Raw genomic sequence first — 173472 nt, 5'->3', positions numbered from 1 at the left:
ACGATCATCGCCTCCTCGGCCTCGCTCAGAACCGTCGAGCGCGGTTCTGTCGGCCCGGTCTTCATATCCTCGACCGTCGACCGTTGACCGCTTCCGCCATTTCGCCACCGTCTTGGGATTGATGCCCTGCTCCCGGCCCAGTTGCGCGAGCGAAGCCTGCCCCTCTCATCGTTTGCAAGCAAACGACTGCCGGGCGACGGATCGCTGTATTGCAGCTCTGACGGCGTGCGTGGTCGTGGCGCAGCCGTGACGAACTTGTCCCATAGTGCTTCCGTCCATTCCTGAGAAAGGATCGCACCATCAAACCGTGGGATCAAACACCTAGGCCTTTTCGCCCCGGGGCTGCGGTCTGCTCAGGTTGCCCACCTGACTTGCTCGGATCACGAGACGACCCCCTCACCCGATTTGTGGGACAAATCCTCCGTTGGACCCCGACCATCCCAGGCTCACAGGTTGCGCCCGGCTTTCGCCGGTGCATCCGCTGGTACGGGCGAGACTGAAAACTGGTGGGAATGACCCCTGAAAGGGTCCATTGGTGGAGCCGATCGGGATCGAACCGACGACCTCGTCATTGCGAACGACGCGCTCTCCCAACTGAGCTACGGCCCCATCACGAGCGTATTTGGCCGCTGCCGCAGCGACTGTCAAGCTTGCGGCAGCGTCAGAATTCCCACCAGGTGGCGATCCGGAAACCGGTCCCGAGGTCCCCGGTCAGGGCTTGCACCACCCCGACTTCGACCCTTGTGCGGTCATTCACGCGGAACAGTGCGGACGGGGCCGCCTTGGCATAGAAGTCGCCCGCGGTGCCGATCCCGGTCTGCATCTGCATCACCGCCGTCCAGCGGTCGTTGAAGTCGTGGCCCCAGGTGAGGTCGAGCTTGCCTTCAGTCTGGTCGCTGTCGATGACAAAGATCGCCGTCGCATCGGCGGCGAGCCAGCCATCGGCCAGCCCGCGACCGACGGAGAGGCCGAGCCGCGCGACCTGTTCGAAAAGCTCCGGATCGCGCTCGTGACGCAGACCGTATGTGAGGGTGACGGCCACGGGGGTCCTGGCGTCCGTGGGGCCGACGGGAAAGCGCAGGAAGACGGAGCCGGTTTCCTCGTCGTCGCCATTGGCGATGTAGAGGTCGAGCCCCACGGTCGCCCGCTCCGCCAGCCCGTATTCGAGATAGACCGTCGGGTCCCAGTGAACGGGCCGGGTGGCGGCGTCCGACAGGGCGATATTGGCGCCAAACGACAGAAACATTTCGCCCTTGCCCCGCATCCAGGCACCGGCCGCCGCGGGGGACGCCAGGATTGTCAAGGCAAGCAGGAGGGCAAGATGGCGCAAGACGATTCCCTTCCAAGGATCGACATTCAGAATTGCCTTGCGTGGTTAAGGAGGCGTTAATGCAACGCGGCGTCCATGTACGTGCCAAGGATTGGGCGGGCCGACCACCGGGGCCGTGGAGGCGAAGGCGGCGCCGCGTCCAATGCGCCCCTGACTTGAGGAGAGACCAGATGTTCCATCCTGTCCGTCGACTTGCACTTGCGATCGCGGCCTGTTGCCTTGCCGGGCCTCTCGCCGCGCAACCGCTCATCGGGTCCTACGTGGCCTACATCGGCGCGGCCGATCTCTACAATTCCAATGGCGTGCGGCTGACCGAGCCCTGGCAGGTGCTGCGCCAGGACCGGGCGAATTTCCATCGCTTCGGTGTCGCCCAGGCGGGGGATGAGTGGGATCCGTTCTTCGGCTCCATCGACAACCGCGCGGCGATGGAACGGATGATCATGAACGGCAGCACCAACCCTCAGGCGCGGGCGAACCTGCTCAATGGCGGGGCGACCGTCTTTGTCCGGATCTACGGGCAGGGCAGCGTCGGAACCCGGATCGACGTCACCGTGGCCCGTTAGGCCGGGGCCCCAGCGCGTATTTCACGAGCGCCGGCAGCTCTCGTAGGATCATCGAGAGCCGGTGGCGTCGCGCCGTGCCATCCCAGCCCGGACCGTTGCCACGGGCGTGGACGCCCAGGCGCCATGCGGCGAGCCGGGCGCGCGGCAGATGATATCTGTCCGACACCAGAAGGATGTCCGTCGCACCGATGTCGCGACAGATCGGCAGGGCGTGGGCGATGTTCTCCCAGGTGGTTCGGGAGGTATCCTCCAGCCTGATCGCCTTTTCTGGCACGCCGAGTTCGCGCAGCAGGCGGGCGGCGGTCGCGGCCTCGGTGTCGCCTGTGGCTCCGGCGCCGCCGCAGGCGACGATGACCTCGGCCCGGCCCGCGTGATAGAGACGGGCGGCATGTTCCGTCCGACGGCGCAAGGTCGGCGAGGGGCCGTCGGCCCAGACGGCCGCACCGAGGAGGAGGATGATCCGCATCCCCACTCCTTCGGCCAGTCGCGGGCCGGGCGCAAGCCTCGCTTGAGCGTGGCGGCCGGCTGGGGCAAAGGGGGCGGATGATACCGCTCGAAGTGCCTGTGGAGACGATGGATGGTGTGCACGCGGCGCGGCGGGGCGGCGCCGCCCGGATAGAGCTCTGCGCGGCGCTGGGCGAGGGGGGGCTTACGCCCTCGGCCGGATTGATGCATGCGGCGGCCCGCGCCGGCGTGCCGGTCTTTGCGATGATCCGGCCCCGGGCCGGGCTGTTCCAATGGTCCGCGGACGAGGCCGCGACCATGGCCCGCGACATCCGCACCGCCCGCGAGGCCGGGCTTGCCGGGGTCGTCCTCGGGGCGCAGCGGGGCGATCTTTCGCTGGACACAGCGCTTCTGGCCGGTCTGGTGCGCGAGGCCGGACCCATGGAGGTCACGCTGCACAGGGTGATCGACACCGTGCCGGGCCCGCTCTCGGCGCTGGAGGTCGCGGTCGGGCTGGGCATCGGCCGGGTGCTGTCATCCGGCGCCGCGCCCACGGCGGTGGAGGGGGGCGGGATGCTGGCCGCCATGGTCGCGCAGGCCGCCGGGCGGCTGACGGTCATGGCCGGTAGCGGGGTGAACGCGCGGAACGTGGCTGCGCTCGTGGCGGAGACAGGCGTGGCCGAGGTTCATGCCTCCTGCTCCGCCCCGTCGCCCGGGGCCGCACCCTTCGGCTTTGACCCGCCGAAGGGGCGGCGCATCACCGAGGAAGCCCGGGTGCGGGAAATGGTCGCCACCCTGGCCGCAATCTCGGATCGCTGACGTGTCGATGCGGCCCGGCGGCCGGGCCAGACGGGGTCTTGCGGTCGCCGTCGGCGGGGCTGGCGCGGGCGCGTCGCCACAATGTGGCATTTGTCGGGTGGTTTAACGGTATCTCAAAGATCCAGCGGCTAGTATCGGCAGGACAAGACGGAGAATGACATGGACCCCATCAAGCAGATCACCGCCCTGATGACAAAAGCCGAGCTCTTGCAGGCCAGGGCCGAGGCGCTTCTTGCCCGGTGCCCGCCACATCTCCGGCGCAACCTGTCTTATTGCGTTCCGGACGAGGGGTTTGGTTTCGGCCCGTCCACACGTCGGTTGACCGCAGAATTGGCGACCGCCTCGCAGCCAGTGGGCGACCGTCGCTCCTGACCGTAGATCGGGCGAAACGCTTGGTCGGGTCCGGCGGCTGCGTCAACCGCCCTTGCCCTTGCGCCGCTTGTTCCCGCCCCGCTGACCGGCCCGTCCTGCGGTCGAGCGGCCGGATGACTTGGACGCTTCGCCGACGGCCCTGTCCACCGCCTGTTGCCGGGCCAGGGGATCGTCAGAGATCACCAAATCTACGGTTTCCAATCGCTTGACCTCGTCGCGCAGGCGCGCCGCCTCTTCGAATTCGAGGTTCTCGGCAGCCTTGCGCATGTCCGTCCTGAGGCCGTCGAGCACCGCCTGAAGGTTGCCGCCCGTGGGTCCGTCGACCTTGGCGGTCACGCGGTTCATGTCCACGTCCCCCTTGTAGAGACCGGCAAGAACGTCATCGACGTTCTTGCGGATCGTCGCCGGCGTGATGCCGTTGGCCTCGTTATAGGCGATCTGTTTGCTGCGGCGGCGGTCGGTCTCGCGCAGGGCCCGCTCCATCGACCCCGTGATGCGGTCGGCGTACATGATGACGCGGCCCTCCGCGTTCCGGGCGGCGCGACCGATGGTCTGGATCAGCGAGGTCTCGGACCGCAGGAAGCCCTCCTTGTCCGCATCCAGGATGGCCACGAGTCCGCATTCGGGGATGTCGAGCCCCTCGCGCAGCAGGTTGATGCCGACCAGCACGTCGAAGGCGCCAAGGCGCAGGTCGCGGAGGATCTCGATCCGCTCGATCGTGTCGATGTCGGAGTGCATGTAGCGCACGCGGATGCCCTGTTCGTGCAGGTATTCGGTCAGATCCTCGGCCATGCGCTTGGTCAGCACGGTGGCGAGCGTGCGGTAGCCGGCCTGGGCCACGCGGCGGATCTCGTCGAGCAGATCGTCGACCTGCATCTCGACCGGGCGGATCTCGACCTGGGGGTCGATCAGTCCGGTGGGGCGGATGACCTGTTCGGTGAAGACGCCGCCGGTCTGTTCCAGCTCCCATGCGGCGGGGGTGGCGGAGACGAAGACGGATTGCGGACGCATCGCATCCCATTCCTCGAACTTGAGGGGTCGGTTGTCCATGCAGGACGGCAGGCGGAAGCCATGTTCGGCGAGCGTGAACTTGCGCCGGTAGTCGCCTTTGTACATGCCGCCGATCTGGGGGACCGAGACGTGGGATTCATCCGCGAAGACGATGGCGTTGTCGGGGATGAACTCAAAGAGGGTCGGCGGCGGCTCGCCCGGCGCGCGGCCGGTGAGATAGCGGGAATAGTTCTCGATCCCGTTGCAGACGCCAGTGGCCTCCAGCATCTCCAGATCGAAGTTGGTGCGTTGTTCCAGCCGCTGCGCCTCCAGCAGTTTGCCCTCGGCTACGAGCTGGTCGAGCCGCATGCGCAGCTCTTTCTTGATGCCGTTGATGGCCTGCTGCATCGTGGGCTTCGGTGTCACGTAGTGTGAATTGGCGTAGACGCGGATGCGCTCGAACGTATCGGTCTTTTCGCCGGTCAACGGGTCGAACTCGGTGATCGCCTCCAGCTCTTCGCCGAAGAAAGACAAGCGCCAGGCGCGGTCTTCCAGGTGCGCTGGAAAGACTTCGAGGGAATCGCCCCGCACCCGGAAGGTGCCGCGCTGGAACGCCTGGTCGTTGCGCCGGTATTGCTGCGCGATCAGGTCGGCGATGATGTCCCGCTGGTTGTATTCGCGCCCGACGTGAAGATCCTGGGTCATGGCGCCATAGGTCTCGACCGAGCCGATGCCGTAGATGCAGGAGACCGAGGCGACGATGATCACGTCGTCCCGTTCCAGCAACGCCCGCGTGGCCGAGTGCCGCATCCGGTCGATCTGCTCGTTGATCTGGCTTTCCTTCTCGATATAGGTGTCCGAGCGCGCGACATAGGCCTCGGGCTGGTAGTAATCGTAGTAGCTGACGAAGTACTCGACCGCGTTCTCGGGGAAGAAGCCCTTGAACTCGCCGTACAATTGCGCGGCAAGCGTCTTGTTCGGGGCGAGGATGATCGCAGGTCGCTGGGTTTCCTCGATCACGCGGGCCATCGTGAAGGTCTTGCCCGTTCCCGTGGCGCCCAGAAGGACCTGATCGCGGTCGCCGGTGTCGATGCCGCCGCTCAGCTCGGTGATCGCCGCGGGTTGGTCGCCTGCGGCGGCGAACTCGGTGTGCATGATGAAGCGCTTGCCGCCTTCCAGCTTTTCCCGGGTGGCCACGTCCGGGGCGGGGGCGTTCAGGATCGCTTCGGTTTTGTCCGAATGGGCGTAAGGCATCAGTTTTCCTCTGGTCCGATATGTCTTAATTGAGCGCGACGGCGCGGGGATCAAGGGTCGATACTGACAGGGCTGTGTCAGCAGCGTTTCGGGTTTGCCGGAAAGGGGCCTTTGGGCAGGGCGTGGGCCTGATCGCGCGGCATCGTGCCGCTTGCAGAGCCGCGGCGGCGCCCGTAATAGTGTGTTGAACGGAGGGATCGCCCATGCGCGCACGTATTTTCAGACCGGCCCGGACTGCGATGTCGTCGGGCTCCGCGAAGACCCGCAAGTGGATTCTGGAGTTCACGAACCAGACCGGGCAGGACGTCGATCCATTGATGGGCTGGACCTCGTCGGCAGACACTCAGGCGCAGGTGAGGCTGACTTTCGATACGCGGGAGGCTGCTCTGGACTATGCCCGCGAGAACGACATCGATGCGGTCGTGAAGGATCCCAACACACGCCAGGCCAATCTGCGGCCGGGCGGCTACGGCGAGAACTTCGCGACGGGTCGGCGCGGGGTTTGGACCCACTGATTTCGTTTGGTGGCTAATCCCACTTGACCATTTAATAACCGCCAGCTCGGCCACGAGCTTTCAATTTTTCGGAAAGTCATAAAGTCCGAAAGGCACAATCGGCTGTTTTGAGCGCCGAGAACTGACACGGGCGCAGATTATTCGCGAATAATCTGTCCGAATTTTCGCGAAAATTCGGGCGCCTCAGTAATCACGTTCGAAGAAGATACCGAGGGAGGATTCGCCGTCGCTTCCGACGGTGCCCTTGGCGGTCAGGTCGGCCGTGATGTCGAGGTTCAGATCGATCTGAGTCTGGCCAGTGCTGTCGACGATCACGTCGGTGTAGATATTGTCGCTGATATATGTGCCGAACTGGACAGCAGCGTTTCCTGCCTCGTCCGTCGTCACGTCGAGGTTGTCAATGCCGAGCCGGTTGCGCAGATCGCCCATGAACCCGCCGCCCCGGCCAGCAAGCGTTCCGACCGCAGAGGCGAGCTGGACCGCCTGGAGCGGTGTGATGTCCGCAATGTTCCGCCCGAAGAGCAGGCGCGAAAGAACCTCGTCTTGCGGAAGCTGCGGCGAGCTGGAAAAGTTCACGTCTGGGTCTGCCGCTGGTCCGGTCACGCTGATCGAAATCTGCGTGCCGTCGTTGGTCTCGGTTTCGGCCACGAGGCGCAGCACCGGACTGAAGTCGCCTTCGAGCCTTGCTGTGCCCTCCGTCAGGGTGAAGCGCTGTTGCAGAAGGTCCAGCCGCCCGCGGACCAGTGAGAACTCGCCAACCGGTTCGACATTCCGCGTCGTACCACGGATGATCAATTGCCCGCCCAGTTCGGCATCCAGCCCACGGCCGCGAATGAATATCTGCGACGGCGCATTGATCGTGATGTCGAGCGGAAAGCCCCCGGACCCGCTTCCGCCCGAGCCGGAGCCACTGTCGCTGCCGATGTCGTTGCCATCAAGGGCGAGACCCGCGCGATTGAGGGTCAGCCGCACGTCCCCCGGAGTCGTCAGATGCCGCACCGTCGGGATTTCCCCCAGGGAGCTGACCGTGGATGACGGTACCTGAACCTCGGTTCTCCCGAGGTTTACGGTTCCGCCGATACGAGCGCCCGCGGTCAAAGGGCCGACCAGCGAGATCTGGCCGTCGACCACGGTTTCGTAGAGTGTCGGATCGACGACGACCACGCTTCGAAGGCCTATGTCGATATCGGCAGAGAATGGCGACGACAATGTCAGGGGGCCGTCTACCGTGACCGTGCCGCCAAAGGTCGGGCTGCCCGATATCGCGATGTCGGCCCGGCCTCCCGAAAGCGACACCGTGCCGCTGATGGCCTCGATGGACTGGGCCAGGCTCGGTTCGGCGAAGCGGCCGCCCGATATCGTCGCATTGCCCGAGATCGCATCGAGGGACAGGCCCCGGACTGCCAGGTCGAACCGCGCGTCGCCGGACAGGCGGCGCGGCACGATGAACGGGTTGGCCAGGCCCAGGGGCGCGGACCCCGTGACCGACAGATCCATGGCACCGCCGGGTGCGACGGTGCCGCCGATGTTCGCGTCCACGCCGCCGGCGCCCGCGATGTCGGCTGCGACGCGCCAGGCACCCGACGAGGTGAGCTCGGCCGTGCCACCTGCGGTCACCGGCCCGTTGAGGTCGGGAACGACAAGGCCGATATCCGCCAGCCGCGCGCTGAAATTCGCCGTTCCGGTCGCGCCCTGCCCAGTGACCGAGCCGTTCACCGAGAGGCTGGGCAGCGAAAGGTCCAGGGCGTTGACCCGCAAGGCGCCGTCGTCGGATCGGGACACCTGCGCCGACAGCGTGCCGGGGCCGCGCAGCAGCCGGTCGGCCACCGGGATGCCGACCCCGAGGTCGGCGGTCCGGGCGTCGATCTCGACGTCGAAGGCCTGCGTCACGGGCGCGACCGACCCGGTCGCGTTCAGCGTCACCGACCCTCGGATCGGCTGACCGACAATCGGAGCGAAGGCCGAGAGCGACCCGACCGTCGCCTCCAGCGTGCCGGTGGTCACGTAATCGGCCTCGGGTGCGGCGACGTCGCCGACAAAGGACAGCCGGGTCGAGGGCGCCGTGGCTGCGACATCGACGTCCAGCGACCCGTCGGCCGCCTGGTCCACGGTCGCGTTCAGTGTCGCGGGACCGGAGATACCGTCGAGCACGAGCCCGACCTCTTCGATGCGGGCGTCGATGCGCCCGCTGCGGGTATCTACGCCCAGGACCGCTGCGCCGGAGGCGGAGACTTCGGGCGTGGTCAGGCTGAAGGCGGGCACCCGGATGCCGTCTGCGTCCCGCGCAGCCGTGACGGACAGGGTCCCCGCACCGCCAATCAGCGGATCCGCCTGGGGGATCGAGAGGGCCAGGTCCTGGGTCGTGCCGTCGATCGTCAGGTCGAAGAACTGCTCCATCGGCAGGACCTGCCCGGCGATCACCAGGTCGGCTGCCCCGGCAAGGTCCCGGCCCGCGAGACCGGAAAACGGGCGCAGCGTGGCGACATTCGCCCTCAGGGTCAGGTCGGTCGCATAGCCGTCGTCCGGCGATTGCGCGGTGCCGACGAAGGCAAGATCGGCCGAGGCGGCCGCCAGCGTCATGTCGAAGTCGATCACCTCTTCCGCATCGCGGTCCACAGTGCCGGACAGCGTTCCTGGGCCGGAGAGGTCCGGCGAGATCAGGCCGAGGTCGACGATACGGGCCGAGAGCTCGGCCGAGGCGACGCCGCTGGTGATCGTGGCACTGGCGTTGGCCTCGACTTGCGGGGTCGTGACCTCCAGGTTTTCCAGTCGGGTGCCGGTCTCATCCCTTGCGGCGCGCAGCGCGACGGTGCCCCGACCCGCAAGCAGGGGGTCGGCGATTTCGTTTCCGATGCCAAGGCCGTTGGTCTGCGCCGTCAGGTCCACGGCAAAGATCCCGTCGAGTGGGCGGATGTTGCCGGTGGCCTGGACGACGCCGCTGCCGGTCAGATCCATGGAGGAAATCGTCGAAAAGCGTTCGAAATCATCGGCCTGCACATTGGCGTCGAAGGCGATGTCTAGGCCGCCCTCGGTTTGCAGCTCGACGTTCGCGCCAAGTTCGAGCCCGGCGCTGCGGACCGAGAAGCTCTCGATCGTGAAGGGGGCGCCATCGTTCAATGTCGCGTTCATCGCCCCGGAGACGTCCTCGCCGAGGGCTTCGGCAAGCCCGACATCGTCCAGAACGATATCGCTCGCGTCGAACGTCAGCCCGAGGCTGGCGAAACCGTCGGCGTCGGTGGCGGTGCCGGGCCTGATGACGCCATCGCCAAACAGGGTGATCGAGTGCAGGGCCATTCCCGGCCGCTCGAACCCCTCGAGGAAGGCATAGCCGCTCCATTCGTCACCCTCGGCGCGGTCGAAGGCCACGAAGATCTCGCCTGAGTCGACATAGGTGCGCGGCCCGCCGATCGGCAACAGCAGCCTGTCGGTTCCGTTGCCAAGCCTGCCCTCGAGCGCAATGCTCTCCGGCCACCGGTCCGGCCCCAGCGCCAGGGTGCCGTTTATGTCGATCGCCTGCGCCGCGAGGGTCAGGTCCGGAACCTCGATGGATCCGTCCGGCGACTGGATCGCGCGGACGGCAAGCTGCACGTCCTCGCCGAAGAACTCGCGGTAATCGGGGGCGAGCAGCTTGGTCACATCGCCCGAGATGTCGAGCGTGATGTCGCGCGTGGCCGCGCCGATCGTGCCCTCGGCGTCCGGCGCATCGCGGGTGGTGACAAGCTCGAAACTGCCAGTGACGCGTTCTTGCCCGTCGGTCGCCAGCGTCAGGTCGGCGGCATAATTGTCGATCGGGGCGGCCCCGTCGATCGACAGTCGCACGGACGGCGCCCCGGGCAGCGACAGGCGCGAGGCGACGAGGCCGGCCGGCCCCTCCTGAATTCTCAGGTTCAGCGCCAACTCACGGCTGACATTCGAGAAACTGCCGGTCAGCGCGAATTCTCCGTCACCGCCATCAATCCGGCGCGCGATCACGTTCGCAAAGCCTTCGCCGTCCTCCAGAGAGGCCGCGCCGGTCAGCGAGATCGCTACCGGCTCGCCGATGAAATGCTCGCCGATCTCGATGCGGTCGACGCTCAGTTCCCCAAGCCGGATCGAGACCGGAAGTTCGGGCAGGCTGAAGGTGCTGGCTTCGGCGGGCGGCAGGTCGACCGGCGCAGGCTCCGGGATCGGGGCGCGCAGGATCGAGATCCGCTCGGCGCTGATCTCATCCACATCGACACGGCCGCGCAGCAGCGCACTCCGGGTCCAGACCAGCGCGAGGCCCTCCGCCTCGAGCCAGACGCCTTCGGCATCGGCCACGGTCAGCAGGTCGATCCGCGCCTCCGAGCTCAGCGCACCGCTGAAGCCGCGGATGCGCACGTCGCGGCTTGCACCCGACAGGTTGTCCTGCAGCAGCCGGGCGATATAGCCGACGTCGTCTTCGTCCTCGCCCTGGGCCAGACCGTCCTGGGCGACCGCGCAAAGTGGAAGGAGGGCCGCCGCTGCGACGACGAGCCAGAGGCGCAGGAACGCGGGTAGATGTCTCAAAAAGCCTGTCCAATTCCGATGTAGACCTGCACTGCCTGGCCCGCATCGTCGCCGCTTGCGGGCGTTGCGATGTCAAGCCGGATCGGGCCGATCCCCGTGTCATAGCGAATGCCGACGCCGGCGCCGGCGTGGGATTCGTCATCCTCGCTCGGGAACTGGTCCGCGCCGACCTGGCCGTAATCGTAGAAGGCCACGCCCGAGATCGCGTCGGTGATGCCGACGCGGGCCTCGATCTGCGCCCCGAGGAAGGAATTGCCGCCGACCTCGAACCCGTCGCGCATGATGCCTAGCGACTGGTATTCCTGGCCGCGCACTGTGCCACCCCCGCCCGACAGGAAAAGGTAGTCGGCGGGCGCGTCAAAGCCCGATGTCCCCAGCAGCGATCCGAATTGCAGCCGGCCGGCGACAGTCACCCGGTCCTCGGCGCCGAAGCTGCGGTAATAGCGGGTGTCGGTGGTCAGCCGCGCACCGTTCTCGGCATTGTCGAGCCCCAGGAACGGGATTGCTTCGGCATTGATGTAGAAGCCCGACCGCGGGTTCAATTCGTTGTCGCGCCTGTCCCACTCGGCCGAGAGCGGGAAGGTGATAAGCTGATAGGTCGTGTCGCCGAACTCTGTCTTGACCTCCGCGTAGCGATAGCCGAGGCCGCCGGAAATCGTCAGCGTCTCGGTCACGATCCTGCTCAGGCCCAATTCGGTCTGGAGCGCGAAGATCTCGATCAGGTCGTCCTGGCTGTCGAGCAGTTCGAGGTTGACGTAAAGGTCCTGGTCCGGGCCGAAGGTCGCCGGCCGGCCGAACGAGGCGTTGATGCCGTAGTCGATGCCGTCGACATTGTCCGAGATCTGCTGGATCTCGCCCTCGATCCGGAACCGCTCCGCCCCGCCAAACAGGTTGCGGTGCAGCCAGAAGGCCGAGACCGTCAGCCCGTCGATCGAGCTGAGCTCGATCCCGAAGCCGAAGCGGCGGGGTTTCTGCTCGGCGATGTCGGCAAGGATCGGCAGGGTGTTTCCCGGTCCGTCTTCCTCGGCTTCGCGCAACACGACCGACGAGAACGCGCCGGTCCGGCGCAGCCGCATGGTCGAGGTCTCGACCGCGTCAGGGGAAAAGCGCTCGCCGACCGGAAGGCCCGCGATTTCGGCGATCCGCTCCGCCCGCACAGCCTGGTTGCCCGAGACGACCAGGGGGCCGAACGACAAGAGCGGGCCGGGCGTGATGCCGATGCTGACGTCAAGCTCCTCGTCCGCGTGGCGCGCGGTGATGTCCTCGCCGGCGGGCGCGGCGCGGGCGTAGCCCTGCTCGCGCCAAGAGACGACGCCGGCGCGGACGGCGGCCCGGATGGTGTCGGAGCGGGCGCGCTCGCCGCTGCGGAACCCCTCGGGCAGCACCGTGCCCTCGGGCAGCGGCGCGAGCGATGCGCGGCCGAAGGAAAACAGCGGCCCCCGCTCCACGAGGATCTCGATCTGGGTGATCTGCCCAGGGGCGCCGACCGGGGGGATGCCGGCCGCCTCGCGCCCGTCGATCCTGATCGAGACCGTGCCACCGTAATATCCGGCGGAATAGAGCGCCGTGAGCAGGCGCCGGTAATCGGCCTGCGCGGCCGCGATGTAATCCTGCGGCGTCGGTGTGTCCTGATCGTCGAGCGTAATCAGTAGGGAGGCCTGGCGCAGTTCGCTGTCGAGCGTGTCGCTGGCGTCCGCCGCGTCGAGCGACACGCGGACTTCCTGAGCCTGAGTTGTCGTGGCTGCGATGGCTCCGGTGAGTGCGAAGACCACGGCCGCTGCGCTGTAGGTTTGGCGCAAAAGGGCCCCCAAAAGTATGTGTGTCGTCAATCTTTCGCATGTCACAATAGCCCAGGAAACGGGGCAGGCAAATCACATAAATGGCGCTTTGTGTTATTCTTGCGACTAGGTATGGGGTGTCGCCCCGCTCATTCCGCCGCGGCGAACGGGTCGTCGGGATAGTCGACCCGCGCAAGATAGAGCCCGTGGGGCGGGCAGACCGGACCGCAGGCCGCGCGGTCGCGCGCCTCCAGCGCGAGGCGGACCCGGTCTGGCGCCCAGGCCCCCGCGCCGACCCGTTCAAGCGTGCCGACGAAGCTGCGCACCTGGTTGTGCAGAAACGACCTGGCGCGGACATGGAACCGGTATTCGGCAAAACCGTCGGCCCGGGCGACGTGCTCAATCTCGAGCGCGTCGAGTGACTTGACCGGGCTGTCCGCCTGGCAGATCGACGAACGGAAGGTGGTGAAATCGTGCCGCCCGACCAGCTGCGCGGCCCCCTCGCGCATGGCGGCGAGGTCGAGCGGATGACCCACCTGCCAGACCTGCCCGGCTTCGAAGGTGACGGGCGGGCGGCGCACCACAAGACGAAAGAGGTAATGCCGCCGGGTCGCCGAGAACCGCGCGTGCCAGTCGTCGGGGACCGTTGCGCAAGCGGTGATGGCGATGGGCGCGGGCTTCAGGTGCCAGTTCAGCGCCTCCATCAGGCGGAACGGGGACCAGTCCCTGTCCATGTCCGCATGGGCGGTCTGGCCGACCGCGTGGACGCCGGCATCGGTGCGGCCGGCGGCGGCGATCGTGTGCTCGCGCGGCTCCAGCCGGGCCAGCGCGGCCTCGATGTCGCCCTGGACCGTGGGCAGGGCGGTCTGCCGCTGCCAGCCCGAAAACGGGCCGCCGTCATATTCCACCTTGAGCGCATAGCGGGGCATGGCTGGCGGGTAGCCCAACCGTGACGGCGGGGCAAGCGGCCCTACACAAAGCGGTCCGGCCTGACTATCTTGCGCGAAAGGCAAAGAGGGCAGGGCGCTTGGTCATCACGGCAATTGCGGACGGCATCACCCGGGGGGTCGAGACCGTCACCGACATCGCGACGGCGCCCTTCACCGATCCGGTCATCCGGCTGGGCGTGACCGGGCTGAGCCGAGCCGGCAAGACGGTGTTCATCACCTCGCTGGTGGCCAACCTGATGGACCGGGGGCGGATGCCGCAGCTTGCCGCGGCGCGCAACGGGGCGATCCGCACCGCCTATCTTCAGCCGCAGCCGGACGACACGATCCCGCGCTTCGCCTACGAGGACCATATCGCCGAGCTGACCGCCTCGGAGCCGCGCTGGCCCGAGGGCACGCGCCGGATCTCGGAGCTGCGGTTGTCGCTGCGGGTGCAGCCCACGGGGCTCTTGTCCGGCTGGCAGGGGCCGCGGACGGTGCATCTGGATATCGTGGATTATCCCGGCGAATGGCTGCTGGACCTGGCCTTGATGGACAAGGATTTCACGACCTGGTCGGCTGATACGCTGGCGCGGATCGCCGCGCGCGGCGAGGCCGGCAGCTATCTGGGCCAGGTCTCGGGCTGCGATCCGGGCGCGGATCTCGACGAGGGGGTGGCCACGGCGCTCGCCCGAGGCTTCACCGACTACCTGACGGTGGCGCGGGCGCGGGGCTGGTCCGATTGCACGCCGGGGCGGTTTCTGCTGCCCGGGGACCTCGAAGGCTCGCCCGTGCTGACCTTCGCGCCGCTGCCGAGGCCCGAGACGCCCGGGCGCCGGTCGCTCTGGCGGGAGTTCGAACGGCGCTACGAGAGCTACAAGCGCAACGTGGTGCGGCCATTCTTCCGGGATCATTTCAGCCGGATCGACCGGCAAGTGGTGCTGGTCGATGTGCTGGGCGCGATCCACGCGGGGCCAAGGGCGGTGGAGGACATGCGCAAGGCGCTGGCCGATATCCTCGGCGCGTTCAATCCGGGGCGGAACTCTTTCCTGTCGCGGCTCTTCCAGGGGCGGCGGGTGGAGCGGATCCTGTTCGCGGCGACGAAGGCCGACCATCTGCACCACGCCCAGCACGCCGAATTGACCGCGATCACCGAGGCGCTGCTGCGCGATGCCCGCGAACGGGCGGATTTCGCGGGGGCCAAGACCCAGGCGATGTCGATCGCCGCGCTGCGGACCACGACAGAGGCCGAGGTCGACCACGAGGGAGGGATGTTGCAGGTCGTGCGCGGTCGGCTGAAGGGGACGGGCCGGCAGGCGGCGTTCTATCCCGGCGATCTGCCGTCGGACCCGGCGCATCTGCTGGCGCCGGCCCGCGCGGGCGAGGCCACCTGGCTGAACGCCGATTACGAGGTCATGGATTTCGCGCCGGCGCGGCTGACGCTGGAGCCGGGCGAGGGCCCGCCGCATATCCGGCTCGACCGGGCGGCGCAGTTCCTGATCGGGGACCGGCTGTGATGCGGGCGACCACGCGCCGGGGCCTCGGTGCCGGGGCGCCGCGGCCAGGCGGCTGGGGTCTGCACCTGCGGCCCGCCGCGCACGCCGATGTCCCGGCAATGGCACGGATCCTGAAGCACTGGGTGACGGCCACCCGCTGGATGCCCGACCTGCACACGCCGGACCAGGATCGCGCCTTTCTCGCCGAACAGGTCGACAGTGCCGAGCTCGTCGTCGCCGATCACGGTAGGATCGCCGGTTTCGTCGTCCGGCATGGAACGGACATCACGATGCTCTACGTCGCCGAAACGGCGCGGAGGCTGGGCGTCGGATCCGCCTTGCTGAACCGCATGAGGCGCGATCATCCGCGCCTGTCGCTCTGGACCTTCCAGCCCAATGCAGAGGCACGCGCCTTCTACGCCGCGCGGGGGGGCGCGGGAGGTCGAGCGCACGGGGAGCCGCGGCAACGAAGAACGCGTGCCGGATGTCCGGCTGGACTGGAGTTGACATGACCGACCCGCGCAAAGGCCCCGTTCTGATCTCGCTCGACGATGACGAGGTCATCCCCTCGCCGGCCGAGGCGCCGCCCGTCGCCGATCTCGAACCGCTGCCGCGGGGGGCCGCGATGGAGCAGGTGGCGGCCCTTGCCGCCGCCCGGCCGTCACGATTGGGTCGGCTGTTCTGGTCGCTCCTGGTGGCGTTGGTGACCTTCGGCCTGTCGGTCGCCGCGTGGAATTTCGTGACCGGTCTTCTGGCCAGCGCACCGTTGCTGGGTTGGATCGCGGGGGCGCTGTTCGCGGCCTTCGTGGCCGTTCTGCTGGTCATCGCGGTGCGGGAACTGGCGGCGTTCAACCGGTTGAAGCGCATGGACGAGGTATTGCATGCGGCCGAGCAGGCGCTGGCCGATCACGACCTCGCCGAGGCGCGGGAGGTGGCCGTCATGCTCGACCGGCTCTACGCCGGGCGGGCCGATACCGAATGGGGGCGGGTGCGGCTGAAGGACGCCCGCGAGGAGATCCTGGATCCGGACGGCCTTCTGGGCCTGGCCGAGACCGACCTTCTGGGGCCGCTCGACACGAGGGCGCTGCGCGAGGTCGAGGCGGCGGCGCGGCAGGTGGCCACGGTGACCGCGATCGTGCCGCTTGCGCTGGCCGATGTGGTGACCGCGCTGACGGCGAACCTGCGGATGATCCGGCGCATCGCCGAGGTCTATGGCGGGCGGTCCGGCGGGCTGTCGTCATGGCGCCTGACCCGGACCGTCTTCACCCACCTGGTGGCGACGGGCGCTGTGGCGGTGGGCGACGATCTGATCAGTTCCGTCGCGGGCGGCGGGCTGTTGTCGAAGGTGTCACGGCGGTTCGGCGAAGGGGTCATCAACGGCGCCCTGACCGCGCGGGTCGGCGTCGCGGCGATCGAGGTCTGCCGTCCGCTGCCGTTTACCGCCGTGTCCCGGCCTTCTGTCACGGCCCTCGTGCGGCGGGCCCTGACGGGGCTCTTCGGACAGCGGGAGTAGGACCGCTTTGGGGCTGGCTGTCGTGGGCCCTCCGCGCTGGCCTCGGTCCCGTGATGGTTGGTCTCAGCCCTGTGGCGGAGGGGTGCCCGCCGCGGGGGGCAGCGAGCCCGAGGGCGGCAGCAGGCTGCCGCTGACAAGGCGGCTGAGGATGCGCGGCAGGGGCGGGATCTGGCTCAGCGGGAACAGCAGGCGGTCGCGCAGGACGGGCAGCCAGCGGCTGTCGGATTGGTATTGCGGTGTGAAGAGCGCCGACATCCCCTGGTATGCCCGGACGTGCCAGCGGCGGCCCATGGCATAGGCCCGGGGCGCGTCGGGCGCCGGGAAATGCGCCAGGGCCGCGGCCAAGGCATCGGCATCGAGCAGGGCCATGTTGGCGCCCTGGCCCAGCTGGGGGCTCGCGCGGTGCGCGGCATCGCCGATGTGGACCATGCCCTCGGACCAGGGCTTGCGCAGGGTGCCGTGGCCGTAGCGGGCCATGGTCATCTGGTTTGCATCCGAGATCTGCGCGATGAACGGCGCGAAAGCCGGCCAGAGGCTGCGGGCCTCGTCCTTCCAGGCCTCTAGTCCGGCCTGGCGCCAGCTCCCGTGGCCATCGGCGGGCAAAGACCAGAAGATCGCGGCCTTGTCGCCCGTCGCGCCGGGCAGCCGGCCGATGGGCAGAACGCCCAGCATCCGGTCCGCCCAGCGGTAGCGTTGCGAGAGGCGGTCGCGGGGAAGCTCGGTGTCGGGCCAGGCGACGGTTCCCCAGACGGCGCCGTAGGGCAAGGGCCGCGCGATGAGCGGCGACAGCGGGGAGCCGGCCCCGCAGGCATCGACGATGAGCTCGAACGGCGCGGTGCGGGCGCCGCCGGCGAGGATCAGCCGCGGGCCCTCGCGCCCGGTGACGCGGCTGGCGGGGGTCAGCGCGATCCCGCGCGACCGCGCCGCACCGAGCAGGGCCTGGAACAGGGCGGCGCGGTGGATGGCGAGGCCGGGGACAACCCCGTAGCGGACGTCCAGCACGCGGCGCCCGCTCGCCGCCTCGCGTCCGAGCATTCGCGTGATCGGGGTGCCGAAGCCCCGCGCGGCGGTCCCGGCGCCGATCCGCTCGAGGACGTCGAGGCCTACTGGCTGGATCACCAGCCCAGAGCCGACCGGGGCGGGGGCATCGAACTGGTCGAACAGGGTCACGGTATGGCCGAGGTCGTGCAGCAGGCTGGCCGCGGCGAGCCCACCGATTCCGGCACCGGCGATTGCGATCTGCATGGGCGCTCCTTTCGCCGTGACGCGGGCAGAAGAGCGCCTGGAGCCGGCGAGGGCAAGGGGTGGCGGGCGGCGGATGCCTCCGGCGGGGATATTGGCGAGGCAATGAAGGTGCCGGGGCTTTACCCCGGTGATCCGGCGGGGTATTCGGCGGCCATGGCGATCGAACGGACCCTGTTTCGAATTACCGTCCCGGCGTCCTGAGCGCAGGACCGCCGGGTTACAGCCGTTGCGCATTGCCGCGGCGCGATCTATCCCCCCTTTCGAACACGAGATCCGAGGAGCCTCAGCCCCATGTGTGCCGAGACCGTGACCACGCCCGACTACAAAGACACCCTCAACCTGCCGCAGACATCCTTTCCGATGCGGGCCGGCCTGCCGAAGCGCGAGCCCGACTGGCTGACGCGCTGGGCCGAGATCGGCATCTACGAGCGCCTGCGCGAGAAGGCGGAGGGGCGCGAGCCCTTCACCCTGCACGACGGGCCGCCCTATGCGAACGGGCACCTGCACATCGGGCACGCGCTCAACAAGATCCTCAAGGACATGGTGGTGCGGTCCCAGCAGATGATGGGTCGCGACGCGCGCTACATCCCCGGCTGGGATTGTCACGGTCTGCCGATCGAGTGGAAGATCGAAGAGAAATACCGATCCAAGGGTCTCGACAAGGATGCCGTGCCGGTCGTCGAGTTCCGGCAGGAGTGCCGCGACTTTGCCGCTGGCTGGATAGACATTCAGCGGGCCGAGTTTCAGCGGCTTGGCGTGACCGGCAAGTGGGAAGAGCCTTACCTGACCATGGATTTCCACGCCGAGCGGGTGATCGCCGAGGAATTCCAGAAATTCCTGATGAACGGCACGCTCTACCAAGGGTCGAAGCCGGTGATGTGGTCGCCCGTCGAAAAGACCGCGCTGGCGGAGGCGGAAGTCGAGTATCACGACCGCCAGACGGACGCGGTCTGGGTGCCGTTCCCGATCGTCAGCGCCAGATCGGCGCTCTACGACCGCGAGAATACGATACCGTTCGAGGAGGAGACGCAGCAAACCCGCCACGACGTGGCCGTCGCCGCGGAGGGCCGCGAGGCGCAGCTTCAACGGGCCAAGGTGGTGATCTGGACCACGACCCCCTGGACGCTGCCGCAGAACCGCGCCATTTGCTACGGTCCCGAGATCTCGTATGGTCTCTACGAGGTGCGCGAGACGCCGGAGGAATGCTGGGCCGCCGCCGGTGACATCTATCTGCTGGCGGATCCCCTGGCCGAAGAGACCATGTCCGCCGCACGGCTGGAGCCTTCGATGTATCGGCGCCTGCGCGACGTGCAGCGCGAGGAGCTTGAGGCGCTCGTCTGTGCCCACCCGCTGCGGGGGGCCGACGGCGCCTCGGGCGAGTGGGACTTCGACGTGCCGCTGCTGCCCGGCGAGCATGTCACCGACGATGCCGGGACCGGGTTCGTGCACACCGCGCCCAGCCACGGCGATGACGACTACATGATCGGCCGCAAGCACGGGCTGGAGATGACCTGGAACATCCTCGACGATTCCAGCTACCGGGCGGATCTGCCGTTCTTTGCGGGGCTGCGGGTCATCGAGGAGAACGGCAAGCCGGGCCGCGCCAACAAGGCGGTGATCGACAAGCTGGTCGAGGTCGGCGGGCTTCTGGGACGCCGCCGGATCACGATCTCGGACGCGCATTCCTGGCGCTCCAAGGCGCCGGTGATCCGTCTCAACCGTCCGCAATGGTTCGCCGCCATCGACCGCCAGGTTGGCGACGGCCAGGACAGCTATGGCAAGACGATCCGCGAACGGGCACTGACCTCGATCGACGAGCTTGTGACCTGGACGCCGCCGACCGGGCGCAACCGGCTCTATTCGATGATCGAGGCGCGGCCCGACTGGGTGCTGTCGCGTCAGCGCGCCTGGGGCGTGCCGTTGACCTGTTTTGTGAAAGTCGGCGCGTTCCCGGGCGACCCGGATTTCCTGTTGAGGTCGGAAAATGTCAATTCGCGAATCCTCGCCGCCTTCGAGGAGGAGGGCGCGGACGCCTGGTACAAGCCCGGCGCCAAGGAGCGGTTCCTGGGCAATGACGCAGATCCGGCCCAATACGAGCAGGTGTTCGACATCCTCGACGTCTGGTTCGACAGCGGCTCGACCCACGCCTTCGTGCTGCGCGACCGCGCGGACGGCAGCGCGGACGGGCTGGCAGACCTCTATCTGGAGGGGACGGACCAGCATCGCGGGTGGTTTCATTCCTCGATGCTGCAGGCTTGCGGCACGATGGGACGCGCACCCTATCGGGCGGTGTTGACCCATGGCTTCACGCTGGACGCCAAGGGCAACAAGATGTCCAAGTCGGTGGGCAACACGGTCGCGCCCGAGCAGGTGGTCAAGCAATACGGTGCCGATATCCTGCGGCTTTGGGTGGCGCAGTCGGATTACACCGCCGACCTGCGGATCGGCGACGAGATCCTGAAGGGGGTCGCCGACAGCTATCGCCGGTTGCGCAACACCATGCGCTACATGCTCGGGGCGCTGGCCCATTTCACCGAGGCCGACCGGGTCGATCCGGCCGAGATGCCGGAGCTGGAGCGTTACGTGCTGCACCGGGTGGCGGACCTGGATGCCGTGGTGCGCGAGGGCTATGCCCGCTACGATTTCCAGGAGGTGATCCAGAAGGTGTTCACCTTCGCCACGGTGGAGCTCTCGGCGTTCTATTTCGACATCCGCAAGGACGCGCTCTATTGCGATGGCGACAGCCTGCGGCGGCGGTCCGCGCGGACGGTGCTGGACCTGCTGTTCCACCGGCTGACGACCTGGCTTGCCCCGGTGATGGTGTTCACCATGGAGGAGGTCTGGCTGGAGCGGTTCCCGGGCGACACCTCGTCGGTGCACCTGACGGACATGCCCGAGACGCCGGCCGAGTGGCTCGACCCGGCGCTGGCCGGGAAATGGGCGAAGGTCCGGGCGGCGCGGCGCGCGGTGACCGCGGCGCTGGAGGTGCAGCGCGCCGAGAAGGTGATCGGCGCCTCGCTGGAGGCCGCCCCCGTGGTGCATGTGGCCGATGACGAGACGCTGGCCGCGCTCCGCAGCGTGGCGTTCGAGGATATCTGCATCACCTCCGCTATCGTTCTGAGCGCGGGGGAGGTCCCCGAGGCGGCCTACGTTCTGCCCGACGTGCCCGGCGTGGGCGTGGTCTTTGCCATGGCCGAGGGCGAGAAATGCCAGCGTTGCTGGAAGATCCTGCCGGATGTGGGCAGCCATGCCTATCCGGGCACCTGTGCCCGCTGCGATGCTGCGCTGACCGAGGCCGAAGGCTAGATCTGGGCCGGGCGGTCTGCTTCCGAGACCGGACGACGCCGTCGGCATTCGCGGGCCGGCGGCGTCCATTTTTCGGGGGTGGGCAACGGGGTCAGGGGGTTGATGTCGCGCGGCCGTTCTAGCGGCGTTCCGGGAGGATCTGTTGCACCGGCCCGGCCAGAAGAAGGTAGAGCGAGGTAAGGATCAGGGCCGCCTGGGTCATGTCGGACAGGCGGAAATCGTGCCAGGCGGCGAAGGCGGCCAGCGCGATCCAGATCAGTGCCACCGGTAGGGTCAGCCCGCGCCAGCGGCGGGTGCGGACCGGGTGGACGAACTTGACGTTCAGGAACATCAGCGCGGCCAGCACCACCACGATCGCAAGGATGACGGAAGGCGAGGGGGCGACCGCGAAGAAGACGATGATTGCCATGTTCCAGCAGCCGGGAAAGCCCGAGAAGGAATTGTCCGAGGTCTTCATCCGCGTGTCGGCGAAGTAGACGACGCTGGTGTAGGTGATGACCAGGATCGCGACCCAGCCGGTCCAGCCCGGCAGAAGATCGCTGGTGAAGAGCGCGAAGGCCGGGATGAACACGTAGGTCAGGTAGTCGATGATCAGGTCCATCAGGACCCCGTCGAATTCCGGCGCGTTGCGGGTGACGACGTATTTGCGCGCCAGCGGTCCGTCCACGCCATCGACCACGAAGGCGACCACCAGCCAGAGGAACATGGTGCGCCAGTCCTCCTGCACGGCGGCGAGCATGGCCAGCATGGCGAAGACCGCGCCTGTCGCGGTGAGGAGGTGGACGCCGAGCGCGGCTTGCCGGACACGTTTCATGGGCCTGTCATGGAGCAATCCGACACGAGAGAAAAGAGGGACATGCGAGGTTTGGGGGCATTGATGCGCCGGGTCGACGTTCGGCGCTCGCCTGCGGCATCGCCCCGCCCGCCGTCCCGCAGCACCCCCGGGGCGGAGCCGGTCACGCGGTGCGGGCACGGGGGTGGGCGGCGGCGTAGACCTCCATCAGCCGGGCGGTATCGACCGCGGTATAGGCCTGGGTTGTCGACAGCGAGGCATGGCCCAGCAATTCCTGGATCGACCGCAAATCGCCGCCCGCGTTCAGCAGGTGGGTGGCGAAGCTGTGGCGCATGGCATGGGGCGTCGCGGTGGCCGGCAGGCCCAGTTGCAGCCGGGCGGCCTCCATCACCTTCTGGATGGCGCGGGGGTTCAGCGCACCGCCCCGGACGCCGCGAAAGAGCGCTGCGCGGGGCTGTTGCGGATGGGGGCAGAGCTTCAGGTAGCCGTCCACCGCCGTGCGGGCCGGGGCGATCACCGGCACGATCCGTTCCTTGCCGCCTTTGCCGGTGATGCGAAGAACCTCGGGCAGGGGGGCATCTGCGCCGGTCAGCGACAGCGCCTCGGAGATCCGCAGGCCGCAGCCGTAGAGCAGGGTGACCACGGCGGTGTCGCGCGCCGCGACCCAAGGCTCCCGCGCCTGCAGGTCGACCCGGGCGATCATGTCGCGGGCGGCATCCTCGGCCAGCGGACGGGGCAGCCGTTTCTGGAACTTGGGCGAGCGGGTGGAGAGCACCGCCGTCGGCTCGAACCCCTCGCGCTCGGCCACCCAACGGTAGAAGCCCTTCACCGCCGACAGCGACCGGGCCAGCGAGCGGGCCGAGACTCCGCGGGCCCGTTCGCTGGCCATCCAGGCGCGCATGTCGCTGACATCCACCCGGGCGAGGGGGGCCAGGCCCTCCTGCCCGCCGTGGTGGGCCGACAGGAACGACAGGAACCCAATCACATCGGCGCGGTAGGCGGCGACGGTCCGCTCGGACGCGGCCTTGAGGGCGCGGGCGTGGCTGAGCCAGTCCTCGGCCGCCGAGCGGAGCGCCGGGGAGATCAGGAAAGCCACCGCCGCATCGTGCGCTCGAACACGCCGCCGAAGAAGGTCAGCAGGTCGGTGCCCTGCTGCGGCGTGAACTGATGAGGATCCTCGCATCCGAGCGCCAGCATGCCCGGCAGGCGGCCCGGGCCCAGGTCGAGGCGGATGCAGGCTTCGGAGCGCAGATAGGCGGCCGAGGTGCCATAGAGCGCGTCGCTGCTGGGCTGGATCTGGCGCAGCAGGACGGGGCGGTTGCCCACGTTGCGCCCGTTCGAGATGTAGTCGGCCACGAAGCCCTGGGGGGCCACGTGCAGAACGTCGCCGACCCTAGACAGGGCCGGATCGGCCTCGGCATCCGCCACGGTTTCCAGCACCAGGACCATGGCGTCAATCCGCAGGATGTCGGCGACGTCGGTGCCGAGGCACTTGAGGAAGTCCTCGAACTTCACCTCTTCGAGCAGGCGCAGCACCGCGCGGTGAATCTGGTTGGTGCCTGCGAGGTTCTCATAGGCGGCGGCGATCACGTTGCGGTGGGTGTCTTCGAGCCGGTCGAGCCGGGCCTCCAGCCGCTCCATCGCGATCCCGCGCAGGTCGACGATGTTCTGGCCCATCGTGGAGTCCTTGGCGGACACCAGGGCGCGCATGATGTCGTGGTCCTCGAGAAGGGTTTCGGGGTCGGAAAGGATCCGCTCGCGCACGGATGCGTCGATCAGGGGAGTGCTGCTCATGCCGGTCTCGTTCTTCTGTTTTGCGGGCAGGTTAGCACAGAAAGACGCCCTGAACAGTCCTCGATCGGCTGCATGGGCGCGGCGTTGTCGGAGCGCCACGGCGGGCTATGTTCCCCTACGTCAGCATGGAGGTTGCAATGACGACCGGATCAAGAAAGAAGGCCAGCGATTTTCACCCGCGCATCCTTGAATATTTCGACGGATATGTGCACGGGCAGATGACCAAGCGGGAGTTTATCGCACGGGCCGGGCGTTATGCCGCGGCGGGGGTGACGGGGGCGATGATCCTCGACCAGCTTCAGCCGAACTACGCCTGGGCGCAGCAGGTCGCCCCGGATGATCCGGAGATCGAGAGCGAGGTCGTCGAGTACCAGAGCCCCGAAGGTCACGGAACGGTGCGCGGGCTGATGGCGCGGCCTGCCGGCGCGACGGGGCCGCTGCCCGCGGTGCTGGTGGTGCACGAGAACCGGGGGCTGAACCCTTATATCGAGGATGTCGTGCGCCGGGCGGCCAAGGCGGGCTATCTTGCCTTCGGTCCCGACGGGCTGACACCGCTGGGGGGCTATCCGGGCAATGACGAGGAGGGGCGCGAGATGCAGCGCACGCTCGACGGGGCGAAACTGATGGCCGATTTCTTCGCGGCCTTCGAATTCCTGCGCGACCGCGACGACAGCACCGGCCGGGTCGGGGCCGTCGGGTTCTGCTACGGCGGTGGGGTCTGCAACGCGCTGGCGGTGGCCTATCCGGACCTCGCGGCCTCGGCGCCGTTCTATGGGCGCCAGCCGGCGGCAGAGGATGTGCCGGCGATCGAGGCGCCGCTTCTGATCCACTACGCCGGGCTCGACGAGCGGATCAATGCCGGCTGGCCGGAATACGAGGCGGCCCTGTCCGCGGCAGGCAAGACCTATACGGCGCATATCTATCCCGATGTGAACCACGGGTTTCACAACGACACCACGCCCCGCTACGACGAGGCCGCCGCGACCTTGGCCTGGGATCGGACCCTTGCGTTCTTTGCGAGAACGCTCGCCTGACCGGCGCCTTGCCAGAAGGAGCGCTTCCGCGCGCACTTTTTCGGCCAGCGGCAGACGTGCCGCTGCCAAGCGGCCGTCGCGCCCGGGGCCGACAGAAAAAAGGGTCGGGGAGATATCCCCGACCCCTCTGGCCATCGCTGGATCCGACAAAGGTGCGCGATCCCTGTCGCTGCGTCAGATGATCTTCTGACCGGTCTTGGCCCAATCCGACATGAACGCGTCGAGGCCCTTGTCGGTCAGGACGTGATTGGCCATGGCCTTGATGACCGCGGGCGGGGCCGTGGCCACGTCTGCGCCGATCTTGGCGGCCTCGGACATGTGGTTGGCCGAGCGGATCGAGGCGGCGAGGATCTGCGTCTCGAACCCGTAATTGTCGTAGATCTCGCGGATGTCGGCGATCAGCTCCATCCCGTCGAGGTTCAGATCGTCCAGCCGGCCGATGAACGGAGAGATGAACGTCGCCCCCGCCTTGGCCGCCAGAAGCGCCTGGTTGGCGGAAAAGCACAGGGTCACGTTGACCATGTGGCCGGCGTCGGTGAGGGTCTTGCAGGCCTTCAGCCCGTCCCAGGTCAGCGGCACCTTGATCGCGATGTTCTCGGCGATCTTCTTGAGCTCGAGCCCCTCGGCGATCATCCCGTCGGCATCCAGCGCCACGGTCTCGGACGAGACCGGCCCGTCGACGAGATCGCAGATCTCCTTGGTGACCTCCTTGATGTCGCGTCCGGATTTCATGATGATAGAGGGGTTGGTCGTCACCCCGTCCACCATGCCGAGGTCGTTGAGCTCTCGGATGGCGTCGATGTCGGCGGTGTCTACGAAGAATTTCATCGGGTGGCTCCTTGTCCCGGCGTTGTGTCCTGACGACGTTTAGCGCAAACGGCGGGCCACAGAAAGGTGCTGCGGCCGCACTTGTGTCGAGGCGCGGGCGCGACTAGGCCCGAGGCAGATGCGGCGCGGTGGCACAGAAACGGGACCCGAAGGCGCGTGACGGACTTCTTTCACGAGGGCGAGCTTGCCGGGGTGCTGACGACGCAACCCATCGGCCGGGTGCTGGATTACAAGGCGCCCGAGGGCGGCTGCATGACCGGGCAGTTCGTCGAGGTGCCGCTGGGACCGCGCAAGGTGCTGGGCGTGGTCTGGGAGAAAGGGCGCGGGGATTTCGACAGCGCCCGGATCCGGTCCGTCATCCGGGTTCTGGACGCGCCCGCCATGGGCGCCGAGATGCGGGCCTTTCTCGAACGCGCCGCCGCCTACACCCTGACGCCCATGCCCGCGATGCTGCGGCTGGCGACGCGCGCGCCGGGCCTGGGAGATCCGCCCGCCATGCGCAAGGTCTACCGTCTGGGCGAGACCGTGCCGTCCCGCCTGACCGCGTCGCGCGAAAAGGTGCTGGCGGTGCTGGAGGATTTCGTCGGGCTGTCCTTCACCCTGGGCGAGCTGGCCGACCAGGCCGGGGTCGGGGCCTCGGTCGTCAAGGGCCTGGTGGCGCAGGGGGCCGTCCGGGAAGAGGACACGCCCCGCGACATGCCCTATCCGCGGCTCGACCCCGACCTTGCGGGCAAGGACCTGACCGCCGACCAGGCGGCGGGGGCCGAGGCGCTGCGGGCCGGGGTCCGCTCTGGCCAATACGCTACCACGCTGCTGCGCGGGGTGACCGGCTCGGGCAAGACCGAGGTCTACCTGGAGGCGGTGGCGGAATGCCTGCGGCGGGGGCGCCAGGCCCTGGTCCTGCTGCCCGAGATCGCGCTGTCGTCGGAATTCCTGTCGAGGGTGCAGGCCCGGTTCGGGGCGCTGCCCGCCGAATGGCATTCCGGTGTCACCATGACCGAGCGGCGCAGGGCCTGGCGGATGGTCGGCGAGGGCCAGGCGCAGATGGTCGTCGGCGCCCGGTCGGCGCTGTTTCTGCCCTATCGCGATCTTGGCCTGATCGTTGTCGATGAGGAGCACGACAGCTCTTACAAGCAGGAGGAGGGCGTGCTCTACAACGCCCGCGACATGGCGGTGCTGCGGGCGTCCATGGCCGGCGCCCAGGTGGTTCTGGCCTCGGCCACGCCCAGCCTTGAAAGCTGGGCCAATGCCCAGGCCGGCAAATACGCCCGGATCGATCTGACCTCACGGTTCGGCCCGGCGGTCATGCCGCGGATGCGGGCGATCGACATGCGGACAGAGGATCTGCCTCGCGGCACCTGGATCTCTCCAACGCTGAAGGCCGCGGTGCAGGCGCGGCTGGAAAAGGGCGAGCAATCGCTTCTGTTCCTGAACCGGCGCGGCTATGCGCCTGTCACGATCTGCCGGGCCTGCGGAGCGCAGATCGGCTGTGACAACTGCGACGCCCGCATGGTCGAGCACCGGTTCCTCAAGCGGCTGATGTGCCACCAATGCGGCGAGACCAAGCCGATCCCCACCAAGTGCCCGGCCTGCGAGGCCGAGGACCGGCTCGCCCCCGTAGGCCCCGGGGTCGAGAGAATGGCCGAGGAGACCGCCGCCGCCTTCCCCGAGGCCCGCGTCGCGCTGCTGTCGTCCGACCTCTACGGCACCGCGCGGCAGCTCAAGGCGCAGATCGAGGAGATCGCCGCGGGCGGGGCGGACATCATCATCGGCACGCAGATCGTCGCCAAGGGGCACAACTTTCCGCTGCTGACGCTGGTGGGCGTGATCGACGCCGACCTCGGGCTGCAGGGGTCCGACCTGCGCGCCGCGGAGCGCACGTTCCAGCTGATGCGCCAGGTCGCGGGCCGCGCGGGCCGGGCCGAGCAGCCGGGCGAGGCGCTGTTGCAGACCTTCCAGCCGGAGCACCCGGTGATCCGCGCCATCCTCGGTGGCGACGAGGAGGCCTTCTGGGCCGCCGAGGCCGCCGAGCGCCAGGCCGCCGGGGTTCCGCCCTACGGCAGGCTGGCGGGGATCGTGCTGTCGGGGACGGACGTGCAGGACGTGTTCGACCTGGGCACGCATCTGGCGCGCAACGATGGCCCGCTGCGCCGGATCGGCGCCCAGGTCTACGGCCCCGCCGCCGCGCCCATCGCCCGCATCCGCGGCCGTCACCGGGTGCGCCTGCTGGTCAAGGCCGACAAGGGCGCCCCTCTGCAGGCCGCGCTGGCCGAATGGGCAGGCCAGGTGAAGCTGCGGGGCGAGACCCGCATGGCGATCGACATCGACCCCCAGACCTTCTTCTAGAAGCTTCCAGAAGGCCCGTGCCCGCGGCGCACGGCCGGGGCCCGCCACGGCCCGGCGGCCCGCATGGGGCGCGGCTTTTCCGGGCCGTTCGCCGGTTTCGCCCCAAGTCTGTGCAATCGGAGGGTATTTTCGCCCTGAAATGCGGCAGACGTCCCGGCGGACTGGCGCAATAGGCACCGGTCGGCGTCGTTTTGTGATGCAGGGCACAGCCGGCTGACGCAGCATCGGCGGACGATTCCGGAGCCTCTCGCCCCGGGAACGACAACAATGCACATGCCAGGACGTTTCCCCATTCCTCTGCTTCCTTCGCCGATCACCACCTATCTCGACGACCTGCGCCACCGGCTCGCCGCCGTGTCCGGGGGCGAGGTGGCCAGCTATATCCCCGAGCTGGGCCATGCCGACCCTGCCGGGCTTGGCATCTGCATCGCCACGGTCGACGGCGCGATCTACGCCAGCGGCGACACCGAGGCGCCCTTCACGATCCAGTCCATGTCCAAGCCCTTCACCTACGGGGCCGCGCTGGGCCGGGTCGGGCAGGCGGAGCTGTCGCGCCGGGTCGGGGTGGAGCCGACGGGCGAGGCCTTCAACTCGATCATCCTCGATGAGGCCAACAACCGCCCCTTCAACCCGATGGTGAACGCGGGCGCCATCGCGGTCGCGAGCCAGTTGACGGGGCCGGACGACGCCGACCAGATGCTGTCGCTGTTCTCGCGCCTCGCCGGGCGGCCGCTGTCGGTGGACGAGGCCGTCTTCGGCTCCGAGAAGGCCACCGGCCACCGCAACCGGGCCATCGCCTACATGATGCTGAACTCGGGCATGATCGAGGGCGATCCGGAGGCGGTGCTCGACCTCTATTTCCGCCAATGCTCGGTGACCGTGACGACCTCGGACATGGCCCGCATGGCCGCCTGCCTGGCGAACGAGGGCCGCAGCGTCACCAGCGGCGAAGAGGTCTATGCGCCCTGGGTCGTGCGCGACGTCCTCACGGTCATGTCCACCTGCGGCATGTACGACTACGCCGGCCAGTGGGCCTATGACGTGGGCATTCCGGCCAAGAGCGGGGTCTCGGGCGGGATCGTCGCGGTGATCCCGGGGCAGGCGGGCATCGCGATCTGGTCGCCGCCGCTCGACGCGGTGGGCAATTCGGTGCGCGGGGTCGAGGCCTGCAAGGCGATCAGCCGCGATTTCGGCCTGCATGCCTTCGGCCAGCGGGCCCATCGCGGCACCGTCCTGCGCAGCAGCCGGACCGGCGCCGAGGCCCGCTCCAAGCGGATACGGTCGCGCAGCGAGGCCGGCTGGCTCGACACCCGCGGCGACCGGGTGCTGGCGCTGGAATTGCAGGGGGCGCTCTACTTCGGCTCTGCCGAGGCGGTGATCCGCCACCTGTCCGAGCGCGGGCGCACGGCCGCGGAGCTGGTGCTGGACCTGTCGCGCCTGACCCAGGCGGATGCCGCGGGCCTGCGTCTGATGTCCGATGCGATCGCGGCCTTTGGCGGCGCGGGCCAGACCATCACCCTGGCCGGGATCAGGGCCGACGGGCCCCTGTCGGGACTGCTGAGCGACGCGGTGCGCACGGCCCCCGACCTTGACCGCGCCCTTGAGGCGGTCGAGGACAGGTTGCTGCGCAGCCATCAGAACGGTCAGGACGACGCCCGCTACGCGCTGGCCGATTTCGACCTTTTCGCCGGTCTCGCGCCGGAGGAGATCCGGGTGCTCGAAGACATCGTGCGGATGACCTCGTTCCGGCCGGGCGACCGGATCGTGGCCGAGGGCGAGGCCGCCGATACCGTGTTCATGGTGGCCAGCGGGGCGGCCGAAGTCTCCATCGCGCTTGCGGCGGAGCGGCGCCGGCGGCTGGCCTCGATCGGCCCCGGTGTGTCCTTCGGGGAAATGGCGCTGGTGGAAGGCGGCGTGCGCACGGCGGATGTCACGGCGCTCGCGCCGTCGCTGTGCTACGTGTTCCGGGTCGATGAGCTCAAGGCGCTGTCCGACAGCCATCCCCGGATCCTGTCGGAGATCCTGTCCAACCTGGTGCGCACGCTGGCCGGCCGCCTCGGTCACGCCAACGCCGAGATCCGCAGGCTTGACTGAGACACCGGCCCCGTCCCGGCCGCCGTCAAGCCTGCCGCGCCGCACAGCCTCCACCGCCCGATCGCGCCTAGCCAGGGCGCAGCGCCCGGCTTAAAGCGTCGATCATGCGTATCGTTCCCCTGCACGAAGCCCGCCACCTGCCGCTCTGGCGACGGCCGGTGTCGCTGTTGTTCGTGATGTCCATGGCGATGCCGGTGGCCTTTGCCACCTGGTCGTCGCTGCTGAACAATTTCGTCATCGAGGTGGCCGGCTTCGACGGCGCGGACATCGGCTGGCTGCATACTGTGCGCGAGATTCCGGGGTTCCTTGCGGTGGCGGTGATCGCGCTCTTGGTGCTGATCCGAGAGCAGGTGCTGGGCGTGGTGATGCTGGCCATGCTGGGGCTCGCGACGGCGGTCACCGCGCAATTTCCGTCGATGGGCGGGATCCTGACGATCACCCTGCTGTCGTCCATCGGATTTCACTACTACGAGACGGTGAACCAGTCGCTGCAATTGCAATGGATCGACAAGGCCCATGCGCCGCAGATGCTGGGCTGGATCGCGGCGGCGGGGTCGGGCGCCACGCTGGTGGCCTATCTGCTGATCGTGCTGACATGGGAGCGGTTCGGCCTCTCCTACAGCTTCGTCTACTGGGTATCGGGCGGGTTCACCGCGGCCGTGGCGCTGGTCTGCTACCTGGCCTATCCGCAGTTCGAGGCCCCAAATCCTCATGTCACGACCCTCGTGCTGCGCCGCCGCTACTGGCTCTACTATGCGCTGCAGCTGATGTCAGGCGCCCGGCGCCAGATCTTCGTGGTATTCGCCGGTTTCATGATGGTCGAGCGCTTCGGCTTCGAGGTGCACGAGGTGACGGCCCTGTTCCTGATCAACCTGGTGGCGAACATCGTGCTGGCGCCGCTCTTCGGCCGGCTGGTGGGGCTGCGCGGCGAGCGGTTCGCGCTGATCCTCGAATATGTCGGCCTGATCCTCGTCTTCCTGGCCTACGGCGGAGTCTATCTTTTCGGCTGGGGGGTGGTGCTGGCCGCGGGGCTCTACGTCGTCGACCACATCTTCTTTGCCCTGGCGCTGGCGCTGAAGACATATTTCCAGAAGATCGCCGATCCCGGGGATTTCGCTCCGACGGCCGCGGTCGCCTTCACCATCAACCATATCGCGGCGGTCGTCCTGCCGGCCCTGCTGGGGTATCTCTGGCTCACGTCCCCCGCCGCGGTTTTCCTCATTGCGGCTGGCTTGGCCGGCATCTCGCTGGCGCTGGCGCTGATGATCCCGCGCCACCCGGCGCCGGGGCACGAGACGATCTTTTCCGCCGCCCTTCCGGCGCCGGCCGAGTAGGAGGCGCTGCCCGCACAGCGCCTGCGGCCCCGGGATAACTGCGGCCTTGGGCAGCAAGCGCACCAAGGGACCAATGGATCGCGACCCCCGGCGTGAATCGCTTCGGGGGCATGCAGGACAAGTCCAGAGACAAGGCCTTGCCAGGGCTTCGAAAGCGGATCATCCGCGGGGATGACCGTCTGTTTCGACCCGTCGACGCCGTGGCATGCGGCGCTGGCCGGCAAGCGTGGCGCACAGCTGGTCCAGAGCGACGCGGCCGTCCAGGCGTGCCTGACGACGATCAAGGTGCTGTTCGGCCTGCCGCCGAGGCAGACAACGGGCTTCGTGGCGACCCTCCTGCGGCCCGCGGGCCATGACTGCCGGTGCCGGACTTCTTGACGCTGTTCCGTCGTCAGGAGACCCTGGCCGTGCAGCTGCCCGACCGGGGCAGGGGCGGCTCGCTTCCTTTGCGGATCGACAGCACCGGCCTCAAGGTCCGGGGCGAAGGCGAGTCGCATACTCACAAGCATGGCGGGGCACTTCGCCGGGTCTGGCGCAAGGTTCACCTGGCCGTAGACGAGGCGACGCTCGAGGTTCGGGCCGTCGAGTTCACCGACAGCAGCGTGGGCGACGCGCCGATGCTGCCCCGCCGGCTGGCGCAGATCTGCAAAGGTGCGCCGATCGCGTCCGTGACCGCCGACGGCGCCTACGACGCCCGCGGCTGCTGTGGCGCCATCGCAAAACACGGCGCCGACGCGATCATCCCGCCCGGGCGCAATGCAAGGCCATTGAACAAGGACAGTCCCGCTTTCCGAGGGCGAAACGAGGCCATGCGCGCCATCGGACGCGCGGGCCGAACGATCTGGCAGAGGTGGCGCGGCGACCAACGCCGCAGTCGCGTCGAGCCCAAGACAAACGGCATGAAGCTCCTGGGTCAGAGGTGTGTCGCCCGCGACTCCGAAAGGCAGACCGCAGAGCTCCAGGTCCGCATTGCTGTCCTCAATCGCATCGCCGCGCCCGGCGTCCTCGTCACGCGGCCCGTCGGCTGACATCAGACCGGGAAAGGGTAGTCCCGCCTTCAGCCGCATCATGCAACAGCGCCTGTCAAACGCACCAGGCTATTCGGCGTCGCGTCGTTTGCTCTCATTGAGTTTGACGACCCTGTGGCTCTGTTGCCCCGACCCGTAAGGGATTCATCTCGTGAATCCAGCATGGTAGCTGGGCCGTATGAGCAGACCTGCACCCCCGACCTGCAGGACCAGGACCTGGCCGGCCTATTGTGAGCCATTGATGTGTCATCGGTTCGAGCACACTGGCGAAGGCGCTCAAGCGCGTCGCTTCGCGACCTCGCTGACGATCTGGTTCGGCCCCGAGATGAGCTGGCATGCCGTGCCGACAGGCAGGCGTGGCCGCCGGCAGACCTACGGCGATACCGCCATTCGGACGTGCCCTCTGATGACGTTGGTCGAGATCACCGGGAGGCACGTCGGCGATGTGCCGATCCTGCCCGACCCTCTGGACCGGACCCCGGAGGACAAGGCAATCGGCAGCGTCACGGCAGATGGCGCCTGCGACACGCGCAAGTGTCATGACGTGATCGCCGGGCGCGACGCTGCTGCGTTCGGATACTCTCTCGAACCGGTGGCGTTCGTATCCCACCTCCCGCCCCGCAAGAGCCAAGCCGTGGAAGACCATCACTGCCGGAGCCGTAGTGCGCAACGAGGCCCCGCGCACATCCAGATACCTCGGCCGCGCCCCCGCGGCGACGATGGAGCGGATACCACCGGCCGGAGTCGCGTCGAGGCGAAGATCCATCTTTGCCAACCTGCTGGGCCAGCGGCTCGCGGCAAGGGACTTCGACCGTCAGGTCGCCGAGCTCAAGGTCCCCATCGCCATCCTGCACGGCCACATTGCGCCCGGCATCCCGGTCACGGAGGCTGTGGGATGCGGTCTGTCCGGGGTAGCGGCAACCTCGACCATCACCTGATAGGTGCGACAGAGCCCGTTTGATACATGAACCCGGACATTTGGGACCAGAAGAAATGCGGACCCGCGTCTTCATTGCCTTTCTGTATCCCCGCCGGAGGCATCCGCCTGTTGCCCCTGGGTGCCGCGGCCCGCGATGACGTGATCCCCGGCATCTGGCGGCAATCGGCTTGCGGCCCTATATCGTTACGAGACCTTAGAGGAGACATGACATGTTCGGACTGATGTCCCGCAAGACGGAAATGGTGACGGCGGATAGCGCCCTGCCCGGGCGCGAGGCGCCGATCCCCACAGCGCCCACACATTTCGTCAGCGGCGTCCCGCTGAGCCGCTCCGTGCCCGAGGGGATGGAAGTCGCGATGTTCGGCATGGGCTGTTTCTGGGGCGTCGAGCGAATGTTCTGGACCCTCGACGGCGTCTACATGACAGCCGTGGGTTATGCTGGCGGCTACACGCCGAATGCCACCTACGAGGAGGTCTGCTCTGGTCGGACCGGCCACAACGAGGTTGTGCGTGTGGTCTATGACCCGGCCCGGATTTCCTATGAGGATCTTCTGCGGATTTTCTGGGAGGGGCATGATCCGACCCAGGGCATGCGCCAGGGCAATGACAGGGGCACCCAGTACCGCTCCGGGATCTACACCTACACCGCCGCCCAGGCGGAGGCGGCCGAGAGGGCCCGCGCCGCGTTCCAGCCGCGGCTGCTCGACGCCGGCCATGGCGCGATCACGACCGAGATCCTGGAGGCGCCGCCGTTCTATTTCGCCGAGGATTACCACCAGCAGTATCTTGCCAAGAACCCCCGCGGCTATTGCGGCATCGGCGGCACCGGAGTGACCTGCCCGATCGGGACCGGGGTCGCGGGCTGAGCCTGCCGACTGTCGACGGGCCCGGAGCCTGTTTCGGGCGCGGCTCCGGGCCCGCGCCCAGGGCGCAGACTGGCCGTGGATGCTTGGATTTGTTCCGGCACCGTTGTATGGGCGCCTCGCAGCCCGCCTCCATCAGGGCGGGCGAAATCTGATTTTCGGCACGGGATCGGCGCGGATGCGTCCGGCACGCGCCTGACGGGAGTGTCGATGCCGACCTACACCGCGATTACGCAGACCGAGTCCGAGGCGCCTGCGCAGGCGCTCGGAGAGGCGCTGGAGGCGCTGAGCCCCGAGCCGACCGGCGTGGCCGTTCTTGAGATGGAGGACGGCTCGGGGCTGTTCGAGGTCGGCGCCTATTTCGACGAGCGCCCCGACGATATCGCCCTGGCCCTGCTGGCCGCCGCCCATGGTGCGCGGCAGTTCGTGACCTCCGAACTGCCGGACACGGACTGGGTAGCCAAGGTCCGGCGCGATCTGGCCCCGGTCGAGGCGGGGCGCTTCTTTGTCCACGGTAGCCATGACGCCGATCGCGTGCCGCCCGACAGCATCCCGCTTCTGATCGAGGCGGCAATGGCTTTCGGCACCGGGCACCACGGCACCACACTGGGCTGTCTGCGGGCGCTCGACCGTCTGGTCGCCGACGGCCTGGTCAAGTCGTCGGTGATCGATGTGGGATGCGGCACGGCCGTCCTTGCGATGGCGGCAGCCTCGGTCTGGCCCGGCGAGGTCCTGGCCTCCGACATCGATTCCGTGGCCGTCGAGGTGGCGGAGGCCAATGTCGTCGCGAACGGCCTGGCCGGACGGGTCCGCTGTATCGAGGCCGCAGGCTTCGACGCGCCCGAGATCGCGGCCGCAGCGCCCTTCGACCTGATTTTTGCGAATATCCTGAAGGGGCCCTTGCTGGCGCTTGCGCCGTCCATCGCCGGGGCGGCCGCTGCGGGTGCACATGTGATCCTGTCAGGGCTGCTCAACGCCCAGGCGGAAGAGATCATCGCGGCCTATGGGGACAATGGCCTGACGCTTCTGGGCCATGACGAGATCGGCGACTGGTCCACGCTGGTGTTTCGCAGGGATACCTGAGCGCGAGGCCGAAAAATTGCCGTATTCCTCCGGTAGGCGATACTTGACCGACCTGTGAGACCGTACGGAGTAGTGGCGCCATGGCGAGCACGGAGCCCTTTGAGCAGCGCGTGAAGCGGATTGCGAAAAAGCACCAACGTATCGAGACCAGCGGTGCGACGCCGAAGCTGGGCAAGGACGGGTTGATCGTGATGCGCCCCCGGCGGGCCGGTTTGCGGTTTCCGGTCAAGCCCTTCGTGATGCTGCTCGTGCTGGCTTTCGCGTTCAAGGTCTTTCTTTTCAACTACCTCGGTGACCAGGATTACGCCGCGCGACTGTCGGCGCTGGATTCAGAGGTTATGGTCGAGCGGGCGGGCGCCTTCATCCTGCAGCCCGATCCCGCGACCCTGTGGATCACCGAGATGATCGGCCGGTTCCTCGGCTAGGCCCCGGGGGCCGAACCGTCCGCCCGGACCCGTAGGGCCGCCAAGGGCAAGGCAGACAGGAAAAGGGCCGCGCCTCGTATAGAAGCGCGGCCCTTCTTGATGTGGCGCGAGCAAGAGCGCCGAAAGCGGGTCAGCGGCGGCCGTCGGCCACCACGTTGACGTCGGCGTGGTCGAGGCCGATGTCGTTGAGCTCATGGGCGGTCAGCTTGGACAGCGACTTGCGCGTGCTGCGGTGGTCGTTCCAGGTCTGGACGCCAGCCATCAGCTGAACCATCGGCTGAACGAAGCGGAAGCCGCCGGTCGGGGCGGGGGAGGAGCGGAAAGAGTCAAACAGGGCCATGTCGTTAATCCTAGCCGGCCGGCGATGCGCCGGGCGTGGGGTGTGACAGCGCATTTATCCCCGAGTCTGCGGTTTGAGAAGTGCAAAGATCGCAATGCTTCCATGCTGGAAATGCATAGCGAGAAAGCGGCATAACGCATTGAAAAACGACATTAAATTTTGGTCAAGATGTCGCTTTTCCGAGGCCGGATGTCGCCTTTGGATCCTGGCGGGAAAGACCCCCTGAAAGCGCTGTCACGACAAGTCCCTTTAACGGTGTTCGCCTTTTGTGCTAGCGTCCCCAAAACCATAACAAGACAGGGGCAGTCATGCGGGTAATCGGGCTGGATCCGGGCTTGCGTCGGACGGGTTGGGGCGTGATCGAGATGACGGGCTCGCGCCTGTCGCATGTCGCGAACGGTGTGTGCAAATCCGAAGGGGACGATCTGGCGGAGCGGCTGCTGTCGCTGTGCCTTGGCCTGCGCGGCGTCTTCGCCGAATACCGGCCTGCCGCGGCCGCGGTGGAGCAGACCTTCGTCAATCGCGACGGTGCGGGGACGCTGAAACTCGGCCAGGCCCGCGGGATCGCCATGCTGGTCCCGGCCGAGGCTGGGCTGAGCGTGGGGGAATATGCCCCGAACGCGGTCAAGAAATGCATCGTCGGTGTGGGCCACGCGGACAAGAAGCAGGTCGCCCACATGGTGCGGATCCATTTGCCGGGCGCGGTTCTGGCCGGCCCCGACGCGGCCGATGCCCTGGCCGTCGCGATCTGTCACGCGCACCACCTGCAATCGGCCGGCCACCTTGCGGCGGCCCTGGCGAGGGCGGGGGCATGATCGGGCGGCTGGCCGGGCGGCTCGACTACAAGGCCGCGGATCACGTGCTGATCTCGGTCGGCGGGGTGGGCTATGTGGTCCATGTCTCGGACCGGGTCATGGCAAGCCTGCCGGGGCCCGGAGAGGCGGTATCGCTTTATACCGACCTGCTGGTGCGCGAGGATCTGTTGCAGCTCTTCGGGTTCACCACCCTGCTCGAGAAGGAATGGCATCGGCTGTTGATGTCGGTGCAGGGGATCGGGGCCAAGGCCTCGCTCGCGATCCTTGGCGCACTGGGGGCCGAGGGCGTGGGCCGTGCCGTGGCGCTGGGCGATGCGGCGGCGATCGCCGTGGCCAAAGGCGTCGGGCCCAAGACAGCGCAGCGCGTGGTGCTCGACCTGAAGGACAAGGCGCCGGCGGTGATGGCGCTGGGCGGGACCATGGCCGCCGCCGGCGCCCGGGCCGAGGCGTCCGCGCCGGTCGTCGAGGACACCGCGCCGGCAAGCCGCCCCCCGCCGCCCTCGGGCGCGGCACAGTCCGAGGCGCTGTCGGCGCTCACCAATCTGGGGTACGGGCCGTCCGAAGCGGTCAGCGCGGTGGCCGAGGCCGCCGCCGACGCGCCCGGGGCCGAGACGCCGGATCTGATCCGCGCGGCCTTGAGGCTGTTGGCGCCCAAGGGCTAGGGAGCATCCGTCAGCCCCCGCCGGCTGCCACGTAAGGACATCGCATGACCGAACCGGACCCGACATTGCGCCCCGAGCGCCAGCCCGAGGACGCCGACCGGGCCCTGCGGCCGCAGCTTCTGGACGAGTTCATCGGCCAGGCCGAGGCGCGGGCAAACCTGCGCGTCTTCATCGAGAGCGCCCGGCGGCGTGGCGAGGCGATGGACCACGTCCTGTTCCACGGCCCGCCCGGGCTGGGCAAGACGACGCTGGCGCAGATCATGTCGCGCGAGCTGGGGGTGGGCTTCCGGATGACGTCGGGCCCGGTGCTGGCCAAGGCCGGCGATCTCGCGGCGATCCTGACCAACCTCGAGGCCAAGGACGTCCTGTTCATCGACGAGATCCATCGCCTGAACCCGGCGGTGGAAGAGGTGCTCTATCCCGCGCTCGAGGATTTCGAGTTGGACCTGGTGATCGGCGAGGGGCCCGCGGCGCGGACCGTGCGGATCGAGTTGCAACCGTTCACCCTTGTCGGCGCCACCACGCGGCTGGGGTTGCTGACCACCCCCCTGCGCGACCGCTTCGGGATCCCGACCCGGCTGGAGTTCTATACGGTGGCCGAGCTGCACGAGATCGTAACCCGCGGGGCGCGGCTTATGGGGGCGCCGGCGACCGAGGACGGGGCCCAGGAAATCGCCCGCCGCGCACGGGGCACACCTCGGATCGCGGGGCGGCTGCTGCGCCGGGTGGTCGATTTCGCCGTGGTCGAGGGCGACGGCACCGTCACCGCCCAGATCGCCGACCGGGCGCTCACCCGCCTCGGGGTGGACGAGCTGGGGCTCGACGGGGCCGACCGGCGCTATCTGCGGCTGATCGCCGAGAGCTATGGCGGCGGCCCGGTCGGCATAGAGACGATGTCCGCCGCCCTCAGCGAAAGCCGCGACGCGCTGGAGGAGGTGATCGAGCCGTTCCTGCTGCAACAGGGGCTGATCCAGCGGACCCCGCGCGGACGGATGCTTGCGGCGGGGGCCTGGCGGCACCTTGGGCTGGACCAGCCCAAGGGGCAGGGCGGGCTCTTCGACTAGGCGCGGAGGGGCCCACAGCGGGCCCCGCCCCCGGGGTTGACGCGGGCCGGCCGGGGCGGTCATTTGCGGGCATGAAACGACTCTACGCCCTGTGCCTGTCTGTCCTTACGCCCTGTGCCTGTCTGTCCTTGTCACCTGCGCGGCCGCCGCCTTTGCCCAGGACGTGACCACACCCTCCGGCGACATCCGCTTTGACTGGAGCGAGACGACGGACGGACCCGTCACCCGTGTCTTCGTCGGCGAGACCGAGATCGCCTTCGACCCGCCGCCCGCCATCGCCTGGCTGGAGGCGCGGGCGGGCACGCTGGCCCTGATCGGGATCAGCCAGGGCGGCAACGGCTGCTCGGCGTCCTTCGTCTGGCTGCACACCGCGCCGGGCGATCTGCGCCGGACCGCGCCCTTCGGCACCTGCTCCGAACTGGTGACCCTGTCCCACGACGTCGAAACCGTGACCGTGACCATGCCGTCCCGGCGGGTCGCCGACGGCGAGGTCGCCTTCGTCTACGACGGCCGCAGCATCGAGACGCGGACCCTCGGCCTGCCCCCGGCCGAGGTCGGCCCGGAGGCCGGCGCCGACGCGCTTGCCGGTGTCTACCTCTTCGATCTGACCGGCACCGAGGACTGGCGCCTGCCGCTCACCGCGCTGATGGGGGCCGCGAACTACGCCACGTTGCAGCGGCTCTCGGGCCAGGGCTCGCCGATGGAGGTCGAGGACGACTGGGTCGTGGGCGAGGGCTGTGCGCCGGGCAATTGCGGCGCGACCGCCAGCGTCATCGCCGTCCATCGCGGCGACGGCCGCCTGCTGGCGGGCTTCTGGGAAAGCGGCCAGCCGCCCCGCATCTGGGGAGAGCCCGGCCCGACACCGCCCCGCGCCATCGCGGCGCTGCGCGAGCGGGGGGCACAGTGATCGAGGACGTGACGCCCGAGACGGTCGAGGCGCTCTTCCGGCGCGGCGACGGCAGCTATCTCTGCGCCCGCTGGGGCCGGCCGATCGTGCCCGTGGTATTCGGCGTCGAGGACGAGACGCTGGGGATCCTGAAGGGCGCGATCGAGGCGGTCGTGGGTCTGGCCGGCCACAAGATGGCCGAGACCGATGCCGAGCTCGGCGCGAACCTCATGGTGTTTTTCTGCCGCGACTGGGCGGAGCTGCTGGAGGTGCCCAACCTTGATCGGCTGGTCGAGGGGCTGGGGCCGTTGGTGGCCCGCCTGGCCGAGGCGGAGGCCAATCAATACCGCGTCTTCCGCTTCGACGAGGCCGGGGCGATCCGCGCCTGTTTCGTGTTCCTGCGGATGGATGCGGACATGCTGGAGGTGCCGGCCGCGACGCTGGCCCTGTCCCAGGCGGTGCAATCCATCGTGCTCTGGTCCGACCGCGCCTTCGCGCAATCCTCGCCGCTGGGTCTTGCCAACGGGGTCGCTGTGCTGCGGCCCGAGATCGGCGCGGTGATCCGCGCGGTCTATGACCCGACCCTGCCGGACGTGGCGCAGGACGACAGCCACGCCCTGCGGGTCTTCGCGCGGATCGGCGGGCCGCAATGAGCCACGTCTTCAGCCTGCGGGTCTATTACGAGGACACCGATCTGGCCGGGATCGTCTACTACGCCAATTACCTGAAGTTCATAGAGCGCGCCCGCACCGAATGGGTCCGCGAGCTGGGCATCGATCAGGCGCGGCTGAAGGCGCAGGAGGGGATCGTCTTCGCCGTGCGCCGGGTCGAGGCCGACTACCTCGCGCCCGCGCGGTTCGACGACCGGCTCGAGGTGCGCACCGAGACCGAGAGCGTCGGCGGCGCCCGCCTGGTGCTGCGCCAGGAGGTGCTGCGCGACGGCGAACGGCTGTTCGCGGCGGTGGTGACGCTGGTGGCGCTGTCGGCGGCCGGGCAGGTGGCGCGCCTGCCGGCGGGACTTCGCCGACAGCTTCGCTAACGGCGCGGCCTTGCGCAAGCGTGAGGCGGTGGCGGATGGATTTCGCCTGGCGAATGGGGTAAGAGGACGCCAACGAGGTCGAAAACGGCCCCCCCTTGGCGAGCAGGTCCATGGAAGCAGCGACAGATTTTTCGATGTGGGCGCTTTTCGCCCGCGCCACGATCGCCGTGAAACTGGTGATGATCATCCTGATCTTCGCCTCGATCTGGTGCTGGGCGGTGATCGTCGACAAGTGGGTCCAATACAAGCGCGCCCGGTTCGAGGCCTCGCGCTTCGATCGCGCCTTCTGGTCGGGCGAGCCGCTGGACGGCCTCTTCGACGAAATCGGCCCGACGCCCAAGGGCCAGAGCCAGAAGATCTTTGCCGCGGGAATGATCGAATGGCGCCGCTCGCACCGGCAGGACGGCGGGCTGATCGCCGGGGCGCAAGCGAGGATCGACCGGTCGATGGACGTGGCGATCGCCAAGGAGGCGGGCCGGCTGCAGCGCGGTCTGCCGGTGCTGGCCACGGTTGGGTCCACGGCGCCGTTCATCGGCCTTTTCGGCACCGTCTGGGGCATCATGAACGCCTTCATCGAGATCGCCGAGCAGCAGAACACCAACCTCGCCGTCGTCGCGCCGGGCATCGCCGAGGCGCTTCTGGCCACGGGTCTGGGCCTGATGGCGGCGATCCCGGCGGTGATCTTCTATAACAAGCTCTCGGCGGATTCGGACCGTATCGTGAACGGCTACGAAGCCTTCGCGGACGAGTTCTCGACCATCCTGTCGCGGCAACTGGACAGCTGACATGGCAGCCAGCGTGGTGAAATCCGACAGCGGCAAGCGGCGCAGGGGCGCCCGGCGCAGCGCGCCAATGGCCGACATCAACGTGACCCCCTTCGTCGACGTGATGCTGGTGCTGCTGATCATCTTCATGGTCGCGGCCCCGCTGCTGACGGTCGGCGTGCCGGTGCAACTGCCCGAGACGGCGGCCAACGCCCTGCCGACCGAGCAGGAAGAGCCGCTGACCATCACGATGACGTCCCAGGGCGGGCTGCAGATCCAGACCACGGACGTGCCGCGCGACGAATTCATCACCCGCCTGCGCGCCATCGCCGAAGAACGCACGAGCGACCGGGTGTTCCTGCGCGCCGACGGCGCCAACGCCTGGAATGCCGTGGCCGAGATCATGGGGGCGCTCAACGCGGCTGGCTTCAACAACATCGGTCTGGTGACGGATATCGGCGGTCCGACGCTCGACGGGTCGGACGGGTAGGGTGCCATGACGCCCGGCGGGTATATCTCGGGCGTGGGGCACGCGGGGCTGCTGCTGTGGCTCGTCATGGGCTGGGGCCTGTCCAGCGACCCGCTGGAGTTCGACGTGATGGATGTGTCCGTCGTCTCGGCGCAGGAATTCGAGGCGATCCGCGCGGCCACGGCGCCCGAGGCGCCCGTGACCGACACCCCCAGCGTCGCCCTGCCGGAGCCGGAGGTGGAGGTTGCGCCGGAACCGGCCCCCGCAGAACCCGACGCGCCCCAGACCGCCGAGACGCCGCCGCCCGTGGCCCCGCCCGAACGGGATTCCGTGCCCGAAGTGCCCGAAACGGCCAGCCTGCCGCCGCCGCCCGACCCGGTGCCGTCGCCTCAGGCCCCCGAGGCCCCGTCGGTGCCCACCATCGTCGAGGACCCCACGCTGGAGGCAAGCCCCCGCCCGATCCCGCGCCCGGCCGAGCGGGTCTCGCCGACCCCGATCGCGCCGCCACCGCCGGACGTCGCCGTCGCCGAAGAGGCGCAGCCCCCGGCCGAGGCCGACAGCGCCGCCGAAGAGGTGATCGCCGAGACGCCGCAGGAGGCCACCGCCCCCGAAGAGGCCGCAAGCCAGATCGTGACCGAGGCCGACATCCCGGCCGCCTCGGCGCCGCTGGCCTCGATCCGTCCGCAGGTCCGCCCGAACCGGCCCGCGCCCCCGGCCGCGCCCGCCCCGCGGACCGAGGGCACGACGACCGCGGCCCGGTCCGACGATGTCGCGCCCGATCCCGAAGAGGCTGCGCCCGAGGTCGACGAGGCCGCGGTGGACGACGCCGTGGCCGCGGCCCTCGCCGCCGCCACCTCGGCGGCCGCGCCCGGCCCGCCGCTGACCGGCAGCGAGCAGGAGGGATTCCGCGTCGCCGTGCATGAATGCTGGGACGTGGACGCCGGCAGCCAGGCGGCCCGCGTGGTGGTGACCGTCGCCTTCTCGCTCAGCCAACAGGGCCGGGTCGAGGGCGACGTGCGGCGGCTGGCGGCCTCGGGCGGCCCCGAGGCCGCCCAGGAGAGCGCGTTCCAGGCGGTGCGGCGGGCCGTGCTGCGCTGTCAGAACTACAACGGACGGACCGGCTATGAGCTGCCGCCCGAGAAATACGATCAATGGCGCGATGTGGAGCTGACATTCGACCCGTCAGACAGGGCTTTCCAGTGACGGTCCCGGCCAAAACCTGCCACAATCGCGTGACTCCGATTGCAACCGGCCCCCGGCCGGAGAGAATGAGAGACATGATGACCCGAAGCTTCCAATCCCTGTTCGACCCCGCCGCGCTGGGCCTGGCCCTGGTGTCCTGCGCCCTCGCGCTGATCCTGTCTTTGGCCCCCGCGACCCCGGCCTTTGCCCAGGGCGGCCCGCTGCGGTTGACGATCACCAACCCCAACGTGCAGCCGCTGCCCTTCGCCGTCCCGACCTTCGAGGCCGAGACGCCGGGCGCCGAGCAGCTGGCCGCAGACATCAGCCGCGTCATCGCCGCCGACCTCACCGGCACCGGCGTCTTTCGCGAGATCCCGGCGACCGCGTTCGTCTCCACTGTGGACAGCTTTGCCCAGCCCGTCGCCTATACCGACTGGCGGACGATCAACGCCCAGGCGCTGATCACCGGCGCGGTGGCGGTCAACGGCGGGCAGGTGACGGTGAAGTTCCGGCTCTATGACGTCTTCTCGGGCACCGAACTCGGCGCGGGTCAGCAGCTGGTCGGCACGACCGATGGCTGGCGGCGGATGGCGCACAAGGTCGCCGATCAGGTCTATTCGCGGATCACCGGCGAAGGCGGCTATTTCGACAGCCGAGTCGTCTTCGTGGCCGAGACCGGGCCCAAGAACGACCGGCGCAAGCGGCTGGCGATCATGGATTACGACGGCGCCAACGTCCAATACCTGACCGACAGTTCCTCGATCGTGCTGGCGCCGCGGTTTTCGCCGCTGGGCGACCGGGTGATCTATACAAGCTGGGACAGCGGCTTTCCCCGGATCAACGCGCTCGACGTGGGGACGGTCACGCGCCAGCAACTGGCCACGCAACAGGGCGAGATGTCGTTCTCGCCGCGGTTCTCGCGCGACGGGCGCTCGGTGATCTACTCGCTGTCCAACGGTGGCAATACCGACATCTGGCGGACCGACATCGGCACCGGGCAGCACCAGCGCCTGACCAACGCGCCCTCGATCGAGACCGCGCCCAGCCTCTCGCCCGACGGGGCGCGCATCGTGTTCGAAAGCGACCGCTCGGGCACCCAGCAGCTTTATGTCATGTCGGCCACCGGCGGAGAGCCCCAGCGGATCAGCTTCGGCGAGGGCCGCTACGGCTCGCCCGTCTGGTCGCCGCGCGGGGACCTGATCGCGTTCACCAAACAGAACGCCGGGCGTTTTCACATCGGCGTGATGCGCACGGACGGCTCGGAAGAGCGGCTGCTCACCGCGTCGTTCCTGGACGAAAGCCCGACCTGGTCGCCGAACGGCCGGGTCTTGATGTTCACCCGCGAAACCCAAGGAGAATCGGGCGCTCCGGCGATCTATTCGGTGGACGTCTCGGGCCGGAACCTGCAACGGGTCGACACGCCGGCGGCCGCTTCGGACGCCTCATGGGGGCCTTTGCAGCCCTGAGGCGCGGCGAGTCGCAACGGATGCACGGCGAAAAGAACCGTGTTAGGCTTATGACAACGAGAATGAGCGATACAGGACCTCACGCGATGAAATATCTCACACCGGCGCTTCTTCTGGTGGCGGCGCTCGCCGCGTCCGGATGCGCCAACCGCAACAACCGCGGTGCCGACAGTGGCATGGGCGCAGGTGCCGGCGCCGGCGTGGCCGGCCCCGTCGATCCCGCGTCGAATCCCGCCAGCCCGCAATACTTCAGCCAGCGCATCGGCGACCGTGTCCTCTTCGAGGTGGATCAGTTTACCCTGACCGAGACCGGCCGGGCAACGCTGAACGGACAGGCCGAGTGGCTTCTGACGAACGCCGATTACCGCGCGGTGATCGAGGGCCACGCCGACGAGCAGGGCACCCGGGAATACAACCTCGCGCTCGGCTCGCGCAGGGCCAACGCGGTGCGCGAATACCTCGTCAGCCGCGGTGTTCCGACCGGCCGATTGCAGACGGTCACCTACGGCAAGGAACGTCCCCTGGCGATCTGCTCGGAAGAGGCGTGCTATGCCCAGAACCGCCGCGCGGTCACCGTGATCGCCGCCGGCTCGATCAGCTGACGCAGGAAGGGGGCGCGTGATGCTGCGCAGATTGATCCTGATCTCATCGCTGGCGCTGTCGGCTCCCCTGTCCGCGTCCGCCCAGGACCAGACCCTGGCGGACATCCGCCAGGACCTGTCCGTGCTGTATGTCGAGGTCCAGCGCCTGACCCGGGAGCTGTCGACCACAGGCGCGCCCAGTGTCGACGTGGGCGGCGGCTCCGTGCTCGACCGCGTTTCGGCGATGGAGAGCGAGCTGCAGCGCCTGACGTCGAAGACCGAAGAGCTGGAGTTCCGGATCAACCGCATCACCCGCGACGGCACCAACCGGATCGGCGACCTGGAATTCCGCCTCTGCGAGCTCGAGGTCGGCTGCGACATCGGCCTGTTGGGCGACACCCCCACGCTGGGCGGCGTGGACGCGGCCGAGAACCTGCCCGAGCCGGAGGCCGCGACCGAACAGGGCCCCGCGCTGGCGGTCGGCGAGCAGGCGGAGTTCGACGCCGCCCGGACCGCCTTCGAAGAGGGCGATTTCGAGCGCGCCACAGAGCTTTTCCTCGCCCATACAGAGACATACCCCGGCGGGCCGCTCGCGCCAGATGCCCATTACCTGCGCGGCGAGGCCTACGATTCCCTCGGCGAGATCAGCAACGCGGCGCGGGCCTATCTCGCCTCGTTCTCGGGGGCGCCCACCGGGGCCCGGGCGCCGGACGCCCTGTTCAAGCTCGGCGCCTCGCTCGGGGCGCTCGGTCAGATGCAGGAGGCCTGCACGACCCTGCAAGAGGTCGGGAACCGCTTTCCCGCCTCCGAGGCCGCGGGCGACGCGGCGCAGGCGCGGGTGCAATACGGCTGTCCGTGAGCCTTCCGGCCCGCTTTGCCGAGGCCATGGGCGGGCTTGTGGGCCCGGACTTTCCCGGTGAAATCGGCCTTGCAGTGTCGGGTGGCGGCGACAGCATGGCGATGCTGCACTTGGCGGCCGGATGGGCGCGGGCCTGGGGTGTCGGGCTTCGGGTGGTAACCGTCGATCACGGCCTGCGCCCCGAAAGCGCCTCCGAGGCGGCCATGGTCGCGTCCGAGGCGCAGGCGCTCGGCCTGTCCCATGAGACGCTGACGTGGGATCAGCATCCGGGGACGGGCAACCTTATGGATGCGGCGCGGCAGGCCCGGCTTCGGCTGATCGGCGCTTGGTGTGGCCCGGTCAGGCATGTCGCCTTCGCCCATACACGTGACGATGTGGCCGAGACCTTCCTCATGCGCCTGCGCCGGGGATCGGGGGTCGAGGGGCTTTCGGAGATTGCCGGACGGCGCACCGTGGACGGGTTCGAGGTCATTCGCCCGCTGCGCGAGATCTCTCGAGTCGAACTGCGCCAACACAACGATGTGCTTGGCATTCCCTACGTCGACGACCCGACCAACAGCGATCCGGCCTTCGAGCGCAGCCGCATGCGACAGCTTCTGCAGGGGCTTGAGGCGCAGGGCCTCGGGGTGGAATGTCTTGCCGCGACGGCCCGCCGCCTGCGCCGCTCGCGCGAGGCGCTGGAGCGGCGGGCGCTGGACGCCGCAACGGCCGCGATGCGCCCCGCGCCGGAGGGGGATGTGGCCCTGGACCGGGACGCTTTCGCGCGGATCGAGGCTGATACCCAGTTGCGCATCCTCGCAGGGGCGCTGCAATTCGTCGCGTCGGCCCCTTATCGTCCCCGTGTCGTGGCGCTCGAAGAGACGCTGGACCGGGTGCTTGCCGGCGGCGACAGCACGCTGCACGGCTGCCGGATCCTCGCCCGCAAATCGCAGATCTACCTGTTCCGCGAACATGCCGCGGTTGCCGGGCTGGCCATGACCGACGGACGCTGGGATCGCAGGTGGCTTGTTTCGGACAGGCTTTCCAAGGGGTTGGCCGTCGCGGCCCTGGGCGACGCCGGGATGGACCAGGCCGGGCGGCCCGAAACCCCGGGCGCCCCTCGCGCCGCGCTGCGCTCCGCCCCTGCGCTCTGGGACGGCCCGCGGCTGGTAGCGTGCCCCCGGATCGGGCTGGGCGACAGCGCACCGATCCGCCTCGATCCGCCCGGCGGAAGCTTTCCTGAATGTCTGTTATCCGATTGAAGAAATCGCCCCAATGCCTATCTTGACACCTAGCGCCCAGGAGAGGAGTCCCGGGCAGACGCAATTCTACGGGAGAATTCCTTGGGCAACGCGCGAAATCTGGCATTCTGGGTCGTCCTATTCCTGCTCATCCTTGCACTGTTCAACCTGTTCTCGGGTGGCCAGAGCACGATGCAGTCAACCTCTCGCAGCTATTCGGACTTCGTCCAGTCCGTCGAGAACGGCGGCGTGGGCTCGGTCACGATCGACGGTGAGCAGATCCGCTATCGCGGGGCGGATGGCCGTGACTACGTGGCGATCAAGCCCGAGGACGCCGCCGTCACCGATCTTCTGATCGACCGCGACATCCCCGTGACGGCGAAAAGCCAAGAGCAGAACGGCTTTACTTCGTTCCTGATCGGGCTGCTGCCGTTCCTTCTGCTGATCGGTGTCTGGATCTACTTCATGAATCGGATGCAGGGCGGCGGGCGCGGCGGCGCCATGGGCTTTGGCAAGTCTCGTGCCAAGCTGCTGACCGAAAAGCACGGGCGCGTCACCTTCGACGACGTGGCCGGCATTGACGAGGCCAAGGAAGAGCTGGAAGAGATCGTCGAGTTCCTGCGCAACCCGCAGAAATTCTCCCGCCTTGGCGGCAAGATCCCGAAAGGCGCGCTGCTTGTCGGCCCGCCGGGCACCGGCAAGACCCTTCTGGCCCGCGCGATTGCGGGCGAGGCGGGCGTGCCGTTCTTCACCATCTCGGGGTCCGATTTCGTCGAGATGTTCGTGGGCGTCGGCGCCAGCCGCGTGCGCGACATGTTCGAGCAGGCCAAGAAGAACGCACCCTGCATCGTCTTCATCGACGAGATCGACGCCGTGGGCCGGTCGCGTGGCGTGGGCTACGGCGGTGGCAACGACGAGCGCGAACAGACGCTGAACCAGCTGCTGGTCGAGATGGACGGCTTCGAGGCCAATGAGGGCATCATCATCGTGGCGGCCACCAACCGGCCCGACGTGCTCGACCCCGCGCTGCTGCGCCCGGGCCGGTTCGACCGACAGGTGCAGGTGCCGAACCCTGACATCAAGGGCCGCGAGAAGATCCTTGGCGTGCACGCCCGCAAGGTGCCCCTGGGACCGGATGTGGACCTGCGCATCATCGCCCGCGGCACGCCCGGCTTCTCGGGCGCCGACCTCGCGAACCTGGTGAACGAGGCCGCGCTGATGGCCGCCCGCGTGGGCCGGCGGTTTGTGACAATGATCGATTTCGAAAGCGCCAAGGACAAGGTCATGATGGGCGCCGAACGGCGGTCGATGGTCATGTCCGAGGACGAGAAGAAGCTGACGGCCTACCATGAGGCCGGCCATGCGATTGTCGGCATTAACGTCCCGCAGCATGATCCGATCCACAAGGCGACGATCATCCCGCGCGGCCGTGCACTGGGCCTCGTGCTGTCGCTTCCGGAGCGGGACCAGCTGTCGGTGAGCTTTACGAAATACACTTCGAAGATCGCGATGGCGATGGGTGGGCGCGTGGCCGAGGAGCTTGTGTTCGGCCTTGATAATGTGACCTCCGGGGCAGCATCGGACATCCAGCAGGTGTCGAAGATTGCGCGGGCCATGGTCACGCAATTCGGTTTTGCCGAAGAGCTGGGCTACGTCGATTATGCGAATGAGCAACAGAGCTATCTGGGCGCCTATGGCGGCGGAACCAACCATTCCGCTGCGACGCAGAAGATCATCGACGACAAGGTGAAACAGATCATCGATACGGGCTATGAGACCGCCAAGCGGGTCCTCACCGAAAAGCGCGAGGATCTGGAGCGGTTGGCGCAGGGCCTTCTGGAATACGAAACCCTGACCGGGAACGAGATCACCAAGGTCATCGCGGGCGAGCCTCTGAATCGCAACGACGATGCGGACGATACGCCGCCCTCGGGGGGCAGCTCGATCACGGCGATCCCGAAGACGACCAAGTCCCGCAAACCCCGGGATGGCGGGCTCGAACCCGAACCGTCGGCCTGATACCGGGCTACAGATTATTCGCGAATAATCTGTACAGAATTTTCGGCGAAAATTCTGGGCCGCCGCACATCCGAAAGGATCGGGTTGCGGCGGCCCTACTTGCGGGTCAAAGTCGGTGCAAAGGAGTGCCTGACGATGCCCGCTTTGATCCCCACAGACCATTTCGCGACGATCACATGGCTCGGCCGGGTCACCGACCGGGACACCAAGGAGATCAGTGCCGAGGCGATTGACGAGATGCCGCTGACACTGGCCGGTTTCGAGGGCGAGTTTCACGCCGGTCTGACCCGACCGTCCTGCAGTCGGGTTCTTGGGCAATATCCTCGCGGCACCGAGATCCGCAACACCCGCCAAATGTCGATCCTCTCCGCCGAGGAGATTGCTGAGATCGCCACGGATCTCGGGCTGGATGCGCTGGACCCTGCCTGGCTCGGGGCCTCCATCGTCGTCTCCGGGATTGCCGATTTCAGCCATCTGCCGCCCGCCGCGCGGCTCCAGTCCGAAAGTGGCACTACCGTGACCATCGATCTGCAGAACGGGCCCTGCCAGTTTCCCGCGATGACAATCGAAGCCGCGCGTCCCGGCCACGGCAAGCGATTCAAGCCGGTGGCCGAGGGAAAACGCGGCGTGACCGCCTGGGTCGAGCGGGCGGGCGTGTTGCGCGTGGGGGACCGGATGCGGCTTCATGTTCCCGAACAACGGGCCTGGCAGCCCGAGCAGGCTCGACAGGCTTTGGCGACGGCCTAGGGCGAAGATTTGCGATTCTCGGCCAGATCCGGGGCGCGGCAGGGGGAGGGGGACAATCCACGTGGCACATCAGACCGACATCGAGATCGCCCGGGCGGCGCACAAGCTGCCCATACAGGAGATCGGCGCGAAACTCGGCATCGGGGCCGAGGATCTCGTGCCCTACGGCCATGACAAGGCCAAGGTATCCCAGCGCCTGATCGAAAGTGTGCGGAACCACGCCACCGGCAAGCTGATCCTCGTGACGGCCATCAACCCGACCCCGGCGGGCGAGGGCAAGACCACCACGACAGTCGGTCTCGGCGACGGTCTCAACCGGATCGGCCAGCGGGCGGCGGTGTGCATCCGCGAAGCCTCGCTCGGCCCGAATTTCGGGATGAAGGGCGGGGCGGCCGGGGGCGGTCACGCGCAGATCGTGCCAATGGAGGACATGAACCTCCATTTCACCGGCGATTTCCACGCGATCACCAGCGCCCACAACCTGCTTTCGGCGATGATCGACAACCACATCTACTGGGGCAACGGGCTCGAGATCGACCAGAGGCGCGTGGTCTGGCGCCGGGTGCTCGACATGAACGACCGCGCCCTGCGCGACACGGTCACCTCGCTGGGCGGGGTGTCGAACGGCTTTCCGCGGCAGACCGGCTTCGACATCACCGTCGCCTCCGAGGTCATGGCGATCCTTTGCCTTGCGACGTCGCTTGGCGACCTGGAGCGGCGGCTGGGCGACATGATCGTGGCCTATCGCCGGGACAAGTCTCCCGTGACCGCGCGAGACATCAAGGCCGATGGCGCGATGACGGTCCTGCTCAAGGATGCGCTCCAGCCGAACCTGGTTCAGACGCTGGAAAACAATCCAGCCTTCGTCCACGGCGGACCCTTCGCCAATATCGCCCATGGCTGCAACTCGGTCATGGCAACGACGACGGCGCTGAAACTTGCGGATTACGTGGTGACCGAGGCGGGCTTCGGCGCCGATCTCGGGGCCGAGAAGTTCATGGACATCAAGTGCCGCAAGGCCGGCCTCTCGCCGGACGCGGTGGTCCTGGTGGCGACCTGCCGCGCGATCAAGATGAATGGCGGCGTCGCAAAGGACGACCTCGGGCAAGAGAATGTCGCGGCCATCGAGGCGGGATGTCCCAACGTCGGCCGCCATATCGCCAACCTCGCGCAGTTCGGCGTGCCGGTGGTCGTCGCGATCAATCATTTCCTCGGAGATACCGAGGCAGAGCTCGCCGCCGTCAAGGCCTATGTCGCCGAACAGGGGGTCGAGGCGATTCTGTGCACCCACTGGGCGCAGGGCGGGGCGGGAACCGAGGCGCTGGCCCGCAAGGTCGTCGAGATGGCCGAGGGCGGCACGGCGCAGTTTGCCCCGCTCTACCCCGACGAGATGCCCCTGTGGGAGAAGATCGAGACCATTGCCACCCGGATCTATCACGCGGGCGAGGTGACGGCGGACAAGTCCGTCCGCGCACAGCTGGCCGCGTGGGAGGCGGAGGGTCACGGCCACTTGCCGATCTGCATGGCCAAGACCCAGTACAGCTTTTCGACCGACCCCGCGCGGCGCGGCGCCCCGTCCGGCCACAGCGTGCCTGTCCGGGAGGTGCGCCTGGCCGCGGGCGCGGGCTTCATCGTGGTCATCTGCGGAGAGATCATGACGATGCCGGGCCTGCCCCGCGTCCCCTCTGCCGAGAGTATTCGGCTGAACGCGGAGGGACTGATCGAGGGCCTCTTCTGACCGAAAATCAACGTGGCGAGCCAGCCGGAGAGCGACACCTGGCGCAAGGGCCGGTTTCCGGTGCATCTTCGGCGATTGGCGCGAATGCGGGCCCAATGGCCGCAAATCGGGTGGTGCCGGCAGGATTTGGATATTAAGGCAGCGAAGAAGTTGGGCTCTGCTTCGGTTGCGGTGTCGCGGGACGGATAATCGCGGCGTTGCTGTGGTGGCTCTATCGGCGGCGCTATGCAAGGGTCCGATCCTTGTGCCGCCCCAAGGCAGGAGACGGGAATGACGGCGCAAATCATAGACGGCAAGGCCTTCGCAGCTTCCATTCGGGAAAAGGTCGCGGGCCATGTGGCCCGCCTGCGCGAGGATCATGGGCTTAAGCCCGGTCTTGCGGTGGTTCTGGTGGGTGAGGATCCGGCCAGCCAGGTCTACGTCCGATCGAAGGGCAAGATGACGCTGGAGGTCGCAATGGCCTCATTCGAACATCGGCTGCCCGCCGAGACGTCAGAGGCCGATCTGCTGGCGCTCGTCGAGACGCTGAACGGCGATCCCGAAGTTCATGGCATTCTTGTGCAGTTACCGCTTCCGCCTCATCTGAATTCCGACCTGGTGATCAATGCGATCGACCCGGCGAAGGATGTGGACGGCTTTCACATTTCGAACGTGGGTCTGCTGGGTACAGGGCAGAAGGCGATGGTGCCCTGCACCCCGCTGGGCTGTCTGATGATGCTCCGCGCCCAGCTCGGGTCGCTGTCGGGGTTGGAGGCGGTCGTTGTCGGGCGCTCCAATATCGTCGGCAAGCCAATGGCCATGTTGCTGCTGGGCGACTCCTGCACGGTGACCATGGCCCATTCGCGGACCCGGGACCTCGCCGATGTCGTGCGGCGGGCCGATATCGTCGTCGTGGCGGTTGGTCGGACCGAAATGGTTCGGGGTGACTGGATCAAGGCCGGGGCGACGGTGATCGATGTGGGCATGAACCGTGTGCCGGGCGAGGGCGGCAAGACCCGCCTTGTGGGCGACGTGGATTTCGAGAGCGCCTCGGCGCGGGCCGGTGCGATCACGCCGGTGCCGGGCGGGGTGGGCCCGATGACCATCGCCTGCCTGCTGGCCAATACCGTGACCGCCTGCTGCCGTGCGAACGGAATTGCAGAGCCGGAGGGGCTGACTGTCTGACAAGAATACGTCCAGGCAAACAAGGAGTTTTCCAATGGTCAGGCGTTACACCGGAGCGGATATCGAGATCGCCTTCGACATGGGGCGCTGTATCCATGCGCGGAATTGCTTTCTGAAACTGCCGCAGGTCTTCGACCCCGAGCGGCGGCCCTGGGTCTCGCCCGATGCCGCACCGGCCGAAGAGATCGCGGCAATGATTCGCACCTGCCCGTCCGGGGCGCTGAGCTATGCCCGCAAGGATGGGGTGGAGGAGGAGACCCCGCCCGCACGGGCCATCGTCAGGGTCCGAGAGAACGGGCCGCTGGCATTCAATGGCGGGCTGCAGGTGGACGGCGAGAAGATGCCGCGCGCCACGCTCTGCCGTTGCGGCAAGTCCAAGCGCAAGCCCTATTGCGATAATTCCCATGTGGAAGAAGGCTTTGCCGCGACCGGCGAGCCCGCACCCGAGGTCACGGACCCGCCGACGCAGGCGGCCGGCGACAGCGTGTCGATCCGTCCCCTGGAGAACGGACCGCTTGGCGTGGTTGGCCCCTGCGAGGTGGTCACGGGGACCGGTGGCCGGATTGCCCGGGGCGAGCGATTGTTCTTCTGCCGCTGTGGCCAGTCCGCGAACAAGCCGTTTTGCGACGGCAGCCACAGCCGGGCCGGGTTCGCGGCCCCGGGGCCGGCCGAGAGCTAGGGGCGCGGCAGGGGCACCGGCACCGCCCGCGGCCCGGTCAGGATTGCCAGCGCCGGATCGGCGAGCAGGCGTTGAAGCGCGGGGTCGGTGCAGGCCAGACCGCCGGTATAGGTGCCGTACGCGGGCAGGATCAGCCGATGTGCATCCATCAGGAAAGCCGGACGCCCGCCACCGGTGCCGCGCAGGCGGCATTTCGGGTGGTAATGCCCCGACACTTCGCCCGTTGCCCCCTCTTGCGCTATGTGCCGGAACACGAGCGTTTCGATGCGCAGCTCTGCTCGGTGGGCCCCGCCGAGGGTCAGCGGGCCGGGATCATGGTTGCCCTCGATCCAGGTCCAGTCCCGCCCCGCCTGCAGCCGGGTGATCCAGAGCCGCTCACCCTCGTCCAGCGACGCCTCGCCCGCGAGGTCGTCGAAACTGTCGCCGAGGCAGACGACATGAGCCGGGTCGAGGGCCGCGATATCGGCGTCGAGACGGGCAAGCGTGGCCTGCGTCTCGTAGGGCGGCAACATGCGGCCGTCGCGCCGGGCGATCCGGTCCGATTTGCCGAGGTGCAGGTCGGAGACGCAGAGCAGCCTTTGTGCGGGCCAGTGCAGGGCGCCCGAGGGCAGGGCCCGGAGCGCTTGATCGAGCAAGGTGACGAAATATGCGTTCATGGTCTGTTCTGTCTGTCAGAGGGGGCCGCCTGTGGCAAGCCGGGGATGCCTCCGGCGGGGATATTGCAAGGCAATGAAGCCTAGTCGAGTCCCGCGGCGGCCATCAGGCGGGCGGCCTCTTCCTCCATCAGTCGCTGGGCACCGGAGGCCTGGACCGGAACCCGGCCTGGCTCGAGGAAGAGCGGGGCGGCGAGGGGGGTGACCCGGTCGAGGGGGGCGTGGTCGATGGCGCCGGCCGTTCGCGCAAGCATCTCCTCGATCCGGCCGAAATCGACGAGGCCGCGCAGGGCTTCTTCGCGGGTGATGCGTAGCAGGAGGTGGTCGGGATCGTATCTGGTGAGCGTGTCGTAGAGGATGTCGGACGAGAAGGTGGCCTGGCGGCCGGTCTTGCGGGCGGCCGGGGTGTTGCGCTCGATCAGGCCGGCGATCGTGGCCGAGGCGCGGAAGGTGCGCTTCATCACCGCGTTGCCCCCGAGCCAGCGTTCGAAATCCTCGCGCAGGGCGTCGGGGGCGAACAGGGGGGCAGGATCGGTCACCAGGTCCAGACCCCAGACCAGGGTGGCATAATCGGTCGCGACGAAGCCCATCGGGTGCAGGCCCTGTTCCTCCATCCGCTGGGTCAGCAGCAGGCCAAGCGTCGCCTGGGCGTTGCGGCCGGCAAAGCCGTAGGCGCAGAGGTGGTTGCGCCCGTCGTGTGGGAAGGTCTCCACCAGGATGCGGTCCGCCTCGGGCAGTTTCGAGACCCTGCGCTGAAGCGCGAGCCAGCCGGCGGTATGGCCTGGCAGCTCCGGCCAGCTACTCTGACGGAACATCCGCAGGATCCGCTGGGACAGCTGGGTGGAGGTCGCGAATTTCGTGCCCATGAAGGTCGCGATCTTGGGCTGCTTGTCGGCGCGGCGGGAGACTTCGACGGTCAGCTCGCGCAGGCCCTCGTAGCGGACGACCTCGCCGCCGATCAGGAAGGTGTCGCCCTGGGTGAGCGTAGCGGCGAAGCTCTCCTCGACCTCGCCGAGGGGCTTGCCGCGGCCGCGCAGGCGCACCTTGAGCGTATCTGTGTCCTGGATCGTGCCGAGGTTCATGCGGATCCGTTGCGAGGCGCGGGGGTCGCGCAGATGCCACAAGCCGTTGGTCTGCTTCAGTCTTTGCCACTTGTCATAGGCCCGAAGAGCATAGCCCCCCGTGGCGCAGAAATCGAGGCAATCGTCGTAGCCCGCGCGGGAGATACCGGCATAGGCGCCGACGGTCTTGACCTCGCGATAGAGCTCGGTCGCGTCGAACGGGCCGGCGCAGGCGCGGATCAGGATGTGCTGGCAGAGCACGTCGCGGGGGCCCGGGCCCTTTGGGTCTCCGTCCAGATCGTGGTCGCGGGCGGCTTCGAGGGCGGCGACACATTCGACGATCTCGAAGCGGTTCGCCGGCACCAGCAGCGCCTTGGACGGGGCGTTGTAGCGGTGATTGGCCCGGCCGATACGCTGGATCAGGCGTTTGACGTTCTTCGGCGCCCCGATCTGGATCACCAGGTCGACGTCGCCCCAGTCGATGCCCAGATCGAGGGACCCGGTGCAGACGATGGCGCGCAGCTGGCCCGCGACCATGGCGCCCTCGACCCGCTCGCGCTGTTCGCGCGAGAGCGAGCCATGGTGGATGCCGATGGGCAGATCCTCGTCATTGGCGAGCCAGAGGTTGTGAAAGAAGATCTCGGCCTGGGCGCGGGTGTTGTGAAAGATCAGCGTGGTCTTGTGCCGCTTGACCTCTCGCAGGACCGCCGGGATCGCGTATTTCGCGCCGCCGCCGGCCCAGGGCGGGCGTTCTTCGGTGACCAGCATGGCGATGTCGGGATCGGGGCCGGGATCGGCGTGCAGGATCTCGCAAGGCTCTGGATGGCGGGCCAGTTCCGAGGCAAGCGCGGCCGGGTTCTCGACCGTCGCCGACAGGCCCACCCGGCGCAGGCCGGGGGCCATGGCGTCGAGCCGCGAGAGGGCCAGCATCAGCTGATCGCCGCGCTTGCTTTCGGACAGGGCGTGGATCTCGTCGATGATGACGCGCTTTAGGCCCGCGAACATGCGCGGGGCATCCTCGTAGGAGGTCAGCAGCGCGAGGCTTTCCGGCGTGGTCAGCAGGATATGGGGCGGATCGGCCCGCTGGCGCTTCTTGCGCGTGGCGGAGGTGTCGCCGGTGCGGTCCTCGATCCGGATCGGCAGCGCCATCTCCTCCACGGGCGTGGTGAGGTTACGGCGAATGTCGGCGGCCAGCGCCTTGAGCGGGCTGACATATAGCGTGTGCAACCCTGCGTGCCCGCCCTCGGCCAGATCGGTCAGCGTGGGCAGGAACCCGGCCAACGTCTTGCCGCCGCCCGTGGGCGCGATGAGCAGAAGCGCGGGCGCATCCGCTTTCGCCAGCATGTCGAGCTGGTGGGGATGGGGCTGCCATCCTCTGGCGGCGAACCACGCGGCGAAACGGGGGGACAGGGTCATGACGCGAAGATGCGCCGAAGCGCCGGGCGGTCAAGCCCGACCCTGCGTCCGCCAAGCCTAGTGGACGATGCTTTCGTCGCGCACGAACATGTTGGCCCAGGCCCGGTCGATCAGCTCGGGGGTCATCTGGTAGGGAATGCCCTCGAAGTCGCAGATCGAAATCATCTGGTCGATCAGGAAGACCGGCTGGTAGTTCGCGTAATTGTTGTTGATCTGCGGATACTTGTTGTTGAGCAGGTGCAGCAGGGCCTTTTCGTCCAGCGGCATCTTCTTCTTGCGGGCGATCATGGCGAAGATCTTGAGGAAATCCTCCTGATTGGGTCCGTCGATCTTGATCTTGAAGAAGATCCGCCGCAGGGCCGCCTTGTCGAAGATCTCGTTGGGGTGGAAGTTGGTGGAGAAGATCACCAGCGTGTCGAACGGCACCTCGAATTTCTCGCCCGATTGCAGCGCCAGGATGTCCTTGTTCTCCTCCAGCGGGACGATCCAGCGGTTGACCAGCGCCTGCGGAGGCTCTGCCTGGCGGCCGAGGTCGTCGACGATGAACACGCCGCCCGAGGATTTCAGCTGGAGCGGCGCCTGGTAGGTCCGCGCAGTCGGGTTGTAGACCAGGTCGAGCATGGACAGCGAGAGCTCCCCCCCGGTGATCACTGTCGGGCGTTCGCAGCGGACATAGCGGGTGTCGTAGCGGCCCGAGGTGCGGCGCAGGGAATTGGGGTCGTCCACGTCCTCCTCGACCGAGGCATGGACGATCGGGTCGTAGACCGTGATCACCTGGCCGGAATATTCGATCGCGCGGGGCACGTAGATCTTGTCGCCCAGGGCATCGCGGATCCCGTTGGAGATCGAGGATTTCCCGTTGCCGGGCGGGCCGTACATGAGGATCGAGTGGCCCGAGCCCACCGCCGGCCCCAGCTGGTCGATCAGCTGCGGCGGCAGGATCAGGTGCCCCATGGCCGACAGCAACTGGTCGCGGCCCATCTGAATGTTCCGGATCGACTGGCGCTGAACCTGTTCGCGGTACACCTCGAGCGGGACGGGCATCGCCCCGAAGTATTCCGACTGGGCTAGCGCATCGAGCGAGCGGGCCTTGCCGCTTTCGGTCAGCTGGTATTCCATCTCGTTGTTGACGGCGGTGGCCTTCAGGGTGCCCATCGCCTCGATCAACCCCTGGGCGCGGCCCATGTCGATCAACTCCTGGGTGACGTTGGGCGGCAGGCAGACCGATTTCGCGATCTCGGTCACCATCGCCACGTTCCTTCGAAACATGGTCTTGAGCACGATGTCTCGCATCATGACCACGGGAATCTGCATGGCCGCGAGGGTTTTGGGCGGATTGGGCGCCAGGACATTGCCTGTTTGCATGTTCATGGGGCGACTCATTCTTGCGTTCGTGTTCATGTGGCCAACGGGCAGCGCGAGCGGTGGGAGACCCGGGCAGCCGTCTTGGCGCTTTGTTCCCCCTCAATCGCTGAGTATTGTGGCCAAAAAATGGATAAACCTGCGAAAGAGGCGAGCATGTTTCGAATTGGAGCTATTCAGCTGGCGGCATGGCTTGCGCTGCTGCTGCTTGTCCTGGGCGGCGCGGCCGTTCTGAAGGGCGGCCTCTACCTGGGCAAGCACGAGGGCGACCTCTTGCACCTCATGCAGATCACGCTGCGGATGGCGAGCGGAGACCTGCCGCACTTGGATTTCATGACCCCGATCGGCATGCTCGCCTTCGCCCCGATGGCGCTTCTGGTCGCGGTCGGCATGGGCATTGGCCACGCGGTGCTCTGGGCGCAGGTGCTCTCGGCCGCGCTGGTCGCGCCGGCAGTCTGGTGGGTCGGCGCGACGCGCCTGGCCCGGGGGCCGGCGATGCTGCTGACCCTGTTCGTCATGGTTCTGATGCTGGCGCTGGTTCATGGCGAGGCGACGCCGGCGCTCTCGATCTCGATGCATTACAACCGCTGGGCCTGGGCGCTGGTCTTCATCGCCATCGTCGCGGCGCTGATCCCGCCGTTCGGCAAGGGCACCGGCACGGCCGACGGGCTGGTCATCGGGCTCTGCATGGCGGTCGTCGCGCTGATCAAGGTGACCTATTTCGTGGCCTTCGCCCCGCCGGTGCTGATCGCGCTGGTCCTGACCGGCCAGCGCCGGGCCCTGGCCGTGGCGCTGATCGCCGGTCTCGTCGTGGTCGGCGCGATGACCGTTCTGCTGGGGCCGTCCTTCTGGCTCGCCTATTTCTCGGACCTGCGCGAGGTCGCGGGCTCCTCCACCCGGCCGCGGCCTGGGCTGCCGCTGTCGGACGTGGTCGCGGGCACCGCCTATCTGGGCGGCACGCTGGCCGCGCTCGCCTCGGTGGTCTTCCTGCGCCAGGCGGGGGCGGAGACGGGCGGGCTGATCGTGCTGCTGCTGATCCCGGGGTTCATCTATGTGACCTTCCAGAACTTCGGCAACGACCCGCAATGGCTGCTGCTGCTCGCGGTGCTGCTGCTGTCGCTCAAGCCCGCGAGCGAGGGGCGCAACGGCTTTGGGCTGACGCACAAGGCCGCCCTTGGGGGGACGGCGGCGGTGGTGCTGGCGCTGACCGCGCCGTCGTTCCTGAACCTCGCCTATTCGCCCTTCCGGCACTACTTCCTCGATACGACGAAATATGTGCCGGTCCTGCCGCGCGGGGGTGTGAACGCCGATATCCACGCCGCGGCGATCCGGGCCCGGCGCACCGACATCAAGGTCCCGGTCGAGGCGCCCGACCTCGGCCTGCCCGCCTTCCGCCCGGAAGAAGACCGCACCGATCCCGTCATCTTCATGGGCGAGACCCGGGCCTATTGCTCGCTCGAACTGGGGCTGATTGCGGTCTTCGACGCTGTCGCCCGCGACCTCGAGGATGCGGGCTACGGCGGGCGGCCGATCTTTGTGGCCGACCTGCTGTCGTCGTTCTGGCTCTTTGGTGACCTGAGCCCGCTGCCGGGCGGGGCGCCGTGGTATTACAGCGGTTTGCCGGGGCTGGAAGCCGCCGATTTCATCATCGTGCCGACCTGCCCGATCTCGCCCACGACCCAGTCCAGGATCCTGTCGTCTCTCAATTCCCGCGGCACGGATGACCTGACCGAGGTGCGGCGCACGGCGCTCTATACCCTCTACCGGATCGGCGCCGTCGCCGGCGCGGCCGAGGTCCCGGTCCCCGACCCCGCGCCCGAAGCTCCCGCCGCCTTGCCGCGCGCCGCATCCGAGGCCGCCGATCCTTCGGGGGAGGTAGACGTCACCGCGCCGCCGGGCGCCCCGGACGCCGTCGAGCCCGAGATCGAGGCGCCGGGCCTGACCGACCCGGACGATGAGGTGGACGTGCCGATCATGCCCGAACCCCTGGGCGGCCCGGCAGCCGAAGAGCCTTGAGCCGGGGCAGGGCGCCTCAGACCGGTCGGAAGGCGGTGATCAGAAGGTAGGCGGCCAGCGTCGCGCCGAGCGGAAAGCCCATGGGAAAGCGCTTGCCCGCGGTCCAGCTCTCCCATCCGGGCGCCAGCTCGCGCAGCCGTGTGCCCCGCGCGATCCGGTGCGCGATGAAGCCGGATACCGCCGTCCCGGCCAGCAGCCAAGAGGCAAGGCCGATATCTGCGAGGGCCACGAAGGGGGCGGCCGCGGCCATGAACTTGGCGTCGCCCGCACCAAGCGCCCCGCCCATGTTCAGCACGATGCCCACGACCAATACCACGACCAGGTGCAGCCACCGCCAGAGGTAGTCGGGAAACGGATAGAGGATCAGCCCGCCGATTGCGAACACGACGACCAGCGCCGTGACGGCCTGGTTGGTGATCCGCATCTGCTTGAGGTCGGTGAAGGCCACGTAGAGGCAGATCGGCAGGACAAAGGGCGCAAGGCACGCAGCCGCGAAAGCCTCGGTCGTCACCGGCTCAGTTCTGCACGTTGGCTTCGAGGGCGCGGAGCGAACGCACGGCCTCTTCGAAATGCTGCGGATGGGTGTCGATCGCCTCGCGCAGCAGGCCGCGCCCGATGGAGACGTCGTTCTGCTTGATCGCCGCCAGAGCGAGCGTGTGCAGCAATTGCGCCCGCTCCACCTGTGTCATCGGGATCACCGGCAGGTCGTAGTTCCGCTGCGCGCCGCGGGCGAGCATCAGGTTGTTCTTGGCGGTGAAAAGCTGTGGATCGTTGCGGATGGCATCCACGAAAAGCCGCTCCGCACCGGGGAACTCGCCGCGGGTCAGCTTGGAATACCCCCAGTTGTTGAGAACCGAGGCCGGGGTGGTCGTCAGACCGACCGCGATCTCGTAGAAGGCGTCTGCGTCCTGCCATTGCTCGTTGCTGTCCGCGATCATCGCCTCGAGGCGATAGCGGCGGTAGGTCTCGTGTGTGGGCGGGATCGTGTCGAGGATCGCCTCGGCCTCGTCCCAGCGGTTGGCGCGGATGAGGGCATCGGCATGGTCGACACTGTCCTCATAGGTGGCGGCGGAGCTGCTCGTCACCGTCTGCCAGGCAGTGATCGCGTCCTGCGGCCGGTCGGCGCGGACAAGCGCCTTGGCCAGGCCGCGCTGCAGGTCGATCCGCCCGGGTTCGTTGGCGACGGCGCGGGTGAAATAGGACACCGCCTCGGCTGGCTCCGCGACCGTCAGCATGACATCGTTCAGATTGCTTTCGTCCGCGACGTTCAGGTCCTGAAGGGCCCGGTTGACCTCGGCTTCGCCCGAACGTTCGCAGGCCGAAAGGCCGATCGTCCCCAGAACAAGGAGACTCAAGACATGGGGGTGACGCATCCTGCCTGCATCCTCTTACTGCTCTCTCGCCTCAGGTCCGGAACGGTCTTTCGCCGCCTATCCGTCTTGCCGCGTCAGCAGGAAATCCCCGCTTCCACGTTGCACCAGCCTGAAGTCGCTGTTGTCATTTCTGTCACCGTATCCCGAATTCTCGAGTTTTGATAGCGCCAAGCGCAGGTTGTCGCGAATCGCCACCGATTGGCCGTTGTCCGTTGCAAAGGCGCGACGGAATACCTGTGCGGCTTCGGGCACTTCGCCCTTCTCCATCAGGATCACGCCGAGGTTGTTCCAGGCTTCGGCGAAATCCGGTTCTTGCTCGACGGCGCGCCTGAGCAGCTGTTCCGCCTGGCCGAGCCGACCCAGCCGGAGGTTGGCGGAGCCGAGCGCCGAGAGCGTGTCGGCGTTGATCCCCTGTCGGCCGGCCGCGCGGGTGAAGGCGTCAAGGGCGAGTTCGTACTGCCCCGCGGCCATCAGGCGGTGGCCGACGATCAGCTGATCCTCGGCCTCGCCCCGCCGCGAGAGGCCCGGCGCGTCGAGCCGGTCTTCGCGCGGCTGAAGGCCGCAGGCCGACAAGGTCGCCAGAAGGAAAATGAAGGCTGCGCGCATGGCCTGTACTTTGTACCGATTTTCCCGAGTCTGACGGGCTCGGCGGGGCTGTGCAAGGCAAAGCGGGGGCGCACACGGTGCGCCGTGCCTGTCGCTCACCTCGGCGGAACGGTCAGGGGGCCGCGGCGCCCAGGACGAGGTTTTCGTAGATGTCGAAGACCGACGGCCCGATGAGGATGATCAGAAGCGGCGGCACCGTCAGCATCATCGTCGCGAGCGTCATCTTGGTGGGCAGGGTGTTGGCCTTCTCCTCGGCCCGCATCACGCGCTTGTCACGCATCTCCGCCGCGTAGATACGCAGGGCGTCGGCGATCGAAGTGCCGAATTGCTGCGACTGGACCAGCACGGTCACGAAGGACGAGACGTCAGGAACCCCGCACCGCTCCGCCATGTCCTTGAGAACGCTGGTCTTGTCCTTGCCGGCCTTCATCTCGTAGGCGACCAGCTCGTATTCCCAACTGAGCGCGGGAAAGCCGGTCTTGAGCTCCTTTGCGACGCGAATGATGGCCTGGTCCAGGGACTGGCCCGCTTCGACGCAGACGAGCATCATGTCGAGACTGTCCGGGAACCCGTTCTCGATCTCTTTTGTGCGTTCCTGCTGGCGCTTGTTCACCCAGTATTTCGGCAGCATGTAGCCGGCGGCCCCGGGCAGGATGATCGAGAGCATCGTGGCCTGGGTCGTGGGCTCGCCCGTCTGGGTCTGGAGGATCGCATAGGCGACCCCGCCCAGCAGGAACAGGATGCCCAGGGCGAACTGGGCGAAATGATAGAGCCGCACCGCGTTCTTGGTGCGGTAGCCGGCCTGCAGGAGCTTGAGTTGGACCGCGGAATACTCGGCCTTGTCCTGCGGCTCGAGGAAGTTCGAGAACTTGTCGAGCTTGTCCGTGCCCTTCTTCTGGCGCAGCCGCGTCGCCTCGATCAGGTCGCGGCTTTCCGTGTCCTGACTGCGCCGCAACCGGTCGAGCGGGTCGTCCTGCTTCTTGAGCATGATCGGCAGGGTCAGCAGGATCAGCACGACACCGAGGCCGCCGACCGCGATGAGCGGGCCGAGCGGACCGAGCGTCTCGGTCAGATAGGCCTGAGCTGCGTCGATGTATTCCATGTGTGGACCTCAGACCTTGATGTTGACCAGGTTCCGCATGACGAGGACATTCGTCACGAGGAAAGCTGCGACCACCAGACAGGCCGGGATGAAGGCCGACGTCTCCATCACGTCGTCGTAGTAATCCGGCTGCATCACGTTGATGCCGACCAGACAGAGCAGCGGAAAGATCGACAGGAAGACGCCGGACCACTTGGCCTCTGCCGTGATGGCCTTCACCCTGCGGAACAGGCGAAAGCGCGCCCGGATCACCTTGGCCAGGCCGTCGAGGATCTCGGCCAGGTTGCCGCCCGATTGCTGCTGGATCGTCACGGCGACCGCGAGAAAGCGCAGATCCTGCATGTCCATCCGCTCGGCCATCGACTTGAGGCTTTCGCCGATGTCGCGGCCATAGGCGGATTCATCGGCGATCACGCCCATCTCGGTGCCCAGCGGGTCGGCGACTTCCTTGGCGACGATGCTGACGGCGGAGGAGAACGGATGCCCCACCCGCAGGCTGCGCACCATGAGTTCAACCGCGTCGGGCAATTGCTCTTCCAGCAGGCTGAGCCGTTTCTTGGCCTTGTTGTTCACCCACATGAAGACGCCGCCCACGCCCATGGCGATCGACACGCCGATCCGCACCGCCAGCCCGGCCTCGGTCTTCAGCGTCAGGCCGACGAAGGCGACGCCGGCCAGAAGCGCCATGACCATGATCAGCTGGGTGGGCGAAAAGGCGATGTTGGCCTTCTGCGCCTTGGCCGCGAGCAGCGAGTAGATCGGGATCGACTGGCTTTTCATGTGCTGCGACATCTCCTTGCGGAGTTGTTCGAGCACCTTGTCGCGGCCCTGCCCCTTTTCGAGCAGGTCCAGACGACGGTTGACCTTGCTGTTCAGCGAGATCGACTTGCCGAAGACGGTCAGATAGATCCCCTCGACCATCACCAGGACGGCGATGAAGATGAGCCCGTAGATCAGCGGTTCGGCGGAGATCGACATGTCTATGCCTCAATCAATGGAGGGTTCGTAGATTGCGGCGGGCAGATCGAAGCCCCAGAGCTTGAATCGCTCGGAGAAATGACTGCGGACACCGGTGGCCGTGTAGTGGCCGATAATCTTGTTCTCGGGCGTGAGGCCGACGCGCTGAAAGCGGAACACTTCCTGCATCGAGATCACGTCGCCCTCCATCCCCGTCACCTCGGTGATCGACACCATCCGGCGCGAGCCGTCCTGCAGGCGGCTGGCCTGCACGATCAGGTTGACGGCGCTGGCGATCTGAGACCGCACCGCCTTGAGCGGCATCTCGATCCCGGCCATCGCGACCATGTTTTCAAGACGGCTGATGCCATCGCGGGCGGAGTTCGCGTGGATCGTGGTCATCGACCCGTCGTGGCCGGTGTTCATGGCCTGCAACATGTCGATGACTTCCTCGCCGCGGGTCTCGCCGACGATGATGCGGTCGGGACGCATCCGCAGGGCGTTCCTGAGGCAATCGCGCTGGCTGACCGCGCCGCGGCCCTCGACGTTGGCGGGGCGGCTTTCCATCCGGCCGACGTGGATCTGTTGCAGCTGGAGTTCGGCCGTATCCTCGATCGTAAGGATCCGCTCGGAATTGTCGATGAAGGAGGACAGCGCGTTGAGCGTCGTGGTCTTGCCCGAACCGGTGCCGCCCGAGACGATGACGTTCAGCCGGGTCGCGACCGCGGCCTGGAGGTAGGCCGCCATCTCCTCGGAGAAGGCGCCGTATTTCACCAGCTCTTCGATGCCCAGCTTGTCCTTCTTGAACTTCCGGATGGAAACGAGGCTGCCGTCCACCGCGATCGGCGAGACCATGGCGTTGAAACGTGAGCCGTCCGCGAGGCGGGCGTCGACGTAGGGGTTGCTTTCGTCCACGCGCCGGCCGACCGCCGAGACGATCTTGTCGATGATCCGCAGCAGGTGGCGTTCGTCCTTGAAGGTGACCTCGCTCAGCTCGAGCTTGCCGTCGCGCTCGATGAAGATCTGCTGAGGGCCGTTGATCAGGATGTCGTTGATCGTGTCGTCCTTGAGCAGCGGCTCCAGCGGGCCGAGGCCGGTCACCTCGAAGTAGAGATCCTGGTGCAGGGTCTGCCGTTCCTCGCGGTTCAGCACGACGCCGAGCTCTTCGAGCGTTTCGGTCGCGATGGCGCTGATCTCGGCCCGGAGGTCCTGTTCCGAGGCGCCTTCGAGCGCGGAGAGGTTGAGGTTGTCGAGCAGCGCCTTGTGCACCTCGAGCTTGATCTCGCCCAGCCGCTCCTTGCGCTTCTTTTCCTTGTCGGCGGGGGCGGGCTTGGCGTCGCGCCGCGGAACCTGTTTCAGCATCGAGGCCCGTTCCGCCGAAGCGGGGGCAGCTTGTGGCGCGGCCGCCTCGCCGCCGGTCCGGGGGGTGGTCACGGTGTTTGCCGCCTGCGGAGAGGCGGGCACATCGGCCGGCTTGGCAGGGCCGGCCTTCTTGTACTTGGAAAACATGCGACAGACCTACTCTAGCTGGTCCTCAGCCCTTCTTGACGGCTTCGGAGTGGTTGACCTCGTGCACTTGAGCGGCGAGCTTCGCGATCTCTTTGCGCAGGGGGTTTTTCGGCTTGGCGACAGCCAGGGGCACGCCCTGGTCGTTGATCTGGGTGACCTCGCGCGACCCGTCGGGCAATTGCACCTCGATCGAGATGCCCAGGCTGTCGGCCAGGCGTTTGACGCGCGCCTTGCCGCTCAGATCGGTGAACTTGGGGCCCCGGTTCAGGACGAAGCGGAACTTGGAAAACGGCAGATCCTCGGCCTGGAGCGCCCGCTTGATCCGCAGCGTGTTCTGGGCCGAGCGCATGTCCATCTCGATCATCGCGAAATAGACATGCGCGGCGTCGAGCGCGGCCTGCGACCATTCCACCATGGTGGTTGGCATGTCGATGATGACGTAGTCGAAATTCGCCCGCGCCATGTCGATCACCCGGCGCACGTCGTCGGAGGTGACCAGATCGAGCGGAATGAGCTCGGACGGCGCGGTGAGCACGTGCAACTTGTCGTCATAGGTCATCAGCGCCTGGATGAAACTCTCGCCGTCCATCGCCTCGGTGTCGGACAGAAGCTCGAACACGGCCTCGCGCCGGGGCAGGTCGAGATAGGTGGAGGCGGAGCCGAACTGCAGGTCGAGGTCCAGCAGGCAGACCCGGGGGGCGTTCTTGGCGTCGATCGTCGCCAGCTCCCACGCGAGGTTCACGGCGAGCGTGGTTGAGCCGGTGCCGCCGGCCATGCCGTGGATCGGGATCACGACGCCGTTGCGGTCGCCCTCGGCCTTGATGTTGGGGGCCTGCCGTTCGGGGATCGTGGCCTCGGCAGGCGGGGCCAGCACCCGGTCGATCGCCTGCGACAGCTCGTTCTCGGGCAGGGGGTAGGGCACGAATTCGTTGCCGCCCTCGCGCAGCAGCTGATGAAGCGAGGCGGGGCTGACATCCTCGGCCACGATGATGACCTTGACGTTCCGGGCCTTGGCCGCCGCGATGATGTCGATGATCAGGCTGAGATCGGCCTCGTCCTGTTCGTCGAGGGCAATGCAGACGAATTGAAGCTCATTCGCCTCGGGTTGTTCGAGGAAGGCGAGCGCATCGGTGAATCCCAGATCGCCCCAGCTTTCGCCGAGCGCGGTTTCCATATCCTCGATCAGAAGATCGAAGATCTGAACGTCGCGGCTGATCGTGCAGGCGACAATCGGTTGCGCCTCCGGCTGGAGAACTGCGTTGCTGGTCATTGCCTCTCGTCCTTCCGGAAAGTCTGGGCTTTCCAATGGGGTGGCGTGACTCTGACAGCGGGCGGACCGAATCCCGCCCGGAAATCAGGCCCACAGATGCGAGCGTGCCTTTCCCATGCGATCGACTTTCGCCGAGGATTCTGTCGAGAATGGGGCGCAATAGTCGCGATTGTGCGGTTTCGATTGACGATTCCAAGCTTCACGCCGTCACAGTTGAACAGAGCAGCTTGATGCCACCCATTCATTAACCACAGGTGAAGAAAAGTCTCTCAGCCGCCGGCGAAATCGCCGCCCGCCCCGCCCTGATTGCTCGAGGGCTGCGCCGAGGTCACGTATTCGCGGAAGATGACCTCTGCATAGCGTCCGTTCAGCACCGTCGGGTGGCGCTGCACGAAGCCCGAAACCTCGGTGACCGTGCGGCGGTTTGCCCGCTCGCGGTTCTGGGTCAGGATCACGGGCTGGGTCTCGCCGAACGAGACCAGCGCGACGAGGCTGGAGCGCGGCACGCCCCGGCTGACCAGGTAATTGACCACGGCCTGTGCCCGGCGCTGGCCGAGCCGCTGGTTGTAGCTGTCCGAGCCCACGAGGTCGGTGTGGCCGTAGACCGAGAAGCGAACCTCGGGGAATTGCCGCATCCATCCGGCCTGGATATCGAGTGTACGGGCCGCCTCGGTGCCGATCTGCGCGGAATTGAACGGGAAATTGACGGTGGCCGGCACCTCGGCGTCGAACCTCTCGGCCAGGGCATAGGCGAAATCGCGCTCGCCGTTCATGACCAGGGTGTTGTTCATGGTCGCGTTGCCGAAGAACCCGGAATCCACGATGGCGCCGGCCTCGGCGCGGAAGGTGCGGGGGCGTTCGGCCTGGAAAATGCCCTGGCTACAAGCGGATAGGGCCATCAGGGCCGCCGTGGATACGAGGAGGGGTTTCATCCGTCGTCCGCCTTTCCTAGTCCATCACATAGCCGTAGGACCCGGAAAAGTCCTGACGGGCGACTTCGGCCGCGGCGCCCTGCTGGGGAGCGGCACCGGGGCCATTCTCGGCCGCGACACGGCCATAAAGGAAGAGATCCCGTTCGGTCGGCGGGCGCACCCGGTCCGTCGGCAGGGCCAGCGCCTCGCCCCGGGTCGGGGTCACCAGGTGCGGGGTCACGATGATCACCAGTTCGGTCTGCTGACGCGAGTATTCGGCAGAGCGGAAGAGCGCCCCGAGCACCGGGATGTCGCCCACGAAGGGCACCTGGCCGTTGAGGTCCATGAAATCGTCCGACAGCAGGCCGGCGATGGCAAAGCTCTCGCCGTCGCGCATCTCGACCGTGGTCGAGGTCTCGCGGCGGCGGAAGGCGTCGACCGTGAACCCCCCCTGGGTGAAGCCGTTGGTCGTGTCGATGGACGACACCGCTGCCTCGAGCTGGAGATTGATGATATCGCCGTCCACCACGCGCGGGGTAAAGTTCAGCTCCACGCCGAAGGGCTTGTATTCGATGGCGATCGCACCGCCGTCCTGGCTGACGGGGACGGGATACTCGCCGCCGGCGAGGAACCGCGCCTCCTGGCCCGAAAGCGCCGTCAGGTTGGGCTCGGCCAGGGTGCGCACAACGCCCCGGCTTTCCAGCGCTTCCAGCAGGATGCCGACCTCGAGCCCGCCGGCGTTGAAGCCGAAGAGCATCGCGCCGTTGTTTTCATTGCCCCCGGGCACGGCACCGGAGAGGGCGCTCGTGATCGAGTCGTTGCCCACCAGGCTGCCGTTGCCGCCCACAAGCCCGAGGTTGTCGCCCAGGGCGGTCCCGCGTGCGGTCAGCGAAGAGCTGAGGCTTTTCGAGACCGACCGTTGCATTTCCGCGAAACGCACCTTGAGCATGACCTGCTGCACGCCGCCGACGGACATCAGGTTCGACACCCGGTCGGGCGCATACCGTTCGGCCAGCTCCAGCGCCCGGTCCAGCCGCGTGATGGAGGAGACCGTGCCGGACAGGACGATCCCGTTGGCGGCGGTCCGCACCTCGATCGCCTCGCCGGGCAGGATCTGCGTCAACCGTTCCTTGAATTCGTCGATGTCGGGGGTGACCTGCACCTCGACATTGGTGATCAGCCGCCCGTCGGCGCCGAGCAGGGTCAGGGTCGTGCGCCCCGGCTCCTTGCCCAGAACGTACAGCGTCCGATCGGAGAGAGTGGAGATGTCGGCGATGCCCGGGTTGGCGATCGAGACCTCGGTAAAGGGCGTGTCGCTTTCGACCACCACCGCCCTGTTCATCGCCACCTGAAGCGCCCCCGATGGCGCACCGCGCATGACCGTAAGCACCTCTGCCGAGGCGTCCGTCATCGGCGCTGCCAAGGCAAGCGAAAGGCCAGCCACCGCCGCCTTGATAAATCTGTCATATCTCATTGTGACCTGCCTCTATGTCACGCTCGATGCAAGCTTTGCGCCTGTCATTTGGATAAGCATTGCCCGGCGGCTCCTTTATTGCAAGAATCAATGTGTTGCCGTGGGAGTCTTATGTGGATTAACCGCAACAGATCGCGAAGAGCCTGCGCGAACGAAATCGGGCGCATCCGGTGGATGCGCCCGATTTGTTCGAAAAGTGCAGATCGCCTAGTTCGTGCAGGGGATCGGAATCTCGATCACTTCGGCGCCGCGACGGGTGCGGATGGTGCAGACCTCCTCCGGGGCGGCCTCGACCGCGACTTCCTCATCCGGGATCCCCAGCAGGCGGTTCTGATCCACCTCGATGGCCTCGGCCACCGTATCATCATCCGTCCCGACCAGCGACAGCGACAGACTTCCGGTCGATTGCGCCTGGGCGAGGGCGGCCACCTGTTGCGGCGTGGCCTCCACCGTCACCGTCCGCGCGATCGTCGTGTTGAAGGACGATCCGTCGGATTGCTGGTCGATGGCCACGAGGCGCACGTTGCTCTCGATCAGCTTCGTCACCTCTTCGACGCCGCCGCCGGAGGACATGGCGCGTCCGGTCCAGTAGACATCCACCCGGTCGCCCGGACGCAGGAAGCCCGACACACCGGAGGCCACGTCGACCCGGATCGCGAAGGCGCGCATGCCGCGGCCGAGCCGCGAGGTGATGCCCGGATCCTCGCCGGGTTCGGTGACCTTGACCGCGAGCACGGGCTCGTTCGGCTCCATCGGGCGCAGCACCACGCGCAGCTCGTCGTCGCCGTCGGGGAACAGCTCTTCCTCGGTCCGGAACGCGCCTTCGGGCAGGAACGGCTCGGCGTAGCGGATGACCTCGACGTCCTCGCGCTTAAGCTGCTCGCCGTAGGCGATGGACCGGTTGACTGCGAACACCTCGACGGTCGGCACGGCCTGCGCGGCCGCGGCGCGTTGCGCGGCCAGCTGCGCCTGGGTTTCCTCGAAATAGCCCTGGGCCATGTAGACCGCGAACCCCGCGAGTCCGACTCCAAGGATCAGGACCAGTCCGAATACCGCTCTCATGGCATTACCTCTCGTATTTTTGTCAGGACAGCAGCGATGCCTGTCCCCTCGGTGAAACCGTCATATCGCCCACCGCGAGCCGCCGTGGGGGCCTGTCGGTGGCAGGCCGGGGCCAGCCCTAGTAGGTCGCGACTTCCTGGCTCGAAATGAAGTCGCCGATGGCTCTTCCATGATCGGCCGCTCCTTGCGAAACGGTGACCCCGACGGCCATCCCCAGGCCGACGATGCCCGTCATCAGGACGACCCAATCGACCGTGACGGCACCTTCCTCCCGGCGCAGAAACCGCAGCAATTTCCCAATCATCCAAGTTCACTCCTGTCTGCTGCCGCATGGTGGCCGGCGCTCGGTTCAAAATGCCTTGGGAATGTGGCGAAACCGCGGAGCGGATCGGGAAATTTGCTGACTTTCGCCATAGTGTTTCCACAACCTTCGGTTTTGTATCGAATTGTTTCGATCTCTGGAAACGAGAAAGGACCGCGTCGCAAGACGCGGTCCCTCATGGAAGGCCAGGCCTTCACCTTCGCCTTAGTAGGTGGCGATGGTCTGCTCGTCGAGCTGGCTGGAGATCTTGTCGCCCAGCGAGGCGGTGCTGGTGCCGATCGAGCTCATGACGGCGATGCCCAGGCCCACGATCGCGGCGGTCAGAACGACCCAGTCGACGGTCACGGCGCCGTCTTCGTCGCGGCGGAATTTTGCAAGAATTTTCATCATTTTTTCAGGTCCTTGTCAGGTATTCAGATCAGTAGGTTGCGATGGTCTGTTCGTCGAGCTGGCTGGAGATCTTGTCGCCCAGCGAGGCAGTGCTGTCGCCGACGGTGGTCATGACGGCGATGCCGAGACCCACGATGGCTGCGGTGAGAACGACCCAGTCGACCGTGACAGCGCCGTCTTCGTCGTTGCGAAACTTGTTGATGAACTTCAGCATGGCTTTCCCTCCTCAGGGCAATTGATCCAGTTTCTGCTACCCTACCGGGTCTTGTCGGACCGGCCTCTCAATCGGCCCGTCCCCGGCTTGGATGAGATGATATAGCCCTTCGAATGGGGCGGGATTTTGACCGCATTCGAGCATTTTGGCCGAGATACTGGGGCCATTTAGAGGAATTTAAGCAGGATGCAGTAGCGTGCCTTGGCGATTCCGCGCGACGCGGGGCCGGCAAAACCGCCGATCGGCCAGTTGCAAAAAGGAATCGCTTCGCGTTCCGCTGCCCCGGGCAGGCGCTGGCTGCTTGGTTCCGGGCGGTTGTCTCTGGCATAAGATATCCAAAGACAAGAAACGAAATATTGAGAGCAGGACAGGGCGGGATGCGACAGAGCCTCATCGCCAGTTGTATCGTGATGGTCGGGTTGGGGGCGCCCCAGGCCGCCCTTGCCGAGTCCCATCGGCTGCAGCCGGATTTCACCTTTCGCCGCGTTGGCGTGCCCCAATCCGGCGGCGGCGCCCGGATCAATGTCCAGATCGACCCCGCGGTCCAGGCCGCCCGCCTCGCCCCCGCGGCCCCGCCCGCCGCCGAGACGGGCGAGATCCTGGCCGCGATGCCCGCCGCCCCCGCCGAGGTCACCTGGTTCTGGCAGACGATCTCGCCCCTGTTGTCGGAGTCCGGGCCGGGGCGCCTGAACCAGAGCCTCCGCGCTCTCGATGCAGCCCCCGCCGGCGCCGAGTTCCGGGGGCCGGCGTTGCAGGGCCTCGCTGATATCGCCCGCACCCATGGCCGCGACATCCTGCGCGAGACCGTCGGCACCAGGGTTTCTCCCGCGCTGGTCCTGGCCGTCATCGCGGTCGAAAGCGGGGGCCGCGTCGACGCGGTCAGCGGGGCAGGGGCGGAAGGGCTGATGCAGCTCATGCCGCCGACCGCGGCCCGGTTCAACGTCACCGACAGCATGGACCCGGTGCAGAACATCCGGGGCGGCGTGGCCTATCTCGACTGGCTGATGGGCACGTTCGACGCCGATCCGGTCATCGTCCTGGCTGGCTACAACGCGGGCGAGGGCTCTGTGCGGACCCATGCCGGCGTGCCGCCCTTCGCCGAGACCCGCGCCTATGTTCCCAAGGTCCTCGCGGCGTGGAACATCGCGCGTGGGCTCTGCGTGACGCCGCCCGAACTCGTGACCGACGGCTGCGTCTTCGCCGTGGATGGAGTCGCCAGATGAACATGACCGCCGCCGTCGAGAAGACCGTCGCCAGCGACCGACCGCTCGTGCTGGACGCCGATGGCACCCTCCTGCGCACCGACATGCTGCTGGAGTGTTTCTGGGCCGGGCTGGGCACGCGGCCGCTGGATACGCTGGGGGCCGTGGCCCGCCACTGGCGCGATCGCGCCCGGCTCAAGGCGGAGCTGGCGAAGATCGCCCCCCTGCGCGTCGACCTGCTGCCGGTGGAGCCCGAGGTTCTGGCCCTGTCAGACGCGGCCCGTGCCGCGGGGCGTCCGGTGGCCCTGGCCTCGGCTTCCGACATGTCGCTGGTCGGCTTGCTGGCCGCGCATCACGGGATGGACCGGGCCTTCGCCTCGGACGGTCGCATAAACCTCAAGTCCGGGGCCAAGGCCGCCGCGCTGGTCGAAACCTACGGTGAGGGCGGGTTCGACTATGCCGGCAACGCGCCCGCGGACATGGCCGTCTGGTCCCGCGGGGCCGGGGCCATCGTGGTTGGCGACCGCCGCTCCGCCGGCCGGCTGCGCAGCGCGGGCCGCCCGGTGACCGAGATCGCCGGCGGCTGGACGCCGCGGGACCTGCTGAGGGCCATGCGGCCGCATCAATGGGTGAAGAACATGCTGCTGATCCTGCCGGTGATCGCGGCGCACGAGTTCGGCCTTGCGACCTTGTTGCTGGTGCTGATGGGGATGGCGGCGTTCTCGGCGGCTGCCTCCTGCATCTACCTGGTCAACGACCTGCTCGACCTCGAGGCCGACAGGCTGCACGCGAAGAAATGCAAACGGCCCTTCGCAAGCGGGGCGGTGCCGATCGGCGTGGGCATGGCGGCCACCTTGCTTCTGGGGGCCCTGGCGCTTGGCGCGGGGGCGGCCCTTGGCCCCGCGTTCCTTGGGGTCGTCGCCCTTTATATGACCCTGTCGTTGGCCTATTCGCTCAAGCTCAAGCGGATGCGTTGGATCGACATCGCCACGCTCGCCGCGCTCTATACCCTGCGCGTGGTGGCGGGGGCGGCCGCGAGCGGGGTCGACGTGTCGGTCTTCATGTTGATCTTCATTTTCCCGGTCTTCATCACGCTGGGGTGCGTCAAACGGCTGACCGAGCTGACACTGGCCACCTCGGATGCGCCCTTGCCGGGCCGCGGCTATGGCCGCCCGGACAGGCCGGATCTGCTCAACGTGTCGATCCTGGGCATGGTCGGCGCGCTGCTGATCTTCTTTCTCTATTCCTTCACGGACCAGGGACGCGCCCTCTACCCGGATCAATGGATCCTCTGGGTGGCGCTTGTCCCGATCGCCTGGTGGCTGTTCCGCATGGTGCGCCTGGGCTGGTACGGAAAGCAGGACTACGACCCCATCGTCTTTGCCCTCAAGGACAAGCGTGGCGTTGGCCTGCTGCTGATCACCCTGTCGCTGATGTTCTACGCCGCCGGCCTCTGGGGAGAGTGGTTCGGCGCCTGGTTCTGACGCCGCGCCCGTCAGACGGAAAACAGCTCCGCCCATTCCGGGTGCTTGGCCCGTTGCGCGTTGACGTAAGGACAAAGCGGCACGATCCGGAACCCCTCGGCCCGTGCGTCCGCCAGCAACCGCTCTAGCAGAGCCCGGGCATAGCCCTTGCCCTCAAGCGCCTTTGGCACGGCGGTGTGATCCGCGATGACCAGGCTCTCGGACAGGATCGAGAGGGTCAGTTCCGCCTCGCCCTCCGGCGTGAGGATGACATAGCGGGCCTTCGATCCGGTGTCCTCGCGGACGACCTCGGGCTCAGACAAGCGTGGCTTCCGTCGCGGCGCGGATGTCGTCCTCGGTCACGCCGTCGGCGGTCTCCACGATCCGCAATCCGCCCTCGACCACGTCCAGAACACCGAGATTGGTGATGATCCGGTCGACGACGCCGGTGCCGGTCAGCGGCAGGGTGCAGGCCTTGAGAAGCTTGCTCTCTCCATGCTTGTTGGTGTGATCCATCACGACCACCACCCGGCGCACACCGGCCACAAGGTCCATCGCGCCGCCCATGCCCTTGACCAGCTTGCCCGGGATCATCCAGTTCGCCAGGTCCCCGTTCTCGGCCACTTCCATCGCGCCCAGGATCGCCATGGCGATCTTGCCGCCCCGGATCATGCCGAAGCTCATGGCGCTGTCGAAAAAAGCGGTCTCGGGCAGTTCGGTGATCGTCTGCTTGCCGGCGTTGATCAGGTCGGGATCTTCCGTGCCCTCGACCGGGAAGGGGCCCATGCCCAGCATCCCGTTCTCCGATTGCAGCGTCACCTCGACGCCTTCGGGGATGAAGTTCGGCACCAAGGTCGGGATGCCGATCCCAAGGTTCACGTAGGTGCCGTCCTGAAGCTCCTGCGCCGCGCGTGCGGCCATCTGATTGCGGTCCCAGGGCATCACGGCGCCTCCGAAGATTGGGTGGTGTTGAGCTGTGCCATCAAGGCGGCGACTTGCACGACGAGCAGGGGAATGTCCCGAACGGCGTCCACGCCGAATTTGGCCTCGGCGACGGGCCGGGCCTGTTCCAGGTAGGCCGAGGCGATGTCGGCCGGGTTCCGGAGCGCCTGGGTCGGCTGGAGAGGTGTCCCGGTCATGTCATGCCGCCTCGCTGGGGCGGGTGGTCCGCTTTTCGATCCGCTTCTCGTGTTCGCCCTGCACCAGCCTGTGGACATAGATCCCCGGCAGGTGGATCGAATCGGGGTCGAGCGAGCCCACGGGCACGATCTCCTCGACCTCCATCACGCAGACCTTGCCGCACATGGCGGCGGGCGGGTTGAAGTTGCGGGCGGTCTTGCGGAACACGCAATTGCCGGTGGCGTCGGCCTTCCAGGCCTTGACGATGGACAGGTCGGCGAAGATCCCGCGCTCGAGGATGTAATCCTCGCCGTCGAAGGACTTCACCTCCTTGCCTTCGGCGATCGAGGTGCCCACGCCGGTCTTGGTGTAAAACCCGGGGATGCCGCTGCCGGCGGCCCGCATGCGCTCGGCCAGGGTGCCCTGCGGGTTGAACTCCAGCTCCAGCTCGCCGGCCAGGTACTGGCGCATGAACTCGGCGTTCTCGCCCACGTAGGACGACATCATCTTCTTCACCTGCCGGCTCTGCAACAAGAGCCCCAGGCCGAAATCGTCCACGCCGGCATTGTTCGAGGCGATGGTCAGATCCTTCACACCGCTGTGCCGAATCGCCTGGATCAGCAATTCCGGGATCCCGCAGAGGCCGAAGCCGCCCGCCGCGACGAGCATTCCATCGTGCAGCAGCCCGTCCAGAGCCTCCGCAGCCGAGTTGTAGATTTTCCGCATGAAAATTCCCCTGGGGCCGTTTCGCGCAGACGTTACGGAGACGGGGGCGGAAGTCAAACCGAATGCCGCCCCGGCCGCGATGACAGCGCTAACGCCCCGCCTCGCGCCCGGTCAAGGACGCCCCACGCCCTGACCCGCCGGCCCCCGGGCCCGCAGGCCAGCTTCGGTGCGCCGAAAATTCGGAGGATTTTCGGGCCCGCCCGGGGTCAGCCGTCCGCCTTCTTCGTGGCAGGCTTCTTGGTCGCAGTCTTCTTGGCAGGTGCCTTCTTCGCCGCGGCCTTCTTGGCGGGCGCCTTCTTGGTGGTCTTTTTGCCGGCCTTCTCGGCGATCAGCTCCACCGCGCGCTCCATCGTCAGGTCGCCCGGTTCGGTCCCCTTGGGCAGGGTCGCGTTGACCTTGCCCCACTTGATGTAGGGCCCATAGCGGCCCTCCATCACGTTCACTGGCCCGCCTTCGGACGGATGCTCCCCCAGCTCTTTCAGGGCCTTGGCCGCGCTGCGTCCGCGCCCGGGATTGGCCCGCTTCTCGGCCAGCAGCTCCACCGCGCGGTTCATCCCGATCTCGAAGACGTCCGCGGGATCCTTGAGGTTGGCATAGATGCCCTTCGCGTCGTCGGGACGCTTGTGAAAGAGGTAAGGCCCGAACCGGCCGAAATTCGAGGTGATCATCGCCCCGTCCTCCGGGTGCGGTCCGATCTCGCGCGGCAGCGACAACAGCGTCAGCGCCTTCTCGAGATCCATCTCATCGGCCTGCCAGCCCTTGGGCAGACTGGCGCGTTTGGGCTTCTTGTTCTCCTCGGTCACCTCGCCGCGCTGGACATAGGGGCCGAACCGCCCCGACCGGAGCGAGATCTCGTCGCCCTGGTCCTCGCCCAGCACACGGTCCTCGGCCTGCTCCTCGCCCCCGCCGATCGGCCGGGTGTAGCGGCATTCGGGATAGCGCGAGCAGCCCACGAACCCGCCGGTCCGCGACGTCTTGAGGTGCAGGTTGCCCTCGCCGCACAGCGGGCAGACGCGCGGATCCGTCCCGTCCTCGCGCGGCGGATAGAGCTGCGGGGCAAGCGCCTCGTCCAGCACGTCGAGCACTTCCGAAATCCGGAGCTCCGAGGTCTCTTCGATCGCCTTGTGGAAATCGCGCCAGAAATTCGCGAGCACGTCCTTGTAGTCGCGGCTGCCCGCCGAGACGTCGTCGAGGCTTTCCTCAAGGTTCGCGGTAAACTCGTATCCCACGTAGGTCCGAAAGAAATTCAGCAGGAAGATCGTGACAATCCGGCCCTTGTCTTCCGGAAACAGGCGGTTGCCTTCCTTGCGGACGTATTCGCGGTCCTGGATCGTGGTCAGCACCGAGGCATAGGTCGAGGGCCGCCCGATCCCCAGCTCTTCCATCCGTTTCACCAGGGTCGCCTCGGTAAACCGCGGCGGGGGCTGGGTGAAATGCTGGTCCGGCGTGATCTCGTGCTTCTTGGTGGGCTCGCCCTCGTGCAGGGCGGGCAGGCGCTTGTCGTCATCGTCGACGACGCTGTCGTCGCGCCCCTCCTCGTAGACGGCGATGAACCCGTCGAACAGCACCACCTGGCCGGTGGCGCGCAGGCCGACCTGGCCGTCCGCGCTGCCGATCTCGACGGTGGTCCGCTCCATCCGGGCGGCCTCCATCTGCGAGGCGATGGTGCGCTTCCAGATCAGGTCGTAGAGCTTCTTCTGGTCAGGCTCCGACACGCGCAGATCGTCGGGATGCAGCGACATTTCCGTCGGGCGGATGCACTCGTGCGCCTCTTGCGCGTTCTTGGCCTTGTTCTTGTAGATGCGCGGGCTGGCCGGCACGTAATCCTTGCCGAACCGGGCGGCGATCGCGTCGCGGGCCTGGGCGACGGCCTCGGGCGCCATGTCGATGCCGTCGGTCCGCATGTAGGTGATCAGCCCGGCCTCGTAGAGCCGCTGCGCCGCGTTCATGCAATGCCGCGCCCCCATCGAGAACTTGCGGCTCGCCTCCTGCTGAAGGGTCGAGGTCATGAACGGCGGGGCCGGGTTCCGGGTCGCGGGCTTGGCCTCGACGCTGGTGACCTTGAGGTCGCGCGAGGTGACCGCCTGCACGGCCATCTCGGCCTGGGTCGCGTTGGCCAGGTCGAACTTGTCGAGCTTCTTGCCCGCGAGCGTGGTCAGCCGCGCGGTGAAGGTCTGGCCGCGCGGGTTCTCCAGCACCGCCGTGACGGTCCAGTATTCCTGCGGGTTGAACGCCTCGATCTCCATCTCGCGCTCGACCACGAGGCGCAGGCAGACCGATTGCACCCGGCCCGCGGACCGTGCACCCGGCAGCTTGCGCCACAGCACCGGAGACAGGTTGAACCCCACGAGGTAGTCGAGCGCCCGGCGGGCGAGATAGGCCTCCACCAGCGGCGCGTCGATCTCGCGCGGGTTCTGCATCGCCTCTGTGACCGCCTGCTTGGTGATCGCGTTGAAGGTCACGCGGCGGACGTCGGTATCCTTCTTGATCGACCGGCGCTTGGTCAGGGCCTGCTGCAGGTGCCAGGAAATCGCCTCGCCCTCGCGGTCGGGGTCGGTGGCGAGGATCAGCGCGTTGTCGGTCTTGAGGGCCTCGGCGATGGCGCGAACGTGTTTCTGGCTGTCGCTGCCGACCTCCCATTTCATGTCAAAATCGTGCTCGGTGTCGACCGAGCCATCCTTGGCCGGCAGGTCCCGGACATGCCCGTAGGAGGCGAGAACGACATAGTCCGACCCGAGATATTTGTTGATTGTCTTGGCCTTGGCGGGCGACTCGACGACGACGACTGGCATGGGGACTCCTTGACCGGGGCCCTTTGGGGCTCGGGGCCGTTACATGTGGCGGCCTGCCGGCAAATGTCAATGCGCCAGTCATGGCGCGTCCGGGCGGGGCCTGCGGCAGCCCTCAGCTTGGGCGGGACAGCAGCCCCCCGGGCTGACGGGCGATCTTGCCGTCAAGCTCCAGGTCGGTCAGCGCCGGCGCGACTTGCTCCGGCCCGATCTCCAGATCGCGAATCAATTGATCCTCGGCCATGGGCGAGGGGCCGAGCCGCGCCAGGATCTGGCGATGGAGCTCGGCGATGGCCCGCAGCCTGCGCGGGCGACGGGGGGTGGCGTCGGATGCCGGCACCTCGGTCGGGGTCGGGGTATGGGCACGTCCGGCGGCCGGGGCCGGCGTCGGGGTGGCCACCGCAGAGGCAGGGGCCGGCCCCAGCGCCTCGGTCACATCGGCGGCTGAGCGGACCAGCAGCGCGCCGTCCCGGATCAGCATGTTGCAGCCCGCCGCGCGGGCATCCATCGGGTGACCGGGCACGGCCATCACCTCGCGCCCCTGTTCGAGCGCGAGCCTTGCGGTGATGAGAGAGCCGGAGCGGGCCGCCGCCTCGACCACCACGACCGCGCGGGAGAGCCCCGAGACGATCCGGTTGCGGGCGGGGAAATGCCGGGCCTGCGGCTGCATCCCGATGGGCTGTTCGGAAAGCAACAGACCGGTTCGGGCGATGGCGCGGGCGAGGTCGGCGTTCTCGGCGGGGTAGAAGACGTCGACGCCCCCGGCCAGCACGGCAATGGTCCCGGTGTCCAGCGCGGCCGCGTGGGAGGCGGCATCGACACCGCGGGCGAGGCCCGACACGATGACCTCTCCGGCCGTGCCGAGGTCCTTGGCCAGCTTGCGGGCCATCCGCGTGCCCAGCGACGAGGCGCTGCGGGCACCGATCAGGGCGGTCATCGGACGCGAGAGCAGCGACACGTCCCCGATCGCCCAGAGGATCGGCGGCGCGTCGGCGAGGTCCACGAGCGCTTGCGGATACCCGGCGCAGCCGTAAAACAGCGGCCTGGCCCCGGCGGTGCGGGCGGATTTGAGCTCGGCCCGCGCGACACCCTCGGGGCAGATGGCGTAATTGTCGATCCCGGCGGCGCGGGCGATCTCGGGCAGCGCCCGCAGCGCGTCAGCGGCGGATCCGTGCTCGACCATCATTCTGTGAAAGGTCACCGGCCCCACCCGGCGCGAGCGCAACAGACGCAGCCAGTCCAGCCAAGCGTCTTCCGTGGTGGGTGGGAGTGGGGGGTGAGTGGAAGAATTTGATCCCTCGACCATCCTGGTCTCCGCCTGTTGCAGGACCCTGATTAGAACGTGTTGGTTAATGAGAGATGAACGAATCGCGCCTCCGGCGAGATTTTCTTCGCGCGTCGACACCGACCCGGCGCCCGCGTGCCCCGAACGCGACCGGGGCACGGGCGCAGGATCAGCCGCCCGCGCCGCCCACCGTCAGCCCGCCGATCAGCAGTGACGGCTGGCCCACGCCCACCGGCACCCACTGGCCGTTCTTGCCGCAATTGCCGATGCCGGGATCGAGCGCCATGTCGTTGCCGATCCCGCGGATCTTCTGCAGCGCGGTGGCGCCGTCGCCGATCAGCGTCGCCCCCTTGACCGGGGCGCCGACCTTGCCGTCCCGGACCCGGTAGGCTTCGGTGCAGGAAAAGACGAACTTGCCGTTGGTGATGTCCACCTGGCCCCCGCCAAAACCGACGGCATAGATGCCGTCTTGAACGTCGGTCAGCAGATCGGCGGGCGTGCTGTCGCCGGACAGCATGTAGGTGTTGGTCATCCGGGGCATGGGAATATGGGCATAGCTCTCGCGCCGCCCGTTGCCCGTGGTGCCGGTCCCCGACAGCCGGCCGTTCTGGCGGTCCTGCATGTAGCCCACCAGGATGCCGTCCTCGATCAGGGTGGTCCGGTGCGAGGGCGTCCCCTCGTCATCCACGGTGATCGAGCCGCGGCGGTCGGGCAGGGTGCCGTCATCGAGGACGGTGACCCCGGGGGCGGCGATCCGCTGGCCCATGAGGCCGGCGAAGGCGGACGTGCCCTTGCGGTTGAAATCGCCCTCCAGCCCGTGGCCGATGGCCTCGTGCAGCAGGATGCCGGGCCAGCCCGGGCCGAGCACGACGTCCATCACCCCGGCCGGGGCCGGCTCGGCCGTGAGGTTGACCAGCGCGATGCGCAGCGCCTCGCGGGCGGCGGCCTGCCAATGGGCGGGGTCGATCAGCCCGATCAGCCCGGTGCGGCCGCCGGCCCCGGCGGTGCCGGTCTCGCGCAGGCCGTTCTCTTCGACGATAACCGAGACGTTCAGGCGCGACATCGGCCGCGTATCCGTCACCAGCCCGCCTTCGGGGCGCAGGATCGCCACCTCCTGGATCGAGGCGGCCAGGGTGGCCGATACCTGGACCACCCGCGAATCCAGCCCGCGCGCGAAGGCGTCGATCTCGCGCAGCAGGTCGACCTTGCCGGGAAAGGTCGCGTCCTCCATCGGGTCGGCGTCGGTATAGAGCGTGCGGTTGGTGCGCGGCGGCGCCTCGGCCAGGGTGCCGCCGCCATCGCCCACGGCCAGCCGGGTGGTGGCCACCGCCCGCCGCAGCGCATGTTCGTCCATCGTGGTGGAATGGGCGTAGCCCGCCGCGTCGCCGCGCACGGCGCGCAGGCCGAATCCCTCGGCGGCGTCGTAGCTGGCGGTGCGCAGGCGGCCGTCGTCGAAGGCCACGACCTCGGAGCGCCGCCGCTCGAGGAACAATTCCCCGTCGTCGGCGCCCGCGACAGCCTCGCGCACCAGGCTCAGGGCCCGGTCCTGGTCGAGCGCGGTTTCAAAGGGGCGAAAGGGGGCATCTGCCATGTGGGCTCCTGCGGGGTTTGCCTTGATCGAGATCATAAAGGGTCAGTTTGCCGCAACAGCCCTTCTTGAGTGTATGCCCACGATATGGGAAGACCACGACCAGAGACAACGGGTGCACTGCGCCCGCAGCGGCCCGAGCGGCCCGCGAAGGAGACAGGTGAGAACATGATGACACTGGCGAAACGAGCAATGGCAGCGTCAGCTGCCGCGCTGATCGGGTCGGCGGCGTTCGCGCAGGAGACTGTGGGGGCGGGCCTCGAGATCATCGGTCAGCCGCGTGACGGCGCGATCGGCTGGCAACCGGCCGCGACCGAGCTTGCCCGCGACATTCACTGGCTCGACGGGATGCTGCTGGTCATCATCACCTTGATCTCGCTGTTCGTGACCGGACTGCTGGCCTGGGTCGTCGTGCGCTACAACAGCAAGGCCAACAAGACGCCGGCGTCGTTTACGCACAATTCCCCGCTCGAGGTGGCCTGGACCATCGTGCCGATCGTGATCCTGGTCTTCATTGGGGCGTTCTCGCTGCCGGTGCTGTTCAAGCAGCAGGAGATCCCGGAGGCCGACATCACCATCAAGGTGACCGGTTACCAGTGGTACTGGGGGTATGAATATGTCGACGAGGGCATCTATTTCGACAGCTTCATGATCGGCTACGGCGAGGGCAATCTGAACGCCGACATCGAGGAACGCCTTGTCGAGGCGGGCTATGGACCCGAGCAGTTCAAGCTGGCCACCGACACCTCCGTCGTCGTGCCGGTGGGGGCGACGGTCGTGATGCAGGTGACGGGCGCCGACGTGATCCACTCCTGGACCGTGCCGGCGTTCGGCGTGAAGCAGGACGCGGTGCCCGGGCGCCTCGCCCAGCTGTGGTTCGCGGCCGAGCAGGAAGGCATCTACTTCGGCCAGTGCTCGGAGCTTTGCGGCAAGGACCACGCCTTCATGCCGATCACCGTCAAGGTGGTCAGCCAGGAAGAGTATGACGCCTGGCTCGAGACCGCCCGCGAAGATTTTCCGGTCTGATCCCGTGACGGGCCCCTTCCGGGGCTCGATCCGATCAGACGGACGACCACAGGATGCGCGGCCCGGCTGCGCATCCGCGACCCAGGAAAGACACCGATGACCGACCTTTCAGCCAGCGAGGCCAAGACCGTGGAGCCGGGAATGGGCGACTACTTCGCCCTCCTCAAACCGCGCGTCATGCAACTGGTCGTCTTCACGGCGCTGGTGGCGCTGCTGGTCGCACCGGTGCCGGTTCACCCGGTCATCGCCGCCATCTCTATCCTCTGCATCGCCGTGGGGGCCGGGGCGTCCGGTGCGCTGAACATGTGGTGGGACGCGGATATCGACGCCAAGATGCGCCGCACCGCCAAGCGCCCCATTCCCGCCGGCAAGGTCGCCCCCGGCGAGGCGCTGGGCATCGGCCTTGCGCTCTCGGGCTTCTCGATCGTCATGCTGGGGCTGGCGGCGAACTGGGTCTCGGCCGGGATCCTCGCCTTCACCATCTTCTTCTACGCGGTGGTCTATTCCATGTGGCTCAAGCGGTCGACGCCGCAGAACATCGTCATCGGCGGTGCCGCGGGCGCGTTCCCGCCGCTGCTGGGCTGGGCCGTGGCGACGGGCGGCTTCAGCATCGAAAGCTGGCTGATGTTCGCGCTGATCTTCATGTGGACGCCGCCGCATTTCTGGGCGCTGGCGCTGTTCGTGCGGACCGACTACGGCGATGCCGGCGTGCCGATGCTGACCGAGACCCATGGCCGCCGCGTCACCCGCAACCACGTGCTGGGCTACACCATCGCCCTGGTGCCGGTGGCGCTGGCGCTGGGCTTCACCTCCATCGGCGGGCCGTTCTACCTGGCGCTGTCGGTGCTGCTGAACATCCGGTTCCTGCGCGGCGCCATCGCGATCTGGCGGCGGGACGAGACCGTGGCCGAAGCCGACAATTACGCCACCGAGAAATCCGTGTTTCGGCAGTCGCTCTATTACCTGTTCCTGCATTTCGGCGCCTTGCTGGTCGAGGCCAGCCTCGCGCCCTTCGGCCTGGGAGGCTGGTAGACCATGACCATTCGCGTCGAACATGAACTGCACGAGCGTCGCCGCAGCCGCAACACCGGCGTGGGGCTCATCCTCGTGGGCTTCGTCGGCATCGTCTTCGCGCTGACGGTCGTCAAGGTGCTCAACCTCGGCGATATCCGGCAGATGGAGCGCTTCGACCACGTGGCGCGCCCGCAGCTGGAGCCCGCCGCGATCGAAGCCGCGACCGGCGCCGCCCCGGCAGGCGAGGAGGGGACGCCATGAAGCTCTTCGGCAAACTCCAGGGGCCGCAGCGGACCGCGGCGCAGGCCGTGGGGATCGTGGTTCTGATGGGCTCTCTCGCCTGGGCCTCGGTGCCGTTCTACAGCTGGTTCTGCCGGGTCACCGGGTTCGGCGGCGCGACCGACGTGGCCGAGGCGGGCTCCGACGTCATCCTCGACCAGACGATCACCGTGCGGTTCGACGGCGGGCTGGAGCGCGGAATGCCCTGGACCTTCAAGCCGGTCGAGCGCGAGATGGAGATGCGGATCGGCGAAACCGGCCTCGCGTTCTTCGAGGCCTCCAATCCGACCGACCGGCCGATCGCCGGACAGGCGTCCTACAACGTGACGCCCTACCAGGCGGGCGGGTTCTTCGACAAGATCGAGTGCTTCTGCTTTACCGAACAGGTGCTGCAGCCGGGCGAGACGGTGCAGATGCCGGTCAGCTTCTTCGTGGATCCGGCGATCGTCGACGACCGCGAAGGCAAGTATATCCACACCATCACATTGAGCTATACGTTCTACGAGATCGACCTGCCCGAAGACTACGAGCAGGCCGCCCTCGAGATCGGGAACTAGGGACGGCCCAAGGGGACGAGACGCAAAATGGCGCACGAAAAAAACCACGACTATCATATTCTGAACCCGTCCATCTGGCCGTTGCTCGGCGCGGGAGGGGCGTTCGTCATGCTCTTCGGTGCCGTGCTGTGGATGCATGGCAACGGGCCCTGGGGCTTCATCGCGGGCGTCCTGATCGTAGCCTACACGATGTTTGGCTGGTGGTCCGAGACCGTGGCCGAGAACAAGGCCGGCGATCACACGCCGGTGGTCAAGATCGGCCTGCGCTACGGCTTCATCATGTTCATCATGTCCGAGGTCATGTTCTTCGCGGCCTGGTTCTGGTCGTTCTTCAAGCACGCGCTCTACCCGATGGGCCCCGACAGCCCCCAGGTCGACGGGCAATGGCCGCCGGCGGGCATCGAGACCTTCGACCCCTGGCACCTGCCGCTGATCAACACCTTGATCCTGCTGTGTTCCGGCGCCGCGGCGACCTGGGCGCACCACGCGCTGGTGCACGAGGACAACCGCGACGACATCAAGTGGGGCCTGATCCTGGCGATCGGCCTCGGGGCGTTGTTCACCGTGTTCCAGGTCTATGAGTACAGCCACGCGGCCTTCGGCTTCTCCGGCAACATCTACGGCGCCAACTTCTTCATGGCGACGGGCTTTCACGGTGCGCATGTGGTGATCGGGACGATCTTCCTCTTCGTGTGCCTGATGCGGGTGCTGGCGGGGCATTTCACCGCCGACAACCATGTCGGGTTCGAGGCGGCCTCCTGGTACTGGCACTTCGTCGACGTGGTCTGGCTGTTCCTCTTCGCCGCGGTCTACATCTGGGGCGGCTGATCCCGGCTGCGGCGGGCGGGCTGCGCCCCGCCTGACCACCGGATCTCATTGGCGCGCGGGGCTGTCCCGCGCGTCTTTCCGTCTCGACCGGCCCGTTTTCCGAACCGGCCGACGACACCGGCAGGACGCCATGAAACGTCTCATCTTTCCCATCCTTCTGGGCATAGCCGGCTGTGCGATGCTGATCTCGCTGGGGGTCTGGCAGGTCCAGCGGCTGACCTGGAAGACGGCGATCCTCGACGATATCGAGGCGCGGATCCTCGCCGCTCCCGTGGCTTTGCCCGAAACGCCCGACCCGGTGACTGACCGCTATCTGCCGGTCGCCGTCCGCGGGACGATCGCCGACACCGGCCTGCGTGTGCTGGTCACGCCCGAGGGGCTGGGCCCCGGCTACCGCCGTATCCTGCCGTTCGACACGGGCGAACGACGCATCCTGCTCGACGGCGGCTGGGTGCCGCTGGAAGGCGCACCGCTGCCCGAGGGCAGCGTGACCGTGACCGGCAACATCCACTGGCCCGACGAGGTCGACACCTGGACCCCCGATCCCGAGGGCGACCTCTGGTTCGCCCGCGACGTTACCGCCATGGCCGAGACCCTCGGGACAGAGCCGATCATGGTCATCGCCCGCAGCCTGTCCGACCCCGGCGGGCTGACCCCGCTGCCGATCGGCACGGAGGGGGTCCCGAACGATCATCTCGAATACGCGATAACATGGTTCAGCCTTGCACTCGTCTGGGCAACCATGTCCGTGTATCTGATTCTCCGGACAGCGCGGAGCAAGGAAACCTCATGAACTACATCTCCACTCGCGGCAAAGCGCCTGAACTCGGCTTTGAAGAGGCCATGATGACCGGCCTTGCCCGGGACGGCGGGCTTTACGTGCCGGGCGACATCCCGGTCATGGCGAAAGACGAGATCGCGGCGCTCACCGGTCTTTCCTACGAGGAGGTGGCGTATCGCGTCATGCGTCCCTTCGTGGGCCGCACCTTCACCGACGACGCCTTTCGCAAGCTGATCGCCATGGCCTATGCCGGCTTCGACCATCCGGCACGTGCGCCGATCAAGCAGCTTGAGCCGAACCAATTCCTGCTGGAGCTGTTCCACGGCCCGACGCTGGCGTTCAAGGATTTCGCCATGCAGCTGATCGGCCAGCTGTTCCAGGCGTCGCTCTCGCGCTCGGGCGAGCGGGTCACGATCGTCGGCGCGACCTCCGGCGACACCGGCTCCGCCGCGATCGAGGCGTTCCGCGGATTGAGCAACGTGGATGTCTTCATCCTCTATCCGCACGGCCGGGTGTCCGAGGTGCAGCGCCGTCAGATGACCACCCCGACCGAGGCGAATGTCCACGCCATCGCGCTCGAGGGCGATTTCGACGATTGTCAGGCGCGGCTGAAGGACATGTTCAACGACCACGGGTTCCGCGACGAGGTGCGGCTTGCCGGGGTGAACTCGATCAACTGGGCGCGGGTGCTGGCGCAAGTCGTGTATTACTTCACCGCCGCGGTCAGCCTCGGGGCGCCCCATCGCGAGGTCGATTTCACCGTGCCGACGGGCAATTTCGGCGACATCTACGCGGGCTTCGTCGCCCGCAGGATGGGCCTTCCGATCGGCCGGCTCTTTGCGGCCACCAACCACAACGACGTGGTCAACCGGGCGCTGAAGTCGGGCTATTACGACAAGAACGCGGTAATCCCGTCGTTCAGCCCCTCGATGGATATCCAGGTCAGCTCCAATTTCGAGCGCGCCCTTTTCGAGGCCTACAACCGCGATGGCAACGCGGTTTCGCTGCTGATGGAGGATCTGTCGCTGCATGACGGGTTCAAGATCAGCCAGGGGGCGTTGCAGATGCTGACCGATGTCTTCGGTTCGGGCATGACGCTGGAAAGCGCGACGCTGGAACGGATCAAGCGGACCGCGCTCGAGACCGGAGAGGTCGTCTGCCCGCACACCGCAGTCGGCCTCGACGTGGCTGTCCGCAAGGCCCGGCGCGGGATTCCGATGATCACGCTGGCCACGGCCCATCCGGCCAAGTTCCCCGACGCCGTCGAAGAGGCCACCGGGAAACGTCCCCCCCTTCCATCCCGCATGGCGGACCTGTATGACCGCCCGGAGCGCGTCACCAAGGCTCCGAACGACCTTGCGGCGCTGCAGTCATTGATCAGAGGCCGCATCGACACGTGACCGTCCAGATACATACACTTTCCAACGGCTTCCGCATCGCGACCGAGAACATGCCGAGCATGAAATCCGCCTCGATCGGGATCTGGATCACCGCCGGCGGCCGCCATGAGTGGGCCGAGCAGAACGGCATCGCGCATTTCCTCGAACACATGGCGTTCAAGGGCACGGCCCGGCGGTCCGCGCTGCAGATCGCCGAAGAGATCGAGGATGTCGGCGGCTATATCAACGCCTATACCAGCCGCGAGATGACAGCCTATTACGCCCGGGTGCTCGAGGACGACATCGACCTGGGGCTGGACTTGATCGCCGACATCCTGCTCAACCCGGTATTCGACCCGCGCGAGATCGAGGTGGAGCGCGGCGTGATCCTGCAAGAGATCGGCCAGGCGCTCGACACGCCCGACGACATCGTCTTCGACTGGCTGCAGGAGGTCTCTTACCCAGACCAGCCCATCGGGCGGCCGATCCTGGGCCCTGCCGAGCGGGTGCGCAGCTTTACCAAGGAAGACCTTTCAGGCTTCGTGGCCGAGCATTACGGGCCGGGCCAGATGATCCTCGCCGCCGCGGGCCAGGTCGACCACGACCACCTGGTGCGCGAGGCAGAGCGTCTGTTTGGCCACCTGCAACCGGTGAACGAGACCTTCGTGACCCAATCGGCGGTCTTCGGCGGTGGCGAGCGGCGGGTCGAAAAGGCGTTGGAGCAGGTGCATTTCGCGCTGGCCCTCGACGGTCCCGATTACTGCGACCCCGAGATCTATGACGCCCAGGTCTATGCGACCGCCCTTGGCGGGGGCATGTCCTCTCGCCTGTTCCAGGAACTGCGCGAGAACAGGGGTCTGTGCTACACGATCTTCGCCCAGGCCGGGGCCTATGCCGATGCCGGGACGCTGACGATCTATGCCGGGACCGCCGCCGACCAGATCGCCGATCTGGCCCATGTCACCATGGACGAGATGAAGCGCGCCGCGTCTGATTTCTCCGAGGCGGAGGTCGCGCGTGCGCGGGCGCAGATGAAGGCCGGGATGCTGATGGGGCTGGAAAGCCCCTCGCACCGGGCTGAACGCCTGGCCCGGATGGTCTCTATCTGGGGCCGGGTGCCGACCATCGAGGAGACGGTGGAAAAGATCGAGGCGGTCACGAAAGAGCGTGTCCGGGCCTTTGGCGAGCGCATGGCGGGTCAGGCGGGCAGTGCAATGGCGCTCTATGGCCCCGTCGGTGACGCGCCCACGCTTGATGCTCTGCGCGCGAGACTCGCCGCCTGATGCTGCGCGTCCGCCGAAAGCTGCGGTTGGAGACAGAGCAGCTGACGTTGCGGCCGCCCCAGCATTCGGATTTCACGCCCTGGACCTCGCTCCGCCGGGAAAGCGCGGACTTCCTCAAACCATGGGAGCCGTCCTGGGCTGACGATCACCTGACCCGCAAGGCGTTCACCAATCGCGTCTACTGGGCCCAACGGGCGATCGCGGGCGGCACCGAGATCCCGCTGTTCCTGATCCGACGCAAGGACGAAGCCCTGGTGGGCGCGATCACCCTGTCGAACATCCGGCGCGGTCCGGCCCAGGCGGGGACCACGGGCTACTGGATCGGCCAGCCCTATGCCCGCAGTGGCTACATGCGCGAGGCCCTGCAGGCGGTGGTCCATCACGCGTTCCACGAACTGAACCTGAGCCGGATCGAGGCCGGCTGCCTGCCCGAGAACACGCCCTCGCGCAAGTTGCTCGAAAGCTGCGGCTACAAGTACGAGGGCGTCGCGCAAAGCTACCTCCAGATCAACGGGCGCTGGCGCAACCATGTGCTCTACGCCAACCTCCGCAGTGACCGGCGCGGCCGGACCGGCATCGGTTAGCCTGATTTCCGGGCGACGGTGCCGACTCACGAGCGCCGGGCTACGGCAAAGACCGCTGTTCACGCAACTGCGAGGTGACGCAGGGGCGACATGGTCTAAGATTGGACCATGCGCATCCTGTTCGTGGTTTTTCTGATCCTCGCCGGCGCGGTCCAGGCTCAGGATCGACGTCCGTCCCATTGCATCGCCCTGGTCGAGAATACGCCGGGCCTTCAGGTGATTCCCGCCAGTTTCACAGAGCCCTTAAACGAATACTCGGTCCGGATCTCCTATGTCGATCACTCGATGTTCCTGCTTCAGACCGAGGGCGGGCTAACGGCGCTGACCGATTTCACCGGGTATTTCGGACCCGCCGCCCTGGTGCCCGACGTGATCACCATGAACAACGCCCATTCCTCGCATTGGACGCCGTTCCCCGATCCCGCGATCCCGCATCAGCTGGAGGGCTGGGGGACAGAGGATTATCCCCAGGATCATCACGTCGACCTGGGTGAGATGCTGGTGCGCAACATCCATACCGACACCCGCAGTGGGTCGTCCCGCCGGGTCAACGGCAATTCCATTTTCGTGTTCGAGGTGGCGGGTCTGTGCATCGGGCACCTTGGCCATCTGCACCACGAGCCGACCAATGAACAATTCGCCGCCATCGGTCGTCTGGACGTGGTGATGGCCGCCGTTGACGGCGGGCTGACGCTGGACCAGCCGACAATGATCCGGACCCTGCAGCGGTTCCGGTCGTCCATCGTCATCCCCATGCACTGGTTCGGCCGATCGACACTGGAGCGGTTCCTTGCAGGCATGGAAGAGGATTTCGCGATCGTGCGTTCGGGCGACACCTCACTCGAGGTCTCTCTTCGGTCGCTGCCGGACCGGCCCACCGTGCTGGTTCTGGAGCCGAGGTTCCTGTCCGAATGACTTGTGGAAACGGTCGGGTCGTGGTTCCTGATTGGTCATGTTGACCGATGCCGATGCTGCCTTTCTCGACCGACTGCGGGCCAAGCTGCCCGCCGCGTCCTTTCGCGAGACCACCGATCACTACGTGACCGAGAACCGGGGCCGCTGGCACGGCCAGGGGGCCGTCGTCGCGCCGGGGTCGACCGAGGAGGTCGCCACCGTGATCCGCGCCTGCGCCGAGGCGGGCGTCCCCGTGGTGCCCTTCGGCGGCGGGACGGGCCTTGTCGGCGGCCAGATCTATGGCGACGGGCCGGTGCCCGTCATCCTCTCGCTGGAGCGGATGACCAGGGTGCGCGAGGTCTTTGCCACCGAGAACGTGCTGATCGCCGAAGCCGGCGCGATCCTGGCCGATATCCAGCAGGCGGCAGAGGCGGTCGACCGGCTGTTTCCCCTGTCGCTCGCCTCCGAAGGGTCGGCGCGGATCGGCGGATTGCTGGCGACGAATGCCGGCGGCGTCAACGTCCTGCGCTACGGCAATGCGCGGGCGCTGTGCCTCGGGCTCGAGGTGGTGACGGCGGACGGCCGGATCTGGCATGGCCTCAGCCGTCTGCGCAAGGACAACACCGGCTACGATCTGCGCGACCTCATGATCGGCTCGGAAGGGACCTTGGGCATCATCACCGCGGCGAGCCTGCGGCTGGTCCCGCAGCCTGTGGGGCAGGGGACGGCCTTCATGGCGGTGCCCTCCCCCGAGGCGGCTCTGTCGCTTCTGGCCATGGCCGGAGAGCAGATGGCCGAAGGGATCTCGGCTTTCGAGCTGATCCACCGGCAGGGCCTGGATTTCCTGGCGGAGGTCGGGCCCGACGTGGTGCCGCCCTTCGCCGAGACGCCCGAGTGGATGGTGCTGATCGACGTGGGCCTTCCGCGCGGGCTGGCCACCGATGACGCGCTCGAGACCCTGTTCGAGGGCGCGGCCGAGGCCGGCCTCGTGACTGACGGTGTCATCGCGCGGTCCGAGGCGCAGCGCCAGGCGTTCTGGGCCGTGCGCGAGCGCATACCCGAGGCGAACAAGCGCATCGGGTCGGTGTCGTCCCATGACATCTCGGTGCCGCTGTCGGCCGTGCCGGAATTCATCACCCGGGGGGACAAGGCCTTGGCCAGGCTGGGAGATTTCCGGATCAACTGCTTCGGTCACCTGGGCGACGGGAACCTGCATTACAACGTCTTTCCCCAGAAGGGCCGCAGCCGCAACGACTACGCCAACATCCGCGACGCGGTAAAGGCGCAGGTCCATGACCTGGCCGATGCGCTCGGCGGCTCGGTCAGCGCGGAACACGGTGTCGGACGGTTGAAGGTCGGCGACCTGGAGCGCTATGGCGACCCGACCAAACTGGCGCTGATGCGGTCGATCAAGGCCGCGCTCGACCCCCAGGGCCTGCTGAACCCCGGCGCCGTGCTGCGCGGCTGAAAGCGGGCCGGCCTTAACCGGTTGTTAAGCAAGAATGGGCTACAAGAAGGGGCAGAGTGTGTTTTCCCATGATTCCCTCAGGGTGCACTGACCCCGCCTTGCATGCCGTTCCTGAGCGGAACTGTCTAAAACGGACAAGTGCAAGGCGGGGTTCCTGTTCCGCACTCCGGGTCCGAGACGGCAGAACGCCCATGTTCGGACCGGAAACCGGTGCGTCCGGACAGACCTCGGGATCGGCGATAGCTGCGCATTGCTGTCGCCGGTTCCTTTTTTTGACGCCGGTCGGGGTGGGGTGCAGGCGGCTTTGGGCCCAGGCGAGCCGGGGCAGGTCCGGGCTCCTGCCAGTCGGTTTGGGTCAAGCCCCCGCGTTGCCGGACCGCAGGAAGGACGCGGCCCGGCCGGTGAACTCTCACCGGGTCACTCGCCCTCGAAGGCGCACAGGGCATCGACCGACATCCCCAGCTTTTCCAGGCGTTTGCGCCCGCCGAGATCCGGCAGGTCGATGATGAAGGTGCAGCCGGCAATCTCTCCGCCCAGCCGCTCGATCAGCCGGATGCCGGCCTCTGCGGTGCCGCCCGTGGCCAGAAGGTCGTCGACCAGCAGGATCCGCTCCCCCGGCTGAATCGCGTCGTCATGGATCTGCATCTCGGCCTCGCCGTATTCGAGCGTATAGCGCTCCGACAGTACGGCGCCCGGCAGCTTGCCGGCCTTGCGGATCGGCACGAAGCCGACGGCGAGCTGGTGGGCAATGGCCCCGCCCATGATGAAGCCCCGCGCCTCGAGCCCCGCGACCTTGTCGATCCGCGTGCCGGCATAGGGATGCACCATCTGGTCAACCGCCATCCGGAAGCCGCGCGGATCCGCGAAAAGCGTCGTCACGTCGCGGAACTGGATCCCGGCATGGGGAAAGTCCGGGATCGTCCGGATATAGTCGCGGACGCTGCCGGCCGGGCTGGTCCGGGATGTGGTGTCGTGTGGCATGGCCATTCTCCGCCGGGGATTGACCCGCCAGTCATTGCCCGTCACGGGCGGCCATGCAAGACCTTAGCGGCGGCCCATCGCCTCGCGCGCGAGGCGGTAGAGCTTTCGCGGCATCCAGTTCAGATGAGGACGGTTCCAGTCCATGCGTTCTCTGGTAAACAAGGTCCGAGCGTTATGAAGTGTCATGCAATGATCCTTTTGTTCTTGTCTTGAGGCGAATGCGCCCGTGTCCTGTATATTCAGTGTATATACAATGAGTATACAAAAAGTAAAGATCCCTGGTGAGGCGAGGGCAGCGTGCCGAAGAAAGACGACAAGAAGAGCGGCAAGAAGGACAGCCAGCTGATCCTGCGGCTCGACAAGGACGAGCGCGACGCTTTCATAAGGCTCTGCAAGGAGTTGGACAGCAGTGCGGCGCGCGAGATCCGGCTTTTCATCCGCCGGTTCCTGAAGGATCGGGACGGGGGCTAGGCGCTAGAGGACCCGCCCCGCCACGGCATCGAGCCGTGCGACCAGCACGGGGTCGCGGGCGTCCGGCGCCGTCAGGATGGCGTGATCCAGCGCATGGTCGCAGCCGTGGGGACAGGGTCCATGGGCAGGCATGGCCGCGGCCAGCGCCTCGACCAGCCGGCGGGCGTTGTCGGCATTGGCGGTCAGGGTGCGCACGATGTCGGAAATCTGGACGGTGCCGTGGTCCGGATGCCAGCTGTCGTAATCGGTGATCATGGCGATGGAGGCATAGCAAAGCTCTGCCTCGCGGGCGAGCTTGGCCTCGGGCATGTTGGTCATGCCGATCACGTCCGCGCGCCAGACATCCCGATACATCCGCGATTCCGCCACGGACGAAAACTGCGGCCCCTCCATGGCCAGGTAGGTGCCGCTGTGGTGGTGGGTGACGCCGATTTCGCGGGCGGCCCCGGCGGCCAGATCGCCAAGGCGCGCGCAGACCGGGTGGGCCACGCTGACATGCGCAACGCAGCCCGTGCCGAAGAAGGATTTCTCACGCGCGAAGGTCCGATCGATGAAATCCGACACGATCACGAAATCGCCCGGCGCCATCTCTTCCCGGAACGACCCGCAGGCCGAGACCGACAGCACATCCGTGCAGCCCAGCCGCTTCAGCGCGTCGATATTGGCGCGGTAGGGGACGGTGCTGGGCGAATGGACGTGGCCGCGGCCGTGGCGGGGCAGGAACGCCATCCGCACACCATCGAGGCGCCCGGTCAGCACCGCGTCGGACGGAGCGCCCCAGGGCGTCGTGACCTGCTGCCAGGCCGCATCCTCCAGCCCGTCGATGGCGTAGACGCCCGAGCCGCCGATCACACCGATTGTCCGCTCCATCCGTTCCCTCCGTCGTAGCGCGGGCCGGGCCCAGGCCCCGGGGGAAATCGTGACAGATCGGGCGCCGCGTTCAAGACCTTGCGGCGTCGAAGGGCCGGCACGGGCCGGGCGCACCGCTGCGGCGGTGAAATCGGGGGCAGTCAGCGCGACGCAGCTAGGCCGGACGCTTGAGCGAGAAGATCTCGGTGATGCGCGAATAATCGAGATAACCCAACCGGGTCAGCGGCTCGAAGGCGGTATAGTCGAGAAACCCGTCCTTGAGCAGCTCGTCGCGGATGCGCACGCCCGTCACCTCGCCGAAGGTGGCGAAATTGGCCTCTCCGGGCAGTTGGACGATCTGGGTCAGCTTGCATTCCAGAACGGCGGGCGCGGCGGCCACGCAGGGGCAGTCGATCGTCTCGCACTGCATCTTCTCGAGGCCGGCCACGGCGAATTCATCCTCCTCTCGGGGGAGCGACGCGGCCGAGGCGTTCATCGCGTCGCGCAGGGCGTAGCTGACCACGTTGACGGCAAAGACGCCGGTGTCGCGGATATTCGCCGTGCTGTCCTTGGTATTGCCGCGGTCGGCCTTGGCCGAGGTCGCGGCGAACATCACCTGGGGCGGCTCGTAGGCCACGGCGTTGAAGAAGGAATAGGGGGCGAGGTTGTCGCGACCATCCGCGCCGCGGGTGGAGATCCAGCCGATCGGACGGGGCGAGACAATCGCGTTGAATGGATTGCGGGGCAGGCCGTGGCCCTCTTCTGGTCGGTAGAACATCGGAAACCTCTGGTCATTTGCCCCTCACCTAGCGCCGTGTTACCCGCGCCGCCAGTGCAGGGGCGCGGAGGGCCATGGACGGAATCGCACAGGAACAGGCGTCGGATTGGTGGGAGGTCGAGGCGCTCTACGACCTCTGCTTCGCGCCGGGCCGTTCCGCGCTGTCCTCCTATCGCCTGCGCGACGGTGTCGAGCCGGTGGCCGCCCTGTGCCTGGTCTGGCGCGACCCCGATGCGATCCTGGGCGGCGCGATCCGGGTCTGGCCGGTTCGGGTCGGTGCGGCGCGGGTGCTGCTTGTGGGGCCGGTGGCGGTGCACCCGACCCGCCAGGGCGAGGGGCTGGGCGCATTCCTGATCCGCTCGGTTGTCGAAAAGGCGGCGGCGTCGGGGGAAGAGCGGCTGATGCTGGTGGGGGACGCGCCCTATTATTCGCGCTTCGGGTTCGACCGCCTGGAGGGGGTCGAGATGCCGCCGCCCACGAACCCGGAGCGGGTGCTGGGGATCGCGGTGGTGCCCGGCGCGTGGGACGGCGTCCAAGGGCCGGTCCTGCGCGATCTGGATTGAAACGCGCCGCGCGAGGCCCCATGTTCGAGCTCATGGAAGATCCCGAGCGCACCATGAAAACCGTCAACCCCGAGCCGCCGCCGGTCCCGCTGGACGAGGCGGCGAAGGCCGAGATCGCGGTGTTCGTGGAGCGTCAGCGCAAGGCGCGGAGCCTGCTCATGCAGGTCGTGACCTTTGCCGGTGGACAGGTCGAGGATGCGCTGAAATATTTGCCCAAGAGGGTGCGCGGACGGCTGGACGAGGCCGCGCGGTCGGCGCTGGAGCGATCCTACGAGGTGGCGTCCGGCACCGCGGGACGCTTTGAAGGCGACCGGATCAACAAGGCCTTTGCCACCCTCTCGGGGGCGCTTGGCGGGCTTGGCGGCCTGCCCACGGCGCTGGCGGAACTGCCGGTCGCCACCACGGTGATCTTCCGCGCGGTGCAGGGTGTGGCGGCGCGCAATGGCGAGGATCCGCTCTCGGCCGAGACCCGGATGGAATGCTTGCGGGTCTTCGGCTCGGGCGGGCCGGGGCGCGAGGACGACGGGATCGACACGACCTTCGTGGGTGCCCGGCTGTCGCTGTCGGGGCCGGCGGTCCACAAGCTGATCGCGACGGTCGCACCGCGGTTCGCGGCCGTGCTCTCGCAGAAGCTTGCCTCGCAGGCGGTGCCGGTGCTCGGCGCCGCGGCGGGGGCGGGCACGAACTATGCGTTCACGGATTACTTCGTCGAGATGGCCCATGTTCATTTCGGCCTGCGCCGGCTCGCGCGGGGCTTCGGCGAAGCGCAGGTTCTGGACGAGTTCCACAGGGTCCTGGCGGAGAGGTCGGTGCCCGTGAACCGCGCTGGCTGAGCGCTAGCGCCGGCGCATCCGCGCTTCGGCGGCCATGTTGCAGCGCAGTTCAAGGTCGGCGACGCGGCTCCTGGCGGTGCGCCGCTCTGCCTCTCCGATCGCGGATTTCAGGGCGTCGCGGGCCTCGGCGAGCGATTTGCGCATGACGACTTCCGGCGGGATCGCGCCATTTTCGGCCATGACCCGGTGGCCGACTTCGGTCATCACGTCCACATGGGGGTTGCCGCTGGGCAGGTCGAGCGGTCTGTGTTCGCCCTTCAGGTTCGAGAGCCGGCCCTCGTCCCGGGCACATTCGATCAGACGTTCGGCGATACGGGCGAGAAAGAAGCTCATGCCCCGAGATTAGGCCAGGTTCCCCCGGACCGGAAGTCAGTTTCGATCCGGACCGGTGGAATTGAGTTTACTTGCCAAGATGAAACTCAGGCGATCTCGGCCAGGCGTGACAGGGCGGCCTTGATCTTGGCCTCTTCTTCTTCGCGCAGGCTCAGGTTGTCGCGGGCTTCCTGCACCACCTCGTCGGGCGCACTTTCGATGAACTTCGGATTGCCGAGGCGCCCGCGGAGGCCGCCAAGCTCCTTGCCGAGCTTGGCGAGGGCCTTTTCCAGCCGCGCCTTTTCCGCGCCCGCGTCGATGATGTCGGCAAGCGGCAGGGCGAAGCTCGCGCCCGGGGCGGAGATCGAGATCGCTCCCTTCGGCGCGGCATCGGTCTCTGTCAGGCTGTCGATCCGGGCGAGGCGCTTGATCAGTGCCTCGTTGCTGGACCAGGCGCGGCGGGCGGCGTCATCGGCCTGCAATTGCAGGACCGGGACGTAGAGGCCCACGGGCACGTTCATCTGGGCGCGGGCGGAGCGGACATCCTCGATCAGGCCGACGACCCAGTTCATCTCGGCATCCGCCGCCGGGTCGATCTGATCTGCGGAATACTCCGGCCAGGGTGTCAGGGCGAGCATCCTGTCGCGGTCACCCAGGGTCTGCCAGAGTTCTTCGGTGATGAACGGCATTATCGGGTGCAGCAGGATCAGGCACTGGTCGAGCACCCAGGCCATGGTCGCCCGGGTCTCGGCCTGTTCGGCCTCGTTGCCGTCCAGCAGGAGCGGCTTGGAAAACTCCAGATACCAGTCGCAGACCTTGCCCCAGACGAAGCTGTAGAGCGCGGCCGCCGCGTCGTTGAACTTGTAGGCCTCGAGTGCGGCGTCGACCTCCTCGCGGACGCGGGCGGTTTCCCCGACTATCCATTTATTGACCGTCTCGGACGGATTTCGTGGAATCGGCGCCCCGGATTTGTGGTTTTCGAACACGCCGTTCATTTCGGCGAAGCGGCAGGCGTTCCACAGCTTGGTGCCGAAATTGCGGTAGCCCTTGATCCGGTCGACGCTGAGCTTGAGCACGCCGCCGAGCGCCGCCATGGAGGCGTTGGTGAACCGCAAGGCGTCCGCGCCGAATTCGTCGACGATCTCCAGCGGGTCGATGACGTTGCCCTTGGTCTTGGACATTTTCTGACCCTTCTCGTCGCGGACGAGCTGGTGCAGGTAGACGGTATGGAACGGGATCTCGTCGACCACGGCGAGCTGCATCATCATCATCCGGGCGACCCAGAAGAACAGGATGTCCTGGCCGGTGATCAGCACGTCGGTCGGGAAATAACGTTTGAGCTCGTCGGTCTGCTCGGGCCAGCCCAGGGTGCCGATGGGCCAGAGACCGGAGGAGAACCAGGTGTCGAGCACATCGGGATCCTGGGTCAGGGTCTTGCCCGGGGCCTGGGCGCGGGCATCAGCCTCGGTCGGGGCGCAATAATGGTTGCCGTCCTCGTCGTACCAGACCGGAATCCGGTGACCCCACCAGAGCTGGCGCGAAATGCACCAGGGCTCGATGTTCTCGAGCCAGTGGAAATAGACCTTCTCTCCGCTTTCGGGCATGATCGTCGTGCGCCCGTCGCGGACGGCCTGCAGCGCGGGCTTGACGATCTTGTCGGTGGCGACGAACCACTGGTCGGTCAGCATCGGCTCGATGATGACCTGGGACCGGTCGCCGTAGGGCGCCATGATCTTTTTCGCCTCGACCAGCGGAACCTGTTCGGGGGCCTCTTCGCTTGGTTTTTTCGGCTTGCCCAGCCGGCTGTCCGTATCCGGAACCATGACCGCCAGACCCTCGGCGGTGACCTGGGCGATGACCCTGTCCCGCGCCTCGAACCGGTCGCGCCCGCGCAGGTCGTCGGGGACCAGGTTGAGGGCGTCGACCTCGGCCTCGGTGAAGGCGGCGCCGTTGGCGATGTCCTGTGCGCGGGCCGCATCGATCGCGTGGGGGGCGCCGTCCGCGCGCATGTGCCCGCGGGTATCCATCAGCCGGTAGAGCGGGATGCCGGAACGCTGGGCAACCTGGTAGTCGTTGAAATCATGCGCCCCGGTGATCTTGACCGCGCCCGAGCCGAAGGTGGGGTCGGGATAGGGGTCGGTGATGATCGGGATCAGCCGGCGCTGCGCCTTGGGCCCCACGGGAATTTCACAAAGTTTCCCGACGATTGGCGCGTAACGTTCATCCGACGGATGCACCGCCACGGCGCCGTCGCCAAGCATGGTTTCCGGCCGGGTCGTGGCGATGGAGATGTAGTCGCGCACCTCTTTGAAGAGGACGTTCCCGTCCGCGTCCTTCTCCACGTAGGTGTAGGTCTCGCCGCCTGCGAGCGGGTATTTGAAATGCCACATGTGGCCGTCGATCTCGCGGCTCTCGACCTCGAGGTCGGAAATCGCGGTTTCGAAATGCGGGTCCCAGTTCACCAGGCGTTTTCCGCGATAGATCAGGCCCTTGTCGTACATGTCGACGAAGACCTTGATGACGGCGTCGTGGAAATCGGGAGAGTTCTCGTGTCCCGTGCGCGGATCGCCCGGGGCGCCGGCCATGGTGAAGGCGTTGCGGGACCAGTCGCAGGACGACCCCAGCCGCTTGAGCTGGTTGATGATCGTGCCGCCGGATTCGGCCTTCCATTCCCAGACCTTGGCCACGAAATCCTCGCGGCTGAGGTCGGTGCGGCGCAGGTTGCTCTCGGCCATCAGCTTCTTTTCGACCTGAAGCTGGGTGGCGATCCCGGCGTGGTCCTGTCCGGGCTGCCAGAGCGTGTCGAACCCGCGCATCCGGTGCCAGCGGATCATGATGTCCTGCAACGTGTTGTTGAAGGCATGTCCCACGTGAAGCGCCCCCGTCACGTTGGGCGGCGGAATCATGATGGTGAAGCTCTCGTCGCGACGCGCACCGGCGCCTGCGCGGAAACAGCCCTGCTGCTCCCAGGCGGCATAGAGGCGGGGTTCGGCCTCGGTCGCGTCGAAGGTCTTTTCCATCGGCATGGGATGCCCTCCTGATCGGTCGGAGCGTCAGATAGCGGGGATGCGCGGGAAGGGAAAGGGGCGCCATTGTCATCCGGCGGGCCGGGTCGTAGGGGACCGCATGGGTTTCCTGCGCCATCTGCCTGATTTGCCACATGACTGGCCGCGCTACGTGCTTGCGATCGTCATCGGGGCGGTGGGTGGGGCCGCGTTCTGGGCGCTCGCGATGCCGCTGCCGTGGATGCTGGGGGCGATGCTGTGCACGCTGGTCGCTGTCCTCTTCGGGGCGCCGCTGAAGGGCCCGGCCGCCGTGCGCCCCGTCGTCATCGTGGTGATCGGGGTGATGCTGGGCTCCAGCTTCACTCCGGAGGTTTTCGCCGACGTCGGGTCCTGGCTGTGGTCGCTGGCCTTCCTGCTGGTCTACATCGCCATCGCCGGCGCGATCGTGGTTCCCTTCTACCTCAGGGTCGGCCGGATGGACGCGACCACCGCGTTCTTCGCCGCGATGCCGGGGGGCATCAACGACATGATGGTCATCGGCGAGGCGATGGGCGGCGACGGCAAGCGGATCGTGCTGGCCCATGCGGCGCGGGTCGTCATCACGATCGGCGTCATCGCGGTCTTTTTCCGGGTCGGGCTGGGGCTCGATGTCTCGGGGGTCGTGCTGGGCGGCGGCACAACGCTGCGCCTGACGGATATCGGATTGCTGTTCGGATGCGGCGTTTTCGGCAGCGTCGTCGGGCGCCTGTTGCGGTTCCCGGCGCCCACGTTGCTTGGGCCGATGCTGCTGAGTGCCAGCGTTCACCTGTTGGGATGGACCGCCGGTGCGCCACCGGCCTGGCTGGTTGTCGTCGCGCAGCTGCTGCTTGGCACCATCATGGGCTGCCGCTTTCTCGGCACGCCGCCGGCGGTCGTCGCGCGGGCGCTCGTGCTCAGCGCGGGGGCGACGCTGATGGCCCTGACGCTGACCCTGGGCTTCGCGCTGGCGCTGCACGGGCTGTTTCGCCAGACCGTGGCGCAGGTCCTGCTGGCCTATGCGCCCGGCGGCCTGACCGAGATGAGCCTGGTCGGGTTGGCGATGGGCGGCGACGTCGCCTACATCACCGTGCACCATATCCTGCGGATCACCGTCGTGATCGCCGCGGCCCCGGCCATTCTTGCCGTGATCGCCCGGCGCCTAGGTTAGGGCAGACTGCCAGGCCATGGCGGCAAACACCGGGACATAGGCCTTCGCGAGGCCGCGCAGCTCTGCGCCGGTCATCGCGTCCGCCCGGTCCCAGGCCTTGGTGGCAAGGCCCAGGATGCGCGGGGCAATCATTGCCTCCATCTGGTCGTCCCGGGTCGTGAACTCGGACCAGAAACAGCCCTGCACACCCACGACCCTCTCCGCGATATCGTCCGCGCCGTCCGGGACAGGGTCCCAGGCGAGCGTGTCCTCCAGGCTGACGAAAGCGGCCCATGCGGCGCCCCAGTCCTGCGGGTCGTCGCTATGGGCCATGTCGAAATAGACGTTCTGGGCCGGGCACATGACCACATCATAGCCGGCGCGGGCGGCGGCGATACCGGGCGCCTGTCCGGACCACGAGAACAGCAGCGCACCGTGGCCGATCCCGCCGTTGCCGCCGCGGGCCGCCTCTTCCCAGGCGGCCGGACGGATGCCCCGCGCGTCAAGCCGTGCGGCCAGCCGCGCCATGGTCCATCCCTGCACGTCGTCGCGGGACGCGAGCCCCTCGCGCCGTTTCAGCGCCGCCACCGCCGGAGAGCCGTCCCAGGCGCCCTCGGGCAGCTCGTCACAGCCCAGGTGCAGCATCGGCATCGGGAAATGACGGCAGACGCCGTCGGCCATCGTCTCGATCACTTCCCAGGTGCGGGGCAGGGCCGGGTTCACGACGTTCTCGGCATAGCCCTGAACGCTGACCTCGGTGCCTGTATCCGCCGGATCGCCCAGGTCGGGAAAGACCCGGCGCAGGGCGAGCGCGTGGGCCGGGACCTCGATCTCGGGCAGGACACTGATACCGAGCGCCTGTCCATGGGCGACGATTCCGGCCACGTCCTCCGCGCTGTAGCTGCCTCCGGCGCGGATGCCGCCGCCGAAGACGCCGGGGATCAGCGCCCCTTCGCCGCGATCGGTGCTCTGCTGCCACAACTCGGCTAGGCCGTCGATTTCCAGGCGAAACGCCTCGTCGTCGGCGAAGTGCCAGTGGAACCGGTTCAGCTTCAGCAGGGCCATCAGGTCCATCAGCCGGCGGATGGTCGCGGGGTCATAGAAATGGCGGGCGCAATCCAGGTGCTGGCCGCGCCAGGCGAACCGCGGGGAATCCGCGATCACGCCACAGGGCAGCGCGCATTCATGGGTCGCCTTCAGGGTCAGCAGCGTGATCGCGCCGTGGATCTCGCCCGCCCTGTCGCCGGCCGTCAGGGTCACGCCGTCTGGCCGGATCTCGAGGCGATAGCCTTCGTCCGGTAGGCCAACGTCGCGGACGCAGGAGAGGGGGAGGCCGTCGTCCGACAGGAAGGGTCCGAGCCCGGTGCGCGCGGCGAGCGCCTCCACGGCCGAAAAATCGCCCCTCTCGGGCAGAAAACCGGAAACGGACACCTGTCCGCCGGACGGCTGCCAGTCTGCGACGGGCGGCACCAGGCGCAGGTCTGGCGCCGGTCCCGCGGCCAGCGGGCGCGGACGGCAGCCGGCAGGCAATGGGGGCAGTGGGATGGTCTCGCCCCCCGCCCGAAGATAGGCGCCCAGCGGCAGCCAGGCGCGGTTCGCCGGCTGGATCCCGGCCTCGTGCGCCAGCCGCAGGGTCACCGGGACGCCGGGGGCAAGGTCTGCCAGCCGCACCTCGGTGTAGCCGCCGCATTGGGCGATGCGCCTGCCGCCCGAGACCACGCGCACCGGCGCCATCATCGAGAAACAGAAAACCGGCGCCGCGAGCGGCCGGTCCGACGTCACCTCAACCACGACCTCTGCGCCGTCTATCCTTGCTGCAAGCTTCATGGGCCCTCCAGGCGCACTTCGGTAACGAAATCATAGATGTCGGAGCGGTAGACGCCCCGCGTGAACTCGATCGGCCGCCCCGACGCGAGGTAGGCGGTGCGGTCGATCTGCAGCACCGCGGTGGCTTCGGGCAGGGCCAGCATCTTGGCCTCGCGCGGGGTGAGGTTGACGGCCGTGACCCGCTGGATCGCCCGGTTGGGGGCAGAGCCGCTGGACCGCAGGATCGCGTAGAGCGAGGTCTCGACCAGGTCCGGGTCCGGCAGGATGTCCACGGGCAGGCTGGAGCGTTCGAGCGCGATCGGCGTTCCGTCGGTCGTGCGCAACCGCTCCACCCGCGCGACCTGGTCGCCGGAGGAGAGGCCCAGCACCGTCGTCTCGTCGGGCGTCGGCATGAACAGCCCGCGCCCGAGCACCTGGGACGAGGGCGTCATCCCGCGCGCCTGCATCAGTTCGGTGAAAGAGATCAGCGTCGACAGCGATTGCTCCAGCCGCGGCCCGCCGCGCCGGACGAAACTGCCCGATCCGCGGCGCTGGTCGATCATCCCGTCGCTGGCCAGCTGCGCAACCGCTCGGCGCACCGTGACGCGGCTGACATCGGCCAGATCGGCCAGCTCGCGCTCTGGCGGAAGCTGTGTGCCCTCCTCCAGCCGGCCGTCGCGAATCGCCTTGGCGAGGTAGCGGTGCAGCTGGCGATACCGCGGGCCCTGTCCTTTGCGGAACCAGTGTTCAGGGGCGAAAAAGCCGGTCTTTTCGGATCCGTCCATGAATGCCCCTCCCGAGGTGGTTTGGTTTGAACAATACCAAAATCGAAAATCTCGGCAAGATAAAAGTCCAAGATGCAAAACTAAATATATGAAATAATGAGAAAAGCCAATTTTGAATCTCTTGTGGTATTATATTGGTAGCTTTTTGCTTCCGCCTTGGTATCGTAACCGGAAGACATGGATTCGCAACAATCCGACAGGGGGCCCGCATGACCGGCCTTGCCGAGGATACGACCGCACAAGCCCGCCGGCGCGTGCCGGTCCGGTTGCCGGAAGGCTGGTTCGCCTGGGCGTTGATCGGGCCCGCGATGATCTTCATCGGCGTCATCGTCGCCTGGCCGCTGGTCGAGACGTTCCGGCTGTCCTTCACCGATGCCAACCTCGGCGGCGAAAGCTGGGTCGGCTGGGAAAACTACGCCGACCTCTGGGGCAGCACGAAGTTCAGCCAAACCATCGCGCGGACCTTCTTCTGGATGGCCCTTTCAGTGTCGCTGAAGCTGGTGATGGGGCTGATCGGGGCCACATTGCTGAACGCGACGGTGCCGGGGCGGGCGCTGTTCCGGGTGCTGGTGATGCCGCCCTGGGTCATTCCGGTGGCCATTGGGATGATCGGCTGGCTCTGGCTGTACAACGGCCATTTCGGGATGCTGTCCGGCATGGTGCAGAAGATCGGGCTGCTGGACGGGCCGTTCGAATTCCTGGCCTACAAGAATTCCGCCTTCTACTCGGCCATCGTCGCCGATGTCTGGGTCGGCACGCCGATGGTCACGCTGTTTTTCCTCGCCGCGATGCAGGGCGTGCCCAAGGACCTCTACGAGGCTGCCTATGTGGACGGCGCCTCGCGCTGGTACCGGTTCCGCCGGATCACGATCCCGCAGATCATGCCGGTGATCGTCTCGATGGCGCTGCTGTCGGCGATCTGGACCTTCAACAGCTTCGAGATCATCTGGATCCTCACCGAGGGCGGGCCCCGCGGCGCCACCACGACCCTGATCGTGGACACCTACAAGGTCGCCATCGGCAACTACAAGTTCGGCGAGGGCGCCGCCTGCGCGGTCGTCATCGTGATCTTGCTCGCCCTCTTCAGCCTCGTTTACCTGTTCTTCCTGAACAAGGTGAACCGCCGCTACGGGAACAAGTGACATGATGGACCGCTACAGCCGCCTGCAGACGCTCGTGATCTACGCCGCCCTCGCGGTCTTCCTGACCTTCATCCTGCTGCCCTTCGTCGAGATGTTCATGGTCTCGCTGCGCCCGTTGGAGCATCTGTTCTCCACGCCCTACCGCTTCTGGGGTGACGATTTCAGCTTCGCCGTCTACCGCCAGATATGGGAGACCGTGCCGCTTCTGGGGCGCTACATCTTCAACTCGATCTACATCTCGGGGATGGTGACGGCGATCACGATGATCTTTGTGGTGCCTGCCGCCTATGCCTATGCCCGGCTGGATTTTCCGTTCAAGAACGCCAGCCTTGCGATTTTCCTCGGGGTCAACATGTTCACCGGCGCGGTGCTGCTGATCCCGCTCTACCGGGTGCTGCGCACCTTGGGCCTGCTCAACACCTACTGGGCCATGATCGTCCCCGGCGTGGCCTTCCTGATCCCCACCGGCATCTGGCTGCTGCGGTCCTACCTGGAAAAGATCCCGCGCGAGCTGGAAGAGGCCGCCTTCGTCGACGGTGCCAGCCGGCTCTATACCCTGCGGCGCGTGGTGCTGCCGCTGGCGGTGCCGGGGCTTATCGTGGTCAGCGTGGCCTTCTTCATCGGCGCCTATGCCCAGCAGTTCCTGTTCGCGATCACTTTCAACCAGGTGCGCGAATACCAGCCGCTGCCCGCCGGCCTGTTCGAGTTCATCGGCTACCAGGACGTCACCTGGAACGAGATGATGGCCGCCTCGCTCACGGGTGTTCTGCCGGTCATGGTCGTCTTCCTTTTCCTGCAGAAATACTTCGTCGCCGGACTGACGGCGGGGGCTGTCAAAGAATAGCCGAAGTCCAAACCAACAGGGAGTTATCCAAATGAACGGACTGAAAACACTGGGGATGTCGGCGATCCTTCTGGGCGGCACGGCACTGTCGGCCCTCGCGCAGGACACCGAGCTGCAATTCATCATGTGCGGCGGCGAGGTGCGCGAGGCGGACCAGGTCGTGATCGACCAGTTCACCGCCGACCATCCGGGCGTGACCGTGAACATGGAGGCGGTTCCGTGGGGCACCTGCCAGGACCGCTCGCTGACGCTGGCCGCCGCCGGTGATCCGCCCTCGATCGCCTACATGGGCAGCCGCACCCTGCGCCAGCTGGCAAACAACGACCTGATCGTGCCGGCCGAGATCCCGGCCGAGATGGAAGACCTCTACCAGCCCGGCGTCCTGAACACGGTGACGATCGAGGGCACGCGCTGGGGCTATCCGCACGCGTTCTCGACCAAGGCGCTCTACATCAACTGCGACCTGGTCGAGGCGGCCGGTGGCGAATGCACCGCCCCCCAGACCTGGGACGAGATGTATGCCATGGCCGAGATGATCGACGAGAACACCGATGCCGCCGGCATTGGCCTCGCCGGCAAGGACTTCGACAACACCATGCACCAGTTCCTGAACTACCTCTATTCCAACGGGGGCGTGGTGATCGACACAGGCACCGGCGAGAACATGCTCGACAGCGACGCCACCCGCCAGACGCTGGAATTCTACGGTAGGCTCGCCAGCGTGGCCCAGGAAGGCCCCACCGCGTGGGAGCGTGACCAGCTGCGCGACCACTTCAACGACGGCCAGATCGGCATGTATGTCCAGGGTCCCTGGGGCCGCGGCCAGCACAACGAGGACATTGCCCAGCTTGTCGCGCCGGTGCCGGCCGGCCCGTCGGGCGAAAGTGGCACGATCCTGATCACCGACAGTCTGGTGGTGTTCAAGGGCACGGGCCACGAGGAGATGGCCCAGCTTCTGGCGCAGGCGCTGACCTCGGGGGCCGCGCAATACGACCTCGACCAGTCCTGGGGCCTGACGCCGATCTTCGACTACGCGGCCATGGGCATCGAGTCGCCGTTCTGCGAGGGCGACGACTTCTGGGGCGTCTTCATGGCGGGCATTCCCGCCGGCGGACCCGAGCCGCTGGTCGAAGACTTCAAATCGTTGCAGTCGGTCTTCACCAACATGGTGCAGGGCATCCTGCTCGAGGATGACAGCGTCGACAACCTGGTGACCATCGCGGGCGAAGAGCTCGACGACGCGCTCTGATCGCAACCGGCGGGCCCCGTCGCCGGGGCCCGCCGCCACCCGCTGGGGAAGGGAAGACAATGGCCACGCTGGACCTGCAGAATATCCAGAAGAGCTTTGGCGACGCCAAGGTTCTGCACGACATCGACCTTGCCATCCGCGACCGGGAGTTCGTGGTCTTCGTCGGCCCCTCGGGCTGCGGCAAGTCCACCCTGCTGCGGATCATCGCGGGGCTGGAGGAGGCCACGTCGGGCAAGATCGTCATCGACGGGCAGGACGTCAGCCGCGACCATCCGCTGGATCGCGGAATCTCGATGGTGTTCCAGTCCTACGCGCTCTATCCGCACCTGTCGGTGTTCGAGAACATCGCCTTTCCGTTGCGCGTCGCCAAGATGCCCGAGCCGGATCTGAAGGCGAAAGTCGCACGCGCGGCCGAAATCCTGCAGTTGACCGACAAGCTGAAGCTGAAACCCGGACAGCTGTCCGGCGGCCAGCGCCAGCGGGTCGCCATCGGCCGGTCGATCGTGCGAGAGCCGCGAGTGTTCCTGTTCGACGAGCCGCTGTCCAACCTCGACGCCGCCCTGCGCGGGGACATGCGGGTGGAACTGAGCCAGCTGCACTGGCAGCTTGACGCCACCATGGTCTATGTCACCCACGACCAGGTCGAGGCGATGACCATGGCCGACCGAATCGTCGTCCTGAACGGCGGCAAAGTCGAGCAATTCGGCACGCCGATGGAGCTGTATCACCACCCCGCCACCAAGTTCGTGGCCGGATTCATCGGCCAGCCCAACATGAATTTCCTGCCTGCCCGCGTGTGCGGCACCGATACCGCCGGCGTCGCCGTCGAGGTGGCCAACGGCCCGACCCTGACCCTGCCGGTGGACCCCGAGGGCCTCACTCCCGGCGATGCGGTCGAGGTCGGCATCCACCCCGAGGACCTGACCCTCGGCGACGGCGGGATGACCATGAAAATCCACGTGCTCGAACGGCTCGGCGGCCAGTCCATCACCCACGGGCACCTGGGCGGGACCCGGATCTGCGCGGCGCTGCCCGGCACGGCCCCGATCCGCGAGGCCGAGGCCGTGGAGCTGGCCGTCGCCCCCAGCGCCTGCCATCTGTTCGACGCCCGGGGGCGGGTGGCGCGCCGCCGCGACGCCCTGGCGCTTGTCGCCTGACCGCGACGCCTGAAAGGAAGACCTAGAATGAAGATCGCCACCGCCGGCATCGGGCTGCGCCCCGGCCATGTCCTCTCGACCCTGCTCCGGACCATGCCCGAGGCGCGGATGGTCGGCTATTACGACCCGCAGCCGACCTTCCTTGACATGATCGGCGAGGACACGCCGCGCTTTGCCTCGGTCGAGGAGATGCTGGCCGAAACCCGGCCGGATCTGTTCTTCGTCGGCTCGCCCAACGTCTTTCACCTTGACCAGATCGAGGCAGGGCTGGAGGCGGGCGTGCCGCGCATCTTCACCGAAAAGCCCGTCGTGGTGACGATGGAAGAAACCATGCGGCTCGCGAAACTGCTGGCCAGCCACGGGCCGGAGCGGGTGATGGTCGGGCTGGTGCTGCGCTATTCCCAGCACATGGTCGACCTGCGCACGGCACTTGCCGAGGGCGTTCTGGGCCGCATCGCGTCACTGGAGGCCAACGAGCATATCGGGCCCTATCACGGCGCCTTCTTCATGCGCGACTGGCGCCGCAAGACCGACCTCTCGGGCGGGTTCATGCTGGAAAAGTGCTGCCATGACCTCGATCTCTACAACATGATCACGGGTTCGCGGCCCCGGCGCGTGGCCAGTTTCGGCGGCCGGCGGTCCTTCGTGCCGGATTTCGCGCCGACCTCGAACGCCGAGGCCGAGATCTTTCACGTCAAGAAATCGGTCTGGGAGAGCACCGACGATCCGTTCCGCTCGGACGGGGATATCATCGACTGCCAGACCGCGATACTGTCCTATGAAAGCGGGTCGAGCATGACGTTTCACACCAATCTGATGGTTCCCGACGAACAGCGCCGGTTCTGCGTGATCGGTGCGCAGGGCATGGCCGAGGGCGATTTCGTGCGCGGCTACCTCAAGATCACCCGGCGCGACGGCGAACGCTATGCCGACCACGATTACACCACCGGCGCACGGGCCGCGCAGGGAAATCACTACGGTGCCGACCAGATGATGTGCGACGACCTCGCCGCCTTCCTGCGCGGGCAGACCGAGGCGCTGCCGGTCTCAATCGTCGACGCGCTGGAGGCCGGGGTCGCGGCGCTGGCGCTCGACCAGGCGCGGCAGACGGGGGTCGTGGACCTGACCGACACCTGGGCGGAATTCGACAGCTACGGCCTGCGGGCGGGGGGCACCGCATGAGCGAGGCCGCCGTGAAACAGCCGGGCGCCCTGATGGCCGCCGAATCCGCGCAGGCGCTGGAGGTCTTCGGCCGGGCCGCCGCAACGGATCTGGCCGCGCGGCTGGCGTCCCTCGCGCCGGGCCGCTTGCGGGCGTTCTATACCGTTGCGCGCGGGTCGTCGGACGCGGCGGCCAATGTGCTGTCCTACGAGATCATGCGCGAGACCGGGTTGCCGGTGACCTCGCTGCCGCCCTCGGTGTTCTCCATCGGCGAGGGGGTCGACCTCGCGGGCTGCGGCGTCATCGTGATCTCGCAATCGGGGGGCTCGAACGACCTGGTGCGGGCGGCCCGCGGCGCGAAGGCCCGCGGCGCCACCGTGATCGCCATCACCAACGCCCCCGACAGCCCGGTAGAGGCCGAGGCGGACGTCACCCTGCCGATCGACGCCGGCGAAGAACGCGCCGTGCCCGCCACCAAGACGGTGGTCGGCGCGATCGGCACCGGCATGGCGCTGCTGTCGGCTCTGGTGCCGGGCTATGCCGCGCGGGCCCGGGCCTCGGCCCGGGCGGTCTCGAACGGCTCGACGGGGCTCGCTGCGGCGGGCGACATCCGGTCGGTGCTGCTGCGCGCCCAGCATGTCTATGTCATCGGGCGCGACACCGGCTATGGCGCCGCACAGGAGGTGGCGCTGAAGCTCAAGGAATGCTGTGCGCTCCATGCCGAGGCCTATTCCGCCTCTGAGGTGTTGCACGGGCCGCTGCAACTGGTGACCAAGCCCCTGACGGTGCTGATCCTCGACACCGGCGCCCCCGAGATCCAGGAGAGCCTCGACACCGCCGAGGCGCGGCTGCGGGAGGGGCGGGCCACGGTGATCCGGATCCGGCCGTCGGATGCGGGCTTTGCCGGGCTGACGCCCGCGGCGGCGGCGGCTGTCCTGCTGGCCATCCTCTACCCGGTCGTGCTGGACACTGCGCTGGCACTGGGTCATGACCCCGACGCACCGGATACGCTTTCCAAGGTGACACGGACGACATGACCGAAGACCGAGACGACCTGTCCCGCTGGGCCACCTGGCGGGAGCTGCACGCCCAGCCCGAGATCTGGCGCGGCTGGGCCGAGGAGTTCGCCGCGCACGAGGTGCGCGACTGGATCGCCTCGCTCGACGCGCCCGAGGTCTGGTTCTGCGGCGCGGGCACCTCGGCCTATATCGGCGACATCGTCGCCGCGGGGCTGGAGGGGCAGGGGACGCGGATGCGGTCGGTGCCCACCACCGACCTCGTCAGCCGGCCCCATGCCTACCTGCCCGGGCCGCGCCCGCTGGTGGTGAACTTCGGCCGCTCCGGCGGCTCGCCCGAGACGCTGGGCGCCCTCGACGCGCTGGACGTGCTGGCGCCCGAGGCGCCGCGCCTCAACGTGACCTGCAACGACAAGGGGGCGCTGGCCCGGCGCAAGGCCACCGGCGAATGCGGTGTCGTGGTCCTGCCCGAGGCGACCCACGACCAGGGTTTCGCGATGACGTCGAGCTTTTCGACCATGTTGCTGACGGCCCTGACCCTGTTCGACGCCGACCCGCCCGAGGACGCCCTGCCGGACCTGGCCGAGGCGCTCGAGGCGCTGCTGCCGCGCTATGCCGCCGTCGCCGCCGAGGCCGAGCCGCCCGGACGCATCGTGTTCCTGGGCACCGGCCCGATGGCTTTCGCGGCGCGCGAGGCCGCGCTGAAGGTGATGGAGCTGACGGCGGGCCGCGTGGCCGCGCTCTGGGACAGCACCCTCGGGTTTCGCCACGGCCCCAAGAGCTTCGTCGACGACAGCACCCGCATCGTGCTCTTTGCCAGCCGCGACCCGCAGGCCTCCAACTACGAGGCCGACCTGATCGACGAATTGTCGGGGCAATATCCCCACGCGGGGCTGGCCTCCTTCGGTCCGGGCGGCGATCTGGACCCCAAGCTCGACCTGCCGGACGTCTGGCAGACGCCGCTGGCGGTGGCGCTGGCGCAGGTGCTGGGGGTGGTCTGGTCCGACGCGATCGGGCTGGATGTGGACGATCCGTTCAAGGGCCGGGGCACGCTGTCGCGCGTGGTCGCGGGGGTCACGCTTTATCCGGTCAAGCGGCCATGACCGCCGGGTCCGGTCAAGCGGCCATGACCCCCGGGTCCGGTCAAACAGACAAGACCGCCGCGGGCATCGACCTCGGCGGCACCAAGATCGAGACCCAGGTCTTCGACGCCGACTGGTCCATGGCGGACCGGCTTCGCCAGGACACGCCGCGCGAGTATCCCGCGCTGGTCGAGGCGGTGGCCGAGCATGTGCGCTGGGCCGCCGAGCGGGTGGGCGACGGGCCGATCGGCGTGGGCTCTCCGGGCCTGGTGAACCCGACCACGGGGCTGGCGCTCGCCGCGAACCTGCCGGTCTCCGGCAAGCCCTTCACCGCCGATATCGCCACGGTGGCCGGGCGCCCGGTGACCCATGTGAACGATTGCCGGGCCTTCGCCCTCTCAGAGGCCGTGTTCGGCGCGGCACGGGGCAAATCCCCCGCCGTGGGGCTGATCCTCGGCACCGGGGTGGGCGGCGGCGTGGTGGTCGAGGGGCGGCTGATCTCGGGCCATTCCGCCGTGGGTGGCGAGTTCGGCCATGTCTACGCCCCCGCCCACCTGGTCGCCCGCCACGGCCTGCCGGTCGTGGGCTGCGGCTGCGGCCGCGAGGGGTGCCTTGAAACCTACGTGGCCGGCCCGGGCCTGACCCGGCTGGCGCAGGCGGTGACCGGCCGCGCCCTGACCCCGCCCGAGATCGCGGACGCCAAGGGGACCGACGCCGACGCCTCCGTCGTCTGGGATATCTGGTGTGAATTTGCTGCGGAGCTGATGATGACCCTGATCTGTACTGTCGATCCCGATGTGATCGTGCTCGGCGGCGGGCTGAGCAAGATCCCCGGCGTTGCTGACGACCTGAGCCTGGCCCTCGGGCGGTCGCAGCTTTCGGGGTTCCGCATCCCGCAGATCGTGCTCGCCGAGGGCGGGGATGCCAGCGGGGCACGCGGCGCGGCCTATGCCGCCTGGCAGTCGGCCCATGGCTGAGCTCGCCCGCGATATCGCCGCCCGCAACCGGGCCGGAGAGCCGGTGGCGCTGACCTCGGTCTGTTCGGCCCATGCCGAGGTGCTGACCATCTGCCTGGCCCATGCCGCCCGCGCCGGCGTGCCGCTGGCGATCGAGGCGACGTCGAACCAGGTCAACCACCAGGGCGGCTACACCGGGCAGTCGCCGGCCGATTTCGCGACCGCGGCGCGCGCCATGGCCGAGGCGGCCGGTGCGCGGATCGTCCTCGGGGGCGATCACCTCGGCCCGCAGGCCTGGCGTGCGCAGCCGGCCGCGGAGGCCATGGCCGAGGCCCGCGCCATGGTCGCGGCCTATGCCGCGGCGGGCTTCACCAAGATCCATCTCGACTGCTCCGAAGGCTGCGCGGGAGAGCCTGCGCAACTGCCCGACGCGGTCACCGCCGAGCGTTCCGCCGATCTCGCGCGGGTCGCGCGGGACCACGCGCCGGACCCCGAGGCGCTGCTGTTCGTGATCGGCACCGAGGTGCCGCCCCCCGGCGGCGCCCGGCTGGACGAGGACGGCGACATCCCCGCCACCACCCCCGAAAGCGCCGCCGCGACCCTCGCGGCCCATCGCGCGGCCTTCGAGCAGGCCGGGCTTGCCGATCTGCTGCCCCGGATCGCCGGGCTGGTCGTGCAGCCGGGCGTGGAGTTCTCGCCCATGGCCGTCCACCACCTGCCGCGCGACCGCGACCCGGGGCTGCGGGCGGCGCTGGCCGGCTGGCCCGGCGTCACGCTCGAGGCGCATTCGACCGATTACCAGCGCCCCGAGGCCTATGCCCGCCTGGCCGAGCTGGGCTTCGGTTTTCACAAGGTCGGCCCCGCGCTGACCTTCGCCTGGCGGCAGGCGGTCTATGGCCTCGACCTGCTGCGCACGATGCTGGGGCAGACGCCCGAAGAGACGTTGCCCGGCCTGATGGAACGGCTGATGCTCGACGATCCGCGCCATTGGTCGGGCCATTACCACGGCCAGCCGCGGGACCGCCGCATCGCGCGCCATTTCGGGCTTGCCGACCGGATCCGCTATTACTGGCCCGCCCAGCCGGCGCAACGGGCGGTGGCGCGGCTGCGGGCGGATCTTGCCGACATGCCGCTGCCCGCGCCGATGCTGGCGCAGGTCTTCTGCGACGAGACCATCGCCCGCGCCGAGGCGCTGGGCGGGCTCTCGCCCGACACGCTGATCGCCGCCGAGGTGGACCGTGCGCTTGCCCCCTATCTGCAGGTGGCGCCGCGATGACCTGGATTGCGCCCGATCTGCTGTTCGACGGGGGCCGGCTGCGCGAGGCCATGGCCCTGCGGGTGCAGGACGGCCGCATCGCCGAGATCGCCCCCCGCCGCGCCGCGCCCGGCGCTGCGCCGCTGGCCGGCCTCGTCTCCCCCGGATTCGTCGATCTGCAGGTCAATGGCGGTGGCGATTGCCTGCTGAACACCGACCCGACCCGTTCGGGGATGGAGACCATCGCCGCCGCCCATCGCCGTTTCGGCACCGTGGCGATCCTGCCCACTGTCATCACCGACGCGCCCGAGGTGCTGGACCGCGCCGCCTTGGCCGCGCTCGCGGCGCGGGGGCGGGGGCGGGGCGACCTGATCGGGCTGCATATCGAGGGGCCGCATATCTCGCAGGCCCGCCGCGGCACCCATGCCGCCGCCCACGTCCGGCCGATGGACGCGCGGACCCTGGACGTCGTCCGGAGGCTGCGCGAGGCGCAGGTGCCGGTGATGATCACTCTCGCACCCGAGGCGGCAAGCCCCGCGCAGATCGCCGAGCTCGCGGCGACGGGGGCCGTCGTGTCGCTGGGCCATTCCGACGCCGCCGCCGAAGAGGTCCGGACGGCGCTGGCGGCGGGCGCGGGGGCCTTCACCCATCTCTTCAACGCCATGAGCCAGATGCAGAACCGCGCCCCCGGGGTCGTCGGCGCCGCGATCAATTCGGGCGTGCCTGCAGGCATCATCTGCGACGGCCACCATGTCGCCGACGAGATGGTGGCGCTGGCGATCCGGGCCCGGCCGGCGCCGGATCTGATGTTTCTGGTGTCGGACGCGATGTCGACGGTCGGCGGCTCGGACCACATGACGCTCTACGGACAGGACGTCCGGCTGGTGAATGGCCGGCTGGTCAATGCCGAAGGCTCGCTGGCCGGCGCCCATGTGACGCAGGCGGAGGCCGTCGCGCGGCTGGTGACGGTGCTGGGCATCGCCCCAGAGGTCGCGCTGCGCATGGCGATCACTGTGCCCGCGCGGCTGATGGGGCGGGACGATCTGGCGACGCTGCAGGGCCGCGCGGTCCGCGACGTGCTGTCCATCCGTCCCGATTGGCGGGTCGCGGGCTCGCTGGAGGATGTGGCGACCCCGGTCGGCTGAGCCCGGCGCCCCAAAACGGAGCTTGGAGGGGGCGGCCCCTGCGCCTAGGCTCGCCCGAAAGGGCAGCGCCCGCAGGATCGGCAACAGGTGCAGCCAATGCTCAACGATCGCCCGAAAGTGGCCCTCGCCGGGATCGCGCTGCTGGGCCTTCTTGTCGGTCTGGCCCTGTGGACCTCGGGCAGGCCGGATGCGGCCAGTCTCGGCTGGATCGCGGGGGTCCTTCCGGTGCTGGCCGGCCTTGTGTTGGAGATCCTGCGCGGGCTGAGGTCGGGCGAGGTCGGGCTCGACATCGTCGCGGCCCTGTCGATGACCGCGGCGATGGTCTTCGGCGAAGAACTTGCGGCCTCGGTCGTGGCGCTGATGTATTCCGGCGGCACCCTGCTCGAAAGCTACGCCGAGGGCCGCGCCCGGCGCGAGATGCGGGACCTGCTGTCGCGGGTGCCGCGCTCTGCCATGCGGCTGCGGGACGGCGCCCTCGAAGAGGTGCCGCTGGACGAGATCGCCCCCGGTGACCGCCTGATGATCCGGCAGGGAGAGGTCGCGCCGGTCGACGGCACCCTCGCCTGGGCGGGCGCGGCACTTGATCAATCCGCGCTGACGGGCGAGTCGCTGCCGGTGCGCCTGGCGCGGGGCGACGACATCATGAGCGGCGCCACCAATGCCGGCGAGGCGTTCGAGATGACGGTGACGCGCCGCGCCGCCGACAGCACCTATGCCGGCATCGTCCGGCTGGTCGAGGCGGCGCAGAAATCGCGGGCGCCCATGGCGCGGATGGCCGACCGCTATTCGCTGGTGTTTCTGGCGGTCACCGTGACCCTGGCCTTCGCGGCCTGGTGGTCCACCGGCGACCCGATCCGCGCGGTGGCGGTGCTGGTGATCGCGACGCCGTGCCCGCTGATCCTCGCCGTGCCGGTGGCGCTTGTGGCGGGGCTGTCGCGGGCGGCGCATTTCGGCGTGCTGATCAAGGGCGCCCCGGCGCTGGAGACCATGGCCCGGATCCGCACGCTGATCCTCGACAAGACCGGAACGCTGACCGACGGCCGCCCCGGCATCGTCGCGATAGAGCGGCAGGGGGCCTTGTCTGACGACGAGATCCTGCGCCACGCGGCGGCGCTGGACCAGGCCTCGGGGCATCCCATGGCCCAGGCGCTGGTCGCGGCCGCCCGGGCGCGGGGCCTGTCGCTGCCGGTCCCGACCGAGGTGGTGGAGACCCCGGGCGAGGGCATGGCCGGCCGCGTGGCGGGCCGCGCGACGCTGGTGGGCGGCGTCGCATTCGTGGCCGGCCGGTCCGGGCCGGCGGAGGCTGGGGCCGAGGATCGGGGTCCCGGCGCCGTGGTCGTCGCCGTTGCTGTGGACGGGGCGCCCGCGGGCCGCATTGTCATGGCCGACGCGCTTCGGCCCGGAACGGCCGCGCTGTTGCGGGGCCTGCGGCAGGGCGGGATCGGTCGGCTTGTGCTTGCCACCGGCGACCGGCGGGCCGTGGCCGAGGCGGTGACAGAGGGTCTGGGCCTCGACGCGGTCCGGTCGGACCTCACCCCCGAGCAGAAGCTGCGGCTGGTGCAGGACGAACGCGAGGGCGGCCCGGTGATGATGGTCGGCGACGGGGTCAACGATGCCCCCGCGCTGGCGGCGGCGGATATCGGCGTGGCGATGGGGGCGCACGGGGCTGCCGCCTCGGCCGAGGCGGCCGATGTCGTGTTGCTGGTCGATCACCTGGACCGGTTGCTGAGCGGGCTGCAGGTCGCCCGCCGCGCCCGCGCCATCGCCGTGCAGAGCATGGTCGCGGGCATCGGCCTGTCGATCGCGGGGATGATCGCGGCCGCGCTGGGCTATCTCTCGCCGGTGCAGGGCGCGCTGATCCAGGAGGTGATCGACGTGGCCGTGATCCTCAACGCGCTGCGGGCCCTGCGGATCGCGCCGGAGGCACGGGACTCGACGGGTGGGCCCGCGCAGGTCTGACGGCGCTCAGATGTCCAGCGTGTTGTCACGCTCCCATTGCGAGAAATGCGAGACGTAGTCGGTCCATTCCTGCAGCTTCATCTTGACGTAGGAGGCCGAGAACTCTGCGCCCATGGCCGCGGTCAGGCCTGTGTCGGCCTCGAAGGCGCGGACCGCGTCGAGCAGGTTCAGCGGCAGCCGCGGCGCGTCCTTGACCGTGTGCCCTTCGGCATACATGTCGATGTCGTAGCGCGGGCCGGGGTCCGCCTTGGCCGCGATGCCCGAGAGGCCCGCGGCGATGATGACGGCCTGCAGCAGATAGGGGTTGGCCGCCCCGTCGGGCAAGCGCAGCTCGAACCGGCCGGGGCCGGGGACGCGCACCATGTGGGTCCGGTTGTTGCCGGTCCAGGTGACGGTGTTGGGCGCCCAGGTCGCCCCCGACACGGTGCGCGGCGCGTTGATCCGCTTGTAGCTGTTGACCGTCGGGTTGGTGATCGCCGCCAGCGCGGTGGCGTGCCGCATGATCCCGCCCAGGAAACTGCGGCCTTGCTCCGAAAGGCCCAGCTCCTTGCCGTCGTCGGCGAAGACGTTGCTCGCCCCGTCTGGCGACCAGACCGAGATATGGGCGTGGCAACCGTTGCCCGTAAGCCCCTCGATCGGCTTGGGCATGAAGGTCGCGCGGAACCCGTGCTTTTCGGCGACCGACTTGACCATGAACTTGAAGAACGAATGCCGGTCGGCCGTCACCAGCGCATCGGCGAAGTCCCAGTTCATCTCGAACTGGCCGTTCGCGTCCTCGTGGTCGTTCTGGTAGGGGCCCCAGCCGAGATCGAGCATGTAGTCGCAGATTTCGGAAATCACGTCATAGCGCCGCATCACCGCCTGCTGGTCGTAGCAGGGTTTGGTGGCGGTATCGAACGGGTCCGAAATCTGCGTGCCCTCGGGCGTCAGCAGGAAGAACTCCGCCTCGACCCCGGTCTTGACGCGCAGGTTCTTGGCGAGCGCCGTGTCGACCAGCCGGCGCAGCACGTTGCGGGGGGCCTGGGCCACGTCCTCGCCCTCCATCACGCAATTCGCGGCGACCCAGGCGACCTCGGGCTTCCAGGGCAGCTGGATCACGGTTGTGGGGTCGGGCACGGCCAGCATGTCGGGATGCGCCGGGGTCATGTCGAGCCAGGTGGCAAAGCCCGCGAAGCCCGCGCCCTCGACCGCCATCTCTCCGATCGCCTGGGCGGGCACAAGTTTGGCCCGCTGACCGCCGAAGAGGTCGGTGTAGGAGATCATTAAGTATTTCACACCCTTCTCACGGGCAAAGGCGGCGAGGTCCTGTGTCATCTGGTGCTGTCCCTTGTCTGATGTCTGTCCCTGAAAGTCGGCCTAGTATCCGCCCCGCCCCGGGATCCAGTCCGTCCCCGCAAGCGGGACGCCGGCCATGGCGGCGGCCTCTATGGTCAATGCGCAAAGGTCCTCGGGTTCGAGGTTGTGGACATGGCTCTTGCCGCAGGCCCGCGCGATGGTCTGGCATTCCAGTGTCATCACCGCGAGGTAATTGCGCAAGCGCCGCGCCGCCTCGACCGGGTCGAGCCGGCTGGCAAGCGCGGGGTCCTGGGTGGTGATGCCGGCCGGGTCGCGCCCCTCGTGCCAGTCGTCATAGGCCCCGGCGGTGGAGCCCAGCGCGTTGTATTCGGCCTCCCAGCGCGGATCGTTGTCGCCCAGCGCCACCAGCGCCGCCGTCCCGATGGACACCGCGTCGGCCCCCAGCGCCAGCGCCTTGGCCACGTCCGCGCCCGACCGGATACCGCCCGAGACCACAAGCTGCACCTTGCGGTGCATCCCGAGGTCCTGCAGCGCCTGAACGGCGGGGCGGATGCAGGCCAGCGTCGGCAGGCCGACGTTCTCGATGAAGACATCCTGGGTCGCCGCCGTCCCGCCCTGCATGCCGTCGAGCACGATCACGTCGGCCCCCGCCTTCACCGACAGCGCGGTGTCGTAATAGGGCCGCGCCCCGCCGACCTTGACGTAGATCGGCTTTTCCCAGCCGGTGATCTCGCGCAACTCCAGGATCTTGATCTCGAGGTCGTCCGGCCCGGTCCAGTCCGGGTGACGACAGGCAGAGCGCTGGTCGATGCCCACGGGCAGATCGCGCATCCCGGCCACGCGCTCGGTGATCTTCTGGCCCAGCAGCATGCCGCCGCCGCCGGGCTTGGCGCCCTGGCCCACCACGATCTCGATCGCATCGGCGCGGCGCAGGTCGTCGGGGTTCATGCCGTAGCGGGACGGCAGGTATTGATAGACCAGCAGTTTCGAATGGCCGCGCTCTTCCTCTGTCATGCCGCCGTCGCCGGTGGTGGTCGAGGTGCCGGCCATGGTCGCGCCGCGCCCCAGCGCCTCCTTGGCTTGCCCGGAGAGGGCGCCGAAGCTCATGCCGGCGATGGTGATGGGAATGTCGAGCCGGATCGGCTTTTTCGCAAAGCGTGTGCCCAGGGTGACGGCTGTGTCGCAGCGCTCGCGGTAGCCTTCCAGCGGGTAGCGGCTGATCGAGGCGCCGAGGAACAGCAGGTCGTCGAAATGCGGCACGCGGCGCTTGGCGCCGCCGCCGCGGATGTCGTAGATGCCGGTCGCGGCGGCGCGCCGGATCTCGGAATTGACGTCGTTGGTGAAGGTCGCCGACAGGCGCGGCTGGGTGCGGGGGGGCTGGTCTGTCATCGCCTGTCCTCAATACGCCGACGCATTGTCGACCTTGAAATGATAAAGCTGCCGGGCCGAGCCATAGCGCCGGAATTCCTCGGGGCGGGCATCGGCCCCGGCGCGGTCCAGAAGCTCGGCCAGCAGGGTCAGATGCTCGGGCCGCATCTCCTTTTCGACGCAATCGGCGCCCAGCGACTTGACCGACCCGCGCACGAAAAGCCGCGCCTCGTAGAGGCTGTCGCCCAGCGCGTCGCCTGCGTCGCCCAGCACCACAAGGTTGCCCTTCTGCGCCATGAAGGCGGACATGTGGCCGACATTGCCATGGACCACGATGTCGATCCCCTTCATCGAGATGCCGCAGCGCGAACTGGCGTTGCCCTTGACCACCAGCAGCCCGCCATGGCCGGTGGCGCCGGCATACTGGCTGGCGTCGCCGTCGATCACCACGGTGCCCGACATCATGTTCTCGGCCACGCCCGGCCCGGCCGAGCCGGTGACCGTGACGCTGGCCTGCTTGTTCATGCCCGCGCAGTAATAGCCCGTGGAGCCGCGCACGGTGACCGCGATCGGCGCGTCTAGCCCGACGGCCAGCGCATGGGCGCCGCGCGGGTTCAGCACCTCCCAGGCGGTTTCGTTGGTGTCCTGCGGCTGGCCTTGCAGCATGGCGTTCAGGCTGCGCAGGTCGGTGGTTGCCATGTCGATGGTCTGCATGTTCAGCGCTCCCAGAAATAGACGGTGGCGGGTTCGGGCTCCCAGACCCGGGCCGTGTCGATCCCGGGCAAATCGACGAGGGCGCGGTATTCGCTGCCGAAGGCCACGTAGTCCTCGGTCTCGGCCAGGACGGCGGGCTTGCAGGCGACCGGATCGCGCAGCACGCCAAAGCCGGTCTCGGTTCCCACGACGAAGGTGTAGAACCCGTCGAGATCCGACAGCCCCGCCTCCAGCGCCTGCCCGAGGTTGGCGCCCTCGCGCATCTTCCAGGTGAGGTAGGCGGCCGCGACCTCGCTGTCGTTCTGGCTGGAGACGGTGATGCCCTCGCGGGCCAGCGTCCGGCGCAAGCCGTTGTGGTTGGACAGCGACCCGTTGTGCACAAGGCATTGGTCCGGCCCGGTTGAGAACGGGTGGGCGCCGTCGGTCGTGACGGCGCTTTCGGTGGCCATGCGGGTGTGGCCGATGCCGTGGCTGCCGGCCATCTCGCGCAGGCCGAAGCGGTCGGCCACGTCGCGCGGCAGGCCGACCTCCTTGAAGATCTCCATCGCCTTGCCGCTGCCCATGACCCGCAGGCCGGGGAAATCCCCGGCCAAGGCGGCGCGGATCGCCCCGGCCCGCTCTGCCGGAAGCGAGACCACCGCGTGGGTGTCGAGCCGGCGCAGCGTGATGGTGGCGTCCTGCTCCTGCAGCCAGTGCTCCAGCGCCGGGAATACGGTGTCCGGCGTGTCGGATTGCACGGTCAGCTTGTGATCCTGCGGAGCGCCGTAGACCGCGATGCCGGCGCTGTCGGGGCCCCGGTCGGTCATCGTGATCAGCATGTCGGTCAGCAGCCCGCCCAGCCGGGGGCGCAGCGTCTCGGTCTTGAGGAACAGGCCGACAATTCCACACATCTTGCTCTCCGTAGCTGATCGGTGCCGGGCGCGGCGCGAGTCGAGAAATTCACTAGATGAATATCAGTTGCCTTGCAGGAATATAAAGTCCCTTGTCGCCCGATGTCGCCGTCTTTCGCGAATTCTGCCCAAATACCGGGCAGAATGGCCGGGCTCAGCCGTTCTGGGGATAGCAGATTGCCGACAGGTAGCGGATCGGCAGGTCGATCAGCGCCTCGGGGCCGTGGGGCGCGTCGGCGTCGAAGAACAGGCTGTCGCCGGGCAGCAGCCGGTAGAGCTCTTCGCCGTGGCGATAATCGACTGTGCCCTCGAGCATGTAGATCAGCTCTATCCCGTCATGCTGGAAGGCCGGGAAGACGTCGGAATGCTCCGACAGGGTGATCAGGTAAGGCTCCACGATCACCCCGCTGCCGTTGGAGCCGATATGGCCCAGCAGGTTGTACTGGTGGCCCGCGCGGGTGCCCGAACGCTCCACCTCCGCGGCCTCGCCCGCGCGGACATGCATCGCGCCGCGCGGCTCGGCATAGCCCTCGAAGAGCGAGACCAGCGGTACGCTGAGCGCATGGGACAGGGTCTGCAACGTGGTGAGCGAGGGCGAGGTGGCGCCGTTCTCGATCTTCGACAGCATCCCCGCCGAGAGGCCGGTCTTAACCGCCAGGTCATGGACCGTCATCCGCTGCTGCTTGCGGTGGCGGCGGACCGAGCGGCCGATGGCGGCCTCCAGGTTCTTGTCGGCACGGTCGCGCAGGCGGTGCGGGTTCTGGCGCAGGCCGGGCGGGGACTTGTCTGACATGCAACTATCCTTCCTCGGAAGAACATTGCCGGGCGATGACGGCTTTGCAAGGGGCGGGCAGCGTCGCGCCGGGCCAGGGTGCGCCGGGCCAGGGTGCGCCGGGCCGCGTCGCGCCGGGGTGCGCGGGGCCGCGCGGAGGCGCGTCAGAAGACGGCGTGGTCGCCGCGCTCGGCCCGGACCTCGCCGCTGACCAGCCGCGCGTAATAGTCCAACAGCGTATCCCGCCCGAAGGAGGGCGTGGCCCCGGCGTCATAGCGCCCGGTGGCCGGGTCCAGAACCAGCATGGATTCGGTCGCGTAATAGCGCCCGATCCGCGCCAGCTCGCTCTTTTCGGCAAGCCGCGGGCTGACCCGCCCGGCGAGCGCCAGCCCCCCGCGGATCGTGTCGAGCAGGGCGACGGGCACCTGCCGGAACTTCGGCGGCCGGCCGAGCAGACGGAAAAGCGCCTCGCCCTGCTCGCGCGGGGTGATCGCGGGGCCGGGGCCGCCGATGGGCAAGATCCTGTTCCAGCGGTCCTCGTCCGCGATGCAGCCGGCGAGATAGCCGCCGAGATCGGCGTCGCTGATCGGCTTGCAGGCGGTCAGGGTGCCGTCGCCGAAGACGAGGAACGGCTTGCCCGCCCGGACCCTGTCCAGCTGGCCGGAGAGGGATTTGAAGAACGCCGTCGCGCGGACGATGGAATAGGTGATGCCGGAGCTTGCGAGCTCCCGCTCGAAGGCGAGCTTGGCCTGCTGGAAGGCCAGGAGTGGCTTTTGCACGCAGATCGCCGAGAGCTGCACCATGTGGCCCACGCCCGCCGCCCGCGCGGCCGTCAGCGCGTGGACATGGGCCCGGTGGTCGATGGCCCAGGCGTCCTTCGGGGCGCCGGTGCGCGACGCGAGGCAGGAGACCAGCACGTCGAAACACTCGCCCCGAAAGCCGTCGCGGGCCAGCGAGTCCGGGTCGGTGACGTCGCCGAAGCGCACCTCGGTCCCCGCCAGCAGGTCCTGGCTCGCCGTCTCCGTCAGGCGCCCGCCTACGCCGGCGCGGGGCCGCACGAAGCAGACGACATCGTATCCGCGCGCGACGAGAGCCGCCGCCGTGGCCCGCCCGATTGTGCCGGTCGCCCCGATCAGAAAGACGCGCCGGGCGGGAGCGGGAGGGCGTTCGGCGGGGGCGGTTGAGGGGCTCGACGTCATGGGGGCAGACTACCTGTCGGCGCCGTCGCGGCAAGGGCCATCCCGCCGGGCTGTGGCCATGCGCCCGGCGCGATGTATGTTGCACCCAAACGGTGTGCAGCGCACCGCGTGCAGCGCACCGCCCGCACCGTATGCAGCGCACCGCCCGCACCGCGCGCAGCGCACCGCCCGCAACGACAGGACAGATCCATGCATTCCGCGCTATTGCCAGAGCGATCCCGCAAGATCCCCAGGGCCCGGCCCCCGTGCGGGAGCGTCCGATGACACGCCGCCGCATCCTTGTGGCGCTGGTCGCAGCGATCCTTGTGGCGGCCTCGGTCACGATGCTGGAACGGGCCCGCGCCGGGCTCGAGATCACGGCGCTGCAGGCCGGAGAGACGCCGGCCACGCTCTACCGCCTGCCGGGGGTGGAGGGGCCGCTGGTGGTGGTCGCCCACGGCTTTGCCGGCTCGCGGCAATTGATGCAGGCCTATTCGCTGACCCTCGCGAAGGCGGGCTATGCCGTGCTGGCCTTCGACTTCGAGGGCCACGGCCGCAACCCCGAGCCGATGTCGGGCGACGTGACCTCGGTCGACGGCACGACCGCGCGGCTGGTAGCAGAGACCCGCGAGGTGCTGACGCTGGGCCGGGCGCGGGTCGGCGAGACGGGCGGCGTGGCCCTGTTGGGCCATTCCATGGCGACCGATGTGATCGTCCGCGCGGCCCTTGCCGAAGCCGAGGCCGGGCATCCGGTCGATGCGGTGGTGACGATCTCGATGTTCTCGCAGGCGGTGACGGCCAGTGCCCCGCAAAGGCTTCTGGCGATCAGCGGCGAATGGGAAGGGCGGTTGCGCGACGCGGCGCTCGCGGCGGCGCGGCTGGTCCAGCTTGACGCGGCAGAGGGCGAGACGGTGCAGGCGGGCGACGTGCTGCGCCGGGCGGTCGTGGCGCCGGGGGTGGAGCATGTGGGCGTGCTCTACAGCGCCACGGCGGTGCGCGAGGCGCAGCTCTGGCTCGATGCGGCCTTCGGGCGGGAAGGGGCCGTGGCGCCGGTGCGGGTCGGCCCGTGGATCCTGGCGCTGCTGGGCGGGATCGTGGCGCTGACCTATCCGCTGGTCGGCCTGCTTCCGAAGGCCCGGGTGCGCCCGGCCGAGATCCCGGCGCGGCGGTTCTGGGCCGCCGTACTCTTGCCCGCGGCGCTGGTGCCGCTTGTCGCGACGACGATCTACATTCCCTTCCTGCCGGTCCTGGTGGCCGATTACCTGATGCTGCACCTTGTGCTTCTTGGCGGCCTGCAGCTTGTGTTGCTGCGGGTCTGGCGGCTGGGCGGGCCGCCGCTGTCGGCGGGGGCGGCGCTGGCGCTCGCGCTCTGGGGGATCGGGGTGTTCGGCCTTGCGATGGATCGCTACGCGGCCAGCTTCGTGCCCAACGCCGAACGGCTCGTGGTGATCGCGGCGCTGGCCTTCGGGACGGTCCCGTTCATGATCGCCGACAGCTACGCCACCGGGGCGGGCCGGGGCCGCTGGTGGCGCCGGATCGCGGCGCGGCTGGCGCTGTTCCTGTCGCTGGCCGCGGCGGCGGCGATCGACCCCGAGCGGCTGCTGTTCCTGGTCATTATCCTGCCGGTCCTGCTGCTGTTCTTCGTCGTCCACGGGCTGATGGGCCGCTGGGTGGGTGCACGCTGCGGGCCGCTGGCCGCAGGGCTGGGCCTCGGGCTCTGCCTCGCATGGGCGCTGGGAGTGAGCTTTCCGCTGTTCAGCGCGGGCTGAGCGTGCCGGCCAAGCTTGCCGGGGCCGCCGCCCAGCCCTCACAAGGCGCAGCAAAAGCGCCGGCCGCGGGCCTCCTGCGGCTCGAACCCTGCGCGAAGGTAGGTCTTCTGCGCGGCGATATTGGCCTCGGTCGTGCCCACGGTGATGTAGGCGCAGCCCAGCGCCCGCGCCTCGCGCCGGGCGGCGTCGATCAGCATCCGGCCCGCGCCGCCGCCGCGCCAGACCGGGTCGATCCAGAGGTTGGTCAGCTCCATCCCCCGGCGGCCCCATTGCAGGTGGATCCGGCGCGACAGCGCGGCATAGCCCACCGGGCCGCCGGCATCGGCGATCAGCAAGGTCGCCCAAGGGGTCGCGCCGGTGACGTTGTGCAGCAGCTCGTCGGGCGTGACGTCCGCCGTGTCGCCGTGGTGGGCGGCGAGGGCGCAGACCATGCGGTGCAGCTCCGGCAGGTCGGCATGGGCGAAGGGTCTGATCGCAATCCGTGTCATGGTCACTCGCTGTGTCGTGCCGCGAGCGGGACCGTCGGAAACAGAAAAGCCGCCTCGCGGCGGCTTCGTTGGGTCACGTCTGCCGGCCGGGTCCTATCTGGGCCCGGTAAAGTAGGCTGTGCTGGCGGCGTGACGGATCATGCGCAAGGCAATAGCCCCGGCCGCCCGCGCCGTCAATCGCGCGGCGCCCCGCCAGCAAAGACGTTTTCCTCGCTGTAGCTGATCGGCGCCTCCTGCATCTCCAGGTGCAGGCCCTCGCCGGTCCAGGGATGGGCCCGGGCCAGCGCCTCGTCGAAGTCGATCCCGAGGCCGGGGGCCGCGCCGATCTCCACATGACCGCCGGTGACACGGATCGTGCCGCCGATCAGATCGCGGTGAAAATCGGTGTCGATGGTCTCGGCCATCAGCAGGTTCGGGATCGCGGCGGCCAGTTGCAGGTTCGCGGCCCATTCCACCGGCCCGGCATAGAGGTGCGGTGCCACCTGCGCCCCGAATGCCTGGGCGAGCACGGCGATCTTGCGCCCCTCCCAGATCCCGCCGGCGCGGCCCAGGGCCGGCTGAAGGATGCTGGCCGCGCCGGCGCGGAGGACCGCGGCGAACTCGGCGGCCGTGCTCAGGCGCTCTCCGGTCGCCACGGGGATGCGGGTGGCCCGCGCGACCTGCGCCATGGCGGCGGGGTCGTCGGGGGGCACCGGCTCTTCGTACCAGAGCGGGTCGTAGGCCTCGATCGCGGCGCCCATGCGCACGGCCCCGGCGACCGAGAACTGGCCATGGGTGCCGAAGAGGATGTCGGCGGTCCCCCACCGCGTCGCGCACCGCCTCGCAGAACGCCATCGCGCGCGAGATGTCCGACAGCGCCGGCATGTGCCCCGAGCGGATCGTGTAGGGCCCGGCCGGGTCGAACTTGACGGCGGTATAGCCCTGCTCGACCAGGGCAAGCGCCGCCTCGCCGGCCATCTCTGCCGAGGTCCAGAATGCGGGCAGGGGTTGGCCCGCCGCGGGATAGAGGTAGCTGTAGCACCGGATCCGGTCATTGACCCGGCCGCCGATCAGCGCGTGAACGGGGCGGTCCAGGGCCTTGCCGAGGATGTCCCAGCACGCGATCTCGAGCCCCGAGAAGGCGCCCATGACCGTCAGGTCCGGCCGCTGGGTGAAGCCCGAGGAATAGGCCCGGCGCATCATCAGCTCGATGTTGTCCGGGCGCTCGCCGGCCATGTGCCGGGCAAAGACATCCTCGATCACCGCACACATGGCCGCAGGGCCGACGCTGGCGGCATAGCACTCGCCATAGCCCGCGATGCCGGTGTCGGTGGTGACCTTCGGGATGATCCAGTAGCGGCCGCCCCAGCCCGGATCCGGGGGGGAGACGACGAAGATCTCGAGGTCCTTGAGTTTCATGTCCGCCCCGCCTGCGCTGCCTGCCTTGCCCTGTGGCAGGAGCCAATCACGATCCGGCCGCCCGGTCCAGCGGCGCGGGGCCGGTCGCCGCCCGGGGGCCGCCTAGAACAGGATGACGTTGCGCTTGGCGCTGCCCGACCGGGTGTCGTCCATCGCCTCGTTGATCTGCTCCAGGCTCCAGCGGCCCGAGATCAGCTCGTCGAGCTTCAGCCGCCCCTGTTGGTAAAGGTCCACCATCCAGGGAATGTCGCGGCGGATCACCACGTCGCCCATCTTGGAGCCGACCATGCCCTGGCCCGCGGCCGCGAGGTTCACCGGCTCGAAATGCGACAACGCGCCGACGTGGGGCATCCCGACCGTCACCACCCTGCCGCCGGGCGCGAGATAGCGCGGGGCCGCGTCATAGGCCTGGGTCGCGCCCACGGTCACGAGAACCGCGTCGGCGCCGCGGCCGATGGCGGCGCGCATCTCGTCCCAGGGCGCGGGGCCGGAGGCCAGCACCACGTCCGTCGCGCCAAACTCCCGCGCGACCTCCAGCTTGGCCGCGGACAGATCGACCGCCACGATCCGGCGGGCTCCGGCGATCCGCGCACCCTGGATCGCGTTCAGCCCGACCCCGCCCGCGCCGATCACGACCGCGTCCTGCCCGGCCCTGAGCCCCGCGGAATTCACCACCGCGCCCACGCCGGTGATCACCCCGCAGGCCAGAAGCGCCGCCACCTCGGGCGAGACCGCGTCGCCCACCGCGACGACCTGGCTCTGGTCCACGACCACGCGCTCTGCGAAGGCGCCGCAGGACATCGCCTGCCAGACCGGTGCGCCATCCTCGCCGGAGAGCGGGCCCAGCGTCGCCGCGCTGGGCGTCTCGCACAGGGGCGGGTGACGACCGCTGGCGCATTGGGTGCAGCGCCCGCAGGACCGCAGAAGCGTGACGACGACACGGTCCCCCTCGTTCAGCCCCACGGCGCCCGGGCCCAGCGCCGAGATCCGCCCGGCGGCCTCATGGCCATAGACCGCCGGCAGCGGCCCGCCCCAGCCGCCATCGGCGAAGGAGATGTCGGAATGACAGATCGCCACGGCTTCGAGCGTGACCTGCACCTCGCCGGCAAGCGGGTCGCGCAAGGTGACCTCCTCGATCGACAGGGGCTCTCCGAAGGCGCGGCAGACGGCGGCTTTGATACGTATCATGTCGGCCAGATTGCCGGCTCCGCGGCGCCCGTCTGGCCGGTTTCCGACATCGCATGTCCGGAACGAGGCGCGGGCCCGCCCGCGGTGCGCAACACTGCAAAAGCCGCGCCCCCGGGGGGGGGAGGCCGCCGCAGGCCGGCCGGGGGCTTTGCCCCCCGAAGAAACCTGCGCGGCGCAAGCCGCTCCGCGAGGTTACGCCACGCGGGTCATCGCCTCGGCCCGCTCGCGTGCCGAGGCGGCAAAGGCGCGGGCGTCCGCCGGGGCGAGGCCAAGCTGGGCGGCGGGGGAAAACAGCCCGTCGAGATCTGCCTCTGGGAACGCCTCCCGGGCCAGGTCGGGCAGGCCGCGCCCCTCGGCCCGCATCCGCGCACAAAGCGCCTTGACCTGCGCCTGCGCCTCGGTGGGCGGCATCGTCTCGCCCAGGCGAACCTGCAGGGCCTCGGCAAAGATCCCCCCAGTGCCGTCGTCGATATTGGCGGCCATCCGCACCGGAAGCGGCGCGAGATCGCGGGCCAAGTCCGCCGCGACATCGAGCGATCGTACCAGCCCCATGCAGATCTGCGGCAGGCTCAGCCATTCCGATATCCAGGCCGCCCCGTCCCGCTGCTGGCGATGCACCAGCGCCGCCTGCATCACCCCGTTCAGACCGGCCGTCTGCGCGGCCAGCGCACCCAGCAGCGACGGCATGACCGGGTTCTGCTTCTGCGGCATCGCGGCCGAGCCGCCCGACGCCGGCAGCCGCACCTCGGCGATCCCGGTCTGGGTCATCAGCATCAGATCCGCGCCCATCTTTGCCAGGCTTCCGGTTACCTCGGTCGCCCAACTCGCCAGCGCGGCAAGGGGCTGGCGCACCGCATGCCCGCCCTGCCGCGCAGGCCCGAGGCCGAGCGCGTCGGCAAATCCCGCGCGAACCGCCTGCGCGGTCTCGGGCGCCATTGCCGACAGGGTCCCCGCCGACCCCGCCAGCTGCGTCGTCAGCAGAAGCGGCCGCAGGGCGTCCAGCCGGTCGGCCAGCGCCGGCAATGCGCCGCCCCATCCCGCCGCGACCGCGCCGAAACTGGTGGGCGTCGCAGCCTGGCCGAAGGTGCGCCCGGCCATCGGCAGCGTTGCATGGGCCTCGGCCTGCCGCGCCAGCGCCAGCATCAGCGCCGCCAGCCGGTCCTCCGCCCGCGCCAGCACCTGCCGCAGCCGCAGCGCCAGCGCGGTGTCCATGATATCCTGGCTCGTGGCGCCGAAATGGACCCATTGCGCGTGCTCGGGCGCCTGCATCAGGTCGCGGAACTGGCGCGCGAGCTCCGGCACGGCCACCGCGTCGCGCCCCGTGGCCCGCGCCAGCCCGCCTGGGTCGATCTGAAGCTCCATCGAGGCGCGGTGGATCGCGCCCGCGCTGATCTCGGGGATCACCCCGGCCGCGCCCTGCGCCCGCGCCAGAGCCCCCAGCACGATCAGCATGGCCCGGACCTCGGCGCTGTCGGAAAACAGCGCGGCGGTCTCGCGGTCGGTCACGAGGTCGCGGTAGATCGCGGAATCGAATAGCGAAGCGGCCATGTCAGCCCCCCATGTCAGCCCCGGGTGAAGTCCAGGATATGTCCGGCCAGCCCGTCCGGATCGGACAGGAACGGCGAATGCCCGCTCTGCATGCGGATCACATGCGCCGCGGGCCAATCTGCGACCATCTCCTGCTGTATGGCCGGCAGGATCGTGCGGTCCTCGGTGCACAGCACATAGCGGCGCGGCAGCGCCGCCGCCCGGTTCACCGAGGCCAGCGGCGTTTCCTGCGGCCGGGTCGCCTCAAGGCAGAGCCTGCCCGCGGCCTCCCGCGCCAGCTTCGGCGGCACGTCCCGGTAGAACAGATCCACCGCCCGGCCCGGCTTGATACCATAGCGAGAGCGGTCCGGCGCCACCTCGATGGCGCCCAGCAAGGGCGGGTCGGGCATCCGCTGGCGCATGTCCGCCAACGACTGGCCCGCGACCGGCACGAAGGCGCAGACATGGATCAGCATCGCGACCTTTTCGGGGGCTTTCTCTGCCGCCGCCGTGATCGCGAAGCCGCCCGCCGAATGGCCGACGAGCATGGCCCGCCCCTCGATCCGGTCCAGGATGGCCCGGGCAAAGCTGTCGAGGGTCGCGGTCTCGATCGGACCGGCCTCGCCGCGCCCGGGCATGTCGACAGCGGTGACGTCGTGGCCCGCCGCCGTCAGGATCGGCGCGACCAGGTCCCAGCACCACGCCCCGTGACAGGAGCCGTGCACAAGCACGATCTCGGCCATGTCAGTCGGGTTCGGTCAGATGCCCGGTCTCGCGCAGGAAGGACACGAGCAGCGCGGCGTAGGCTTCGGGTGCCTCGATGCCTGGCAGGTGGCCGACCCGGCGCATCAGCTCGAACCGCGAGCCGGGGATCAGCTCGGCGGTCTCGCGTACCAGGTCTGGCGGGGTAGAGGCATCCTCGGACCCGGCGATGGCCAGCGTCGGCAGGCGCAGCCCCGAGGTCGGGGTGAAGAAGTCGCTGCCGCTGATCGCGGCGCAGCAGCCGATATAGCCCTCTTCGGGCGTTGCCAGCAGCAGCTCGCGCCAGGGGGCGTCGGCGCCGCTTGCGCGAAAGTTGCGGGAAAACCACCGCTCCATCACGCTGTCGGCGATCGAGGCCAGCCCGCCGGCCCTGATGTCGGCGATCCGGCTGTCCCAAAGTTCCTTGGTGCCGATCCGCGCGGCGGTGTTCGACAGGACCATAGCCCGGATGATGTCCAGCCGCTTGACGGCAAGCCCCTGGGCGATCTGCCCGCCGATGGAAAGGCCCACGAAAACCGCGTCGCGCACGTCCAGCGCATCGCAGACGGCCTCGGCGTCGCCGATCAGCGCGCCCATCGAATAGGGCGCGGGCGGCACGGAGGATCGGCCGTGCCCGCGATTGTCGAACCGCACGATCCGCAGCCCGCCGGGCAGGTGCCGCAGGACCCCGTCCCAGATCGTCAGGTCGGTCCCGAGCGAATTGGCGAACACCAGGGTCGGCGCCTGCGCATGCTCGACCCCGTCGGTTCGGGCCCGAATCGTCACGTCTCCCCGGTCGATCATGTGATCGGTCATCTGAGATCGTCTCCCGCCGTCGTGAAGTGGCTGCGTCGGATAGAGCGGTTCGGGCCGTCGCCTTTGACGAGGCCCGAACCAGCCAGGCCAGATTTCCGAGACCCCGGACGGGCCGTCAGGAAAGCTCTGGCCCTCCTCCCTGACCGCAGACAAAATCCCAGCTTGCGACCGGAGTCAATCTGATCCGGCGACCGGCCCGCACCGTCGGTCGCGAAAAAGGCATGGGACGGGCCCGCGCCGGATGGGGGGCCGGCGGCCACCCGTCCGTCAGGCCGTCCCGCACGCCTCCCGGGGCCTGGGGGTGCGGAGGCTGGGGGTGCGGAGGGATCGGTCAGGCGCTGTCGCCTCCCAACATCGACAGCGCGCGGGCAAAGACAGGCGCATCGACATTGCCGCCCGAGGCGACGGCGATCACCGTGTCCCCCGCGATTTCGGACGGCCGGAACAGGGCGGCGGCGAGGGCCACCGCGCCGCCGGGCTCGAGCACGATCTTGAGCCGCTGGAACGCGTGCGCCATGGCCAGAAGCGCCTCGTCGTCGGTGACCGACAGGCCCGGGCCGCAGAGTCTGTCCATGATCGGGAAGGTCAGCTCTCCGGGCGCGGGCGTCAGCACCGCGTCGCAAAGAGAGCCCGCGGTCGTCGCGTTGCGCTCGATCCGATGCGAGATCAGCGAGCGGGCGGTGTCGTCGAACCCCACGGGCTCGACCGGGCGAGCGCACAGGCCCGTCGCCCCGGCCTGCAGCGCGAGGGCCACGCCCGAGGTCAGCCCGCCGCCGCCGCAGCAGACCAGCACGTCGGCGCGGTCGATCCCGAGGCGCCGGGCGTCCTCGGCGATCTCCAGCCCGACGGTGCCCTGGCCGGCGATGACCTGGGGCGAATCGTAGGGCGGTATCAGGGTCAGCCCGCGCTCGGCGGCGATCGCGCCGCCGATCTCTTCGCGGTTCTCGCGGCCGCGGTCGTATTCGATGACCTCGGCCCCTAGGGCGCGGGTATTGGCCAGCTTCAGGCGCGGCGCGTCCGAGGGCATGACGATGACGACCGGGATGCCATGCTGCTGTCCGGCCAGCGCGATGCCCTGGGCATGGTTGCCGCTGGAATAGGCCAGCACGCCGTTCGCCCGGACCTCGGCGGTCAGCGCGGAGATTGCCGAGAACGCGCCGCGATACTTGAACGACCCGGTGTGCTGCAGGCACTCGGCCTTGATCAGCACCCGCCGACCGGCGAGGCGGTCGAGGAAGGGCGAGCCAAGAAGCGGCGTGCGCCTGGCGTGTCCGTCAAGGCGGCCGGCGGCGGTGCGGATCATGTCGATGTTCATCTGCGGTCGGGTCCTGAGAGGGGGCAGGCCGCGGGCCTCACGACAGCACGTCGTGGATCAGGGCCAGCGCCTCGGGTTCGTCGAGAAACGGCACATGGCCTCGATCCGGCACCGTCACCGAGCGCATCCCCGGATGGCGCTTGTGCATCTCGGCCAGGGTCTCCGCGCTCAGCAGGTCCGAATTCGCGCCCCGGATCACCCCCAGCGGCAGGCCGGTCATCGGCGCGAAAAAGGCCCAGGGGTCCGGCGGCGCCGGCTGTCCCGCCACCGCCATCAGCGCGTCGCGCAGATGCGCGTCGTAGCGCAGCGTCAGCCCCTCCGGGCCCGCGGTCCAGCGGGCGGCAGCCTCTGTGCGCCAACGGTCCAGGGGCACGCCGGGGAAATCGGCGGCATGTGCGGCTGCCAGCTGGCGGGCGCCGGCCTCCAGATCGGGCAGGGGCGCGGATGTGCCCACATAGGCCATGATCCGCCCCAGCCCCGCCATGTCGATCACCGGGCCGATGTCGTTGAAGATCACCCGGTCCAGCCGCTCCGGCGCCATGCTCGCCAATGCCATGGCCACCAGCCCGCCGCGTGAGGTGCCGATGATCGAGACCCGCTCCAGCCCCAGATGATCCAGCAGCTCGATCACGTCCCGCGCCTCGGTCGGGATGGTGTATGTGCTCCAGTCGGTCGCGTAGTCCGACAGGCCGCGCCCGCGATAATCCAGCCGGATGACGCGGTGGCCCGCAAGATGCGGCAGCAGGTAGGCGAAATCGTCGCCGTTCCGCGTCAGACCGGCGAGGCAGAGCACCGGGGCCCCGTCGCCCTGGTCGTCGAAATGGAGGTTCAGCCCGTCGGACGTGGTGAAACTCGGCATCAGATCAGCTCTCCGATCGCGGTCAGGTCGGCAAGGACGTGGTGGGGCTGCGCATAGAGCCGGTCCATGGGCTCGCCCGCCCGGTTCACCCAGACCGTGCGAAAGCCGTAGCCCGCAGCCCCCGCCGCGTCCCAGCCGTTGGACGACACGAACAGAACCTCTTCGGCCCGCGTGCTGAATTCCTCGCCGACAAGGTCGTAGACCCGGGGCGAGGGCTTGAACACGCCCGCGCGCTCCACGGACAGCACCGCGCTCAGCCGGTCGCCGATCCCGGCCGAGGCGACGGCGGCCTCCAGCATCTCGGGGGCGCCGTTCGACAGGATCGCGCAGGCCACGCCCCGGTCCGTCAGGCCCCGGAGCATGGCCGGCACCTCGGGGTAGGCCGGTAGGGTCCGGTAAAGATCCAGCAGCCGCCGGCGCAGGTCGGCATCGTCGAGGCCCGCCGCCTCCATCGCCCAGTCCAGCCCGTCCTCGGTGACCTGCCAGAAATCGCAGTGCCGCCCCGCGACCGCCCGCAGCCAGGTGTATTGCAGCTGCTTCAGCCGCCAGTCCCGCGCAAGGCCGGGCCAGACCTCGGCCAGCGCCTCGCGCCCCGGCTCCCGGGCGGCGTCGCGGGCGGCCGCGTTCACGTCGAACAGCGTGCCATAGGCGTCGAAAATGCAGGTCTTGATGCTCATGGCGGCACAGTCGCATGGGGGGCGGGGGGTGGAAAAGGCCAAAACCGGGCGGGGGATTTGCAATTCCCGCCAAGGATGCCTAGCCTAAGGGGGAGAGCCGGAGCACCCGCCGAGACTGGTGGCCTCCTCATCCCTTTTCCTCCCTCAAACCGATACGGAGATTTCCCATGACGCAGGTCAAGACCGGCGACACCGTGCGCATTCACTACACTGGCACCCTCGACGATGGCGCCACCTTCGACAGCAGCCAGGGCCGCGACCCGCTGGAATTCGAAGTCGGCTCCGGCCAGATCATCCCTGGGCTCGACAAGGCGCTTCCGGGCATGGCGGTCGGTGAGACCAAGACCGTGGCCGTGCCCTGTGCCGATGCCTATGGCGAGGCCGACCCGGCGGCGCGGCAGGCGATTCCCCGCGACCAGATCCCCGACGACGTGCCGGTCGATCCGGGCACCCGGCTGCAGATGCAGACGCCGCAGGGGCAGGTCGTTCCCGTCACAGTGGTCGAGGCGACCGACGCCGAGGTCACGCTCGACGCGAACCACCCGCTGGCGGGCAAGGATCTGACCTTCGCCATCGAGCTGGTCGACATCAACGCGGCCTGATCGAACGGGCAGCACCGGACGGGCCTGATCAAAGAGGCCGCAATGGACGGGCCGCAACAGACTGGGACCGCGAAAGGAAGACTTTCGCGGTCTCTTTTCTTGTGCGGACCTTCTGCGGAATCCGCCGGGCCCGACGTTCGGCCGCGGCGCCTTGCCCTTCGCCGCGCCGCGCGCCAAGACCAAGGTCCAGCTTCCACAGGATTCCCGACAGATGACAATGACCCACGCGGTGCGCGTGATGGCGGCGTTCGCATTGCACGGCAGCTGCGTTGGCGTGCTCTATGCCCGCCTGCCAGAGATACAGGCCGCGCTCGGCCTGTCCAAGGGCGCCTTCGGGCTCGCGCTGACGGCGATGCCGGCCGGGGTCGTTCTGGGCAACCTCTTCGTGTCGGCGCTGGTCGAGAGCGTGGGTCCCCGCCGCAGCCTGCTGGCCGGCCTGCCGGTCTTTGCTGCCATGACCATCCCCGTGGCCCTCGCCCCCGGTCTGCCGGCGCTGGCGCTTCTGGGCTTCGGCGTGGGGCTGGCGCTGGGCAATCTCGCGATCAACGTCGAGGCCGACCGGATCGAGGCGCAGAGCGGGCGGCGGATCATGAACCGCTGTCACGGCTGGTGGGGGATCGGGTTTCTCGGGGTCTCGCTGGCCTCGGTCGGCCTGATCGGCCTGGGCACGGCGCCGGTGACGCATTTCACGGTCTTCGCCCTTGTGGCGACCGGGCTGACGCTGTGGCTCATCGGGCCCTTGCGGGACCATCCCGCCCGGCCGGGGGCGGGGGCGCCGCGCCGCTTCGCGATCCCGGGCCGGGCGGCCTTCGTGATCGCGGGGTTTGCCACGGCGGGGATCCTGCTGGAGGGCATCGGCCGCAGCTGGGGCGTGATCTACCTGCGCGACGCGCTGGGCCTGTCAGAGCAGTTCGCCGCGCTGGCTCTGCCGGCGCTGATCGGGGCGCTGACCCTGGGCCGGTTCCTGGGCGACGGCGGTGTGCAGCGCTGGGGGGCGCTGGCGGTCGAGCGGACCATGGCCGCCGCCACCGCCGCGGGCATCGTCATGGTGGTCGTGGCCCAAGGGCCGATGCTGGCGCTGACGGGCTTCGCGGTGATCGGGCTGGGGATCTGCATCTCGATCCCGCTGGGCTTTTCGGCCGCCGCCAAGACCCCGGGCCGGCCGGCGGCCGAGACCATGGCCGCGTTCTCCCTGATCTCGACAGTGATCGGCTTCGTCTCGCCGCCCGCCTTCGGCTTTGTCGCCGAGGTCGCGGGCCTGCGCATGGCGATGGCGGCGCTGCTGCCGTTCACGCTGCTGGCCTGGTATTTCGCGCCGGTGCTGGCGCCGCCGAGGACGGACGCCGAGGCTGCCTCCGCCTGACGCGAAACGCCGGGGGCGGGGCCGGGCCGTCTGCGCGGCCGTCAGGTGGCCGGGGGCATCATGTCGGGACGTGGCATCCCGATGATGTGATAGCCGCCGTCCACGTGGACGACCTCGCCGCTGGTAAAGGCGCCCGCGTCCGAGCAGAGCCAGACCGCCGTGCCGCCGACCGCGGCCAGCGTGGCGTTGGCGCGCAGGGGGGCGTTGGTCTCGGCGTGCTTGAAGGTGCGCCGGGCGCCGGTCACGGCCGCCCCGGCCAGCGTTTTCATCGGACCCGGAGAGATCGCGTTGACCCGGATGCCCTGCGGCCCGAGGTCGTTGGCCAGGTAGCGGGTGGCCGATTCCAGCGCGGCCTTGGCCACGCCCATCACGTTGTAGAACGGGATCACCTTCTGGCTGCCCTGGTAGGTCAGCGTGATTAGCGACCCGCCGTCCGGCATCAGCGCCGCCGCCCGGCGCGACACATCGATGAAACTGTAGCACGACACGTTCAGCGAGGTCTGGAAGTTCGCCCGCGAAGTGTCGCAGAACCGGCCCGCCAGTTCCGACTTGTCCGAGAACGCGATGGCATGGACCAGGAAGTCGATCGTGCCCCAGCGCTCGGCCAGGGTGGCGAAGGCCGCGTCGAGCGAGGCGTCGTCGGTCACGTCGGCCTCGACGAGGATGTCGCTGCCGATCCCGGCCATCAGCGGCTCCACCCGGCGTTTGAGCTGCTCTCCCTGGTAGCTGAAGGCGAGCTCCGCGCCCGCCTCGTGCAGCGCCTGGGCGATGCCCCACGCGATGGACCGCTCGTTGGCGACCCCCATGACAAGGCCGCGCTTGCCGGACATCGAAATGGTCATGGCCTCAGTCCCTCAGTTTCGACAGCAGCATGGACCCATTGGTTCCGCCGAAGCCGAAGCTGTTGGTCATCACGGTATCCAGCCCGGCATCCTCGACCAGGGAGGTCGCGATCTCGGACGGGGCAAGCTCCGGGTCGAGGGTCTCGACGTTGATCGACGGGGCGATGAAGTCCTTTTCGAGCATCAGCAGGCAATAGACGGCCTCCTGTGCGCCGGTCGCGCCCTGGCTGTGGCCGGTCATCGACTTGGTCGAGCTGATCGGCGGGGTCGTGCCCTGGCCGAAGACCCGGCGCACGGCCTGAACCTCGCCCACATCGCCGACCGGCGTCGAGGTGCCATGGGCGTTGATATAGCCGACCTGGCGATCCTCGGGCAGGGTCTGGAGCGCGATCCGCATGGCGCGCTCGCCGCCTTCGCCGGAGGGGGCGACCATGTCATGCCCGTCGGAGGTCGCGGCGAAGCCGGTGACCTCGGCATAGATCCTGGCACCGCGGGCCTTGGCGTGCTCGTAGTCTTCCAGCACGACCATGCCGCCGCCGCCGGCGATGACAAAGCCGTCGCGGTCCGCGTCGAAGGCGCGGCTGGCGCGGTCGGGGGTGTCGTTGAACCGCGAGCTCATCGCGCCCATGGCGTCGAACAGGCACGACAGGGTCCAGTCCAGTTCTTCGGCGCCGCCGGCGAACATGATGTCCTGCTTGCCCATCATGATCTGCTCGGACGCGGCCCCGATGCAATGCAGCGAGGTCGAGCAGGCCGAGGTGATCGAGTAGTTGATCCCCTTGATCCGGAACGCCGTCGAGAGGTTGGCCGAGATCGTCGAGGACATGCACTTTGGCACCGCGAAGGGTCCGATCCGCTTGGGCGAGCCCTTCTCGATCACCGTCCTGTGGGCGGCGAACATGGCCGAGGTCGAGGGCCCGCCGGAGCCCGCGATCAGCCCGGAGCGGGGGTTGACCACGTCACTTTCCTCGAGGCCCGCGTCGGCGATGGCCTGGGTCATGGCGATATGGGCGTAGGCCGCCCCGGGGCCCATGAAGCGCAGGGCGCGTTTGTCCACATGCTCGGTCACGTCGATCTTGGGGGTTCCCGCGATCTGCGAGCGAAAGCCGTGTTCGGCCATCTCCTCGACCGCGACGATGCCCGAGCGGCCCGCGCGCAGCGAGGCTTCGACCTCGGCAGCGTTGTTTCCGATGGGCGAGACGATGCCCAGTCCTGTAACGACGACGCGGCGCATGACGCCTCCCTGCTTTGGTGGGTCAGCTCTCGGAGAGCGCGACCTTCATGTCCTTGACCAGATAGATGGTCTCTCCGTCGGCCTCGACCCGACCGTCGGCCACGCCCATGGTCAGGCGCCGGCTCTGGACGGCCTTGGTGAAGTCGACGTGGTAGGTAAGCATATTGCGGTCCGGGCGCACCATGCCTGTCAGCTTGACCTCGCCCACGCCCAGTGCATAACCGCGGCCCTGCCAGCCGCGCCAGCCGAGGTTGAAGCCCGTCAGCTGCCACAGGCCGTCGAGGCCGAGGCAGCCGGGCATGATCGGGTTGCCGGGGAAGTGGCAGTCGAAGAACCACAGGTCTGGGTTGATGTCGAATTCCGCCACCACGTGGCCCTTGCCATGGGTGCCGCCATCGCCCGAGACGTCGGTGATCCGGTCCATCATCAGCATCGGCGGCTCGGGTAGCTGCGCGTTGCCGGGTCCGAAGAGCTCACCCCGGGCGCATTTGAGCAGGTCGTCCCGGTCGAAACTGGTTGGATATTCGGCCATGCTGGCGGGGGCTCCATTCTGATGCGGTCAAAGGTTCTTGTTCCAAGTCGTGCAGGCCCATATCACCCTCGGGCAAACAGTGGCAAGGGCGGCACGGGGCGGCGCCGGCGGCCGGGCGGGGCCGAGTGACGCATTGAAAAGCGGCCGGCTTCTGCCATATGTTATCGCAATGGTGCAAACGGGACGCGTTCAGTGGAACAGGTGACGGCGCGAGGGGAAATCTGGCTGGCGGGCGCGGGACTTCGTCCGACCCGGCAGCGGATCGCGCTGGCGGATCTGCTGGTGGGCGATGGAAACGACCGTCACGTCACCGCCGAGAGCCTGTTCGACGCCGCGCGGGATGCCGGCGAGAAGGTCTCGCTGGCCACGGTCTACAACACGCTCAAGGCGTTCTGCGAGGCCGGGATCCTGCGGGAGATCGTGGTCGACGGCTCCAAGAGCTATTTCGACACCAACATGACCGACCATCCGCATTTCTTCTGGGAAGACCGGGCGGAGCTGACCGACGCGCCGGCCGACGAACTCGAGATTTCTCGTCTGCCCAACGCGCCCGACGGGGCCGAGATCTGCAAGGTCGACGTCGTCATCCGCCTGCGCCGCCGCTGAGCCGCGCCGCCCCGACGGGCGGGCCGTCTCAAATTGTGCGCTGCCGCGCTCTCTTTTTTCATCACCTTGCATCGTGACGCCTGGAGGGCGGGCCGGGTACGGGCTGTGGTCGGGGCGCCTCCGGCGGGGATATTGCGAGGCAATGAAGACCGGTTGCCTGCACCCCATGGTTTGGCTAGGCGGTGCGCCATGGAAAACGATCATCCCAGCGGCGCACCCTGGCGCAATTTCTACGGCCGGACCAAGGGCAAGGGCCTGCGCAAGTCGCAGAAGGTCGCGCTGGAGCGGGATCTGGGTGCGCTGTCGCCCGGGCCGGTCTCGTGGGAGGAGAACCCGGAGCGCAGGCCGCTGGATATCGTCGCGCTGTTCGGGGGCCGGGATCTCTGGCTGGAGATCGGGTTCGGTGGGGGCGAGCACATGGTGCACCAGGCCGAGCATAATCCGCAGGCCGGGCTGATTGGCTGCGAGCCCTACATCAACGGCGTGGCGATGCTGTTGTCGAAGATCCGCAAGACCGGCGTCGACAACCTGCGGGTTCATCCCGGCGATGTGCGTGACCTGTTCGATGTGCTGCCCGAGGCGAGCGTGTCCCGGGCGTTCCTGCTTTATCCCGATCCCTGGCCGAAGGCCCGGCACCACCGGCGGCGATTCGTGACGCCCGAGCATCTGGAGCCGCTGGCGCGGGTCCTGGCGCCGGGGGCGGAGTTCCGGGTGGCGACCGACATTCCCGATTACGTGCGCCAGGCCCTGGAGCAGGTGCCGCGCTTCGGCTTCCGCTGGACGGCCACGCGGGCGGCGGATTGGCGCGAGCCCTGGGCCGACTGGATCTCCACCCGCTACGAGCAAAAGGCCCTGCGCGAGGGCCGTGTGCCGCATTATCTGACATTCCGTCGGGACTGAGCCCTTTTGGTCCGGCGGCTTTCGGAGTTAGCTGGCGCATGATCTGCGAAAAGGACCATCCGTCATGACACTCCCCAGCCTCGGGCTTTACGGGCTCGGCACAATGGGCAGCGCGCTTGCGCTCAATATTCTCGACAACGGCTACGGGTTGCATGTCGCGAACCGGACGACGTCGCGGGTGCCGGAATTCGTCGGCGAGGCCGGGGCGCTTGCCGAAAATCTGACCGGGCACGAGAGCCTTGTCGCGATGGCGCGGGCGATGCCGGCGCCGCGGGCGATCATCCTGATGGTGCCGGCCGGCGGGGCGGTGGATTCGGGAATCGCCGAGCTGCTGGAGGTGCTGGGCGACGGCGATGTGATCATCGACGCGGGCAACGCGGATTTCAACGACACCCGGCGGCGGACCGACGAGGTCGAATCGTCCGGCGTGGCGTTCCTCGGGATGGGCGTATCGGGCGGCGAGGAGGGGGCGCGGCACGGCCCCTCGATCATGGCGGGCGGCACCGAGAGTGTCTGGGCCGGGCTGCGGGAGGTGATCGAGGCGATCTCGGCCAAGTTCGAGGGGGCGCCGTGCGCCGATCGATTCGGGCCTGACGGGGCGGGGCATTTCGTCAAGACCGTGCACAACGGCATCGAATACGCCGACATGGAGCTGATCGCCGAGGTCTACGGGCTGATGCGCTATGGCCTGGGCAAGGCACCGGCCGAGATCGGCAAGGTCTTCGGCGCCTGGAACGACGGGCCGCTCAAGAGCTACCTGGTCGAGATTTCGGCCGAGGTGCTGGGCGCCGTCGACAGGATTTCGGGCGGGCCGGCGGTGGATGCGATCGTCGACCGGGCCGGGCAGAAGGGCACCGGCCGTTGGACCGTGATCGAGGCGCTGCGGATGGGCCAGTCGGCCTCGGCGATCGAGGCGGCGGTGGCGGCGCGGAGCTGGTCCGCCGAGAAGGAGGTCCGCGAGGCCGGGGCCGAGATCCTCGGGTTCGGACGGGAGCCGCTGGAGCTGGACGCGGCGGACCTGGAGGCGGCGCTGCTGGCCGGCCGGATCGTGGCTTATGCCCAGGGGTTCCGGATCCTCGACGCGGCGTCCGACGAATTCGGCTGGAGCCTGGATTTCGCGCGGATCGCCGAGGTCTGGCGGGCGGGCTGCATCATCCGCTCGGCGCTGCTGGACGGCATCGCCGGGGCGTTCCGGGGTGATTTGCCGATGGGCCAGCTGATCTTTGCGCCGGCCTTTGCCGGGATGCTGCGCGAGGCCGTGCCGGCGATGCGGCGGGTGGTGGCGGCCTCGGTCGCGGCGGGGCATCCGGTGCCCGCGCTGGCGGCGGCGCTGGCGTTCCTGGAGTCCATGGCGCTTGCACGGGGGACGACGGACCTGATCCAGGGCCAGCGCGATTTCTTCGGGCGGCATGGGTTCGACCGGGTCGATGGCGGCGCGGGCCGGCACGGGCCCTGGTGGGATTGACGCCGGTGCCGCGGCGGCGTTCCGGGGTCAGGCCCCGTGGGCGCCGTCGGCGAGGGATTTGACGAAGGCCAGCACCTCGTCGGGGGATTGGCCCGCGCCGATCTTTTCCACGATGGCCGAGCCCACGACCGCGCCGTCGGCGACGCCGGCGATGGCCATGGCGGCCTCGGGCGTCTTGATCCCGAAGCCAACGATCACCGGCAGGTCGGTCTGCGACTTGATCCGTGAGACTTCGGGGCCGACGTTGGTGGCCTGGGCGTTGGCGGCGCCGGTGATGCCCGTGATCGAGACGTAATAGACGAAGCCGGAGGTGTTCTGCAGCACCTTGGGCAGGCGCTTGTCGTCGGTCGTGGGCGTGGCGAGACGGATGAAGTTCAGCCCGGCGGCCTGGGCGGGCAGGCAGAGCTCGGCGTCCTCTTCGGGGGGCAGGTCGACCACGATCAGCCCGTCGACGCCGGCCTCGCTGGCCGCTTCGAGGAAGGCCGCGACTCCCATGCTGTAGATCGGGTTGTAATAGCCCATGAGCACGACCGGCGTGGTGTCATCCTCGGCCCGCAAGGTGCGCACCATGTCGAGGGTGCCGGCCAGGGTCTGGCCGCCTTCGAGCGCCCGTTGCCCGGCCAGCTGGATCGTGGGGCCGTCGGCCATGGGGTCGGTGAAGGGCACGCCCAGCTCGATGATGTCCACGCCGGCGGCGGGCAGGCCCTTGAGAACCTGCAACGAGGTGGCGTGATCGGGGTCGCCGGCCATGACATAGGCCACGAAGGCCTTGCGGCCCTCGGCGCGAAGCTGCGCGAATTTGGCGTCGATCCGTGTCATGCCTGTCCCCTTGTCCGGTCAATCCATCGCCTGCCGGCGCGGTGTGCGGCACGGGCGCGGGAAAATCAATGGAAGAAGCGCGGCGGGCGGGCCGGCCGGGCCTCGGCGAGGCGGGGGCGGAGGCAGGGGGGCGCAGCCGGTGTCGGGAACGGGCGGCTTGCGCAGCCGGGGGGGCGGCACTAGAAGCGGCGCGGATCAGGCAGAGGGGAAGACCATGGGCTTTCGTATGGGAATTGTCGGGCTGCCGAATGTCGGCAAGTCGACGCTGTTCAACGCGCTTACCCGCACGGCCGCGGCGCAGGCGGCGAATTTTCCGTTCTGCACCATCGAGCCGAACGTGGGCGAGGTCGCCGTGCCGGACTCGCGGCTGGAGCGGCTGGCCGAGATCGCGAAATCCAAGCAGATCATCCCGACGCGGATGACGTTCGTGGATATCGCGGGGCTGGTGAAGGGCGCCTCCAAGGGCGAGGGGCTGGGCAACCAGTTTCTTGCCAACATCCGCGAGGTCGATGCCATCGCCCATGTGCTGCGGTGTTTCGAGGACGGGGACGTCACCCACGTGGAAGGCCGCGTGGATCCGGTGGCCGATGCCGCGACGATCGAGACCGAGTTGATGCTGGCCGACCTGGAGAGCATCGAACGGCGGATGCAGAACATCGTCCGCAAGGTGCGCGGCGGTGACAAGGAGGCGGTCCAGCAGGAGCGGCTTCTGAAGGCCGCGCAAGCGGTGCTGGAAGAGGGCCGGCCCGCGCGGGTCGTCGAGGTCGATGACGAGGACATCAAGGCCTGGAAGCTGCTGCAACTTCTGACCACCAAGCCGGTGCTTTACGTCTGCAATGTCGAGGAGGCCGCGGCCGGGACGGGGAACGCGTTTTCCGCGCAGGTGGCCGAGATGGCCGCGGCGGAGGGCAATTCCCACGTGGTGATCTCGGCGCGGATCGAGGAGGAGATCAGCCAGCTCGAGGAGGAGGAGGCCGGGATGTTCCTGGGCGAGATGGGGCTGGAGGAAGCCGGGCTCGACCGGCTGATCCGGGCCGGCTATGAGCTGTTGCACCTGCAGACCTACTTTACCGTGGGGCCGAAGGAAGCCCGGGCCTGGACGATCCGCGAGGGCACCCATGCGCCGCAGGCCGCGGGCGTGATCCACGGCGATTTCGAGAAGGGTTTCATCCGGGCCGAGACCATCGCCTTCGAGGATTTCGTGGAGCTCGGCGGCGAGCAACCGGCGAAGGAAGCCGGAAAGATGCGGGCCGAGGGCAAGAGCTATCTGGTCAAGGACGGCGACGTCCTGCACTTTCTGTTCAATACCTGAGAGGGGCTGACGTGTGCCGCGCGCTGGCCCCCCTTCGGGGCGCAGCGACGCCCCACCCGCCATCCCATGGCCAAGGTCTAGCCGTCTCGGGCGGCGGTGCCGTCGATGAGCGACAGCAGGTCGGCTACGGGCTGAGGGCGTTTGCCCGCGCCGCCCCGCGCCGGACGGGGCGCGGATTTCCTGCTGACGTGCTGCTCTAGCGCCGCTTGGAGACTGTCGGTTGGGGCGCCAACCGGGGCGCTGGCTGCGCGGCCGGGGGCCGGGCTGCCTGGGTGGAGCGTGAGGACGCCTGCTTCGAAGCGCAGGGTCAGGTCCGGTGACAGGATCGTCCAGTCCATGCTGTCGAAACGGCGGGCCAGGATCGGCGCCAGGGGTTCCAGCGTCCGGTGCGCGGGCGCGACGCGTGCCGCGAGATGCGGGCCCCCGTCCCGGCGCACATCGGCCGGCAGGCTCACGAAGCGCAGCCCGGTGCGGAGCCTGCGCTGGCAGCGGCTGACCTGCCGCGCCCGTTCGCGCAGGGCCGAGAGCGCGGGGTCGGTGTCGTCCTCGATCAATGCCGGGTCCTGGCGGAGGCGCCAGAGCAGGGCGTAGAGATCGGCGAGGCAGGCGGTTTCGCGGTGCCAGACCACGGTATCGGCCAAGGCCAGGAACCTGGCCGCCACCCGCACCGGGCGCACCGCCTCGGGCAGCGGCCGGCTTTCGACCGGTTCAGCCTCGGCCCCGGCGAGGGACCAGCGCACCTCGGCCGGCGGGATCCGTGCGGCGAGGGCCGCGCTTGCGGCGCGGCGCCAGGCCCGGGCGGATCCGATCGGCGGGATCGTGACGCTATACATCGGCGCCCCGCGCGGTCGCGCCCGGTGCGGCGGGCGCCGGGGTCGCAGAGAGGGGGAATCGCAGAGGCCAGACCATGATGTTCATATAATGTTCTGCCGCGGCCCGAAGCAAGCAAGCCCAGGACAAGGCATCCCGCGGCCGGCGGCCCGCGCCGGCGCGGCGGGCGGTCAGGGCGTGGGGATCTTGCGGGCCTCGGTCAGCGTTTCGGCCGCGACCCTGTCCGGGGACAGCCGGCAGAAGCTGCCGTAGATATGGCTGACCTCGCCATTCTCGGCGATCCGGGCGCGGCCCTTGCCCTCGCACCAGATCCGGTCGCCGGCCTTGCTGACGATGCGGGCGAAAAACCCGAACGGCGCCCCGGTGTCGATCAAGCCCTGCACAAGGCCCGCGACCAAGTCCCGATCCTCACGACATATCCGCGCCAACGCCCTGTCGATGCTGGGCGTGTCGCGCTCGGGGTCCAGCCCGAGGATCAGATAGAGCCCCCGGCTCCAGTAGTTTTGGGAATTGGCGATATCCATGGAGTAGAAGCCGATGCCGAAATCGTCCTGCACCTCGGAGAAGTTGCGCACCAGCATGCGCTCGGCCAGCTCGCGGGTCCAGTCGCGGATCGCGCCGACGATGTAGGTGGGCTCTCCGTTGCGGTCCCGGGCGACGGCGCCTGCCGATTGCACGAAGGTGATCCCGCCGTCGGCGCGGACGATGCGGGCCTCGAACCCGAAGGGCACGTCGGCCCGCAGGCTCGCGTCGAATTTCTCGCGGATCATCTGCTGTTCATCGGGGTGAAAGTAGGTGAACGCCTCCTCCAGCGAGGGCGGCGGCTGATCCGGGGAGAGCCCGTGCATCCGGTAGATCTCCGGCGACCAGAACACCTCTCCGCTGTAGACGTTGTAGCTCCAGCGCGAGATGCCGGCCATGGAATCCATCATCTCGGTCATCATCCGGAAGGGATCGGAATCGAATTCATGGGCCGCGATCGTCAGCCCCACGACCGTGCTGTCCGGCCCGGAATAGGGGGCGATGCTGACCGAGAAGAACCGACCGTCCGATTCCACCGAAAACGTCGTGTTGCGCCCCTGCCTGAAGACGTCGTTGGCCGCGCGGGTCAGCTCCGGAAAGCCCGTCGGCAGCTTGCAGCGCGACAGGTGCACCCCCGAATGCGGCAGGTCTCCGAGCTTGAAGAAGTCGAGCGCCAGATCCGACGCCTTGCGGATCGTGAGCGTCTCGTCCACGACCAGCAGCAGAAAGGGCGAGGCCGCGAGGATGGCCATCGCTTCGGTCGAGACCACCTGGAGCTGGGCCGCATTGATCTGCATCTCCTCGTTGACGGTGACCAGCTCCTCGTTTGTCGACTGGAGCTCTTCGTTGGAGGTTTCGAGCTCTTCGTTGGTGGATTGCAGCTCTTCGTTGGTCGATTGCATCTCTTCGTTGACCGATTGCAGTTCCTCGTTGGCAGTCCGCAGCTCTTCGACGGTCTGTTGCAGCGCCTCGCGGGTGATCTCGTTCTCGGATTCGAGCCGGGCGATGTAGTCCTGCCGCCCTGCGTCAGTCAGGGTGTAGATCTCGGCGGTGGTCGCGGCCTCGTGCCGGGTCTGGAACGAGACCAGGACGTGGTCCTCGCCCTGCGTGGCGCCTGCCAGCGGGATGCATTCGATCTGCACCCGGTTGTCGCTGCCGACGGCGAAGTCGTGCACCCGGCCCCGCCGCCGCTTGCGGTTGAGCAGGACCACGGCGATCATGCCGGTGACGTCGTCGCGAAACGGTGCCTTCAGCAGCCGGATGCTGAGCGACAGCAGGCTGTTCTCCGACACTTCGATGTAGGGCGAGATGTCGCCGAAGACCCGGACGATGTCGCCGGACCGCGTCGCCAGGAACCCGTTCTCGGCCACGGCCTTGGCGAGGGCGTCGAACTGCTTGCCGTGCAGGTCCTCGGCCCGTGCGGCGCTGTCGTCGGGCTTCTGGCGTTGGCTTGCAAGCCGGCTCGACTGCGGGGAGGACATGGCGAGGGCGCCCTCGCGGAAGCCGGCCCGCTTGGTGAAGATCTTGTCGGTCGGCGACGGGCTTTCAAGGCGGACATCCATGTGGCCGATGCTTTCGGCGGTGCCCAGAAACAGCAGCCCCCCGGGCGAGAGGGCAGTGAGCACCCGGTTCAGCACCCGCTCCTGCAGCGCCGCGTTGAAATAGATCAGCACGTTGCGCAGGGAGACAAGGCTTACGCAGATGAACGGCGGGTCGTGGAAGATGTTGTGCCTGGAGAACAGCGTGACCGCCCGCAGCTCGGCCGCGACCATGAGCTTGCCGCCGGACTCGACGAAATATCTCGACAGGTAGTCGGGCGGGATGTCGTCGGCGGCGCTCGCCGGATAGCTGGCGCGCCGCGCGATCCCGAGGGCGCGTTCGTCGATGTCTGTGGCGAAGATCTGCAGCCGGTCCTTGGTCAGTTCGCGGCGTCCACCCATGGCCTCGGCGAACAGGATCGCGACGGAATAGGCCTCTTCCCCGGTGGCGCAGCCGGCGACCCAGACCCGGATCTGGCGGTGCCGCGATTGCGCGACCAGCTTTTCGATTTCGCGCCGGAGCTGATCAAACTGGTCCCGGTCGCGGAAGAACCGGGTGACCGAGATCAGCAGGTCGCGGTGCAACGCGTCGAGCTCCTGTTCCGAGGTCCGGCAATGGTCGACATAGGCGTCGACATCCTCGATCCCCAGCGCCGTCATGCGCCGGGTGATCCGGCGGTTGACGGTGTTTTCCTTGTAGTCCCGGAAATCGACCCGCGTCCGCGCCAGCAGCATCTTGAGAAGCGTCGAGACACGCCCGGGTTCTTCGTCGAGATGGCGCAGCGGCTCGAAATCGCGCGAGGGGGACAGGATCTTCTTGAGGTGCTCGCCGATCTGCTCGGGCGTCAGCGTGAGGTCGACGCAGCCGGTGTCTATGGCCGAGGCCGGCATCCCGTCGTATTTCGCCGAGGCAACGTCCTGGGCGATGGTGATGCCGCCCGCCTCGCGGACATCCTGGGTGCCGTAGCTGCCGTCGCTGCCGGTGCCGGACAGGACGATGGCCACGGAGCGTTCGCCGCAGCTCGCCGCGAGGGACTTGAACAGGCGGTCGGCCGAGGGCTTCGGGCTCGCCGGGCGGCTGGACGGCGTGCGCCGGCAGATCCGGCCGTCCTGGTAGATCACGTCCCAGTTCGGCGGCGAGACATAGATCGTGTCAGGCTCGGGGGCGACGTCCTCGCCGAGCTCGATCACCGGCAGCGCGGTTTCCCGGGCGATCAGCGAGCTCAGCAGGCTCTTGTTCGTGGGCGACATGTGTTGCGCGACGATATAGCTCGCGTTCGCCTTTGCGGGCAGGTTCTGCGCGAGCAGCGACACCGCCTCGAGTCCGCCGGCCGATGCGGCGATGCCGACGATCCGAAGATCCGCGGGGTCGCCCTCCTGCGTCGCAGCCGATCCGGGTCCGGTCTTGTCTGGCATGCTGACATCACCATCCTGATGGCGCGGGGCGGGCGAAGAGGCCGGTCCTCACGCCATGTAGCGCAATCCAAGGTTATTTGAGCGTTGCACAATGCCCGGCAAGGTTGCAATATCGCACGATGGTTTGAGCGCCAAGTTAACTGTTCGGTGCGATATTTTAACCAATTGGTAACCATCGGGGTGTCAGAATGCGGCTCGGTGGCGCGGGAGCATCTTATGGATCTTGTCGAGAGAACCGGGGAAAAACCCGTCTTTTCAAATCTTTCCATGTCGATAGAGGAGCGTGGCGGAGAGTTTCGGCTTCGCAGCGTGGTCGTTAACGAGGGCGACGCGCGAATCCAGATCGCCTTCAACGAGCCGCGGCCGTTGAAGACCACGCTCAGGGGGCGGGTGCTGCAGGATGTCACCCGCTACCTGGAGAGCGTCGACAGGCCCACCGGAATCTGGAGTTTCACCGGCGACCGGGTGGTGATGCAGGACCTGATTCTGTCTGATCCCCGGCTGGTGGTGTCGCAATCCTTAACCGACGACGCCGTGCGGGTGTTCGTGCTGCGTTTCCAGCGGTTCTTCGGCCAGGTGACGGGGATGTTCGACGAGACGGTGAGCATCGCCAACCCGCTGCGCTCGCAGCTCGACGACCTGGCCTTCCGCACGATCGAAAGCGCGATCATGCCCCTGTTCAACATCTCGAAATTCCTGGAAAGCCGGTCGGCCGACGTGCGCGACATGCCCGTCGGGAAGTTGACCGAGATGCTGGGCGACCTGCAGAAGAAGATCACGAACCTGCACCTGCACTACCTGGTGCTGTCGCAGCACCTGTCCGGCCGTCCGGAGAGCCGACGCCGCGGCTGAGCAAGGATCTCATGAGCCTCATCGAAGAGGTGGAATTCAGGGCCGACTAGGCCAGGCCTGTCCGGACCGGTTGGTCGCGGTCCGGACCACGACCGCCGAGGTTTTCGTTCCGGCGCATCGCGAAGCATGCGTGGGGTCCGCGGCGATTGGGCCGCGCCAGGCGAGCCGACCAAGTCCCCCGGCCCTTTCGAGAAGGGCCAGGGGACGCGCGATCAGTAGGGATTGCGCGGTCCGCGGTCCGAAGACAGCGAGGCGTGGCGCCGTTCGATCAGAAGTTCGATCGCATCGGCCAGGTGTTCGCGGTCGATATGGTGATCGCCCCGCGCGACGCGGATCTTGTGCGCCTCGATCATCACGTCGGCATGGCGCGTGCCCTCGGGGGGCTCGAACCGGTAGCTCGCGATCTCGATCAGCAGACCCAGCGGATCCTCGAAATAGATCGAATCCATGAAGCCGCGGTCCTTTGCGCCGGAATGCTTGATCCCGCGCGCATCGAGCCGCTTTGCCACCTGCCAGAACGACGCCTGGCTCACGCTGAATGCGATATGGTGCACCGCGCCGGTCTCGGTCGAGGTGCGGCGGGCGTCGGGTTTGCGGTCCTCGTTGGTGAAGATCGTGATCAGCCGCCCGTCGCCCGGATCGAAGTAGAGATGCCCCTCGTTCGGGTTGTCGAGGTTGGGCTGGTCGAAGATGAACGGCATGCCCAGAAGACCTTCCCAGAAGTCGATGGAGGTCTGGCGGTCGGCCCCCATCAGCGTGATGTGGTGCACGCCCTGGGATTGGATCTTCCGGATCTGGTTTGGCGGGTTCATGGGAGGTTCCTTTCGGGATGGGACGGTGCGGTCAGACGGCGTCGGACCAGTCGATGAGTCTGGATTTGTAGTCGGAGCGGGGCAGCGTCCCGTGCCCGACCAGCGTGACGGCGGTGGTCGCGACCAGCTTGTCGCGGATGCGCCGGGCAATCCGCTCGGCGAGGTCGGCGGGCGGGGTCGTGCCCTCGGCCAGCTCCACGGTCACGGGCAGGGGCGGCGCCTGTTTGACGCCCCTGGTCTGTGGCCGGATCGAGATCACCCCGCTGACATGGTCACCGAACTCGCCCACGACCTCGCGCACCGCGGTCGGGAAAAGGTTCACCCCGCGCACGATCAGCATGTCGTCGGTCCGCCCGATGCAGCGCACATGGGGCGAGGTGCGGCCACAGGCGCAGGCCGTCGTGCCGATCCGCACCCGGTCGCGCGAGCGGAACCGCAGCAGCGGCGCGGCCCGCTGCCGAAGGTGGGTATAGACCAGCTCTCCCTCGACCCCGTCCTCGAACGGCAGGGCGGCGCCGGTCTCGGGGTCGATCACCTCGGCATGGACGATGCCGCGGCCGGAAAAGTGCATCCCGGTCTGGTGGTCGCACTCGCCCCAGAGCGAGACCGAGATGTCGCCGATCCCCATCGCTTCGGTCACCTTGGCGCCCCAGGCCTCCTCGAGCCGGGCGCGCAGGGCGGGCTCTCCACCGCCGGGCTCTCCGGCCACCAGGATGCGCCGGACGCTGGAGGCGGCGGTGTCGATCCCCCGCTGCGCCGCCCATTCCGCCAGATGCAGCGCGTAGGACGGGGTGCAGCCCAGCACGCTCGGTTGCAGCAGCGAGACGGCGGCCATCAGCCGTTCGGTGTTGCCCGCGCCGACGGGGATGTGACAGACCCCGAGGGCCGCGAAGGCATCGAGCGTGACGCCCGCCACGAAGGGTCCGGCATTGTAGGTGGTGACCATCCGCTCTCCGGGCGCGATCCCGCTGGCGGCGTAGGAGCGTTGCGAGATCTCGACCCAGTTGGCCAGGTCCTCGGCGGTCAGCGGGATGTAGCTGGGCGTGCCGGTGGTGCCGCTGGTGGAATAGATCCGCACGATGTCCTTCATCGGCGCGGCCAGGTGCGTGCCGATGGGGTGGTCCGCGTCGCGGGTGGCGCGCAGCTCGTCCTTCTCGGTGAAGGGCAGCCGGGCGATGTCGGCCAGCCCGCCCACCGCCTCGGCGGAGGCAAAGCCCGCCTCGGCCAGCTTGTCGCGGTAGAAGGCGGAATGCTCCAGAAGATAGCGGACCTGCGCACGGTAGGCCGCGTCGTCATCGCCAATCTGCCGGTCCCAGGGGGCGGTCTCGATCGCGGGGGCATGCATCATTGGCCGCCCTCCGGATCGAAGGTGATGCCCTGTTCCGCATGATGGGCGAGGGTGAAGCCGATGGGGTTGCCCGATTCCTCGGCCAGGTGCGCCAGCAGGCTCGCCGTGCGCGCCAGGATCGGCACCGCCTTCAACACCGCGGGCGGAAACTCGAGGTCGAGCAGCACCGCAGGGATCGCGAAGGACACGTTCATGGGCAGCGGCCGCGACCACAGCCGCCCGACCGCCTCTTCGGTCGCCCGGGCAAGCGGGACGTAAGGCCCCGAAAGGCCGCGCTCCTCGGCCAGCGACAGGATGCGCTGGGCGCGGGGGTCGACCGGCTTGTGCAGCGGGTGGCCGAAGCCGGGAATGCGCCCGCCGCTGTCGCGCAGCGCGGCGATGATGTCGTCCATGGTCTCGCCCGCGTCGATCCGCGCCTTGGCGTCCTGCAGGAAGGCGCCGGCGGTCTCGGTCGTCCCCAGGATCACCTTGCCGCAGCCCAGCAGCCCGGCCGCGACCGCGCCCTGCAGGAAATCGGGATCGGCCGCATAGGTCATCCGCGCCGCCTGATTGGTCGGGACCAGCCCGTGTTCGGCGATCGAGACCAGCAGCACGTCGAGGAAGAAGCGTTGATCCTCGGTCGGCTTGCGGCCCGTGGTGAGCAGAAAGAAGTATTCGCCGAAACTCAGGTGCCCCATGAGGTCGGACACGAGGTCATGACCCCGGACGGTGATGCTGTCCGGCGTCGCGGTCGAGATGGACGTGGTGGCCTTGCCGGCCTTTCCGATTTGCATGCTGGCTCCCCCGTTTGCGTTGGAGAGGAGTTTAGCATGCCCGCGGACAGGTCAACGCACGACATCTGTGCGCGGACCGCGACTTCGTCGCCCGCTGGCCCGGGACGGCGCAGTCCGGGCGGCTGCCCCCCGCGCTTTGATCTGGAAAGGGCGGTGCGGGGGGCTAAGGTGATCCGCAGAGGGGGGCCGTCAGGCCCTGCGCGGGGCAACAGGCGAGGATGGCATGACGCAGGCAATGACCGAGGCGCGACGGATCGTCGAGACCTACCTGGAGCTCTGCATGGTGCCTGACCCCGAGGGGGCCTCTGCCTATGTCTCGGAGGATTTCAGCATCGTCTTCACCGGCGGGCGGGCGTTCTCGACCCCGGCCCAGACCGCCGCGTTCAACGCCCGGCGCTACAAATGGGTCAAAAAGCGGTTCGGGCGCACCGATGCCGCCGAGGACCCCGAGACCGGCGATGTCCATGTCTACAATACCGGGTTTCTCTACGGCGAATGGCCCGACGGGACGCCGTTCGAGACCAACCGCTACATCGACATCTTCGTCGTGCGCGGCGGGGTCATCGTCAGCACCCAGGTCTGGAACGACAGCGCGGAGATCCTGCTGGACCGGGCGGGGCTATCCGAGGCGCCGCTATGAGCCTGCCCGGTCACGGCCGCTTTGACTACGCGCCGATCAACGCCCGCCCGGATTTCCTGTGGCCCGGCGGCAAGCGGCTGGCGGTCTATCTCGGCATCAACCTGGAACATTTCGCCTTCGGCGCGGGGCTGGGCGCGGAGCTGGCCCCCGGCGGGCCGCAACCCGACGTGCTGAACTACGCCTGGCGCGACTACGGCAACCGGGTCGGCGCCTGGCGGCTGATCGAGCTGCTGGACCGGCTGAAGCTGCCGGCGACGGTGCTGGCCAATTCCGCCATGTACGACCACGCGCCCGAGCTGATGGCCGCGCATGCCCGGCGCGGGGACGAGATCGCCGGCCACGGCCGCACCAATTCAGAGCGGCAATCCACCCTGTCCGAGGCTGACGAGGCCGCCCTGATCGCCGAGGCCACCGACGTGCTGACCCGCGAGACGGGGCGGCGGCCGGCCGGCTGGCTCAGCCCCTGGATCGCCGAGAGCGCGGTCACCCCGGACCTGCTGAGGGAGGCGGGCTACGGCTATACCCTGAACTGGTGCATGGACGATCAGCCGGTCTGGCTGCGCACCCGCTCGGGCCCGCTTCTGGCGGTGCCCTATCCGCAGGAGGTCAACGACATCCCCGCGATCGTCGCCCGCAAGGACGGCCCCGCGGCCTTTGCCGACATGATCGGCGACACGTTCGACGAGATGCTGGAGCAGTCCGAAAGCCAGAGCCTCGTGATGGGCATCGCGCTGCATCCCTATATCGTCGGCCAGCCGTTCCGCCTGCGCCACCTGCGCCATGCGCTGGCCCAAATCGAGGCCCGGCGCGACCGGGTCTGGATCACGACCGCCGGCGCGATCGCCGAGGCTTTCGCCGCCACCAGCGGGGCGCCGGGGAACGGACGACGCGAGGCCGGCTAGAGGGCCGTGAACTCCGGCCCCCCCGGAAAGGCCTCGGGGATCACCGGCAGGACGATCCGGCTGGGATGCGCGGCGCCGACAAGGACCGTCTGAGCGGCGGGCCGGAAATCCGCCTCGGTGGCCGTCGCCGGCGCGGCGCCCGATTGCGGGTTGCGGTCGAAGCGCGGGAAGTTGGACGAGGCGACCTGCACCCGGACCCGGCTGCCCTGCGCGAAGAGGTGCCCGATATGGCCCAGCGTCACCCGCACCACGGCCGGGGCGGCCCCGTCGGGCGCATCCCAGCGCAGGATGCCGTCCACCAGGCCCCGGCTTGCCCCCGTGGCGTCGACCTCGCACAGCCGGACCGTCCAGTCACAGCAGGGCGCCGTGGTGGCGACCCAGAGCACGGCCTCGACCCTGCCGGTCACCTCCATCGCGGCCTCTAGCGGGGCCGAGGTCAGGACGAGGACATCGCCGCGACGCTCCACCTCTGCCTGGTCCCGCGGGCCGGAGTTCTTGCCCATCACGAGGCCGGGCAGGAAGGTCGCGCCGCCGGTGGTCGGCACCGGGTCGGACGGATCGGCGGTGTAGCGCAGCGCGGCGTCGGGGCCGGGCGCGGCGGAGAGGCCGCCGGCCCCGTCGAGAAACATCTCTCTCGGCGCTGTGCCCGGCAGCGGCCAGTCAGGTGCCGCGTGCCAGGTGTTCGACCCGCTGCGGAAATAGCGCACCATGGGCGTGTCGGGGCAGGCGCCCGCGAAGGCCGCCTCGAAGAACGCCAGATGCTCGGCCAGAAGCGGCGCGGTCGTGCTGCCGTAGCCGTGCCAGAGATCACCCTGGAAGTCGCTCGGGTTGCCATGCGACCATGGCCCCAGGATCAGCCGGTCGGGCACTTCGGCCCGGGTCGGCCAGCGCCCGCGCAGCGTCTCGAACAACTCGATGGAGCCCTCGACGAAGATGTCGTTCCAGCCGCCGATGACCAGCGCGGGGACAGGTGTCTCGGCGAGCTCGGTCAGGCGCGTGGTCTCGGCGGTGGCTGTCTCGAACCAGTCGGCGACGTAGGGCGCGAGCCCGACGAGCCCTTCGTCGATCAACGGCAGGCGCCGGAACGCGGCGTCGGGGTCGGCGCTGAGGTCCGCCAGCAGCGCCCGCGCCCGGGCCAGCGCCCCGGGGGTCATGTCGCCCGCGCGTTTCTGCAGGTCGATGCCGGCCAGCGCCTCGATGATCCAGAGGTAGAGAAAGCCCAGCTCGACCGCCCCGCCGCGCGAGGTCCAGGTCTCGTCATGGCGCGCCGTGGTCAGGTTCGGCGCGATCGCGGCCAGCCCCTCGGGGGCGCCGAGGCTGGCCAGCACCTGCGTCGCCCCGACGTAGGAGGCGCCGAACATGGCGATGCGCCCGTCGCAGAACGGCTGGGCGCACAGCCAGGCGATGGTGTCGTGCCCATCGGCGGTCTCGTTGCAGAACGGGTCGAACTGCCCGTCGGACGACCAGCGCCCCCGGCAATCCTGCACCACGATGGCATAGCCGCGCCGCAGGGTGCCGCGGAAATCCATCGCCGAGATATGCTGCGTGCCGAAGGGCTCTTCCTTGATGTAGGGCGTGCGCTGAAGCAGCACGGGAAAGGGCCCCGCGCCCTCGGGCAGCCAGACATCGGCATGAAGATCGATGCCGTCCCGCATGGGCACGGGCACATGGTCGCGGATGGTGAAAGTCCCGGTCATCGCGTGCGCCCCCCTGTTCGCGCCGGATCCCCGGCGCGGTCCCCCGCAGGTCCCCCGCAAGTCCCCGGGGCGATCCTGTCACGATTCTGGCACGATCCTGGCACGATCCGGCCGGCCGCGCCAACGCGAAGCCGAAGTGCGCCGGGCCGGGCGTCAGTAGGTCTTCGCCCCGTTCACCATCAGCCGGATCCGGTAGAGCGAGGTCGTGGCGGTCACGTAGAGGATATTGCGCTTGGGCCCGCCAAAGCACAGGTTCGACACCGTCTCGGGCAGCTTGATCCGGCCCAGCAGCGTCGCGTCGGGGGCGTAGCATTCCACGTTCGCCCCGGCGGCGGCCCAGATCCGCCCCTCGGTGTCGAGCCGAAAGCCGTCGAAACCGCCATGATGGATATTGGTGAACGGGCGCAGGTTGCCTAGGCTGCCGTCCGGCGCGACATCGGCGACCATCATGTCGGCCTGTTTCTCGAAGGGCGCATGGTGCGGCTTGCCCGAATCGCTGACATAGAGCCGCGTTTCATCGAACGAGAAGGCCAGCCCGTTGGGCCGCACCATCCCGGTGATGACGGCGCTGATCTCTCCGGTCTCGGGCACCACGCGAAAGACATACCAGCCGCCGATCTCGCCCGCGGCCTTGTTGCCCTCGTAATCGCTCTCGATCCCGTAGGCCGGGTCGGTGAACCAGATCGTGCCGTCGGATTTCACCACCACGTCATTGGGCGAGTTCAGCCGCTTGCCCTGGTAGGCGTCGGCGATGACGGTGATCGAGCCGTCATGCTCTGTCCGGCTGACGCGGCGGCGGCCATGCTCGCAGCTGATCAGGCGGCCCTGCCGGTCGACCGTGTTGCCGTTGGAATTGCCCGAGGGCTGGCGGAAGAGGCTGACGCTGTCGTCGGCCTCGTCGAGGCGCAGCATCCGGTCGTTGGGAATGTCCGACCAGATCAGGTAGCGCCCGCCGGCGAAATACGCGGGCCCCTCGACCCATTCGCTGCCCGTGTGCAGGGTCCGGAGCCGGGCGTTGGCGTTGACGAGCGCGTGGAACCGGGGGTCATGTGCGTCGAAAAGGTCGTCTGCGGACATGGTCCTCGTCTCCTGATGTGGCCTCTTGCGGGGCGTGCGGCGCGTCGTTCGTCCTGTGCCGCCTGGCCCGCGTGGCGGCGCTCAGGGCGTGGTATGCGCGGCGGCCCGGTACCAGCGGACGAGGGCGCGGCGGTGGTCGTCCTCGATATTGGTGATGTTCGCAGGTGGCATCGCGTGGCTCAACCCTGCCTGGACATAGATCGCGCGGGCATTGCGAGCGATGTCACCGGGCGTCTCCAGCAGGACGCCTTTGGGCGGCCAGCGCAGGTTGCCCCAGACCGGCTCTCGGGCATGGCACATGGAACAGCGGCCGACGACGATGTCATGGGCCTCGTCGAAGCCCTCGGCCTCGGCAAAGCGCTGCTCATACGGGGTCAGCTCGCGGGCCTGGGCCTCCTCATAGCTGTCCCACCGCATCGGCGCGGTCGAGAGCCAGACGATGGCCAGGAACAGCAGCGCGGTCACCAGCCAGGTCCAGTGCGGCATGCCCTGTCTGGCGTGCATCGTGTTGAAGAAATGCCGGATCGTGACCCCCATCAGGAACACCAGCGCGGCGATCGCCCAGGAATACTCGGTCGCGAAGGCCAGCGGATAATGGTTCGACAGCATCAGGAACACGACCGGCAGGGTCAGGTAATTGTTGTGGGTGGAGCGGAGCTTGGCGATCTTGCCGTATTTCGGATCCGGCGTGCGGCCGGCCTTGAGGTCGGCGACCACGATCCGCTGGTTCGGCATGATGATGGCAAACACGTTGGCGGTCATGATCGTGGCGGTGAAGGCCCCGAGGTGCAGCATGGCCGCGCGGCCGGTGAAGACCTGGTGATAGCCCCAGGACATCGCCACCAGCATCCCGAAGAGCAGCAGCATGAGCGTCGTCGGCCGCTCGCCCAGCGGCGATTTGCAAAGGTAGTCGTAGATCACCCAGCCGACCGCGAGCGAGGCGGCCGAAAGGACGATCCCCTGCCAGAGCGCGAGGTCGGCCTTCTGCGGGTCGATCAGGTAGAGCTCTCCGCCCACCCAGTAGACCACCATCAGCAGCGCCGCGCCCGAAAGCCAGGTGGAATAGGCCTCCCATTTGAACCAGGTCAGGTGCTCGGGCATGGCGGCGGGGGCGACCAGGTATTTCTGGATATGGTAGAAGCCGCCGCCGTGGACCTGCCATTCCTCGCCGTCCGCCGGCCCCTTGATCTTGCGGTTCAGGCCGAGGTCGAGGGCGACGAAGTAGAAGGACGAGCCGATCCAGGCGATGGCCGTGATCACGTGGACCCATCGGACCGCGAAGCCGACCCAGTCCCACAGCGCGGCAAAATCGTACATGTCTGTCCCCTTGTTCCGATCGGGCGGTCCGGGGGCCGTCCGTATCGCTTTGCTTTTGCCGTGAAGTGTGAGGCAATCTCAACCCGATGGCATCAGGGATTCAATGCGCGGCCCGGACGGGCGTCGCGGATGTCCATGAATTGGGCAGGGCTCGGCAGGCGGGGGACGGCAGATGGGCGACCATATCGGGATCGAGGCGCTGGGGGCCGCGGCCTTCGCCCCCTTCGGCGACGTGCTGGACACGGACGGGGCGCCGGACAAGCTGATCAACCAGGGGCTCTGCGGGCGGTATCACGACCGGGCCACGCTCGATTTCGGCGGGCAGGGGCGGGCCGGGATCAGCCTGTTCCGGGCCGAGCCCCGGCGGCTGCCCCTGCGCCTGGAGATGGTCGAGCGGCATCCCGAGGGCAGCCAGGCCTTTCTGCCCATGAGCCTCGATCCGTTCCTGGTCGTCGTGGCGCCCGACATGGGCGGGGTGCCTGGGCGCCCGCTGGCCTTCCGTACGGCGCCGGGGCAGGGGATCAACCTGCACCGGGGCACCTGGCACGGGGTGCTGACGCCGCTGGCCGCGCCGGGGCTCTTCGCGGTGGTCGACCGGATCGGGCCCGGTGACAACCTGCAGGAACACTGGTTCGCCAGGCCCTGGACGGTCGGCTAGGCCGGCCTACCGCGCGTTGATCCGCAGCGGCATGTGCCTGTTCACATCCTTGTAGAGGAGGTAGCGGAACGGCTCCGCACCGCCAGCGTAGCAGGCCTGGGGGCAGAAGGCGCGCAGCCACATGAAATCGCCGGCCTCGACCTCGACCCAATCCTTGTTCAGGCAATAGACGCCCTTGCCCTGAAGCACGAAAAGCCCGTGTTCCATCACGTGGGTCTCGCAGAACGGGATCATGCCGCCCGGGTAGAAGGTGACGATGTTGACATGCATGTCGTGGCGCATGTCCGTGGGATCGACGAAGCGGCTGGTCTCCCAGACGCCCTCGCATCCGGGCATGGCGCTGGGGCTCACCGCGGCGTCGCTGGTGACGAGGACCTCGGGGCGGTCGATGCCGTCCACCGCCTGGTAGGCCTTGCGAAACCAGTGGAACTTGAGGGGAGCGTCCCGGTCGTTGCGCAGGCTCCAGCGGGTCTCCGGCGGCAGGTAGACGTAGGAGCCGGGGGAGAGCCGATGCAGGGCGCCGTCGATGGTGAGCACGCCTCCGCCTTCGACCACGAAGAGGATCGCTTCCGCCTCCGAGTCGTCGTCCGGGCGGTCGGAACCGCCGCCGGGCCCGACCTCCATGATGTATTGCGAAAAGGTCTCGGCGAATCCCGACAGCGGCCGCGCGAGGACGAAGGCGCGGGTCTGCTCCCAGAAGGGCAGGGCGCTGGCGACGATGTCGCGCATCGCGCCTCGGGGAATGAAGGCGTAGCTTTCGGTGAAGGTGGCGCGGTCGGTCAGCAGCCTGTCCTGACCGGGATGCCCGCCGAGGCCGGAGTAATAGGGATGTGTCATGGGATCCTTCATGGCCGGTACGACGCAGCCCTTATGCCGCCATGCGCCCCGGTATGCCAGAGGGCGGGCGGGACGCCGCACGGCGCTCGCGTGCGCCCCCTGCGGGGCCGCCCCCGTCGCCCCGCCCGCCGTCCCGCAGCGACCGTGCGCCAGGTTTCAGGTGAGGCGGGACGGTTGCGCCGGGCGCCAACCGGAAGGCCGCGCAGTTGCGCGGCCTGACATGACCGGCGCGGCCCCGCTTGGGGCCGCACCGCTAGATTGAAACGGCGTTGAGGAGGCGGTCGCGGTCGAGCGTCGCTTTTTCCGCCCTGTGGCTCACCTCGCCCCGTGTCAGGACGAAGAACGTGTCCGCCAGCCCCACGGCAAAGTCGAAATACTGCTCCACCAGCACGATGCAGATCTCGCCCTCTTCGCGCAGCAGTTTGATGACCTCGCCGATCTGAGTGATGATATTGGGCTGGATCCCCTCGGTCGGTTCGTCCAGAAGCAGCACCCGCGGCCTGGTGATCAGCGCCCGGGCGATCGCCAGCTGTTGTTGCTGGCCGCCCGAGAGATCACCGCCGCGGCGGTCCTTCATCTCCTTGAGCACCGGGAACAGGTCGAAGATCCGGTCCGGCACCCCGTGCTCCGAGGCCGGCAGGCAGGCATAGCCGCTCTCCAGGTTTTCCATCACCGTCATCAGCGGAAAGACCTCGCGCCCCTGGGGCACGTAGGCGATGCCGGCGCGGGCCGCGCCGTAGGCGGTGAGGTGCGGCAGCGCCTTGCCGTTCAGGCTGATCGATCCGTTGCGATAGGGGTGACGGCCGGCGATGGCCTTCAGCAGCGAGGTCTTGCCCACGCCATTGGTACCCATCACCGCCGTGACTTGGCCCGGTTTCGCCTGCAGCCGGATGCTGTGGAGGATCTGGCTTTGACCGTAGCGCAGGGTGAGGTCTTTCACTTCCAGCATGATTATCGCCCCAGATAGACGTCGATGACGCGTTGGTCCCCGGTCACGTGATCGAGCGAGCCCTCGGCCAGGACCGACCCTTCGTGCAGCACCGTCACCTTGCAGTTCAGCCGCCGCACGAATTCCATGTCGTGCTCGACCACCACGACCGCGCGGGTCTCTGCCGCGCGCTTGAGCAGGTCGGTCGTATGCTGGCGCTCTGTCGGGGTCATGCCGGCCGCCGGTTCGTCGACCAGCAGCAGGCGCGGATCCTGGGCCAGCAGCATCCCGATCTCGAGCCACTGCTTCTGCCCGTGCGAGAGCTCTCCGGCCGGGCGCGACAGGTGATCCCGCAGTCCGATCTCGTCGGCGAGCCCATGGATGCGGCTGTCGGCGTCGTCCAATCCGCGCGAGAAGAGCACGTCGAAGGGCCCGCGCGGGTTCTTGAGGGCCATGGCCAGGTTCTCACGCACGGTCTGGGCCTCGAACACGGTGGGTTTCTGGAACTTGCGCCCGATGCCGGCGCGGGCGATCTCGCTTTCCGACATCCGGAGAAGGGAGACCGATTTCTCGCCCCAGAGGACGCGGCCCTGGTCGGGGCGGGTCTTGCCGGTGACGATGTCCATGAAGGTGGTCTTGCCCGCGCCGTTCGGCCCGATCACGGCCCGCAGCTCCGGCTCTCCGATCTGGATCGAGAGATTGTTGATGGCGCGGAAGCCGTCGAAGGTGACGGAGACGCCGGACACCTCGAGAAGGGTGCTCATCTGGGGGGCTCCTCCTCGGTGCCTTCCTCGGTGCGCCAGGAACCCGTGTCGGGGCCGTAGTCGCCTTCGCGGTCGGGCATGACGCGGTGGTTGATCAGGTCGAACAGGCCGCCGATGCCCTTGGGGGCAAAGAGCGTCACCGCGACAAAGCTGAGGCCGAGGAGGACGAGCCACCAGTCGGTCCACTGCACGGTGTAGAAGCCGAGTTCTATGTCCGGGGCGCCGCCGCCGGTGAACCAGGACGACAGGAGCGACACAAACGCCGCGCCGATGACCGCGCCGTAGAGTCGGCCGCGGCCGCCGATGGCCACCCAGACTGCAAGGTAGATCGAGGCGATGGGCGCGATCTCGGCGGGGTTGATGATGCCCGCCTGGGGATAGTAGAGGGCGCCCGCGATGGCGGCGACGATGGCGCTGAGGGTGAAGACGAAGAGCTTGTAGCTTTCCACGTGGTAGCCGAGGAAGCGGACACGGGCCTCGTTGTCGCGGATGCCGCGGATGACCGAGCCCATCTTTCCCGACACGGCCCAGGCGAGGGCCACGTAGCCGATCGCGAGGGCGGCGGCCGAGGCCCAGAAGAAGCTGATCGAGAGGGTCGCCTGGGGGGTGTTCTCGTAGCCGGGGATGTTCTGCAGGCCAGACAGGCCGTTGTTGCCGCGCAGCCCGCTGTCGTTCTGGAAGAGGTAGAGCGAAAGGGCGAGGGTCATCGCCTGGGTCAGGATCGACAGGTAGACGCCGGTCACCCGGCTGCGGAAGGCGAGCCAGCCGAAGATCAGTGCCAGCAGGCCGGGCACCAGGACCACCATCGCCAGTTGCAGCGGCAGGGAATGGGCGAAGGCCCAGATCGCCGGCAGCTCGGAGGCGCCGACGACGCCGAAGATCTGGGTGCCGATGGCGTCCGAGATCTCCTGCGGGGTGGCCGGGATCGGCTGGCCGTCGAGGTTGCCCATCACGATCTGTTCGGTCCGCGCATACATCAGCCATTGGCCAATGGCGTAGCCGCCGAGGCCGAAGAAGGCCATGTGCCCGAGCGAGAGGATGCCGCAATAGCCCCAGACCACGTCCATCGCCACGGCCACCAGGCACAGGCAGAGGGTCTTGCCCAGGGTCTTGATGAAGGAGGTGGACAGCAGGCCCGTTCCCGTCGCCTCGGCCAGCACCGTCACGCCGAGGGTGAACAGGGAGAGCGCCAGCAGGAACCACAGGATCGAGGGGTTGCGGGCGACGAAGCTGCGCCGCCGCAGGGGTTCGCCGCGCGGGGCGCGGCGAACCGCCGGGGGGCGCTGCCCCCCGGACCCCCCGGGATATTTCGGACCAGAAGAAGGTGCGGTGTCGGTGGAAGAGGTCATGTGTCAGTCTCCAGCGGCGCGGCCCTTGAGGGCGACGATGCCTTTGGGGCGGAACTGGATGAAAAGGATGATGAAGAGGATCATGTAGGTCTGGGCCGCGAGGGTGTTTGAGGGGTTGAACCACTCGATCCCCTTTTGCAGCCCGCCGATGAGCGATGCGCCCGCCAGCGTGCCCCAGACGTTGCCGACGCCGCCCACGACCACGGTCATGAAGCTTTGCACGATATAGGCGGAGCCCATTTCCGAGGTCACCTGCGCGTAGAGGCCGATGGCCACGCCGGCGATCCCGGCGATGCCTGAGCCCAGCCCGAAGGTCAGCATGTTGATCCGGTCGGGGTTGATGCCCATGGAGGCCGCCATGCCGGGGTTCTGGGTCACGGCGCGCACCTCGAGGCCGAGGCGGGTGCGTTTCAGGATGAACAGGATCAGCGCCAGGAAGATCAGTGCCAGCACGAAGATCGCGATCCGGATGTAGCTGATCTGTATCACGTCGTTGACCACCCAGGCCCCGTCGAGCCAGCCCGGCGAGGTCAGCGGCCGGGCCTGGGTGCCGAAGATGTTCTTGGCCAGCTGCTGAAGCGCGATCGAGATGCCGAAGGTCGCCAGCAGGGTTTCCAGAGGTCGGTGATAGAGCCAGCGGATCACCAGCCGTTCCATCGCCACGCCCGCGCCGAAGGCCACGGCGAAGGCCAGCGGCAGGGCGATAAACAGGCTGAGCGTGTAGTTCGGCACGAAAAGCTGCACCACGTAACCGGTATAGGCGCCGAGCATGATGAATTCGCCATGGGCCATGTTGATGACGCCCATGACGCCGAAGGTGATCGCGAGGCCGATGGCGGCCAGGAAGTAGATCGAGGCCAGCGACAACCCGTCCAGCGACAGGTCAACCATCTGGCCCATGCCGACGCGGGTCTCGACCTCGGAGAGGGCTGTGCGCGCGGCGTCGGTGATGGCCGGGTCATCCTCGTCGTAGATCTCGTAGAAGACATGGGCGGAGAGCGCCGCGCTCTGCTCGGCCGCGCCGATGCGCGGGGGCACGATCCCGTCTGCGGCCAGCGCGCCATAGGCCTGGTCGCGGGTCTCGTCGTTGTCCAGTCGGGCCACGGGGACGCCGCCGACCCTGCCGCCGTCGATGTTCGCCGCCAGGGCGTTGCGGATATCGGCGCGGGTGGGCGCGGGCAGGGCGAGCCCTTCCTCCACCAGCTGGTCATAGGCCTCGGCCTCGGTCAGGTCGCTGCCGGGGGTGAACGTCCGGGCAATGTTGCCATCGGGCAGGGCGGTGGCCACGCCGGTGGAACTCGACAGGATCTGGTTGAGGGCGGCGCGGACCTCGACACTGACCTCGCCCGAAAGGCTCTCGATCGCGGCGACGCGGTCCGCGGTGCTGTCGGCGAAGCTGGCCGCGAGGATGCCCGCGAGCTGGCGCTTGCGGGCGAGCAGGGCGGGGTCGGTCTCGGTCTCGATCGAGGTGCGCAGGGGGGCGAGCTGGTCGGCGGAGGGCGACCGGGCGATGGCCTCGACCGCGGTCTGGCGGCGCTCGATATCCGGGTCGGAGAGCTGGAAGGCCACGAGGGTGCCGGCGATCTCGCGGCGGACGCCGCCGTTGGGGCGGATCTCTGTGATCTCGGAGGAGGGCGCGGTGCCGACCTCCTCACCGGTGGAAATATCGCTGAGGGTATAGGTGTCGCCGGACTTGGTGGCATAGAAGAACAGCCCGTCACCGGCGCGCTGGACCACGTCGCGGTCCTGGTAGCGTTCGAGGAATGTGGCGACCCCGGGCAGGCCGGAGGCCGCGAGATCGTCGAGCATGGTGCCGACCGTGCGGCGCGAGGGCGAGGCCGCCTCTTCCGCGTGGGTCTGGAGGATGGACTGAAGGTCCTGGGCGGCGGCGACGACGGGCAGCCAGAGGCAGACCACGAGAAACGTGAGCAGGCGCATGGGCATGGGTGCTTTCAGGTGAAAACCGGGGCGCGGCGGGAGAAACCGCGCCCCGGGTCTTGATGATCCGGGGATCAGTAGTTCGAGGTCAGCTGAACGCAGGTCTCGGTCTCGGTGTTGTACATTCCGCAGCCGAGGTCTTTCCAATCCGAGGTCAGGACCGCGGATTCGGGCAGGTAGTCGGTCCAGGCATCACCGGCGACCTCGGGGGTCTGGCTGATGATGTCGAACTGTCCGTCGGCGCGGATCTCGCCGATCAGGACCGGCTTGGCGAGGTGATGGTTGGTGCCCATCACGGCCATGCCGCCGGTGAGGTTCGGGAATTCCTGGCCCCACATCGCCTCGCGCACCGCGTCCACGTCGGTGGTGCCGGCTTCGGTCACCGCGTTCACCCACATGTTGAAGCCGATGTAATGCGCCTCCATCGGGTCGTTGGTCACGCGGGCGTCGTCGCCGATGAACTCATGCCAGGCGGCGATGAACTCGGCGTTGGCGGGGGTGTCGGCGGACATGAAGTAGTTCCAGGCCGCCAGGTGGCCGACGAGGTTCGAGGTGTCGAGGCCCGAGAGTTCCTCTTCACCGACCGAGAAGGCCACGACGGGGATGTCGTCGGCCGAGACGTCGGCGGCGGCAAGCTCCTTGTAGAAGCCGATGTTGGCATCGCCGTTGATCGTCGAGATCACGCCGACCGGCACACCGTCCGCGCCGAGGGCGACGACGTCGGACACGATCGTGGCCCAGTCGGAATGACCGAAGGGCGTGTAGTTCACGAAGATGTCCTCTTCGGGAATGCCGGCGTCGATCAGGTATTGCTGCAGGATGTTGTTGGTGGTGCGGGGATAGACGTAGTCGGTCCCCAGCAGCGCGAATTTCTCGACGCCCAGCTCCTCGAGGAAGTAGTCCACGGCCGGGATCGCCTGCTGGTTCGGCGCGGCGCCGGTGTAGAACACGTTGCGCGAGGATTCCTCGCCTTCATACTGGACCGGATAGAACAGCAGGCCGTTGAGCTCTTCGATGACGGGCAGCACGGATTTGCGCGACACCGAGGTCCAGTTGCCGAAGATCACGTCGACCTCGTGGACGGTCAGCAGCTCTCGGGCCTTTTCCGCGAAGAGCGGCCAGTCGGAGGCGGGGTCGACGACGACCGCTTCCAGGTCGCAGCCCAGCAGGCCGCCGGCCGCGTTCTGCTCTTCGATGAGCATGAGCATGACGTCTTTCAACGTGGTCTCGGAAATCGCCATGCTGCCCGACAGCGAGTGAAGGACGCCCACCTGGATCGGGCAGGCCACATCCTGTGCCTGGACAGCGGCCGAGGAGGCCAGCAATGCCGCAGCGGAAATCGCAATTTTGGTATTCATGTTGTCTAAGTCCCCCAAAGACTATCACCCGACCACGAGACCTTTGAGCGGTCCTTGACGACGGTGGGTCAGTTCATTCGTGATGCCCGTTCAGGCCGGGCATTGGCGCGGTTTGTCCGCCCAAATCCGTGGGTAGGGCAGGGCCCGGGCGGCACGGAGTCTTTTCCGTCCGCTGTCCGGGCGGCTCCGTCGATTGACCGGAAAACAAGCAAATGCCCGGTCTCTTGCCGCTTTGCGCGACGTAAGCTTGGTCCGCTCGGCATTGCCGCGCCGGCCAGGGTGGCCGGGACCGGGGCGTTTCGGCGCCCAAGTCCCGGCTTTGTAAACCAATTCACAGCATTGCTGCGATGCGGGAAAAGGGATTTACAGGATTTCCTCAGAAAAACCGGAGCTTGTATACTTTTTTGCCGGTTCACGCTCTAGTGTGCGAGACTGTGGTGGCGCCCATATCTGCCTTGGAGGAGGCAGGGGCCCCGCCGGTTTGATCCAAGACCCAGGGGGGAACGATGACCATCGACACCAAAGCGCAAGCCGTCGTCTATCCGCCCTCGCCCGATTTCGTGGCGAAGGCGCATATCAACGCGGAGCGGTACGAAGAGCTGTACAAGGCTTCGATCGCCGATCCCGAGGCGTTCTGGGGCGCCGAGGGCAAGCGGATCGACTGGATCAAGCCCTATACCAAGGTCAAGGACGTCGATTTCACGCTCGGCCAGGTCTCGATCAAGTGGTTCGAGGACGGCACGCTGAACGTCGCGGCCAATTGCATCGACCGGCACCTTGAGACGCGCGGCGACCAGACCGCGATCATCTGGGAGCCGGACGACCCCGCCGACGAGGCGCTGCACATCAGCTACCGCGAGCTGCACCGCTCGGTCTGCAAGATGGCCAACATCCTGCAGGACATGGGCGTGCGCAAGAGCGACCGGGTCGTGATCTACCTGCCGATGGTGCCCGAGGCGGCCTATGCCATGCTTGCCTGCGCCCGGATCGGCGCGGTGCATTCGGTGGTCTTCGCGGGCTTCAGCCCCGATGCGCTGGGCGCACGGGTCAACGGCTGCGACGCGAAGGTCGTGATCACCTCGGACTTCGCCCCGCGCGGCGGCCGCAAGACGGCGCTGAAGTCCAACACCGACAAGGCGCTGCTGCATTGCAAGGACAGCGTGAAGGTCCTGATGGTGCGCCGCACCGGCGACCAGACCACCTGGATCGAGGGGCGCGACCACGATTACAACGCCCTCTTCCTCGAGGCCGACGACACCCAGGCCCCGGTCGAGGTCGGGGCAGAGGATCCGCTCTTCATCCTCTACACCTCCGGCTCCACCGGGCAGCCCAAGGGCGTGGTCCATACCTCGGGCGGCTACATCGTCTTTGCCGGGATGACCCACAAGTACACGTTCGACTATCACGACGGCGACGTCTTCTGGTGCACCGCGGACGTGGGCTGGGTCACCGGGCACAGCTATATCATCTACGGGCCCCTGGCCAACGGCGCGACCACGCTGATGTTCGAGGGCGTGCCGACCTTCCCCGACGCGGGCCGGTTCTGGGCGGTCTGCGAGAAGCACAAGGTGAACCAGTTCTACACCGCGCCCACGGCGATCCGGGCGCTGATGGGCCAGGGCAAGGAATGGGTCGAGAAATACGACCTGTCGGACCTCAAGCTGCTGGGCACAGTGGGCGAGCCGATCAACCCCGAGGCCTGGAACTGGTACAACGAGGTCGTCGGCAAGGGTACGCGCCCGATCGTCGACACCTGGTGGCAGACCGAGACCGGCGGTCACCTTCTGACCCCGCTTCCGGGCGCCACGGCGGCCAAGCCCGGCTCTGCCACCAAGCCGTTCTTCGGTGTCGAGCCGGTCGTCCTCGATCCCCAATCGGGCGAGGAGATCCACGAGACGGCCGCCGAAGGAGTGCTTTGCATCAAGAGCAGCTGGCCCGCCCAGATGCGGACCGTCTGGGGCGACCACGAGCGGTTCGAGCAGACCTATTTCTCGGACTACAAGGGCTACTACTTCTCGGGCGACGGTTGCCGCCGGGACGCGGATGGCGATTACTGGATCACCGGCCGGGTGGACGACGTGATCAACGTCTCCGGCCACCGGATGGGCACCGCCGAGGTGGAATCGGCCCTCGTGGCGCATGAGACCGTGGCCGAAGCCGCCGTCGTCGGCTATCCGCACGACATCAAGGGGCAGGGCATCTATTGCTACGTCACCCTGATGAACGGGGTCGAACCCTCCGACGACCTGCGCAAGACGCTGCGCAACTTCGTCCGCCAGGAGATCGGCCCGATCGCCTCGCCGGACCTGATCCAGTGGGCGCCCGGGCTGCCCAAGACACGGTCGGGCAAGATCATGCGCCGGATCCTGCGCAAGATCGCCGAGGACGATTACGGCGCACTGGGCGACATCTCGACACTCGCGGACCCGTCGGTGGTCGACGACCTGATCGAGAACCGCATGAACAAGAGCGCCTGATGGACGGCGCGGATACCGGGGCCGATGCGCCCGTTCTCATTCTGCTGGGCCCCCCGGGCGCCGGCAAGGGCACCCAGGCCCGCCGCCTGCAAGAGGCGTTCGGCCTGGTCCAGCTGTCCACCGGCGACCTGTTGCGGCAGGCCGTCGCCGCGGGGACAGAGGCGGGACAGGCCGCGAAGGCGGTGATGGACCAGGGGGCGCTGGTCTCCGACGAGATCGTCATCGACATCCTGCGTGACCGAATCGCCGACCCCGACACCGCGGCCGGCGTGATTCTCGACGGCTTCCCGCGCACGATCGGGCAGGCCCGGGCGCTTGACGGGCTGTTGGCCGAGACCGGGCGCAGTGTCTCCGGGGTGATCTCGCTCGAGGTCGATGACGCGGCGATGGTCGCGCGGATCTCGGGCCGCTACACCTGCGCGGGCTGCGGCGAGGGCTGGCACGACACCTTCAAGACGCCCGCCGTGGACGGCGTCTGCGACACCTGCGGCGGCACCGGGTTCAAGCGCCGAAGCGACGACAAGGCAGAGGTCGTGGGGGCCAGGCTGTCGGCCTACCACGCGGAAACCGCTCCGCTGATAGATTATTACGCCGGCCGCGGGGCCCTGCGCCGGGTGCCCGCGATGGGCGATATCGACGCCGTTTCGGCCCGGATCGGAGCCGAGGTCGAGGCCGCGGCGGGCTGACACCGGCGACACCGGCGACATCGACGGCCCTTGGCGGCCCGCGTTCCGGCGCGGGCCGTTTTTCGATGCGGCGGCAGCTTTCCATTGTTGACGCTCCGGGGCAAACCGTTTGTTAAGCCCCGGCCCTTAGGGAATGGGACGAGACTTCGGCCGGTGCCGCCTGGGGCGCCGTCCGCACATCTCCTGCCGGACCTGAGGAGCATTGCATGGATGATCAGTGCGAGAAATTTGAACTGCCACCGACCGCGAACCACGAGGCCTGCGCCGCCCTGCACGGGTTCCTCGCAGAGGCAAGGGGCAAGCCGGTCGTGCTGGACGGCGCGAAGGTGCGGCGCACCAGCGCCCGGATGGGGCTGATGCTGCTCTCCGCCCGGCGGGCCTGGTCCGCCGAGGGCCAGGATTTCGACATCCAGGCGCCGTCCGACGGCCTGGCGTCGGGCCTGATGACGCTCGGGCTGTCACGGGAACTTATCGAACAGGAGGCGGCCGCATGAAACCCAAGGTCCTTGCAATAGACGATTCGCGCACGATTCGGGAATTGCTGCGGGTATCGCTCGAGGGGGCAGGGTTCGAGGTTACCTCGGCCGAAGATGGTGTGGATGGTGTTTCCCGGTTTCCCGATGTCGCGCCCGACGTTGTGATCACCGACATCAACATGCCGAACATGGACGGCTTTGGCGTCATCGACGCGATACGCAAGGGCGCGGTCAACAGCACGGTGCCGATCCTCGTGCTCACCACCGAAAGTGCGCCGGAGCTCAAGGCCCGCGCGCGCGAGGCGGGGGCGACGGGATGGATCGTGAAGCCCTTCGACGACACCTCGCTCATTTCCGTGCTCAAACGCGTCTCTGGCGCATGAGGAGGATCTGATGTCGATCAACTCCATCCGCGACACGTTCTTCGAGGAATGCGAAGACCTGCTCGACGCCCTGATCGAGGGTCTGGCCGAGATGTCGGGCGGAAGCTACGAGGGCGAGACGGTGCACGCCGTCTTCCGCGCCGTACATTCGATCAAGGGCGGCGCGGGCGCCTTCGGTCTGAATCAGCTCGTGGGCTTCGCGCATACCTTCGAGACGGTCCTCGACAGGGTCCGCTCGGACCAGCTCGAGGTCGATCCCGAGCTGATGCGCGTGCTGCAACGCGCCGGCGATCACCTGTCCGACCTGGTGGAGGCGAACCGGATCGCCTCCGAGGTGGATGAGGGGACGCATGCCAGCCTGCTGCAGGCGCTCAACGGCTTTCTCGGTATCGACCCGGCGGATGGTGAGGACGGCGGTCAGGAAGAAGAGTTCGTCTTCGAGGCGCTCGCGCTCGACCTCGACCTGCAGGACGACATCGGTGGACAGACCGATGGCTACGAGATCCGTTTCTCGCCGAATCCTGCGCTTTACGCCAATGGCCACGAGCCCTTGCTGATCTTCGAGGCGCTGGCCGGTCTGGGCAGCCTCGAGGTAGCCGCGAACACCACTGATCTGGCGCCCTTCGCCGATCTGGACTGGAAGGCGCCGAAGACCGACTGGATTATCCGGCTAAGGTCGAGCGAGCCTGAGCATTTGATCGACGAGGTCTTCGAATTCGTCGAAGGTCTTTGCGAGCTGTCGATCGAGGCGATCCAGACCGACCCGCCAGAGGAGGCGGCCGCGGACGTCCCGGATCTCGACGATGCGGCCCCCGACGGGGGGGCGGACCCTACGCCCCCGGCCGCCGCGTCGGCCCCCGCCGAGGAGGCCGTGAAGGTCGTCGACCTGGCAGCCCTGCGGACGTCGCCCGCTGATGCCGAGAAGAAGCAGGAGCCGAAGGCCGCCAACGGCCCCCGCCCTACGCTGCGCGTCGACCTCGAGAGGGTCGACCGCCTCATCAACACCGTCGGCGAGTTGATCATCAATCAGGCCGTAATCTCCCAGCGCATAGAAGAGATCGGCTTGCCCTCGGGCTCCGGCCTCTCGACCGAGCTGGAGGACTACAAGCTTCTCGCCCGCGAGATTCAGGAAGGCGTCATGGCGATCCGGGCCCAGCCCGTCAAACCGTTGTTCCAGCGCATGTCCCGGATCGTCCGAGAGGCGTCCGACGCCACCGGCAAGGCCGCGCGCCTGGTGACCGAGGGCGAGGGCACGGAAGTCGACAAGACCGTCGTCGAGCGCCTCGCCGATCCCCTGACCCACATGATCCGCAACGCCATCGACCACGGTCTCGAAGGCCCCGAGCAGCGGGCCAGGGCCGGCAAGGACGCGGTCGGCACGATTCGTCTCGCCGCCTTCCACCGCTCCGGCTCGGTCCTGATCGAGATCACCGACGACGGCGCCGGGTTGGACCGGGACCGTATTCTCGAAACCGCAGTCAGCAAGGGCCTGGTCCCCGCGGAGGCGGAGCTTGCCCCCGGTGAGATCGACAACCTTTTGTTCATGCCGGGCTTTTCCACGGCCAAGGAGGTTTCCAACCTCTCCGGTCGCGGGGTCGGGATGGACGTCGTGAAGACCGCGATCAGCTCTTTGGGGGGGCGCGTGACGATCACGAGCCGAGCCGGCGAGGGGACCACCTTCTCCATCGTCCTGCCGCTAACCCTGGCCGTGATGGACGGCATGGTCGTCAAGGTCGCGGGCCAGACCATGGTGGTGCCGATCTCCTCGATCATCGAGACGATCCGCCCCGGCCCGGACGAATTGCACCGTTTCGGTGTGGACGGCTGGCTCCTGTCGATCCGCGGCAGCTACGTGCCGATCATCGACGTGGCCACCTCTCTGGGCCGCGGCGTGCCGGACGCGGATGTCCGCGACCAGGTCCTGCTCCTGATCCAGACCGAGGGCCAGAGCCATTGCGCCCTGGCTGTCAACGGAATCTCGGATCAGCGCCAGGTCGTCATCAAGAGCCTCGAAGGCAACTACGGTCATATCCCCGGCGTGTCCGCGGCAACAATCCTCGGCGATGGAAAGATCGCCCTGATCATCGACCCGGACGCAGTGGTGGCCAACAGCAGTGCTGCCCTGCGACGTGTGTCCGACCCCCGCCCCGAAAAGGAGATCGCCAATGGCGCAGCCGGTTGAAATCGCCGAGAGCGAGTTCATTGAGTTCGTTACCTTCGTCGCTGGCGAACAGAGTTTCTGTATCGAGATCACCCAGATCCGAGAGATCCGGCGCTGGTCGCCGGTCACGATCCTTCCGCACGCCCCCGACCATGTCCTGGGTGTGATGAACCTGCGCGGCGCGGTCATTCCCATCTTCGACCTGGCCGCCAAGCTGGGCCTCGGGCGCATCACGCCGACCGAGCGCCACGTGATCATCATAGCGGCGGTCAATGGCCAGACCATCGGGCTTCTCGTCGACTCGGTCTCCGAAATCCTGAGTGTCCGGCACGATCGGGTTCAGGAGACGCCGAACGTTCGCGCCGATGATACGACCACCTGCATTCTTGGGGTAATCCCGATTGAAGAGGGCATGACGCGGGTCATCGACCTCGGCCGCATCGTTCCGGCCAAGGCAGAGGGCGCGGCATGAACACGCAGGCCGTGCCCGACGTTTCGGGCGAATTCGACTTCTCTGACGCGCAATTCAAAGTCATTGCGCAGCTTGCCTACGAGAATTTCGGGTTGGATTTGCAGCCGGCGAAACGGTCTCTGGTCTATTCCCGGCTCACGCGGCGGCTCCGGGCGCTGCGTCTGCCGAACTTCAAGAGCTATCTGGACCTGCTGACCGGTCCGGACGGCGCCGCCGAACAATCCGAGATGCTGTCCGCGCTGACCACCAACGTGACCCATTTCTTCCGGGAGAAGCATCACTTCGATCAGTTTCGGGACCTGATTCTGCCCGAGGCGATCAAGAGCGCCCGAAACGGTGGTCGTGTCCGCTTCTGGTCCGCGGGCTGTTCGGCGGGGCAGGAGCCCTATTCCATTGCGATGTGCGTTCTCGAGGCCTGTCCGGACGCGGCCCGCTACGATATCCGTATCCTCGCCACCGACGTCGATCCGGTGATCCTGGCACGGGCCAAGGCCGGTCTTTACCTGTCGGAGGAAAGAGACTCCCTTCCGGCGGATCACAAGGACCGGATGACCATCGCCGCGGACCGACCGGGTGAATTCACGCTGGTGCCGGAGGTCAAGAACCTCGTGCAATTCGGCCTGCTCAATCTTGTGAAGGAATGGCCAGTGCGCGGACCGTTTCAGGCAATTTTTTGCAGAAATGTCGCGATTTATTTCGACAAGTTGACCCAGGCGCGGCTCTGGTCCCGCTTTGCGCCGTTGCTGGAGACCGAAGGAATGCTTTTCATTGGTCATTCCGAGCGGATATCAGGCCCGGCCATCAGTCTGTTCAACAGCACGGGGATCACCTCCTACCGCCGCAACGCCCAGAAAGCTGAAATGACCTCGAAGACGGAGATATCCCGATGAGCCTGAAGGAGACATTGCGTGTCATGGTAGTCGATGACATGGCTACGAGCCGGGGCCTCATCACCCAGGCGCTCGAGGAAATCGGCGTGTGGCAGGTTCAGGCGGAAGGTGATGCCCGGGCCGCCCTGAACAAGCTGGCGTCCAATCCCGTCCACCTGGTCCTGTCCGACCTCAACATGCCGAACCTGGATGGCCTCGGGTTTCTGGAGGCGCTGCGCAAGAACAAGTCGACGCAGAAGGTGGGGTTCATCCTCGTAACGGGCAGTCCCAACAAGGAGCTCATCCAGAAGGCTCAGGCCCTTGGTCTGAACAACATGATCAAGAAGCCGTTCACGACCGACTCGATGCGGACTTGCATCGAGCGGGTCGTCGGAAAGCTGTAGGCGGGTATGGCCTATTTGAGTGCGGGACAAGCCGTCGCCTTGGTCGCTGTGGAACTTGCAGAGGCCGGCAAGACCCTTCAATCGCTTGAGCACGCCTTGATGCAGGACCCGCGCGGAGCGGACCAGAAATCATTTCCGACGGACTTTCAGAGCCTCGATCTCCTGGCCCAATCGATAGAAGAGCTCAGGCTGTACCTGTCGCGGCTGTCGCAGGAAATCGGAGACGATGCCTCGTCCTTCGACTTGAGCGGACCTTTGTCCGAGGTCCGGCTTGGCGAGATGCGGCGACGTCTTTCGGGGCGTTCGAGACAGGCTGAGCCACGGCAGGAACACGGCGACATCGATCTCTTCTAGGTGTTTGATCTCACGGGCTGATGGTGTGAATCTTTCGCGGGAATGGAGGGAAGCACGATGGGACAAGATCTGAGCTACGCCCAATAGTTGGACAGGATCTGAACCGCGCCGAATTTGCCGGCGGCTCCAACTCTTGAGTAGATGGAGTCATCATGGGCAAGACGACGAACAAGGTTTCCGCTGAGGTCCGCGAGCGCGCAGTGCGCATGGTCCTCGGCAATCCGGGTCAGCACGGATCGCGCTGGCAGGCGATCGCTTCGGTGGCCGCGAAGATCGGATGCCCGGCGAACACGTTGAACAGCTGGGTCAAGAAGGCCGAGGTGGACAGCGGGCAGCGCGCTGTCATCCCAAGCGACATGGCCGAGAAGATGAAGTCGCTCGAGCGGCAGAACCGGGAACTGCGCCAGGCGAACGAGATCCTCGGGAAGGCGTCGGCGTATCTTGCGTTGGCGGAGCTCGACCGCCGGTCGAAATGATGGTGGATTTCATTGACGCGCACAGGAGCGCGCACGGGGTCGAGCCGATCCGCAAGGTGCTGCCGATCGCCCCGTCCACATACTACGACCACCTGGCGAAGCGGGCCAACCCAGCCCGCCTGTCGGACCCTGCCCGCCGCGATGAGGCCCTGCGCCCCGAGATCCGCCGTGTCTTCGAGGAGAACTGGCGGGTCTACGGCGTTCGCAAGGTCTGGCGACAACTCGTCCGACAAGGGGTTGATGTCGCCCGTTGCACCGTGGCCCGGCTCATGAAGGACATGGGTTATTCAAGGCATCTTCCGCGGCAAGCCTCGCCGGACGACGATCCCTGACAAGAAAGTCCCATGTCCCTTGGACAAAGCGAACCGCGAGTTCCGCGTGCCTGCGCCGAACATGCTCTGGGTCAGCGATTTCACCTACGTCGCCACATGGAAGGGGTTCGTGTATGTCGCTTTCATCATCGCCGCTTGCGCACGTCGGATCGTCGGCTGGCGAGCGAGCCAGACAGCGCATGCAGGCTGTCGTGCTCGACGCCCTGGACCAGGCTGGGTAGTGTCCCGGGAAGTGGTGTAGGAGGCCGCGCGCGGAGCCTCCGGCGTAGCGCAGTGCGCGGCCGGTGGTGACGCTGGCGGTCACCGTCGATCTTCGGAGAAGGTTCGGGTTGCGAGACCTGTA

At 67.9% G+C, this 173472-nt stretch carries 156 protein-coding genes, 1 tRNA gene, 5 pseudogenes and 1 other annotated feature; of the genes and pseudogenes, 85 read left to right on the top strand and 77 right to left on the bottom strand.

All coding sequences use genetic code 11. From position 1 onward, the window contains the following. The 3 genes and pseudogenes from ROA7023_RS25805 to ROA7023_RS11130 form a co-directional block, all read right to left on the bottom strand. A pseudogene (locus tag ROA7023_RS25805) lies at window positions 1–264 on the bottom strand (hypothetical protein); the annotation flags it as partial. Between the two features lie 269 nt (window positions 265–533). After that, a tRNA-Ala gene (locus ROA7023_RS11135) sits at window positions 534–609 on the bottom strand. A gap of 52 nt (window positions 610–661) precedes the next feature. After that, window positions 662–1330, bottom strand: coding sequence for a hypothetical protein (locus tag ROA7023_RS11130; RefSeq protein ID WP_085879108.1), 669 nt, complete (start codon window positions 1328–1330; stop codon window positions 662–664). Between the two features lie 170 nt (window positions 1331–1500). Here ROA7023_RS11130 and ROA7023_RS11125 point away from each other — a divergent pair, with 170 nt between their 5' ends. Then, window positions 1501–1893, top strand: a complete 393-nt coding sequence (locus ROA7023_RS11125) for a hypothetical protein (protein ID WP_085879107.1) — start codon at window positions 1501–1503, stop codon at window positions 1891–1893. On the opposite strand, the gene ROA7023_RS11120 is transcribed toward ROA7023_RS11125, so the two are convergent. Further along, complete coding sequence (locus ROA7023_RS11120; protein WP_085879106.1) at window positions 1877–2359, bottom strand: YdcF family protein; 483 nt, start codon at window positions 2357–2359, stop codon at window positions 1877–1879. The two genes, ROA7023_RS11125 and ROA7023_RS11120, sit on opposite strands and share 17 nt — an antisense overlap. 77 nt (window positions 2360–2436) lie before the next feature. Between ROA7023_RS11120 and ROA7023_RS11115 the strand changes: the two genes are divergently transcribed. After that, window positions 2437–3156 (top strand): copper homeostasis protein CutC, encoded by a 720-nt coding sequence (locus ROA7023_RS11115; protein ID WP_143535523.1) that lies wholly within the window; start codon window positions 2437–2439, stop codon window positions 3154–3156. A gap of 159 nt (window positions 3157–3315) precedes the next feature. Beyond that, window positions 3316–3528 carry a hypothetical protein gene (locus tag ROA7023_RS11110; RefSeq protein WP_085879105.1) on the top strand — a complete coding sequence of 71 codons (213 nt, stop codon included), beginning with the start codon at window positions 3316–3318 and terminating at the stop codon, window positions 3526–3528. A gap of 42 nt (window positions 3529–3570) precedes the next feature. Here ROA7023_RS11110 and uvrB read toward each other — a convergent pair whose 3' ends face one another. After that, on the bottom strand, window positions 3571–5772 hold the full coding sequence (gene uvrB, locus ROA7023_RS11105) for an excinuclease ABC subunit UvrB (RefSeq protein ID WP_085879104.1): 2202 nt from the start codon (window positions 5770–5772) through the stop codon (window positions 3571–3573). Window positions 5773–5975: 203 nt separating this feature from the next. On the opposite strand from uvrB, the gene ROA7023_RS11100 reads away from it, so the two are divergent. Further along, a complete protein-coding gene (locus ROA7023_RS11100; RefSeq protein WP_085879103.1) occupies window positions 5976–6287 on the top strand; it encodes an ETC complex I subunit in 312 nt (103 codons plus the stop codon). A gap of 183 nt (window positions 6288–6470) precedes the next feature. Here the strand turns inward: ROA7023_RS11100 and ROA7023_RS11095 are convergent, their stop codons facing one another. The 3 genes from ROA7023_RS11095 to truA all read right to left on the bottom strand — a co-directional run bounded on the left by ROA7023_RS11095 (window position 6471) and on the right by truA (window position 13521). After that, window positions 6471–10814, bottom strand: coding sequence for a translocation/assembly module TamB domain-containing protein (locus ROA7023_RS11095; RefSeq protein ID WP_085879102.1), 4344 nt, complete (start codon window positions 10812–10814; stop codon window positions 6471–6473). After that, on the bottom strand, window positions 10811–12526 hold the full coding sequence (locus ROA7023_RS11090; RefSeq protein ID WP_234992159.1) for an autotransporter assembly complex protein TamA: 1716 nt from the start codon (window positions 12524–12526) through the stop codon (window positions 10811–10813). The genes ROA7023_RS11095 and ROA7023_RS11090 overlap by 4 nt, the downstream gene beginning before the upstream one ends. Window positions 12527–12741: 215 nt before the next feature. Beyond that, window positions 12742–13521 (bottom strand): tRNA pseudouridine(38-40) synthase TruA, encoded by a 780-nt coding sequence (gene truA, locus ROA7023_RS11085; RefSeq protein ID WP_085879100.1) that lies wholly within the window; start codon window positions 13519–13521, stop codon window positions 12742–12744. Window positions 13522–13619: 98 nt separating this feature from the next. On the opposite strand from truA, the gene ROA7023_RS11080 reads away from it, so the two are divergent. From ROA7023_RS11080 to ROA7023_RS11070, 3 genes are all read left to right on the top strand, one after another. Beyond that, complete coding sequence (locus ROA7023_RS11080) at window positions 13620–15035, top strand: YcjX family GTP-binding protein (protein WP_085879099.1); 1416 nt, start codon at window positions 13620–13622, stop codon at window positions 15033–15035. Window positions 15036–15133: 98 nt separating this feature from the next. Then, window positions 15134–15526 (top strand): GNAT family N-acetyltransferase, encoded by a 393-nt coding sequence (locus ROA7023_RS11075; RefSeq protein ID WP_159458483.1) that lies wholly within the window; start codon window positions 15134–15136, stop codon window positions 15524–15526. Beyond that, window positions 15523–16527, top strand: a complete 1005-nt coding sequence (locus ROA7023_RS11070; protein WP_085879097.1) for a YcjF family protein — start codon at window positions 15523–15525, stop codon at window positions 16525–16527. The genes ROA7023_RS11075 and ROA7023_RS11070 overlap by 4 nt, the downstream gene beginning before the upstream one ends. A gap of 63 nt (window positions 16528–16590) precedes the next feature. On the opposite strand, the gene ROA7023_RS11065 is transcribed toward ROA7023_RS11070, so the two are convergent. Then, entirely contained in the window at window positions 16591–17772 is a 1182-nt protein-coding gene (locus ROA7023_RS11065) for an FAD-dependent oxidoreductase (protein WP_085879096.1), read from the bottom strand. Window positions 17773–18063: 291 nt separating this feature from the next. On the opposite strand from ROA7023_RS11065, the gene ileS reads away from it, so the two are divergent. Further along, window positions 18064–21078 (top strand): isoleucine--tRNA ligase, encoded by a 3015-nt coding sequence (gene ileS / locus ROA7023_RS11060; RefSeq protein ID WP_085879095.1) that lies wholly within the window; start codon window positions 18064–18066, stop codon window positions 21076–21078. Window positions 21079–21196: 118 nt separating this feature from the next. On the opposite strand, the gene ROA7023_RS11055 is transcribed toward ileS, so the two are convergent. The 3 genes from ROA7023_RS11055 to ROA7023_RS11045 all read right to left on the bottom strand — a co-directional run bounded on the left by ROA7023_RS11055 (window position 21197) and on the right by ROA7023_RS11045 (window position 23665). Continuing rightward, window positions 21197–21892 (bottom strand): CDP-alcohol phosphatidyltransferase family protein, encoded by a 696-nt coding sequence (locus tag ROA7023_RS11055; RefSeq protein WP_085879094.1) that lies wholly within the window; start codon window positions 21890–21892, stop codon window positions 21197–21199. A 142-nt stretch (window positions 21893–22034) separates the two neighbouring features. After that, window positions 22035–22967, bottom strand: coding sequence for a tyrosine recombinase XerC (locus ROA7023_RS11050; RefSeq protein ID WP_234992158.1), 933 nt, complete (start codon window positions 22965–22967; stop codon window positions 22035–22037). Next, a complete protein-coding gene (locus ROA7023_RS11045) occupies window positions 22955–23665 on the bottom strand; it encodes a DUF484 family protein (protein WP_085879093.1) in 711 nt (236 codons plus the stop codon). The genes ROA7023_RS11050 and ROA7023_RS11045 overlap by 13 nt, the downstream gene beginning before the upstream one ends. Window positions 23666–23802: 137 nt before the next feature. Here ROA7023_RS11045 and yghX point away from each other — a divergent pair, with 137 nt between their 5' ends. Next, window positions 23803–24699 (top strand): YghX family hydrolase, encoded by an 897-nt coding sequence (gene yghX, locus ROA7023_RS11040; RefSeq protein WP_085879123.1) that lies wholly within the window; start codon window positions 23803–23805, stop codon window positions 24697–24699. 174 nt (window positions 24700–24873) lie between these two features. Here yghX and fsa read toward each other — a convergent pair whose 3' ends face one another. Continuing rightward, complete coding sequence (gene fsa / locus ROA7023_RS11035) at window positions 24874–25527, bottom strand: fructose-6-phosphate aldolase (protein WP_085879092.1); 654 nt, start codon at window positions 25525–25527, stop codon at window positions 24874–24876. 156 nt (window positions 25528–25683) lie between these two features. Here fsa and ROA7023_RS11030 point away from each other — a divergent pair, with 156 nt between their 5' ends. The 8 genes and pseudogenes from ROA7023_RS11030 (at window position 25684) to ROA7023_RS10995 (ending at window position 35640) form a co-directional block, all read left to right on the top strand. Then, window positions 25684–27873, top strand: coding sequence for a primosomal protein N' (locus ROA7023_RS11030; RefSeq protein WP_085879091.1), 2190 nt, complete (start codon window positions 25684–25686; stop codon window positions 27871–27873). Between the two features lie 273 nt (window positions 27874–28146). Further along, window positions 28147–29967 carry a glutaminase A gene (gene glsA, locus ROA7023_RS11025; protein ID WP_159458482.1) on the top strand — a complete coding sequence of 607 codons (1821 nt, stop codon included), beginning with the start codon at window positions 28147–28149 and terminating at the stop codon, window positions 29965–29967. Between the two features lie 104 nt (window positions 29968–30071). Further along, the gene (locus ROA7023_RS11020) at window positions 30072–31301 is read left to right on the top strand and encodes an MFS transporter (protein ID WP_085879089.1); all 1230 of its coding nucleotides are present in this window, start codon (window positions 30072–30074) and stop codon (window positions 31299–31301) included. Window positions 31302–31397: 96 nt separating this feature from the next. Further along, a pseudogene (locus ROA7023_RS11015) lies at window positions 31398–32329 on the top strand (IS5 family transposase). Between the two features lie 178 nt (window positions 32330–32507). Beyond that, window positions 32508–33267, top strand: a pseudogene (locus ROA7023_RS11010) (transposase). 211 nt (window positions 33268–33478) lie between these two features. Then, window positions 33479–34135 carry a peptide-methionine (S)-S-oxide reductase MsrA gene (gene msrA, locus ROA7023_RS11005; RefSeq protein ID WP_085879088.1) on the top strand — a complete coding sequence of 219 codons (657 nt, stop codon included), beginning with the start codon at window positions 33479–33481 and terminating at the stop codon, window positions 34133–34135. A gap of 207 nt (window positions 34136–34342) precedes the next feature. Further along, window positions 34343–35215 (top strand): 50S ribosomal protein L11 methyltransferase, encoded by an 873-nt coding sequence (locus ROA7023_RS11000; protein WP_085879087.1) that lies wholly within the window; start codon window positions 34343–34345, stop codon window positions 35213–35215. An 80-nt stretch (window positions 35216–35295) separates the two neighbouring features. After that, window positions 35296–35640, top strand: coding sequence for a hypothetical protein (locus ROA7023_RS10995; protein ID WP_085879086.1), 345 nt, complete (start codon window positions 35296–35298; stop codon window positions 35638–35640). A 130-nt stretch (window positions 35641–35770) separates the two neighbouring features. Here the strand turns inward: ROA7023_RS10995 and ROA7023_RS10990 are convergent, their stop codons facing one another. Further along, window positions 35771–35980, bottom strand: a complete 210-nt coding sequence (locus ROA7023_RS10990; protein WP_085879085.1) for a DUF1127 domain-containing protein — start codon at window positions 35978–35980, stop codon at window positions 35771–35773. A 308-nt stretch (window positions 35981–36288) separates the two neighbouring features. On the opposite strand from ROA7023_RS10990, the gene ruvC reads away from it, so the two are divergent. From ruvC to ROA7023_RS10900, 18 genes are all read left to right on the top strand, one after another. Then, the gene (gene ruvC / locus ROA7023_RS10985) at window positions 36289–36795 is read left to right on the top strand and encodes a crossover junction endodeoxyribonuclease RuvC (RefSeq protein ID WP_085879084.1); all 507 of its coding nucleotides are present in this window, start codon (window positions 36289–36291) and stop codon (window positions 36793–36795) included. Then, the gene (gene ruvA, locus ROA7023_RS10980) at window positions 36792–37457 is read left to right on the top strand and encodes a Holliday junction branch migration protein RuvA (RefSeq protein WP_085879083.1); all 666 of its coding nucleotides are present in this window, start codon (window positions 36792–36794) and stop codon (window positions 37455–37457) included. Before ruvC ends, ruvA begins: the two co-directional genes overlap by 4 nt. A gap of 44 nt (window positions 37458–37501) precedes the next feature. After that, entirely contained in the window at window positions 37502–38521 is a 1020-nt protein-coding gene (gene ruvB / locus ROA7023_RS10975; RefSeq protein ID WP_085879082.1) for a Holliday junction branch migration DNA helicase RuvB, read from the top strand. A gap of 163 nt (window positions 38522–38684) precedes the next feature. After that, window positions 38685–39428 (top strand): Ivy family c-type lysozyme inhibitor, encoded by a 744-nt coding sequence (locus ROA7023_RS10970; protein ID WP_143535522.1) that lies wholly within the window; start codon window positions 38685–38687, stop codon window positions 39426–39428. Between the two features lie 8 nt (window positions 39429–39436). Then, the gene (locus ROA7023_RS10965) at window positions 39437–40060 is read left to right on the top strand and encodes a hypothetical protein (RefSeq protein WP_085879122.1); all 624 of its coding nucleotides are present in this window, start codon (window positions 39437–39439) and stop codon (window positions 40058–40060) included. Then, window positions 40057–40446: a tol-pal system-associated acyl-CoA thioesterase gene (gene ybgC, locus ROA7023_RS10960; protein ID WP_085879080.1), complete on the top strand. Its 390-nt coding sequence runs from the start codon at window positions 40057–40059 to the stop codon at window positions 40444–40446. The genes ROA7023_RS10965 and ybgC overlap by 4 nt, the downstream gene beginning before the upstream one ends. Window positions 40447–40556: 110 nt before the next feature. Continuing rightward, entirely contained in the window at window positions 40557–41231 is a 675-nt protein-coding gene (tolQ, locus tag ROA7023_RS10955) for a protein TolQ (RefSeq protein ID WP_085879079.1), read from the top strand. Window position 41232: 1 nt separating this feature from the next. Further along, complete coding sequence (locus ROA7023_RS10950; RefSeq protein ID WP_085879078.1) at window positions 41233–41700, top strand: ExbD/TolR family protein; 468 nt, start codon at window positions 41233–41235, stop codon at window positions 41698–41700. A 6-nt stretch (window positions 41701–41706) separates the two neighbouring features. After that, entirely contained in the window at window positions 41707–42882 is a 1176-nt protein-coding gene (gene tolA, locus ROA7023_RS10945; protein ID WP_085879077.1) for a cell envelope integrity protein TolA, read from the top strand. Between the two features lie 77 nt (window positions 42883–42959). Next, on the top strand, window positions 42960–44327 hold the full coding sequence (gene tolB, locus ROA7023_RS10940) for a Tol-Pal system beta propeller repeat protein TolB (RefSeq protein ID WP_370739217.1): 1368 nt from the start codon (window positions 42960–42962) through the stop codon (window positions 44325–44327). Window positions 44328–44413: 86 nt separating this feature from the next. Beyond that, complete coding sequence (gene pal, locus ROA7023_RS10935) at window positions 44414–44929, top strand: peptidoglycan-associated lipoprotein Pal (protein ID WP_085879076.1); 516 nt, start codon at window positions 44414–44416, stop codon at window positions 44927–44929. A gap of 19 nt (window positions 44930–44948) precedes the next feature. Continuing rightward, window positions 44949–45767: a tol-pal system protein YbgF gene (gene ybgF, locus ROA7023_RS10930; protein WP_085879075.1), complete on the top strand. Its 819-nt coding sequence runs from the start codon at window positions 44949–44951 to the stop codon at window positions 45765–45767. Further along, window positions 45764–47008: a tRNA lysidine(34) synthetase TilS gene (gene tilS / locus ROA7023_RS10925; protein ID WP_234992157.1), complete on the top strand. Its 1245-nt coding sequence runs from the start codon at window positions 45764–45766 to the stop codon at window positions 47006–47008. The genes ybgF and tilS overlap by 4 nt, the downstream gene beginning before the upstream one ends. Window positions 47009–47089: 81 nt before the next feature. Further along, complete coding sequence (gene ftsH, locus ROA7023_RS10920) at window positions 47090–49006, top strand: ATP-dependent zinc metalloprotease FtsH (protein ID WP_085879074.1); 1917 nt, start codon at window positions 47090–47092, stop codon at window positions 49004–49006. Window positions 49007–49141: 135 nt separating this feature from the next. Then, complete coding sequence (locus ROA7023_RS10915; protein WP_085879073.1) at window positions 49142–49753, top strand: MOSC domain-containing protein; 612 nt, start codon at window positions 49142–49144, stop codon at window positions 49751–49753. A gap of 61 nt (window positions 49754–49814) precedes the next feature. Continuing rightward, window positions 49815–51491, top strand: coding sequence for a formate--tetrahydrofolate ligase (locus ROA7023_RS10910; RefSeq protein ID WP_085879072.1), 1677 nt, complete (start codon window positions 49815–49817; stop codon window positions 51489–51491). Between the two features lie 270 nt (window positions 51492–51761). Then, complete coding sequence (gene folD, locus ROA7023_RS10905; RefSeq protein ID WP_085879071.1) at window positions 51762–52655, top strand: bifunctional methylenetetrahydrofolate dehydrogenase/methenyltetrahydrofolate cyclohydrolase FolD; 894 nt, start codon at window positions 51762–51764, stop codon at window positions 52653–52655. 34 nt (window positions 52656–52689) lie between these two features. Then, window positions 52690–53334 (top strand): CDGSH iron-sulfur domain-containing protein, encoded by a 645-nt coding sequence (locus ROA7023_RS10900; RefSeq protein WP_085879070.1) that lies wholly within the window; start codon window positions 52690–52692, stop codon window positions 53332–53334. Here ROA7023_RS10900 and pdeM read toward each other — a convergent pair. From pdeM to ROA7023_RS10885, 3 genes are all read right to left on the bottom strand, one after another. After that, on the bottom strand, window positions 53331–53990 hold the full coding sequence (gene pdeM / locus ROA7023_RS10895) for a ligase-associated DNA damage response endonuclease PdeM (RefSeq protein ID WP_085879069.1): 660 nt from the start codon (window positions 53988–53990) through the stop codon (window positions 53331–53333). The two genes, ROA7023_RS10900 and pdeM, sit on opposite strands and share 4 nt — an antisense overlap. Window positions 53991–54070: 80 nt before the next feature. Continuing rightward, window positions 54071–56464, bottom strand: a complete 2394-nt coding sequence (locus ROA7023_RS10890) for a ligase-associated DNA damage response DEXH box helicase (RefSeq protein WP_085879068.1) — start codon at window positions 56462–56464, stop codon at window positions 54071–54073. A gap of 57 nt (window positions 56465–56521) precedes the next feature. Next, complete coding sequence (locus ROA7023_RS10885; protein ID WP_085879067.1) at window positions 56522–57835, bottom strand: DUF8689 domain-containing protein; 1314 nt, start codon at window positions 57833–57835, stop codon at window positions 56522–56524. Between the two features lie 147 nt (window positions 57836–57982). Here ROA7023_RS10885 and ROA7023_RS10880 point away from each other — a divergent pair, with 147 nt between their 5' ends. Next, a complete protein-coding gene (locus ROA7023_RS10880; protein WP_085879066.1) occupies window positions 57983–59842 on the top strand; it encodes a hypothetical protein in 1860 nt (619 codons plus the stop codon). A gap of 16 nt (window positions 59843–59858) precedes the next feature. On the opposite strand, the gene ROA7023_RS10875 is transcribed toward ROA7023_RS10880, so the two are convergent. The 13 genes from ROA7023_RS10875 to ROA7023_RS10815 form a co-directional block, all read right to left on the bottom strand. Next, window positions 59859–60353, bottom strand: a complete 495-nt coding sequence (locus tag ROA7023_RS10875; protein ID WP_143535520.1) for a prepilin peptidase — start codon at window positions 60351–60353, stop codon at window positions 59859–59861. A 4-nt stretch (window positions 60354–60357) separates the two neighbouring features. Next, a complete protein-coding gene (locus ROA7023_RS10870; protein ID WP_085879065.1) occupies window positions 60358–61215 on the bottom strand; it encodes a tetratricopeptide repeat protein in 858 nt (285 codons plus the stop codon). Between the two features lie 57 nt (window positions 61216–61272). Next, window positions 61273–61821: a tetratricopeptide repeat protein gene (locus tag ROA7023_RS10865; RefSeq protein ID WP_085879064.1), complete on the bottom strand. Its 549-nt coding sequence runs from the start codon at window positions 61819–61821 to the stop codon at window positions 61273–61275. A 112-nt stretch (window positions 61822–61933) separates the two neighbouring features. Continuing rightward, window positions 61934–62923, bottom strand: coding sequence for a type II secretion system F family protein (locus ROA7023_RS10860; protein ID WP_085879063.1), 990 nt, complete (start codon window positions 62921–62923; stop codon window positions 61934–61936). A 9-nt stretch (window positions 62924–62932) separates the two neighbouring features. Then, complete coding sequence (locus ROA7023_RS10855; protein WP_085879062.1) at window positions 62933–63901, bottom strand: type II secretion system F family protein; 969 nt, start codon at window positions 63899–63901, stop codon at window positions 62933–62935. A gap of 9 nt (window positions 63902–63910) precedes the next feature. Beyond that, entirely contained in the window at window positions 63911–65389 is a 1479-nt protein-coding gene (locus ROA7023_RS10850; RefSeq protein WP_085879061.1) for a TadA family conjugal transfer-associated ATPase, read from the bottom strand. Window positions 65390–65414: 25 nt separating this feature from the next. After that, a complete protein-coding gene (locus ROA7023_RS10845) occupies window positions 65415–66659 on the bottom strand; it encodes a CpaE/TadZ family protein (protein WP_085879060.1) in 1245 nt (414 codons plus the stop codon). Window positions 66660–66928: 269 nt separating this feature from the next. After that, window positions 66929–67591, bottom strand: a complete 663-nt coding sequence (locus ROA7023_RS10840; protein WP_085879059.1) for an OmpA family protein — start codon at window positions 67589–67591, stop codon at window positions 66929–66931. A gap of 16 nt (window positions 67592–67607) precedes the next feature. Further along, a complete protein-coding gene (locus tag ROA7023_RS10835; RefSeq protein ID WP_085879058.1) occupies window positions 67608–69044 on the bottom strand; it encodes a type II and III secretion system protein family protein in 1437 nt (478 codons plus the stop codon). Between the two features lie 207 nt (window positions 69045–69251). Then, on the bottom strand, window positions 69252–70106 hold the full coding sequence (gene cpaB / locus ROA7023_RS10830; RefSeq protein ID WP_085879057.1) for a Flp pilus assembly protein CpaB: 855 nt from the start codon (window positions 70104–70106) through the stop codon (window positions 69252–69254). Window positions 70107–70224: 118 nt separating this feature from the next. Further along, window positions 70225–70410 carry a hypothetical protein gene (locus tag ROA7023_RS10825; protein ID WP_085879056.1) on the bottom strand — a complete coding sequence of 62 codons (186 nt, stop codon included), beginning with the start codon at window positions 70408–70410 and terminating at the stop codon, window positions 70225–70227. A 222-nt stretch (window positions 70411–70632) separates the two neighbouring features. Then, window positions 70633–70818 (bottom strand): Flp family type IVb pilin, encoded by a 186-nt coding sequence (locus tag ROA7023_RS10820; RefSeq protein ID WP_085879055.1) that lies wholly within the window; start codon window positions 70816–70818, stop codon window positions 70633–70635. Between the two features lie 28 nt (window positions 70819–70846). Beyond that, the gene (locus tag ROA7023_RS10815; RefSeq protein WP_085879054.1) at window positions 70847–71032 is read right to left on the bottom strand and encodes a Flp family type IVb pilin; all 186 of its coding nucleotides are present in this window, start codon (window positions 71030–71032) and stop codon (window positions 70847–70849) included. Between the two features lie 377 nt (window positions 71033–71409). Between ROA7023_RS10815 and ROA7023_RS10810 the strand changes: the two genes are divergently transcribed. Together ROA7023_RS10810 and ROA7023_RS10805 are read left to right on the top strand one after the other, a co-directional pair. Next, window positions 71410–72255, top strand: coding sequence for a lytic transglycosylase domain-containing protein (locus tag ROA7023_RS10810; RefSeq protein WP_085879053.1), 846 nt, complete (start codon window positions 71410–71412; stop codon window positions 72253–72255). Continuing rightward, window positions 72252–73718 (top strand): UbiA family prenyltransferase, encoded by a 1467-nt coding sequence (locus ROA7023_RS10805; RefSeq protein WP_306372485.1) that lies wholly within the window; start codon window positions 72252–72254, stop codon window positions 73716–73718. The genes ROA7023_RS10810 and ROA7023_RS10805 overlap by 4 nt, the downstream gene beginning before the upstream one ends. Window positions 73719–73729: 11 nt before the next feature. Here the strand turns inward: ROA7023_RS10805 and ROA7023_RS10800 are convergent, their stop codons facing one another. From ROA7023_RS10800 to ROA7023_RS10770, 7 genes are all read right to left on the bottom strand, one after another. Then, window positions 73730–74020 (bottom strand): GNAT family N-acetyltransferase, encoded by a 291-nt coding sequence (locus ROA7023_RS10800; protein ID WP_085879051.1) that lies wholly within the window; start codon window positions 74018–74020, stop codon window positions 73730–73732. Then, window positions 74013–74639 carry a 3-oxoacid CoA-transferase subunit B gene (locus tag ROA7023_RS10795; RefSeq protein WP_085879050.1) on the bottom strand — a complete coding sequence of 209 codons (627 nt, stop codon included), beginning with the start codon at window positions 74637–74639 and terminating at the stop codon, window positions 74013–74015. The genes ROA7023_RS10800 and ROA7023_RS10795 overlap by 8 nt, the downstream gene beginning before the upstream one ends. Beyond that, the gene (locus ROA7023_RS10790; RefSeq protein WP_085879049.1) at window positions 74639–74836 is read right to left on the bottom strand and encodes a hypothetical protein; all 198 of its coding nucleotides are present in this window, start codon (window positions 74834–74836) and stop codon (window positions 74639–74641) included. The genes ROA7023_RS10795 and ROA7023_RS10790 overlap by 1 nt, the downstream gene beginning before the upstream one ends. Window position 74837: 1 nt before the next feature. Continuing rightward, on the bottom strand, window positions 74838–75542 hold the full coding sequence (locus ROA7023_RS10785) for a CoA transferase subunit A (protein ID WP_085879048.1): 705 nt from the start codon (window positions 75540–75542) through the stop codon (window positions 74838–74840). Between the two features lie 206 nt (window positions 75543–75748). Further along, window positions 75749–78334 (bottom strand): type I DNA topoisomerase, encoded by a 2586-nt coding sequence (topA, locus tag ROA7023_RS10780; protein WP_085879047.1) that lies wholly within the window; start codon window positions 78332–78334, stop codon window positions 75749–75751. 112 nt (window positions 78335–78446) lie between these two features. Then, window positions 78447–79637, bottom strand: a complete 1191-nt coding sequence (dprA, locus tag ROA7023_RS10775; protein WP_085879046.1) for a DNA-processing protein DprA — start codon at window positions 79635–79637, stop codon at window positions 78447–78449. A 148-nt stretch (window positions 79638–79785) separates the two neighbouring features. Beyond that, window positions 79786–81207 carry a TldD/PmbA family protein gene (locus ROA7023_RS10770; RefSeq protein ID WP_085879045.1) on the bottom strand — a complete coding sequence of 474 codons (1422 nt, stop codon included), beginning with the start codon at window positions 81205–81207 and terminating at the stop codon, window positions 79786–79788. 189 nt (window positions 81208–81396) lie between these two features. Between ROA7023_RS10770 and coxB the strand changes: the two genes are divergently transcribed. The 11 genes from coxB (at window position 81397) to ROA7023_RS10715 (ending at window position 91297) form a co-directional block, all read left to right on the top strand. Beyond that, the gene (coxB, locus tag ROA7023_RS10765; protein WP_234992156.1) at window positions 81397–82230 is read left to right on the top strand and encodes a cytochrome c oxidase subunit II; all 834 of its coding nucleotides are present in this window, start codon (window positions 81397–81399) and stop codon (window positions 82228–82230) included. Window positions 82231–82326: 96 nt separating this feature from the next. Next, complete coding sequence (gene cyoE, locus ROA7023_RS10760; protein WP_085879044.1) at window positions 82327–83262, top strand: heme o synthase; 936 nt, start codon at window positions 82327–82329, stop codon at window positions 83260–83262. Between the two features lie 3 nt (window positions 83263–83265). Beyond that, on the top strand, window positions 83266–83505 hold the full coding sequence (locus ROA7023_RS10755) for a cytochrome c oxidase system small membrane protein (protein WP_085879043.1): 240 nt from the start codon (window positions 83266–83268) through the stop codon (window positions 83503–83505). After that, a complete protein-coding gene (locus ROA7023_RS10750; RefSeq protein ID WP_085879042.1) occupies window positions 83502–84080 on the top strand; it encodes a cytochrome c oxidase assembly protein in 579 nt (192 codons plus the stop codon). Before ROA7023_RS10755 ends, ROA7023_RS10750 begins: the two co-directional genes overlap by 4 nt. Before the next feature lie 27 nt (window positions 84081–84107). After that, a complete protein-coding gene (locus ROA7023_RS10745; protein ID WP_085879041.1) occupies window positions 84108–84908 on the top strand; it encodes a cytochrome c oxidase subunit 3 in 801 nt (266 codons plus the stop codon). Between the two features lie 130 nt (window positions 84909–85038). After that, window positions 85039–85701, top strand: a complete 663-nt coding sequence (locus ROA7023_RS10740; RefSeq protein ID WP_085879040.1) for an SURF1 family protein — start codon at window positions 85039–85041, stop codon at window positions 85699–85701. After that, window positions 85698–87089 carry a threonine synthase gene (gene thrC, locus ROA7023_RS10735; RefSeq protein ID WP_085879039.1) on the top strand — a complete coding sequence of 464 codons (1392 nt, stop codon included), beginning with the start codon at window positions 85698–85700 and terminating at the stop codon, window positions 87087–87089. The genes ROA7023_RS10740 and thrC overlap by 4 nt, the downstream gene beginning before the upstream one ends. Continuing rightward, window positions 87086–88351 carry a M16 family metallopeptidase gene (locus ROA7023_RS10730; RefSeq protein ID WP_085879038.1) on the top strand — a complete coding sequence of 422 codons (1266 nt, stop codon included), beginning with the start codon at window positions 87086–87088 and terminating at the stop codon, window positions 88349–88351. Before thrC ends, ROA7023_RS10730 begins: the two co-directional genes overlap by 4 nt. Further along, a complete protein-coding gene (locus ROA7023_RS10725; RefSeq protein ID WP_085879037.1) occupies window positions 88351–88935 on the top strand; it encodes a GNAT family N-acetyltransferase in 585 nt (194 codons plus the stop codon). Before ROA7023_RS10730 ends, ROA7023_RS10725 begins: the two co-directional genes overlap by 1 nt. A 108-nt stretch (window positions 88936–89043) precedes the next feature. Next, a complete protein-coding gene (locus ROA7023_RS10720) occupies window positions 89044–89850 on the top strand; it encodes an MBL fold metallo-hydrolase (RefSeq protein WP_085879036.1) in 807 nt (268 codons plus the stop codon). 37 nt (window positions 89851–89887) lie between these two features. After that, entirely contained in the window at window positions 89888–91297 is a 1410-nt protein-coding gene (locus ROA7023_RS10715) for an FAD-binding oxidoreductase (protein ID WP_085879117.1), read from the top strand. Between the two features lie 417 nt (window positions 91298–91714). Here ROA7023_RS10715 and ROA7023_RS10710 read toward each other — a convergent pair whose 3' ends face one another. Continuing rightward, on the bottom strand, window positions 91715–92278 hold the full coding sequence (locus tag ROA7023_RS10710; RefSeq protein WP_085879116.1) for an adenine phosphoribosyltransferase: 564 nt from the start codon (window positions 92276–92278) through the stop codon (window positions 91715–91717). Between the two features lie 297 nt (window positions 92279–92575). On the opposite strand from ROA7023_RS10710, the gene ROA7023_RS24745 reads away from it, so the two are divergent. After that, entirely contained in the window at window positions 92576–92749 is a 174-nt protein-coding gene (locus ROA7023_RS24745) for a hypothetical protein (RefSeq protein ID WP_200812487.1), read from the top strand. 3 nt (window positions 92750–92752) lie between these two features. Here the strand turns inward: ROA7023_RS24745 and ROA7023_RS10705 are convergent, their stop codons facing one another. Beyond that, window positions 92753–93619: an S-methyl-5'-thioadenosine phosphorylase gene (locus ROA7023_RS10705; protein ID WP_085879035.1), complete on the bottom strand. Its 867-nt coding sequence runs from the start codon at window positions 93617–93619 to the stop codon at window positions 92753–92755. Between the two features lie 154 nt (window positions 93620–93773). Continuing rightward, the gene (locus tag ROA7023_RS10700) at window positions 93774–94376 is read right to left on the bottom strand and encodes a flavin reductase family protein (RefSeq protein ID WP_085879034.1); all 603 of its coding nucleotides are present in this window, start codon (window positions 94374–94376) and stop codon (window positions 93774–93776) included. Between the two features lie 74 nt (window positions 94377–94450). Between ROA7023_RS10700 and ROA7023_RS10695 the strand changes: the two genes are divergently transcribed. Both ROA7023_RS10695 and ROA7023_RS10690 read left to right on the top strand, forming a co-directional pair. Beyond that, the gene (locus ROA7023_RS10695) at window positions 94451–94939 is read left to right on the top strand and encodes a GNAT family N-acetyltransferase (RefSeq protein WP_085879033.1); all 489 of its coding nucleotides are present in this window, start codon (window positions 94451–94453) and stop codon (window positions 94937–94939) included. 53 nt (window positions 94940–94992) lie between these two features. Continuing rightward, entirely contained in the window at window positions 94993–95772 is a 780-nt protein-coding gene (locus ROA7023_RS10690) for an EcsC family protein (protein ID WP_085879115.1), read from the top strand. 3 nt (window positions 95773–95775) lie between these two features. On the opposite strand, the gene ROA7023_RS10685 is transcribed toward ROA7023_RS10690, so the two are convergent. Both ROA7023_RS10685 and ROA7023_RS10680 read right to left on the bottom strand, forming a co-directional pair. Next, window positions 95776–96105, bottom strand: coding sequence for a DnaJ family domain-containing protein (locus tag ROA7023_RS10685; RefSeq protein ID WP_085879032.1), 330 nt, complete (start codon window positions 96103–96105; stop codon window positions 95776–95778). 86 nt (window positions 96106–96191) lie between these two features. Beyond that, on the bottom strand, window positions 96192–99110 hold the full coding sequence (locus ROA7023_RS10680; protein WP_085879031.1) for a valine--tRNA ligase: 2919 nt from the start codon (window positions 99108–99110) through the stop codon (window positions 96192–96194). A gap of 100 nt (window positions 99111–99210) precedes the next feature. Here ROA7023_RS10680 and ROA7023_RS10675 point away from each other — a divergent pair, with 100 nt between their 5' ends. Then, complete coding sequence (locus ROA7023_RS10675) at window positions 99211–100275, top strand: AbrB family transcriptional regulator (RefSeq protein WP_085879030.1); 1065 nt, start codon at window positions 99211–99213, stop codon at window positions 100273–100275. Here ROA7023_RS10675 and ROA7023_RS10670 read toward each other — a convergent pair. Together ROA7023_RS10670 and ROA7023_RS10665 are read right to left on the bottom strand one after the other, a co-directional pair. After that, on the bottom strand, window positions 100267–102081 hold the full coding sequence (locus ROA7023_RS10670; protein WP_085879029.1) for a beta-N-acetylhexosaminidase: 1815 nt from the start codon (window positions 102079–102081) through the stop codon (window positions 100267–100269). The genes ROA7023_RS10675 and ROA7023_RS10670 overlap by 9 nt on opposite strands. Continuing rightward, complete coding sequence (locus ROA7023_RS10665) at window positions 102078–102845, bottom strand: GntR family transcriptional regulator (RefSeq protein WP_085879028.1); 768 nt, start codon at window positions 102843–102845, stop codon at window positions 102078–102080. The genes ROA7023_RS10670 and ROA7023_RS10665 overlap by 4 nt, the downstream gene beginning before the upstream one ends. Window positions 102846–103054: 209 nt before the next feature. Here ROA7023_RS10665 and ROA7023_RS10660 point away from each other — a divergent pair, with 209 nt between their 5' ends. The 11 genes from ROA7023_RS10660 (at window position 103055) to ROA7023_RS10610 (ending at window position 115811) form a co-directional block, all read left to right on the top strand. Beyond that, window positions 103055–103987, top strand: a complete 933-nt coding sequence (locus ROA7023_RS10660; RefSeq protein ID WP_085879027.1) for a carbohydrate ABC transporter permease — start codon at window positions 103055–103057, stop codon at window positions 103985–103987. 1 nt (window position 103988) lies between these two features. Beyond that, window positions 103989–104831, top strand: coding sequence for a carbohydrate ABC transporter permease (locus tag ROA7023_RS10655; RefSeq protein WP_085879026.1), 843 nt, complete (start codon window positions 103989–103991; stop codon window positions 104829–104831). Between the two features lie 31 nt (window positions 104832–104862). Beyond that, entirely contained in the window at window positions 104863–106080 is a 1218-nt protein-coding gene (locus ROA7023_RS10650; protein WP_143535518.1) for an ABC transporter substrate-binding protein, read from the top strand. 59 nt (window positions 106081–106139) lie between these two features. Beyond that, window positions 106140–107237 (top strand): ABC transporter ATP-binding protein, encoded by a 1098-nt coding sequence (locus ROA7023_RS10645; protein ID WP_085879025.1) that lies wholly within the window; start codon window positions 106140–106142, stop codon window positions 107235–107237. Window positions 107238–107264: 27 nt separating this feature from the next. Continuing rightward, on the top strand, window positions 107265–108419 hold the full coding sequence (locus ROA7023_RS10640) for a Gfo/Idh/MocA family protein (RefSeq protein ID WP_085879024.1): 1155 nt from the start codon (window positions 107265–107267) through the stop codon (window positions 108417–108419). Then, window positions 108416–109435, top strand: coding sequence for an SIS domain-containing protein (locus ROA7023_RS10635; protein ID WP_234992155.1), 1020 nt, complete (start codon window positions 108416–108418; stop codon window positions 109433–109435). Before ROA7023_RS10640 ends, ROA7023_RS10635 begins: the two co-directional genes overlap by 4 nt. Continuing rightward, the gene (locus ROA7023_RS10630) at window positions 109432–110517 is read left to right on the top strand and encodes an AgaS family sugar isomerase (RefSeq protein WP_085879023.1); all 1086 of its coding nucleotides are present in this window, start codon (window positions 109432–109434) and stop codon (window positions 110515–110517) included. The genes ROA7023_RS10635 and ROA7023_RS10630 overlap by 4 nt, the downstream gene beginning before the upstream one ends. Window positions 110518–110540: 23 nt before the next feature. Next, complete coding sequence (locus ROA7023_RS10625; protein WP_085879022.1) at window positions 110541–111473, top strand: ROK family protein; 933 nt, start codon at window positions 110541–110543, stop codon at window positions 111471–111473. Then, complete coding sequence (locus tag ROA7023_RS10620) at window positions 111466–112728, top strand: class II D-tagatose-bisphosphate aldolase non-catalytic subunit (protein ID WP_085879021.1); 1263 nt, start codon at window positions 111466–111468, stop codon at window positions 112726–112728. Before ROA7023_RS10625 ends, ROA7023_RS10620 begins: the two co-directional genes overlap by 8 nt. Continuing rightward, entirely contained in the window at window positions 112725–113852 is a 1128-nt protein-coding gene (locus ROA7023_RS10615) for an N-acetylglucosamine-6-phosphate deacetylase (RefSeq protein WP_085879020.1), read from the top strand. Before ROA7023_RS10620 ends, ROA7023_RS10615 begins: the two co-directional genes overlap by 4 nt. A 96-nt stretch (window positions 113853–113948) precedes the next feature. Further along, window positions 113949–115811, top strand: coding sequence for a heavy metal translocating P-type ATPase (locus ROA7023_RS10610; protein ID WP_085879019.1), 1863 nt, complete (start codon window positions 113949–113951; stop codon window positions 115809–115811). 6 nt (window positions 115812–115817) lie between these two features. Here ROA7023_RS10610 and glnT read toward each other — a convergent pair whose 3' ends face one another. The 6 genes from glnT to ROA7023_RS10580 form a co-directional block, all read right to left on the bottom strand. Then, window positions 115818–117125, bottom strand: a complete 1308-nt coding sequence (glnT, locus tag ROA7023_RS10605) for a type III glutamate--ammonia ligase (protein WP_085879018.1) — start codon at window positions 117123–117125, stop codon at window positions 115818–115820. Window positions 117126–117167: 42 nt separating this feature from the next. Beyond that, a complete protein-coding gene (locus ROA7023_RS10600) occupies window positions 117168–118496 on the bottom strand; it encodes an FMN-binding glutamate synthase family protein (RefSeq protein ID WP_085879017.1) in 1329 nt (442 codons plus the stop codon). 9 nt (window positions 118497–118505) lie between these two features. After that, entirely contained in the window at window positions 118506–119189 is a 684-nt protein-coding gene (locus ROA7023_RS10595; protein ID WP_085879016.1) for a GltB/FmdC/FwdC-like GXGXG domain-containing protein, read from the bottom strand. 2 nt (window positions 119190–119191) lie between these two features. Further along, window positions 119192–120079 (bottom strand): class II glutamine amidotransferase, encoded by an 888-nt coding sequence (locus ROA7023_RS10590; protein ID WP_085879015.1) that lies wholly within the window; start codon window positions 120077–120079, stop codon window positions 119192–119194. Between the two features lie 154 nt (window positions 120080–120233). Continuing rightward, complete coding sequence (locus tag ROA7023_RS10585; RefSeq protein WP_085879014.1) at window positions 120234–120872, bottom strand: helix-turn-helix domain-containing protein; 639 nt, start codon at window positions 120870–120872, stop codon at window positions 120234–120236. Between the two features lie 143 nt (window positions 120873–121015). Next, window positions 121016–122050: an NAD(P)H-binding protein gene (locus tag ROA7023_RS10580; protein ID WP_143535517.1), complete on the bottom strand. Its 1035-nt coding sequence runs from the start codon at window positions 122048–122050 to the stop codon at window positions 121016–121018. A 260-nt stretch (window positions 122051–122310) separates the two neighbouring features. Here ROA7023_RS10580 and ROA7023_RS10575 point away from each other — a divergent pair, with 260 nt between their 5' ends. After that, window positions 122311–123798 (top strand): alpha/beta hydrolase, encoded by a 1488-nt coding sequence (locus tag ROA7023_RS10575; RefSeq protein ID WP_085879013.1) that lies wholly within the window; start codon window positions 122311–122313, stop codon window positions 123796–123798. Between the two features lie 38 nt (window positions 123799–123836). On the opposite strand, the gene ROA7023_RS10570 is transcribed toward ROA7023_RS10575, so the two are convergent. From ROA7023_RS10570 to ROA7023_RS10530, 9 genes and pseudogenes are all read right to left on the bottom strand, one after another. Continuing rightward, window positions 123837–124286 (bottom strand): GNAT family N-acetyltransferase, encoded by a 450-nt coding sequence (locus tag ROA7023_RS10570; protein ID WP_143535516.1) that lies wholly within the window; start codon window positions 124284–124286, stop codon window positions 123837–123839. 173 nt (window positions 124287–124459) lie between these two features. Beyond that, window positions 124460–125684 (bottom strand): annotated as a pseudogene (locus ROA7023_RS10565) (mandelate racemase/muconate lactonizing enzyme family protein). Between the two features lie 102 nt (window positions 125685–125786). After that, entirely contained in the window at window positions 125787–126872 is a 1086-nt protein-coding gene (locus ROA7023_RS10560; RefSeq protein WP_085879011.1) for a Zn-dependent alcohol dehydrogenase, read from the bottom strand. A 192-nt stretch (window positions 126873–127064) separates the two neighbouring features. Further along, complete coding sequence (locus ROA7023_RS10555) at window positions 127065–128420, bottom strand: lyase family protein (protein WP_085879010.1); 1356 nt, start codon at window positions 128418–128420, stop codon at window positions 127065–127067. Window positions 128421–128434: 14 nt separating this feature from the next. Further along, window positions 128435–129142: an alpha/beta fold hydrolase gene (locus tag ROA7023_RS10550; RefSeq protein WP_085879009.1), complete on the bottom strand. Its 708-nt coding sequence runs from the start codon at window positions 129140–129142 to the stop codon at window positions 128435–128437. A 1-nt stretch (window position 129143) separates the two neighbouring features. Further along, window positions 129144–129956 (bottom strand): 3-oxoadipate enol-lactonase, encoded by an 813-nt coding sequence (pcaD, locus tag ROA7023_RS10545; protein WP_085879008.1) that lies wholly within the window; start codon window positions 129954–129956, stop codon window positions 129144–129146. Between the two features lie 331 nt (window positions 129957–130287). Continuing rightward, on the bottom strand, window positions 130288–131271 hold the full coding sequence (locus tag ROA7023_RS10540; protein ID WP_085879007.1) for a threonine ammonia-lyase: 984 nt from the start codon (window positions 131269–131271) through the stop codon (window positions 130288–130290). A 37-nt stretch (window positions 131272–131308) separates the two neighbouring features. Further along, on the bottom strand, window positions 131309–132130 hold the full coding sequence (locus tag ROA7023_RS10535) for an alpha/beta fold hydrolase (RefSeq protein WP_085879006.1): 822 nt from the start codon (window positions 132128–132130) through the stop codon (window positions 131309–131311). Continuing rightward, window positions 132130–132807, bottom strand: coding sequence for a haloacid dehalogenase type II (locus ROA7023_RS10530; RefSeq protein WP_085879005.1), 678 nt, complete (start codon window positions 132805–132807; stop codon window positions 132130–132132). Before ROA7023_RS10530 ends, ROA7023_RS10535 begins: the two co-directional genes overlap by 1 nt. A 167-nt stretch (window positions 132808–132974) precedes the next feature. On the opposite strand from ROA7023_RS10530, the gene ROA7023_RS10525 reads away from it, so the two are divergent. Next, on the top strand, window positions 132975–133409 hold the full coding sequence (locus ROA7023_RS10525; protein ID WP_085879004.1) for an FKBP-type peptidyl-prolyl cis-trans isomerase: 435 nt from the start codon (window positions 132975–132977) through the stop codon (window positions 133407–133409). A 211-nt stretch (window positions 133410–133620) separates the two neighbouring features. Next, complete coding sequence (locus ROA7023_RS10520; RefSeq protein ID WP_085879003.1) at window positions 133621–134772, top strand: MFS transporter; 1152 nt, start codon at window positions 133621–133623, stop codon at window positions 134770–134772. A gap of 41 nt (window positions 134773–134813) precedes the next feature. Here ROA7023_RS10520 and ROA7023_RS10515 read toward each other — a convergent pair whose 3' ends face one another. From ROA7023_RS10515 to fabA, 3 genes are read right to left on the bottom strand one after another with little or no spacing between them, the layout of a single operon-like run. Next, window positions 134814–135614 carry an enoyl-ACP reductase FabI gene (locus ROA7023_RS10515; protein WP_085879002.1) on the bottom strand — a complete coding sequence of 267 codons (801 nt, stop codon included), beginning with the start codon at window positions 135612–135614 and terminating at the stop codon, window positions 134814–134816. Between the two features lie 4 nt (window positions 135615–135618). Continuing rightward, entirely contained in the window at window positions 135619–136848 is a 1230-nt protein-coding gene (gene fabB, locus ROA7023_RS10510) for a beta-ketoacyl-ACP synthase I (RefSeq protein WP_085879001.1), read from the bottom strand. 22 nt (window positions 136849–136870) lie between these two features. Beyond that, complete coding sequence (gene fabA / locus ROA7023_RS10505; RefSeq protein ID WP_085879000.1) at window positions 136871–137380, bottom strand: bifunctional 3-hydroxydecanoyl-ACP dehydratase/trans-2-decenoyl-ACP isomerase; 510 nt, start codon at window positions 137378–137380, stop codon at window positions 136871–136873. 201 nt (window positions 137381–137581) lie between these two features. Here fabA and irrA point away from each other — a divergent pair, with 201 nt between their 5' ends. From irrA to gnd, 3 genes are all read left to right on the top strand, one after another. Then, window positions 137582–137986: an iron response transcriptional regulator IrrA gene (irrA, locus tag ROA7023_RS10500; RefSeq protein WP_085879111.1), complete on the top strand. Its 405-nt coding sequence runs from the start codon at window positions 137582–137584 to the stop codon at window positions 137984–137986. A gap of 189 nt (window positions 137987–138175) precedes the next feature. Then, the gene (trmB, locus tag ROA7023_RS10495) at window positions 138176–138886 is read left to right on the top strand and encodes a tRNA (guanine(46)-N(7))-methyltransferase TrmB (RefSeq protein WP_085878999.1); all 711 of its coding nucleotides are present in this window, start codon (window positions 138176–138178) and stop codon (window positions 138884–138886) included. Between the two features lie 64 nt (window positions 138887–138950). Then, on the top strand, window positions 138951–140351 hold the full coding sequence (gnd, locus tag ROA7023_RS10490) for an NADP-dependent phosphogluconate dehydrogenase (RefSeq protein WP_085878998.1): 1401 nt from the start codon (window positions 138951–138953) through the stop codon (window positions 140349–140351). 27 nt (window positions 140352–140378) lie between these two features. On the opposite strand, the gene trpA is transcribed toward gnd, so the two are convergent. Then, window positions 140379–141170 carry a tryptophan synthase subunit alpha gene (gene trpA / locus ROA7023_RS10485; RefSeq protein ID WP_085878997.1) on the bottom strand — a complete coding sequence of 264 codons (792 nt, stop codon included), beginning with the start codon at window positions 141168–141170 and terminating at the stop codon, window positions 140379–140381. Between the two features lie 214 nt (window positions 141171–141384). On the opposite strand from trpA, the gene ychF reads away from it, so the two are divergent. Continuing rightward, window positions 141385–142482, top strand: coding sequence for a redox-regulated ATPase YchF (gene ychF, locus ROA7023_RS10480; protein ID WP_085878996.1), 1098 nt, complete (start codon window positions 141385–141387; stop codon window positions 142480–142482). Window positions 142483–142559: 77 nt separating this feature from the next. On the opposite strand, the gene ROA7023_RS10475 is transcribed toward ychF, so the two are convergent. Next, complete coding sequence (locus ROA7023_RS10475) at window positions 142560–143315, bottom strand: DUF4130 domain-containing protein (RefSeq protein WP_085878995.1); 756 nt, start codon at window positions 143313–143315, stop codon at window positions 142560–142562. A 168-nt stretch (window positions 143316–143483) separates the two neighbouring features. After that, on the bottom strand, window positions 143484–146789 hold the full coding sequence (locus tag ROA7023_RS10470) for a chemotaxis protein CheB (protein WP_085878994.1): 3306 nt from the start codon (window positions 146787–146789) through the stop codon (window positions 143484–143486). A gap of 216 nt (window positions 146790–147005) precedes the next feature. Between ROA7023_RS10470 and ROA7023_RS10465 the strand changes: the two genes are divergently transcribed. Further along, window positions 147006–147641, top strand: coding sequence for a hypothetical protein (locus ROA7023_RS10465; RefSeq protein ID WP_085878993.1), 636 nt, complete (start codon window positions 147006–147008; stop codon window positions 147639–147641). A 212-nt stretch (window positions 147642–147853) separates the two neighbouring features. Here the strand turns inward: ROA7023_RS10465 and ROA7023_RS10460 are convergent, their stop codons facing one another. From ROA7023_RS10460 to ROA7023_RS10450, 3 genes are read right to left on the bottom strand one after another with little or no spacing between them, the layout of a single operon-like run. Beyond that, window positions 147854–148435, bottom strand: coding sequence for a VOC family protein (locus tag ROA7023_RS10460; protein WP_085879110.1), 582 nt, complete (start codon window positions 148433–148435; stop codon window positions 147854–147856). 49 nt (window positions 148436–148484) lie between these two features. Next, complete coding sequence (locus ROA7023_RS10455; protein ID WP_200812486.1) at window positions 148485–149801, bottom strand: phenylacetate--CoA ligase family protein; 1317 nt, start codon at window positions 149799–149801, stop codon at window positions 148485–148487. Continuing rightward, complete coding sequence (locus tag ROA7023_RS10450; RefSeq protein WP_085878992.1) at window positions 149798–150574, bottom strand: citryl-CoA lyase; 777 nt, start codon at window positions 150572–150574, stop codon at window positions 149798–149800. Before ROA7023_RS10450 ends, ROA7023_RS10455 begins: the two co-directional genes overlap by 4 nt. Before the next feature lie 223 nt (window positions 150575–150797). Between ROA7023_RS10450 and ROA7023_RS10445 the strand changes: the two genes are divergently transcribed. Continuing rightward, the gene (locus ROA7023_RS10445; RefSeq protein WP_085878991.1) at window positions 150798–151214 is read left to right on the top strand and encodes a nuclear transport factor 2 family protein; all 417 of its coding nucleotides are present in this window, start codon (window positions 150798–150800) and stop codon (window positions 151212–151214) included. Beyond that, window positions 151211–152116: a polysaccharide deacetylase family protein gene (locus ROA7023_RS10440; protein WP_085878990.1), complete on the top strand. Its 906-nt coding sequence runs from the start codon at window positions 151211–151213 to the stop codon at window positions 152114–152116. The genes ROA7023_RS10445 and ROA7023_RS10440 overlap by 4 nt, the downstream gene beginning before the upstream one ends. Here ROA7023_RS10440 and ROA7023_RS10435 read toward each other — a convergent pair. The 3 genes from ROA7023_RS10435 to ROA7023_RS10425 form a co-directional block, all read right to left on the bottom strand. Further along, on the bottom strand, window positions 152113–153813 hold the full coding sequence (locus ROA7023_RS10435; protein ID WP_085878989.1) for a CocE/NonD family hydrolase: 1701 nt from the start codon (window positions 153811–153813) through the stop codon (window positions 152113–152115). The two genes, ROA7023_RS10440 and ROA7023_RS10435, sit on opposite strands and share 4 nt — an antisense overlap. 153 nt (window positions 153814–153966) lie before the next feature. Beyond that, window positions 153967–154890 (bottom strand): SMP-30/gluconolactonase/LRE family protein, encoded by a 924-nt coding sequence (locus ROA7023_RS10430; RefSeq protein WP_085878988.1) that lies wholly within the window; start codon window positions 154888–154890, stop codon window positions 153967–153969. A gap of 81 nt (window positions 154891–154971) precedes the next feature. Beyond that, window positions 154972–156207: a urate hydroxylase PuuD gene (locus tag ROA7023_RS10425; protein WP_085878987.1), complete on the bottom strand. Its 1236-nt coding sequence runs from the start codon at window positions 156205–156207 to the stop codon at window positions 154972–154974. A gap of 172 nt (window positions 156208–156379) precedes the next feature. On the opposite strand from ROA7023_RS10425, the gene ROA7023_RS10420 reads away from it, so the two are divergent. Continuing rightward, window positions 156380–156865, top strand: coding sequence for an ureidoglycolate lyase (locus tag ROA7023_RS10420; RefSeq protein ID WP_085878986.1), 486 nt, complete (start codon window positions 156380–156382; stop codon window positions 156863–156865). Between the two features lie 6 nt (window positions 156866–156871). Here the strand turns inward: ROA7023_RS10420 and ROA7023_RS10415 are convergent, their stop codons facing one another. The 6 genes from ROA7023_RS10415 to urtA form a co-directional block, all read right to left on the bottom strand. Beyond that, complete coding sequence (locus ROA7023_RS10415; protein ID WP_085878985.1) at window positions 156872–157702, bottom strand: bifunctional allantoicase/(S)-ureidoglycine aminohydrolase; 831 nt, start codon at window positions 157700–157702, stop codon at window positions 156872–156874. A 253-nt stretch (window positions 157703–157955) separates the two neighbouring features. After that, window positions 157956–158651, bottom strand: coding sequence for an urea ABC transporter ATP-binding subunit UrtE (urtE, locus tag ROA7023_RS10410; protein WP_085878984.1), 696 nt, complete (start codon window positions 158649–158651; stop codon window positions 157956–157958). Between the two features lie 2 nt (window positions 158652–158653). After that, on the bottom strand, window positions 158654–159394 hold the full coding sequence (gene urtD, locus ROA7023_RS10405; protein WP_085878983.1) for an urea ABC transporter ATP-binding protein UrtD: 741 nt from the start codon (window positions 159392–159394) through the stop codon (window positions 158654–158656). Continuing rightward, window positions 159391–160743, bottom strand: coding sequence for an urea ABC transporter permease subunit UrtC (gene urtC / locus ROA7023_RS10400; RefSeq protein ID WP_085878982.1), 1353 nt, complete (start codon window positions 160741–160743; stop codon window positions 159391–159393). Before urtC ends, urtD begins: the two co-directional genes overlap by 4 nt. 3 nt (window positions 160744–160746) lie before the next feature. Further along, window positions 160747–162681, bottom strand: coding sequence for an urea ABC transporter permease subunit UrtB (gene urtB / locus ROA7023_RS10395; protein ID WP_200812485.1), 1935 nt, complete (start codon window positions 162679–162681; stop codon window positions 160747–160749). A gap of 74 nt (window positions 162682–162755) precedes the next feature. Continuing rightward, on the bottom strand, window positions 162756–164039 hold the full coding sequence (urtA, locus tag ROA7023_RS10390) for an urea ABC transporter substrate-binding protein (protein ID WP_085878980.1): 1284 nt from the start codon (window positions 164037–164039) through the stop codon (window positions 162756–162758). Window positions 164040–164545: 506 nt separating this feature from the next. On the opposite strand from urtA, the gene acs reads away from it, so the two are divergent. The 10 genes and pseudogenes from acs to ROA7023_RS10340 form a co-directional block, all read left to right on the top strand. Next, the gene (gene acs, locus ROA7023_RS10385; RefSeq protein ID WP_085878979.1) at window positions 164546–166516 is read left to right on the top strand and encodes an acetate--CoA ligase; all 1971 of its coding nucleotides are present in this window, start codon (window positions 164546–164548) and stop codon (window positions 166514–166516) included. Continuing rightward, on the top strand, window positions 166516–167202 hold the full coding sequence (locus ROA7023_RS10380; protein WP_085878978.1) for an adenylate kinase: 687 nt from the start codon (window positions 166516–166518) through the stop codon (window positions 167200–167202). Before acs ends, ROA7023_RS10380 begins: the two co-directional genes overlap by 1 nt. A gap of 206 nt (window positions 167203–167408) precedes the next feature. Beyond that, window positions 167409–167696 carry an STAS domain-containing protein gene (locus ROA7023_RS10375; protein ID WP_085878977.1) on the top strand — a complete coding sequence of 96 codons (288 nt, stop codon included), beginning with the start codon at window positions 167409–167411 and terminating at the stop codon, window positions 167694–167696. Continuing rightward, complete coding sequence (locus tag ROA7023_RS10370) at window positions 167693–168061, top strand: response regulator (RefSeq protein ID WP_085878976.1); 369 nt, start codon at window positions 167693–167695, stop codon at window positions 168059–168061. Before ROA7023_RS10375 ends, ROA7023_RS10370 begins: the two co-directional genes overlap by 4 nt. Before the next feature lie 10 nt (window positions 168062–168071). Then, a complete protein-coding gene (locus ROA7023_RS10365) occupies window positions 168072–170243 on the top strand; it encodes a chemotaxis protein CheA (protein ID WP_085878975.1) in 2172 nt (723 codons plus the stop codon). After that, a complete protein-coding gene (locus ROA7023_RS10360) occupies window positions 170227–170694 on the top strand; it encodes a chemotaxis protein CheW (RefSeq protein WP_085878974.1) in 468 nt (155 codons plus the stop codon). Before ROA7023_RS10365 ends, ROA7023_RS10360 begins: the two co-directional genes overlap by 17 nt. Then, on the top strand, window positions 170691–171584 hold the full coding sequence (locus ROA7023_RS10355; protein ID WP_085878973.1) for a protein-glutamate O-methyltransferase: 894 nt from the start codon (window positions 170691–170693) through the stop codon (window positions 171582–171584). The genes ROA7023_RS10360 and ROA7023_RS10355 overlap by 4 nt, the downstream gene beginning before the upstream one ends. Continuing rightward, a complete protein-coding gene (locus tag ROA7023_RS10350; RefSeq protein ID WP_085878972.1) occupies window positions 171581–171967 on the top strand; it encodes a response regulator in 387 nt (128 codons plus the stop codon). Before ROA7023_RS10355 ends, ROA7023_RS10350 begins: the two co-directional genes overlap by 4 nt. Window positions 171968–171973: 6 nt before the next feature. Continuing rightward, window positions 171974–172321, top strand: coding sequence for a DUF8776 family protein (locus tag ROA7023_RS10345; RefSeq protein ID WP_085878971.1), 348 nt, complete (start codon window positions 171974–171976; stop codon window positions 172319–172321). A gap of 152 nt (window positions 172322–172473) precedes the next feature. Continuing rightward, window positions 172474–173344, top strand: a pseudogene (locus tag ROA7023_RS10340) (IS3 family transposase); the annotation flags it as partial. Continuing rightward, window positions 172755–172871, top strand: a sequence feature (AL1L pseudoknot). (Overlaps the previous pseudogene by 117 nt.) Window positions 173345–173472 lie beyond the last annotated feature (128 nt).

Origin of the sequence: Roseisalinus antarcticus (genome assembly GCF_900172355.1) — a bacterium.
In the GTDB taxonomy this organism is placed as follows: Bacteria; Pseudomonadota; Alphaproteobacteria; order Rhodobacterales; family Rhodobacteraceae; genus Oceanicola; species Oceanicola antarcticus_A.
Note: the sequence above shows the minus strand (reverse complement) of the source record. Positions and strands in the feature narration are given on the sequence as shown.

Excerpts from the sequence above, each read along its gene's own strand:
- ROA7023_RS10860 (WP_085879063.1), bottom strand. The coding sequence starts at position 62,923 with ATGGAATACATCGACGCAGCTCAGGCCTATCTGACCGAGACGCTCGGT.
- ROA7023_RS10870 (WP_085879065.1), bottom strand. The coding sequence starts at position 61,215 with ATGCGTCACCCCCATGTCTTGAGTCTCCTTGTTCTGGGGACGATCGGC.
- ROA7023_RS10375 (WP_085878977.1), top strand. The coding sequence starts at position 167,409 with ATGGATGATCAGTGCGAGAAATTTGAACTGCCACCGACCGCGAACCAC.
- ROA7023_RS10690 (WP_085879115.1), top strand. The coding sequence starts at position 94,993 with ATGAAAACCGTCAACCCCGAGCCGCCGCCGGTCCCGCTGGACGAGGCG.
- ROA7023_RS10715 (WP_085879117.1), top strand. The coding sequence starts at position 89,888 with ATGTTGACCGATGCCGATGCTGCCTTTCTCGACCGACTGCGGGCCAAG.
- ROA7023_RS10890 (WP_085879068.1), bottom strand. The coding sequence starts at position 56,464 with ATGACCCTGTCCCCCCGTTTCGCCGCGTGGTTCGCCGCCAGAGGATGG.
- ROA7023_RS11020 (WP_085879089.1), top strand. The coding sequence starts at position 30,072 with ATGCGTATCGTTCCCCTGCACGAAGCCCGCCACCTGCCGCTCTGGCGA.
- tolQ (WP_085879079.1), top strand. The coding sequence starts at position 40,557 with ATGGAAGCAGCGACAGATTTTTCGATGTGGGCGCTTTTCGCCCGCGCC.
- ruvB (WP_085879082.1), top strand. The coding sequence starts at position 37,502 with ATGACCGAACCGGACCCGACATTGCGCCCCGAGCGCCAGCCCGAGGAC.
- ROA7023_RS10810 (WP_085879053.1), top strand. The coding sequence starts at position 71,410 with ATGCGACAGAGCCTCATCGCCAGTTGTATCGTGATGGTCGGGTTGGGG.
- ROA7023_RS11125 (WP_085879107.1), top strand. The coding sequence starts at position 1,501 with ATGTTCCATCCTGTCCGTCGACTTGCACTTGCGATCGCGGCCTGTTGC.
- ROA7023_RS11120 (WP_085879106.1), bottom strand. The coding sequence starts at position 2,359 with ATGCGGATCATCCTCCTCCTCGGTGCGGCCGTCTGGGCCGACGGCCCC.
- ROA7023_RS11045 (WP_085879093.1), bottom strand. The coding sequence starts at position 23,665 with ATGAGCAGCACTCCCCTGATCGACGCATCCGTGCGCGAGCGGATCCTT.
- ROA7023_RS10805 (WP_306372485.1), top strand. The coding sequence starts at position 72,252 with ATGAACATGACCGCCGCCGTCGAGAAGACCGTCGCCAGCGACCGACCG.
- ROA7023_RS10880 (WP_085879066.1), top strand. The coding sequence starts at position 57,983 with ATGTTTCGAATTGGAGCTATTCAGCTGGCGGCATGGCTTGCGCTGCTG.
- fabA (WP_085879000.1), bottom strand. The coding sequence starts at position 137,380 with ATGGCCGAATATCCAACCAGTTTCGACCGGGACGACCTGCTCAAATGC.
- ROA7023_RS11065 (WP_085879096.1), bottom strand. The coding sequence starts at position 17,772 with ATGCAGATCGCAATCGCCGGTGCCGGAATCGGTGGGCTCGCCGCGGCC.
- ROA7023_RS10710 (WP_085879116.1), bottom strand. The coding sequence starts at position 92,278 with ATGCCACACGACACCACATCCCGGACCAGCCCGGCCGGCAGCGTCCGC.
- ROA7023_RS10575 (WP_085879013.1), top strand. The coding sequence starts at position 122,311 with ATGACACGCCGCCGCATCCTTGTGGCGCTGGTCGCAGCGATCCTTGTG.
- ROA7023_RS10825 (WP_085879056.1), bottom strand. The coding sequence starts at position 70,410 with ATGATTGGGAAATTGCTGCGGTTTCTGCGCCGGGAGGAAGGTGCCGTC.
- ybgC (WP_085879080.1), top strand. The coding sequence starts at position 40,057 with ATGAGCCACGTCTTCAGCCTGCGGGTCTATTACGAGGACACCGATCTG.
- ROA7023_RS10525 (WP_085879004.1), top strand. The coding sequence starts at position 132,975 with ATGACGCAGGTCAAGACCGGCGACACCGTGCGCATTCACTACACTGGC.
- ROA7023_RS10455 (WP_200812486.1), bottom strand. The coding sequence starts at position 149,801 with ATGATGCATGCCCCCGCGATCGAGACCGCCCCCTGGGACCGGCAGATT.
- ruvC (WP_085879084.1), top strand. The coding sequence starts at position 36,289 with ATGCGGGTAATCGGGCTGGATCCGGGCTTGCGTCGGACGGGTTGGGGC.
- topA (WP_085879047.1), bottom strand. The coding sequence starts at position 78,334 with ATGCCAGTCGTCGTCGTCGAGTCGCCCGCCAAGGCCAAGACAATCAAC.
- cyoE (WP_085879044.1), top strand. The coding sequence starts at position 82,327 with ATGACCGACCTTTCAGCCAGCGAGGCCAAGACCGTGGAGCCGGGAATG.
- ROA7023_RS11070 (WP_085879097.1), top strand. The coding sequence starts at position 15,523 with ATGACCGACCCGCGCAAAGGCCCCGTTCTGATCTCGCTCGACGATGAC.
- ROA7023_RS10430 (WP_085878988.1), bottom strand. The coding sequence starts at position 154,890 with ATGTCCGCAGACGACCTTTTCGACGCACATGACCCCCGGTTCCACGCG.
- ROA7023_RS10620 (WP_085879021.1), top strand. The coding sequence starts at position 111,466 with ATGGCTGAGCTCGCCCGCGATATCGCCGCCCGCAACCGGGCCGGAGAG.
- ROA7023_RS10570 (WP_143535516.1), bottom strand. The coding sequence starts at position 124,286 with ATGACACGGATTGCGATCAGACCCTTCGCCCATGCCGACCTGCCGGAG.
- cpaB (WP_085879057.1), bottom strand. The coding sequence starts at position 70,106 with ATGAGAGCGGTATTCGGACTGGTCCTGATCCTTGGAGTCGGACTCGCG.
- ROA7023_RS10360 (WP_085878974.1), top strand. The coding sequence starts at position 170,227 with ATGGCGCAGCCGGTTGAAATCGCCGAGAGCGAGTTCATTGAGTTCGTT.
- ROA7023_RS10350 (WP_085878972.1), top strand. The coding sequence starts at position 171,581 with ATGAGCCTGAAGGAGACATTGCGTGTCATGGTAGTCGATGACATGGCT.
- ROA7023_RS10475 (WP_085878995.1), bottom strand. The coding sequence starts at position 143,315 with ATGTATAGCGTCACGATCCCGCCGATCGGATCCGCCCGGGCCTGGCGC.
- ROA7023_RS10885 (WP_085879067.1), bottom strand. The coding sequence starts at position 57,835 with ATGAACATGCAAACAGGCAATGTCCTGGCGCCCAATCCGCCCAAAACC.
- trmB (WP_085878999.1), top strand. The coding sequence starts at position 138,176 with ATGGAAAACGATCATCCCAGCGGCGCACCCTGGCGCAATTTCTACGGC.
- ROA7023_RS10440 (WP_085878990.1), top strand. The coding sequence starts at position 151,211 with ATGAGCCTGCCCGGTCACGGCCGCTTTGACTACGCGCCGATCAACGCC.
- ROA7023_RS10560 (WP_085879011.1), bottom strand. The coding sequence starts at position 126,872 with ATGATACGTATCAAAGCCGCCGTCTGCCGCGCCTTCGGAGAGCCCCTG.
- uvrB (WP_085879104.1), bottom strand. The coding sequence starts at position 5,772 with ATGCCTTACGCCCATTCGGACAAAACCGAAGCGATCCTGAACGCCCCC.
- ROA7023_RS10680 (WP_085879031.1), bottom strand. The coding sequence starts at position 99,110 with ATGCCGATGGAAAAGACCTTCGACGCGACCGAGGCCGAACCCCGCCTC.
- ROA7023_RS10425 (WP_085878987.1), bottom strand. The coding sequence starts at position 156,207 with ATGTACGATTTTGCCGCGCTGTGGGACTGGGTCGGCTTCGCGGTCCGA.
- ROA7023_RS10615 (WP_085879020.1), top strand. The coding sequence starts at position 112,725 with ATGACCTGGATTGCGCCCGATCTGCTGTTCGACGGGGGCCGGCTGCGC.
- ROA7023_RS10345 (WP_085878971.1), top strand. The coding sequence starts at position 171,974 with ATGGCCTATTTGAGTGCGGGACAAGCCGTCGCCTTGGTCGCTGTGGAA.
- ROA7023_RS10750 (WP_085879042.1), top strand. The coding sequence starts at position 83,502 with ATGAAGCTCTTCGGCAAACTCCAGGGGCCGCAGCGGACCGCGGCGCAG.
- ROA7023_RS10415 (WP_085878985.1), bottom strand. The coding sequence starts at position 157,702 with ATGACACATCCCTATTACTCCGGCCTCGGCGGGCATCCCGGTCAGGAC.
- ROA7023_RS10665 (WP_085879028.1), bottom strand. The coding sequence starts at position 102,845 with ATGGACGGATCCGAAAAGACCGGCTTTTTCGCCCCTGAACACTGGTTC.
- ROA7023_RS10550 (WP_085879009.1), bottom strand. The coding sequence starts at position 129,142 with ATGGCCGAGATCGTGCTTGTGCACGGCTCCTGTCACGGGGCGTGGTGC.
- ROA7023_RS10420 (WP_085878986.1), top strand. The coding sequence starts at position 156,380 with ATGGGCGACCATATCGGGATCGAGGCGCTGGGGGCCGCGGCCTTCGCC.
- ROA7023_RS10725 (WP_085879037.1), top strand. The coding sequence starts at position 88,351 with ATGCTGCGCGTCCGCCGAAAGCTGCGGTTGGAGACAGAGCAGCTGACG.
- msrA (WP_085879088.1), top strand. The coding sequence starts at position 33,479 with ATGTTCGGACTGATGTCCCGCAAGACGGAAATGGTGACGGCGGATAGC.
- ROA7023_RS10585 (WP_085879014.1), bottom strand. The coding sequence starts at position 120,872 with ATGTCAGACAAGTCCCCGCCCGGCCTGCGCCAGAACCCGCACCGCCTG.
- ileS (WP_085879095.1), top strand. The coding sequence starts at position 18,064 with ATGTGTGCCGAGACCGTGACCACGCCCGACTACAAAGACACCCTCAAC.
- ROA7023_RS10915 (WP_085879073.1), top strand. The coding sequence starts at position 49,142 with ATGCCCGCTTTGATCCCCACAGACCATTTCGCGACGATCACATGGCTC.
- folD (WP_085879071.1), top strand. The coding sequence starts at position 51,762 with ATGACGGCGCAAATCATAGACGGCAAGGCCTTCGCAGCTTCCATTCGG.
- ROA7023_RS10590 (WP_085879015.1), bottom strand. The coding sequence starts at position 120,079 with ATGTGTGGAATTGTCGGCCTGTTCCTCAAGACCGAGACGCTGCGCCCC.
- ROA7023_RS11100 (WP_085879103.1), top strand. The coding sequence starts at position 5,976 with ATGCGCGCACGTATTTTCAGACCGGCCCGGACTGCGATGTCGTCGGGC.
- ROA7023_RS10470 (WP_085878994.1), bottom strand. The coding sequence starts at position 146,789 with ATGCCAGACAAGACCGGACCCGGATCGGCTGCGACGCAGGAGGGCGAC.
- ROA7023_RS10595 (WP_085879016.1), bottom strand. The coding sequence starts at position 119,189 with ATGCAGACCATCGACATGGCAACCACCGACCTGCGCAGCCTGAACGCC.
- ruvA (WP_085879083.1), top strand. The coding sequence starts at position 36,792 with ATGATCGGGCGGCTGGCCGGGCGGCTCGACTACAAGGCCGCGGATCAC.
- ROA7023_RS10555 (WP_085879010.1), bottom strand. The coding sequence starts at position 128,420 with ATGGCCGCTTCGCTATTCGATTCCGCGATCTACCGCGACCTCGTGACC.
- ROA7023_RS10640 (WP_085879024.1), top strand. The coding sequence starts at position 107,265 with ATGAAGATCGCCACCGCCGGCATCGGGCTGCGCCCCGGCCATGTCCTC.
- fabB (WP_085879001.1), bottom strand. The coding sequence starts at position 136,848 with ATGCGCCGCGTCGTCGTTACAGGACTGGGCATCGTCTCGCCCATCGGA.
- ROA7023_RS10720 (WP_085879036.1), top strand. The coding sequence starts at position 89,044 with ATGCGCATCCTGTTCGTGGTTTTTCTGATCCTCGCCGGCGCGGTCCAG.
- ROA7023_RS10685 (WP_085879032.1), bottom strand. The coding sequence starts at position 96,105 with ATGAGCTTCTTTCTCGCCCGTATCGCCGAACGTCTGATCGAATGTGCC.
- tolB (WP_370739217.1), top strand. The coding sequence starts at position 42,960 with ATGACCCGAAGCTTCCAATCCCTGTTCGACCCCGCCGCGCTGGGCCTG.
- ROA7023_RS10705 (WP_085879035.1), bottom strand. The coding sequence starts at position 93,619 with ATGGAGCGGACAATCGGTGTGATCGGCGGCTCGGGCGTCTACGCCATC.
- ROA7023_RS10445 (WP_085878991.1), top strand. The coding sequence starts at position 150,798 with ATGACGCAGGCAATGACCGAGGCGCGACGGATCGTCGAGACCTACCTG.
- ROA7023_RS10580 (WP_143535517.1), bottom strand. The coding sequence starts at position 122,050 with ATGACGTCGAGCCCCTCAACCGCCCCCGCCGAACGCCCTCCCGCTCCC.
- glsA (WP_159458482.1), top strand. The coding sequence starts at position 28,147 with ATGCCAGGACGTTTCCCCATTCCTCTGCTTCCTTCGCCGATCACCACC.
- ROA7023_RS10625 (WP_085879022.1), top strand. The coding sequence starts at position 110,541 with ATGACCCCCGGGTCCGGTCAAACAGACAAGACCGCCGCGGGCATCGAC.
- fsa (WP_085879092.1), bottom strand. The coding sequence starts at position 25,527 with ATGAAATTCTTCGTAGACACCGCCGACATCGACGCCATCCGAGAGCTC.
- ROA7023_RS10840 (WP_085879059.1), bottom strand. The coding sequence starts at position 67,591 with ATGAAACCCCTCCTCGTATCCACGGCGGCCCTGATGGCCCTATCCGCT.
- ROA7023_RS10820 (WP_085879055.1), bottom strand. The coding sequence starts at position 70,818 with ATGATGAAAATTCTTGCAAAATTCCGCCGCGACGAAGACGGCGCCGTG.
- ROA7023_RS10630 (WP_085879023.1), top strand. The coding sequence starts at position 109,432 with ATGACCGAAGACCGAGACGACCTGTCCCGCTGGGCCACCTGGCGGGAG.
- urtE (WP_085878984.1), bottom strand. The coding sequence starts at position 158,651 with ATGCTGGAAGTGAAAGACCTCACCCTGCGCTACGGTCAAAGCCAGATC.
- truA (WP_085879100.1), bottom strand. The coding sequence starts at position 13,521 with ATGCCCCGCTATGCGCTCAAGGTGGAATATGACGGCGGCCCGTTTTCG.
- ROA7023_RS10835 (WP_085879058.1), bottom strand. The coding sequence starts at position 69,044 with ATGAGATATGACAGATTTATCAAGGCGGCGGTGGCTGGCCTTTCGCTT.
- ROA7023_RS11115 (WP_143535523.1), top strand. The coding sequence starts at position 2,437 with ATGATACCGCTCGAAGTGCCTGTGGAGACGATGGATGGTGTGCACGCG.
- ROA7023_RS10635 (WP_234992155.1), top strand. The coding sequence starts at position 108,416 with ATGAGCGAGGCCGCCGTGAAACAGCCGGGCGCCCTGATGGCCGCCGAA.
- ROA7023_RS10995 (WP_085879086.1), top strand. The coding sequence starts at position 35,296 with ATGGCGAGCACGGAGCCCTTTGAGCAGCGCGTGAAGCGGATTGCGAAA.
- ROA7023_RS10450 (WP_085878992.1), bottom strand. The coding sequence starts at position 150,574 with ATGCAAATCGGAAAGGCCGGCAAGGCCACCACGTCCATCTCGACCGCG.
- ROA7023_RS10855 (WP_085879062.1), bottom strand. The coding sequence starts at position 63,901 with ATGTCGATCTCCGCCGAACCGCTGATCTACGGGCTCATCTTCATCGCC.
- ROA7023_RS10695 (WP_085879033.1), top strand. The coding sequence starts at position 94,451 with ATGGACGGAATCGCACAGGAACAGGCGTCGGATTGGTGGGAGGTCGAG.
- ROA7023_RS10465 (WP_085878993.1), top strand. The coding sequence starts at position 147,006 with ATGGATCTTGTCGAGAGAACCGGGGAAAAACCCGTCTTTTCAAATCTT.
- ROA7023_RS10530 (WP_085879005.1), bottom strand. The coding sequence starts at position 132,807 with ATGAGCATCAAGACCTGCATTTTCGACGCCTATGGCACGCTGTTCGAC.
- ROA7023_RS10815 (WP_085879054.1), bottom strand. The coding sequence starts at position 71,032 with ATGCTGAAGTTCATCAACAAGTTTCGCAACGACGAAGACGGCGCTGTC.
- ROA7023_RS11000 (WP_085879087.1), top strand. The coding sequence starts at position 34,343 with ATGCCGACCTACACCGCGATTACGCAGACCGAGTCCGAGGCGCCTGCG.
- ROA7023_RS10370 (WP_085878976.1), top strand. The coding sequence starts at position 167,693 with ATGAAACCCAAGGTCCTTGCAATAGACGATTCGCGCACGATTCGGGAA.
- ROA7023_RS10535 (WP_085879006.1), bottom strand. The coding sequence starts at position 132,130 with ATGCCGAGTTTCACCACGTCCGACGGGCTGAACCTCCATTTCGACGAC.
- ROA7023_RS10785 (WP_085879048.1), bottom strand. The coding sequence starts at position 75,542 with ATGCGGAAAATCTACAACTCGGCTGCGGAGGCTCTGGACGGGCTGCTG.
- ychF (WP_085878996.1), top strand. The coding sequence starts at position 141,385 with ATGGGCTTTCGTATGGGAATTGTCGGGCTGCCGAATGTCGGCAAGTCG.
- ROA7023_RS10435 (WP_085878989.1), bottom strand. The coding sequence starts at position 153,813 with ATGACCGGGACTTTCACCATCCGCGACCATGTGCCCGTGCCCATGCGG.
- pcaD (WP_085879008.1), bottom strand. The coding sequence starts at position 129,956 with ATGACCGATCACATGATCGACCGGGGAGACGTGACGATTCGGGCCCGA.
- urtA (WP_085878980.1), bottom strand. The coding sequence starts at position 164,039 with ATGAATACCAAAATTGCGATTTCCGCTGCGGCATTGCTGGCCTCCTCG.
- gnd (WP_085878998.1), top strand. The coding sequence starts at position 138,951 with ATGACACTCCCCAGCCTCGGGCTTTACGGGCTCGGCACAATGGGCAGC.
- ROA7023_RS10650 (WP_143535518.1), top strand. The coding sequence starts at position 104,863 with ATGAACGGACTGAAAACACTGGGGATGTCGGCGATCCTTCTGGGCGGC.
- ROA7023_RS10610 (WP_085879019.1), top strand. The coding sequence starts at position 113,949 with ATGCTCAACGATCGCCCGAAAGTGGCCCTCGCCGGGATCGCGCTGCTG.
- ROA7023_RS10660 (WP_085879027.1), top strand. The coding sequence starts at position 103,055 with ATGACCGGCCTTGCCGAGGATACGACCGCACAAGCCCGCCGGCGCGTG.
- urtB (WP_200812485.1), bottom strand. The coding sequence starts at position 162,681 with ATGCGCCTGCTCACGTTTCTCGTGGTCTGCCTCTGGCTGCCCGTCGTC.
- acs (WP_085878979.1), top strand. The coding sequence starts at position 164,546 with ATGACCATCGACACCAAAGCGCAAGCCGTCGTCTATCCGCCCTCGCCC.
- ROA7023_RS10355 (WP_085878973.1), top strand. The coding sequence starts at position 170,691 with ATGAACACGCAGGCCGTGCCCGACGTTTCGGGCGAATTCGACTTCTCT.
- urtC (WP_085878982.1), bottom strand. The coding sequence starts at position 160,743 with ATGACCTCTTCCACCGACACCGCACCTTCTTCTGGTCCGAAATATCCC.
- ROA7023_RS10700 (WP_085879034.1), bottom strand. The coding sequence starts at position 94,376 with ATGTTCTACCGACCAGAAGAGGGCCACGGCCTGCCCCGCAATCCATTC.
- ROA7023_RS10670 (WP_085879029.1), bottom strand. The coding sequence starts at position 102,081 with ATGAAGCTTGCAGCAAGGATAGACGGCGCAGAGGTCGTGGTTGAGGTG.
- pal (WP_085879076.1), top strand. The coding sequence starts at position 44,414 with ATGAAATATCTCACACCGGCGCTTCTTCTGGTGGCGGCGCTCGCCGCG.
- tolA (WP_085879077.1), top strand. The coding sequence starts at position 41,707 with ATGACGCCCGGCGGGTATATCTCGGGCGTGGGGCACGCGGGGCTGCTG.
- dprA (WP_085879046.1), bottom strand. The coding sequence starts at position 79,637 with ATGGTCGAGGGATCAAATTCTTCCACTCACCCCCCACTCCCACCCACC.
- ROA7023_RS10520 (WP_085879003.1), top strand. The coding sequence starts at position 133,621 with ATGACAATGACCCACGCGGTGCGCGTGATGGCGGCGTTCGCATTGCAC.
- ROA7023_RS10745 (WP_085879041.1), top strand. The coding sequence starts at position 84,108 with ATGGCGCACGAAAAAAACCACGACTATCATATTCTGAACCCGTCCATC.
- ROA7023_RS10380 (WP_085878978.1), top strand. The coding sequence starts at position 166,516 with ATGGACGGCGCGGATACCGGGGCCGATGCGCCCGTTCTCATTCTGCTG.
- urtD (WP_085878983.1), bottom strand. The coding sequence starts at position 159,394 with ATGAGCACCCTTCTCGAGGTGTCCGGCGTCTCCGTCACCTTCGACGGC.
- coxB (WP_234992156.1), top strand. The coding sequence starts at position 81,397 with ATGGCAGCGTCAGCTGCCGCGCTGATCGGGTCGGCGGCGTTCGCGCAG.
- ROA7023_RS10365 (WP_085878975.1), top strand. The coding sequence starts at position 168,072 with ATGTCGATCAACTCCATCCGCGACACGTTCTTCGAGGAATGCGAAGAC.
- ROA7023_RS10540 (WP_085879007.1), bottom strand. The coding sequence starts at position 131,271 with ATGAACATCGACATGATCCGCACCGCCGCCGGCCGCCTTGACGGACAC.
- ROA7023_RS10900 (WP_085879070.1), top strand. The coding sequence starts at position 52,690 with ATGGTCAGGCGTTACACCGGAGCGGATATCGAGATCGCCTTCGACATG.
- glnT (WP_085879018.1), bottom strand. The coding sequence starts at position 117,125 with ATGACACAGGACCTCGCCGCCTTTGCCCGTGAGAAGGGTGTGAAATAC.
- ROA7023_RS10865 (WP_085879064.1), bottom strand. The coding sequence starts at position 61,821 with ATGCGCGCAGCCTTCATTTTCCTTCTGGCGACCTTGTCGGCCTGCGGC.
- yghX (WP_085879123.1), top strand. The coding sequence starts at position 23,803 with ATGACGACCGGATCAAGAAAGAAGGCCAGCGATTTTCACCCGCGCATC.
- ROA7023_RS10990 (WP_085879085.1), bottom strand. The coding sequence starts at position 35,980 with ATGGCCCTGTTTGACTCTTTCCGCTCCTCCCCCGCCCCGACCGGCGGC.
- ROA7023_RS10755 (WP_085879043.1), top strand. The coding sequence starts at position 83,266 with ATGACCATTCGCGTCGAACATGAACTGCACGAGCGTCGCCGCAGCCGC.
- ROA7023_RS10795 (WP_085879050.1), bottom strand. The coding sequence starts at position 74,639 with ATGCCCTGGGACCGCAATCAGATGGCCGCACGCGCGGCGCAGGAGCTT.
- ROA7023_RS11075 (WP_159458483.1), top strand. The coding sequence starts at position 15,134 with ATGGCACGGATCCTGAAGCACTGGGTGACGGCCACCCGCTGGATGCCC.
- ROA7023_RS11055 (WP_085879094.1), bottom strand. The coding sequence starts at position 21,892 with ATGAAACGTGTCCGGCAAGCCGCGCTCGGCGTCCACCTCCTCACCGCG.
- ROA7023_RS10655 (WP_085879026.1), top strand. The coding sequence starts at position 103,989 with ATGATGGACCGCTACAGCCGCCTGCAGACGCTCGTGATCTACGCCGCC.
- ROA7023_RS10645 (WP_085879025.1), top strand. The coding sequence starts at position 106,140 with ATGGCCACGCTGGACCTGCAGAATATCCAGAAGAGCTTTGGCGACGCC.
- ROA7023_RS10600 (WP_085879017.1), bottom strand. The coding sequence starts at position 118,496 with ATGACAGACCAGCCCCCCCGCACCCAGCCGCGCCTGTCGGCGACCTTC.
- ROA7023_RS11110 (WP_085879105.1), top strand. The coding sequence starts at position 3,316 with ATGGACCCCATCAAGCAGATCACCGCCCTGATGACAAAAGCCGAGCTC.
- ROA7023_RS10740 (WP_085879040.1), top strand. The coding sequence starts at position 85,039 with ATGAAACGTCTCATCTTTCCCATCCTTCTGGGCATAGCCGGCTGTGCG.
- ROA7023_RS10950 (WP_085879078.1), top strand. The coding sequence starts at position 41,233 with ATGGCAGCCAGCGTGGTGAAATCCGACAGCGGCAAGCGGCGCAGGGGC.
- ROA7023_RS10845 (WP_085879060.1), bottom strand. The coding sequence starts at position 66,659 with ATGACCAGCAACGCAGTTCTCCAGCCGGAGGCGCAACCGATTGTCGCC.
- trpA (WP_085878997.1), bottom strand. The coding sequence starts at position 141,170 with ATGACACGGATCGACGCCAAATTCGCGCAGCTTCGCGCCGAGGGCCGC.
- ROA7023_RS10515 (WP_085879002.1), bottom strand. The coding sequence starts at position 135,614 with ATGACCATTTCGATGTCCGGCAAGCGCGGCCTTGTCATGGGGGTCGCC.
- ROA7023_RS10675 (WP_085879030.1), top strand. The coding sequence starts at position 99,211 with ATGGGTTTCCTGCGCCATCTGCCTGATTTGCCACATGACTGGCCGCGC.
- ybgF (WP_085879075.1), top strand. The coding sequence starts at position 44,949 with ATGCTGCGCAGATTGATCCTGATCTCATCGCTGGCGCTGTCGGCTCCC.
- thrC (WP_085879039.1), top strand. The coding sequence starts at position 85,698 with ATGAACTACATCTCCACTCGCGGCAAAGCGCCTGAACTCGGCTTTGAA.
- pdeM (WP_085879069.1), bottom strand. The coding sequence starts at position 53,990 with ATGAACGCATATTTCGTCACCTTGCTCGATCAAGCGCTCCGGGCCCTG.
- ROA7023_RS10850 (WP_085879061.1), bottom strand. The coding sequence starts at position 65,389 with ATGTTTTCCAAGTACAAGAAGGCCGGCCCTGCCAAGCCGGCCGATGTG.
- ROA7023_RS10790 (WP_085879049.1), bottom strand. The coding sequence starts at position 74,836 with ATGACCGGGACACCTCTCCAGCCGACCCAGGCGCTCCGGAACCCGGCC.
- ROA7023_RS10770 (WP_085879045.1), bottom strand. The coding sequence starts at position 81,207 with ATGGCAGATGCCCCCTTTCGCCCCTTTGAAACCGCGCTCGACCAGGAC.